Origin of the sequence: Paenibacillus sp. GP183 (genome assembly GCF_900104695.1) — a bacterium.
Lineage (GTDB): Bacteria > Bacillota > Bacilli > Paenibacillales > NBRC-103111 > Paenibacillus_AI.
On the sequence record NZ_FNSW01000001.1, the window covers coordinates 3,114,263 to 3,277,500 of the forward strand.

Genomic DNA, 163,238 nt, shown 5'->3' on the forward strand with positions numbered 1-163,238 from the left:
AGAAATACAATGCCCCATCCAAACAGCGCACCGAGAAGAATTTTTCTGCGTCCGAATTGGTCGGAAAGGGCTCCCCCAACAAACCCTCCCAAAGTTCCAGCCAAAGAACCAGCCCCGATCACCAGGCCAATCATAACAGCACTCATATCCGTCTGCTTTACCAGATAAATCGCAAGAAAAGGCAAGCTCATGGAAGAGGCCAATCTCGCAAGGATCGTTCCAATCAGCAGAGAATGCACGATCGGATGATAAGATTTCACAAAGGAAAGAAATTGGTTATACCATTTGCTGGTTCTCATGAAGGAGTCTCCTGAATTTATTTGCTATTTCAACCTCTTCTTTACCAATAACGCTGCAACTCCCAAACAAACAAGAGCTAATATCCCTGCATAAGCCTTACTATCAATTTTGGGTGAAGCTGCTGGTTTTGCTTCCTGTTGGATGTCTTTGGGCTGCTCTGTTTGCAAGTTCGTCTGTACTGGAGTTGGCTGAGGAACCGCAGCTTGTTCCTTTGTAGACTCGGGATTCTGAGTTTCCACCGGGGTTGGCGTCGGTTTCTCAACAGACTTAGGTGAATCACCGTTATTTTTGGATACGAAGCCAGGATTAACATTGCTTTGAAAATATTGTTCTATCCCATTAGCCATTCCACTTGCCAGTGATTGTTGGTAGCTTGCCGTTGCCATTTTTTTATCTTCATTTACATTGGACAGAAATCCCATTTCGACCAGGATGGTAGGTACCTTTGACCAATTGAATCCGGCTAAATCGCTTCGTTCTACAATGCCTCTTGAATTTGCTTTTGTTTCCTTGATCATCTGTTCCAGCACCTTGGTCGCTATCTTTTTATCTTCTTCCGCATACGGAACTTTTGGGGATGGATATAAAACAGAGATGCCGTGAGCGCTGCTTTCAGGGGATCCATCTGCATGAATCCGGATCAACAGATCTGCATTTGCCATATTGGCCATCTCCGCTCTTTCCCTATTGGAAATGGTGACGTTATTGGTTTCACGAGTCATAATAACTTGGAAACCGCGTTTTTTCAGTTCGTCCCGAAGGAGCAAGGATACTTCCAAATTTAACTTATACTCAGGTTGTTTGGTTGAAATCCCTGTTGCGCCGCTGGTTGTTTTTGGTTTCATTACTTTTGAATTGGGACCATCGGGTTCCCGACTGCTATCCGCTTTTTCCTGGTGGCCTGGATCGATCACAATAATTGGAGGTTTATCAAAACCTGCGAGAAAAACAAGACTCAGCATTGAAAATAACAGCAGCAATAATTTACTTGGATGTGGATGTACCATTACAACACCTCCCGATGATGATTGTAACTTATAGAAATAAGGAAGTCACTAATCTGGAAGAATTCCCCTAGTAAAATTTCCATGCTTACTCGGCAGTAGCCCGCCGTTTTCTCAGTTCTCCATTGATGGCAAACAACAGTACAAGACCTATCATACCACATGCGAAAAAAACCACTGCCATTGCAGCCGGAGGGAACACACCGCCAACGACGACTGCCAAACTGGACAGCATCCATGCGCCCCGGTAATGAAAGCCGTAAAGGGCCATATACGTACTGCGTGCATGTTTGGGCGGAATATCACCGAGAAATGCCTGCTTGACGGGCACGTACATGACTTCCCCGAGCGTTGCAACAAGCATGGCAATCATAACAAGCCATACGCTGCTGGAATACGCAATGAAGCTATAGCCGATTATGTAAATCGCCAAACCGAAGTAAAGCACAAAGGCATCCTTCATGCGGGAGAACAGCACTCTAGCAGCAACTCCAAACAGCACAACTAGCAGCGTGTTTTCCGTGCGCAGAATCCCGATAGTATGCAGTCCGTCCACGCGAACAACCTCTCCGAACCAAGTAAACAGTCCCTGCACCGGCATACTGTCCGCAAGCCGCACACTGATGTAGTTACCCAGATGAAATTCCACCGATACCAGCAGCATGCTGGCTACGACAAATACAAGAAATACTCGATCCTTCAGCACAGAGCCGTAATTATGGAAAATATCCCGCCAGCCGGACTTTTGATTCTCGCTTGCCTCGTTCACACTTCTAACAAACGTCTCCTTGATCAAAAATAACGTCGCGAGCGTAGTTATTATGCCCATCGCCGTAAGACTTAGAAGCAGCTCAAATAAATGCTCTTTGAACAAAAAGGCGCCGATCAATCCGCCAATGGCATAGGATAGGTTATTGCTCCAATACTGGATACTGTATATGTATTTCCGCTCTTCGGGTTTACTCACGTCCAGAACCATAGCATCCGAGCTCGGGCCGAATATCCCCCAAAAGACATTGATTCCGATTATAGCCACATACGTAAACCACACGGAATGAAAAAGCGGCGAGTTGCACAAAGCGGCAACCGCATAGCTAACCATGATTCCAACTTCAGCAAGTACCATTAACTTTTTGCGTCCAATCCGGTCTGCATAGTATCCGCCTAAAAAACCGCTGATCACTCCGATCACAACGGTCATAAACAGCAGGATGCCCGTCAAGGTCGCACCGATTCGTTCCGCAAAATAAATGGCCATAAGCGGAAGAACCATAACACTCATCAAACCGCTGAAAAATTGAATAATAATCCGAATTCGAATATTAGGATGAAAATCGCGAAACTTCATTTCGTAATTCCCCTTTCCGATGTGAACACTTGCTGCTGGAAGTTTTTGACCTATGTTCAAAAACCAACCTTCTCAGTCTATCATCTCTTTGTTCAGATGAATAGTAATTAGGACGAAAAAAAAGGCAGCCCTCATTAGACTGCTCTGTTCGTGGGGGCTGCTCATTTCAACAAATACAAGTCTTTTTCTTTACTCCAATCTTTCCTGACGCGATTATCTTTTTAATAGATCCGTTGGCTTCAGGCACTTTACATGCGGTTTCTCCCACATTGACATACACTCTTCCAATCTTTTTGGCGGTTTGCATGGCTTCCTCATGTAAAGACTGGACTGAGGATCCAACCTTAATGACGAAATTGTTCATTGTATATCGCACACGGTTTCTTTCTTCGTGAATGGTTTCTTCTATAAGATGCAGCAGATCGCATATTTCCTCCAGATCCAATCTATCGTCCTCTGTCATAGATATATATAGTTAACGTACGTGCTCCAGCCGCAAGTGGCAATAAGCTCTTCGCCGGACTTCATCCATTCTCTTGCCAGCTCCAAAGCGAAGGGACTTTCTGCAGCTACACCCGCTACCGTATATTCAGATAGTAAATACCAATTCGCTTGTTTGGCCCAAGCTTGAAGGATTTCCTTTGTCATGTTTTCCGGATTCACGGAAAGTCCCGCCAAATACATGGCATCACTGTTCCCGGTATCGATACGTCAAAGGCTAAGCTTTGATCTTTTCTCACATCTTTGACCTCTTCAAATCTCCAACCTTCACACCAAACAAGGGCTCTTTCGCCCCGTGACGCATAAACGTTCTTTTTGTTTGCTCCGTACCCATCTCTTCCAGGTTGTTCATAACTTCCTCTAAAATCATATCCATCACCCTTGACATCATACTATGGAAATAGGTACTCTAGCTTTATTCATTCAGGAACTAGTTTCATTATACCAAAGGAGAATGTTCAATGGGACCGTTCGCAAAAGATTTGCTCAAAGACAAGGTCATCCTGATCACAGGCGGGGCTACTGGTTTGGGACGTGCTATGGGAGAGATGTTTCTGGCGCTGGGGGCTCGGCTGGCTATTGCAAGTCGACGTGAGGAGGTTTTAAAAAAGGCAGCCGAAGAAATGAGCAGAGACGGGAATGAAGTGTTTTACAAAAGCTGCGATGTTCGCGACCCTGCTCAGGTTCATGACCTTGTAGATGCGGTTGAGCAGCATTTTGGCCGGATGGATGTGCTCATCAACAACGCAGCGGGAAATTTCATCAGCCCTACCCAGCGGCTTTCGCCTCGAGCCGTAGATGCGGTCTTGAACATTGTTTTGCACGGCACGTTTTATACCACCTTGGAAGTCGGGAAAAGATGGATCGAGCAAGGCATTCAAGGCACCATGCTCAATATCGTGACCACCTATGCCTCCACAGGCTCGGGATTCGTAGCCCCCTCGGCCGCCGCCAAAGCTGGTGTCCTGGCTCTAACCCGCTCCCTTGCGGTAGAGTGGGCGCAATATGGCATACGCCAAGTTGCCATTGCGCCGGGCGCATTTCCTACGGAAGGCGCTTGGACCCGACTCTCTCCAACGCCGGAGTTGGAGCGAAAAATGCTGGACCGCCTCCCGCTGGGGCGCGTCGGGAATCCAGATGAGCTCGCCCACTTGGCGGCTTATCTCATCTCCGACTACGCCGGCTACATCAACGGCGAAGTCGTGACTATAGACGGCGGCGAGTGGCTTCAGGGCGCCGGGCAGTTCAATGATCTGCTCGAGATTACCGAGGAGCAGTGGGATGTGCTCGCGGACATGACGCGCAAGGGGAAATGAGAATGAGCCCGAGAAGACATAACTGACCTTCACTGACCGAACCAGACCAGACAGCATGCGCGAGATGTAAAACCTGCAACTGATTTATTAATTTCTTGCTTTACGTGGTGTTGAGATGCAGAACATACATCTATTTTTTGGAAATAAGCTGACTTGAGCAAAATTCCCTTTTTTAGATGTAGGTTATGCATTTTGTGCAACTAAAGGTAGACTAGTTTGTGATTTTAGATGTACATTTTGCATGTGAGCTAATGTTTCGAAACCCCTAACAAAAAGGGAGCCTTGCATATCTCTAGACTCCCCTCCCCTTATGAGATTCGTAAGGTCAAAATAAAACCCTGTCGGTGTTATATGTCAGCCATGTACCAATGCTGCTCTCAATTCATTAACGCCAAATTCCAAATAACCTTTTAAACAGGTTAACATATAAACCCAGCCTTCTTTATTACCTAACAAATTAGTTCATCATCATTTTCATTAAAACCGTCTTCGTTAACTTCAACAATTGTACTCGCATGATCCAACTCTTTCAGCGTAATCGTAACGACATGTCCTTCCTCGTTAGCATAAACCCAATGGAAAACGATTTTCTTATTTTCCTCGACTTCCATTATTTTTATATCACCTTGTGCATCGTATTCATCATACCTCAATGTAATCGTCTTGCCTTGTTCCCATCTTTCAGAACTCGATGAGAACCAATAATTTCCGATTTTTGAAGGGTCAACAATGGCTTCAAATACTTCATTAGCTGGCTTAAATATTTTCAATTTCGTAAGGTTGTTCATTCAGAATCCCTCTTTCGTTCTGCAAATTGCTCTTCATACCGCGCGTACAGTTCCTTCCAACCGTATTTGACCGCATTATGTCCCGCCATTGAGGGCATCTTCTTGCCATTCAGTATTCCAGAAAGGCCTTCAAGACAAAGGTGCCATCCCGCCGCGTAGGATGGGGCTTGCTGACGGTCTGCGAAGCGGTGACGAAGGACCAGGACAGTCATGTCTCCATCACCGTTCAGCTCCCATCGCAGGATGTCGGCGCCCCACCTAAATACAAGAAGGTGCGGTGCGTTGACTTCCAGGACATACCCCTGCATTTCACCTCCTCAGGCATGTTGATGTGTGTCAGTCGTACCGCCCCGGTTGTAGTCAAATCCTTGTCCGTCATGAAAGGTCCCCAACTGGGGATCTGCTCGAGATCAGTCAATGCAGCCCAGACCTCCTCACGCGGATGTTCCAGGGTCCGTTCGAGCACAAGGACCCAGCTGTCGTCGTCGTCTCGGGTGAGACGGGGATTTTCTGAAACGTTTGAATTCATTTTGTTGTTCCCTCCCGTAAAATTTTTCTCTGGTCAAGGTGCGCGGCCAAAGCGTCAACATGCTGATTCCACGTCTTCCGATAGGCACTCAACCACTCATCTATATCCGCGAGCGGTCCGGCATCCAGAGAATAGATGCGACGTTGGGCTTCTACCTTAACCTCTACAAGACCACCTTCGCGGAGTGTCCGAAGGTGTTTGGATATCAGGGGCTGTGACAGACCGAGATCTTTGACCAGATCATTGACACTGGACTCAGACTGCAGCAGCCTGTCCAGGATTCGTCGACGGGAAGGCTCTGCTATCAATGCGTAGGTATCGGGCATTGCTTCTCACCATCCTTCCTTCATGAATTATTATAAACTATCAGTTATATAACTGCCAACGTATATAAAGTCCCTGCAATATCAACGGAACCTTTCAGACTAATCTCCCACCACTAATTGGTATTATAAGCATTTCAGGAGGGCATTATAACAAACAAAAAAGAAGAGGCTGCCCTTAATCATATACAGAGGTGTTTTTAATGGATAACTTTAAAAACTTAGATAACCAATATCGGCGTTACAAAGCACATGTAAGTATCTTTGGAACAACCCAATTTCATTTGCGTAACCCGTACATTATAGCCTGGTGGTCGGCAGCATTTCCTGGGTTTGGCCATATCTTGCTAAATAAATATTTGCGCGGATTGGCCCTGTTTATGTGGGAGGTTTTTGTTAATCATCAAGCCAAAATCAACCTGGCGATGGTCCATTCGTTTTCCGGACATATTGAACTCGCTAAAGAATCACTAATCTCCAGGTGGACGTTAATGTACATCCCCGTTTATTTATTTGCAATTTGGGACAGTTATCGAACCACAGTCGACATGAATAAACTCTATTTATTGGCTGAAAGGGAAAATGCCCCAATAAATTCCTTTACCATTGGAGCACTTGAAATTAATTATTTGGATAAACGAAATCCAGTCATGTCCGTTTTTTGGTCCATATTTATGCCAGGACTTGGGCAATTATATATTCATCGAATTATATCTGCATTTTTTTCACTGACATGGTCTATTATCTTCTTGTATTTCTCACATTTGCTCGAAGCTGTTCAACTTCTTTTCTTTGGGGAGATTAAAAGAGCAACAGAAGTGCTCGATAAACAGTGGCTTCTGTATATGCCTTCCATATGGGGGTTTGCTATTTATGAAGCCTATGTAAATACGGTCGAAAGTAACAAATTATTTGAAAATGAACAACAAAATTTTCTGAAAAAAAATTATCAAAATTCTCAATTTAGAGTTAAAAAAGGGAAAGTGGTGGGTTGATGTTACAACTTTTTTCCACCTTCGAACACTCAAATTATTTAGAGTTAGCTATAAATGAATTGGAAAAAATGGGTATAAAAAAAGAAAACATTTTTGCAGTCCCTCTAACCAATCGAAAAGTGGAGCGAAAATTATTTGACTCTCTTCATAGTTCAGATGGAATCTCCCTCATGAGCACAGGAGCAGCGCTCGGAACGGCATTCTCCGTTGTTGGGGCAAGTATCGGGTTTAAATTACAATGGGGCCCGATTTATTGGGGACTAATTGGAGCTGTTGGAGGATTCGTATTAGGATTTCTTATTGATTTGCTTATTTACAAAGTCATTAAGAAGAAAAAGCGGCTTATACGCGGGAAAAATACAGAAGTTATCCTAATTGTAGAGTGCGAGGAACACCAAGGTGATGGTGTAGAAAGTATACTCTGGCATCACTTGGCTCTTGGAATTGCAAGAATTCAAAATTAAAACTGCGGATCGGTCAATTCTACTATACGCAAATAAAACAAAAAAAAGGCGGGGATGGCCCGCCATTATTTTACGATTTCAATCGTAAGTCTATTCTTGCTAGTTGGTGCAATAAGATAAAATTTGGTTCAAATTCGCTTCTGAATCTAAAGCATATAATTTTTCGATAATGGCGTTCGTGTTGTCATCCCCGATGATTGAGGTTGTCAGCTTCTTGAACTTTCTGCACAAATGCTCATCCGTCATAGGATTATCGATGCTGCCTGTAGCATGCTCGACTTTATATTCAATGACCTGTCCGTCAATGGTCGTTAATTTGACTAAAACCTCGTCTTCTTTCATCGATTCATCGACAATCGGCTTTATTTTATCTTTAAATTCCAGTATCTTGGGATCAAACACTTTAGCATCCGTAAATTGTTCCACGGCCGCATCCCCGTCATAGAATGCAAGCGCGGCGACATGATGAACGCTATATTTGCCTTCAAGCCCTGTTTTCGGTTCCGGTTTACCGGTTAGGATCATGACATATTTGTTTACCGTAAGCTCAATTTCTTTCACTTGGGAGGGATCGATTTGTTGACCTAATGCAATACATGCATCGATAATCGGATGCAGTACAATTCCACAAGCATAAGGCTTAAACGCATTATTTAATATTTCCCATTGCGAGCCCCATTGGATATTCACAAGTTCCAGATTGTGCTGCGGAGCTAATACATTGGCAAATCCTTTTTTGGCTTCAAGAATCTGTTTGGAGCTCTCAAATCCTCTCTTCGCTAAAAGCGCGGCCCACAGGCCGTTTTGAGCCGCTTTTCCGGGATGGAACAGCTTGGTCATCGTTCCCAGCATTTCCAGGAAGCCGAAAGCCTGGGTCCCTGCAATCCCTAACGCGTAAATCATTTGTTCCTCGTTTAAATCCAATAAGATGCCTGCTGCTATCGCGGAGCCAAGAACTCCAGTCGTTGCTGTAATATGCCATCCGGAATCATAATGACTTGGAGAGATTGCATTGCCGATCCGCAGATCCGCTTCCATGCCCAATACAAATGCTCGCAAAATCTGTTTACCTGAAAGATTGAGCTTTTCTGCCAAAGCGAAGCATGCCGGAGCGATAGCGCTGCTTGGGTGATTTAAGGTAACGAGATGCGTGTCATCGAAATCGAAAACATGCGAGCTTGTCCCATTGATTAAAGTTGCCCATAACAAATCCGCTTTCTCATTTCTTCCGAGAATGGAAACTTGTTCGCTGGATTGCAGCTCCTTTTTTACATCCAAAAAAATTTCAACTGAAGTATGGCGGCTTCCGCCTATTGCAACGCCCATCCAATTGAGAATGCTTTTCTTCGCATGTAAAATAACTTCCTCAGGGATGCTTTCATAAGTAGTATTCAAACAATTGCTTACCAATTCGCGAGTAACCATATTAACCTCTTTTCCTATCATCTGTTCTCTTAACCGCTCGCTTCTGGCTTCATTAATATATCAATTCAGCCAGAAGCTCGGGCTAAGGGCACTGGTGCATCATCGCTTCGTATCGATTACTTGACTAATCCCTTTTGTTTAACAATATTCACGTAAGTCGCCATGTCACTCTTGACCATAGCGGCAAAATCCGTTGAATTCATATACTTGCCTTGAGCATTCAACGTTTTTAATTTATCAAGGAATGCGGAATCTTTTAACATTTTATCAATCGTGCTCTGCCACTGGGTAACGATGTAATCCGGCGTGCCGCTCGGTACGGAAATACCGCTCCAGAAATGCGTGCTGACATTTTTTACGCCTTGCTCATCCAAGGTAGGAACGTCAGGAAATAGCGGGCTTCTATTCTGCGAGGTTACACCTAATATTTTCAGCTTACCTGCTTTAACCAGGTTGGCTGCCCCTGTAACGTCTTGTACTGCAAGCACAACATGACCTCCGGCAATCTGCGGAAGTAATTCACCTGCGCCATTGTTGGGAACTAGATGGACTTTGGAGTAGTCGACGCCGATACTATCGAGCCACTGGATCACGCTGAAGGTTTGAACAGAAGTCACACCGGTGCTTCCGAATGTCAGCTTATCCGGATTTTGCTTCACCCAATCGTCAAAATCCTTCATGCTATTAAAGGGAGAGTCACCTTTAACAATATAGGCGAACGGTTGATCTACCACTGTACTGACAAATTTAAAATCTTCAATTTTAAATGGCAAGTTACTGTTCCCTGCTAATAGAGCCTCTGTGCTGGAACCGTTATGAGCCAGTACGGTATATCCGTCAGCCGTTCCTTTAAGTACCTCTTGCGTACCGGTTGCGCCGCCTGCTCCTGGTTTATTAACAACGTTGACAGTCTGCCCCCATTCTTTGGTTAAATATTCGGCGACTGCCCGCGAAACAAGGTCCGTTCCGCCACCAGCACCAAACGGCACGATCAGCTGAATGGGCTTAGTCGGGTATTTCGGATTCGCTTTAGGTGCAGCGGTACTGGTTTGAGAACCATTAGATGTAGAAGCCCCACAACCTGATATTACGGTTACTGCTAAAACTGCTGCTGCCAACAAAGTGCCTATTCTTGCTTTCTTCATGTCTTATTCCTCCTGAATTATATGGTTGCAAATCAAAGTTGTTTTTATGCTACGCCATCAGCTTCGGCTGCATTTAACCGTTGTCTTGTGCGTTTGATCAGAATCATGGATACACTGAATAACACGGCCGAAAGAATTAAAATGGTCAACGCAATCGGGCTTGTGAAGAAAATGGAGAAGTTGCCCGCCGATATCGACATGGATTGAATAAACGATTTTTCCATTAGCGGCCCCAGCATAAAGCAGAGAATAAACGGAACAAGCGGCCATTGAAACTTACGCAAGAAGTATCCGATAACGCCGAAAATAAGCGTCATCAACACGTCAAACAAACTGTTTCTTACTGTATAAACTCCAATGACACAAAGCACGAGAATGATTGGCTTCAGCACCCTGAAAGGGATTTGGGTCAGCTTCACCCACATTCCGACCATGGGAAGGTGCAGTACGACAAGCATGATATTTCCGATAAACATACTTGCAATGATGGTCCAAACGAAGCTGCCGTTCTGTTGAAACAAGACAGGTCCCGGCTGCAAGCCGTAAATCATTAAACCAGCGAGCAAAATGGCAAGAGGCGGAGAGCTTGGAATGCCAAGAGCAAATAACGGTATAAAACCTGAAGAACACGTTGCATTGCCGGCAGCTTCCGGCGCTGCAACCCCTTCAAGTGCACCTTTGCCAAATTTATCCGGGGTCTTGGATATTTTTTTCTCCAGGTCATAGGACAAAAAGGCTGAAACCGCAGGAGAGCACCCGGGCAATAAGCCGAGCAGAAAGCCAATAATTCCCCCTCGGAGCATTGTCGGCGCAGTCTTCTTCAGATCGGCCCTGCTTGGATATACACTCCCGATTTTTTCCGCTGAGGTAGCGGCCGAGTGCTCTTCCATTCCTTTAAAAACTTCGGAGACCGCGAACAGTCCGATGATGACGCTGATCATTTCAATTCCGGCCGATAACGAATTGTTACCGAACGTAAAGCGCATCTGTCCTGAGGACGGCCCCATGCCCACCAAGGAAACCAAATAGCCGGAAAGCCCCATAATCAAGCCTTTAACTATGGAATTTCCCGATAAATTTACAATCACGGTCAGAGTCAAAATCATGAGCGCGAAATACTCAGGGGGCCCGAATTTCAAGGCTTGATCAGCAAGGACCGGAGCAAAGAATACAAGTCCCAAAACTCCTATGGTACCGGCAACGAAGGAGGAGATAGCGGCGATCCCGAGAGCGGGTCCCCCTTTGCCTTGCTTGGCTAATGGATAACCATCCAGACAAACCGGAACTGCCTGAAGCTCCGCAGGAATGTTGAGCAGAATGGCGGTGGTGGAGCCGCCGTAAATCGCTCCATAGTAGATTCCGGCTAACATAATGATTCCTTGTACCGGTCCAAGAACGGTCGTAAACGGCATCAAGATCGCAATAGCCGGTGTCGGACCGAGTCCCGGGATCATGCCGGCTAACGACCCTATCAGAGCTCCCAATGCGGCCATCGCAAGGTTACTGGGTGTTAGAGCATGCTCGAAGCCTGATAACAGCATAAGAATAGCATCCATGATTTCTTCTCACCCCTCTCTATATATTAAAAATCCCCGTTGGAAATGGTAAATTAAGGAATCGGACAAATATCAAGTAAAAGGCCGCAGCTAAAATAACCGCGTAAAAACTGGATTTGATCCAACTGTACGAGCTCATGACTTTAAATAAGCCAACAGAGACAAGTAAAGTGCTGATGACATAACCCAAATATTTGATAACAAACCAATAGGCAAACAATAAAACGATCGTCAGGACCATTTGGATTATTAATTTCCGATTCGGGAACTCTACTTTATGGTTCTCTCCCTTGATAAAGAAAACCAGCAGCAGACCTAGCAAAATCAATGCTCCGCCGACAACCCCCGGCATCGTATGATCCCCTGCGAACGTGCTCATTCTCATCGGAGATAAGCGAATGGATTCCGATATAGCGATGGCCCCTATAATAATGCTAATCATTCCACCGATTCGGTCTGCCTTCATAATTGGAGGAACCTCCTTCCCTTTACCGTTAAATTGCGCAAATTACTTGTTGAAAATCATTAATTTACGGCGTTAAGCTGAAACAGTCTTCCCCAGCCCTTCACTTTCGATGGGTCAACACCAACCATTTCCATTGACTGCTTAACTACAACCGCGATCGTATCGTAAATCGTATGGTTATATTTATTTTCGAAATACTCAATATGGTTGATCACAGGGAAGTTCGTGCAAGGAACACTGATAGCATCCGCAGGTGAGGATGTGACATTCTGGATCATACTTTCAAGCTTCTCTTGGCTCACCGAACCGATTTGCCAGTTAACGGTCAGACCGCATCCTTCATAATGAATGGTTTCGATCCCGAGAGTTTTATATTGCTCCATGATTAACTCATTCATTTCCGGTATATAAGGCGTGATCAGATGGCAAGATTTGACATGATTTTTCTCGAAAGCATCCAATAAAGCCAACGTAGCTGTTGTAGCGGGAATACCGGTTGTTTTTGTAATCAATGCACAAAGCTCTCGATCGATATCTGCGCCAAACCAGCTTCCGGATGCTCCGTTCCAAGCAATGACATCGACATCGGCATGCGCTAACAGTTCAGCAGCTTTCAGCATCGGTTCAAAGTCAAATTGTTTCAGCGAGCTTTGTTCCAATGAAATATGAGTTACTGGAAATCTGGAATAATAGCAATCGACTTCCGGTACGTCATTTACCATCCTGGAACATACAGGTTCCACAAGAGTGTTTGACGAAGGGACTAGCATTCCAAGTCTTTTCGGCTTATCCATGTAAGGCATCCTCCAAATTCATCAATTAATAGGATTTTTCAATACTATTTGGATCTTGGCTGCCGACGGGCAAAGTCATCGGCAATCTCATCGAATGTTGCCCACTCTATACCTTCATGGCCGTTGATATATTCAATGATACGTTCGAGCATCAGAAGCACCTGCGGACGGCCGCTTACATCCGGATGGACGGTCATTGCAAAAACCGCATAATCATGCTCACGGTACACCCAGTCGAATTGGTCGCGCCACATTTGCTCGATATCTCTCGGATTGACGAAGCCGTGGCTGTTCGGCGATGTCTTAATAAACATCATCGGCGGCAGATCATCTAAATACCAATTTGCCGGAATTTCGATTAGATCTGTTTCTTGCCCGCGAATCAGCGGTTTCATCCATTCCTCAGCCGATTTTTCATAATCGATATTCGTCCAGCTGTCGCCGACCCGCACATAGTATGGATGAAAATCGTTATGCATGAGGCTGTGATCGTACTTGATTCCGTGCTTCAGAAGCAGCTCGTTAGTCATATTTGAGAATTCCCACCAAGGAGCGACATAACCGGTCGGACGTTTTCCTGTAACTTTTTGAATCACATCTATACATCTCAGAAGTACCGTTTCTTCTTGATGAGCAGTCATGGCTATAGGGTTTTCATGAGAGTACCCGTGAAGCCCGATTTCATGTCCATCATCAACAACCATTTGAATCTGCTTCGGAAAAGTTTCGATCGAGTGTCCGGGAATAAACCAAGTGGTTTTCAAATTATATTTTTTAAAAAGCTGGAGCAGCCTGGGAACCCCTATTTCACCAGCAAACAGACCGCGGGAAATATCGTCAGGCGAGTCCTCGCCGCCATAAGATCCTAACCAACCGGCAACAGCATCGACATCTACTCCGTAAGCAACAAAAATCTTTTTCTTACTCACCATCATTCCTCCTTATGCTCATTTTGCGTGCAATACAGGTTGAAACTTGCTGAAATCCACCAATTCCTGAAAGGCATAAGCCGCTTGAAGGATCAAGCGATCCTGGAAGTGAGGGGCAATGAGCTGCATCCCGATCGGCAGCCCTTCCGACAATGCGCAAGGCACACTGATGGCGGGGTGGCCGGTATAATTGAACGTTAAGGTATTTCGGGTAAAAGCGGCGTTTCCGCCAGGTCCTCGGGAAAGAAAATGTTCCATTTCTTCCACGTAATTTCGAGCTTCCTCAAACTTCGGCGCTTTCGTCGGTTTGGTCGGGCAAACCAGGATATCGACCTCAGAGAATGCGTCATCGTATGCTTTTCTTATTGTGCTGCGGACGTTTTGAGCTTTGGCATACAGACGACCATGGTAGCGCTCGTGCACATATTCGGCCAGCGTCATGCTGAGTTTAAAGCTAAGCGGCCATTCATGGCCATGGCTTTTCTTGAAGCGGCCAATCGTTGTGATCAGCGAAGTCGGATAATACGTAGCTGCAAATGCGCCGCCAAAATTAGTTTCGTACAAATATTTGGTACCCTCCAGCATGATTACAGAAGCCGGCATATAGGCATCGGTATGCATGGGAATCGAAACCCTCTTCACCTCGGCGCCGGCAAGACGCAGAACATCCAAAGCCGATAGAACGGCCTCTTCCACATCCTTATCCATACCTTCATAACCGAAACCTTCTTCTAAAATGCCGATTCTCAGGCCCTTAACGCCCCGATCCAATAATTCCGTATATTTCGGTATTTCCGGCATTACGGTTTGTCGCGGATCATAGCCGTCCGGCCCTGCCACGCATTGAAGCGTCGCGGCCACATCTTCAACCCGCCGCGCCATCGGGCCAAGGTAGTCCAGACTTGGATCGGCGCCGACAACACCCGTGTGAGGAACCAATCCGAATGTCGGTTTCATACCGACAATGCCGCAATAATGGGCTGGATTGCGAACGGATCCACCCTGGTCCCCGCCGATCGATATATCCACATAACCGGCGGCTACTGCCGCCCCGGAGCCGGAGGAGGAGCCGCCGCTGACATAGTCCGGATGATGCGGGTTCGGAGTACGACCGAAGTCGCCAACACCGACCAAGCCGCCGCCGCTGGCTAAATCATGCATGTTCAGCTTACCGGTAATGGTAGCTCCATGATCGAGCAGTCGAGTCACAATCGTCGCGTCGAAATCGGGAACATATCCGTCCATAAAGTGCGAACCAAATGTAAGCGGGATGCCGGCTACGGCTATATGATCCTTTAAGGCGACGGTTTTTCCCTTGAGTATGCCCTCATCAGCACCCTCGATGCGGCATTTGCGAATGAACGCGTTATAAGGATCCTCTTCGGCGGAAGGACGATAACCGGGATCCCGGTTCAAGTAGCGCATCGGCAAGCGTTCTTCCTCGATCCGCATTTCGTAAAACTTATTTAATCCTTCCAGTGAGCTTACCATTCTTTCCTGAACCATCTGCGCTTCAGTACGGGTAAAATCAAAGCCGAGCTCCTTGCCAATCTCCAAGACTTCTTCCAATTCCGGAATTCTTAGCATGATGTCATCTCCTAGATGGTCAGTTTTGTCAAAGCCGGTAAGCCGCTTTCTTGTTCATACGCATTCGCAAAACGGTAGACATTCGCTTCATCAAAGGGCTTTCCTATCAATTGGAAACCGATGGGCAAGCTTGATGCAGACAACCCGCAGGGAATCGAGATACTCGGAAATCCGTTTAAATTGGTCAGCCCTGTAAATCGCGTGAGGGCCGATCGGACTTGTTCCCGTTGTCCATTTATGTTTATTTCTCTTTGCTGCAGATCCGGCGGTAAAATGGCAATCGTGGGCGTTAGAATTACTTCAACCTCGGTTAATGCTTTATGAAATACATGTTTCGCAATCTCTCGGATCTGCAGTGCTTTTACATATTCATAAGCCTTTGGCTCTAAGCCCAATAACAAACGTTCTCTAACTTCCTCTTCATACTGCTCCGGACAATCCCGAAGCATATTTTCGTGAAGTGCATAGGTCTCAGATCTAATAATAGTTTGATGGGCCATGCTGATTTCATCTAAACCCGGAATATCTATCGGCCGAATTTCTGCCCCTAAGCTTTTAAAAATCTCTAATGCTTGATGGATTTGCGCTTCGATCTCCGTTTCCAATTTTTCAAAATAAAAGGACTTGGGAACACCGATAACACTTCCTTTTATCCCATGCTCCAGTAGTTTAGTGAAATCTTCGGCATCTGACTTAACGGAATAGGGATCTCTACTGTCATAACCTGATAATAAATTTAATAAAATGGCATTATCCTGAACGGTCCTTGTTATGGGCCCGATATGATCCAATGTCTGGCTAAGCGGATAAACCCCGAATTTACTTACCCTGCCGAAGGTAGGCTTCATGCCTACAACGCCGCAAGCTGCAGAGGGAATACGAATGGAACCCCCCGTATCCGAACCTATAGCGCCGTAACACAATGCCGAAGCAACCGCCGCGGCTGAACCGCTGCTTGATCCCCCGGTCATTTTCGATGTGTTGTGAGGATTTCTCACAGGCCCGAAAAAGGATCGGTCTCCCGTTGGCCCATACGCAAATTGGTGAGTATTTTGTTTCCCTATAATGATCGCGCCGGCTTGTTTCAATCTTTCCACCACAGACGCATCATGATCTGGAACAAAATCCTTGAAGATCGCCGACCCCATCGTTGTTTTTATGTCTTTTGTATAGATGAGGTCTTTAATTCCAATCGGAACGCCGTGAAGCGGTCCTTTCCAGCTTCCAGCTGCTATTTCCTTTTCGGCCTCTAGCGCAAGTTCTTTCGCTTCTTCAACTAATACGGTTACGTAACAATTTATTATTGGATTTATCGCTTCGATCCGTTTAAGCAGTCTGTTTGTTACTTCCACCGGAGAAATCATTTTTTTTCGGATCGCGTTGGATAGTGTGGATAAACTCCAATTCAATATATCTCCCTCTGGAGTCAAAACGACTTCACCCTCTCCAACAATCAAGTCTTCATTCATCTCTTGAAAATTTAGTATTTATCATCATAAATTCTTAAAAAAATTGTACATAATGCATACATTGATGTCAACATTTATTTCATTCCATGTTTGCTTTGGATTAATTAACCTTAGTAATGCATACATTGATGTAAACATTATTTCCATCATTTACTGATTAAGATTAGGATGACCTCTTAAGCCCTCGCTGATTCAGAAAATTCATCACTTCGTTCTAAAGCAATTCACCAAAAAAAACATCATAAATCTAAGCAAATTGTGAAATCGCATACATTCAAGCTTATCCGCTATATAATATTGATTGTTTTCTCTTTTAAAGATATAACAATGTATGCATTATAGTCAAGACATTATACATGAAGGTACTTAAATACTTCTAATTTACAACAGATGTGAGCAAACTATAAAGAAAAGACAAAAATCATTGACAATAACGTATGCATTGTTTAATAATTGTTTAAGAATTAAATTACCCCAAACATTCTCAGGAGGCTGAATAATGAGCGAACAACGTAAATTCAAAATTGCCATCATACCTGGTGATGGAATTGGAACAGAAGTGATTCAAGAAGGACAGCGTGTTTTGGAGCATATTGCCGAATTGTCGGGAGGTAAGCTTTCTTTTGAATTTGACTCCTTCCCTTGGGGTTGCGAATATTACATGAAACACGGACGGATGATGGCTGCAGACGGTTTGGAGCAGCTTAAAGGATATGATGCCATTTATTTCGGTGCCGTTGGCTGGAAAGATGTTCCTGACCACATAAGTCTATGGGGATTGAGACTCGCGATCACTCAGGGATTCGATCAATGGGCAAATATCCGGCCTGTTCGTTTCTTGCCAGGAGTCGAGAGCAAGCTGAATCACCCGAATGTCCAATCGCTAGATTGGATCTTGATTCGCGAGAATTCTGAAGGCGAATATGCCGGTTTTGGCGGACGCAACTTCAATGGACGAGGCCCAGGGAAAGAAGTGGCTGTTCAATCGTCGGTATTCACGGAGGAAGGCTGCCAACGGATTATCCGCTACGCTTTTGAAATTGCTCGCACTCGCAAGAGAAAGAAAGTGACCAGCGCAACGAAAAGCAACGCGCAGCAATATGGCATGGTGCTTTGGGATGAAGTGTTTGCCCGCGTGAGCAAGGAGTATCCCGATGTTGAAACCGAACAGTGGCTCGTCGACGCCATGGCAGCCCGGTTTGTGCTCAAACCGGAAACGTTGGAAGTCGTTGTCGGATCTAACCTGATTGCGGACATTTTGTCCGATTTGGGAAGTGCATTAGCGGGAAGCTTAGGAATTGCAGCCAGTGCCAATCTCAATCCGGAGGGTCGTTTCCCAAGTATGTTTGAGCCGGTTCATGGATCTGCTCCGGATATTGCCGGACAAGGAATTGCCAATCCAATCGGAACTATTGCCAGCGGAGCCTTAATGCTGAAACATTTTGGTCTTCTGAAGGAAGCTGAGCTAGTGGAGCGCGCGATTGAGGAAACCACTCGTCAAGGAAATTTAACGATTGATCTAGGCGGGACTTGCAATACTCGTGAAATAACGGATGCCATTCTCGCGAATTTGGACAAATTAGTTGCGAAGGTACATGGATAAACGGCTGCGCCGTCCATAATGACGAGCGCGTTTGTCAAGGTTGATGCGAAGCAAGATAAGTTTGGAAAAACTTATACTTTCTGATCAACTGAGATAAACCTCTATTGAGGTCTTTCGAAGATGAGTGACTGCGTTTAAAGGTAGGTTTATTCGCCAATAAGAAGGCAACAAATAAAAAAACAAGGCTGTAGTTGATTTCTATTAGAAATCTCTACAGTCTTGTTTTGTGTTTTATTTTGCAGGGATTGTTCGAAGTGCCTCTAAAATTTCGATATGGGCTCTGTGTCTATGAGACTTCAGCATTGTTTGTACAGCTTCAGGGTCTGCGGCTCTCATAATGGCTAGAATAGCTGTATGTTCCGTGATAGAACGGGTTGGTTTAGGCCTATACTTAATGGTAAATAATCTAGCACGATAAAGTTGATCCGATTGATTATCCATAATCCCTCTTAGACGAGGATTTTCAGCCAAGTCTACTATGTAGCTATGAAATTGATCGTCCAAATCTGTCCATGCTATAAGATCATCATTCTCTAGCGCCTTTTTTTGCTCCCGAATCAGGAACTCCAGGTGATTGAGCTGCTCGGAATTGGCACGACCTGTGGCCAGCCTTCCAGCAACGCCGTCCAGCACTTCTACAACCTCATAGATTTGTTGGAGGTCTTCCGCCACGATGGGTGACACGATAAAACCGCGACGGGGGATGAGACGAATCCAGCCCTCCATCTCTAATCGGACGAGAGCTTCATGTACAGGCGTCCTGCTCATGCCCAATATTTCTGCTATTTCTCTCTCTAAAACCGTTTGCCCGGGCGGAAGCTGCAGATGCAAGATGATATGTCGAACGGCTAGATAAGCTCGCTGGGGCAACCGTGTTTCTCCGCTGCTATCCAAAGCAGATAGGAATGACTGAACGTAAAGAGAGAGCGAACGGGACACTCGTTCTTGATTATTGTCATCTGCGTAGGAATCTTGATTGCTCATGAATTAGCTGCACATCCCGAGAATGATTGATTTTTAGTTAAATAGCAAGAAATACTAACAAAATTGCGGTTGTGGTGCAAATCTTCCACGGATTGTTATAATTTATCCAAATTCGCAAGGATGGCATCCGTTATTTCACGAGTATTGCAGGACCCGCCCAAGTCTAGTGTTAACTTTCCTTGACGAGTGGTTTCCTCAATCGCGCGCTCCACTAGCTCAGCTTCCTTCTGAAGACCAAAATGTTTCAGCATTAAGGCTCCGCTGGCAATAGTTCCGATTGGATTGGCAATTCCTTGTCCGGCAATATCCGGAGCAGATCCATGAACCGGCTCAAACATACTTGGGAACCGACCCTCCGGATTGAGATTGGCACTGGCTGCAATTCCTAAGCTTCCCGCTAATGCACTTCCCAAATCGGATAAAATGTCCGCAATCAGGTTAGATCCAACAACGACTTCCAACGTTTCCGGTCTGAGCACAAACCGGGCTGCCATGGCGTCGACAAGCCATTGTTCGGTTTCAACATCGGGATACTCCTTGCTCACGCGGGCAAACACTTCATCCCAAAGAACCATACCATATTGCTGTGCGTTGCTTTTCGTTGCGCTGGTCACTTTCTTTCTCTTGCGAGTGCGAGCAATTTCAAAAGCGTAGCGGATAATCCGTTCGCAGCCTTCCTCCGTAAATACCGATGATTGAACAGCCACTTCTTTCCCTGGGCCTCGTCCATTGAAGTTGCGTCCGCCAAAACCGGCATATTCGCCTTCAGAATTCTCGCGAATCAAGATCCAATCTAGCGATTGGACATTCGGGTGATTCAGCTTGCTCTCGACTCCTGGCAAGAAACGAACAGGCCGGATATTTGCCCATTGATCGAATCCCTGAGTGATCGCGAGTCTCAATCCCCATAGACTTATGTGGTCAGGAACATCTTTCCAGCCAACGGCACCGAAATAAATGGCATCATATCCTTTAAGCTGCTCCAAACCGTCTGCAGCCATCATCCGTCCGTGTTTCATGTAATATTCGCAACCCCAAGGGAAGGAGTCAAATTCAAAAAAAAGCTTACCTCCCGACAATTCGGCAATATGCTCCAAAACACGCTGTCCTTCTTGAATCACTTCTGTTCCAATTCCATCACCAGGTATGATGGCAATTTTGAATTTACGATGTTCACTCATTATTCAGCCTCCTACCATCTTGTAAGCTTTTATGTCATGCTAAAGCCATTATTAAACAATGTATACGTTACTGTCAATATTTTTTGTAGTTTCATAAGCGCATTCAATATCAATCAAATCTAGCAAGATTAAATCAAAATCAGCGATCAAAAGGTAAAATGAATATCAACTAGGACATCTTAATTATAACGTATACATTAGTTTGTGTTTTTAAAAGAAAACAAACAGTTTTTAAGATTTAAAATCGCTTTCTTTTATGCATGCACTATCACAATTTGCTTAGAAGCGAAACATTGACCGAACTAATCCTGACATGGACATGATCTTGTTAAGTACTGGAAATACAGGCTTTTATGCTCAAGGAAGCGATGACTATATAGACGATGACAAGAAGCCACAGGCTATTGCTGCCAAAATACCAGTGCCTCGAATTTGGCAAACCAAGCTTGAGCACTCTAGGTGACATTAAAGAATTATTGAATACCTAATTTATGGATTACAACATCAATAAAAATTAAACATTTGATGAAATAAATGTTGACATTAGTGCATGAATCGACAAATGATGAAATATATGTTGACATCAATGTATACATTATGTACAATTTCCCTATGAATTGTGTGTGGAATTGGGAGTTTTTCCGCATTATCTAACGCGATCCGAATAAAAACTAAACAGAAAGAGGTAAACACGATGAGCGAAACTATTTCTGAGCTTCAACTTATTATCGAGGAACTGCTTCAAGCTACCCAAGCGAGCCGGACGACCTTACGGATGGACATTCCGGAGCAAAACTGTCACGTAGATGCAGCTGCGGTTGAAGCCGCAATACCTGGTACCCGGTCGATAAAGGTCGATACCTCACTGGATCAGCGCAGAATTCCTACAGTGATGTTTCTTGAAAAGAACCTTGGTAACCTCATTCAAGACGACTGCATTAACGCTGAAGTTTCACCACCGCCGGAATTGATTCAAGTCTACGGGGTTAAAGCGCAAATGTTAGGTTCTATTGTTTGGGATAACCAATTGATAGGTTGGGTTTCGGTGCATTATAATCCAAGCACCCGCCATTGGAATGAAGAAGACGTAGCTGCACTTGAAGATGCAAAAAAACGGGTCACGACATGTTTGGAAAAATATGAATGGGTGAAATAAGTATAACCAGAAGAGGTGAACATTATGAACGAAATTATTACTGACTTTCAGCTTATTGTCGAGAAACTTCTTCAGGCTACCCAAGCGAGTCGGACGACCTTAAGGTTGGATATTCCGGAGCAAAACTGTCATGTTGATGCAGCTGTTGTTGAGGCTACAGCACCTGGTATTCCGTCTATAAAGGTCGATACCTCACTGGATCAGCGCAAAACTCCTACGTATAAATTCGTTGTAAAGAACCTTTGTAACCTCATCCAAGACGACTGCATTAACGCTGAAGTTTCCCCGCCGCCGGAGTTGATTCAAATTTACGGGACTAAAGCGCAAATGGTAGGTCCGCTTGTTAAGGATAACCAATTGATAGGTTGGGTTTCGGTGCATTTTAATATAAGCACCCGCCATTGGAATGAAGAAGACATATCCGCACTGAATGATGCAAAAAAACGGGTCATGACATGCTTGGAAAAATATAATTGGGTGAAATAAATATATTTTAAAGGGAGAGAAAACATATGAAATCCAGGAAAATTGTTGTTTGGAATGTTGTATTTATTCTATTTTTCGCTATAATGCTAAGCGCTTGTTCCAGCAGCAAACCCGCTGCATCGGGTACAACGGCGGCTCCGTCAAATCAAGCAACTGCAGCTGCTACTTCTGCTAATAAGTCGGGTCCTAACTTAAAAGTTGGTTATGCAAGCAGCGCCAACTCTCTTCCAATGGCACTCACGCCGGAAAACGCCAAAAATGTTAATTTGGAAGCCGTAAAATTCACTAACGGAACTGATGTGCTAACTGCACTCGTATCAAAAAGTATTGACTTCGGACAGGTAACTTACTTGACTTATATTACTGCTCTTGATAAAGGCTTTGACGTCGTTGCCATTTCCGGTGAGGTCAATGGTGGATCGGAACTTATTCTCGCCCCGGGGATCGATGTGAAAGCCGATGACTGGGAAGGGCTCAAAGCGGTGATCGCCGATTATAAAAAACAAAACAAGCCGTTCGTAGTCGGCAATTCCCGAGGCACTGCCCAAGACATTGAGTTGAGAGGCGAACTGGTGCAGCACGGCATCGATCCGCTAAAAGACGTACAGATTACTAACATTCCTAATCAGGCCGATCATGAGGCAGCTTTGAAAAAAGGAGAGGTGCAAATGTTGTCTACCGTCGAACCGTTCGCCTCTCAAATGCGTCTTAACAATTCCGGCAAGCATTTTAGTTATCCTTATGATACGGCAGCAGGAAACCTCGTCAATCTTGTAATAACGCGTAAGGATGTCATTAACGACCACCCGAAAGAAGTTGAAGAAACGGTTGCATCCATTGTTAAGGTAGTCGATAGTATTACTACTGACAAATCGGCATGGCTTCAAGTAATTAAAAAACTTACGTCATTGGATGACAAAGTCGGTGCTGAAGCTGTTAAAAATGGATATCCGGACTATAAAATGTACCATAAACAAACATTGGCCATTGTCGGCATGATGAAGGATTTGAAATACATCACCAATGATGTTACCGATAAAGCGGATAAGAATATGGATTATACCTTCCTATCTAAAGTGACCGGCAAACCGAAAGAACAGCTCGGTTACAACTAAACCCCCAGACGGAGAAAGGTTATGTGACCATGAATTGGAGAAACAATCAACTTAGATTCATCGTACCTTTAATTCTTCTGGTTGCCTGGGAAGGACTCTCAAGGATGGGATTTGTCTCATCCTCTCTCCTCCCGCCCCCTTCAAAAGTAATATTAGTATGGATAGATTGGATTTCAGGCACTACAGGGACATCGGATACAAACAGCGGACAATGGGTGAAAGCCGCGGTTAGCAGCGGAACACGCGTACTTGCCGGCTTTGCTATTGCGAGCATATCAGCTATCGTCATTGGTATCGCTATCGGTTGGTGGAAGATTGTGGAAAAGATGATTGAACCGACATTGCAGATACTTCGTCCGATTCCTCCCGTGTCTTGGATTCCACTTGCCATCATGTGGTTCGGTATAGCTAACAAGCCTGCGATATTCCTCGTTTTCTTGGGTTCGTTCTTTCCGATCCTGATGAACACGATTCACGGCGTTAAGAATAGCGATAAAAATTTGATCCGCGCCGCATCAATGATGGGGGCAACCCAGTGGCAAATGGTTCGTTATGTCGTATTTCCTGCGTCGCTGCCAAACATTTTCGCTGGCTTGAGAATAGGTATTGGTTCAGCATGGATGTTGAGTGTGACGTCTGAAATGGTTGCTGTTAAGAGTGGCCTCGGGTATGTGTTATGGGATTCCTACTATTTCATGAGGTATGATCTGGTTATTGCCAGTATGGCAAGCATAGGCCTCCTTGGCTATTTTTCAGACTTTTTACTTAAGAAGCTGATGGATCGTATTCTGCATTACCAAAAAAATATGTCTGTGCAGGGAATGGAAAATTAAGCTTGAATCGAGGATTGGAAATTCATCAAAGGGGGGGAACAATATGGCTTTTATCGAATTGAAGGATATTGTAAAGGTTTTTAAGGATCCAAAACGCGGAACCAATATGGTGATTTTGGATCATGTCCAACTCTCCATTGAACAACAAGAATTTTTGTGTATTTTGGGACCCAGCGGCTGCGGCAAGTCTACCTTATTGAACATGATCTCCGGTTTTGAGAAGCCGACCTCCGGAGGGATTATGATGGACGGAAAAGCCATTACCGCCCCCGGCGCGGATCGAGGCGTTGTTTTTCAGCAGCCTACTTTAATGCCCTGGCTTCAGGTATGGGAGAACATCTCGTTTTACTTAAAGCTGCAAGGAGTTCCTCCCAAGCAACGAAGGGAACGGGCACAGGAGTATATCAACATGGTTGGACTGCAAGGCTTCGAAAAACATTACCCCACTGAGTTGTCCGGAGGAATGAACCAACGTGTTGGGATTGCAAGGGCGCTTCTTTTGAACCCGTCCGTCATTTTGATGGATGAACCGTTTGCCGCGCTGGACGCACAAACCAAAATGGATATGCAGGAAGAGCTGGTTCAGATCTGGCAAAAGCATAAGATTACGATTGTTTTTATCACCCACAGTGTCGATGAAGCAGTCATGCTGGGAACCAAGGTGGCTGTTATGACACATCGGCCAGGCAAGATCAAAGAGATGATCCCCATTACTCTCGATGAGCAGCGAGATGTTACATCCAATCAGTTCAACCAATACAAGCGGGAAATTCTTACCTCTATTAAAGAAGAAGTCGCTTTGTCCAAAGCGCTGTAATTACTTCTGAATAGATCAAAAAACTAGCAGAAATGAAATTATTTAATTCTAAAATGAGGTGAACACCATGTGTACCATGTGCATGGTCAAGCGAGACCTTCCGGATCGAGGTACAACACGATTCGTTGCCAAGACGGTCGATACTCAGCCGACAAGAATGGTTCATGAGCGCATGACGCTTGATGACGGTACTTCCCTTCTTTCGTTCCAAATGGGTTGGCAGCCTGGAATCAATGCGGGTATGAATGAACAAGGGCTGGTTGTTATGAGCTCTTATCTGGGCTGGAGCAAGCCTTCCCAATTGAACGAGCCGACGAATTTTCAGCAGGATACACGAGGACTTGCCAATTTGCTAGCGCTGAAGAATCATTCCAATGTAGAGTCTGCCGCATATGAACTTAAGCGTTATTTTGTTGACAATCCCAGTTCAGTCGGTGGCGTGCACTTTCTTATGGATGAGTCCGGACAAATGGCGGTAATCGAGCATGCAGAGGGGCAAATTCAGTTCGAGCTGCTTGAAAATTCAGGCGCATTGAACTTATATTCTGCCGTCAGAGCTAACCATGCGGAGATGATTGAACCAACCGGAGTCAATGAGCAAAGAATTAACGCGGAAGACATTGCCGACAGGACCGTAAGATGCACGCAAGTGCAAGAGGTTTTGAGTCGTTTATCTGAGAATGACTGGCTTCATGATATGAAACATCTATTGGGTTCTCACCGGGACCCCGCCTTCGGGCAGCACGGCCAAATTTGTATACACGATTTCTGGAATGACGGACAGCGCAGTATTGCGCTTGACTCGCTTTCTACAAGGACTGCGCTGATTTTCGATATTTCGACAAGAACTATGATTTATTCGGAAGGTTTGCCTTCCCTCCACCAGTGGAAGTCTATCACATTTTGACCAACAAACGCCCTATTTCCACTGGAAACTAGGGCGTTTGTCTTCATTTTACAGGGATTATTCGAAGAGCCTCTAAAATTTCGATATGAGCTCTATGTCGATGTGACTTCAGCATCATTTGTACAGCTTCAGGGTCTGCGGCTCTCATGATGGCCAGAATAGCTGTATGTTCCGTGATGGAACGGGTTGGTTTGGGCCTATACTTAATGGTATATAATCTACCGCGATAAAGTTGATCCGATTGACTGTCCATAATCCCTCTTAAACGAGGATTCTGAGCCAAGTCTACAATGTAGCTGTGAAATTGATCGTCTAAATCTGTCCAAGCTATAAGATCATCATTCTCAAGCGCCTTTTTTTGCTCCTGGATCAGAAACTCAAGGTGATCGAGCTGCTCGGAAGTGGCACGACCAGCGGCAAGCCTTCCAGCAACGCCGTCCAGCACTTCTACGATCTCATAGATTTGTTGGAGGTCTTCCGCCACGATGGGGGACACGATAAAACCACGACGGGGGATAAGACGAATCCAGCCCTCCATCTCTAATCGGACGAGAGCTTCACGTACAGGCGTCCTGCTCATGCCCAATATTACTGCTATTTCTCTCTCTAAAACCGTTTGCCCGGGCGGAAGCTGCAGATGCAGGATGATATCTCGAACGGCCAGATAAGCTCGCTGAGGCAACCGTGTTTCTCCGCTGCTATCCAAGGAGGATAGGAATGACTGTACGTTAAGAGAGAGAGAGCTTGACAATGGTTCTTGATTATTGCTCTCTGCGTAGGAACCTTGATTCCTCATAAATTAGCTGCACATCCCGAGAAGATTGTTTTTTAGTTAAATAGTAAAAAGATTATAACAAAATTGCGGTTAGAGTGTAAATCATTGAATGATCTTCTTATCAAAGAACCGTGGATGATTCGGCTCTGGCTCCTATCATAAATTGGAAGGAATGGAGCGACTGAAGCAAATGCTCGGGTTCAATCGATTTCATAATGAAAACAATTTGGGACCGATGTTCAGCCTCCTGATTCGGCCATTCGAGCAAATGCTCAGGAGGATGAATGATATGCTGAACCCCGTTCAACAACACAGGCCCCGCTTCCCCGACATCAAGCAGCCCCTTCACCCGCATCACATTCTCGCCGCAAGCATAAAGCAGCATGCTGAGCCATAAACCAAAAGCGTTCCAATCAATCGAGCGGTCAAACGTTAGTGACAGTGATTTGACAGCATCCTGCAAATGCGCAGATTCCTCTTCATGCACACGACGTTCCATGACCCTTTGTACGGGCGCTGCTGCGGATTCTTTCGAAAATAAAGCTTCGCGGCTCATCTTCCCTTGTATGGAAATAATGATTTTGGCGGTCGGATTGAGTAGCGAAAGCTCTCGTACTAACGCTTCTCTCGCTTCATCGGTTACCAGATCCGTTTTTGTCACAATCAATTTATCCGCTACAGCGATTTGCTTCAACGTTTCCGGATGATGCTCCAATTGCAACCTGGCATTGACCGCATCAACAGTGGTAATAATATGTTCCACCTCATAATGGTGCTGCAAAACAGGGTCTGACAAAATCGTAAACAAAATCGGAGCGGGGTCGGCCAAACCGCTTGTCTCAATCACTACGCGCTCCAAACCCGGCAGCTCTCCATTTTGATCCTGATTGAGTAAATCCTTTAATTCTTTAATCAGATCTTCCCGCACCGTACAGCAAACACAGCCTTTACTAATAAGACGTGTCCTTTCGTCGATTTGCCGAAGTAAATGGTGATCCAAGCCCACATTGCCAAACTCGTTGACCAGAACTGCCGTCTTCTGTTGGGATTCATCCTTCAGCAGCTGCGACAGCAGCGTCGTTTTGCCGCTCCCCAAATATCCGGTAATGATGCTTATAGGTCGTTTCATACGGTATCTCGTTTCAAAAAGTCCATGAGTCCGGAATCTAGCGGGTTAAGAGGTCGGCCAATAAGCTTTTCGGCTTTGGCCCATAAGCCTCCCAAATCATGAACAATCTCCGAACGCCCTTTTTTATCACGAACAACAAATTTGGCGCCGTTCCAATCATCCACTTTCAATCCGTAATACGCCAACACTTGATTGAGCAGACGGATGCGATATTGGCGTTCCTTCTGTCTTGATCTGGAAGGATTAGCAGCCGATTTCTGGTCAGTCCAATGAGTTTGCAAAATGGATTCCCCGCATAATACGCACATAGGAATAGCTCCTTTGTCATAAAAATAATGTCCCGATGAGTAGTTCTTCTTTCAATGTTAACATACAATTTAATATTTGCACTAGAACCGGATTCAGTCTTTGAATATGATGCGTGGCTACGGATAGCAAGTTGCTCAAAACAAAATGGCTCCCGGAAGCGTACGGCGCATCCGGAGAGCCATTTTCAAAATATCGGCTTATTACAGATCCTTGCTCAGCTTCACGACTTCTTCCCAGCCCTGCTGCGGCGTCATCTTGTCGAACATAATCTGCTGCGTGATGTTGTCGTATTCCTTGTTCGTAGCGAATTTCGCCCAGCCGCCCTTCATGCCCGGACCCGGGTCGAACGCTTTACCGCCGCCTTGGGCGGTTTGCGTGATCAGGTTGATGCCGGCTTTGTCGTTGGCGTTGAATTTCGGCTGCAGGTAATCGACGATTTTCTTCGATACCGGCACGCCGCGCGACGTGCCGAGAATGTCGGCCGCTTCCTGGTCGTTAATGAACCAGTCGATGAATTTCATCGCTTCTTCCTTCGCCTTGCTGTCCGGATTGACGCTCCAGTACATCGACGCCTTCAGCCAGCCGCCCGCTTCTGCGCCCTTCGGCAGCGTCGCCAGCGCGAAGCTGCCCGGCTTCAGCGAGTCGAAGCCGCCAAACTCCGCAGCATGCGACTGCTTGATCATCACTTTCTCCTGGCCGAGCAAATCGAGCTTCGCATCGAACCCTTTATCCGACGTCGTCACGTCCGGCTGCGCCACGAAGCCGCCCTTGCGCAGCTCCTGCATCTTGGTCATGAAGTCGATCCAAGTGTCTTTGTCGTAATTGAATTTTCCGTCCTGCGTACGCGGGTAGCCTTTGCCCTTGCTGAGCTGGTACGACGAATACATCGTATAATCGGCCGTCAAATCTTTGATCAAATATTGATCCTTCGCCAGCTTCGGCTTGATGTCTTTCGCCAGCTGGAACAGTTCGTCCCATGTCTTAGGCGGCTGCACGCCGAGCTTATCGAACACGACCTTATTGTAGATCATGCCGAGCGCGTTATTGCCGAGCGGTATGGCGTACACTTTGCCCTTGTACGTCCCGGTGTCTAGCAAGGCCTTGTCCACGTCTTTCGAGTTCACGGAAGACAGATCCGCCATCCGGTTCGAGCTGGCCCAATCATTGAACCAGGCAGCATCCATCTGGAAGACGTCCGGCGTATTTTTGGCGGCGGCCTGCGTTGACAGCTTGTCGATGTAGCCGTCGAAGCTTTGATATTCCGGCTCGAAGGTGACGTTCGGGTTTTTCTTCGTGTACAGATCGAGCGCTTTGATCGTAGCGTCATGCCGGGGCTGCGAGCCCCACCAGAGGATGCGCAGCTTGACCGGCGTCTTGCCTGCCTTTGCCTGAGCGTCCTTCACAGTCGACGCCGTCGCCACAGAAGCAGGCTGCTCATTTTTCTTTACGCCGCAAGCGGCCAGCGAGGCAGTCAGCATAACTCCTGCGAGCAGCATTGTGATGGGTTTCTTGTTCATGTGCTTCGAATCCCCTTTCATTTCCTATCGTTGACAACTTCATCGTACCTGTTTCGGTTAGGAGCGCCAAGGAGACGGATGCACAATTTGTTTCAAATTTTTACGAAGTCGGTCGGGTTGCGGCCGGTATGCTTCTTGAACAGTGTTGTGAAGTAAGGGACGTTCTTGTAGCCGACTCTCTCGGCAATCTCGTACACCATCAGTCTGCCTTCGGCAAGCAGGCTTTTTGCCTTCTCTATGCGCACCTTCGTCACGTAATCGTTGAATGTCTCGCCAGTCGCGTCGCGGAAAATATTGCTCAAATAGTTGCGGGAAATGTACACCTTCTCCGCCAGGTCTGCAAGCCGCAGATCCACGGCGTAATGCTCGTGGACGTATCGCACCATGAAATCAACGGCAGTCTTATGCTTCAGATTATCGCTGCGGCTGAATCGGGCGCAAACGGAGGCTATTTTGTCCAGCGCCCACTCGCGGAACTGCAGCGGCAGCACGAGACCCGTCAGCTCCCGCTCGATGCCCTCGGCCGGGAATGCCTCCTCCAGTCCGTGGCCGGTGCCGTGCAGCGTATATTTGCAGATCGTCCACACTTCCCGGGCTACCCGCTGCAGCTCGGCGGCCGTCAGCTCCGGCCAATCGAGCAGCAGCGCTGTCAGCCGCTCCACCGCCTCGGCGGCCATGTCCTGCTGCAGGGTGCCGAGTGCCTGCGCGATTTCGTGGTAATGGCGGATCGGGCGCAGCTCGGAGATCTTGCGCCCCTTTGCATCCTCATTACGTTTATAGATGAAGATCGGGAACGCTTCGTCCGGCACGCACAGCTTCGCATGGAGCGACAGGAACGCCTCTTCCGTCGATTCGGCGATATCCTTGGCCAAGCCCTTCATAGCGCCGATGCCAATCTGAATTCGGATGCGCAAGTAGTCTTCGGCCGCGCGAATAAGCCGACGCGCGAACTGCACCGCCAGACGGCGGCTGTCGTCGTTCGGCACGTCCTGCGGGAAGCGGAGCAGCAAGACCATCTGCTGGCCATACAGTTCTACGGGCTGCACGTCGAGCCGCAGCTCCGACGCCAATTCGGACGCGATATTGGCGACGGCGAACCGGAACAAATGCCAATCTGCAGGCTTCATCCCGTCGAACCGTTCGCTGCGCACAATCTCGACGGCCGCTACGCGGTATTGCCGTTTTGCTATATCCGCAGCATCGTCCGGCCAGCTCGCACCGCCGAAACCGGCCGACCCGGTGACAAGCGCCTTCAACCGTTCCTGCTGGGCGATAGGCTCGTAAAGCCTCAGCTTGCGCTGCCTCTCGTCTGCCTGCAGCACCTTCTCCCGCTCCTGCTTCAGCGCGCCGATCGCTTTGCCGAGCACATCCTTCAACGTCTGCACGGTCACGGGCTTGCTGAGGTAGTCATCAACGTTCAGCCGCATCGCCTGGCGCGCATATTCGAAGTCGGCGTAGCCGCTCAGAATGATGATTTTGCCGTCGTATTGTTCCCTACGCAGCTCTTCGATCATGTCGAGGCCGTTCTTGACCGGCATGTAAATATCCGTAATCACGATGTCGGGCTGCTGTTCGAGGATCAGCTTAAACCCCTCCTCGCCGTCCGCCGCTTCCCCAGCCGGCTTCGCGTTCAGTTCCTGCCACGGGATAATCTTGCGCATCCCCTTAAGCACCTGCCGTTCATCATCGACGACTGCGATTGTCCACATCGGAATCACTCCTTTCCTCCCCCTCCCGGCATCTCGGTCACGAGCGGGATTCGGATATCCGCCTCAGTACCCTTTCCACTTGGAAGCGCTGTCAAATTAATGCCGTATGATTCGCCGTAGATCGCCTCGATCCGTTCCATTACGTTGCGGATGCCGTAGCCTCCCGTTTTACGCCGTTTACGGACTTTCCAGTCCGGCGGAAGTCCCTTGCCGTCGTCCGTAATCCGGATGCGCAGGCCGCCGTCTGCCCGGTCGACCTTGACCGTAATGTGGCCGGTTCTGCGGCCGTGAAGGCCGTGGAGGATCGCGTTTTCGACGAACGGTTGGATCGTCAGCTTCGGGACATAGCAGTCCGCGAACGGCTCGCCGCCTTCGATCGAATAGCGCAGCCCGTAGCCCCATTTCAGCTGTTGGATTCGGAGATAGCATTCGGTATGAAGCAGCTCGTCTTGCAGCGTAATGAAGCTGTCGCCGTTAGAGAGACCGATGCGGAACATGCGGCCCATCAGCTCCAGCACTTGGCTGATCTGCTCCTGCCCGGCTTCGATTGCCATCCAGTTCAGCTGGTCGAGCGTATTGTACAGGAAATGCGGGTTAATCATCGCTTGCAGCGCGCGGATTTCCGCTTCCTGCTGCACCTTGTACTGGCGCTCCAGCGACGCATAAAGCTCCTCGACCCGTTCGATCAGCCGCCGGTAACCGGCGAACAGGCTGCCAAATTCGTTGTGGTAGCGCGACGGGAATTCTCGCATCTTGCGGTTGTGCGAGTAAGCGTTCATCAACGCGAGCAGCTCCCGCACTGGCGCCGTGAACAGCCGCGACAAGTAGAGCGTGACGAACGAGGCAACAACAAGCGCCGCCCCGCCGACGGCGGCCAGCGTGCCTGCGAGCTTAACACTGCTGCGCATAATGTCGCGGTATGGTGTCAGCTCCACGAGCAACCAGCCCTCGCGAAAATCACGCGTCCACACCATCAGCATATCGGTATCGGCGGAAGCTTCCGTGCCATTCAGATGTACCCTGCGGTAGCCGGAGTCGGCCTTGATTTGGTCCAGCAGGCCGGCGACCGCCGCCATAGACGAGGCGCTTTCGGTGCGGAACAGCAGCCGTCCGCCGGAATCGAGCAGCATCCTGCTCGCGCCCTGCCGGTCTTCGTTCAGTGTAGCCTGCAGCGCTTTCAGCTTCACGTTCAACACCAGCGTTCCGAGCTGCGCGCCGCTGTCTCTAGACAGTTGCCTAACAAAGCTGACAACCGGCACCGTCCCTTGCGCCGAACCGACGTTATGCTCGCCGGCCCAGAGCGTATCGCTCTTCATGGCAGCAGAATACCACGGTTCCTTGTCCATCATGTTCTGGGGCAGAAACTGCAGATCCGAATTGATATCGGTAAACGTCGGTTCGTTCATATATAATTGAATAGACTGCAGCAGCGTCGAGCTGTTGACGACCGGCGCCAAATAGGTTTGGCTCACTTCGAGCCGCGTCCAATTGCGCGTGTAGTAATCCCCGGTCAGCGCCAAGTAATTGAGAAAAGGCGTGTTCATCGAAAGCGCCTGCGACGTCTGCTCGACGGATTTCAGCTGGACGTTCAGCTCCTTGCTCATCCGGTTCAGCATCCCTTGCTGGTAAAGGAACGTGTTGCTCGTTTGCGTCCGCGCAGACAATGTGTAGCTGATCCACATAATAAGAGTGATAAGCACCGTCAAGAAACCGGCGAACACAAGGAACAGCACATAATCGATTCGAAACCGGTGAAACGGGTTGAACCATCGGTTCATATTTCGCATCGCCTGCCCGTAGAGTGTCATAGGAGTGCAAAAAGACCGAGTGCAAGCCTCAGCCTTTTCCTCTAGTTTAGCCCTTCAAGCCCGTAGTCGCAATACCTTCCACAAAATGCCTTTGGGCGAAGAAGAAAATCGCCACCGGCGGCAGCACCGACACAAGCGACATTGCGAGAAGCTGCCCCCACGCAACCGCCGACTGCGTGTCAACAAACATGCGCAGCGCGAGCGGCACCGTATATTTGTCCACGGAATTGAGATAAATCAGCGGTCCGAAATAGTCGTCCCAGCCCCAGATGAATGAGAATATCGTCACAGTGACGAGCGCCGGCCTCGTCAGCGGCAGCACGATGCGCCAATAGATGCCGAACCACGAGCAGCCGTCCATTTTCGCCGATTCGTCGAGCTCGCGCGGGATGCCACGAATGAACTGGACGAGCAGGAAAATGAAGAAAGCTCCGCCCATTGCCGCCGGCACGATGAACGGCAAATACGTGTTAATCCAATTGAGAGAGTGGAACATTGCGTACTGCGGAATAAGCGTAACCTGCGACGGCAGCATGATTGTCAACAGCATCAGCGAGAATAGTGCGTTCTTGAACGGGAACGTCAGCCGGGCGAAGCCGAAGGCGACGAGACTGGCAGAGACGACGTGAAGCACAGTCGTGGCGATGTTCAGCTTGAAGCTGTTCAGGTAGAAGTACGTGAACGTATACTTCGGCAGCGCGTTCCAACCGTCGGGATAGTTGCGCCACAGCCACTCCTTCGGCCATAGCGTCGGCAGCACCAGCTCGGGCGTCGACTTGAACGTGGCGAATATCCACCACAGCACCGGATAAATCATAAGCAGGCTGAACGCGATCAGTACGGCGTGAGTGACGACGGGCGAAGCGCCGAAACGGTGTCTGGTCATTTCGCGGCTCCCCCTTCCGATTCGTAGAATACCCAGTACTTAGAGACAAGGAAGTTGATCGACGTGGCGAGCGCTACAAGGACGAGCAAAATCCAGGCGAGCGCAGACGCATACCCCATCTCGAACGTGCCGAACGCTTTTTTGTACAGAAACAGCGAATATACTTCCGTCGAGTTGACAGGCCCGCCGTTCGTGATGATGAAGGCGGAGGTGAACATCTGAAATGAGTTAATGATACCCATGACGAGGTTGAACAAAATAACGGGCGACAGCATCGGGAGCGTGATCGAGAAGAACTGTCTTACTTTTGGCGCGCCGTCCACTGCGGACGCCTCGTACAGCTCGGACGGAATCTGCTTGAGGCCCGCTAGGAAAATGATCATCGCCGAGCCGAACTGCCACGCTGTTAAAATAACGAGTGTAGCGAGCGCCGTTGTAGGCGTGCCTATCCAGTTCTTTGGCGCTATGCCGAACAGAGGCACGATTTGGTTGATGAAGCCGTCCAGACCGAAAATGTTGCGCCATAATACGGCAACCGCGAGGCTCCCTCCGATCAGCGACGGGAGATAGATGAGCGTTCGGTAAACCGCGATGCCGCGGATCGCCCGGTTCAGCAGCAACGCCACGAGCAGCGCCGCCGCCAGCTTGAGCGGCACCGAGGTGAGGACGTAAGTGAACGTCACCTTCAGCGAGTTGAAAAACAGCCTGTCATGAGCGATTTGACGGAAGTTTTTCCAGCCTATCCAGCGGGCCGGATCAAGCAGATTATACTCGGTGAACGATAAATAGAGCGATTGCAGGATCGGCCACAGCTGCAGCAGCAGGAAGCCAAGCAGCCAAGGGGATATAAACAGGAAGCCCGCGAACGGCGCGTTGTAGCGTGACAGTGCCAGGTGCAGCGCGGTTTGCCGCTTCGGGCCGCGGCCGGATTGGCGGCTCGGCTGCGTCTGTGGCTGTGGATGTGCGGCAGCTTCCGGCGGCTGGGCCGGGATGGAAGCTTGCATTGAATGACTCGTCGGAGTTGTCACATGAACCCACCTCGCGTTCTGAAAGTACTTATATCGTTTAGTATATAAGTACTGACGAAGCGCTTGTAGAAGAGAGATCCCCGAATTCTTTCACTATTTTACGAAAGCTCCGTTACGACTCGCTGCGGGCTGTAGACGACATTCCATTTTGTTGAAAATACTAATATGCTTTCGGAAAAAGCAAAGTATTTTCGCTTATCAATCAATGTTTTGGTGGTATCTAATTTCAACAATTATTTTTTCTGATGCTCATCCACTCTACAACTCTATTTTTCAATCTAACATTTTATTTTTTTTCAAACATAAAAAAGCCCGTCGGATATTCCGACGAGCCATGTCCCTTATTTATTGTCTGAGGACAATTCAATTGGTGGTGGACTTACATTCAGAGGTCATTACTCAACCGTAACACTCTTAGCGAGGTTACGCGGTTTATCCACATCATTGCCTCTTGCCAGCGAAGCGTAGTAAGCAAGCAACTGCAACGGAATCACGGAAAGCGCTGGTGACAATACATCCAGAGTCTTAGGAATCTGGAACATCGTGTCAACGGCCTTTTTCAATTCCTCTTCACCTTCAACACCAATGCCCATCACATGGGCTCCGCGTGCTTTAACTTCCTTGATATTACTGACCGTTTTCTCCAGCAAGTCACGCTGTGTGGCGAGCGCGATCACCGGCACGCCTTCTTCGATCAACGCCAGTGTTCCATGCTTCAGCTCACCGGAGGCATAAGCTTCCGAGTGGATGTAGGAGATCTCCTTCAGCTTCAAGGAACCTTCCTGGGCGACCGCATAGTCCAAGCCGCGACCGATAAAGAACAAGTCGTTATGCACGGCTATTTCTTCAGCAAAAGCTTTGATGGTTTCTGCTTGCCCCAGTATGGTTTCCACCTGTTCGGGAAGATGTCTCATGGCAGTAATGACTTCAGCAATAAACTCTGGAGTCTGGCTGCCCAAGGTTTGCGCCAAGTGCAGACCCAGCAAATAGAAGGCAATAAGCTGTGATGTATAAGCCTTTGTGGAAGCGACCGCAATCTCCGGTCCTGCCCATGTGGTAATAACGTCATCGGCTTCACGTGCAACGGAGCTGCCTACCACATTCGTGATGGCTAACACCCGCGCACCACAGCGGCGTGCTTCACGTAGAGCAGCCAAGGTATCCGCGGTCTCCCCTGATTGGCTCACCACGATCACAAGAGTATCTTTGGTGATAATCGGCGAACGGTAGCGATACTCAGATGCCACGTCGATTTCTACAGGAATCCGCGCCAGCTTCTCGATCACAGATTTACCGACCAAGCCTGCATGATAAGCAGTTCCGCAAGCTACAATATGAACACGATTGATGTCCTTAATATACTCGGGAGTCATGCTAAGTTCATTCAACGTAATCCGATCTCCCTCAGGAGAAATACGGCTGCTCATGGTATCCCGATAAGCCTTGGGCTGCTCATGAATTTCTTTCAGCATAAAATGATCAAACCCGGCTTTTTCTGCAGTAACGATATCCCAATCGACACGAAACATTTCCCGGGCAATAAAATTCCCCTCCAATGTCATTAAATCGACACCATCGCGGGTCAATACAGCCATTTCGTTGTCGTTAAGTATGAACACGTTGCGTGTATGCTCGAGAATTGCCGGAATATCGGATCCGATAAAGTTCTCGCCTTCACCCACTCCAATAATGAGCGGACTTGCAAGCCTTACAGCGACAAGTTTGTCCGGCTCATATTCCGTTAAAACACCTAATGCGTAAGCGCCGGTCATGCGAGTAACCGCTTTTTGCACAGCAGCCACGATATCTCCATCATAAATATCGGCGATCAAATGGGATATGACTTCTGTATCCGTTTCAGAAACGAAATTGTGACCTTTGGCGGTTAGTTCTTCCTTTAAAGACATATAATTTTCAATAATTCCATTATGCACGACTGAAAACTTCATCGAGTTATCCGTATGTGGATGAGAATTAACATCGGAAGGCTTACCATGTGTCGCCCAGCGAGTATGTCCAATTCCTGCCGTTCCATTTAAAGGGGTCAGTACCAATTGGGATTCCAGTACCGCGAGGCGTCCTTTGGCTTTCTTGACTTGCAGCCCGTTTTCCGTGAACACAGCTACACCTGCTGAATCATAACCGCGATACTCCAGCTTTTTAAGTCCTTCAATTAAAATTTCCTGGGAATTCCGATTCCCAATATAGCCAACTATTCCGCACATACTAAATAACCTGCCTCCCATAGTGTAATAAGCCCTATGACTCCACGTCATATGACTATTTGTCAAAGATCTTGCTCCGTCAAATTCTCTTCATTTATAGGTTCGTACACGTAAGGTCAATCTTTTTAGGTCTTTCAATGTTGCTGGAATCTTGTTTGTCCAGTCGCCCAGACATGTTTGCTTTCCCGCTTAACGGCATACATCGATGCCGGAAGGTCCCCGCCGAATGTTTCGAACACCTTCACCTCGTCAACTCGTTGCCTCCGATCCAAATGATCCAAATCGTTCCCGCGAGTTCTGGCGCTATGAATTACCTTAAAAACCACTATCCTCCTGTCCTTCCAAAGTAAAAAGATATATTAATCATATTCATTTTCCAGCTGAGATGCAACTTTTACGGCAATAAAGGGGCAAAATGCCAAAAACACAAAAATCCCCCGCTTCAGTACCAAGCCTCTGCGGGAGATTCAAATTTAAACCAGCTGTTGTTCAATCACCTGGACAATCCCATTCACGTAAGCTTCAACCTGCGCTTTATCCGGTCCTTCCGCCATAACGCGAATCAGCGACTCCGTACCGGAGGGACGCACAAGCACGCGACCGTTATCGCCCAGCTCATCCGCAACCTTGCGAATCGCTTGCTCAATCGGCTGATTGCCGCGCAGCTTGCTCTTATCCGTCACGCGAACATTGACCAATACCTGCGGATACTTCCGCATGATCTGCTTCATTTCGCTTAAGCTCTTGCCCGAATGGACCAAGGTGCCTGTGAGCTGCAGCCCTGTAAGAATACCGTCACCCGTGGTGTTGTAATCCAGAAAGATCACATGCCCGGACTGCTCGCCGCCAAGGTTATACCCGCCCTTGCGCATTTCCTCCATCACATAACGGTCGCCGACCGCCGTTTGGGTCGCCTTGAGACCGGCTTTTTCAATCCCCTTGAAAAAGCCGATGTTCGACATCACCGTAGTCACGATGGTGCTGTGCTTCAGCTTGCCCTGGCGATTGAGCGCATCGCCGCAAATGCTGAGGATGAAGTCGCCGTCGACTTCCTCGCCAAGCTCATCGACCGCGATCAAGCGATCCGCGTCTCCGTCAAAAGCAAGACCCAGGTTCGCCCCATGCTTCACAACCGCTTCGCGAAGCCGCTCCGGATGCGTCGAACCGCAGCCCTCATTGATGTTGCAGCCATCCGGCTCCGCACCCATCGTGATCACATCCGCGCCCATCTCGCGGAACACGGCAGGAGCCAGCTCATACGCAGCGCCATGAGCACAATCCAGAACCACCTTGTACCCGCCAAAGGTGCCGGATAACGTCGATTTCAAGAAATCGATGTACAGCTCCTTCGCCTCGGTGTCATCGGAAACCGTGCCGATTTGGCCGGCAATCGGTCTTGGCAATTCATCCATCGCGGCATCCATCAAACGCTCTATCTCCAGCTCCGTTTCATCCAGAAGCTTAAAGCCGTCGCCGCCAAAGAACTTGATCCCGTTATCCTCGATCGGATTGTGTGAAGCGGAAATCATCACGCCCGCATCCGCCCCGAGCCTCCGGGTTAAGTAAGCGACCGCCGGTGTACTGACTACACCCAGCCTGATCACATGCGCCCCGATCGACAACAATCCGGCCACAAGTGCGGCCTCCAGCATCGGACCTGAGATTCGAGTATCTCGGCCGATCACAACTTTCGGATGCTCTGCTTGCCGGGTTAAAACAAATCCGCCGCAGCGGCCAATCTTATAGGCTAGTTCAGCTGTAAGCTCGCTGTTGGCAACTCCTCTGACTCCATCTGTTCCAAAATATTTACCCATTATAGAATGATTCCCCTCATTTTCTTATACATTTTTGGTTCCGCTGATAGCGATCTCCCGTATGGTGTCTTCTATGGTGCCTTAGTAGGGCTAGGACTAGGGCTGGCAGAAGGCCCTGCACTCGCTGGTGTTTTACTGCTGATTTCTACGGTAGCCAGAATGTCCTGCAGCGCTCCTTTTTTCACAAAGGAAGGAAGATTAAATGAAACTAAAACGGGATGCTGTCCAGGCGGCAAATTGCTTACATCAACGATTGCCTGTACATCCGATGCCTTAATCACATCAATGATTTTGGGTGCACCTTCAACCGTTATATTCAATTTGCCGGTATCCGGCGTAATCACCTTGGTGTTGAATCCATCATTTTGCCCAATAATTGTAATCGGTATATTTTCCAGCGCTTTGGTCACCGATGGGACAATTTCAACCTGAATGGACACCTTCGCCGGATCCACCTGAGTGATTTTATTAGCCAGCAGCGGAATATCCAGGATATACTCTTTAGACGCGCTCACGTTCTGAAGGTTCAATGCTGGTCCTTGATAAAATTCCATTTTATCTACTACATCCTGTTTGCCGTATACGGTTACTTTATCAGGAGTCTGTACAATAGACGCAATAGCAAATCCCTTAAGCGGGTCACCTGTGATTTTCAGCTGTAGAGGAATGGTTTGAAAAGGGCTGGTTATCGGCACCTCCACATCAACCACCTGCGGATTCATGCTCACCGCTATTTCTTTGCCATTCTTGTCATAAGCGAGCAGCTTCACTTGCTTGGTAACCGCAGCATCTGCTTTATCCACAGACACCTCGCCGCGTACAGTTTCTATTTCCGATAAACGGCTGGTAGGCGCTGTGATGTACACTTTGTTCGGCTTAACAATAGGCTGTCCGGCCTTGAGTCCGGCTGCCGGAGTCCCCTTTACATTAATGACTACAGGGACTTCTTTCTTTTGCTGCTCTTCGATCACGACGTGAACGGTCCGGGGAACGATCACGACCTCCAAGGTAGTCGGAAAACCAACCGGAGTCAAGGCCAGATCATGCTCGCCTTTGCCCACTTTAGTCAGATCGAGCTCAACCCTGTAATTGTTGCTGGTCGTTAACTTCTTGACTTCAGAGTCCTTGCCTCTTACAATCACCTGCACATTCGATGGCGAGACAGAGGAAACATAGTAAAGAGATTCATCATATTTTTTCGTTATGGTCACATTATTTATCGTTTCTTCCCGATTGCTGATCGAGGTGGTGGTTCCGGTTCCGGTTTTCTGGTCCATATGGACGACAACCCAAAGTAAAATCCCAATCACCAGCGCGATGACACGCACCACATTCGTATTGCGCAGCCATTTATCCATTCGAACGACCCCTCCATTTCAAGAAAGGGTTCTTTTCATTCGTTTTCGTTTTGGGCTTGAGCTCTTCAAACAGCTTAAACACCAAGGATTCTTCCCTCATGTCTCGTAAAATATGGCCGTTCATCGTCAAAGAAACCTGGCCTGTCTCCTCGGATACAATGATGCACATGGCATCGGAAACCTCGCTCATTCCAATTGCAGCTCTATGCCGAGTGCCAAGCTCTTTGCTGATAAAAGGGTTTTCCGACAGCGGCAAATAACATCCGGCGGCCATGAGCAGATTCTGGCGTATGATCACCGCTCCGTCATGCAGGGGCGTGTTGGGAATAAATATATTAATCAACAGCTCAGCACTGATCTTGCTTTCAATGGCGGTGCCGGACTCCACATAATCCGTGAGCCCCGTCTCCTTTTCAAACACGATCAGCGCTCCGATCTTACGTTTCGACAAATAATTGACCGCGTGAATAACATCACCGATCCGCTTGTTGATTTCCTCGTCGCCCTCCGTTGAAGATCGACTGAACAGTTTGCCTCTTCCGAGCTGCTCCAAAGCGCGGCGAAGCTCCGGTTGAAAGATGATGATGATCGCAAGAACCCCGAATGTAAACGCCTGATTCATCATCCACTGCAAGGTGCTGAGCTTAAACCAGATACTGATGACCCACGTGACAACCACCACGAGGATCCCTTTCATCAACTGTATGGCTCTTGTTCCGCGAACAAGCAAAATGAGTTTATAAATGACATAGCTCACGATTACAATGTCAACACCATCTTTTATCGAGAAGCCCGCGAAGTAATCCATTCTCTTATCCCCCAGCGATTCGGCCGCCTTTTCTTACTATTTCTCTATACATAGATCATACCATAATCCGTAGAATTGTTCTATTCGCCAACATCCATGCAAAAAAAACCTCCATTTCCTTGGAAAGGGAGGTTTACTTGGAAGACGAGGTGAATTGGTGCACCAATTCACCAAGTTTGTACCAAATCCAGCCAAACGCTGCGTCCACATGTGTGATCTGACCTGATATATGTGCCGTAGATGCCAGGTTCAAGGACCCGTCGATGACGACCAGGTTGCCTTTTACATCCCCCTGCACCTGCAGTTTTCCGCTCTGCACAATCAGATTTCCATTTACGGTATGCCCCTCGGGGACAATCACTGTATCTCCTTGGATAATTACATCCTGGAGATCGGTTCCTTTCACCATCAGCTCTCCGCCCTGATTCCACATCGACATAAAGCTTGCAAACATAACGGCTGCGAACACGACCGCCACAGAGGCTGCCGGATGCCTGCGAATCCACTGTGTCCAAGCATTGCGCTTCTTCACGGGAGGCAGACCTTTCATGATCCGCTCGGTTAAATCATCTGGTACACCTGCAGGGAGGAGCGCACGCGCCATAGCGTCCGTTCTCTCCAATTGTTTAAATAAGGCGTGACAATCGGTACACCCGATAAGATGCTCTTTCAACTTTAACACTTCCGGCCCCGATAAATCCCCATCCAGATAATCGTGCATGAGCGGGAGGGCTTCCTTACATTTCATAAATAACCCACCCCTTTCTTCAGCATCACTGATCTGTGCAAGTAAGTTTAATACCATACGTTTTAATAACCAAGATGTTTCAAAAAATAATGAAAGCCTTTAATCCTCGATTAGGCTCGGATCCTGCTCCAGCTTCTTGCGTAAGTATTCCCTGCCCCGATGCACCCTGGTTTTTACGGTAGTCACGGGCATATCCAGGACATCGCTGATCTCCTGCAGCGACATATCCTGCAAATACCGCAAGATGACCACGGATTTATATTTCTCAGGCAGCGCATCTATGGCCTTGCGGATCTGAATCTGCGTTTCAGACAGGATCATCAGTCTTTCCGGTGTTTCCTCATTTCCAGGCAGCATGGAATAATAATCATTGCCTTCGCCGTCCGGCATCTCCGCATCGAGTGAATAGGCGGAATGCTTTCGTTTGCGCAAGCGATCGATACAATGATTCGTTCCAATTCGAAAGATCCAGGTAGAAAATTTCTGCTGCTCATCATACCTATGCAAGTTCGTATATACCCTCAAAAAAGTTTCTTGAACCGCATCCTCAGCCTCATGCTTGTTGTTCAACATACGGTAAGCGAGATGATATATTTTATCCTTATACAGATCCACCAGTTCAGCAAAAGCTCCCCGGTCGCCGTTTCTGGCTAATTTGGCCAATCGTGTTTCCACAGAATTCACTGAAATTCCTCCAGCTTCTTAACGTTCATTCCTTACAATTTTTGCGATCTCTGCCCTGGATCTCTTCTCGGACAACAAAATGCCTGCAAGAATAAGGATCATGCCCAGCCATTGAACGAGCAGTACCGGTTCTCCAAGGAGCAAAAATGCGGCAACAATCGCTACCGGAAGCTCTATGGATCCTAACATAGCAGCAAGGGTGCTGCCGATCCTGGGGATTCCAACATTGAAGGCTATTGTGGGAACCACTTGTCCGAAAAATCCGAGCATCAGACCCCAACCCAATAATTGTAACGTATTTCCATCGAGAAATATATTGGGCGGATAAACAAGATAAATCATCGGAATCGCCGCGGTGATCATGACCGCCGATTTCATGAGCGGAGGAAGATCACTTTTGACCTGCCCCGTCATAAACAAAAACAAACTATAGGTCAATCCGGATAGCAGCCCGAACAGAATACCTTTACCGCTCAACTGACTCCAATTTGCCCCAAATATATTAACGTCAAGCAGCGTCCCGATCATAATAACAATTATAGCCAGAGTTTCATTCGGTCTCGGTAACCGCTTTCGGGCTATACAATCCATGGCAATCGTCATCCAAGTAAACTGAAACAGTAAAACAATCGATAAAGAGGCATCCAAATGCGTTAATGAACTATTATAAAAAATAGTTGTTAAAGACAGCCCAAAAATTCCGATGCACGCCAGTTGGATCCATGGACCCCGAAATGGGTTCACCCACGATTTTTTGTTGAAAGCCACAAGTATCCAAAGCATCAAGGCGCCTGCCGTTATCTGCGCAACTGTAATTTGACCATCCTTGAAGCCTGACGCAAAGGCTATTTTAATAAAAGAAGATAAAATGCCGTAGCTTGAGGCTCCTATAATCACCAATACGACAGCTATCCATCGTGCGTTAACCATACTGTAAAGCTCCTGTCCAAAGGTCGCGCGGCAAGCAGAGGAAAAGCCGAGATATCCCCTGATGAAGACACTCGACTTTGTACTCAGGTCTTGTCGTAGCTTGGCTTGGCTGTGATGAATCAGCCTGTATTTCTCAAGCCCGCGGCTATTCCGTTAATCGTAAGCAGCACTTCTCGAAGCAGAATCGCGTCATCTTCATCGCGATCACGCTGTTCCCGAAGCTCCTTAATTAATTCCACCTGCATATAGCTGAGCGGATCCACATATGGATTGCGAAGTCGAATCGACTCCTGGATAACAGGCACGTTATCCAGAATCTCCTTCTGTCCGGTTATCTGTAAAATCAGCGAGGAGGATAAATCATATTCTTCCTTAATTAATGTGTAGATACGCTCTGCCAGTTGGGGTTCCTTAACCAAGCTTCCATATTCCTTCGCAATCAGCATATCCGATTTGGCAAGTGCCATCTGCACGTTATCGATCATGGATCGGAAGAAGGACCATTCTTCGTACATTTGCTTCAGGATTTCCAGGTTTTCCGGTTTGTTTTGGTAAAAGCTCTGCAATCCGCTGCCCGCCGCATACCACGCCGGCAGCAAATAACGGCTCTGCGTCCATGCAAACACCCACGGAATCGCTCTTAGATCTTCAAATCGATCGCTATTTTTACGCTTGGATGGCCGCGAGCCGATATTCAGCTCGCCAACCTCCGGCAGCGGGGTTGATTCCTTGAAGAACGTCAGGAAGTCTTCGTCCCGGAAGATCAGATCCTGATATTTCGTCTGGGCATGCTGCGAAATCCCCTTCATGATCGATTCCCACTTTACATCGGATTCATCGATCTGCGGATCGTGGGCAAGCGTCGCCGCCTTAACCAACGCAAAAGTTGCCTGCTCCAGGCTGCGATACGCAATACCCTGCAGCGAATAGCGCGAAGAAAGCACCTCACCTTGCTCGGTGATCTTGATGCCGCCGCCAATCGTTTCTGCAGGCTGCGCCAGAATACTGCGGTTTAGCGGCATGCCCCCGCGTCCCAGCGCGCCTCCGCGTCCGTGGAAGAACTTCAGCTTCACGCCGAATTTCTGGGCGGCCTTTGTGATGTTCTGCAGCGCCATCCGAAGCTCCCAGTTCGCCGTGATCACGCCGCCATCCTTGTTGCTGTCGGAATAGCCCAGCATGATCTCATGCAGCGGCGCGGCAGGGTCCAGAGTTGCCCTGTAGGCCGGAATGTCGAGCAAGGTTGTCATAATCTCAGGCGCTGCATGCAAGTCGTCAATGGTCTCAAACAGAGGTACGGATTGTATCGTACTGGTTACAGTGCCATCAGCTTCCTTGCGGTAAAGCCCGGCTTCTTTGGCAAATACCAATACCTCAAGCAGGTCACTCGCTCCTGCCGTCATACTGATTAAGTAGCTTGATATACAATTCCGTCCAAACTCCACTTGAGCTCGCTGCACGGTTTTATAAACGTCCAGGCACTCCTGCGTGTTCTCCGAATATTGCAGGTAAGGAGATGTAATCGGTCTAGGCTCATCCAGAAGGGAACTGAGCAAGGCTACTTTGTCATCTTCAGAGAGCTTATTATAGTCTGAAGCAATGCCCATTTTCGCCAAAATCTCCGTCATGGCCATTTCATGTTCTTTGCTGTGCTGCCTGATATCCAAAGCCGCCAGGTGAAAGCCAAACAGCTCGGCCTGGCGGATCAGCTTTTTGATGTACTCGTCCGCTACATAATTCGCGTAGTGACCGCGCAAGCTCTTATCCATAATCCGCAGATCCTGAATGAATTCATCCGGATTGTTGTACTTTTGCGAGTCCGAAATCGCCGGATTTCCGGTGTTATGAATTTTTTCTATCATATAAGTAACCTTAATCCGATAAGGTTCCTTTTCATTACGCCAAACGTCCTGGGTATTGCCTAGAGCATCCCGATCCTTTTGGATCGACTCGAGCAGTTCATCGCTGACGTTGACAATATTTTTGCTGAAGCTCATTTGCTTCACGGTTTCCTTCAGCTGCTCTTCATATTTCTGCAGGGCCAACTGACGATGCAATCCCAGTGTTTCCCAAGTTACTTTGGACGTAACGGATGGGTTCCCATCACGGTCTCCGCCAATCCACGAGCCAAACTTCAGGAAGGATGGAACATGCCACTCTTCTTGCGGATAATACTTGGATAAGCAGCGCTCAAGTTCGAGATACACATCCGGGAGAACGTTAAACAACGTCTCATCAAAAAAGTAGAGGCCATTTCGCACCTCATCAATGACTGTCGGCTTACGGTCACGAAGCTCATCCGTCTGCCACAAATTAAGCACTTCTCCCAAAAGCTTCTCATGAAGCTGCTCTCTTTCGCGGTAAGTCAAGGAAGGATCATCAAGCTGCATTACATCGCTCGAAATGCGCAAATTGATATCGAGCACAGCTCTGCGCATAGCTTCTGTAGGGTGAGCCGTCATCACCAGCTCCAAGGAAATAGTCTGCAAAATTTCCTGCACTTCATCTTTCGGCAGGTTTTGATGCTTGAGCTCCTGAACCACACTTTCAATAGAGCCCGGTTGAATGGATTCTCCTGAGGTGCGCTCGTAATCCCGCTTACGGCGAATTCGATGATTTTGCTCGGCAATATTCACCAATTGAAAATAAATCGCGAATGCACGTATAACCTGGTGTCGAATTTCCGGATCCAGGGAACGAATCGTATGCTTGAATTCCTCATAGATCTCAGGAACATAATGCGCTCTTAGAGATTTGCTCATTTCCCTGATCTTTTCAACAACATCCAGCAGATCTTGACCACCCTGATGAACCAAAACTTCTCCTAAAATCTGGCCTAAAAATCGTACGTCTCTTCTCAGCAGGTTATTGGCGGTTTGCTTTTGTAACGAAGCACCGTTCTCTATCATTCTCTCACCTCATCTAGACATGGCCTTGCAAAAACTCATTCCTGTCATTTTACCACAATCCATAACGAGGATACAGAGTGCATGAAAAAAACATAGAAAAAGCACCCCAAACAATTGAGGTGCTTCTGCTTAATGAATTCGATTTATCATGGTTTATTATTACTAAATACCTGTATAAACTGGATAGCAGCTGGACCTAGGAGAACAATGAAAATGCTGGGGAATATAAACAGCACCAAGGGAAAGAGCATTTTAACCGGCGCCTTCATCGCTTCTTCCTCAGCCCGCTGCTTCCTCTTCTCGCGAACCTCATGCGACTGAACGCGCAGCACCTGCACAAGTCCGATCCCAAGCTTTTCCGCCTGCAAAATGCTGCTGATCAGCACCTTCATTTCGTCGAGAACGAGCCGTTCCTTGACTCCGGTCAACGCTTCCCTCCTTGTCTTGCCGAGGCGAATTTCCTCCAAGCATCGCCGAAATTCCCCCGCCAGGACACCCTCCTTCTTCGCGACCATCTTGCTGATCGCCGAATCAAAGCCCAGTCCCGCCTCCAAGCTTACGGTTAGTAAATCCAATACATCCGGCAGCTCCCTAAGTGCGAATCTACTTCGCTGCCTTGTTTTTAATTTCAGGTAATAGCCCGGCAGAAGTAAAGCGGCAATGAAGCCTGCAAGTATAAAAAGAATCTTGAAGCCTATTCCCACTCCCAAAATGAAGCTGTAACCGCCAAATAGAACGGGAAGCAGGATCAGCAAAGACAGCTGCAGGATTCGATAATCAATCGGCGACATGTTGAACGGCCGTCCGGCCTGCTGCAGCTTATGCTCGATGCGGGTTTCCTCCCAGCCCTGGAGCCTGCGGGTAAAGCTGCGGCGAAGGGGTCGGAACAGATTTTTAAGCAAGTTGCCAAGAGCAGATTCACTTTTCACAGCAGCCTCATCTTGAGCTTCCATGCTGAGTCCGTCCAATTCCCCTTTCACTTGAGACAGCCGGTGTTTGTGTCGCTTGCTCTTCTCCTCACGATGTATAAATACCGTGTAAACTGCCAGCGCCACCGTAAAGAAAAAGGAAAGATAAAGCATACGTTTACACCTCGATTGTAGTCAATTTTCGGACGAAGACAAAACCGATGGCACCTGAAATCAAACCTGCTCCCACCATCATAAGACCAATCGGATGATGAAATAATGAGCCTATGTAGTTTGGTGCAATGAAATAGAGGATCAAGCCCAGCACAAAGGGCAGCAATCCAACAATCATTCCTGACAACCGCCCTTGAGCGGTAAGCGTAGTTACCTGCCGCTCTATTCGGATGCGATCACGAATGGTTTGGATGATCGTCTCCAGCACTACAGCGAGATTCCCACCGATTTGCCGTTGAATCAAAATCGCCTGGATCATCAGGTCAAGATCCTCGCTGGGCATCCGTTCCTTCCATTCGTTCAATGCATCCTCCATGCTGGTGCCATACTGCATTTCTTTCAGTACGAGCTCCGATTCCTCCCGGATCGGTCCTTCCGACTCATCCACGACAGTCCTCAGCGCTTGCATAAAACTGAAGCCGGCTCGCAGAGAACCAATGATGGTCGTGAGCATATCCAGCAATCCGTCGTTGAAATCCACTACGCGCTTCCGCTGCTTTCTCGCAATCCACCATCGGGGCAGCATATACCCCGCTATCGCACCTGCAAGCAAAAACAGAATGTTGCCCGTCAATAAATAAAGGAACCCTGCGCAGAGGAAGGTGCTGATCCATTGGAACAGAATATATTCTTCAGGCTTTAAGGAAACCCCGGAACGGCTGAGCCAGGATTCCAGGAGGTTTTTCTTTTTTCGGGAAAGCACTTTATCGCGAACCGTCTGTTTGTATAACTGCAGTTGAACGAGCAGGTTAAACTTCTTGCGGCTCAGCTGTATTTTATCGTTCAATTCCAAATAGCGCTGCAATCGATGGTCCATCCGCTTATTGGATAGAAACAGTATTTGCAGCAAGCTCAAAATCAGCATAAAGCTGGACATCCCGACCATTCCCATGATGATCCAACGCATAAATTCACTCCTCTTCGATGAAAACAGATGCCGGGATATGGATGCCGGATGTTTCCAATCGCTCGTAAAATTTAGGGCGGATTCCCGTTGGGATCAGTTTACCCATGATTTTACCCTGCTCATCTACACCGATTTGCCGGAATGAAAAAATATCCTGCAGGACGATGACATCGCCCTCCATCCCCTGTACCTCAGTAATGTTTGTAATTCTACGCGAACCATCCTTGAGACGTGACTGTTGGATAATGACATCAATGGCTCCGGCGATCTGCTCCCTGATCGCTTTCACCGGCAAATCGATCCCGCCCATCAGCACCATCGTCTCCAAACGGGAAATCATGTCCCGCGGGCTATTGGAGTGACCCGTCGCCAGAGATCCATCATGTCCTGTATTCATCGCTTGGAGCATATCCAGCGCCTCTCCTCCGCGCACCTCGCCAATGACGATACGCTCCGGCCGCATCCTTAGCGAATTGCGTACAAGATCACGGATCGTAATGGCACCTTTCCCTTCAATATTCGAGGGCCGCGATTCCAACGATACGACATGATCCTGCCACAGCTGAAGCTCTGCGGCATCCTCAATTGTAACGATACGTTCATCGCTTGGAATGAAGGATGACAGCACATTAAGTGTGGTCGTTTTTCCGGAGCCGGTACCGCCGCTCACAAATATATTCAGCTTTGCTTTTACACAAGCCTCAAGGAAAATTGCCATATCACGCGTGATAGTGCCAAAATCAATCAAATTGTCGATAGTAAACGGATCCTTGGAAAATTTACGTATAGTAATGGTTGGCCCCTTCAAAGCAAGTGGAGGAATGATGACATTCACACGGGAGCCATCCGGCAGCCTCGCGTCCACCATCGGACTGCTTTCGTCCACCCTTCGGCCAATCGGTGCAACAATTTTGTCAATTATGTTCATCACATGCTCATCATCTCTGAATTGCACATAGGAGATTTCAATCTTGCCTCCACGCTCCACATAGACTTGATTCGGACCGTTGACCATAACCTCGGTAATTTCCGGATCGAGCAGCAGTGGATTGATCGGACCGAAGCCGGTGAGGTCGTTGATGAGCTCTTCTACCACCTTCTTCCGATCGATCTTGCCGCGGAAAGATTCGTCCTCCAGGATGAGCTCAACTGCCATCTCGTCAATCTTGGGCACAATAGCCGCTATATCGTCATCCTTCAATATGCTTAAAATCTGTTTGTGCAGCTTGTTTTTCAATTCTTGATGCTTCGTCATCTGATACGTTTGCTCTTTAGGACGAGAATCTGTCCCCCGGATAGCTCTAAATGTAGTTAAAAGATCCTTCTTCGGTGCCGTGGGTGCAAGACCTTCTGCTTCTATTGATACGGTGCCTAAAGGATTTTCTATTACATTTGCACCCGTTTTCGCCTGAATTTTATCCATCAAACTCATGTCGCACCTCCTAACTGATCTAGGTTAGAATATCGAAGTGATCCCTTTTGTCTTATGAAATAACTGATGCAGCAGCGAGGCTTGCTTTGGTTTAAACAGTGAAATTTCCCTGCGGGAAATGAGCTGTTCCGCCATTTTAAAAATCGACTTGGCAATATCCGTTTTCGCGTGATTGAGTACGAAAGGGATTCCAATATTCAATGATTGGGAAACAATCTGAAAGTCATTAGGAATGTAGATCGGCAGCTCTTCGTTTAAAATCTCCTGTGCATCCGTTGTTTTAATCACACTGTCCATGGTGGAGCGATTAATGACCACCTGTGCCTTCTGCCTGCAGCCGAGAATGTCCATCGTTTCCAGCATCAGCTTGGTGTTTTTAATTGAAGTCATCTCCAGTGTTGTCATTACGAAAACCTGATCTGCTTTTTCAATAAATTGCAGTGTCCGATCTTGAAGCCCGACACCGGTATCGACCAGCAGATAATCATGATGTGACAGCAATAGATCACATACTCGTTCGATAACCACTGGAGTAACCAAATCGGCAAACTCTGGCCGTTCAGGTGCTGCCATGACCTTTACCCCGCTAGCATGATGAATGAGATAGCCCGCCAGCATAAAACGATCCATGGTCCCGATCTCATCTACAACATCTTTGATCGAGAATGTCGGATGAAGGTCCAACGCTAATGAGACGTCGCCAAATTGAAAATTACCGTCCAGCACACTGATCTGGATGTTTTTCTTGGTCAGCGCAACTGCCAGATTCACCGCCAAAACCGTTCGCCCGATGCCGCCCTTAGCGCTGCAAATCACAATCATCTCGCCACGCTTGCCCTTGCTCTGCTCCTCGTTCATCCTTTCAGCTTGATCCATCCCTTGCGCCTCCTATTTCATTGTTCCCGGCAGGAACAGTACTGCTCCCTACTTCTTGTCAGACGCAGCATTTATCCGGCTTCGGAGCAGCAGATTGATGCTGCCCCTTCCATTCGCATTTATTAGAGTTACTGAATCCTCTGGTTTCGCTTCAAGTGTCACCGTACTATATTCCGCATAAGGCGTGTCCGATTTAGCCTCAACCATCCGCCTTCCAATCGCCAGGACCCGCAAATTTTGGTTAATCGTCGTGGAAATGACCTTATCCGACAGCTTATCCGTTAGAGTTGACACCACATCGACATAATCACCAGGCTCAATCAAATTGGAGACGGATTGGACTAAATTGACTCCAACGGTAACTGCCCGATAACCCTCTTGAACTTTTTTAGAGACAAAAAGCGCCTCCTCCACCTGATTTTTCAAATGGTGGGAAAGCAGTATTTCATCGGGTGCCATGTCCATAACCGCAATCTTATCCACGGCATCGGTTGAATTTCTCACAGCCTGCGGATGGACAAGTGCTGCGGGGACCTGCATGGTTTGAAGCATTTCAGGGGTGATTTTTGTATTTGCTTTGATGGCTTGCTTGGCTCCTATAACTGTAACGACACTTGCGTCAGCAGCCTTAACTTGATCGAACTTTTTCATGTAATTAAAAAAAAGTACAGTTGTCACCAGCCCCATAAGCAGGGCCATTACCAAAATGATCTTGGATCTCATCCATTCTCCCCCAGTTTGTAATTATAAAATGAGCGCCTAAGATAAGGTTATTCGATCAGCCGGATCGAGTAAGCTCCTCTATTGACAGCGCCAGGCTTCGCAAGACCGGTACCAATTCTTCAAAAACGTCTCATCTCCTATTCCACGCGGATCGTTGAGTTCGTTGAAAGGGTCGGGACAGGGATGATATGGGACACGAGCGGCGTAAAAAAGGGAAGTTTATAGGCCTACTGGATCGGCAACCTGCACATGTCCCTTCGCATAGGAGACAATTTCCGCAACACTCTTTCCCAATCCACCGAGCCTCACTGCTTATTGAACGGTCATATGTAAGCTTTGATAAGCAAATATAAATCGTCCCAAATCGACTATGCCGCACTTCATCATCCCCCTCACCACCCTTTCTGGAATAAACAAAGCGCAGCACCTCCAGCTATAGCAACACCGTAGGGATAAGTTCCTGAGGTAAAATGCTCCTTCCACTGGATTTGCAGACCATATCGTATCCCTATCAGCACATACAAGAGAAATTGAATCCTTTGGCGAAAATCTCTCTGGAACAAAACTACCGCAACGGCGATTAATGCTCCAAGCAGCGCCATATAGACGGAGGCCGCCAGAACAAACCATGTTCCTTTCAAAGCCCCCACCAGCGCCAACAGCTTTACATCACCTGCGCCCATCCCCCCTAATAGGTAAGGAATCAGCAGGATGCAAAGCCCCACGGTAAACCCAAGTAAAGACTGCCCCAGGCCAGACCAGCCTTCCAATGCGGCATGTAAACCAAATGCAACAAGCAGCGCGGGGAAAATCACTTTGTTATAAATCATTCGTTTCTTTAGATCGGTAACGACACAAATCCCAATGACCATCAGCAGGATCAGATCAGTCCACAAACCAGGTCCTCCGTTTCTTCCTAAGAAAGTAGATTGAATTTAGTGGAGATGAAAAAGGCCGTTACGTTTGGAATAAACGCACGGCCTTTTGTAGGCTGTCGTTCAACTGCGGATTATTTCATTCCGGCAACGCCAGCATCTACACCTGCTTTCGCATTATTGAATAAAGCTATAATTTGTGTGCGAAGTAAAACCAAGGTTCCAACAACCGCAACAGCGATCAAGCCTAGCACCAAACCATACTCTGTCATCCCTTGTCCTGCTTCTTCCTTCAATAGACCTTTGATTTTGTTTACCATTTTAAATCCTCCTCATAAATTTGGTTTTTGTCGAATTTGTCTTACACCATCACTACAGTTTGTCCCATAGAAATACCTTCTTGTTCCAAGGTGCCGGCCGGCAGCTCCAATACGGATTTCGTTGCCGGTATGGCTGCCCCAATGGTTCCCGGTTTCAAGGATTGCTCCATTCCAACAATACGGCCGTCATCGTCCAGGTGAAGTACATCAATTTCAAATTTCATAAAAAATGTGTGTACGCTTTTACATGGACGTATGTATAATCCGTGTCCAATCGGAAGCTGCTTCTGAAGCATCAAACCTTTAAACCTTTGGATAAACGTCTCCGCTCTATCAATGTGATGTCCAAGCAGCAGCCCGTTTTCCCTGATCATCATTTTCATTGATAGTTTCACCACCTCCCAAGTATGTAAAAAACCCCACCTTTTCCCGAAAGGAGGGGTCACAAAAAAATGCTCCCTCGGTCTTTCGGCAACTGGCTGGCAAAAGCAAAAATGCGCTTTAGCCCCTCTAGTTTTGCGTCCCCGGCTTTCACCAGGTTTGCCTTTATCGTGACCTTGCGAAGCCTTTTTGCTTGCTGGTCCGATGTGATTGATTTCATGATAATCTACAGCAAAGCAAGAAAAAAATCCAACCAACGACTCAATTGTCACAAAATATTCAATAGTCAAAATTGTGACTTTTCACACATTTTTGATCACAATAAGAATGCCATTCTACCCGTAATGAGTTGATTTTTGGAGGAAAATGGTGGATTAAAGCAGGCTGGGAAAACATTCAATAACTTATCTACTAATAATTGGTTTATTTTAAAATAGGATTTCCGGCTTATAATTACCTTTCCGGTGTTGAAAATCCTGGTGAAATGGAAATTAATCCTACTTTAGTTGCATTAGATCCTTTAAAATATTGAATTAATCCTGTATTTTTTCATCTAAAAAGGGACTTTCAGACGATGTTTAGTCTCAACTCTTTTACCGATTACTAACCCGGAGGATCCACCGCAGTCCATTTTACTTTTTCTGACTAATGAACAAAAGTGCAGCATAAGGTTACACATTTTTCTTTGGTTGAATTGTCGCTCGGCATTTCAATTTCACCAAAAAAATAAGTCCTAATTTTCTATAATTTCTTTGATTCTCTTCTTTCAATTTTTCCATTTATATTCTATTTTGGAGCTAAATGTATGGGATTTATTAATGGAAATACTCGAAATTCTGATTGAATAGTTTCCTACGGAAACCAAGCAGCGTAATTTTAGACACTCGTCCTACCTGGATGATTCGAGAAGATGCACGGACGGTCGAACCTTAAGGTTCGCTTCCGATACCCGCAACAAAGAAAGACCACCATCAAGGGACTGTTGACAAAGTATTGAATTGAATAGGTTTTTTGAAGGACCGTGTAGAATTAATATCTATACGGTCTTTTTTATGGAGGTCAAAGCTATGATGGGTATAGATGGAGATAAACAAAATCAACTGATGTATATGAACCTGGATGATCTGGTGCCCCAAACCATTTGTTGCGGGATATTCGACAAAAAGTCGACTTCACTTTTATTTATGAAAAAGTGCATCACCTCTACTCACCAATGGGACGAAAATCCATTGACCCCGTTCTCCTTATAAAAATGCTGCTTATTGGATACCTGTATGGAATACCTTCGGAAAGAAAGTTAGAGCAAGACATTATTGTAAATCTAGCTTACCGATGGTTTCTAGGTTTAGATCTGGGTGAATCTGTTCCTGACCACTCGACATTAAGTCAAAACCGCCGCAGGCGATTCAAAGACAGCGAGGTATTCCAAGAAATCTTTGATCATATCGTTTCAAATTGCATCAGCAAAGGTACGGTAACTGGGGAAGTTGTCGTTGTGGATTCCACTCACATCAAAGTGAACGCTTCAAAAGGAAAAACGGAGAAAGTCGTTGTCGAGAAGAAACCATCCGAATATTTCAAGGATCTAGAACAAGAAGCTCGCCGAATTGAATCCGAGCTCAATAATGATCCGAACAAGAAAAAACGCGGGAAGAAACCAAAGGAGAAATGCGCGGAAAAAGAAGTAACTCAAAGCAAATCCGACCCTGAAGCAGGACTGTTAAGCAGACCCAACAAACCTAAAGGATTTCATTACCTAGCCCATACCACGATTGACACAAAACATGGAATCATCACAGACATCCATGTGACTCCAGGAAACATAAATGACCACGAGCCATTTACTGCTCGGTTAAAAGAGCAACAAGAAAAGTTTGATTTACGAATCCAAAAGGTTGGAGCGGACAAAGGCTACGATCGTTCTCCTGTACATTATGCACTCGAAAAGCTTGAGATAAAGGGGTACATAGTACCCATAGATTCTGATGAGAATCATTTGAAAAAATCAGGCCTGACATATGACAAGACAAACGATATATATACGTGCATAAAAGGAAAAACCCTTCGGTTTACGCACATCAACTTTCACACGGAAAAGCAAGCTTACACGAAGATGTATGCTTCAAAAAGCAAGGATTGTGAGCAATGTTCGTTGCGTTTCGGTTGTTTTGGCAAGACTGGTAATCGAAGGACAATTCAACGTCCGTTATTTCAAGAAGCAAAGGAACGAAATGTTGTCCGTTCACGTTCAGATGAATATCGCACGATTCAAAAAGCAAGGCGCGTGTGGTGCGAGGGCAGTTTTGGAACGATGAAGAGGTGTCACAACTTAACATATACCTATAAGAACGGCATTCGGAACGCCACCGAACATTGCCTTCTTTCCGCGTTGGCTTTAAATATAAAACGAATGATAAAAGCGGCATAAAACATCGCGATTAGTCACCCAAAATTACCTTAAACAATAGAAAATATAAAAAAACAAAGTGGGCTAGGGAATTGGATCCCCTAGCCCACTTTATCAACAGTCCCATCAAGGTGGTCTTTCTTTGTTAAGCGGGTGATGGGAATCGAACCCACGCTATCAGCTTGGAAGGGTGATAGGAGGGGTTCGCCAATCTCTGTTATGGTGGGTCAAGACCGTAATCTATAAGGCTTATCCACCTTGGAACTTTGTTCCATTTGGATGTGTTTGGTTACTTGTTGACGAAAATCGTCAACAGTTCGTCAACAAGTAACCTTTTATTTTAATTTCAACACATTCCCTGCGCGTTGTTACTATTTCCACATAACGATTCTGGAGTCCGCTTATTTAACTTACATTTATTTCATTTACAAACCTCACTGTTATTTCTTTGGTTCAAAGATTCAAAGCCTGCATCAACTCTTACAACCCCTGCTTAACCAACAATGCAGCCCTTCCCTAGTTTTAGGATGAGCTGCATTGTTTCATGCTATGTGCTCCCATTCGTTATATTTGGGTTTTGCTCCAACGATAGGTTTTTTTATCCTATTTCAATTTGACTTATTCATCCATTGAGAAGGAGGCGGAGATTGTATATTTGCCCTCAGATCTTGATTCTCCCCAATTAAGAGGCGAAACACGCCAGTAGTATTTCCCCTTTTTTAATTCGAGTTCATTGTACCAGGAATCTTTAGTTAATGGAACCATACCTGTTAGAACCTTTTCGTTTTCATCATACAACCAGCCACTGATTTGGTAAGGCACGTTACTTAAAACAATTCGCACTTTTCCATCCTTTTGTGTAGAGATTTTGTACCAATCGACATCATCCGCATTCTGCAAAATTGCATTATATTTTGTCCCTGACTCAATAGGGTACGCGTTATGTATTGTATCGTTAAGTTCACCGACAAGTTCAAGCTCACGCTTGTTCGTTGACGTAAAAACAGACTGTGGTTTTTTCGTTACAACTTTCAAATAAGAGTTTCCAATTCCCCAAGGACTATAGGAGTAATCAGTTGGACTAAATGGAAACTCCATTCGTAAAACTTTAACGCCTTTGATATTTACATTGAAATTAACCGGAGCGGAAAGACCATTGAATTCATCATAACTATATAGTAGATTTCCATCGCCGCTTATTCTTACGAGGTTACGACCTGCTCGCCCGGTATAACCCAATTTCGGATTGAATAATGTTCCGGTAAACTCGGTAAAATTGCCATCAATTTTGTATTCAACCCAATTGTTTCCCGAGTTTTCCCCAAAACCCGGCTTATTTTTATCCAAGAAATTGCCGCTCAATATTCCACCATTAAATACATATTTCCCTGTTGTATCAGACACCGCTTGATGAAATGGAGTAATAACTCCACTCCCTCGTATTCCTGAGTCCGAAATCAAGGACTGGTTGGCAATTGGAAGGTCCTCAAGACGAACTAAAGTATCAGTGGTTAAATTATTTGCCGGTATCGGGTCAGTATTTTTTGTTGGGGCATTTGACTGATTCTGAGAATTAATATCCTGTACAACAAGCGTAACACTAGCAGATTTATCGTGATAACTTACAGTAATGGTTGTTTTCGATCCCGGCGTGGCATTCAATGGTACTGAAACAAGCCCATTCTTATCCACAATTGCTAATTTTTTATCTTCCGATTGATATTGCAAATCCGATGTCAAAGCACGATGGAGTTTATTGGATAAAGCATTATTATCAGCCATTGTCCCAATAACAGAAAGTTGCTCGCTACCACCTGGCTTTAAAAACAGTTCATTTGGATGTACTTCGATGCTTTCTACATCCGCGCATCTATTCATCTGAGCAAATACATTTTCGTATTTATAAAGGTTTATTTCTTTTTTAATTATTTGTTTAATCGCCGCGTTAGACTCAATAAAGAAACTGTCTTTCATACTTAAACAACCTTTACTACCTTGTGTTCCGCCGGATTGTGCAAATGCACTGGAATCAAGCGAATATGTTCCTTCAATCGTGAATTTAAGTCCAAAGTTATTTTCGATACCCGCAAGTGAAAACGTCAGAAAGGATAAATAAATATTTGGTGCTAAAGCAACAGAACCTTCAAATTTCCCCTTGAACTCGACTGGCTTTAACTCTGGCTTTAAAGAAAAATCACCTATTGGTTTTAGGCCATCTGAATCTAATTTAAACCCCGCTTCCATTGTTAATTTTTCTGTGGATTTAATTGTTAGATCAGCTGACCCGTCCATCTTAACAATAAGATCTAATTCAAATTTTACGCCTAAACCTGTAGTACCCACAGGAACTATAAAAGTACCTAAAGGCAGTGGTTTCGGCTCATCCTTTAGTTCCAAATTACCGGTAAGATTGATACTTCCATGCGCTTCAGCTATAAAATCCACCATCATTCTATTCGATGAAAGACTAATATCTGATTTCACTTTAGGATTTTCAAAAACGATTTCTCCATCAAGCTTTATTTCATTTTTACCTTTTCCTTTAATAGTCTTGTTAAATGTAATAGGTTTCAGTTCATTGTCAGCCGATAAAATTCTGACAACTTCTTTAGGGTTCGATGAATCCGCTAATTTACCAATAGAAACGCCGTCTGCAGGAATAAACTGATCTGAAGTTACTCGGTCTTCAGAATGAATATTAATATCTTTTACGACTTCAGAAAAATCTGGATTGCTTGTTTGAACTACCGTTTGTGTGCCCATATTAGATATTGAAACTACCTTTTTTGCGAATCCAAATGGATAATCTATTGATAGTGCGGAATCTTTGGATGGAACAACTGTAAAAATATCTCCTGCTTTAAGATTCGTAATGGCGTCAGGTGAGCCTTGAAATGCGATAGATGAGCCATCTTGCGCAACATTTGTAATTTGTTTTACTGTTGACTGGTCAACAGTGACAACCCCAGGCATTAAAGTTACCGAATTATTGGCATTTTCTTTTGTTATATCTTTACTTTTACTATCAAGCACCCTTGTAATAATAACAACTGCCTGTGCCCGCGTTGCAGTGTCATTCGGTTTGAAGGACCCATCAGGGAAACCATTGATAATACCTGCTTTTACGGTCGCACCTACTAAACCTCGGTTGTTCTTGATACCATCATTATCATTAAAATTCAACGCGCCTTCATTGTCCGAAAGCTTTAATGATCTGGCTGCCATTTTCGCCATTTCTTCACGCGAAATTTCTTCTTCGGGTTTAAATGTAGCTCCGTATTCCGTAGGAATTATAATGCCATTCTTTATTGCCGTTAAAATGTATGTATTGGACCAACGACTTTTGTCAACATCTGAAAAAGGTGACGTATCATCAATTAGTGGATATTTTTGTGATTGGACTAACATTTTAACAAATTGTTCTCTTGTTACCGTTCCTTCCGATCTAAACGTCCCGTCTTCAAAACCATTCACAATCTGTGAATCTATTAAACGTTCAATAGATGCTTGTGCCCAATGATTCTTTATATCATTAAAGGCGATACTATGATTATCCCTATTATCTGCTCTGACCTTTGTTGGGGCGATTGGAAGCACTAAGCTAATTGTTAAGACTAAAATTAAAATTACTTGCGCGTACTTTCGTAAGCCTGACATAATTTTCTCCTCCAGATTTTTAACTTTTACTCTTGCTAATCTTGCAAATACCTGATACTGAAAAAGTGCCGTTTTTCGGCACTTTTTCAGTATATATTTTTTGTTTTAATCATTTGCAATTCAATCTCAACAATCGCTCTAATCATTTACCTGCGGTAATATTAACTGTCCTTGTATCGGAATCCCACTTTACATCTCCACCAAACGATTCCGTAACAAATCTTACAGGAACCATTGTTTTATCATTAATAATTGTGGGAGCTTGTTCTAATGTAATTTGTTTTTCATTGACAGAAGCAGTATTTGAATCAATTTTTAACGTAATAGTTTTATTTCCTTTTGTTGCTTTCACGGACTGAGTTTCGGAATTCCATTCAACTTTTGCCCCTAATGTCTCAAAAATGGCTCGGAGTGGGACTAACGTACTGCCGTTTTTAATTAAAGGAGGTTGTTCATAATTTTGAACCGACCCGTTAATTACAATATTGATACTGTCTCGAATTTTATAAAGGCTTCCAATGTTATCGGCTACATATACATAACCCTGATCTGGGGCTAAATTATACATGTAAGCATAGTTGGGGTCATTTAATTTAACAGACCAATTTATAGAACCATCTTCTGCATTATAAGACGATAATACATTTTTTACAGTTGCATAAATGTTTTGGCCATCTTTACTAACACCTTCGAGAGAACCATTCTGTAAGCTCCATTTGATGTTTCCTGATTTATCAATAAAATGAATTCCGTTATAACCACGGTTATGTTCAAATGCGATGAGTAAATTTTTTGAATTTAAAGCCATTGGCGAAAGAAAAATATCTTTGTCAATGGTCCAAACGACGTTCCCCGCAGTGTCAAGTTTAACGAGATTATTCTTTTTAACAATAACCCCGTCATCAACAGCAGTTACTCTTGCTGATCCTTTATATCCATCAGCTGATACATCAAATGACCACTTTTCATTTCCGTTTGAATCCAGAGCTACTATTTTCTTTTGTTCTATGGAACTGTAGTATAATGTACCGTCCGAGGCAACGGTAGCTCCAACACCTTCAGCGAATTCTCGTTCAGCGTATTCTCGTTCAGCGTATTCTCGTTGCCATTTCGTTGTTCCATCTTGATTCAATGCGAGGAAAACTGTTTTATTGAATTCTTTCTTTTCATTGATGTAAATCGTTCCACCTTCTCTGACTTTTAAAATTATATAGTTACCATTTACAGACCACTTAATTGAGCCGTCAGTAGTGTTAATTGCAAAAAGCTTAAAACCATCATTAACATCATAACCGCCGCCAGATAATCCGTGGTAATTTGATACATAGATTGTCTGTTGGTCTGGGCTCAACTTTAAACTTATCCATCCTACGCTGACATTTGCAGAAGAACGCCATTTTTCTTTCCCATCCGGATTAAGCGCAACGATTTGATTTGACATAACATAAATTACTCCGTCTTTTCCTAATATAACCTGGCTGTTATTGCTGCCCTTCACTAAAGGATACTCAAACTTTACACTGCCATTCGAATTTAAAGCAACCAATTTGCTATTTGTCGTGATATACAAAACTCCATTGGCTCCAACTTCTTGAGATGGAATAAAAATCCCTTTCTTTGAAGAGTAAACTGATTGTTTAATTCCACTGGTTTCAGCAAATACAGTGGTTGAAGAAAAAATGAAGAACACCGAAATAATTAGCATTAACGTAATCTTTTTCATTGATAGCCCCCCGAAATGTTTAAATTTTGATTGATTAGTCCAAATATCACTAGCTCTAATAGTCCTCCGTTACTATATCATTGAATTACAAAAAATCCCATCTACTTTGGTAAAAATTATTAATATTTTAGGTGAATCTTTAGATTGAGCTACCTCCGCCAGGTGCGGTATGACGCATTAGAATTTGGGTCAAGGCAAAAACTGAACATACATACTCTGGACCGTGTTTCAATTCGGTAACACCCAGATTCAGAAAGGTAGGCTTTACAACAATTTTTGGACGGATTCTATTCTTTATTTATATATGTGATCGCTTGTTTCCCCATCTGTTCCCATGCCATCTTAAACATATCTTTCGGTACTTTTGTTTGGAGATTCAAAGGGTCATTAATATAGACATAAGTATCATCGTAGCCCGTGATTAGTACAGAATGTTCTTTGAACGTAATTGAAACAGGACCATTAGGCGTCTGCATGATTTGGAAAGAATCTTCAGGCAATGGCTCGTAACCTGTGTTTGTAATAACCCATACAGGACTTCCTTCATTCAGCATAAACAGAATATCGTCAAATTCAGCGCCTGTCAGATCCACCGCACTATTCGGCAAATATTTTTCTTCCAGATCGAATACAGGTCCGTGATAAACTCCATATCCCCCTACTCCCCCGCCATAGATATCTCCTACAAACCCCGTGTTGGGATCACCCCAATAAATCGTCCCCTCTACCTTCTGATAAGGGGTTGGATCTTTCGCGATTTGATTTGCTAGACTCTCTTTATCTACGTCAATACCCGCATAATTTAATAACATAGTTAAGGAAGTCACTTCACAACCATTATATAATTCCGGTTTTTGTAGGATCAGGGGAACATCCAATCGAATAGAATTAGCCAAGATACTATTACTACTCCAAACTAAATTGCTATATTCACGCAAAAAAACTGAACTATTAGAGTATTGCTTTGCGTAAGCAATAGCATCCGCTGAAGTTATAAAATCAGCAAGGAAATGAGTGCTCTTGTACACCTTAAAAGGGTGACTACTGTCCGATACTACTTCCCCGTAATGCTTAACGTAGGTATGATCCCAAAGATGGGCATACATAATGGCATCCTCAATTGTAAGGAAGCCGTCTAAAAATTTATCATTTTGATAAACCAAATACGGTAATCCATATTTCAGTAGATGAAGCCGTCTTTGAATATCCTCAGTGGTTAATGCCTTTTCACTATTTCTTATACTGATTAAACCACTCTGATCAAACTGAACGTTGTAACCCAAGGCTTCTGCCAAACTTCTTATTGGAATAAACATTAGATTATGAATCATTTTTGTGCGACCAGGCATGGTAATCAGTTTGTCTTGTACGCGCATTTCGTCACTATTCAGCTTCAGTTGGATTGTTTTTAGCTCTTTTGTCAGCTCAATTAATTGTTTTTTATCGTCCCACTTGATACTTGCACCGAAGCTTTCTGCAATATTTCTAAGAGGAACATAGGTAACGCTTTGTTCGATAAACGGAACAATTTCATTGTCATCTAAATTTAATTTTTGGACTTCGTTCTTCTTATAGGTATTGTTTGTTACCGTCAAATTACTACCAATTAGTAATGATAACTCTTCTCCCCTGGCCAGATTAGTAGTCTTTACGTTGTCGTCAGCATAAGTATTGGCAGAATAACAAAAAAAATGAATAAAGATAAGAATAAATATTTTAATATAAAATGCTTTGTTTAACATCTTCATCCCCATTTATAGAGCTCTTTTTTGTCAGTTTCTTTTCAGAGAACAATAATCGATGATGATACACCCCTTTCTCCAAAAACTAGGGCATCGGATGTCAATTCGTACGGAATATGATCTCGAATTCGGAGTTCCAAGCCTGGATGGTTCGGTAACAGTCAAGGCAACTGCGCAATTCCCATTTATACCAGACCATATTTACCGGAGCCGCCAAGAGCCTGAATATCCAGCACAAGCGCACCCAGTTCACGGATCATACGCTCTGTATCCTTGCTTCGTACAATCTGATGACCTTTTCTCCCGAAGCCAGAGCGATTCCCTTTACTGATTCCATGTTTGCCCTCCTAAGATTTTGTAGTTGTTAAAATAGTTCTTAAGACTCAACTAAAGATTATACTTGAAAATAGTTCCATATTAAAGGGTGATTTTGTAGTTGTTAAAATAGTTCTTAAGACTCACCTAAAGATTATACTTGAAAATAGTTCCATATTAATGGGTTAATAATTGGAGAAAATTAATATTTATGAGCAATATTGAATATTATTACGAAATGCTGAAAAATGCTTGGGAAGAAATATCAACCAAGTGTTAACGTACTCTCATTTGTGATGTTAAACTTTTTAGCATTCAATAGACTCCCCCATAAGATTATTTAGTGTTCTTTTTAAAGAACATGGACTAATCTTATACGATTCAATGAAATTATTCAACATTATTTGTGTTAATATATGGATATATTTTTAAATTCTTAGAATAAATATCATACAATCTAACGATCCTGATGTAGACCCATTCAAATGCCCTAAATGCGGTGCGTTATGGAGGGCTAAAGGATATTACTTCTATGATGACTGGACTTTTGATGAACAAGATACATGTCCGCGCGGTTGTGAAAATTTGTTTGGATTTCGAGTTAAGGGCAAAAAATTATAGGGTATTCAAAACCGCCAATAACTTATCTCCCATAACAGCATCGTTAAAGCTGACTATATTTTTTGTTATCTTTCACACGAATATTTTGAATTGTCATAGTTATCTCTTCTTTCCTAGCAGCCTCAGCGGACGTAAATTCTTTAGCGCTTCATCGTAACTAATCCCAAAATTATTGCATGTGCTTTGTAAAAAAATGTCCCCATCTGTGATGCCGTGGGTCCTGGAAAAGTAGTTAAAACCCCTTGGAATTATTACGGCAAATCAATTTCATTTAAAGGAACTGTCGGAGTCGTTGACGACTACCCCCCTGATAGTGCTCTTGGAAAAAGTGGAATTGCATCTGAAATAGTTATCGAGTGCGTTGATGGTACTATTGTTGATTTTTTAAGTTTGGTGCCGAGCGGTGATATTCAAATGAACCAACAGGTTATCATAACAGGTTATCCTATTGGTCGAACAGAAGTTAATAATACCCTTGGTGGAAAGTTTGCACATTTAATCGTTGTAACTAATAAACTAAAATAAAACAATAGCCATTCCCTTAATCTCTACATAAACAAAAATAAGCCCTCAATCCCATTACAGGAAAGAGGGCCAGGTTAAAGCGACTTAATCCAGAAACAAAATCATGTACACCAACAAAGTCGGAATGAAGCTTTTTCACAAATCAGGATACTGTCCCTCCAACTCCAACCAACAGATTCAGAAGCATTGGGGATAGCTGAACGAGGATATATCCTATAGCAGCGTTCTGAAGCATCTGCATGCCTTTCTCACGGTTACCGGTCATCACGAAAAGGCACCCCCCTGCTATCATGACTCCTGCTATGGGATAGGAAAGAGAGATAGCTAAATCAATAAGGGGATCGAATGCATGCAGAATCTTTTCTTTGACTACTCCTGGTACCGCCATAGCTGCCACATCTACGGGTTCTCCTAGAGTATGTGCGGAAGCTGGGGAGCCAAATTGTAAGAGACTCGTTGCCATTATCCCAAATGGGATTGTATAACTCATAGCGGACTTTATAGCCCGTTCCCAGCGTTGATGCTCAGTTTGTTTCAAGATTCCGGCTGCAACATTCCTCTTCGCTCAGTTGTTTCCTGTGCATTCCATCCCAACAATTTGCACCGATCGATACTTGCATTTAAAACCCCTCCTATCGAATTTCTTCCCAAGTATAAACGACAGCTTCAAGCCCCACGGACCACTCGAGCAGTTGCTTCTTTCTGCTTTCCGTCATAGTCACCCAAACCAAGCGAGGAAAATATTTTAGTTTCTCCTGAAAAGCTCCGGTTTCTTTCAGCTTTTTGTATTTCTCGATTTTTTCTCGATTCTTATGCATGTGCTGTAGGTGATCTACCTCTAAAAAGTGGCGCCTCATCTCATACCGAAAATAAGCGTCTGGAATAACTGTGACCACATCTTTTACGCTCATCTTCATTTCGTTTTTCCAATCTTCAGGACGGAACCGGATATAGAAATCATTACGCATTAGAAAGTGATTGACCTGATTTGTCTTTTGCCTTACAACCTCTGCACCCACTCGTTCTCTGCCGGCTCGATTTAAATAGAAGATGCTTTCCCCACTCTCCCCTCGGAAATTGGATACAAAGTCACTTAGATTGGCAAGGACCCTACGAGCATTCCTATCGCCGCCTAGATCATGCAGTTGTTGTATCTGCCCACGACTCAAGTAGTCAAGCTTCTTCAATGATGAGAGTATGGCTTCCTCGCGCTGTAGCTTCCTTTGCTGGACCTGTCTCATCCCCATCCTCCTTCCGCCCCTTAATCGTGATGTGTGGCCGGATGGTCCGATCTATGAACTCGTTCTCAATGAACGGAGTCTGGACGATCTGCTTTCGGTCTGTTCGGTATATAGCGCGGCCTTTGACAAACGGAAGGCTCTCAGCTCCTGGTTCATCGAGTACAACATGACTAGCGATTTCAGTCTGCAGCCGAAAGCAGAGCCGAGCGTCGAAGTTCTGTTTCACCTGACGTGGAAGCGTGTCGGCGGTAGGGTATTGCGTAGCAAAGATTAATCTATAGCCAAGCCCACCTCCGATTCTTGCGATTTCCGAAACAATCTTCTCACACTCGATCTTTAGCTTCTTTACTTGTTTATCCGGTTCTCCTTGACTCGCAAGCTCAGCGGCCTCATCTATCACAACGAAATGCCTCTTCTTGAATCCAGCCTCTCGTACATCCTCGAAGCCTTTTCTTAAGAACTCAGTTTGCCTTAGCTTTATTTCCGTGTGAATAGCCCTTAGCGCCTCCAAGGACTCTTCAACGTCTTTAGCGACCCCTAGGACTTGTCGGACGTTGGAAAAGCGATTGAAAGCGAGCCCACCCTTCAGATCAATTAAAGTGAAACGAACATCATCTGGTTTGTTGTAAATGAGTGTCGTCACTACATTTTTTAGGAACACCGACTTTCCGTATCGCGTTGTACCAGCGACAACCATATGTGGTATCTGGTCAAAGTCATGATGTACGGATTCCTCCCGTGATTCTCCGAGGCTTACCGTCCAGCCTCGACAGGATCGTAAGGTGCTGCCATCATACTGCACCATCTCTGGCATTGGCTCCTTATAGACCTTTATCAGCAGCGTGCCGTCGTATTCCATCAGGATTTCCTTGCGATGTTTCTGGCCTTTCAACAGTCCTTTGATTTGCTCTAAAATATCACCACGCAGATGCAGCTTCTTTAAATCATCAAGTGTCAGTTCCAGCAACCGGCGCTTGTGATTCAGTCCGTCCTCAATATGCTTCTTCTTCTTCTGCACGTCCTCGAACGATAACCCTAATGGTAACCGGTAAGCGTATTCTGTTCCCCATATGTGTCGCGTCTTCCGGAGTAAATGGATAGTCAGAACTTTTCCATTATCCCTAACATTGAGCCCACAATTGTTCGCAATGCGCTGAATCTTGACAGATTCAGACGCTCCGTGTTTATCGAAAATCGTGTAACCAAAGACGCCCGCCATGACTGCACTCGATGCTACCTCCAGAATCATAAACAACGCCACCCCTTTCCTTAGATATCCGATAGGATAGTTTCTTTGCTACGGAAGTCTCAGAATCCGTGGTAAATCACCATCCGATTAGATGCGGAATATTCCTCCATAGTATCCGCGGTGGAATATCGACTGGAATCCTCAATCGGAATCTACTATGGAATGTTCCGTCTCTGATATCAATAATACGTCCGCACGCTTGGTCATTATTCGGAATACTCCGAAATATATCCGTATTATTTTCGCTAGACTTGTCCATGCTGATGTTATAAAGGAGTGACATAACAAATGTTCGGACTTGGTAAAAGACGGTCTACTTACGGAGAATTTCTCGATAGGAATAACGTTAAGCAGGAGGATGTTGCGAAGGTTACCGGCCTTAACCGTGATACTATTTCAGACGTGTGTGCAGACCCATCGTATAAGCCACGGAATAGTACAATTACCTTACTATTAATGGCAGCGCGAGAACTAACGGGCAAGAATGTAAATAAAAGTGACTTCTGGTCTTAAACGCAAAAGACGCTATTCTGAAGGATAACGCCGTAAGCGTCAAACCCTTCCCACCTTCAATGACACGGATCTGCATGAGAAAATGAAGGCAATCGAGTCAGGGAGGTTGCCATATGACCAGCAGTTCTAAGGTTGTCCTCGTCGAATAAGCTTCGTCAGCAAGTTAAATCAGGACTTCAACATGTCCCTTGGCTACACCATAAACAAAACGCGCAACGCTTGGGTTTCCGAGCGTTGTTTGTTTATTCTGGAAACAATATGATCTAGGAATTTAGCCGTGGTCACACGTTTGGTCATCTGAGCATTTCTTGAGGAAATTCGGGTTTTGTGGACTTAAAACGAGTTAATATGATAAACAAAAGTTATGGTTTGAAATGCAATTTAGGATGACACTTGTATTTCGCACAAATAATAACTTGACAGTACACTGCAAGAGGTGCTTTCTCTTGTTCATCTTTTTCAACTGAGTCCTACGGCTCCGACTAACTGAACGAAGCCTATGACGACACGAAACCATTGAGGTAGTTCAAGATGCTTGAACATATCGACATGGAATTAAAATGGGCAAATCAACTTTGGTTTATAGTTTTTGATTTTTATTGAAATAATTCTTCGGATGATTAGTAACCAAACTGTTACTGCTAAACTAAAAAACAAATCAACAAGTTCACAAGTCAACATTTAGTCAAAAGGGTTCCAGTTCGCCAGTTTCTTCATCTAGGAATGTTGCTGATTTTTCGTTTTCAATTTGAAGATTTTATATACAAAAAGTCCCTTTGCATTCAATTGCAGAGGGACTTTTGATTTCCACTGTTACTTCTCCGTATTCTAATTCCTGGGAACACGTTCCTACTACGAACAAAGATGAAATTAAGGGTGGTAATATTCGCGCTTATATTGTAAATGCGCAGGTATCAGTTCCCTTTTTTAAAAATTGCCTGTTTTATTACTTTTAATATGACAGAGGGATGGAATAGTATAGTAGCAGGTTGAACTAAATTCATGACCTTAATAAAAGAGCTGTAAACTCGTTGATCATGGGAGGATAATAGATATATTTTTTTTACAAACCATTGCTTGATGGAAAGCCCTAGTGGTTTTTGACCTTTCATATCAGGAAAGCGATAGTCTTCTGAAATAACCATGTTCCATACTGGGTAAATAATTTGCGCAAATTTTTTTTGAGAAGATGTAATTATTTTCGGTAAGGAGGTATCTTTTCCCATTTGAAATTGTTTTTGTAGAGCTAATACCTGTAATACGGCAATGCTCATCCCTTGACCAAATACAGGATCAATTCGACACACCGCATCACCTATTAATAATAATCCGTTGGGTAGATTTTTCACCTTATCTAAACGTTTCCATGCAATATGTGGTACTTTATAGATTGATTCCTCAGATAAAGCAACTCCTTCCTTAAGTTCATTATATATGTCTAGTGCAGGTAACTTTTGGGACAATTTTAAGAATCCATTTTCTGCTGCTATTTCCGTTTCCTGAATTTCGTTCTGGTAGCCAATCAGCGTACAGATATAACTATTTCCTTCAATTCTTGATATTGTTCCACCAATTTTTTCTTGTGAAGGATTCGGATATATTAATTTAATATACCAATCTCGTCTTTTATTTTCAGGTAGATTATAAAGCTTGCTAACATATGTTAAACCAATATGAACTTTTTCCTCTGGGATGATATATCCGTTTTGTCCTAACCACCTTGAAGAAAAACTACTTACCCCACTTGCATCTATTATGAGATCTGCTGATATAGCTTCTATTTTGGAATCGGAATCTTTTACTTCCACTCCATAAATTTGATGCCCTTCTTTGTTAATTAAATAATTTGCCACGATTTGATTATAGCGAAATGAAACATTTGGAATTTCCTTTGTACATTGTTCGATATGCCACTCCAAATGTGGGCGAGTTTGAAGAATCGATGTATATTCGCCACCGTACCGAAGCTTCCAAACCCCATGGTGAAACCATGCTAAATCTTTTGTGGAGTCTATTTTTATAGCACCACTAGAGAGCATCTTATTTGTAATACCTGGGTATAGTGACTCAAGCCCGTATTCACCTGCATGAAGAAGTGCATGCAAGTGTTTACCTTGGGGTGCTCCTTTTCTAGACATTGGGCCCTTTAGTTCTTTATCACTTTCTAATATGACTACCTCTTGGAAGAATTCAGAAAGCACACGTGCTGTTAATTTCCCTGCAATTCCTCCACCTATGACAATTGCTTTTCCCCTTTGAAACATTTAAGTACATCCGCCTTTCAGAACGTATCTATAAATTATACTCTGAAGCCGTCACAGTTAAAACAGAAGAAAACATGCACCGTGTGTGGGAACAAACCTCATTATTACACCTTCTGTTATAGTGTCTTTAAACTTCTAGAATCAAGGTTTTTCATATTCGTTTGTGTTCTTTTGTAACGTTTTATCCTGCTTGATGTTAATGTTTTAAATCAATTTTACATCATGGCTGGGGCATCGTATAGCTTTAATGCCCTTCGTTACCTTCTTAGGCGTCCGTCTTCGGGCAACCTCCGTTTCGTCCTCTAGCGAGGGAAGCTGCCTGACCGACTTTAGTGCGTACGCTCCACGTTTAGTTCCGGATACTTTCGGGTGCATTCAATGTTATGTCTGCTAAAAAGCCTTGTCTCGCCATCATTACATGTCATTATTAATCTATGGCCATCTATCTTTGGTTCGAATAAAAATGCAGGATCATCAAACGGTGCGTCGCTCATTCGAGTAACATTGGAGGAATAAACATTGAGGCAACACCTGTATTAATTGTAAAAAAAAGGTGCCTTATTCTTTTAGTGGTAATTAGAGGGATTACAAGGGGTAATAGTAAGAAAAATGGTATACTTCCAGTAGGAAGGGAACATATGTGTGGTAGATTTACGATTGTGGTGACCATGGATGAACTGATGACTCGTTACGATATTGGAGACGGAACTCATGAATCTTTTTAAAACTCCCTCTCTGAGTAAAATTAGAAAAAAATTTGGTAATTTTTAATTCATTTCGACATCCCATCTATTGTGATATATATATTACATCTGATATTATAATTGAATGCTAAACTATGGGGAGCCGTATGAAACGTTAGTGTTATATAGCAATTTTACTATTTTTATCCTTACTCATGGCTAAAACTGCATTTGGGCAAGTTCCTGATACCAAGGTTCTGAATTCTTATTGGCGCTAAAAATAATGTATCCGCGGTAAAAACGGTTCAACAGGCACTGACAACTAAGGGTTTACTTCAAGGGGACAATCAATGCTCGTATGGATATTCAGTGGAATGAATAATACGGTTAACAAATTTGTAACTAGATCAATAGACTTTCTTACATCTTCGAGATTGTCTTGAGGAAATAGTTTGCTCAAATTTTGACTTGATATAATTTTTAGAGTATTCAAAAAAAGAATGTATAAGGAGCAATGTATGGGAAATAGAGACGAGGATATTCGTAATCAACAACGCGAACAATGGACAGCAGCTTCGGAAGGCTGGATAAACAAGAGAGAAGAAGTTAGTAGTCCAACTAGACCTATCACAGAGCATATAGTCAAGTTGTCTAGAGTTAGACCTGGGGCTCAAGTATTAGATTTAGCTTGTGGAGTAGGCGACCCAGCTTTTACTATAGCTGATATCGTTGGACTTGATGGTTCTGTCTTAGGTTTAGATATTGCAGAAGCTATGGTTAAAGGTGCACTTTCCTGGGCAAAGGAACACGATGTTAGTAATGCCAATTTTAGAACGATAAAGAATGAGCTTGAACTTGGTGTCTCTAATGAGTGCTTTGATTTGATTACATGCCGCCACGGACTTATGTTTATGCCCAATCCTCAACTTGCCTTGCAAGCAATGGCTTCAGCGACGAAAAAAGAGGGTCGCATAACAATAAGTTCCTGGGGACTCCCCCAAAACAGTCCTGCGTTTACATTACCTGGTCAAGTTATCGGCAAGTATGTAAATTTGCCTACACCTGACCCCAAGGCGCCTGGACTTTTTGCATTGTCGACTTCTGAGATACATAAGAAATTGTTTAAAGGTATTGGATTTCAAGATATTGAGGTACATAAGTTTGATTGTCCAGTAATGATAGCAGAAAGCCCAGAAGAAATGTGGGAAATTATAACAACCGTAGGCGGACCTATGGTAAAAATTATTAAGGACCTCCAGTCAAATATAAGCGAATTAATTCGGAAAGACTTTTTAGAAACTCTATTTAATATGTTTCAGAGTCGTAGAGTAATTCTCACTGCTGAGGCAATTGTGACAACTGGTACTAAACCCTTAGTGGTATGAGTGCCTCGCATAAATGAGTAACCGCATCCTTAATGTCAAAAACTCATTAATCTCTGTTACTGTGAAAATCATCTATAAAGAATTATTAAAAACCACCGTAATTTCATCAAATTTGGAGGAACGCCAATTGTATCGAATAGTAAAAAGTGATGAAGATATGGAAATATTTAATCGAATTTGGATGGAAAATTGGTCTAATAAAGGATACGATATAGAGCCATATCAAGGAATAGCAACCCGTTTTATTATCTTGAATGATTGTAATTTACCAGCTGCAACTATTGAGATAGTCCACTATAACCCAGAAAAGAAAAATTTCAAAAAAACATCGACTATTGAAGATTGGTTTTGTTTTTCCGAAAATGAAATTGTTAAACGAAACAGGAATTTATGCTGTGAAATCGATAAAGTTTCTATTTCAAAAGAGTATAATGGTCAAAAAATATTAGATCGTATTTTAAATTTGCTTTTTCATTTTGCCGAAAAAAACAATGTGAAATATTATCTAGCCTTAATTGAGTCCATATTTTTTAGGACACTAAAATTTTATAAAGTGCCTATTATTAAACTAGGAGAAGCCGTCACTTATAGTAATGGATCAAAATTTATTCCTTCAATGATTGATGTGGAATATGGCATTGAACATAAGGAAAGATTTGATTGGTTCATGCATAATAACAATGAAACAGAGGCTATTTATGGATTTACTACTTAAATATAAATGGATTATATTATTCATTTCCGAAATATTAGCTTGGATTTTTACTTTTCTCATGTTTTATGCCCGCTATTGGATAGAGTCAAAAAAGATTTTTATTATTTTTACTGTTATTGCTTTATTGACTGGATGGGTGCCTCATTTAGCTTTAATGGTTATGAGTTTCAAGAAAACAAAAACAATAGGATTATTTGAGATATCAATTATTATACTACTTATTTATGGGCTCACTATTGGAAAGAAACACATACTAAAAATGGACAACATGGTTAATGAGTGGACTAAAAAGAAAAAAAGATACAAAATCTAATTTTCTTTAGATTGTGATTTTCGGCACTTATGGTAGCAGCTTCTACTCGATCAATGCTTTTAATGACCATGGATTGTTCGAAAGAATCTCCTTCACTATAGTTCTCCGTTATTTTTGCGGATCAGTTGCGCCAGTTGATCAGCCGAGCTTTCAGTTCCATAACGGGCAAAATTAGCGCATTCTTCTGGTGTTTTAATGACATATGTAAAAGCGTCTTACCAGCGGATTGAATCTTATCACTGATTATACGAATGGCCACCCCCCTCTTATTGGCTTCTTTGATAGCGGACACGATATCTGGATGAGTCAGACTGTAAATCGCAATATCAAGCGTTTGTTTTGATGAGTTGATAACGTCGATAAGAGCTTTCTCCGGATGCTGGTTAGCTTGGGTAAAGTAATACTCATCTCCAACTTGCTTTACAACTGAAGTTGGTTGGGTAGCAGTTTGTGGTAAACCAGACTTAGAAGAAGAACCACAGCCCAGTAATCATTAATATGACCAACATTATGATAAGTCCAAGTGATTTTCGCATGTTGCATCTCCTTTAAATTTATAAACATAGTATGCCATGGGAACGTATATTCTTTCAAACGGAACAAGCCTCGATCCTGATAGATGACATCTCCTCTAAAGGCTGCGGAAGAAACGAACGGAGCTTTGTGGGGATCCAAACTACCGAGAAAAACACAACTCGATCGATAATAATAAAAACGCTCCGTCAGGTTGATCCAAACGTAAGCGCTTCGGACTTTTGGTGATATTGGGTGGTGAATTTTATGAAACTTACGAACGCAATAAAATATATTTACTCACGTATGTCTCAACTTGTGGGATATCTACTATAAAATCGATATGATGGTGGGAATGTTCAATAATAATTCTTAATTCCTCCAAAAGGTCCCCATTCGGGCCTTTATTTTTTTTATACATTTTTCGTTTAACACCAATCGGTATCTTTGAATAGATCTTAACATCACATGGATATTTCAAGGTTTTTAAACCTTCAATAACTCCCATTATTATTGCCCGATTTGGTGATGTTTTTAAATATTCAATTGATTCGATAATTCTATATTTGTTGCTCTCCTCGTCAATTAGCAAACATCTATACATTCCAGGCGTATTTTCAATAAAATATTTCGTATGTAGTGTAGTTGGTTATCCTATTGGTTTAGAAAGTGTTGTCAACAAGCTCGGCGGAAAAACAAATGAGCTTGTAATGGTGACGAACAAAATTCAATAAACTCCCCAATTGGACGTTGAAGAGGACACTAGTTTTTCAAGTGTCCTTTTTCTGTTTTAAAACTACGACAGCAAGATTGACTAGCAGGAATTTCCAATCTTTTATCGAAAGTATAAAGGTTAGAATTTATTGTAGGAGATGACCTTAATGCTTGAGAAAAATAGATTGGGTGCTGCGCCCAGAGTTTACTTCAGACCTGAGTTTAAAAAATGTCCGCACTGTGAGTCAAAATTGCGGAGAACCCATACAGCATGGGAGAAAAAGATTGTCACAACAAACGGAATCATCCATGCATGGAGTATGGCTTATGCTTGCAAAAATCTAGATTGTACACATACAGGAGTTGCGTATAAATCTGCTGAAGCTGAGATGCTTAGCATGAAGCATTCCTCATATGGATATGATGTGCTTGCTCTCGTTGGAGAACTGCGCTTTAAGCAGCATCGAACAGTTAAAGAAGTTGCTGATGCGTTGAATGAACGAGGTATTCCAACGAGTGAAAGGCATGCTCAAAATTTGTACGAACGCTATCAGACGTTGCTTTCGGCGAGTTTGGATGATCATGTAAACAAAGTGCTTGCAGAGACTACCGAACAAAATGGCGGCGTCATCTTATCGATGGATGGCGTTCAGCCTGAGAAAGGGAATGAAACTCTATATGTCCTACGCGAAGTATTCAGCGGCACGGTACTCGCTGCACAAAACATGAAGAGCGGAACGGCAGAAGAACTGAAGACACTCATTGAACCCATCCTGAAGCTGGGCTATCCAATTGTAGGTATTGTAAGTGACGGGCAAAAATCCATTCGGCTGGCATTTGAGACCTTGTTACCGGATGTGCCTTACCAATACTGTCAGTACCACTATCTGAAGGACATAGCCAAACCCATTGTCGACGCCGATCGCAAGTTAAAAATGGAACTCAAAAAAAGCATGCGCGGGATTCGGGACATCGAACGAAAAATAGAACAGGCTGAGATCCAAGCATCCGAGACGGAGAAAACGGAACAGCCAGATTCGGAAATAGGGATAGGACTAGTCTAGTTCATAAGGATCAATATAAGGGGTTTGCTTAACGGCAGATCCTTTTTTCTTGTTCCGACCTGCCAGTTAAAGACAGCTTGCCCCCCCCTTCCCCTTCAGTATAATACGAACATATATTCGTAAAAATTGGAGGTTGGACCATAAATGCAGATGCTAACCGGCAACAACTCACCGCTCCTATCTGTCGAGGGACGCCTATTGATCCGCAAATCTGTTTTGTTACCGTCAGTATTAACGTTTGCTGAACGAGGATTACAGGAGCTCTATGGGAATAAACCGTTGGTTAACAGGCCTCTCATTGAGCTATACGTTGGCTGCGTGCCAGGAGGAAATTGGTGAGTGGTTATCAGGATATATACGGAACGTGGGAGCGGATTTAACGAAAAGGCTCTGTTATCCTTGATTGTTGATTTTTGACCAAAAGAAAAACCGCCTTATCAGGCGGTTAATTCACTGCAAAAGCAACCGCTATTCCACTCGTTTCCGTTAGTTCAACTTTTCGATTTCTACTCTAACAATCGTTTTCCACGATTCAGGTGGATAAATGTCCGCCATCGCAGGAGTAAGGTAAATTTCTCTGCGGTTCCCCTTGACTTTGTATCCTTGCTCCTTAGCAAAATTATTTATTTCTTGAAGGGTTAGGTGCGTATCACGATAATGTCCAACATGGAGTTTTTGTGCACACAAAGCAGAATTTGCACTTATAAACTTAATTTGAGGGATTTTGTTTCGTAAATTCCTTTGCACACAAGCTTTCGCTTCTTCAAATATTTCCACAGTTATACAATCTGGGACTTGCATCATATGGCTAACCGAATATCTATTATTCTCATTTGAATCTTGCCAGATGATTTCGGGCGGCATCAGTTTAAACTTGTAATCCAATGACCCCTTCGAAATTCGCTTTACCTGATTCACAATTTTCCATACAACCCACTGTTCATCTAGAGGTTGAGGGTGTCCTGTCCAATCCATATGGAAAGATGTATTCATTTCCTGTGATACATATTGCAAATTAGGAATTTGCTGAATGTGTACAGATCCAGGTTTTACTGCGTAAACTTGAGGATATAACTTGCGATTATCATGAGTAATTTGTTTAATTTGTGAAATGTTCAAGCCATTGCTCCTCTCGAAGAAATATGGTATTTTTATCCACACCTATTATATTACACCATTGATTTTTATGAAATGAATAATTCAACATAACTGCTTGTTACTTCAATAAGAAAATCAACAACAAAGTTTAACAGAGCCAACGAAAAAGGCGCTAACCCCATAGGCTAGTGTTGGTCAATAGGTTCTGTTCATATTTTGATGAAGCCTAATGTGGGATTCACACCGATATCGATATGATGACAGAAGTGACACATGTGACATTGAAATTAAGGTTTTTATATAAGAGAAACAACAGTAAATATAGAATAAACAGTGTCACAACCGTCACTTTTGTCACTCCTTGGACAGAAAAATCCTTAACATGCGCATGAAACAGCTTGGTGGGTGGGGGTCAGGTGAACGGCTTCCGCTTTCTAACCTCACGGATCAACGTAGATTTACTAATTCCAGTAATTGCAGCTACTTCATTGTACGAGTTACTATCTAACAGCCCTACCGCGTGGTTAAGCTGCTTCTCTGTGTATGTTTTGGGTCTGCCTTCTGTGAAGCCTTCCTTAGTCCTAGCTAATGCCTTTCCTGCCTGCGTACGCTCTACGATCATGTCCCGTTCAAACTCGGCCATAGCTGCAAACACGGCGAGCATAGCCCGACCTATTGGCGTGTCCTCTAGTACTCCCATATTCAATATGTGAACGCGTACTCCTCGTTTTAAAAGGTCTTTAACCATTGTCATACCATCGACCGCTGTACGTGCGAAACGGTCTAACTTCGTCACCATAAGCGTATCGCCGCGTTTGAGATCCGCCAGAAGACGTTGAAGCTCGGGACGATCCTTATGAGTACCTGTTATCTTCTCGCTATATATCGTTTCGGCGTTTGCCGCTTTCAACTCCCCAATCTGCAACTCCAAGTCTTGCCCTAATCCCGATACCCTCGCATAGCCGTAAATCATATGTAAATTCCCCTCTCTAATATGACACTAAGTATTGACACCGACTGATGCCTTTATTCTACGTTAACGACTGATTGGTGTCAAATCTTTTTGAGTTGAGACACCGATATAAGCAGAAAAGACGCTCCCCGGTCTGGAGAACGTCCTCACACTTGCTAAGCCGCGCCGCCGTCGAAGTGCTTTTTCAACAGCTCATACACTTCACGAAGCAGGATTTCAGTTTCAGGTATCAGCATCCCGCCGCCCATCAACGCCATTGCGCAGGCCCTAGCGCGGCTGGTTCAAGACCAGGGTGGAACCATCCGCACCCATACGAAAGCCCAGCGTATTGTCGTGAAGCACGGACATGCCGTCGGCGTGTTGACATCAGAAGGCGAGGAATTTCATGTCAAGCAGGCGGTCGTCGCCTCAACCGGACCGGACCAGCTCTACCTCTCGCTGTTGGCGAATGCTGAAGTCAGCTTTCGTCTGCTTGCGCAAGCAAAGCAGTTCCGCTATGGTCGAGGCTGCGTACAAATTCACCTCGCGCTTAACGAGCCACCTCGCTGGCCGGATGCACGCTTTGTCAAGGTTGGTCAGCCGCATTTGACGGATGGGCTAGACGGTTTCACGGTGGCGATTGCGCAAGGGATGTCGGATTTGCTTCCGGCCAAGCCGACCTTTACGGTGGACTGCTCCACTAATCTCGATTCGACTCGCGCGCCGGCAGGCAAGGCCGTAATGCGTGTTCAAGTCCTTGAAGTACCGTACCGTCCACGCGGCGATGCTGCCGGTCAAATCGATGTTGGCGACGGCACTTGGACCCCGGATCTTACCGAGCGTTTCACAGAACGTGTGCTATCAATCGTAACCAAACATATCCCTAATATCCCAAGCGCGGTTATCGGCCACGCGGTTATAACTCCCGATACGATTGCACGTTATAACCCCAACTCGGGTCCAGGCGATCCGTACGGTGGCGCGCATGATTTGGCACAGAGCTACCTGTTCCGGCCGCTTCCAGCACAACCTAGCCATCGGACGGAGGTGCCTAACCTGTTTATGCTGGGCGCGGCAACATGGCCGGGTCACGGAATCAACGGAGGATCGGGCTACAAGCTGCTGTCGCACGGTTAGTGATAATAACAGCCATAAAAATTTCAGGCGAAATAAGGTCAGTTTGCAGTTGTGAGATTAGACTAAACGGATAAAAGACTTTCACGTTCGGTTCTCTGTGAGAAACTGGGGGTGAAATTCCCCCGGGTTACTTGACCGAAATCAAACCAATTAATGAATGGATTTTTTCTTGATCTTTATGATACCAACTACTAATAGTATTGTACCAATAATATAAAAAATTGCTCCTATAACGAAAGAGGGCACAGCAATACCAGTAAGGATTAAAAATTTAACCATAGTATCTTCGGGCACTTCAAGTAGTAGGTTAGGGATTTTATCAAAAAGTAAATAAAATATGAGCGATAAACAAAAGAAAATAAAAGACTTTTTATTGTATAAAAGCGTATAAAAAATAGGTAATAAAATAATTACATAAATTAAATAATTCATATATTGCAATTGCATTTCACCTCAATGCTGTTTAATTTTAAAACATTAAAAATACCACATTATAAAGAAAAGAGGGGGGCCACCCCCTCTAAAAAGTAGTATTGTTTTATTGGTTTATCCAACTAAGTATCTTGTCGAATACTTGTCTTACGTATTCAATTTTGGAATGCCATACTTCTTTATTTCGACCAATTATTAACGCCCGGTCATTAAATTTAATAGAATCAACTGTTTTTTCTTTATTTCTTTGAGCATCAGATGGAATACCAAATTGACTTCCAATCGTTACAATGTTATCACCAAAAAACAACTCGCTAGTTGGATCATCTACAAATAAATGATATCTCTTATCTACGTTATTTTTTATTGACTCTTTAACAAAATCTTTAATTTGACCATCTGTTTTGATCTTTGGATCTACTGGGATAACAACAGGTTGGTAGTTAACGAATTTTCTGGTCGTCCAGTTCCAACCAAACTCAGTATAATCGTAAGTGAAGGCTCCTACTGCATAATATTTTGTTGTCTGGTGATATTTGGGGTTCAGGGAAACACCGCGGTAGTATTCCTCTTCACTCCAGTTTAAATCCTTTAATTGTTCTGTGTTCATATCTTTTACTCGTGGTGGTACAATTCCTAGATACTCCTCTTCTATTTTCTTGTATTCTGGCTTAATTTTCATAATTAACTGATATGATTTCGAATTATGAAATTTATCGAGTTCGTCATGAACTTGATCACCTAATGTTGCCCAAGGACGACATCCAACATGTCCCGTACTCGGATCTTTATCATTATAATACAAATAACTCTGATTACGATTTAAATCCCCAAGAACAGACTGACATGGACCAGGATTATTAGCAAGTTGTGACCCCCAGTGGGGGGTATCTAAAGTGATTAGTTTCTCAATATGTGCTTTATTAGGATCTGTCTCCATGAAGTTTTCAGTATACATTCGAGAAACAAGACCACCTGCACTATGACCTACTAAAATAAATTGAGGACGACCATCCTTCCATATATTCACTTCAGATTTCTCATTTAAGAACTTTGAAATATTTTGTAGAAATGCATCTAATTTTTTAGCTGCGTCATAAATATGATCATTTGCCTCCCAATCGAATACGAACAAGTTATTGTTTGGCTTATAACCTTGTTTAAATAAATAATTAACTAATCTATTGGGATCAATTTTAGTCTCATCAATAAAATGAGCATCGGGTTGTTCAAGCGATATTGTTGTTCCTTTTTGATATGTCTTACGTGTAAATGAGTTACTTGTATCTTGTATAAAGGTCCCCGTATCACCCTTATCATGAATAGGTTGAAGCATGGAATAACCTTGAGCCGCGTTATTACTGTTGTTAACCCAAGTCTTTGCTCCCCAAGCATTTGAATCTGAATTTATACCATGAATAAGAACAATTGCGGGTTTATATTGTACAGGATGAGGATCAACATTGATTTTCCCACCTGTTTTTTTGAATATATCACTAAGTTGTTGAGCATCCTTTGAAAGGTAAAAATCTCCGCCTGTAGTATCAGAGATATTTTTTAGGAAGGTGGTGTCAACAGAATTACCCAATCCAATTGAATGAATTTTCACTCCTAAGCTTTTCGCTAAATCAAGTAAAGTGCTATCAAAAGGAGCCGGGGGATCATTGGAACCGTCAGTTAATAAAATTATGTATTTGGTTGCATCAATTCTACCATCTTTTTTTATTAACTCAAGTCCTGCCCTGACCCCCGCATTAATGTTTGTGCCTCCATTTGCATCAATCTGATCAGTCGCATTTTTAAGTGAGTCTTTATCATTAGTAAACTCTTTTAAAAGAGTGGCATATTGGGTGAATTTAAATATTGCAGCACGATCTTCTGAACCTAACTTATCAATTACATCCTTTGTTCCTGAAACACGGTATCTATTAGGATCGTTCCATTGCATACTGCCTGTGCTATCGATAACAAAAACTAAATCTAACTTTGTAGACCTATACGTGTTCTTTAACCAATTATTTGCCCATGTGTTTATATCCCCAAGAATATAAATCGAATTATGGGTTGTGGTTGCAGATACGGTATGATTTATAGGATCAACAGTTTCATTATTTAAAAGCTCAGGCTTCCCTGTTTTAGTATTATAAAAGAAGATCCTTAAATCCTTTGGATTTGTATTCTGTAATAATGAAGGATCATAATTAAAAACAAGTGTTGCCGTATCGAACTGCGATCTAGTATTAAACTCTATTTGTCCGAATACCCCCTGTGATCCCCCTAGATATTGGGTAATATCAGCCGGTACAACTGCAGTGGTATCAGACGCAACACCCGTGGCAGAAAATGAAACACTAAAATTCAAAGAAGGGTTATTGATTACTTGTGGGCGTTTTATTCCATCATCATAAGTTATAGTGATAGAATCGGTAAAAGTATCCCCAATGGAGTCTACAGCCGTAACACCAATTAAATTATTTCCTGGCTGGAGTTCTAAATTTGGTATTGACCATTTATTTGTTCCTTCTGCTATCCCCCGATATGTAGCATTATTTAAACCAGTAACTTGTAGTTCATAAGAAACTTTTGTTATTGGTAAAGTATCATACACCATTCCAGTTACTGTTAAATTAGATTTAGTTACAACCTTAGCTTGATCAAAAATTTGAATAAAAGGAGAATCTCCATCCTGTACATAATAAATAGTTATTGATTTATTAGTACTATTCCCGGACGGGTCTTTTGCGCTTATATTAAGAATATTTAAATTTGGTTGAAGCTGTAAATCAGGAACTGACCAATTCGTTGTACCAAATGCCGTACCTTGCTTATAAGTAACTCCTGAAACAGTGAGACTATAAGCTACACTGTCCACGGTTACGTTATCCCAAGCAGTCCCCGAAACAGTAATCGTTGGTGTACTGACCGTGTAAGTAGTGCCAGTAACTGTAGGAGATGTAATTTGAACTATTGGTGCTAGTGTATCAATAATGATACTTGTTGGTGTGTAAATAATGCTTATTGATTTTGAGGTTGTATTTCCTGATAAATCTTTAGCTGTTATGGTAACAACATTATTCCCCTGTTGAAGCTGTAAATCAGGAACTGACCAATTCGTTGTACCAATTGCCGTACCTTGCTTATAAGTAACTCCTGAAACAGTGAGACTATAAGCTACACCGTCCACGGATATGTTATCCCAAGCAGTCCCCGAAACAGTAATCGTTGGTGTACTGACCGTGTAAGTAGTGCCAGTAACTGTAGGAGATGTAATTTGAACTATTGGGGGGGTAGTATCACCTTCACCTCCGTTGCTGCTATCACTGCTAGTAGGTGTTGTAGGAGACGGTGAGGTCGGTGTTGGGATATCATTATTTTTTTGAGAAAAAATGTTGTCAAATACTGTAATAGCCTCAGCACGGGTTATTGGTCGTTCGGCCCCAAATGTATTGTCCGGATATCCTTGCATTAAGCCATTTTTAATTACATTATCTACACTACTAAACGCCCATAAAGGGATCTGATCTATATCACCAAAGTTTTTTACATCAACATGATTGCTTTGGCTGGGTTTAGAACTAGTTATTTTTCCCAATTTCAATAATTTATCTAGGATGCTTGCAACTTCCGCACGAGTAATAATATTATTAGGTTTGAAGATATTTCCAGAATATCCTGAGATGTACCCTAAACCTTCTGCTAGAGCAATATTTTCGTAATACCAATCTGACAACTGCACATCAACAAAACTACTTTTTTTATTGGTGGTATTTTTTATTTCTAAAAAGTTATTTAGAATAGTTACGATCTCAGCACGACTTATTGCTTTATCTGGTCTAAAAGTACCATCATCATAACCAGATACCTTCCCTTGTTCCATCCACTTTTCAATTTGGGATTTGGCCCAATGATTACCTATGTCCTTAAACTTTATTAATTCTCCTGCTGACACATACGTATTAAAATTCAAAGTGAAAAATAATAATACTACTACAATAAGTTTCGACTTAGAAAACACTGATCTTTTTCCACCCTTCTTTTCCAATACAGTTTTTTAAAAGGCAAGAAATCAAATTTAAAGAATCCTATTAATCATCCATTTGAGATTCACTCCACTTTTTAGAAAATTCAATAAGGCAATACACACACATCTATCACTTGATACATATTGTAACATTTTGTGATTCAAAATGTATCAAATCTACATTAATTTTACACCCTTTTACTTAATTTTTTTCCAAAAAATACCACATCATTGTTTAAGGTCACTGAAAAAGGCCTTGATTTTCTACTGACATAGAGAATCGAGGCCTATTGGCGAGAACGGGATTCCTCCTACACGCTTGCTGGCATCGTAGAGCTTGACGACGCTTTTTTCGGAGCGCCCACGGAAGGCGGGAAACGTGGACGCGGCACCGAACAAACTCCCGTGCTCGTGGCATTATCGCTGGACAAAAAGGGATGCCCGAAGTATGTTTAACGATTCATTTTCATTTTCTTGCTGCAATGTTTCCTCCAAACGTGCGATTCGTAACGATTTTTCCTCGTAGTGCTCATGTAAACCTCGTTCAGCGAAATCCGCAGAGCGTGGCGGAAAGATCCAATTTTTCAAGAAAAGATGAGGAATCGCCTCCCTCACTCGGCTTTCACTAGAGCGAAAATATCCGCTGCTGGCAGAGGCCGTGTACTAACTGAAGAACATAAACGTAAGGTTGGTCGACCAGGTGTGCTACATCAGTGTATGGAAAAAAACACAGCGCAGAAAGTTTGCAGAAAATGTCAATGTCTAAAAAGGGTTCTATTATTACTGAGCACACTAAAGCTTTGTTATCACGTATCATGTCCGGACGTAAACTCTCCCCTCAAACTAGACAAAAGATATCTATAATAACAACCAATCAATGGAAAGATCCAGATCAACGCCGGCGAAAGTTGAAAGGTCTAGAAAAAGCAGCTTGGAAGGGTTCCAAACTTGAGCATAAAGTGGCGTCCATTCTGGAGGAGTTATTCATCCCGTACGAGCGGCATAGAGGGCTCAGTTTTTGCATTCCAGACTTTTATTTACCCGCCAATCAAGGATTTATTGAAGTTGACGGAGCTTATTGGCATAGGACAGAAAAACAAATCAGAAAAGACTTACGCAACACTAAATGGATTCAAGGAATGGGATTTGCAATCTTACGGATTCCAGAGATTGAAGTAAATGAAGGATGGGCCCGTCAATCAATATTGAATTTTATAAATAAGTAATTCATTAATGAAAGAAGGGCAGAGCAAGCAAACGCCAACCTGGATCAGTCCTCTTCATCCGGATCAACAAAACGAACTGTCCAAACATTCTCGCATTCCCATGGACTAGGATTCATTGTATTAAAGGTAACCATGCAATTTGGCTGCGCGTTTATTTTATCAATAATTGCTTGTACTTTTTTTCCCAGTTCGAGTTTATCGGCCGCACAACGGTTACCACGTCCAAAGGGACAACTAGAATCATAGGGGCATCTTCCTTTCTCCTGAAGCTTTGCCCCGATAGCGTTAATCATTTGTTTCATTGGTTTTACCCTCCTTAGACTTTTGCATCAAGCTCCATATACTACCAACTTAGATGCTGCAAGCGATTGGCAATACGCTCGACCACTTCTTCATCTTGGATCTCCTGATTAATGATGAACGTGATCTGCTGAACAACGGCCTGCACCTCTTCCACCTTCAACACGAATTTCTCGCCATGTTCAATTTTGTTCAGTCGTTCAATATCACGGGCTACCTTTTCCGACAAATCGGCCAGAAACCGCATATCTGATTCGGCCATGCCTTCCCCAACGTGATCCAATCGGTCGAGGATCATGGCTTGCTTAAAAGCAATTTGTTGACGTAGGTTTGTGAGCTCCGGGTCATCCACTAAAGTTTGAACCGTATCCGCCAATGTGTGCTTTGTGTATTTGCTGTACAACCCGTGCTTAATCGGGGACGCGCCTCCATGTAGTTTGCACTTTCCTATGCCGATATGCTTTGTACCCCATCCCGCAGGACGATTACATAAGGTTTCGCTTCTTGTTTTAGCTCCGCATTTTGTCATAGAGTATCCCCTCTTATTTTGGTTCATGGGCTTTCACTTGCGCGAGCAACGCTGGTACAGGAGTTGTTAAATCAAAACTTTGATACAAATACCCCTTTTCACTTTGTCGATGTTAGATAAATACCGTGCTTCTCGCCCTCGTCCACCCCAGAGGACGTAAGCAACAAGCATGAAAAAAAGGCCGTATTCTTTACCAACTTGTAGCAGCCAATCCATCCCGCCACCATCCTTGTGAAAATAATAAAAAGGGCCAGCCGCACCCTAAATGGATGTAGCTGGCCCTCAAGAGGCTCGTTGTATTCATTTTACCACAGTACGAATTACTATTTGGCAGCTTCTTTCAGTTTTTTTTAGTTGATTGTAGTTTCGGTCGATTTGCCTCCTGGCTTGGCTGAATTTCGCCGAAAATATCCCCAGTCCTTTCTTAGAAGCTGAGCCACAGAGCTAATAAAATGACCGACGAGCCTTGGCTTTTGCTTCGTCCTTATTAAAAGTGTGGATTCGTCACGTTCTAAGTTGAACAATCCCTTATATTGGCCTATCTACAGAGTAGGATGAAACGCCCTTTATTTCGTTAAAATTCTCTAATCCTGCATCTAAGATACATTGTTCTAGATTTTCTAATACATGGTCCATAACTGTGTACTGATTATTGGATATAAATGGTGAAAAGTTGTTGGAAGGTGAGCTGTTTAACACAAACGGCTGGCCGATTGAAAAAATTTAAAAAAATAATCCAGCGCGAGCTGGACTCAAGAAGGGTGTATTGAAAATGAATGTTATCATCAAATTTCGTGTTGGCTCTGGTAATGCTTCCGCTGGGATCCTTCAACTATGGGTGGAACAGCGAGAAAAGTTGAGCAATTTTGATGCTTACGGACTTGATGCTGAGTACATGGATTTCGTAATACGTTACGGAGTAAAGACGATAGAACTTTACGTTCATGACTCAGGGGGAGTTTATTCCATTGATGTTGATACCTTTAAGAAGTTCGCAGAGGTAAGATCAATTGGGAACGAACCTAGGTATTGCTGTCCGCTCAGTCATTGGGAGATAGTACTATTGCCAAACAAAGGAGTAGGCGACAATGATCCCTTCCATCCTTAATAACACTTTGTACCCAACCCAGGAAACGATTGAGGCGGTTTTTCCCTCTCCCATCAAGTGGCGAGGGAGGAAGGGAGAGCTAGCTGTCCTTTCCATGATGATGAACATCCTAGCTTCTCCGTGAATCGGGAAACCGGTTTATGGATTTGTCACGCTGGTTGTGGCAAAGGGGACTTCAGGGCTCTAGTATTAAAGCTAGGAGCCCAGCAGCCTCGAGCTTTCTTCAATGACATAAAGTCATCGCCCAAGTCTATTCCTGCAATAAAGTCGCAGGAGCACGATTTTGAATATGTGTACCGTGATGAAAACAACCATCCTGTTTTTTTATTTGGTAAGGATGTATCCGTGACAGGGAAACATTTTCAAACTTACCACTATGCAGACTAAGTGATGGAGGTCAATCTCAACTCCATCGCCAAGACTACTCCAACCATTAAAAGAGGTGAGCACAATGATTAATAGTTACCCTTTCATTATTTACTCTGGCATTCTTGATCCAAAGCATTACCAGAATCTTGGACCGGCAATATGGTTTTTTCTTTGGTGCGTTAGTTCAACCACCAAGGAAGTCAAAAAGGATGGGGTTATTTGGGGTATTGTTCTTGGGAATAAGCCAATGAATCTTGTCGAACTATCTGCCCCTTTTGGAGTGAGTAGCGAAACTGTAAGGAGATGGATTGGGACGCTAAAGCAGCATGATTACATAAAAGTGACACGGGCCCCTTATGGATTAATCATCCATGTGAAAAATTCAAAAAAATTTTCGAAGAGAACAGGCAATTTTGTTGACACCGTTGAAGGAGATTCAACAGATCTGTGTAGTCTCCCCAACAAAAGTGTTGGATCTAATAAAGATATTACAAAGATAATTACTGCTACTGCTTATACCGATCCAGCTCACCCAGAATTCATTGGTATGCATGATACTAACCGATCAGTGAAGCTGGTTGAAAATGCTTATTGTGAATTACATAATAAACCCAGTTTCAATTTAACACCAACTGATACCGAATGTATGTATTCGATGCTTAACAAAGAAATACCGGTTCCCTTCATCATCGATAATATGCGTAGAATTTACGCAGTTCGTAACAAGAAAACAAAAGTTAACAGTTTTTCTTACTATGAGCAGCCAATCTATGATGCTTGGGAAAATGAGTTGTTCAAAAGCATGCCCCTAGGAGCTATGGAACCGAGTAAAGGTGAATTATTAACTGAAGGGCCTAAACGTCGAGCCGGTAAAACCCAACATCCGCAAAGTCGCTATCAACTTACTAATGCTTTCCTACAAAAAGCTTGGGAGGATGAACAACAACGTGAACAAAGAACAATTGATCAAGCTATTCTTGATGATGAATAGTGCGTACCCAAATTTTGTGGCGGATGAGATAAAGTTAGCGATGTGGGCTGAATTTATGGGTGACTATCCATTTGAGCAGGCACAGATTAACTTGATTAATCATATTCAAAACAGCCCTTTTATTCCTACCGTAGCTGATATCACTAAAGCTTCAAGGGATCCAAATCAATATACCGACCACCTGCAACTGAGAGAAGAAACATCAGTCCGCTTAAAGGAAATCGGCGATTGGCAAAAAAAAGCATTGCCTCCAGGAAGTTCTCGCTATGCTTAGAGAAGTGTAATATTGGGGCTGAACAAGCTGTACTGGGCGCAATCCTATTTGATGATGAAAACCTTGGAATTTGCCTAAAGGTTCTAAAAAACAGCGAATATTTTTACCAAGTTGTCCATCAAAAGATATATTCAGCATTTTTAGAAATGTATTGTTTAAATGAACCAATAGATCTAGTCACAGCGACATACTTCCTTGAAAATAAAAATCAGCTCGATGATGTTGGCGGTGTAAAATACCTTTCAGATCTTTTGGAATCCCTTCCAACTGCTGCAAATATAGCTTACTACGTAAACATCGTGAATGATAAATATCTATTCCGAAGGGCTAATAGCACGTTAGAAAATCAAATCAAGCAAGGCTTCGAAGCCAACGATCCAAGAGCTTATATTGCTGATATCCAAGAAGCCGCAAATTCCCTTGCTGACGAGATGCATACACACCTTGGATTCAAGAGGGTTGGGGAAATTCTTAACGATCATGAAGAAATTATATACCAACGCCAGCAACAAAAAGGGATGACCGGAGCAAGTACATGCAGTATGGACCTGAATAAGCTGACTGGTGGTAGGCAAAAAAAAGATTTAATCATTGTCGCGGCACGTCCTTCGGTTGGAAAAACTGCTTTTGTCCTTAATGAATGCTTATGTGCAACAAAAACAGATAGTGTTGATGCGGCACTTTTTATTAGTTTGGAGATGCACGATATAAGCCTCTCTGAAAGACTGATATGTATGGAAGGTCATATTGATGCTTCTAAGCTTCGTTCAGGAATGCTGGGCGATTTAGATTGGGAACGTTATACTGCCGCCCGAAGTGCTATAGAGCATTTACCTATATTCATTCATGATTCTCCTGGTATTACCGTTCAAGAGATCGATGTGAGGGTAAAAGAATTCAAAAAGAATTTTGGGCCCAATATCATTGTTTATATAGATTTTCTTCAGATGATCGATGGAGGAAAAAAATTCCCAAATCGGGAAACGGAAATTGCTTTCATTAGCCGCTCCCTAAAGCAAATTGCTAGGAAATATGATTGCCCTGTTGTTGCCATAAGCTCCTTAGGCAGAGGTTGTGAGCACCGACAAGATAAACGCCCAATGCTTTCTGACCTTCGTGTGCGTATTCCGGCTGATCCGGACGGCGATTCCGGAAGTATCCGGACACTAAACCGGAAACATCCGGACACTAAACCGGAAACATCCGGACACTTTGTCGAGTGATTTGATCTTACGATAATGCAGTATTGTTTTCAATAGATTTTATTGTTTTTTCGGCCATCACTTCCCGCATGGATTTCTTTGAATCCAACGATAAGACATATGAGTTGTGGATAATTCGGTCCATTATGGCGTCAGCTGTCGTTGGATCCGGGAATAATTCATACCATTTCGAGTGGGCCATCTGCCCTGCGATCAATGTGGATGCTTTGTTATACCGACTCTCCGTTATTTCCAGGATGTCACGACTTTCTTCTAAGGTGTATGCCTTAAGGCCGATGTCATCCAGGATCAGCAACTTCACACCTTGCAGTTGCTTCATAAATGCTGTGTACCGGTGTTCGATTTTAGCCGCTTGGATTTCAATAAGGAGTTCAGGGATTCTGTAGTATTTGACGGTATACCCTTTTCGGCAAGCGTTATTTCCGAACGCACATGCAAGGTAAGATTTGCCGCTTCCTGTTTTCCCGGTGATCACAATGTTCAGTTTCTGCTCCATAAAAGCACAAGTGGCCAGAGTTTGTATGGTCTTTTTATCGATGGTCCGATCGGCGGCATAATCGATATCCTCCAGGCATGCATTCAACCCTAGAGAAGCACTGTATAATTGCCTTTTAATTCTGGCGTTCTTTCTCGATAGCCATTCTTTTTCCACCATGATGCCGAGTCGTTCTTCAAAGGAGAGTTCTCTCCAAGAGGCGTCAGATTCGTCCAGCATTTGAGCCATAACCTTGAGTTTCATATCTTTTAACTTTTCAATGGTGGGGTTATTAAGCACGGAAACCACCCCCTGTGTAAGCACTGCTTCCCCGTACATTGTCATGTTGGATGATTTTTTCATCGCTGATGGTTGTAACTCGTACCGTCAATTGTTTGAGGATCATACTGAAATATTTAAAAGAGCAGGTATTCTTATCCAATGCATCCCGGCTGGCACGTTCCATAATTTCGGCAGAATAGCTTTTGCCGAACCGCATAATTCCCATACAAGCCCTATAGGTCTGCATGGGATATTCCCGGCTCTCCAACAATTGTTTGATCAGCTCACGTGTATGGGGTCCTGTTTTCTCTGCCCATGACAGGAAACGCTCTGAGCTCCATCCGGATACCGCTTTGTGTTCCTCAGGCATATGTTCCGGTAGCGTTGTATACCTTTTTGATGCGTTATAATTTCTTGGGTAGGCAGCGATCCTTTCATTGCCGACATAGACTTCTACCACTCTGGTAGTCGCTCGTACGGAACAGGATTGGTTGACATAAGCGTAATGAACACTGTAAAAGAAACGGTCATATTCAATATGGTAATTGAACTGAATCTTGCCTTCTCGCCAGTCGGAATATTCGTACTTTGTGGCAGGCAGGGGCTGTAAGCAGGGTTTATCTATCTGTTCAAAGGCCGTCAATCGATTGCCTTGCATCTTCTGAAAGGGCCGAAGGATCAACTTTACTAATTCTTCCGACAGGGCTTGATTGATCTCATAGAGGCTGAAAAACTGCGTGTTTCTCAGGGCAGCGATGATTCTTCTTGACACGATGCCTACCATATTCTCATCTGCCGCCTTATCCTTCGGTCTACCTGCCCTTGCAGGAACAAGGGTTGTTCTGTAATGTCGGGCCATTTCGTTGTAGCTCTTGTTTAGGACAGGGTCGACCAGATCGGATTTAATCACAGCCGTCTTGGTGTTGTCGGGAATCGTTACTTTCGGAACGCCACCGAAATATTCAAAGGTCCGCACATGTGCATCGATCCAATTTGGCGTTTTCTGGTCTCCATACGCATAAACAAAAGGATAAGCACTTGCCGGTAGAACGGCCACAAAGAGGTAGGCCTTCTTTATTTCTCCTGTGCTTGGATCGACGTAGGACATAGTGTCTCCTGCCCAGTCGACCTCGACTTCCTCGCCAGCTTTGTGTTCTTTGTGCATGGAAATCTTATTGTGTTTTTTAAAGTTCCTGTAGCGTTCACAGAATTGGCTATACATGATCCCGGCGGGATTCTTTTTCTTGTACTCTTCCCATAGCAACATTAGCGTGACGTTTTTTTTCTTCATTTCGTTAAATACGTAATCCATATCTGGTTCGAGGGGGAGTGTCTTGCTTTCTACGGGGGGATACAAAGCGGACATCAGTTGCTTATCTGTAAGCTCGATTGGCCATGTAAGTCCTGCTTTTTCAGCCCGGGCTAACGTTTCGGAAACCGAGGACTTTCCGCAATTGCAGGCTTGTCCTATTTCTCTCAGGGAAAGGCCAATCTCATGTTTTAATCTTAAAATCTCTCTTGCCTTTAACATTTCCATCCTCCTCATCGATTGGCCTCCTTAATCTGTCTGATTAAAGAGTACCTGTTATTTTCATAACTCGACAAGGTGTCCGGATCATTCCGGAATGAGTGTCCGGATGTTACCGGAACGCTGTCCGGATGTTACCGGAATGCTGTCCGGATGTTACCGGAACGCTGTCCGGATGTTACCGGAATGCTGTCCGGATGTTACCGGAATGCTGTCCGGATGTTGCCGGAATGGGTGTCCGGATGTCACCGGAATACGCACTTCGTGAATCTGGACAAATCGAATCAGATGCTGATGAAGTAGATTTTTTGTACCGTGATGATTACTACAATCCTGACAGCCAGAAAAAGAACATAATTGAAGTTATCATTGCAAAGGGTAGAAATACAGGGACTGGACTGGTGGAAATGGCTTACATGAAATCATTCAGTAAGTTCATGGATTTGAATTGATAGTGGTAACTGCATTGAAAAATACCTTATTTTTGTGCTGTAGGTAAGAGTAACCATTAATTATTTTGGAGGTGAACAAACAATGATAAATACAAACCAAGGGCAAATTATCAAACGCAACATGCTGACATTCACTGAAGCCTGGGAAGATGTTTTTGAAAAGTCTATCTCTAAAGATAAGCTATATGCTGAAGTTCGTTCAGGACGAATCCCTCATACGAAAATTGGATCGAAGATTATCTTCCGCCGCGACACTTTAGAAGCTTGGTTTCAGCAACAGGAGAATGTGAACCATCGCGTCGAGTAACAATTTATGAGGAAGGTCCGCAGGTAGATTCACTTGCGGGCCTTTACTTTAACTGGCTATGCGTGCATACTTCCATTTTCTTGTTAGCGACAATCCGGTAAGCACATAATAAAATATACGTGGTTCCCTCCCCTCTCAAGCCTTCTTGGAAAGGTTGGGAATCATTAAAAATAGAATGGAGGATAAGCAATGGCAAGTGTACAAAAACGTGGAGATAAATCCTGGTTGCTGGTCGTTGAAGCTGGTATGGGATCTGATGGACAACGCATCAAACGAACAAAAACGATAAAGGCTGATGGGATCAGGGAAGCCCGTAAGAAGCTCGCTGAATTCGAAACTGAAGTCGAGGCAGGGGAATACATTGCCCCGAATAAGATGACATTCGCGGCGTTCGTAGAAGATTGGCGCATTAAATATGCCGAGCAGGCGGACGGGCTATCTGCACTCACTTTAAAGAATTACAATTCACTGCTAAAGAACCGAATTATCCCTGTATTTGGACATTTACAAATAGGGGAAATCAAAACCATGCATATCGTCAATTTTATCAATGATTTGAAATCGCCAGGTAGCAGGAAATCTGGTCAAGGAGAGTCCATATCACTTGGTACGGTCCTTTACATCTATAAGGTGCTTAAAAATGTGCTGTCATATGCTGTTAAATGGCAGCTCATATCTAAGAACCCAATGGACGGAGTCAAGAAGCCGAAGGTTGAGCAAGAGAAAATGCAATACTTTGACGGCGATGAAGCACCTTTGGTGATTGAGGCATTGTTTAAAGAGCCCACGATATGGCGTCTGTTCTGTTTAGGTTCATTACTAGGTGGATTTCGACGCGGTGAATTACTCGGCTTAGAATGGCCGTATGTCAATTATGAAGAGCATTCAATCAGTATTCAGCAGAGCATATCCCTTACCGAAGACGGAGAAGCCATTGTTAAGTCTCCTAAAACGGAATCTTCACAGCGTATCGTCGATATGCCTGAGTGGTATATGCGTGAGCTGAAAGATTTTCACCATCAGTCAAAAATCAACAGGTTAAAGCTTGGGGATGCTTGGCAAGGCGGTGAGAGGTCTTTTGTATTTCAAAGCGGGTACGGAAAGCCCTATTACTACAACACTCCCTCTTTATGGTGGCGAAAATTTCTTCGACGGCACAAACTCAAACCTGTTCGGCTCCATGATCTTAGGCATAGTGCAGCTTCGCTCTTAATCGAAGATGGCGTCGATTTAAAGACAATACAGGAGCGACTTGGCCACAAAAAATATCAAACGACTGCCGACATCTATGCACATATTTCAAAGAAGGTTAAAAAGGAATCGGCTTCTAAGCTGGATAAATTTGATCCTTCTAAAATAATTCGTCAACAAACCGTCAACAATGGTGATTATTGAGCAATGAAACAAGGCAATAAACGAAGTGACAGACAACAAAAAAAACCTTATGTATCAAGGCTTTCAATGTTTGTGATGTGGTTAAGCGGGTGATGGGAATCGAACCCACGCTATCAGCTTGGAAGGCTGAAGTTCTACCATTGAACTACACCCGCGTATAAAAAAATGGTCGGGACGACACGATTTGAACATGCGACCCCCTGCTCCCAAAGCAGGTGCTCTACCAAGCTGAGCTACGTCCCGTTGCATGATGAACTTGAATTGAAATGGCGCGCCCTGAGAGATTCGAACTCCCGGCCTTTTGATTCGTAGTCAAACGCTCTATCCAGCTGAGCTAAGGGCGCAAAAACCATTTTTCTGAAGCAGAAACCTCTGCTTCTGGAAAATAAATGGAGCGGAAGACGGGGTTCGAACCCGCGACCCTCGCCTTGGCAAGGCGATGCTCTACCACTGAGCCACTTCCGCAACCGATGCGCGTAGAGGGACTTGAACCCCCACGGTTGCCCGCTAGATCCTAAGTCTAGTGCGTCTGCCAATTCCGCCATACGCGCGCAGTGTAAATATGGTGAGGCATGTAGGATTCGAACCTACGACACCCTGATTAAAAGTCAGGTGCTCTACCGGCTGAGCTAATGCCTCAAATAAATGGCTGGGGATCAAGGATTCGAACCTTGGGATGACGGAGTCAAAGTCCGTTGCCTTACCGCTTGGCTAATCCCCAATGTGGATCAATGCCGTCGAGAGGACTTGAACCCCCAACCTACTGATTACAAGTCAGTTGCTCTACCAGTTGAGCTACAACGGCTTATCGTGCTGATTCGTGCACCTCACGGAATGATTGAGGTATGGAGGCTGACGGGATCGAACCGCCGACCCTCTGCTTGTAAGGCAGATGCTCTCCCAGCTGAGCTAAGCCTCCATAAAATTGGTGACCCGTAGGGGACTCGAACCCCTGTTACCTCCGTGAAAGGGAGGTGTCTTAACCACTTGACCAACGGGCCAAACTAAGTAAATAGATGGAGCTTCCAACCGGAATCGAACCGGTGACCTCATCCTTACCATGGATGCACTCTACCTACTGAGCTATGGAAGCATGGCTCCCCGAACAGGACTCGAACCTGTGACAACTCGATTAACAGTCGAGTGCTCTACCAACTGAGCTATCAGGGAATGCTGCTTGGCAACGTTCTACTCTTCCAGAACCCTGCGGTTCAAGTACCATCGACGCTGGAGGGCTTAACGGTCGTGTTCGAGATGGGAACGTGTGGTTCCCCTCCGCCATCGTCACCAAACATTGAAGCTGCGCTTCTGCTTAGCATGTGCTTTAGCAAAATTATGTATCCTTATAAAGGACAAACAGCCCAAGGAAATATTATTCCCTGAAAACTAGCAGCGAAACGAACATTAGCGTGAAATTAGTTTTGCTTCCGAAGCCAGCTTTCCTCCGGAAAGCTCTTAGGTTAAGCCCTCGACCGATTAGTATTCGTCAGCTGCATGGGTTGCCCCACTTCCACCTCGAACCTATCTACCTCGTCGTCTACAAGGGGTCTTACTGATTGGGAAATCTCATCTTGAGGGGGGCTTCGCGCTTAGATGCTTTCAGCGCTTATCCCCTCCGTACATAGCTACCCAGCTATGCCTCTGGCGAGACAACTGGTACACCAGCGGTACGTCCATCCCGGTCCTCTCGTACTAAGGACAGCTCCTCTCAAATTTCCTGCGCCCGCGACAGATAGGGACCGAACTGTCTCACGACGTTCTGAACCCAGCTCGCGTACCGCTTTAATGGGCGAACAGCCCAACCCTTGGGACCTACTTCAGCCCCAGGATGCGATGAGCCGACATCGAGGTGCCAAACCTCCCCGTCGATGTGGACTCTTGGGGGAGATAAGCCTGTTATCCCCAGGGTAGCTTTTATCCGTTGAGCGATGGCCCTTCCATTCGGTACCACCGGATCACTAAGTCCGACTTTCGTCCCTGCTCGACCTGTTTGTCTCGCAGTCAAGCTCCCTTATGCCTTTGCACTCTGCGAATGATTTCCAACCATTCTGAGGGAACCTTTAAACGCCTCCGTTACATTTTAGGAGGCGACCGCCCCAGTCAAACTGCCCACCTGACACTGTCCCCATACCGGATCACGGTACCAGGTTAGAACCTAGGTACGATCAGGGTGGTATCCCAACGGCGCCTCCACCTAAGCTGGCGCTCAGGCTTCAACGGCTCCCACCTATCCTGTACAGATCGTACCCAAGTCCAATATCAAGCTGCAGTAAAGCTCCATGGGGTCTTTCCGTCTTGTCGCGGGTAACCTGCATCTTCACAGGTATTAAAATTTCACCGGATCTCTCGTTGAGACAGCGCCCAAGTCGTTACGCCATTCGTGCGGGTCAGAATTTACCTGACAAGGAATTTCGCTACCTTAGGACCGTTATAGTTACGGCCGCCGTTTACTGGGGCTTCAATTCATAGCTTCACCTTGCGGCTGACCACTCCTCTTAACCTTCCAGCACCGGGCAGGCGTCAGCCCGTATACTTCGCCTTGCGGCTTCGCACAGACCTGTGTTTTTGCTAAACAGTCGCTTGGGCCTTTTCACTGCGGCCCCCTCGGGCTATTCACCCTACCGAGGCACCCCTTCTCCCGAAGTTACGGGGTCATTTTGCCGAGTTCCTTAACGAGAGTTCTTCCGCGCGCCTTAGAATTCTCTTCTCGCCCACCTGTGTCGGTTTGCGGTACGGGCACCTTCGCCTGGCTAGAAGCTTTTCTTGGCAGCTTGAGTACATGACCTTCGGTACTGTAATTTTCCCTCCCCATCACAGCCCAGCCTTATCGATGTGCGGATTTACCTGCACACCAGCCTCACTGCTTGGACGAGCTCTTCCATCCGCTCGCGTCTTTCCCCTTCTGCGTCACTCCATCACTCATAACGGCTACGGTGGTACAGGAATTTCCACCTGTTGTCCATCGACTACGCCTTTCGGCCTCGCCTTAGGTCCCGACTTACCCTGAGCGGACGAGCCTTCCTCGGGAAACCTTAGGCTTTCGGCGGATCAGATTCTCACTGATCTTTTCGTTACTTATACCGGCATTCTCACTTGAATACAGTCCACATGTCCTCTCGGTCACACTTCTACCCGTATTCAACGCTCCCCTACCCAAGAACATTAATGTTCGAGCCATAGCTTCGGTGGCGTGTTTAGCCCCGTTACATTTTCGGCGCAGAGTCACTCGACCAGTGAGCTATTACGCACTCTTTCAATGGTGGCTGCTTCTAAGCCAACATCCTGGTTGTCTGGGCAACTCCACATCCTTTCCCACTTAACACGTACTTAGGGACCTTAGCTGATGGTCTGGGCTGTTTCCCTCTTGACAATGGATCTTAGCACTCACTGTCTGACTCCCGGATCTAAGTTTGTGGCATTCAGAGTTTGACTGGACTTGGTAACCCTTGGCGGGCCCCGCACCCAATCAGTGCTTTACCTCCACAACTCGTTTTCCGAGGCTAGCCCTAAAGCTATTTCGGGGAGAACCAGCTATCTCCGAGTTCGATTGGAATTTCTCCGCTACCCCCACCTCATCCCCGAATTTTTCAACATTCGTGGGTTCGGGCCTCCAGTGAGTGTTACCTCACCTTCACCCTGGACAGGGGTAGATCACACGGTTTCGGGTCTACGCCTGCATACTATATGCGCCCTATTCAGACTCGCTTTCGCTGCGGCTCCGTCTTTTCAACTTAACCTCGCATGCAAACGTAACTCGCCGGTTCATTCTACAAAAGGCACGCCATCACACATAGAAAGTGCTCTGACTTTTTGTAAGCACACGGTTTCAGGTTCTTTTTCACTCCGCTTCCGCGGTGCTTTTCACCTTTCCCTCACGGTACTGCTTCACTATCGGTCACTAGGGAGTATTTAGCCTTGGCAGATGGTCCTGCCGGATTCCGACGGGGTTTCACGTGTCCCGCCGTACTCAGGATCCGTCTAGGGGTTTCGCTTGGTTTGGGCTACAGGGCTTTTACCTTCTTTGCCGGGCCTTTCCAGACCTCTTCACCTACCAAGCTAACCCCATGTTGACGTCCTACAACCCCAGGGAGCAAGCTCCCTGGTTTGGGCTTCTCCGCGTTCGCTCGCCGCTACTGACGGAATCACTTTTGTTTTCTGTTCCTCCAGGTACTTAGATGTTTCAGTTCCCTGGGTATGCCTCCAACTATCCTATGAATTCAGATAGTGGTAACTGCGCATTACCGCAGCCGGGTTCCCCCATTCGGACATCCCCGGATCAAAGCCTGCTTACGGCTCCCCGAGGCATTTCGTCGTTCGCCACGTCCTTCTTCGGCTCCTAGTGCCTAGGCATCCTCCGTGTGCTCTTTCTAGCTTAACCATGCTGCGATCGTTCGATCGTCAGGTTGTCTGCCATCGTTAGATGTCATACGGTTTATTCTAGAAACATTCATTTGTTGTGACACAAATGATGCTTAAAGGATTTACGTGCAACCGTTAGGTTGTCACGCTCTAAGTTTCACGCTTTTTGTTCGTTTCGCTATCTAGTTTTCAAGGAACAATTGTTGCTTGTTGATTCACCGCCTGATCAGCGGCAACAAACATCTTATCACATCTTGCAGGCTCTTTTCAAGTCGATATTTCTTGGAAATTCGACCTTAAAAGGGCATTTTGGTGGAGCCAAGCGGGATCGAACCGCTGACCTCCTGCTTGCAAGGCAGGCGCTCTCCCAGCTGAGCTATGGCCCCATGGGATGTTCCCTTTTTGCAGGGATGTTATGGTGGGCCCTAGTGGACTCGAACCACCGACCTCACCCTTATCAGGGGTGCGCTCTAACCAGCTGAGCTAAGGGCCCTAAGAGCAACTCGTAGAATTGCTAACTTCGTAAGCGTTACTGACATTTGCGGAGCAAATGTGACTTCGTAAGCGTTGCTGAGTTTTGCGCTAGCAAAACTTACTTCGGAAGCATCGCTTCCTTCTTCAAAATAAAAACCCACCTGCGTGCTTTCGAAGAAGCCCTTCGAAAGCATCCGCTTGTGGGGTTCGCTTGGCAACGTTCTACTCTTCCAGAACCCTGCGGTTCAAGTACCATCGACGCTGGAGGGCTTAACGGTCGTGTTCGAGATGGGAACGCGTGGTTCCCCTCCGCCATCGTCACCAAACGAGTGCAGCCTGGTGGTTCTCACCACAGCTACGAGAAAGGCATTACCCTCTCAAAACTGACAACGAGTGAAGAAGAAGTTTGTGAAGGCTAAGCCTTCTTGACTGAGCGCATCGCAGCGCTCAAGTCTCCATAGAAAGGAGGTGATCCAGCCGCACCTTCCGATACGGCTACCTTGTTACGACTTCACCCCAATCATCTACCCCACCTTCGGCGGCTGGCTCCCTTGCGGGTTACCCCACCGACTTCGGGTGTTGTAAACTCTCGTGGTGTGACGGGCGGTGTGTACAAGACCCGGGAACGTATTCACCGCGGCATGCTGATCCGCGATTACTAGCAATTCCGACTTCATGCAGGCGAGTTGCAGCCTGCAATCCGAACTGAGACCGGCTTCTAAAGATTCGCTCCAGATCGCTCTTTCGCTTCCCGTTGTACCGGCCATTGTAGTACGTGTGTAGCCCAGGTCATAAGGGGCATGATGATTTGACGTCATCCCCACCTTCCTCCGGTTTGTCACCGGCAGTCACGTTAGAGTGCCCGACCTTACTCGCTGGCAACTAACATCAAGGGTTGCGCTCGTTGCGGGACTTAACCCAACATCTCACGACACGAGCTGACGACAACCATGCACCACCTGTCTCCCCTGTCCCGAAGGCCTAGCTTATCTCTAAACTATTCAGGGGGATGTCAAGACCTGGTAAGGTTCTTCGCGTTGCTTCGAATTAAACCACATACTCCACTGCTTGTGCGGGTCCCCGTCAATTCCTTTGAGTTTCACTCTTGCGAGCGTACTCCCCAGGCGGAGTGCTTACTGTGTTAACTTCGGCACCAAGGGCATCGAAACCCCTAACACCTAGCACTCATCGTTTACGGCGTGGACTACCAGGGTATCTAATCCTGTTTGCTCCCCACGCTTTCGCGCCTCAGCGTCAGTTATAGGCCAGAAAGTCGCCTTCGCCACTGGTGTTCCTCCACATCTCTACGCATTTCACCGCTACACGTGGAATTCCACTTTCCTCTCCTACACTCAAGTCCACCAGTTTTGGATGCGCACCGGGGTTGAGCCCCGGCTTTAAACATCCAACTTACTGAACCGCCTGCGCGCGCTTTACGCCCAATAATTCCGGACAACGCTTGCCCCCTACGTATTACCGCGGCTGCTGGCACGTAGTTAGCCGGGGCTTTCTTCTCCTATACCGTCACAGCCAGAGCAGTTACTCTCTGACTCGTTCGTCTAGGGCAACAGAGCTTTACGATCCGAAAACCTTCATCACTCACGCGGCGTTGCTCCGTCAGACTTGCGTCCATTGCGGAAGATTCCCTACTGCTGCCTCCCGTAGGAGTCTGGGCCGTGTCTCAGTCCCAGTGTGGCCGTTCACCCTCTCAGGTCGGCTACGCATCGTCGCCTAGGTGAGCCGTTACCTCACCTACTAGCTAATGCGCCGCAGGCCCATCCAAAGGCCACAGATTGCTCCGTGTTTCATGGCACCTTCATGCGAAAGTGCCAATTATTCGGTCTTAGCTATCGTTTCCGATAGTTATCCCGATCCTTCAGGCAGGTTGCCTACGTGTTACTCACCCGTCCGCCGCTGACTCATCCCCGAAGGAATAAATCCGCTCGACTTGCATGTATTAGGCACGCCGCCAGCGTTCGTCCTGAGCCAGGATCAAACTCTCCAATAAAGTTGCACACGAACCATAAGTCCATGCGGCTTTTATTCTCAAGCTTAAACAGCTCAAAAGTTAAAACTGGCGAGATTTCTCTCGTTTTGAGTTGATCTCATCGCTGAGATTTCCCTCGTTTTTGATCGGCCTAAGGCCGATCGCTTCTTCACTCGTTGTTCAGTTTTCAAAGAGCAATTTCTGTTCAATTGCATCATCACCCGTTTAGCGGCGACTTTTATAATATAACACACTCACCAGGACAATTTCAAGTATTTTTTATTCTTCCTTCTTCAGAAAGCCTATACTGTACACGTCCGGCACACCTGCAAAAAGTGGGCGAAATCTAAATTAACATAGATACATAATGGAAGTCAAGCTTCAAGTAATTATTTCTGCGGTCAATGCGAACTCCGGCTTCTCGCATATTTTAAAATCTCCTTTGGTGACGCTAACCGCGCATACATACGGAAGATCACCTTGTACCTGGATTCGATTGCCCCTTTGATCTCCTGGTCCATCCTTTTGTCATTCAGATCAAAGAGCATTTCATCCAGTTCTTTACGAAGCACATAGTCAAGCTCTCTGCACTCCCGTTCATTGAATAAAAAACCGAGCATAACCAACCTCAACCCCTTTCAGCTGTCGGCAAGAAATATGGCTTGGATTTGTTATGCTCAATTTTTACCAATATTATAATAGCACTCACAAATTTTAGACTTTCATTAACCAATAGCTAAGTGTGCTCTCCACGGTCGCTGCTATTAACAACAGGATTACAATAAAAGTGATGAGCGGCAAGAGCAATTTAAAGATGCGAATGAATTCGGGGCGAGCCGTTGCCCCAACTCTTCTTATTAAGACATGCAGGCACAATTTCATCATAAGCGTACCTAGCTTGAGACCATAAGCACATGCGATCAAAATAGCCGAGATTTCAAAAATTCCATGCGGCAATATCCCTTTAAGAACCAGCAGACCTGTCGATCCAGTGGTATTCAAGGAAAGCGCGTATCCCAAAATCATTCCATTGCTGACTAACATGAACAAGGGAAGCAGCCCGAAAATCATACCCAAAAAAATAACCATGATCGCAATAGAAGCATTATTCAGAAAAATGATGATAAATAACCAGAGCTGCGGATTGTCCTTGGTATTGACGAAATCATTGATTGGCTTCAATTTCTCAAGACCGCCCTGCAAGTAATCGGCAAAGTTCGCTGAATACTCATACCCGACGAAAATTCCAATGGCAAAAACCATCGCTGTCGCAATAAAAAAATGTTTCATTTCACGAAAATGGGCGAAAAGCTGTTTGAATTTCAATTTGGTTTCCTCCGAACTTTGAACGCATAAGTCAAGTATGTACGAGCATACAATGATACAAACAAACCATTTAAACAAGCCTTACTCCATAAGGCTGAGGAGGAGGATTCTGCTTCGTGAATTATTTTCTCGTATTAAACGGTAAAAAGCTCAAGCAAATTATCTTTATCACGGTTGCAGTTTTGTTCGCAGCAGCCATTGTCTATTCAGACAGAGCCAATGTGTCGGTATTTTCGAGCAATGAACCGGCGGCGATTTACAGCGTGCAGACGGACAAGAAATTAGTGGCTCTAACTTTTGACATCAGTTGGGGTGAGAAACGACCCGATCCTATCATTAAGATACTTGAAGATAAAAAGGTTAAGAATGCGACCTTTTTTCTCTCGGCACCTTGGAGTAAAACCCATCCCGAAATTATAGAGCACATTAAAAAGAATGGATACGAAATCGGCAGCCATGGGAATAAGCACAGCAACTACAGTACATTAAGCGACGAAGAAATTCGGAAACAAATTTCTATAGCGCATGGCGTCTTGACGGAAATGACGGGCAAAGGACCCAACCTGATTCGAATGCCCAATGGCGATTTTGACAAAAGAGTGCTGAGAATTGCGGGAGAATTGGGATATTCCGTCATTCAATGGGATACTGATTCCCATGATTGGATGAACAAGGGCGTTGATTCTATAATTAACCGTGTAGTGACCAAAGTTCATCCCGGAGATATCATCCTACTGCATGCGAGCGACACTGTTAAGCAGACCCATGAAGCTCTTCCTGTGATTATCGACCAATTGAGGGCAAAAGGTTACGAATTTGTATCCGTCAGTGAATTAATTCAACAAACTCAGGTGAATCACAAGGAAATACAAGACCATACCTAAATGAAATTGATACGCTGAGGGCTAATTTCAATTAGCTCTTTTTGTTTTCCGTCATTTTGTGAAGACTAAGAATTTGATAGCTGTTACAAACGATTAATGGAGTTAACATAAAAATACTCGATGCTGTATTATTCAATTTTAAGGCAGGAACCGCTTCTAGGATGGTAACGACCACCATGAAAAACAGCGTTGGAATGAATGCATTTTTGTTAGTGAGCTTAACTTTCCAGTAGGAAACACCCAGTGAAATCGCCAAAATCAATAAAGGCATGATCGTATATAACAGTAAGCTGTCTCCATTAAAGTTACTATACCTTAAATAGACTAAATCAATTATGGCGACAATGGTTAATGTAAGTTGAATTAAATCCCATATGACTTTATTTCGTATAATTCCAATAGCGATAAAACGAACGATTAGAAAAGAGAAAAAACCCATTTGACTCAGTAAGCTGATGGTCGCCCCGCCAAGGGTCATATTAACAACATTAAAGCCAACACCGGACATGGTCGGAATCGGAAAAGCTTGATCCGTAAACTCCAAAATTAGCCCCACGGCAACGGAGGTAATGATTCCAATCAATAACGCCGTAAAAAATAACCGAAACCATTTTCTTAACGTCAAGCGGCATAACCTCCACAAGTCTTGTTTCCTAGTAGTTAATTGTACCAACCTTCACACTAAAAAGCCAATGAATACACCTCATAATCTCTCCCTTTTCACACATACTAAAGAAACCATTCCAGGAAGGGAGCATGCCATTCTTATGTTACTATCCAAGCATACTGTAATTTCCGTTGTTATATTAACGCTGCTCGTCTCTTCATGCGGGGGTAAATCTTCATCCCCGCAAAGTGCTGGTGCCAGCTACAACGATACTAAAACGATGGTTATGGATATTTTAAAATCCGATGATGGCAAAAAGGCTGTTCAAGCTGCAAGTCAAGCCGGTGGCGGAGGTGGTCAAGGAGGAGCCGGCGGCGGCATTCAATCGCAAGGGCAATCGCAAATCAAGCTTTTGTCTGCAGGTGACTCCGCTCAGCTTCAATCGGCCGTGAAAGATGTGTTAACAGCTGATCCCAATAATAAATTTTTGCAGGAAATGATGAAGGATCCGAAATTTGCCGGTGAATTCGCTAAAGCGATTCAGAAGGATACCAAGCAGATGCACAAGGATCTGCTCAAGGATCCGGAATATCAAAACTTGATGATCAACACCATGAAAAATCCAGAGTATGAAAAAATCATCATGGATACAATGAAGCAATCTCAGTATCGTCAGCAAATGATGTCAGTGATTCATGAATCCCTGCAGAGCCCCCTCTTTCGCACTGAGATGTTAGATTTATTAAAGGCAGCCCTGAAGGAGCAAACCACCCAGCCCGCACAAACACCCAGTACTGGTGGTGGGGGCGGCGGGACAAGCACAAGCAAAAGCAGTGGCGGTAAAAAATCCGGCGGCGGCGGCGGTTCAAGCAAAAGCGGCGGCAGCCAATAAGATCTTTCTGTTCCATGAAAAGAGGACTGAAGCGATTACCTGGCTTCAGTCCTCTTTGGTCAGCTTTCTAGCTTACGGATCACTTTATCAGCAATTTCCAAATACAATTGTCCGGTCGGTGTTTGTTCCTTGTAAACAGAAGGCGAGTAATCTGCCTCGGATATATGATTATCAGGTGCGCCCAGTGGAAGCTGAGCCAATAACTCGCTGTGCAGCTCATCAGCCAGTTTGGCTCCGCCTCCTTTGCCAAACACATAATCCTTGCTGCCGCAGGACTTGCATTCGTAATAAGACATATTCTCAACTATACCGAGAATTTCATGGTTCGTATGTACGGCCATTGCTCCTGCTCTGGCAGCAACAAAAGCTGCTGTGGCATGTGGAGTCGTCACAATAATCTCTTTGCTGTGAGGAAGCATCTGATGGACGTCCAGCGCTATATCTCCGGTCCCTGGAGGAAGATCGAGCAGCATATAATCGAGCTCGCCCCAGCTTACTTCGCTAAAGAAATTGCGCAGCATTTTGCCGAGCATGGGACCCCGCCAAATCACAGGAGCATTATCTTGTACAAAAAAGCCCATCGATATGATTTTCACGCCATATTTTTCTATGGGGATAATGGTATTGTCCTCAAGCTTGGGCTGATCTTCAACCCCCATCATATCCGGGATGCTGAAGCCATAAATATCGGCATCGATAATGCCGACTTTTTTCCCTTTCCGAGCCAAGGCGACAGCCAGGTTAACCGTCACAGTGGACTTGCCCACTCCTCCTTTGCCGCTGGCAACTGCAATAAACTTCACCTTCGAATCGGGACCCAGGATAGAGCCGCTTGGTGCCGCTGGAGCTGCTGGAGCAGCCTTGGGAGTTTGTGCTGCTTTTGGGGCAGAAGGATCTTGCAATTGTTCATTGATTTGTTGGCGCTCATGGTCGGTAATCATTCGAAATCGAATATGCATTTGTTCAGCGCCTAGGGTCTTTAGAGTTTCTGTAACCGCTTTTCGCGCATTTTCTTTATAACGTTCTTCTTCTACGGTTGTGATGTAAGTTAACGACACATTCCCTTCCTTAATCATCACATCTTTAACTAGATTGAGCTGAGTGATGCTCTGGCCATATTGAGGATCTATAAGTGATTGCAAGGATTGCAAGACTTGTTCTTTAGTCAGCATTGGACGCACCTCTTAGGGACAAATTTATATGCGCAATTATTATATCACATATTTAGGTTGATCCCATCTTTTCCCCGGCATAATAGCGCAGCACCCCTTGATAAATGGCGGCCGCCAATTTCTTCTGATATTTTTCATTGGTCAGCAGGCGCGCTTCATCCGGATTAGAGAGAAATCCAACCTCCACCAAGGCGCTTGGCATTTTCAATATTCTTAACAGATAAACCGGTTTGTCCGCTTTAAGCGCGATCCGGTCAGTGTTTTCCAGATTTCTTTTGATCTCATCTTGAATCAGCGCTGCCAAGTTCGGACTTTCCGTATTGGTCGAAGAAAAAAAAGTCTGAGCTCCCCTCCACTTGGCGGATGGGATACTATTAACATGGACGGTGATAAAAAGATTCGACTTGCTCTCTTTGACATAATCAGCACGGTTGAGCAAATCCTCTGTTTTGCGGCGGCTGTATCCCTTGGTATTTTTATCTGCCAAATCCTTATCTTCTTCTCTCGTCATTACGACCAAGGCCCCGGCTTGCTGCAAGTAATCGCGCAAATAAAGGGTTATCGCCAAATTGATGTCCTTTTCAAGTACACCCTCCTGATTGTCTGCCCCTCCATCATATCCGCCATGCCCAGCATCAAGTGCAATCGTTTTGCCAGATAAGGGTAAGGTCCACTCTGTCCATGTCTTCGTCGCAGGCAGCTCATAGCTATAGATAAACACGACCAAAGCAACCAGCAGTGCTGAGGCGGCCAGTTTCAGTCCGCTATGGAAACTTAGCCAGATCACCAGCCTTTTTCTTCTTTTACGCATAAAAATCCACCTCTGCTCCCAATAGACTCAGTAACATCTATATGGGACAGGGTGGACGAATATACCAATACTTGGCCTAGACTTGATACTCAGGTTCTTTCATGCCATCAATTAATACTTCTGCGACTTCAGGTCGGGTAAATTCCGGAGGCGGACATTCACCGTTTCTTAGCAAAGCGCGAACCTTCGTGCCGGAGAGATGCATATGCGCTGACGAATCGTGCGGACAGGTTTTACTGGATGCCATATTGCCGCATTTGGTGCAAAAGAAACTATGTTCAAAGAACAGAGGCGTGATGCCGATTTCTTCTGCTGTAAAATTACTGAATATTTCTTGCGCTTCATAGGTACCATAGTAGTCGCCTACACCTGCATGATCACGTCCAACTATAAAATGAGTGCAGCCATAATTTTTTCGGACCATGGCATGGAAGATAGCTTCCCTCGGTCCCGCATAACGCATAGCCGCGGGGAAAACGCCCAGAAAAACACGATTTTTCGGGTAATAGTTCTCCAAAAGAACCAGATAGCTTTTCATCCGTACGTCTGCAGAAATGTCATCGGATTTCGTTTCACCCACCAAAGGATTAAGGAACAGCGCATCCACAATCTCCATGGCTGACTTTTGAATGTATTCGTGGGCACGGTGAACAGGATTGCGTGTTTGAAAGCCTACAACTGTTCTCCAGCCTTTTTCAGCGAATAGGCGGCGAGTCTCCGAGGGATCGAAGTAAAACTCTTCAAATTTCTTCGGCTTTGGACGGTTTACCAAATGGATGGATCCACCCAGATAGGTCGAAGATCTCGAAAGCAGCTTTTGAACACCGGGATGATCGGTATCATCTGTTTTAAATACTTTCACGGCCTCATTCTTCTGATCCACGGTAAATTTATCGGAAACATCCATAATCGCATAAGTAATTCCATCTTCTTCTCCAACGAGCGCAATGGATTCACCTGGCTGGATGATCGCAGCGATGCTTGCTTCTAAAGCAAAAGTAATAGGAATACTCCATACCGTTCCATCCGCTAGCCTCATGGTCTCCACGACGGAGTTGTAATCCCTCTGATTCATAAAGCCGATTAGGGGTGAAAATGCCCCCACTGCAATCAAATCCAGATCCGATATCGTCCATGCGTTAACGTTAATTTGCTTAAGGCCGCTCGCTTTTTGTAAGGCTGCCTCTTTTTCCCCGTCTGGAATGACTCTGTTTACCAAAGTCCCGCCATGAGGAGCGATTGATTGAGTCATGATTAAGCCTCCGTTGGATGTAGTCCGCATTCTACTTTGTCTGAATCCGCCCAGCGGCCGGCGCGAGGATCTTCTCCAGCCGCTACAGGACGCGTGCAATGCTCACACCCTATGCTTGGGTAGTTTTTGTCATGCAATGGATTATAGATAACATCATTGGCGCGAATGTAGTTCCATACATCCTCACTCGTCCAGCTGGCAAGCGGATTAAATTTAATAAGTCCGAATTTAACATCGTATTCTACTTTTTTGGCATTTGCGCGAGTAGGTGCTTGATCGCGGCGAATTCCTGTAATCCAGGCGTCATAGTTTTTGAGGACATCGGTTAATGGATCTACTTTGCGGATGCCGCAGCATTGATTAGGATTGTTTTTCCAAAGTTCATCGCCAAATTGCTGAGCCTGTTCTTCAAGCGTGAGCTTAGGCAAAACTTGTACAAACTTCTTGCCGTAATGCTGCTCCAGACGGTCTCTGGTCTCATAAGTATCTGCAAAGTGAACATTCGTATCCAGATAAAAAATATCGACGTTCGGATTAATTTTTTGCAGCATATCCACGAGCACGACATCCTCAGCTCCAAAACTGCAGGCAAGTGTCAATTTGGGAAAGCTCTCTACAGCCAGACGGAGCAAATTCTCCGGAGATTGATTCTCAAATTCCTCGCTTGCTTTAGTCACAAATGCTTCTTTCTCAAACAAATTCATCTGTAAACTCCTCCTTAAGGTTTGCTTGATAGCAAAACGTACTTCGAAAGTAATTATTTTTTAATCCCGAGTTAGTTAGTGTGATTAGTGGTTGATTCTTATTATAAAACTATTCTGTATGTTGTCAATGACTTTTCATCATTTTGGTTTTTTGTTTATGGTTTATTCAAGATTAGTTCACATTCATCGTTTCATCTATAAGGAAGAAAAGAGCCTTTCACGCAATTTGCGTAAAAGGCTCTTCGTATTGTAAAGCTTGCTCGATATTAACGCTTGGAAAATTGAGGTGCACGACGTGCAGCTTTCAATCCGTACTTTTTACGCTCTTTCATACGTGGGTCACGTGTAAGGAAGCCGGCCTTTTTCAAAGAACCGCGATATTCCGGATCTGCTTTAAGCAAGGCACGGGAAATTCCGTGACGAATGGCTCCTGCTTGTCCGCTGGTTCCACCGCCATGAGCGATAACCAGTACATCGTACTTTCCTACAGTTTCTGTTAAGTTCAGCGGTTGCTTCACAATAAGCTTTAAAGTCTCGAGACCAAAATATTCGTCCAGCTCACGTTTGTTAATAACAATTCGTCCTTCACCCGGTATAAGGCGTACACGCGCTACCGAATGTTTACGACGACCGGTTCCATAGTATTGAACTTGTGCCACAAAACAGTCCTCCCTTATAATTACCCGCGAAGTTCGTACACTTCAGGTTGTTGTGCTTGATGTGGATGCTCAGAGCCTGCATACACTTTCAGCTTTGTTTTCATGCTGTCACCAAGACGATTCTTGGGAAGCATACCGTGAACAGCAAGTTCGATCATGCGATCCGGTTTGTTGTTGCGCATATCATTTGCGGAAGTCACTTTCAATCCACCTTGATACATGGAATGACTGTAGTACATTTTATTTTGCAGTTTCTTGCCAGTCAAATGAACTTGGGAAGCATTAATGACGATAACAAAATCCCCGGTATCAACGTGCGGAGTAAACTCCGGCTTGTGCTTTCCGCGAATCAGGCTTGCTGCTTCACTGGCTAGACGGCCCAGCGTTTTGCCGGCAGCGTCAATAATGTACCATTTGCGTTCTACTTCGTTTGGCTTTGCCATATATGTGGTACGCATGCTTAATCCTCCTAAATATATCTCGTTCCTTAGTCCATTTCATTGTTGTAGTTATGATGGTTTGGCTCCTCTGATCACGGGGCCGTGGGATAGCCGATCAAGAAACGCCAATTAATATCATACACAATTTTGGATAAAGAATCAAGAGAATTCTTCTAACTATCAATATTCTACTTGCCAAAGGGTTAAGCCTATCGCTTCGGCAGTTGGTCCTGCTTGGCTGCGATCACGAGCCTCAAGAATTCGCCGCATATCGCTGCTTGCTCTTTTGCCTTCACCGATTTGAAATAAGGTCCCCACAATGATCCGAACCATGTTGTAAAGAAATCCGCTCCCCGTAATGATCACCCGAAGTCTTCCAATTTTGGGCTCATCCGTCATCTCATCCGCAGCCGTTTCGATCCGAGCTTCATAGATCGTTCTGACGCGAATCTCTTTATCGGTTCGAACGGTACAGAAAGAAGAGAAATCATGCTCGCCAATCAAGCATTCCAACGCTTCTCTCATAGCCTCAACATCCAAAGGAGTATAATGATGAAATTCAAAATTCCGGTGAAATACGTTGGGGAAACGCGCCATTCGAATTGCATAGCAATACGTCTTGCGCTTTGCGGCTTTACGAGAGTGAAAATCAAGAGGGACTTCTTCTGCAGTGAGAACGACAATATCGTTAGGCAATCTCGTGTTCAAAGCCAAGCACCAGCGCTCAATAGGTATGGCAGAGTTCGTCAGGAAGTTAATGACTTGACCTCTGGCATGTACCCCGGCATCTGTCCTGCCTGAAGAAATGATTTTAACCTTTTCTCCGGTAAGCTGCTTAATCGATCGCTCAAGTTCATCTTGAATGGTATTTCCTCTGGGCTGAGTTTGAAAGCCAGAATAGGCCGTCCCATTATAGCTGATGATAAATCGTAGATTTCTCACATCTTGTTCCTCCGCGAGGCATCAAGTTCAAGGATGCTTCAAGCCTTTGAGCACTTAGAGCATCCTTGCCAAGACTGCAAAAAAAGGGCTTCATCAGAATCAGCAGATTCCGTCCACCCTTTCCCCTCCGTCTTATGCTCGATCTACAAGCTCTAAATATACCATGGGTGCTGCGTCTCCGCGGCGTGGTCCCAGCTTCAGGATACGTGTGTATCCGCCTGGACGCTCGGAATAACGAGTAGCCAATTCAGTGAAGAGCTTTTGAATAGCATCTTGATCTGCGCTTACAGCTTCTCTGCGAACAAAAGCAGCTGCCTGACGGCGTGCATGAAGATCTCCGCGTTTAGCCAAAGTGATTAGCTTTTCTGCAATACTGCGAAGTTCTTTTGCTTTTGCTTCAGTGGTTTGAATGCGCTCATGTATGAATAGATCCGTGACCAGATCGCGGAATAACGCTTTACGTGAGCTGGAGTCGCGGTTTAACTTCTTGTAATTCATTGGATTTACCCTCCTTCTGCCTTAATTATTCCTCGTTACGAAGACCTAAACCAAGCTCTTCGAGCTTCTCTTGAACCTCTTCAAGAGATTTGCGGCCTAAGTTCCGTACCTTCATCATATCTTCTTCTGTCTTGGTAATTAGCTCTTGTACCGTATTGATACCCGCACGCTTGAGGCAATTGTAAGAACGAACGGAAAGATCCAGTTCCTCGATAGTCATCTCCAGAACTTTTTCTTTCTTATCTTCTTCTTTTTCAACCATAATTTCAGCGTCTTTCGCTTCGTCAGTAAGGCCAACGAACAGCATCAGATGCTCAGTTAAAATTTTGGCGCCTAAGCTTACAGCTTCTTCTGGCCGAATACTGCCATCCGTCCACACTTCGAGAGTCAGTTTGTCATAGTTGGTGACTTGACCCACGCGTGTATTTTCCACACCAAAGTTGACTCGAGTAATAGGCGTATAGATCGAATCAATAGGAATAACGCCAATCGGCTGATCATCCCTCTTGTTCTTATCTGACTGCACATAGCCTCTGCCTCTATTGGCATGAATTCTCATATGAAGACGAGAATCGGAAGATAGAGTCGCAATGTGCAGATCCGGATTCAGGATCTCCACATCGCTGTCGGCGCGAATATCGCCAGCCACAATCTTACCTTCGCCTTCAGCGTCGATTTCAAGGATTTTCTCTTCATCGGAGTGAATTTTCAGAGATAGCCCTTTGAGATTAAGGATAATTTCCGTAACATCCTCAAGTACGCCAGGAATCGTGGAAAACTCATGTAAAACTCCATCAATGTGAACAGAGTTTACTGCAGCACCCGGTAAAGATGACAGTAAAATACGACGTAATGAGTTACCTAATGTTGTTCCATAGCCACGCTCGAGCGGTTCAACGACAAACTTGCCATATGCACCGTCTTCGCTTAATGCTACAGTTTCTATTTTTGGCTTTTCAATTTCGATCATGAAATGTACCCTCCATTCAAAACGTCGTTTGCCTCTGGATACTTCGGGTAAAAACTAGATAGTATGCCTATCCTTCAAAACCATTATTCACGATTTATGGATATTTATACTATTGGAGAATCCTGAATTACACGCGACGACGTTTAGGTGGGCGGCAGCCATTATGCGGGATAGGAGTCACGTCTTTAATCAAGTTTACTTCAAGTCCAGCTGCTTGCAGGGAACGGATCGCCGCTTCACGGCCGGCGCCTGGACCTTTAACCATGACTTCAACAGCCTTCATGCCATGCTCCATCGCTGCTTTAGCAGCAGATTCCGCTGCCATTTGTGCTGCGAAAGGAGTGCTTTTACGGGAACCCTTGAAACCAAGGTTTCCTGCACTTGCCCAGGAGATCGCATTGCCGTGCGGATCCGTGATGGTCACAATGGTATTGTTAAACGTGGAGCGAATGTGCGCTACTCCGGAATCAATATTTTTGCGGTCACGACGTTTGGTACGGACTACTTTTTTAGGTTTTGCCACTTGAGTCTAACCCCCTTTATTATTTCTTCTTATTCGCTACTGTACGACGAGGACCTTTACGCGTACGGGCGTTGGTTTTGGTACGTTGACCACGAACAGGCAACCCACGACGGTGACGAATGCCGCGGTAAGAACCGATTTCAATCAAGCGTTTGATGTTCAGGGAGATATCACGACGCAGATCGCCTTCCACTTTTAACGTTTTGTCGATGACATCACGGATTTTGCTGACTTCATCCTCAGTCAAATCACGGACGCGAGTATCCGGGCTGATTCCTGTAGTGCTGATAATTTTTTGGGAAGTTGTTTTACCAATTCCAAAAATGTAAGTTAAAGCAATCTCCACGCGTTTTTCACGAGGTAAGTCTACTCCAGCTATACGAGCCATTTATTCGCTGCACCTCCTTCTATCCTTGTTTTTGTTTGTGCTTCGGATTTTCACAAATTACCATAACATTGCCCTTACGGCGAATGACTTTACATTTTTCACACATGGGTTTGACCGACGGTCTGACCTTCATTTTTATTCCCTCCTTAGAGTTTCTGAAAGAAACTTGCATCGTAAGCAGCTACGGAGATTTCTTCAAGAAATCTTGCATCGTAAGCACCATGTTGCGTTTTCGTTAGAAAACTTGCTTCGTAAGCATACGCCTTGAGAGTAACTTACATGTTCAATCCAACATTTATCTAAATCGGTAAGTTATACGGCCTCTGGTTAAATCGTAAGGCGATAATTCTACGGTAACTCTATCTCCAGGTAAAATGCGGATAAAATGCATTCGGATTTTACCGGAAACATGGGCAAGGATTTTATGACCATTTTCCAATTCAACCTTAAACATTGCATTCGGAAGAGGTTCAATTACTGTACCTTCTACTTCAATCACATCTTCTTTGGCCACAGTCATTCTCCTTTCTCATTGGCTTCAGCTTGTAATCTATCCACGAACTTCGCGACAGCGAATCGCAATTTACCATTAGTGACACGTCCTGTTTCCCTGATACTAGCTGCAACCTCACTGCTGATCGAGGACTGCAATTGAAGATGAAGCCGATTTTTCTTTTTCGGACTGTCGAATCTTCGTTTATCACCATCCGCGATGAGGACAAACCGAGAATCAACAAGACCGATAATGACGGCATATTTGCCAGGATCACTCCCGCGAAGCACCTTGACGATTTGACCCAGCTGTGGGATTTGATCTGTATCCACCCATTATCACCTACGTTTTGAGTTTCGTGAGGATTCCTTATCCATCCGCCGTAATCGCAACCGTATGTTCAAAATGAGCGCATATTGTACCATCCACAGCGACTACAGTCCAATCATCTTCCATCGTCTTTACAGAAAATCCGGATTCTTCAATACAGGTTTGGATCGCTTGGGTCCAGGTAGACCGTGTACTAATTGTTCGTTGACTGAAGCGCAAATGCTGCCTGGAAAACCGTTGTAGCCTTTTATGAGATGGATTGGTTCCCTGACTGCGAATGTAATCTTCTGCGATTTGATCAAGATCCTTCGTTGGAACATTAGGACGAATCGCTTCCGCCAGTAAACGGTGAGTTTCAGCTACGATACGGCCTGCTTCACGCATAAGGTTCAGTTCAACCTTGGACTTGCAAATGATCATTCCGCCAAACCTCTGAGCAGTGTGCTGATTTGCTGAGTTACCGCATGAATATCTTGTTCTCCGTTAACCTCACGCAGGATTTCCTTCTTCTTGTAGTAATCCAGAAGCGGAGCTGTCTTGGTCGTATACTCGTCTAATCGCGTGCCGACTTTTTCTTCCGTATCATCGCTTCTTTGATACAATTCACCGGAGCATTTATCGCAAATCCCTTCCTGCTTGGGTGGATTGAAGATCACGTGATAAGTAGCGCCGCAAGATTTGCAAATTCTACGCCCGGTTAGTCTGGCCAGCAGAAAGCTGCGGTCAACGGTAAGATTTATGACAAGCTCAATCTTTTTATTCAGGGATCGGACAATCTCATCAAGCGCATCCGCTTGTGCAATTGTCCTCGGGAAACCGTCAAGCAAGAACCCTTTTTCACAATCCGACTGAGCAAGCCGCTCTCTGACAATGCCATTTGTGATTTCATCCGGGACAAGCAGACCTTTATCCACATACCCTTTTGCTTCAAGGCCGAGAGGTGTTCCTTGACTCATCGCCAAACGAAATGCATCTCCGGTTGAAATATGAGGGATTTGAAATTCACTGACGATTTTCTCCGCCTGTGTACCTTTGCCTGCACCAGGAGGACCCATAAAAATAACGTTCATCTTGACTCCCTCCCTTTGCAGTTATCGTACGAATAGCACAATAGGTGCCGATGCCGCAACACTTGCCCCATCAGAACCTATCTGCTATTTATTGATAAACCCTTTGTAATGGCGTTTAATCAATTGGCTTTCAATCTGTTTCATGGTTTCAAGCCCTACACCGACTACGATCAAGAGTGAAGTTCCACCAATCCGAACAGAGTTAGGCAAACCAGCTAATTGACCGAGTACCATCGGTAAAATCGAGATAGCTGCCAAGAATAAAGCACCGGATAATGTGATTCTTGTCATGACACGAGTCAAGTACACGGATGTTGTTTTACCAGGACGAATTCCCGGGATGTAGCCGCCGTTCTTCTTCATCTGATCCGCCATTTGCACCGGATTGATTTGAACGAACGTGTAGAAATAAGTGAACCCAATAATTAAAAGCACATAAAGCACCATGCCCAGTGCGCTGGTATAGTTCAAATTGGTGATAATCCAATCTGCCACGACATTTCCGCGCCAATAGCTTGCAATTGTTGGTGGAAACACCAGTAAGGATAAAGCGAAAATTACTGGAATAACACCCGCTGCATTTACTTTTAGCGGAATGTGTGTCGTTTGGCCACCATACATCTTGCGCCCAACTACACGCTTGGCGTACTGCACAGGTATTTTACGAACACCTTGCTGTACAAAGATAACCCCGGCAATGATCAAGATGATCACGAGCAGGATGAGAATCACTTTTATGATACTTAAGAATAAAGCGCCGCTAGCGTCAGCAAACAGTGTTTTGTAGATCTGTTGGGCACCCGTTGGAATAGCTGCAACGATACCTGCAAAGATGATAATGGAAATCCCGTTCCCTATCCCATACTCGGTGATCTGCTCACCTAACCACATCAGAAACGCAGTTCCTGCTGTCAGCACAATAGCAATCAAAGCGAAGGTTGTAATGCTTGGCTGAATAACAAGCCCCGCATATACATTGTTAAAGCCGATCGCCAAGCCGAAAGCTTGAATCAATCCTAAAATGATAGTGCCGTAACGAGTAATTTGAGCCAGCTTCTTTCTGCCCACATCGCCTTCCTTAGCCCATTGCGCAAAACGCGGAATCACATCCATGGACAATAGCTGAACGATAATCGATGAGGTAATGTAAGGCATAATTCCCATTGCAAAAATGGAGAATTTGAAAAGCGCCCCACCCGAGAAAGTGTTTAGCAATCCAAAAACATCGCTTTGGTTTGCCTGGTCTTGCATTTTCAAAACATCCGTATTGATGTTAGGTACCGGGATAAAAGCACCTATTCTATAGACGATTAAGACGAGAAGAGTAAATACGATTCTTCTGCGCAAATCCTCTACCTTAAAGATGTTGGCTAGGGTCTTAAACATTAAATCACCTCGGTTTGACCACCGGCAGCTTGGATTTTCTCTACCGCAGATTGAGAGAATTTATTCGCTTTAACGGTTAATTTCACAGTGAGTTCACCGTTCCCTAAGATTTTGATGCCATCTTTAGGAGCTTTTACAATACCGGACTCCAACAATACTTCTGGAGTCACTTCAGTACCGTCTGCAAAAGTACTCAGGTCCTCCAAGTTGACAATAGCGAACTCTTTACGGAAAGGATTATTGAATCCACGCTTAGGTAAACGACGGTATAAAGGGTTTTGTCCGCCTTCGAATCCTGGACGAGTACCGCCGCCGGAACGTGCATTTTGACCTTTGTGCCCGCGAGTGGATGTTTTACCCATTCCGCTACCTACACCGCGTCCAACGCGCTTACGACTGTGGCGGGAACCGGTTGCCGAGCTAAGCTCATGTAACTTCATCGTTGCACACCTCCTCTAGATCTTAATGTAAAGCTTCTATGCTTCGATTTCTACAACTTCAACAAGGTGACTTACCTGATTAACCATGCCTCTGATCGCGGCATTGTCCTTTTGAAGAACGGTTTGGTGCAGCTTGCGCAGACCTAATGTCTTCACAGTGACACGTTGTGTCTCCGGGCGGCCGATCAGACTGCGTTTCAGGGTAATTTGTAATTGTTTTGCCATGGTTACCCCTCCTAACCTAATAATTCTTCAACGGTTTTACCGCGAAGCTTTGCAACCTCTTCCGCTCTCTTTAGACGGCTTAAGCCTTCAAGAGTTGCGTTCACCATGTTCATGGAGTTGGAAGAGCCCAAAGATTTAGTCAAAATGTCGCCGATTCCAGCAAGCTCAAGAACCGCACGGACCGGACCACCAGCAATAACACCCGTACCTTGGGATGCAGGCTTCAACAATACACGCCCGGCGCCAAAACGCCCTGTAACCAAGTGAGGAATCGAAGTTCCTACGATGGGTATGTGAATTAAATTCTTTTTTGCATCTTCAATGCCTTTGCGAATCGCATCGGGAACTTCGCCTGCTTTACCGATTCCTGCACCAACCCAGCCATTGCCGTCGCCGACGACAACAAGTGCGCTGAAGCTGAAACGACGTCCGCCTTTAACTACTTTAGCTACGCGATTGATATTTACAACTTTTTCAGTAAGCTCTAAAGTATTAGGATCTACACGCAAGTCGTTTACCTCCTTATATATTTTTCTCCTAGAATTGTAAGCCTGCTTCACGAGCCGCATCAGCCAAGGCTTGAACACGACCATGATATAAGTATCCGCCGCGATCAAATACGACAGCTTCCACACCTTTTGCTTTTGCGCGCTTTGCAATCAATTCTCCGACTTTACGAGCACTTTCCACGTTGCCTCCGTTGGATACTTCGCTTTTCAGCTCTTTATCCTGGGTGGAAGCAGCCACTAAAGTGACTCCGCTGACATCATCGATAATCTGCGCATACATATGCTTCGAGGAACGGAAGATGTTAAGTCTTGGACGGGCTGTTGTACCTTCGATTTTTTTGCGAACACGAAGATGTCTTTTCAAGCGGGCTTTGTTTTTATCGCCTTTATTAATCATGGGAACATACACTCCTTTCATCCATATTACGAAGCCAATGCTTCTATAAATGATGATTCACTCTTATTTCTTCTTACCTGCTTTACCTTCTTTACGAAGAATACGCTCGCCTTCATACTTAATCCCTTTACCTTTATACGGCTCGGGTTCACGTACGGAACGGACTTTGGCAGCAACGGCGCCGACCAATTCTTTGTCGATCCCTTTAACGATAATTTTCGTATTAGTGGGAACATCAAATTCGATTCCGCTTTCCGGATTGATTTCAACCGGATGGGAGTAACCTACGTTAAGTACAAGCTTATCTCCACTCTTGTTGGCACGGTACCCAACGCCTACAAGATCCAGAGACTTGGTGAATCCTTCCGTTACCCCATTGACCATGTTGGCAACTACACTGCGCGTAGTGCCGTGCAAGGAACGGTGAAGCTTGTTATCGGAAGGGCGCTCAACGTTAATTTCATTCTCGGCAACGTTGATTTTCATGTCTTTATGAAGTTCACGGGATAAAGTTCCTTTCGGACCCTTTACCGTGATTTGAGTGTTTTCCAATGAAACATTGACACCACTTGGGATGGTAATCGGCTTACGACCAATACGAGACATCTTTGCACCTCCATTCAATTACATTGGTTTTACCAAACGTAGCAGATAACCTCTCCGCCAGCTTTGGATTGACGAGCATCTTTATCCGTCATAACTCCCTTTGACGTGGAGATGATGGCAATTCCCAATCCTCCAAGTACACGGGGTACTTCTTGGGATTTCGTATAAACGCGCAGACCCGGTTTGCTGATTCTCTTCAATCCAGAAATGACACGCTCATTGTTTGATCCGTATTTCAGGAACAAACGGATAATTCCTTGCTTGCTATCTTCTACGTATTCAGCGTCACGGATAAATCCCTCTTTTTTGAGGATTTCAGCGATTTCCCTTTTCATCTTGGATGCAGGAATTTCAACTGTTTCATGACGAACGATATTCGCATTACGGATGCGTGTTAACATATCTGCAATTGGATCTGACATGACCATATGTGTAAACCTCCTTCCCGAAAATAGGGTGATTACCAGCTTGCTTTTTTCACACCTGGAATCTGACCTTTGTGAGCTAATTCACGGAAACAAATTCTGCAAATCTTGAACTTGCGAAGCACGGAATGCGGACGGCCGCAGCGCTCGCAACGTGTATATGCTTGTACTTTAAACTTCGGAGTGCGTTGTTGCTTAACTTTCATCGAAGTTTTTGCCACTAGTTTGACACCTCCTGAAAGGTTCGATTGGAAACTATTTTATAAACGGAGCACCGAGTTGAGTCAACAATTCACGAGCTTCTTCATCCGACTTTGCAGTAGTTACGATAACAATATCCATGCCGCGAACTTTATCGACTTTATCGTACTCAATTTCCGGGAAGATCAATTGCTCTTTCAGACCAAGTGTATAGTTGCCACGGCCATCAAAGGCTTTATTGGAAATACCACGGAAGTCACGTACACGCGGAAGCGCTACGTTGAACAATTTATCCAAGAAATGATACATGCGCTCACCGCGGAGTGTTACTTTCACACCAATCGGCATGTTTTCACGAAGCTTGAAGCCCGCGATGGATTTTTTGGATTTGGTTACAACAGGCTTTTGGCCTGCGATTTTTTGAAGATCCTCTACCGCAGTATCCAGCACTTTGGAGTTAGAAACAGCCTCACCAACACCCATGTTGATGACGATTTTCTCTATCTTGGGTACTTGCATAACTGATGTGTAGTTAAACTTTTGAATTAATGATGGGGTAACTTCATTCAGAAAACGATCTTTCATTCTTGCTGCCATGTTTAAGGGGCCTCCTTTCCGAGCATTTGGCTTTAATCGATTGCTTCACCGGATTTAATCGCGATGCGAATTTTATCACCATTGTCTAATACTTTGTAGCCTACACGAGTAGGCTTTCCGCTTTTTGGATCAATCAGCATCACGTTGGAAACGTGAATCGCCGCTTCCTGATTCAAAATCCCGCCTTGAGGATTTTGTTGAGTAGGCTTAGCATGCTTCTTCACCATATTAACGCCTTCCACAAGAACACGGTTTTCACGAGGATAAGCTGCGATGACGCGGCCTTTTTTACCTTTGTCTTTACCTGTGATCACAAAAACGGTATCGTCTTTTTTCACGTGCAATTTATTGTTATGAGATTCCAGTCTCTTTTTCAATCTTGGCATGATCGTTTACACCTCCTGGTAAAAGCTTATTGCTTAATCTTAATCTTGGGTTAGATAACCTCTGGAGCCAGGGAGACGATCTTCATGAAGTCTTTATCACGAAGTTCACGAGCTACCGGTCCGAAAATACGAGTTCCGCGCGGGCTCTTATCATCTTTCACGATAACAGCTGCATTCTCGTCAAAAGCGATATAAGATCCATCTTTACGACGAGCGCCGCTCTTGGTCCGTACGATAACCGCTTTAACAACGTCACCTTTTTTGACAACGCCACCTGGTGTTGCTTCTTTAACCGAACAGATGATTAAATCACCGATATGACCTACGCGGCGTCCTGTACCGCCAAGTACACGAATGCACATAAGCTGTTTGGCACCGGAGTTGTCAGCAACCTTCAAACGGGAAAATGGTTGAATCATCGTATTTCCTCCTTTCGTGGTTCATTCCTGAAATGCTTAGATGATTACGGCAACTTCTACGATCTCAACCAGTCTCCAACTTTTGTCTTTCGACAAGGGTCTGGTTTCCATGATTTTAACAACATCACCGATTTTTGCTTCATTCTTTTCATCATGAGCTTTGAATTTCTTTGTGTATTTGATTCTCTTGTGATAGAGATCATGTTTTTTGTAAGTTTCAACGGCAACAACGATGGTTTTTTCCATTTTGTCGCTGACCACTTTACCTACTTGCACTTTACGCTCATTGCGTTCAGCCATTGCTTAAGCCCTCCCTTCTAGTTTGGTTATCCAATACCCAGTTCTCTTTCACGCAAAATAGTTTTGGCACGCGCGATCTCTTTACGTACATGACTAATTTGAGTCGGGTTATCCAATTGACCTGTAGCTAGTTGAAAACGGAGGTTAAAGAGCTCTTCTTTAAATCCGGATACTTTTTGCTCGATCTCTGCAGTGGTTAAGTTGCGGAATTCACTAGCCTTCATTTGCTTCACCACCTACTTCATCTCTCTTCACAAACTTCGTTTTAATCGGAAGCTTGTGAGCAGCAAGACGCATCGCTTCACGAGCGGTCTCTTCGGTTACACCAGCAAGTTCAAAAAGAATTTTACCGGGTTTTACTACGCACACCCATTTTTCAACGTTACCTTTACCGCTACCCATACGAACTTCAAGCGGTTTTTGTGTAACTGGCTTGGATGGGAAGATTTTAATCCATACTTTACCGCCACGTTTGATATAACGAGTCATGGCAATACGTGCTGCTTCGATCTGACGGTTGGTTACCCAAGCAGGCTCCATCGCTTGCAGACCAAACTCACCGAATGCAATCTCAGTTCCGCCTTTAGCATTGCCTTTCATGCTGCCGCGGTGTTCCTTACGGTGTTTTACGCGTTTTGGGACTAACATGATTAATTTCCTCCTTCCGGCTGAGCCTTTTTCTTAGCTGTCGGAAGAACTTCTCCACGGTAAATCCATACTTTCACACCGATACGACCATATGTGGTGGCTGCTTCTGCAGTTCCATAATCGATATCCGCACGAAGCGTATGAAGTGGAACGGTTCCTTCGCTATATCCTTCCGTACGAGCAATTTCTGCTCCGCCTAATCGTCCGCTTGTAGCCACTTTAATACCTTTAGCTCCGGATCTCATCGTTCTTTGCATCGCTTGTTTCATAGCCCGACGGAATGATACGCGGCGCTCTAATTGCTGAGCGATGGCTTCTGCAACGAGAATCGCATCAATCTCAGGATTTTTAATTTCGGCAATGTTGATATGAACCTTTTTATTAGAAAGGCTGGCAATGTAAGTACGAATGACTTCGACTTCAGCTCCACCCTTACCAATGACCATCCCAGGCTTAGCTGTGTGAATCGTAACGTTAACACGATTAGCCGCGCGTTCGATCTCGATATGGGAAACAGCAGAATCTTTAAGTTTTTTCTTCAAGTATTCGCGAATTTTTACGTCTTCCATTAGCAGGGTACCGAAATCTTTACCCGCAAACCATTTGGATTCCCAGTCGCGAATAACTCCTATCCTCATACCTACCGGATTTACTTTTTGACCCACACGTTATCCCTCCTTATTTTTCAGATACCACTACTGTAATGTGGCTGGTACGTTTCTTAATTGCACTGGCACGACCCATAGCGCGTTGTTGGAACCTCTTCATGGTTGGACCTTGATTCACATACACTTGAGAAATGACCAATTTATTTGGATCTAACGAATAGTTATGTTCTGCATTGGCAACGGCGGAATTCAGTAATTTCTCCACGATTGGAGAAGCTGCCTTAGGTGTGTGACGCAAAATTGCAATCGCATCGCCGACCGCTTTTCCCCGTATCAAGTCAATGACTAATTGAACTTTACGAGGAGCAATACGCACAAAGTTTAAATTTGCTTTCGCTTGCATGGTGGTACCTCCTTTCAGCCAAAAATGCGATTAGCGTTTCCCTGTCTTCTTATCATCATCGTGACCTTTGTAATTACGAGTAGGTGCGAACTCACCTAACTTGTGTCCGACCATGTCCTCTGTTACATACACAGGCACGTGTTTCTTGCCATCATAAACCGCAAAAGTATGACCAACGAATTGCGGGAAAATTGTAGAGCGGCGCGACCAAGTTTTAATAACCGCTTTTTTAGTTGCATTGCCCATGTCTTCTACTTTTTTCAGCAAATAGCCATCAATAAACGGGCCTTTCTTTAAGCTGCGTCCCATTGATGAACCTCCCTTCCCAGAACCTCACGAATATTGGTAGATCCTTGATTACTTCGTACGACGGCGCACGATGTACTTATCGGATGCTTTGCCTTTTTTACGGGTTTTGTAACCGAGTGTAGGCTTGCCCCATGGAGACATAGGAGACTTACGGCCGATTGGAGCGCGTCCTTCACCACCACCGTGCGGGTGATCGTTCGGGTTCATAACGACACCGCGGACTTGCGGTCTATTGCCCTTCCAACGATTACGACCGGCTTTACCGATTTTCACGAGCTCGTGATCTTCGTTACCAACGGAACCAATTGTAGCACGGCAAACTTTAAGGATTTTGCGAACTTCACCGGATGAAAGGCGAACGGTCACATACAGTTCCTCTTTACCAAGAAGTTGAGCTTCAGTACCGGCTGCGCGAACAAGTTGTCCACCTTTTCCAGGCTTCAACTCAATGTTGTGGATCACTGTACCTACTGGAATATTTTCCAAAGGAAGCGAGTTGCCCACTTTAATGTCAGAGGTTGGTCCGGATACGATTTGATCTCCAACTTTCAAGCCTTTTGGAGCCAAGATGTATCTTTTCTCACCATCTAAATAATGAATCAAAGCAATGTTAGCAGAGCGGTTAGGATCATATTCAATTGTAGCAACGTTGCCTTGTATTCCATCTTTATTCCGTTTGAAGTCCATAATCCGGTATTTACGTTTGTGTCCGCCACCGTGATGACGAATCGTAATTTTACCTTGATTGTTACGTCCAGCCGTTTTGCTCAAAGGAGCAAGCAGCGATTTCTCCGGTGTGGATGTAGTGATTTCTTCAAAAGTAGAAACCGACATCGCCCGTCTGGCCGGTGACGTTGGTTTATATTTTTTAATTGGCACTTGGGTTCCCTCCTTACTTTACAAATTGAGTTTATACCGATTCAAAAAATTCCAGTTCTTTGCTTTCCGGGCTAAGGGACACAATTGCTTTTTTCCATTCGGACGTATAGCCGGAGTGACGACCTTGGCGCTTTGGCTTAGCTGGCATTCTAAGTGTATTTACATTCGTAACTTTTACTTTGAAAATAGCTTCAACCGCTTGCTTGATTTCGGTTTTATTGGCGCGAAGATCTACTTCAAACACATATTTCTTGTTAGCCATTAAATCGCTTGTGCGTTCTGTAATGATCGGGCGCTTGATAATGTCGCGTGGATTTTTCATTGCGCAAGCACCTCCTCTACCTTCTGTACAGCATCCTTAGTAATGATCAATTTATCATGAAGCATTACATCTAGAACGCTGATTCCATCAGCAGCAACAAATTTCACACCTGGGATGTTACGTGCGGATAAAGCTACGTTCTCATCTAGAGTCAATCCAACTACAAGCGCTTTGCTTGCGACTTTGAGGTTGCTAAGTATAGCAGCGAACTCTTTCGTCTTAGGTGCGTTCAATGTAAGTTGATCCAGAACGATAACTTCATTCTCAATCACTTTTGAAGACAGCGCGGATCTGATCGCTAAACGACGAACTTTTCTTGGCAGTTTGTAACCATAGCTGCGAGGTGTCGGTCCGAAAACGGTACCGCCGCCTTTCCATTGCGGGGAACGGATACTACCTTGACGGGCACGTCCTGTTCCTTTTTGTTTCCAAGGCTTACGTCCACCGCCGCGCACTTCAGAACGGCCTTTGGTTTTGTGTGTGCCTTGGCGCAGGGATGCTTGCTGCAAGAGCACCGCTTCATGAATCGCATGCACGTGAGGTTCGATTCCGAATACAGCATCAGACAATTCTACTTCTCCTACCTGAGCACCTGTTACATTATATAAAGCTACTTTTGGCATCAGTCTTCCTCCTTTCTTACTTTTTAATCGCAGATTTCACGCTAACATAGCTGTTCTTAGGTCCTGGAATAGATCCGCTCACTAAAAGTATATTGCGTTCAGTATCCACTTTCACGATACGCAGATTTTGTAGAGTAACCGTTTCATGACCCATGTGTCCTGGTAATTTCTTACCTTTGGGAACGCGGTTCGCTTGAATGGAACCCATGGAACCTGGTCCACGATGATAACGAGAGCCGTGAGCCATCGGACCTGTGGATTGATTATGTCTTTTGATATTACCTTGGAACCCTTTACCTTTGGAAGTCCCTGTTACGTCAACGAATTCGCCCTCTGCGAACAGATCTGCTTTCAGCTCTTGGCCAACCTCATAATCAGCCAACTGAATGCCACGAATTTCTTTCACGTAGCGCTTAGGTGTTGTTCCCGCTTTTTTCGCATGGCCCAACTGTGGTTTAATCGTTCTTTGTTGCTTTCTGTCATCAAAACCGATTTGGATAGATTCATAACCGTCGTTCTCTGCATCTTTCTTTTGCAGAACTACGCATGGACCAGCTTGAATTACCGTAACTGGCACTACCAAACCTTCTGGAGTAAATACTTGAGTCATCCCAAGTTTTTTTCCTAAGATACCTTTCATCGTTGACACCTCGTTTCTTTTACATTTGTACTATATATGGCTTACAGTTTGATTTCGATGTCTACACCAGACGGCAAATCCAGTCGCATTAGAGCATCTACAGTTTGTGGTGTAGGATTCACAATATCGATCAAACGCTTATGCGTACGCATTTCGAATTGTTCTCTGGAATCCTTGTACTTGTGAACTGCACGAAGTATAGTAATGATTTGCTTCTCAGTTGGAAGCGGAATCGGTCCGGATACACCTGCACCGGATCTTTTAGCGGTTTCCACGATTTTCTCCGCGGATTGATCAATAATTCTGTGATCATACGCTTTTAAACGAATACGAATCTTTTGATTTGCCATATAAGTCCCTCCTTCTATCGCCCAATTTAGTATCGGACATACTCCGCGGAAATTCTCTGACACCCTACCCATGGCAAAGGGCCCGGGTGTGTCAGCAACCTCCCGCATCATCGCAACGTCACAGACCAACGTTCACTATTATATAAAAAATCAAATGTAAATGCAAGCAGAAATTTAAGTGGGACCATCCCCCTAAATCCCCCTTGCAAAGGGGGACCCCAAGGGCTCCCGCCCTGTGGAACCGGAAAGCTGGAGAAAGAGATACTTCAGCGCTCCTAGGGAATATTTGCAAGGATCGCTTTAGTCCCCTACGGGGACACGCTCTACGTTGGAGTTACTTACTACACAAGAGCGGGTTCCCGAAAGAACAATCATCACCATCGAGGTGATGCCTTGCTTTTGTCCCCTACGGGGACACGCTCTACGTTGGAGTTACTTACTACACAAGAGCGGGTCCCCGAAAAATCAATCATCACCGCAGAGGTGATGCTTTGCTCTTGTCCCCTACGGGGACACGCTCTATGTTGGAGTTACTTTCTACAACAAGAGCGGGTCCCCGAAAAAAACGCCCATCACCATGGAGGTGATGAGCGTTTCTTCTATATATATAGTAAAGCGTGTTCCGTAGGGACTAAAGCGACTCATGCCGCTAAAATTATCATGGGTACTCTATAAGTCTCTCCCTCCCCAACCTTGCGGGTGTCCAGAGGGCGGCTGCCCTTGGAGCCCCCTTAGAGAAGGGGGTTTGGGGGATCGACCTACTTACTTTTGAATGGTAGCAACCGCGCCTGCACCAACGGTACGTCCGCCTTCACGAATAGCGAAACGAGTTCCTTCTTCGATAGCGATCGGGTTGATCAGTTCGACAGTAACAGTGATGTTATCACCAGGCATAACCATTTCAGTACCTTCTGGAAGGCTGATGATTCCGGTTACGTCAGTTGTACGGAAGTAGAACTGAGGACGGTAGCCTGTGAAGAAAGGCTTATGACGTCCACCCTCTTCTTTAGTTAGAACGTAAATTTGTGCAGTAAAGTTAGTGTGTGGTTTAACGGAACCTGGCTTGGCAAGTACTTGGCCGCGCTCGATGTCTTTACGTTCTACACCACGAAGCAATGCTCCGATGTTGTCACCAGCTTGAGCGGAATCGAGCAATTTGCGGAACATCTCTACGCCGGTTACAACGCATTTACGAGTTTCTTCAGCAATACCTACGATTTCAACTTCTTCTTGGATCTTAACAGTTCCACGCTCTACACGGCCTGTAGCAACTGTTCCACGGCCAGTGATTGAGAATACATCCTCAACCGGCATAAGGAAAGGCTTATCGGTTTGACGCTCTGGAGTTGGGATATAAGTATCAACTTGCTCGAACAACTCGATGATTTTATCACCCCAAGGACCTTCTGGATTAGATAATGCTTCACGAGCAGCTCCACGAATGATTGGAGTGTCGTCGCCTGGGAATTCATATTCGTTAAGCAGGTCACGAACTTCCATTTCAACCAGCTCAAGAAGCTCTTCGTCATCAACCATGTCGCATTTGTTCAAGAATACAACGATGTAAGGAACGCCTACTTGACGTGAAAGCAGGATGTGCTCGCGAGTTTGCGGCATAGGGCCGTCAGCTGCGGAAACAACCAGGATCGCTCCGTCCATTTGTGCTGCACCAGTGATCATATTTTTAACATAGTCAGCATGTCCGGGGCAGTCAACGTGTGCATAGTGACGATTAGGAGTTTCGTACTCAACGTGAGCTGTGGAGATGGTGATACCGCGCTCGCGCTCTTCTGGTGCTTTATCGATTTGATCGAAGGCTACTGCGGCTCCACCGTATCTTTTGGAAAGTACAGTTGTGATTGCTGCAGTCAAAGTTGTTTTACCATGGTCAACGTGACCGATTGTACCGATGTTAACATGCGGTTTATTTCGTTCGAATTTAGCTTTTGCCATTTGAACAATTCCTCCTTAGTGGTTACAAATAAATTATTTTAAGCGCCTTTGCCTTTTGCAATAATTTCTTCTGCAATGGACTTAGGTACTTCTTCATAATGGGAGAGTTCCATCGAGTAGACACCACGGCCTTGTGTTCTCGAGCGAAGTGTAGTGGAGTATCCAAACATTTCGGAGAGAGGAACCTTGGCACGAATGACTTGCGCTCCATGACGGCTATCCATACCTTCAATACGTCCACGGCGGGAGTTCAGGTCACCCATCACATCGCCCATGTACTCTTCAGGTACTGTTACTTCTACTTTCATGATTGGCTCTAGAAGAACTGGCTTGCACTTTTCCTTAGCCGCTTTAAGAGCCATGGAACCTGCAATTTTGAACGCCATTTCGTTGGAGTCAACATCATGATAGGATCCGTCAACGACAGTTGCTTTGATATCGACGAGCGGGAATCCAGCAATAACTCCATTTTTCATGGACTCTTCAATACCAGCTTGAATAGGAGCGATGTATTCTCTAGGAATAGATCCGCCGACTACTTTGCTTTCGAATAAGAACCCAGCACCTGCTTCTTGAGGAGAAAATTCAACCCAACAATGCCCGTATTGACCGCGGCCACCGGATTGGCGTACGAATTTCCCTTCAACTTTAGCAGATTCGCGGAATGTCTCTCTGTAAGCAACCTGTGGTTTACCCACATTGGTTTCTACTTTGAATTCGCGAAGCATACGGTCAACGAGGATTTCAAGGTGAAGTTCACCCATTCCCGCTATGATCGTTTGACCGGTTTCTTCATCTGTATGAGCACGGAAAGTCGGATCTTCTTCAGACAGCTTTTGCAGAGCAATACCCATTTTATCTTGGTCAGCTTTGGTTTTTGGTTCAACGGCAAGCTGGATAACGGGCTCAGGGAAGTTCATGGATTCAAGAATAACTGGATTCTTTTCATCACATAAGGTATCGCCAGTAGTTGTATCTTTCAGACCAACAGCTGCTGCAATGTCACCGGAATAGACGTCACTAATTTCTTGACGGGCGTTTGCATGCATTTGGAGAATACGACCAACACGTTCGCGTTTACCTTTAGTTGCATTAAGCACATAAGATCCTGAGCTTAATACACCAGAGTAAACACGGAAGAATGTAAGTCTGCCCACGAAAGGATCCGTCATGATTTTGAAAGCAAGTGCTGAGAACGGCTGAGAGTCATCGGATTTACGAATCACTTCAGTGCCGTCTTCTAGCACACCTTTAATATCTGGAACATCGATAGGAGCAGGCAGGTAATCAATTACCGCATCCAGCATTAGCTGTACACCTTTATTCCTATAAGAAGAACCGCAAATTACAGGGTAGATTTTAACGTCGACTACACCTTTACGCAAAGCAGCTTTGATTTCTGGAATGGAAATTTCTTCACCTTCCAGATATTTCATCGTCAAATCTTCGTCAAGCTCAGCCACTTTTTCTACTAACTCTAATCTTAGTTCCGCTACTTTATCTTTATACTCGGCCGGAATTTCAATTTTCTCAATGTCTTTACCAAGGTCGTCTTTGTACATGTACGCAACTTCCTCAATCAAATCAATGATCCCTTTGAAATCATTCTCAGCGCCAATCGGAAGCTGAATAGCAACCGCGTTAGCACCAAGCTTCAAGCGCATGGAATCAACAACACCCAAGAAATCGGCTCCGATGATATCCATTTTGTTCACGTATGCGATCCGTGGGACGCCATACTTGTCAGCCTGTCTCCAGACCGTCTCGGATTGTGGTTCAACGCCTTCTTTGGCACTGAAAACCCCAACCGCTCCGTCCAATACACGAAGGGAACGCTCTACCTCAACGGTAAAATCTACGTGTCCCGGGGTATCGATAATATTGATGCGGTGACCTTCCCATTGCGCTGTAGTTGCAGCGGAAGTAATCGTAATTCCGCGCTCCTGCTCTTGCTCCATCCAGTCCATTGTTGCAGCGCCTTCGTGAACTTCACCGATTTTGTGCACACGGCCTGTATAGTACAAAATGCGCTCAGTAGTTGTCGTTTTACCGGCATCAATATGAGCCATAATCCCAATGTTTCGTGTATTTTTTAAGGAGAACTCTCTAGCCATAGGTATGTCTCCTTTCTGAATGTATATTTTATTCTACCAACGATAGTGAGCGAATGCTTTGTTAGCTTCAGCCATCTTGTGTGTATCTTCACGTTTCTTAACGGAAGAACCTGTATTGTTGCTAGCGTCAATAATTTCAAAAGCTAGTCTTTCTTCCATTGTCTTCTCACCGCGCAAGCGAGAATAGTTGACCAACCAACGGAGTCCTAAAGTGCTCCGGCGTTCAGGTCTAACTTCAATTGGAACCTGATAGTTAGCTCCACCTACACGGCGTGCTTTAACTTCAAGAACTGGCATGATGTTTTTGATCGCTGCTTCGAACACTTCCATTGGCTCTTTACCGGTACGATCCTGGATCAAAGTAAACGCATTATATAAAATGGTTTGAGCTGTCCCTCTTTTTCCGTCGATCATGATGCGGTTAATGAGACGGGTAACAAGCTTACTGTTATAAATCGGATCTGGCAATACATCTCTGCGAGTAACTGGACCTTTACGAGGCATAGTTATCCCCCTTTCTTGAAAAAATCATCCATAGTATAGTCAATCTTATTTCTTAACTTTCGGACGCTTCGCACCATATTTGGAACGAGCTTGTTTACGGTTGTTTACGCCGGACGTATCTAAAGCACCACGTACGATATGGTAACGTACCCCTGGAAGATCTTTAATTCTTCCTCCACGAATAAGCACCACGCTATGCTCTTGCAAGTTATGTCCAATACCCGGAATGTAGGCTGTTACCTCTACACGGTTTGTCAAACGAACACGCGCATATTTACGTAGAGCAGAGTTTGGCTTTTTAGGAGTCATTGTACCTACACGAGTGCAAACACCGCGTTTTTGAGGAGCACTCAAATTGGTTGATTCTCTTTTCAGAGCGTTAAACCCTTTTTGCAAAGCCGGGGATTTGGATTTATCCACCTTCGCTTCACGACCCTTACGTACTAACTGGTTAATTGTTGGCATTTCGCCACCTCCTTCCTAGAATCATAAAATCACTTCTTATTGCAAGCCCACAGATCCAGGCGAGTCATAAATGGACAAAAGTAAGGTTCTTGTTTGCCCTTTTCGCCTCAATTCCGAAAAATCATCAGCATCACAAGGTACCAAAAACATTGCGATTCATTCATTTACAACCGCTGCCACGGCAGCTCCAACTTCAATTCCACATGCTTTACCCAGCAACTTCATAGAATCAACGTAGGTTACTTGAACGTCCTTCTTTTTACAGAGGTTCACCATTCTTATCGTCAATCGCGGATCTGCATCTTTGGCAACAAAAACTTCGGTAGCTAATCCCAGCTCAATCATTCGTGTTGCTTTTTTCGTACCAATGCTGACGTTCTTGGCCTGTTTCACTTTATCATAAGACATTAAGTCTATCCTCCAAAGTACACAGTAAAGAGTACTAACATAGGCACACTTTGATATATTAGCATTTCAAAAAAGCAGTGTCAAGAACAATACATCTGTTCATCAAATATTTATTTTTAGTAAAGCCACCGAGAAACAGACCCCTAAGAGCCTGCTTCTCCGCTAGCTTTTCATACCATTTATTCTACAGCTACGGTTTCTTTCTCCAGCCCTTCATTAACGACTGGAGTCTCATTCGGATTCGTGATACGGATATTCCGATAACGAGGCATTCCTGTTCCCGCTGGAATCAGCTTACCGATAATCACGTTCTCCTTAAGACCGAGCAATTGATCGACTTTTCCTTTGATCGCTGCATCCGTCAAGACACGTGTTGTCTCTTGGAAGGAAGCTGCGGACAAGAAGGAATCAGTCTCCAGAGAAGCCTTGGTAATACCAAGCAATATAGGCTTGGCAACAGCCGGTTCAGTGTCCGAGAAGAGAGCCGTTCTGTTCGCTTCTTCATACTCATGGATGTCTACGAAAGCGCCTGGAAGCAGAGTGGTATTACCTGCATCCACGATACGGATTTTACGCAACATTTGACGAACCATAACCTCGATATGCTTATCGTTAATTTCCACCCCTTGGTTCCGGTAAACACGTTGAACCTCTTGCAGGATGTAGTTTTGAACGCCGCGGATACCTTTGATGCGAAGCATCTCTTTAGGGTCAATCGAACCTTCGGTCAGCTCGTCACCTGCTTCGATTTGTTGGTTCACCGAAACACGGATACGCGAACCGTAAGGCACTGCATAAGTTTTGGATTCAGCTTCACCTTGAACTTCAATCTCGCGGCGATCCTTGACTTCGCGAATTTCCTTGATGGCACCGTCGATTTCGGAAATAATCGCTTGCCCTTTCGGATTCCGTGCTTCAAATAGCTCCTGAATACGCGGCAAACCTTGTGTGATATCATCTCCGGCAACGCCCCCGGTATGGAACGTACGCATAGTCAGCTGTGTCCCCGGTTCTCCGATGGACTGTGCGGCAATGATACCTACAGCTTCACCAATCTCCACATGCTGGCCAGTTGCCAGATTACGGCCATAGCATTTTTTACAAACACCATGTCTGGAACGACAGCTGAGCACAGAACGAATTTGTAGCTTCTCGATGCCCGCTTTAATGATTTCATCCGCTGTTCCGGCTTCAATCAATTCATTGCGGTTTACGATAACTTCCCCAGTTTGCGGATTGCGCAGGGTTTCAAAAGCATAGCGTCCTTCAATACGATCGTAGAGATCTTCGATCACTTCTTTACCGTCTTGAATTTTGCTGACCATGAAGCCTTTGTCGGTGCCGCAATCTTCATCACGAACGATCACATCTTGGGCAACGTCAACCAGACGACGAGTCAGGTAACCGGAATCCGCTGTACGAAGCGCTGTATCGGCAAGACCTTTACGCGCACCGTGCGTGGAGATGAAGTATTCCAAAACCGTAAGTCCCTCACGGAAGTTCGATTTAATTGGAAGCTCCATGATTTTACCGGATGGATTAGCCATCAGTCCGCGCATGCCGCCAAGTTGTGTAATCTGCGATTTGTTACCGCGAGCCTTGGATTCGACCATCATGTTGATAGAGTTATATTTGTCCAGTGATTGCATGAGAATCTCGGTGATCTCGTCTTTCGCCTTACTCCAGATCGTAATGACACGGTCATAACGCTCTTCATCGGTGATTAAACCGCGACGATATTGATTCGTGACGTAGCGAACTTTTTCATCGGAATCATGAATAATTTGGTCCTTTTCCTTCGGAACGACAACGTCCGACACAGCAACGGTGATACCCGCCTTCGTGGAGTACGTAAAGCCTAATTCTTTGATTTTATCAAGGATCATAGACGTTTGAGTTGTTTGGTACTTACGGAAACATTCCGCAATGATCGTACCGAGATATTCCTTACCTACCGCTTTGCCTTCCGGACGTTCCTGCATGATGGCATTCAAATCAGCACCTTTATCGAATACAAAGTGTGAATCCGGGATACCGTTTAGCAGGTTAGCTTTGGTTGGCTCATTAATAAATGGCAGATCTGGAGGGAAAATCTCATTGAAAATGATCTTACCAATCGTCGTGATCAGCATGGCTTCCTGCTGCTTAGGCGTGAAGCTGGTTTTATTAAGAACTTTTGCTGGAATAGCAACTCTCGCATGAAGAGCTGATCTGCCTGATTGATAAGCAGAAACCGCTTCGTTCACGGATCTAAGGATATTGAGTGCACCTTTGGCAAACTTATTATCTGTAGTTAGATAGAAGCTTCCCAAAACCATATCCTGTGATGGAGTTACTACAGGCTTGCCGTCCTTAGGATTCAAAATGTTTCCGGATGCGAGCATCAACACGCGAGCTTCCGCTTGCGCTTCCGAGGACAAGGGTACGTGAACAGCCATTTGGTCACCGTCAAAGTCAGCATTGTAAGCTGTACAAACGAGCGGATGCAGTTTGATGGCACGCCCTTCGACCAGAATGGGCTCAAACGCTTGAATACCCAATCTATGCAATGTGGGAGCACGGTTCAGAAGAACCGGATGCTCTCTAATGACTTCTTCAAGTACATCCCAAACATCCGGGCTTACTCGTTCTACTTTACGCTTCGCGCTCTTGATGTTATGTGCAAGTCCTTTGTTTACAAGCTCTTTCATGACAAAAGGCTTGAACAATTCAAGTGCCATTTCCTTCGGAAGTCCACATTGGTACATCTTCAGGTCAGGACCTACAACGATAACGGAACGACCGGAGTAATCGACACGTTTACCAAGAAGATTCTGACGGAAACGTCCTTGCTTACCCTTCAGCATATGGCTGAGGGATTTAAGCGGACGGTTACCAGGACCTGTTACCGGACGGCCGCGACGGCCGTTATCGATCAATGCATCGACAGCTTCTTGAAGCATACGCTTCTCGTTCTGAACGATAATGTCCGGAGCGCCCAAATCGAGCAATCGCTTCAGACGGTTGTTCCGGTTAATTACACGGCGATACAAATCGTTAAGATCGGAAGTGGCAAAACGTCCGCCATCCAGTTGAACCATCGGACGCAGTTCAGGCGGGATGACTGGAAGTACATCAAGTACCATCCATTCCGGCATGTTCTTGGAATTACGGAAAGCTTCCATAACTTCCAAACGCTTGATCGCACGGTTACGGCGCTGTCCTTGCGCTGTTTTGAGCTCTTCCTTCAGCATATCGACTTCTCTTTCGATTTCGATATCCTGAAGCAGCTTTTTCACAGCTTCAGCACCCATTCCGGCATGAAACGCATAGCCATACTTCTCACGGTAGCTGCGGTATTCTTTTTCGGATAACAGCTGTTTCTTCTCCAGTGGTGTATCTCCTGGATCCGTAACCACATAAGAGGCGAAATAGATAATTTCCTCCAAGGATCTTGGAGACATATCCAGCGCAAGTCCCATACGGGATGGAATTCCCTTGAAATACCAGATGTGCGAAACAGGTGCTGCAAGCTCGATATGACCCATACGCTCACGGCGTACTTTTTGACGGGTCACTTCTACGCCGCAGCGGTCACAAACAACGCCTTTATAACGGACACGCTTATACTTGCCGCAATGGCATTCCCAATCTTTGGTTGGCCCAAAGATTTTCTCACAGAAGAGTCCTTCTTTTTCCGGCTTCAACGTTCTGTAGTTAATGGTTTCCGGTTTCTTGACTTCCCCGCGGGACCAAGAACGGATTTTGTCAGGTGAAGCTAGGCCGATTTTCATGTACTCAAAGTTATTGACATCTAACAAGGAGCAACCCTCCTTAAGAATATATACCTTAGCAATGCTGTGTACTTTAGTGCATTTGGAACGAGTTCACTTATTCCATTCCCATTTCGGCGCCTTCCAGGTTGAGGTTCAGCTTGTCGCTGGTAACCTCATCATCGTCGTCCGATTCCCGCATTTCGATCTCTTCTTCGTTGCCGGAAAGGATTTTGACGTCCATGCCCAAGCTTTGAAGCTCTTTGATCAAAACCTTGAAGGATTCCGGTACGCCCGGCTCTGGTACATTTTCACCTTTAACAATGGATTCATAAGTTTTTACACGGCCTACGACATCATCGGATTTAACGGTAAGGATTTCTTGCAGGGTATAAGCTGCGCCATAAGCTTCAAGCGCCCAAACTTCCATTTCCCCGAAACGTTGCCCACCGAACTGCGCTTTACCACCGAGCGGCTGCTGGGTAACAAGCGAGTATGGCCCTGTGGAACGGGCATGGATTTTATCATCAACCATGTGTGCAAGCTTGATCATGTACATGACACCCACGGTAACTTCACGCTCAAACGGCTCACCGGAACGGCCATCATACAGGATGGTCTTTCCGTTACGCTGCATGCCTGCTTCTTCCATGGAATCAAACACGTCATACTCACGCGCTCCGTCGAAAACCGGAGTAGCTGTGTGAATACCCAGATACTTGGCGGCCATGCCCAAGTGAACTTCAAGCACTTGACCGATATTCATCCGGGAAGGAACGCCGAGCGGGTTAAGCACAACTTGAACCGGTGTTCCATCGGGAAGGAACGGCATATCTTCTTCAGGAAGAATGCGGGCTACGACCCCTTTGTTACCATGGCGTCCGGCCATTTTATCGCCTTCAGAGATTTTCCGTTTTTGCGCGATATACACTCGAACAAGCTGATTCACACCCGGAGGAAGCTCATCGCCATTTTCGCGGGTAAATACTTTGACATCCACGACAATTCCGTCGGTACCATGAGGAACACGGAGTGAAGTGTCACGCACTTCACGTGCTTTTTCACCGAAAATGGCATGGAGCAAACGCTCTTCCGCTGTCAGTTCAGTAACACCCTTAGGCGTAACTTTACCAACCAGGATATCTCCAGCTCCAATCTCTGCACCCACACGGATAATTCCACGCTCATCCAGATTCTTCAACGCATCTTCCCCAACGTTCGGGATGTCTCTTGTGATTTCCTCAGGTCCCAGCTTGGTGTCGCGGGCTTCGGACTCATATTCTTCAATGTGAATGGAAGTATATACATCTTCCTTCACCAGCTTCTCGCTAAGCAGAATCGCATCCTCATAGTTGTAACCTTCCCAAGTCATGAAGGCTACGACAACGTTGCGTCCAAGAGCCAATTCGCCCATTTCTGTGGACGGGCCGTCCGCCATGATATCGCCTGCTTTAATCAATTCGCCTTTTTTGACAATCGGACGTTGATTGATGCACGTACCTTGGTTGGACCGCATAAACTTATGCAGCTTGTGTTTAACGAGATTTCCGTTCACCAGCTTGCCGTCTACCATCTCTTGTCGGCGCAGCCAAATTTCATTGGCCGATGCTTTTTCGATAATTCCGTCAAATTTGGAAACAATACATACACCGGAGTCCTTGGCGGACTTGTGTTCCATTCCCGTACCGACCAAAGGCGCTTTCGGAATCAAGAGCGGAACAGCTTGACGCTGCATGTTCGAACCCATCAAAGCACGGTTGGAGTCATCATTTTCCAGGAACGGGATCAATGCTGTTGCTACCGAAACTACTTGTTTCGGAGAAACGTCCATGTAATCCACACGCTCGATTGGCAATGTGAGGTTATCATCCTTGAAACGAACGATAACGGTCTCCTCGGCGAATTTACCTTCCGGAGTCAGCTCCGCATTTGCTTGCGCGATGACATAGTTATCCTCTTCGTCGGCTGTTAAGTAGCTGATTTGCTCCGTAACGATACCGGTCTTAGGATCTACCCAACGGTAAGGCGCTTCGATGAAACCATATTCATTAATTCTGGCAAAAGTGGATAGAGAGTTGATCAAACCAATATTCGGACCCTCTGGTGTTTCAATCGGGCACATCCGGCCATAGTGTGAGTGATGCACGTCACGGACTTCAAAACCTGCGCGTTCCCGCGTCAAACCGCCGGGTCCGAGTGCAGACAACCGCCTTTTATGAGTCAATTCCGCCAAGGGATTCGTTTGATCCATAAACTGCGAGAGCTGAGAGCTGCCAAAGAACTCTTTAATCGAAGCGATCACCGGACGTATGTTGATCAATGCTTGCGGCGTGATGACGTTGGCATCTTGAATCGACATACGCTCCCGAACAACACGCTCCATACGGGATAATCCGATACGGAATTGGTTCTGGAGAAGCTCACCCACGGAACGCAATCTGCGGTTTCCAAGGTGATCAATATCATCCGTGTTTCCAATGCCATGAAGAAGATTTATAAAATAATTAATCGAAGAAATAATATCGGCAGGTGTAATATTCTTAACGGTTTTATCAATAATACCATTAGAGATTACTTTAACGACCTTGCCGTCTTCAATAGGCGAGTATACTTCGATGCATTGAACAGGAATATGCTGGACATCCGTAACGCCATTAGGAATGTTATATTCTTTGAAACCTGCGCCTTTTTCCAGGAAAGGCAAAATCTCATCCAATGCGCGGCGATCCAAAAGCTGTCCAGCTTCGGCGATGATCTCCCCTGTTTCACGGTCGATCAACGTTTCAGCAAGCCTCTGATTGAACAAACGGTTCTTAATATGAAGCTTCTTATTAATTTTGTAGCGTCCCACGTTTGCTAGATCATAGCGTTTTGGATCAAAAAAGCGTGCAACCAGCAAGCTTCTAGCATTATCAAGTGTAGGAGGCTCGCCCGGACGCAAACGTTCATAGATTTCGATCAACGCTTTGTCCGTGGAATCTGTGTTGTCTTTATCCAGCGTATTGCGAATATATTCATTGTCGCCAAGCAGCTCTATGATTTCTGCATCCGTTCCAAAGCCCAAAGCTCTAAGGAGCACGGTGACCGGAATCTTCCGAGTCCGATCGATACGCACATAGATGATATCCTTGGCATCTGTTTCTAATTCAAGCCACGCTCCGCGGTTCGGAATAACCGTAGCCGTATAAGTTTTTTTACCGTTTTTATCCACTTTCGTGCTATAATAAACGCTGGGAGAACGAACGAGTTGGGAGACAATTACACGCTCCGCGCCGTTGATGATAAACGTACCGGTTTCCGTCATAACAGGGAAATCCCCCATGAACACTTCTTGTTCCTTGACTTCCCCGGTCTCCTTGTTAATTAAACGGACCTTCACTCTAAGCGGTGCCGCATAAGTCACGTCTCGCTCTTTGGATTCATCGACAGAATATTTGGGCTCACCCAAGCTATAGTCGATAAATTCCAAAATCAGATTCCCCGTAAAATCCTGGATCGGAGAAATATCCTGAAACATTTCACGCAATCCTTCATCCAGAAACCATTCATATGATTTTTGCTGGATTTCAATCAGATTGGGAATGCCCAGCACCTCATTAATTCGTGCATAAGTCCTGCGTTTACGCCGTCCAAATTGAACAAGTTGTCCCGCCAACTTTCATTCACCCCTCAAGTCTAATCAATAGTAAAAATAAAGAAGAAAACCTTCTACCGACACACTCAGGACCGCCTCCGTTAATTGGAGCCCGTCCGAACAAAGCGACTGTATAGGATGGAGGTTTTTCTCTGCTTTTCCACAAGGTATTTCCATATATTTCTTTTCATCATGTTAGAGTTGCCTAAAATTTCCGCATTATACGCAGTTTTTGAAATTTTATTCATCCCTTTCCGAAAAAAAGACTTGACATTTTTGCTGGTAAAGACATGTGTCCCAGCTTAATACTGACATTTTTTAATGATACCATATCGCAAATGTCAAGTCAAACATTTTTCCTCAATGTCCATTGGACTGCTTGTTTGCTTAAGATCTGGTAGCTTTAAAAATCCTGTAGCCTTTATCTTTTGACACTTCAACCACATCGCCGTAAATAGATTCCAGTTTCGTATATGCGGATGGAGCCCCTTGTTTCTTTTGAATAACGACCCACAGGGAACCGCCGTTGACGAGAAACTCATAGGCATCTGTAAAAATGCGATGGACGGTTTCTTTGCCAGCCCGAATGGGTGGGTTCGTAAGAATCACATCGTACTTGTCGCCTTGCACCTTATCGAATAGGTCGCTTTGAATAATGGTGACATTGTCGATGCCATTACTTTCGGCATTCTCTATAGCTAGCTCCACCGCTCGTTCATTAATATCTATCATGGTCACATGACCCTCTGGACAAAGGTAAGCCGCTGCTAGTCCGATAGGTCCATAACCGCACCCAACGTCAAGAACTCGAGCATCCTGCGCTAATTCCATTGTCTCAATCAGGTGCTTACTTCCGTAATCCACACCTTTTCTCGAGAACACACCGCTATCGGTTACAAATGTAAACTTATGACCCCTGAGCAATTCTTCCGTGCTATGGAGGTCATGCTGTGCAGTTGGGCGTTTCGTGTAATAGTGCTCCGACACGTTTCGCTGCTCCCTTCACAAAGATAAACGGCGCCGTCATAAGTGACGAGCGTGTTTGTCAAAGTTGATGCGAAGCAAGGATAAGTTTAGAATAACTTATACTTTCTCATCAACTGATAAAAACCTCTTGAAGATAAGCTTCAAGAGGTTGGCTTGACATTAAAATTACTTTACTTCGACAGTTGCGCCTGCTTCAGTAAGTTTAGCTTGAACAGCGTCAGCTTCTTCTTTAGCCACTTTTTCTTTGATTGCTTTCGGAGCGCTGTCAACCAGATCTTTCGCTTCTTTCAGGCCAAGACCTGTGATTTCGCGAACGACTTTAATCACGTTGATTTTGGATGCGCCTGCGCTAGTCAGGATAACATCAAATTCGGATTGCTCTTCTACTTCAGCAACTGCTGCGCCGCCGCCTGATGCTACCGGAGCTGCTGCAGTAACGCCGAACTCCTCTTCAATTGCTTTAACCAGATCGTTCAATTCCAGGATTGTCATGCCTTTAATAGCTTCTAAGATTTGTTCGTTACTCATGGGTAAACCTCCATTATTATCATAGGATTTTTTTGTTTTGAAATTTTAAGCTTGTTTTTCAGCCACTGCTTTAACAGCAAGTGCAAAGTTGCGAACTGGAGCTTGTAAAACGCTAAGCAGCATGGACAGAAGCCCTTCTTTGGAAGGCAGTTCCGCCAAAGCTTTGATTTGATCGTTACCGACAACGCGGCCTTCAACCACACCAGCTTTAACGCTCATTTTGTCATTCTTTTTAGCGAATTCCGTTAAGATCTTGGCAGGAGCCACAATATCACCAGTGCTGAATGCAATCGCAGTCGGGCCCACTAAGAATGGATCCAACTCAGTTAACTCTGCTTTTGCAGTAGCTCTTCTAGTCAATGAGTTCTTGAGGACTGCGAACTCTACACCAGCTTCACGCAATGATTTGCGCAGCTGAGTCACTTGAGACACATTCAATCCGCGGTAATCCGTAACGATTGTGCATTTGCTGTTTTTCAGCTTTTCTGTCACTTCGGATACAGCCAGTTCCTTCTCTGCAATAATTTTCGCGTTTGCCATAGATACACCTCACTTCTTATGCATTTGTTTCTTACACTTGTGCAAACAGTAGGCCGTGTTAGCATTTCTTATGAAATAAGAAATGCCTTCGTAGAATGTACGAAGGCATGATTCGCTGACTCTTTTCCTTGTTACCAAAGAAATGGATCGTTTTATCATAACACCTCGGTAGGAAATTAAGCTCAAGAAGAGCACCTACTGTCTACGGTTTGCGTATTCATTTTTGAACCTTAGACAGAATATCATGAATGACTGTAGAAGTCAATCGGACGATACCTTATCTGAAGGAAGTCAAGTTCACTCGAACGCTAGGTCCCATTGTCGAAGAGATAGCAACATTCTTCAGGTAAACACCTTTAGCTGCTGCAGGCTTCGCTCTGACAAGGGAATCAATCAAGGCACGGAAGTTTTCTTGAAGCTTCTCGGCATCGAACGACACTTTACCCAGTGGAGCATGAATTTGACCGGCTTTGTCAAGACGGTATTCGATTTTACCCGCTTTGATCTCCTGAACGGCTTTGGTCACGTCGAAGGTTACTGTTCCGGCTTTCGGGTTTGGCATTAAACCTTTACCCCCGAGAATACGTCCCAGTTTACCCACTTCGCTCATCATGTCCGGAGTAGCTACACAAACATCGAATTCGAACCAGCCTTGTTGAATTTTGTTGATCATATCCTGATCGCCTACAAAATCAGCACCTGCTGCTTCTGCTTCTTTGGCCTTGTCACCTTTAGCAAAAACGAGTACTCTTTTGGTTTTACCAGTACCGTGCGGCAGTACAACAACGCCACGAACAGCCTGGTCTTGTTTTCTTGGGTCAACACCCAGACGAACTGCAACATCTACAGTTTCATCAAATTTGGCCGGAGCTGTTTTTTTCACAAGCTCAATGGCTTCTGACGGATCATACAGGGCTTCAGCATCAACTAGCTTGGAAGCCTCTTGGAATTTCTTCCCGTGTTTCGGCATTTTCTTTTCCTCCTAAGTGGTATTAGCGGATAATCCTCCCACCGAGCAACTGAGAGTTTTCAGAGAAAACTTTCTTCATAAGCAATTGCTTAATGAGCTGCATTCCTTGCGGAATTAATCTTCGATGACGATTCCCATGCTGCGAGCAGTACCTTCAACCATGCGCATTGCAGCCTCTACGGATGCAGCGTTCAGGTCGGGCATCTTTTGCTCAGCGATTTCACGAACTTTAGCACGCTTTACAGTTGCAACTTTCTTCTTGTTAGGCTCTCCGGAACCTTTTTCGATACCGGCAACAACGCGAAGCAATACTGCGGCCGGAGGCGTTTTGGTGATGAATGTAAAGGAACGATCCTCGAATACGGAGATTTCAACCGGAATGATAAGTCCCGCTTGGTCTGCTGTACGAGCATTGAACTCTTTACAGAAAGCCATGATGTTCACACCTGCTTGACCCAAAGCCGGACCGATTGGCGGTGCTGGATTTGCTTTTGCAGCTGGAACTTGAAGCTTAACTACTTTAATTACCTTCTTTGCCATGTTTGACACCTCCTTGCCATAGTGTGGTTAAGCGGGCATTGAACCCTCCCACTAGCGAAGGTCTATCCCGATGAATAGACCTGGCAGTGACTCTTATATCTTCTCAACCTGAGTAAAATCAAGCTCAAGCGGAGTCTCTCTACCAAACATGTTCACATGAACCTTCAGCTTGCTCTTGTCGGCAATAATATCTTCCACAGTTCCAACGAAATTGGCAAAAGGCCCGACCTTCACGCGCACGGTTTCTCTGAGTTCGAAGTCGATCTTCGGCTTCGGCTCTTCCATACCCATGTGCTTCAGAATGGCTTCTACTTCATCAGGAAGGAGTGCAGTCGGCTTGGATCCTGAACCTGTTGAACCTACGAAACCGGTAACACCAGGCGTGTTGCGAACGACATACCAGGAATCATCGGTCTGCACCATTTCAACCAGAACATAACCGGGATAAACTTTACGCATGACGATTTTTTTCTTGCCGTCCTTGTTTACCAGTTCTTCTTCCATGGGCACGAGCACACGAAAGATCTTGTCCTGCATTTCCATGGATTCAACGCGCTTCTCCAGGTTGGCTTTCACTTTGTTCTCATACCCTGAATAGGTATGTACGACGTACCATCTTTTTTCCATTTCCATTTTTTAATTCACCTATAGTCCTGTTTATTTAAAAACAAGGCGCAGCAGTTCACTGATCCCAAGATCCAGCAAAAAGAAATAGACAGTAACAAAAGCTACCGTACCAATAACGACAAGCGTGTAGGTAATCATTTCTTTACGGCTCGGCCATTTTACCTTTTTGAGTTCAGCCCAACTGTCGGTGAAGAACGAAAACGAGGAACCAAAGCTCTGTCTCATTTTAGCTAAAAAAGCCACTAACTACACCTCCAAAGAACTACCTGGTTTCGCGATGAGCCGTATGTTCGTTGCAAAATCTGCAATATTTTTTCAACTCAAGACGGTCTGGATTGTTACGCTTATTTTTAGTGGATGCATAGTTTCTTTGTTTACAACTAGTGCACGCTAAGGTAATAATAACCCGCATGATGTACACCTCCTACAGACACTTTCTAAAGTTCAGCCCCTTTTTTGCGCATCAAAAATAAAGCGACATTTTAGGGCTACCCGATATACTTTATCACAAGTGAATATTGAGTGTCAAGGAAGAAGTAACGTCTACAGTATCGGCCACGCACGGCGCTATTAAACATGTAATATATAAAAAAAACACCCCTGCTAGAGCAGCCGGGTGCTGTCTTACAAATCTCTTACTTCCAAATAACGCTCGAGCTTTCGCTTCACTCGCTGTAACGCATTATCAATAGATTTCACGTGGCGATCCAGATCCACAGCAATTTCCTGATAAGATCTGCCGTCCAGATACAGCATCAGCACCCGCCGTTCCAAATCACTAAGAATTTCTCCCATCTTGTCTTCAAGACCGCTAAACTCTTCCTGATTGATGATGAGCTCTTCAGGATCCGTAACACGGGAACCGCAAATGACATCGAGCAAGGTGCGATCTGAATCTTCGTCATATATAGGCTTGTCCAAAGAAACATAGGAATTCAAAGGAATATGCTTCTGCCGAGTCGCAGTCTTGATCGCCGTAATAATCTGTCTCGTAATGCACAGTTCAGCAAATGCCTTGAATGAAGCCAGCTTGTCGCCACGAAAGTCACGAATAGACTTATATAAACCTATCATGCCTTCCTGCACGATGTCTTCCCTGTCAGCCCCTATTAAAAAATAGGACCGTGCCTTTGCACGAACAAAGTTCTTATACTTGTTGATCAGGTATTCCAATGCTTCACTACTGCCAACACGGACTGCTTCGACTATATCCTCGTCTGTCTTGAGGTCATAGTCTTGCGTTCTCAGTTCTTTGAGGTCGACACTCACCAACAATCCCTCCGGCCTGCAGCATTACCCAGATTCACTTAAAAGATAGGATAAGTATACATGATAGAATCGGAAACCGTCAACGGGGAACCGCGCCATTTCTAGCATTTGGGCGTTTTATTTGCCTCTTCTCCACTTTTCGAACAGATCTTTAACGTCCTTTTTGAGATTATTGTCGAAGGTATTGCGGTTGGAAGGTATTTCCTCGCGAAGCTTCACCTGCAGCTCTTTTTGGCTTTGCTGCAGCTTCACCAATAACTCCCCTGCAGGCAGGCGCAGCGCACCTTTCCCGAAAATGACATGCTGCTCGATCATATCAGAAGTAGCTACATAAATCTGTTTGCGCCTGCCCATCAACCGCGTAACCAATTTCTCGATCAGCTCGTCCGCCGTTTCTTTTTCTTTGGTGTACAGGACCCGTAATCGGCTTTGTAAATATTTTTTTCCCAGACCCGGAACTTTGTATGCATCGAACACCAGATATACCTTCATCCCGGAAAAGGATTGATATTCCGCCAGCATGTGGATCAGTTTATCTCGCGCAGCTTCAAGATCGGTATCCTTGAGCTTTTGCAGCTCCGGCCAGGCTCCAATAATGTTGTAGCCGTCGACAATCAAAAACTCTTCCATGCCCTAGCTCTGGCTTCGCTGTCTTACAACTTCATACATCAAGACACCTGCCGCTACGGAAGCATTCAGCGAATTAATATGCCCGGCCATGGGAAGCTTGACTAAAAAGTCACATTTTTCCTTGATTAATCGCCCAACGCCTTTCCCCTCATTGCCTATGATGAGCGCGATCGGAAGAGTGAAGCTCGCTTTATAAACATCCTGAGCTGCAGATACATCCGTTCCTGCTATCCATATCCCGGCTTCTTTCAAAGTGTCGATGGTTTGGGCTATGTTGGTTACTCGGGCAACAGGTACATATTCCACCGCTCCCGCCGAGATTTTGGACACAGTTGCCGTCAGGCCTACCGACCTGCGCTTGGGAATAATGACCCCATGTACACCCGTGCAATCTGCAGTTCGAAGTATCGAACCCAGATTATGGGGATCTTCTATTTCATCCAATATTAATAGGAAAGGCTCTTCATTTCGCTCTTTGGCTTTGGCGATGATGTCCTCAACCTCGACATATTCATAGGCCGCTACTTGGGCAACTACGCCTTGATGCTGGATACCTTCGGTCATTTGGTCGAGCTTGCGCTTGTCAGTAAACTGCACGATGACGCCATTATTTTTGGCTTCGGCAACGATGGGTCCGGCAAATTGCTTTTGTACGCTTTCCGCGATCCAAATTTTGTTGATCGTTCTCCCGGAGCGAAGCGCTTCAAGTACGGAGTGCTTGCCGCCGATATACTCCTCATCCATTGCGATTTCCCTCCTTGGAGTTTGGCATTGAGGTAACTGCAATATCCATCAGTTCCTTTAATCTTTCATAGGCCTGCGTATAGTACAAATAGCCGATCAAGCATTCAAAGGCTGTGCTGTACCGGTATTCGAGCACTTTCGCGTTTTTGGCGGTTGTGCCCGATTTGGCATTCCTGCCCCTCTTGACGATGCTCTTCTCTTCTTCCGTCAAAATGGGCATCAGTCCTTCCAGCAGCCTGGATTGAGCCTTGGCCGATACGTATTTGGTCGCTGTTTGATGCAAATGATTGGGGCGGTGATTCAGATGTGAGATGACGTACTGGCGAATATATACTTCAAACACCGCATCTCCGATATAAGCCAGCACCAGCGGATTTAACAGATGGGGAGGTTTGGCTGGCGGAAAATGGAACAAATTGGCGTCCATGAACGATTCACTCATTTGCGGCGCCATCTGATACCTTGGGGAGTGTCTTCCAGGTAAATGCCTTTATTGGTTAAAAGATCACGAATCTCATCCGCGCGAGTCCAATTCCGATCCTTGCGCGCATTAGTCCGCTCTACGATAAGCTGCTCAATATCCTCATCCAAAAGCTCACCGGCTTCTTGGCGTAGTATTCCCAAAACATAGTCAAAAGCATGAAATTGATCGATCAGCAGCTGCAAACCAGAACGGCTGACTCGTGCCTGCTGCAAATATAAATTAGCCTCTGCTACAAGATCAAAAACCGCCGTGATAGCATCCGGGGTATTAAAATCGTCATCCATCTTATCCTTAAATTGAGCGGAGATTTCTTGAACGCGGGCGGCGAGCTCATCCGGAGCAGCGCCTTCTTGGGCAATGCCGAAGCGATGCTTGAGATTATCATAAGAATTCTGAATACGCTCAAGCCCATTGCCGGCTTGCACCAAGCTTTCATCGCTGAAGTTCAGCGGATTACGGTAATGCGCAGAAAGCATGAAGAAGCGAAACGACTCCGGTCGAACGTTCTTAACCAAGTTGCGTATTAAAATCCCATTGCCAAGTGATTTCGACATTTTCTCATTGTCAATATTGAGGAAGGCATTATGCAGCCAGTAATTGGCCATGGTCTTTCCGGTCAGCGCTTCAGTTTGGGCAATTTCACATTCATGGTGCGGGAAAGTCAAATCCTGGCCTCCGCCATGGATATCGATCGTATCCCCCAGATACTTGCGCACCATAGCCGAGCACTCGATGTGCCAGCCCGGACGTCCGAGTCCCCATGGGCTTTCCCATGAAATCTCACCTGGCTTCGCACCCTTCCAGAGGACAAAATCCTGCGGATTTTCCTTACGCTCATCCACATTGATTCGTATGCCATATTGAAGCTCATTGAGGTTCTGATGGGACAGCTTGCCATAATCCTCAAATTTGCCTGTACGATAATAGACGTCTCCGCCATTCGCATAGGCAAAGCCTTCTTGCTCCAGCCCTTCAATGAACTTAATGATTTCATCTATGTTTTCGGTTACCCTTGGATTCAGGTTGGCCTCACGGACGCGAAGTGAAGCAATATCCTCCTTGAAAGCCTGGATAAACGTTTCCGCAACATCGAGTACTGTGATGCCCAGCTCTTCAGCTTTTCGGATCATTTTATCATCAACATCTGTATAATTGACTATATAGTTGACTTCATAGCCCTGCGTTTCCAAATAGCGGCGAACCACATCAAAGAAAATAACGGGTCTGCCATTTCCGATATGAATATAATTATAGACGGTCGGTCCGCACACATACATTCTTACTTTGCCCGGCTCAATGGAAACGAATTCCTCTTTTTGCCTGTTTAAGGTGTTATACACTCTGAGTGTCATGTTCTCTGCGTCCCCCGTTCTTCTGTTTTTCTTCTTGAAGCTCAGCTTTTAATTCATCAATTTGCCTCTGCAGGTGACGGCAGAGGTCCAACACCGGATCGGGGACATTGCCATGGTCCAATCGGTTGATCCGCACACCATCACGCTTGACAATTCTTCCCTTCGAGCCCACTACGGTTGAGTTGGCAGGTACTTCTTCAAGAACAACAGCATTGGCACCTATGCGGGAATTGTCTCCTACCCGGAAGGAACCGAGTATCTTGGCTCCTGATGAAATCACGACATTATTACCGATCGTTGGGTGCCTCTTTCCTTTTTCCTTGCCGGTACCGCCAAGCGTTACCCCTTGGTAAAGGATAACGTCATCGCCAATTTCACACGTCTCCCCGATAACCACTCCCATGCCATGGTCGATAAATAATCGATTGCCCAGTTTTGCCCCGGGATGAATCTCAATTCCCGTGATAAAGCGGCTTGTTTGCGATAAGATTCGGGCAATCGTGAAAAGCTCATGCTTATAAAACCAGTGGGCAATGCGATGCCACCAGATTGCATGAATTCCGGAATATGTAAATACAACTTCGAACAAGCTGCGCGCAGCGGGATCGTTTTCGAAAACGGCTCTTATATCAGACTTGATTGATTTCCACATGCACTCACCTTCTTTCGGACGCTGAACGCATCCTTATAATGTTAAAAAGCCCCTGCAGCCAAAAGGCTGCAGAGGCGTTTCAACGCGGTTCCACTCTGCTTGGTGACTATGAAGTCTCCCAACTCGAACCCCTTAACGCGGGCCATTCGGCTGAACCTACCCCGCTCTGCAAGCGGATCGGAACAGCAGCTCACAGGTGCATTTCCGGTTAAGGGGAATGGATAACTTTCACCCAAAGCTGGATAGCTTCGGTTATCCTCGCTGGGAATCCCGGCTTAATCGTACTCTCCTGATCAACGCTCTTCTCATTCGTTAAGTATAACGAATCTAAACCAGGTTTACAATAATTTCTCCAGTCGAGCTGCAATTTTTTCTTTGCCGAGCAAATAAAGCGATACATTCAAATCCGGTCCGTGCACTTGACCTGTCAAGGCAGCACGAATGGACATGAACAACTGCTTGCCTTTAAAGCCCGTTTCTTTTTGAACATTTTTCAGCAGCTCGGGCATGCCTTGGACGGTTAACTCGTCCGATTGATGAACCTGCTCCAAAAAAGCCCTCAGTACAATCGGCACATGCTCTTCGGACAGGATCGCCCGGGCTTCTTCGTCCACAATGAGTTCTTCCTTGAAGAACAGCGCCGATAATTCAACGATTTCTGCAGCAAAGCGCATTCTTTCCTGATTGATGCCAACTAAAGCAGTCACCCATTCCATCGTTGAGGCATCCGGATCAGCCGAAATGTACCCCGCCTTTTGCAGATGGGGCAGCGAAAGCTCCACGACACGTTCGAGCGCTGTTTTTTTCAGATACAGATTGTTCATCCAATTGAGCTTATCCATGTCAAAAACAGCTGGGCTCTTGGATACACGATCCAGGTCAAATTGTTCAATCAGCTCTTCCAGGGTAAAAATCTCTTCTTCACCTTGTGGAGACCAGCCGAGCAAAGCAATGAAATTAACGACGGCCTCGGGAAGATAACCGAGTTCATTGTATTGCTGAATAAACTGCAGGATGGATTCATCGCGTTTGCTCATCTTTTTACGGTCCTGATTAAGAATCAACGCCAAGTGCGCGAATTCCGGAACAGGCAGCCTGAGCGCCTCATACATTATGATTTGTCGGGGAGTATTGGATAAATGCTCCTCGCCGCGAAGGACGAGGTTAATTTTCATTAAATGATCATCGACAATAACAGCAAAATTATACGTCGGAATGCCATCGGGACGAACCATAATAAAGTCGCCAATCCCATTTGAATCGAATTCTACGTGTCCCCGCACCTTGTCTTCAAAAGCAATGATCCTGTCGGCCGGAACTAGAAAGCGAATGGACGGCTTACGACCCTCAGCTTCAAAAGCCGCTGCCTGCTCCTTGGTCAAATGACGGCACTTGCCTGAATAACCGGTCATTTCACCCTGGGCTTCCTGCTCGCTGCGTTCCTGCTCCAAATCCAGCTCAGAGCAAAAGCAGCGGTAGGCGCTGCCTTGATCCAGCATTTGGTCTACGTATTGCTGATACAGGTGCAACCGTTCCATTTGCCGATAAGGCCCATAGGGACCGCCGACATCTACGCTCTCATCCCAATCAAGCCCCAACCACTTCAAACCATCCAACTGATTGCCGATCCCCGATTCTTGGTGCCGGGTTTGATCTGTATCTTCAAAGCGGATGATAAAAGCTCCACCGCTTGCGCGCGCCAATAAATAATCGAACAGCGCTGTACGCGCGCCGCCGATATGAAGATGCCCTGTCGGGCTAGGTGCATAACGCACTCTTAATGAATTAGTCGTCATTGATAAGGACCTCTCTTTTTCAGGCAATCATAGCATATCTTGAAATAAACAAACAACCGCTTGCGCCGCTATGCCTTCTCCTCTTCCGGTGAATCCAAGCCACTCCGTTGTAGTCGCTTTGACATTGATTTGCTCGGGACCCACCTCAAGAGCTGCTGCAATAATCTCAACCATCGCGGGTATATAGGCAGCCATTTTCGGCTTTTGCGCGATGATCGTGGAATCGGCATTGCCCAAACGGTAGCCTCTTTCTTTGGCCAGCTGCCAAACCTGCTTCAACAAAACCAGGCTGTCTGCATCTTTGAACTCTGCGGAGGTGTCGGGAAAATGCTTGCCGATATCACCGAGTCCCATGGCACCCAAAATGGCATCTGTGATTGCATGAAGCAGCACATCCGCATCGGAATGGCCCAGCAATCCCTTTTCATAGGGGATGTCTACCCCTCCAATGATACATTTGCGCCCCTCAACAAGTTGATGTACGTCAAAGCCTTGCCCGACTCTGATCATCATGACCGCCCTCCTCTTATGTTCTGAAGGATCCATTCTGCCAATGGCAAATCCTCTGGAGTCGTGATTTTGATATTATAGTAATCCCCCTCGACTACATGCACGGGTTTACCCATCCGTTCCACCAGCATGGCATCGTCCGTACCGAGAAATCCCTCTTTCTCTGCTTGAACATGCGCTTCCTGAAGAAGAGAAACACGAAAAGCTTGCGGCGTTTGGATTGCCCACAAGCTTTTCCGATCCGGGGTTAATTGAATCTCTCCCTCTGCATCTACTATCTTAATTGTATCCTTCACAGGCACGGCAAGTACTGCTGCTTCCTGCTCCATTGCTTTGTGCCAGCAGGAAACCACCTGTTCCGGTGCTACAAAAGGTCTTACTCCATCATGAACCAGAACCCATTCGGTACCCGGGGAAAGCGCATCAAGACCTAGTTTAACCGAGTTCTGACGTTCCTTGCCGCCTATAAGTATCCGTATAACTTTAGCAAGCTTATAATCTCTCACGAATTGACGGCAGCGATCCAAATCCGATTCTCCCACCACGAGCACGATATGGTCGACCTCTTGTATGTTTTGAAATAATTGCAAAGTATGTACAAGTATCGACCTGCCGCCTAGCTGTAAATATTGCTTGCTCATGGCTGTACGCATGCGCGAGCCTTTACCTGCTGCAACGATCACAACACCCATTTTGCCCAACTTGTCTTGCTTAACCATCTTGTCCCCACCTGTTATCTGCTGACTAGCCACACTCCTTTTCCTATCATACTGGTTTTACTGCGCTTTTTCCAATAGTTTCGGTTTCGCGAAGATCATTCGGCCGGCTGACGTTTGCAGTACACTTGTGACCATGACCTCCAAATTAGACCCGATAAAATCACGCCCGCCCTCGACGACAATCATCGTACCGTCATCCAGATAGGCGACTCCTTGTCCATGCTCCTTGCCGTCTTTGATCACCTGTACGAGAATTTCCTCACCCGGAAGGACGACAGGCTTGACTGCATTCGCCAAATCATTAATATTCAAAACTGAGACGCCTTGAAGCTCGCAAACTTTATTTAAATTAAAATCATTCGTAATTACCTTCCCCTGCAGCACCTTGGCGAGCCGGACCAGCTTGCTGTCCACCTCGGAAATTTCCTCAAAGTCGCCTTCGTAGATCAGTACCTTAACCTCAAGCTCCTTTTGGATTTTATTCAAAATGTCCAGGCCCCGCCTGCCGCGGTTACGTTTCAACAAGTCGGAGGAATCGGCAATATGCTGCAGTTCTTCAAGCACGAATTCAGGGATCACCAGGGTACCTTCAATGAATCCCGTCTTGCAAATATCGGCTATCCGGCCGTCGATAATCACGCTGGTGTCCAAAATTTTGTGTTCCTCATAAGGACGATGAGTCTGTTTTTCATGGTTCTGCGCCCGGTTTCTGAAAACCTGGGCAAGCTCTTCTTTCTTCTCATAACCGATCCGAAAGCCCATGATACCGAGAACCGTAGAAACAATGATAGGAAGCCAGGAGCCGATCCAGATCACTTTTTCCAAGACGGGAAATAAAAGGACAGAAATCAGCAACCCTATGACCAAACCCGATGTCCCTGACAGCAAGTCAGATACCGGTAAACTAACGACCCTTTGTTCTCCTTTGAGCAGCAGCTTCATTCCAAGGCCCGCCGCCCATCCCGCAGCTAAGCACATGATAAAAGCAATTGCTCCCATCATCCATAATGCATAGCCATTCCATCCACTCCACTCAAAACCTAAAACTCCTCCGATGATCGCAAAAATGATTTGAAGCCATTTCCTCATCATAGAATCACCTCCCAATAAACAATGTTATGCCCTTTTACAATTATGTTCCAATTTATCGCGCGCTAATCATACAAATTGAAAAATTAGAAGCCTTCCTATATAATAAAAATAAAGTTGATAACACACCCGAGGTGGATGGAATGAACTCCCTGACTTTGAAGCAGTTTCAGGATCAAGTATCTGAATTATTACTCCGTCACCGTAGTTTGCTTGATGTTTTATCGAAGTTTCAACAATCCAATGCTGCGGTTAACCGTTCCGTTATCAAATCCATAACCGAGTGCGGCTGTATTGAAGTCAATGCCGCCAAGCAAGCCTATTATCCGGATATGACGATGGAAGAAGCGCGGGTAACACTTGGAACACACGTAGAGGGCCATTTGTGTGAAAACTGCATGGAAGCTGTAAGTTCGGAGCTTGGTACGAATCTGTTCTATATGTCCGCACTCGGCAACATTCTGGATGTCAATCTGGAAAAGGTTGTGGAGAACGAATCTAAAAAATGTTCAACTCTTGGCTTTTTCAACATGTCCTGAATGAGAAAAGTACCACAACGGCAAAAAAAGCATTTATTTCTTCTGAACCCTTCAGAGAAAATAAATGCTTTTTATTTTCGAACCTATTTTGTATCAGAAACTACAAGTGAGTTTCGGACTTGGCTGCCTTATCCGAGTTCTTGCGCATACGTCTGCGAAGGCGGACGAACAAACCATCAACGTTTTTTTTTAGGCCATAGAGCGCATAGAGCAGTAATGGCACGAAAATCATTTTCGAAATGGATTCCGGCCACTGGATGGCAATAAGTACGGCAATGGCCACAATAATAGGTGTGATCCAGATTGCAGCTTTCGGAATACCTGCTTTTTTGAAATTCGGATATTTAACTGTACTTACCATTAAGTACGATAAGAGAACCGTACTGATTAAAAGGACATAGGCATTGATTTCTGCGTGGAACAAAGCCAAGGTACAGAGGACACCGCCTGCAGCAGGAATCGGCAATCCGATGAAATAACCGGGAACTCCGGCGATTACGTTGAAACGAGCTAAACGGAGAGCTCCGCATATAGGAAAAATGGCGGTCACAATCCAAGCAAATGCCGGGCTAATGAGGGCAGGGTCATTAAAAGCTACCACGTACATAATGAAGGCAGGCGCCACACCGAATGAAATTACATCTGAGAGCGAGTCGAGTTCTTTGCCGAATTCGCTTTGCGCGTTCAATGCTCTTGCCACACGGCCGTCAAGACCGTCAAGCAGCATAGCGACAATGACTAGCACTGCAGCGCGTTCGGGCTGATTATTGAAAACGAGAATGATTGAAAGTATTCCTAAAAACAGATTCCCTATCGTAAAAAGACTGGGGAGTGATTTAGTTATCATAAGTTTTTTATCCACCTCTGGTTTACTATGCCCCAATCAGTACGGAGCGCATTCGAAGCAGTGATACTTTCTGATTGTATGCAATTTAGATATGCCTGTCAATGAACATTTGTTCTTGGATCCGCTTTAAGCCTTCTTTGATCGCTCTGGCTCTAACTTCACCGATCCCGTCCACCTCATCCAATTCCTCGATGGATGCCATCATGATATGAGACAGAAACCCGAATTGCTCGACCAAATTAGCGATAATAATCGAAGGCAATCTTGGAATTTTATTAAGGACCCTAAAGCCTCTTGGAGATACGGTCTCTTCGATGACAGCATTCGTATGGGTATACCCAAGCAACCGAACCATATGCTGCGGATCCAGAAGTTCATCGGATGAAAGCCGCTTGAGTCCAAGCAATGCCTCCTTGACTTTATCCTCCGTTAATTCACGCACGTAATCCCGCATCAGCTGCCGCGCTTCCAGTTCTGTATTGCCAACCAATTCTTCAAGCTGCATACTGATCAATCGGCCTTCATTACCGAGCTCTATAATATATTTATTAATCTCGGTTTTGATGCGAAGCACCATCTCGATGCGTGACATCACGTTCGTCACATCATGCAGCGTAACAAATTCCTCAAACTCGGAAGCGCCTAGATTCGTAAGTGATTGATCAAGCACAACCTTGTACCGTTCCAAAGTTTGAATAGCTTGATTGGCCTTGGTCAAAATGACGCCAATATCTTTCAGCGAATAACGCAGGGTGCCCTGATATAAAGTAATGACATTTCTACGTTGGGATATGGAAACAACCAATTTGGAAGTTTGTCTGGCGACCCGCTCTGCCGTACGATGGCGAATTCCGGTCTCTGTTGAAGGAATGGCGGAATCAGGAATGAGCTGGGTATTGGCAAAAAGAATTTTTTTGATATCCTCACTGAGGATAATCGCTCCATCCATTTTGGCCAGTTCATATAAATAATTGGGAGAAAAGTCGCAATTGATGGAAAATCCGCCATCAACGATTTCCATAACTTCGGGGCTGTATCCTACAACGATTAAACCGCCGGTTTTAGCCCGAAGCACATTTTCCAGACCATCGCGAAAGGCTGTGCCGGGAGCAACCATTTGCAGCAATTGGCTCATAACATCCTGTTTGTTATCTTCTTTAATCAGTTTATTATCGTCTTTGCTCATCTAGTGTTCCTCCTGAAACTTGCTGTTCAAGCTGCGCCTTTCCTTTGCATCCGGAGCATTAGCCGCCTAATGCAGCCTTCAAGGCTTCAGATACGGTGTTTACCCCAATAATCTCCATACCTGTAGGCGGGGTCCAGCCCTTTAAGCTTTTCTCCGGCATAATCACTCTGCGAAATCCTAACTTCTCAGCTTCCTTGACTCTTTGATCAATGCGCGATACTCCACGAACTTCTCCAGTCAGGCCGATTTCTCCAAATATCACATCATAGGGCTTGGTAGGTTGATCCCTGAAGCTGGAAGCGATGCTGATAGCAATTGCCAAATCCACAGCGGGTTCATCCAGTTTAACGCCGCCGGCCACATTGAGATAGGCGTCTTGATTTTGCAAAAACATGCCCATCCGCTTCTCCAGCACAGCAATTATCAAGGATAAGCGATTATGATCCACGCCAGTGGCCATCCTTCGCGGCGAAGGGAAATTCGTTGATGAAACCAGGGCCTGAATTTCCACAAGAATGGGACGAGTGCCTTCCATACTGGCGACCACCGTTGAGCCGGCAACGCCCAAAGGCCTCTCGGAAAGAAACAGCTCCGAGGGATTGCTGACTTCTACAAGCCCTGACTCTTGCATTTCAAAAATACCGATTTCATTGGTCGAGCCAAATCGATTCTTAACCGCCCTAAGCAGGCGATAGGAATGATGACGTTCCCCTTCGAAGTAAAGAACACAGTCCACCATGTGCTCCAGAAGTCTCGGACCCGCGATAGCCCCTTCTTTGGTTACATGCCCTACCAGAACGGTAGCAATTCCTTGACCTTTGGCTATCCTCATAAAATGCCCGGTACATTCACGAACCTGAGCCACTGTACCAGGCGCAGAGGTTACACCAGGGTGGTAGACGGTTTGAATGGAATCAATGACCATAAAATCGGGCTGTATCTCTTGAATCGCTTCTTCAATCATCTCAAGATTGGTTTCGCACAGTACATATAGCAAAGGAGAGAACGCATTCAATCGATCGGCACGCAGTTTTATTTGCTTGATCGACTCTTCCCCCGAAATATAAAGCACTTTTTGCTGCGACTCGGTTAGAGCATGCGAAGTCTGCAGCAGCAGTGTGGATTTCCCGATTCCGGGATCGCCCCCGACCAAAATCAGAGAGCCGGGAACAATCCCTCCGCCAAGCACCCGGTTAAGCTCTTTATTATTAGTTAGAACCCGTGGTTCGGGGCTACTTTCTATATGTATGATGGGAGTCGGTTTTTCTTTCGTCCTGGCGAAGGAAGAATTCATTCCTTGGGTCCGGACAACCGATTCCACTTCCTCAATCATGCTGTTCCAGGATTGGCAGCCTGGGCATTTGCCCATCCATTTCGCACTCTCATATCCGCATTCCTGACAGCTGAATTTCGTTTTTTGTTTACTCATCAACCTGCTTGCTCCTCTGCCATTTAAACATTGGGTTATTCAAAGTTTACCATTTTTGTTAGACCAACGATAGTCCTGCATACAAAAAAAGCATTTTACAGCCCCAGGTGGAAGCTGTAAAATGCTTCATTTCATCTTTAGGATTTTGAAGCTGCACTCTCGCTGTTATGCACGACCAACTCGCCATCTTTTTCATCAATAGTTAGGGAGTCGCCCTTGGAAATATTGCCTTTCAGCAATTCCTCGGATAAACGGTCCTCGATGTGCTTTTGAATCGCTCTGCGCAAAGGACGGGCTCCGTATGTCGGATCATAGCCCTCTTTGGCGAGGAAAGCCTTCGCTTTATCCGTAAGCGCGAAATCCACATCCTGCTGCTTCAGACGCTTGCGAAGGTCTTCAGCCATTAAGGTGACGATGCGGGAGATATGCTCTTCATCCAGGGAGTGGAAGACGATGGTTTCGTCAATCCGGTTAAGGAACTCAGGGCGGAAGCTTTTCTTCAGCTCGGTCATCACTTTATCCTTCATATTTCCGTAATCGCGTCCAGCATCCTGACTCGCTGTAAATCCAAGAGAAGTGTTTTTCTTGATCGCTTCTGCACCCACGTTGGATGTCATAATGATCAGAGTATTGCGGAAGTCGACTGTACGTCCTTTGGAGTCCGTCAAGCGGCCATCCTCAAGCACTTGAAGCAAGATATTGAACACTTCGGGATGCGCTTTTTCGATTTCATCGAGAAGCACAACCGAATATGGCTTACGGCGAACTTTCTCCGTTAATTGCCCGCCTTCTTCATAACCAACGTATCCGGGAGGCGCTCCAACCAATCTGGAGGTCGAGTGCTTCTCCATGTACTCGGACATATCAATACGGATAACTGCATTTTCATCGCCGAATAAGGACTCTGCCAAGGCGCGGGCCAACTCTGTTTTCCCTACCCCTGTTGGTCCCAAGAAAATAAAGGAGCCCATAGGACGTTTAGGATCTTTTAATCCAGCTCTGGCACGGCGAATGGCGCGGCTCACTGATTTCACAGCTTCTTCCTGGCCAATTACACGCTCATGCAAAATGTCCTCCATCTTGAGCAGGCGCTCTGTTTCTTCTTCAGCCAGCTTGGTGACCGGGATGCCAGTCCAGCTTGCCACAATCTGAGCAATATCCTCCGGAGTGACCTCCATGTCCAAGCGTCCCTGCTTTTCTTTCCACTCATTCTTGGTGGTATCCAGCTCTTCACGCAGCTTTTGCTCGGTATCGCGCAGGCCTGCAGCTTTTTCAAATTCCTGGCTCTGCACAGCTGCATCCTTTTCCTTGCGAATGTCTTCCAGTTTGTTTTCCAGCTGCTTTAAGCTTGGCGGTGCTGTATAAGAACGAAGCCTTACTTTCGAGCTGGCTTCATCGATAAGATCAATAGCTTTGTCCGGTAAGAAGCGATCCGGAATGTAGCGATCCGACAAATGAACCGCTTCTACGATGGCATCGTCCGTAATTTTCACGCGATGATGAGCTTCATACCGATCCCTCAACCCGTGAAGAATAAGAATGGCTTCATCCGGAGATGGCTGATCCACGGTGATCGGTTGAAAACGTCTTTCCAAAGCGGCATCCTTCTCGATGTACTTGCGATACTCGTCAAGCGTGGTTGCACCGATACACTGCAGCTCGCCTCTCGCCAGCGCCGGCTTCAGGATGTTGGAAGCGTCGATGGCACCTTCAGCACCACCTGCTCCAATCAACGTATGCAATTCGTCAATAAACAATACGATGTTGCCGGCTTGGCGAATTTCATCCATTATTTTTTTGAGTCTGTCTTCAAACTCCCCGCGGTACTTCGTACCGGCTACAACAGAACCCATATCGAGGGTCATTACTCTTTTATCCTTCAAGGTTTCAGGGATTTCGTTGTTGATGATCTTTTGTGCGAGGCCCTCGGCAATTGCCGTTTTACCTACACCCGGTTCCCCGATCAAAACTGGATTGTTCTTGGTTCTCCGGCTGAGCACCTGAATCACACGCTCAATTTCTTTGCTGCGGCCGATAACGGGATCCAAATGACCCTCTTTGGCGTATGCCGTTAAATCTCTTGCCAAACCATCCAATGTGGGAGTATTTACATTAGGATTGCTGCCATGATTTTGTGATACAGTTTCACTGCTTCCCAGGAGCTGCAGCACTTGTTGGCGAGCTTTGTTCAAGCTAACCCCCAGATTATTGAGCACTCTTGCCGCAACGCCCTCACCTTCACGAATGAGTCCAAGAAGAATATGCTCGGTTCCTACGTAAGTATGTCCCAGTTTCCTGGCTTCGTCCATGGAAAGCTCAATCACTTTTTTGGCTCTTGGCGTATAGGCAATATTCGTAGGCTGCTCTTGTCCTCTTCCAATAAGGGATTCAACCTCGTCTTGTATCTTTTCTAGGCCAAGCCCCAGAGCAACCAACGCTTTTGCGGCTATTCCCTCACCTTCACGAATGAGCCCTAACAAAATATGCTCGGTACCGATATTATTGTGGCCCAATCTTACGGCCTCCTCTTGAGCCAAAGAAAGCACCTTCTGCGCACGTTCTGTAAATCTTCCAAACATCATAGAAAACACCTCCAAAAATTTGTAATCCTATAAATCATTCCTGCAAGGAAAAAATCGAAATGCGGGTCATATTTTATCTTGATGAAAATTGTCCAAACTTTTCTCGAATCAACTGCGCCCTGCGGATGTCCCTCTCTTCTGGGGTTAAGCTCTCTCCCGCATTCTGCTGCAAAAATCCAGGCTGTGTCATGACAAGAAGCTCATTTAAAATATTCGATGATACATTTTGGATAATCCCGATATCTATCCCAAGCCGTACATCAGAGAGTCGCTGGGCCGCTTCCTTGGAATCCAAAATTTCCGCGAAGGAAAGGATTCCCAAAGAGCGATTCACTCTGTCTACAATGCGCATGCGCGATTCAGCCATCAGCTTCAGCCGCGCTGCTCGTTCATGTTCAATAATTTGACGAGCCACACTGTGCAGATTATCAATAATTTCTTCCTCTGACTGGCCTAACGTAATTTGATTGGAGATTTGGAACAAGTTCCCTAATGCTTCACTGCCTTCTCCATATAATCCTCTCACAGTCAAACCCACCTGCGTCACCGCAGATAAAATCCGGTTGATTTGCTGTGACAGCACGAGCGCTGGCAAATGCATCATGACCGAGGCTCTGATCCCGGTTCCGACATTCGTCGGGCAGCTTGTTAAGTATCCCCTTTTCTCATCATACCCGTAATCGAGCTGACTTTCAAAGATATCATCGATTTGGTTGGCCAAATCCCATACTTCCTTAACTTGAAAGCCCGGACACAAGCACTGGATGCGAAGATGATCCTCTTCATTGATCATAATGCTGATGGATTCATTGTCGCTTAAAATGACTGCTCCATTTCGCGATTCATTCGCTAAATTCGGACTGATCAGATGCTTTTCAACAAGCACCATTTTTTCCAGTTCACTGAGTTCCGAGAGCGGTATGAGGGAAAAACGGCTGATTGTTTCCAAATCTTCATTTTCCAGAACCTGAGATACCTGTTCCAAAATTTCTTTGGATTGCGGGTTGGTTGCCAGCATCGGATAGGGGTAATCCTTGATATTTCTGGCTATTCGAATTCGGCTGCTAATCACTATGTCCGATTCCGGGCCTTCGCCTCTCATCCACTCACTCAAAGCATCTCCGGTAAAACGGTGTAACGCCATGGAGCCAACACCTCCTTAGATCCCAGCTATCTTCTTTTCGATTTCACGGATTTGATCCCTGATTTTGGCGGCCTGCTCAAACTCTTCGTGTTCGATGCGGGTCATCATTTCTTTCTTTAGATTATCGATTTCTCGCTTATCTTGGATCAGCCCGCCGGTTCGTTTGGGCACCTTGCCGACATGCACGGTATTGCCATGCACTCTTTTGAACAGCGGGTCAAGCCTTTCGGTAAAGCTTTGGTAGCAAGAACCGCAGCCAAATCGGCCGATTTTGCTGAATTGAGCATAGGTGAGTCCGCATTCTTCACAGCGAATGGATTGTGCTTTATTGGAAAGTGAACCGGTCGAAGAGGGCTCAAAGTCAAGCAAGCCGGATAAAAGATTATGAATCGAAAACCCGTTGGAGGTTCCCGGGATGAGTTCCCCTTTTTCCCTGGCACAGACTTCACATATATGGAATTCATTCTTTTCGCCGTTGACGATCTTGGTAAAATGCAGAGTAGCCGGCCGCTTACCGCATTCCTGACAAATCATGGGTATCTCCTCCCCTTATTTGCTAAGCAATGAAATCAGCATAGCTTTCAGAATCTTGGCCCTTATTTCATCCCGAAGGGGAAGCTTGAAAATCAGCACATCTCTGGATATGGCCGCCTTCATCAAATTGGCTTCGCGCGCAGAAATGTAATGGGCCTCCTGAAGTTGATAAATAAGTCCTTCCGATGTCACCTGATCAATGTGTGTATGGATCGTTTGAAAAATTAGATCAAGTATAGAGCCATGGGACCTTAGTTCAATTTTTTGGATGCGAATATAGCCGCCGCCGCCGCGTTTACTCTCCACAATGTAGCCTTTTTCCAGCGTGAACCTGGTGCTGATGACATAATTGATTTGAGAAGGAACACATTGGAACTGATCGGCAAGTTCATTGCGCTGAATCTCTATCGCTCCTTCGGAGCTTTGCTGCAAAACCTGCTTTAAATACTGTTCAATAATTTCTGACACATTGCGCATCAATTCCTCCTCCTAAAATGTCCAGAAGTAAATTGACTTTGACTTTCTTTGACCTTAATTCGATTATAATCATTTTTATTCCATTTGACAAGTATTGTCCATGAATTGAAGATTGCTGAGTAATCTGCCATGTCTTATTTAGTGTTAACTGTCCTTACTGTTTTATTCTGCATGGCGTGCAAATGAGACTTCTCGAGAAAATCTCGATAAGGCTATTTTTGATGGAGGGCTAATGTCCATCGTTCTACATCCTGTTCGAGAGTACTCAAAAATTTATAGTGTATGAAGTGCATTGTTATGAGTCGAAATGGCAGGACATCCTCGCCATAAACCAGCCCATAGAAAAAGAACCCATCTGATTTTTCATCAAATGAGTTCTTTTTGTTGTGGGCTTGGCAACGTTCTACTCTTCCAGAACCCTGCGGTTCAAGTACCATCGACGCTGGAGGGCTTAACGGTCGTGTTCGAGATGGGAACGCGTGGTTCCCCTCCGCCATCGTCACCAAACGGGATGTTTCTGCCAAGAAACATCAATAACTTGTTCAGGCAGGCTTGCTCCCTGAAAACTAGCAGCGAAACGAACATTGGCGTGTGTGTTGACTTAGATTTTTGCTTCCGAAGCCAGCTTTCCTCCGGAAAGCTCTTAGGTTAAGCCCTCGACCGATTAGTATTCGTCAGCTGCATGGGTTGCCCCACTTCCACCTCGAACCTATCTACCTCGTCGTCTACAAGGGGTCTTACTGAATTGGGAAATCTCATCTTGAGGGGGGCTTCGCGCTTAGATGCTTTCAGCGCTTATCCCCTCCGTACATAGCTACCCAGCTATGCCTCTGGCGAGACAACTGGTACACCAGCGGTACGTCCATCCCGGTCCTCTCGTACTAAGGACAGCTCCTCTCAAATTTCCTGCGCCCGCGACAGATAGGGACCGAACTGTCTCACGACGTTCTGAACCCAGCTCGCGTACCGCTTTAATGGGCGAACAGCCCAACCCTTGGGACCTACTTCAGCCCCAGGATGCGATGAGCCGACATCGAGGTGCCAAACCTCCCCGTCGATGTGGACTCTTGGGGGAGATAAGCCTGTTATCCCCAGGGTAGCTTTTATCCGTTGAGCGATGGCCCTTCCATTCGGTACCACCGGATCACTAAGTCCGACTTTCGTCCCTGCTCGACCTGTTTGTCTCGCAGTCAAGCTCCCTTATGCCTTTGCACTCTGCGAATGATTTCCAACCATTCTGAGGGAACCTTTAAACGCCTCCGTTACATTTTAGGAGGCGACCGCCCCAGTCAAACTGCCCACCTGACACTGTCCCCATACCGGATCACGGTACCAGGTTAGAACCTAGGTACGATCAGGGTGGTATCCCAACGGCGCCTCCACCTAAGCTGGCGCTCAGGCTTCTACGGCTCCCACCTATCCTGTACAGATCGTACCCAAGTCCAATATCAAGCTGCAGTAAAGCTCCATGGGGTCTTTCCGTCTTGTCGCGGGTAACCTGCATCTTCACAGGTATTAAAATTTCACCGGATCTCTCGTTGAGACAGCGCCCAAGTCGTTACGCCATTCGTGCGGGTCAGAATTTACCTGACAAGGAATTTCGCTACCTTAGGACCGTTATAGTTACGGCCGCCGTTTACTGGGGCTTCAATTCATAGCTTCACCTTGCGGCTGACCACTCCTCTTAACCTTCCAGCACCGGGCAGGCGTCAGCCCGTATACTTCGCCTTGCGGCTTCGCACAGACCTGTGTTTTTGCTAAACAGTCGCTTGGGCCTTTTCACTGCGGCCCCCTCGGGCTATTCACCCTACCGAGGCACCCCTTCTCCCGAAGTTACGGGGTCATTTTGCCGAGTTCCTTAACGAGAGTTCTTCCGCGCGCCTTAGAATTCTCTTCTCGCCCACCTGTGTCGGTTTGCGGTACGGGCACCTTCGCCTGGCTAGAAGCTTTTCTTGGCAGCTTGAGTACATGACCTTCGGTACTGTAATTTTCCCTCCCCATCACAGCCTAGCCTTATCGATGTGCGGATTTGCCTGCACACCAGCCTCACTGCTTGGACGAGCTCTTCCATCCGCTCGCGTCTTTCCCCTTCTGCGTCACTCCATCACTCATAACGGCTACGGTGGTACAGGAATTTCCACCTGTTGTCCATCGACTACGCCTTTCGGCCTCGCCTTAGGTCCCGACTTACCCTGAGCGGACGAGCCTTCCTCAGGAAACCTTAGGCTTTCGGCGGATCAGATTCTCACTGATCTTTTCGTTACTTATACCGGCATTCTCACTTGTATGCGCTCCACCTGTCCTCACGGTCAGAATTCTACGTACATACAACGCTCCCCTACCCAAGAACATTAATGTTCGAGCCATAGCTTCGGTGGCGTGTTTAGCCCCGTTACATTTTCGGCGCAGAGTCACTCGACCAGTGAGCTATTACGCACTCTTTCAATGGTGGCTGCTTCTAAGCCAACATCCTGGTTGTCTGGGCAACTCCACATCCTTTCCCACTTAACACGTACTTGGGGACCTTAGCTGATGGTCTGGGCTGTTTCCCTCTTGACAATGGATCTTAGCACTCACTGTCTGACTCCCGGATCTAAGTTTGTGGCATTCAGAGTTTGACTGGACTTGGTAACCCTTGGCGGGCCCCGCACCCAATCAGTGCTTTACCTCCACAACTCGTTTATCCGAGGCTAGCCCTAAAGCTATTTCGGGGAGAACCAGCTATCTCCGAGTTCGATTGGAATTTCTCCGCTACCCCCACCTCATCCCCGAATTTTTCAACATTCGTGGGTTCGGGCCTCCAGTGAGTGTTACCTCACCTTCACCCTGGACAGGGGTAGATCACACGGTTTCGGGTCTACGCCTGCATACTATATGCGCCCTATTCAGACTCGCTTTCGCTGCGGCTCCGTCTTTTCAACTTAACCTCGCATGCAAACGTAACTCGCCGGTTCATTCTACAAAAGGCACGCCATCACACATAGAAAGTGCTCTGACTTTTTGTAAGCACACGGTTTCAGGTTCTTTTTCACTCCGCTTCCGCGGTGCTTTTCACCTTTCCCTCACGGTACTGCTTCACTATCGGTCACTAGGGAGTATTTAGCCTTGGCAGATGGTCCTGCCGGATTCCGACGGGGTTTCACGTGTCCCGCCGTACTCAGGATCCGTCTAGGGGTTTCGCTTGGTTTGGGCTACAGGGCTTTTACCTTCTTTGCCGGGCCTTTCCAGACCTCTTCACCTACCAAGCTAACCCCATGTTGACGTCCTACAACCCCAGGGAGCAAGCTCCCTGGTTTGGGCTTCTCCGCGTTCGCTCGCCGCTACTGACGGAATCACTTTTGTTTTCTTTTCCTCCAGGTACTTAGATGTTTCAGTTCCCTGGGTATGCCTCCAACTATCCTATGAATTCAGATAGTGGTGACTGTGCATTACCACAGCCGGGTTCCCCCATTCGGACATCCCCGGATCAAAGCCTGCTTACGGCTCCCCGAGGCATTACGTCGTTCGCCACGTCCTTCTTCGGCTCCTAGTGCCTAGGCATCCTCCGTGTGCTCTTTCTAGCTTAACCAATGTAACCTTGCGGCTACGGTTTATTCTAGAAACATTCATTTGTTGTGACACAAATGATGCTTAAAGGATTTATGTGCAACCGTTAGGTTGTCACGCTCTAAGTTTCACGCTTTTGTTCGTTTCGCTATCTAGTTTTCAAGGAACAATCGTTGTAA

General features: G+C 45.3%; 160 protein-coding genes, 14 tRNA genes, 6 rRNA genes, 4 pseudogenes, 1 riboswitch and 1 other annotated feature (1 of these 186 cut by a window edge). Of the genes and pseudogenes, 29 read left to right on the plus strand and 155 right to left on the minus strand.

Translation table 11 applies throughout. From position 1 onward, the window contains the following. The 6 genes from BLV33_RS15255 to BLV33_RS30820 all read right to left on the minus strand — a co-directional run. On the minus strand, window positions 1–299 hold the start of the coding sequence (locus BLV33_RS15255) for an MDR family MFS transporter (protein ID WP_090793317.1). It extends 943 nt beyond the left edge of the window; only the first 299 of its 1,242 coding nucleotides appear in the window; the start codon lies at window positions 297–299; the stop codon falls past the left edge of the window. A gap of 24 nt (window positions 300–323) precedes the next feature. After that, window positions 324–1,307, minus strand: a complete 984-nt coding sequence (locus tag BLV33_RS15260; RefSeq protein WP_090793321.1) for an N-acetylmuramoyl-L-alanine amidase family protein — start codon at window positions 1,305–1,307, stop codon at window positions 324–326. Window positions 1,308–1,392: 85 nt separating this feature from the next. Further along, entirely contained in the window at window positions 1,393–2,652 is a 1,260-nt protein-coding gene (locus BLV33_RS15265) for an MDR family MFS transporter (protein WP_139305755.1), read from the minus strand. 166 nt (window positions 2,653–2,818) lie between these two features. Then, entirely contained in the window at window positions 2,819–3,097 is a 279-nt protein-coding gene (locus BLV33_RS30810; protein WP_366414816.1) for a hypothetical protein, read from the minus strand. 14 nt (window positions 3,098–3,111) lie between these two features. Beyond that, window positions 3,112–3,315 carry a DNA alkylation repair protein gene (locus tag BLV33_RS30815; RefSeq protein ID WP_366414817.1) on the minus strand — a complete coding sequence of 68 codons (204 nt, stop codon included), beginning with the start codon at window positions 3,313–3,315 and terminating at the stop codon, window positions 3,112–3,114. A gap of 73 nt (window positions 3,316–3,388) precedes the next feature. After that, window positions 3,389–3,523, minus strand: coding sequence for a hypothetical protein (locus BLV33_RS30820; RefSeq protein ID WP_366414818.1), 135 nt, complete (start codon window positions 3,521–3,523; stop codon window positions 3,389–3,391). Between the two features lie 91 nt (window positions 3,524–3,614). Between BLV33_RS30820 and BLV33_RS15275 the strand changes: the two genes are divergently transcribed. Further along, a complete protein-coding gene (locus tag BLV33_RS15275) occupies window positions 3,615–4,469 on the plus strand; it encodes an SDR family oxidoreductase (protein ID WP_090793330.1) in 855 nt (284 codons plus the stop codon). Between the two features lie 354 nt (window positions 4,470–4,823). On the opposite strand, the pseudogene BLV33_RS15280 reads toward BLV33_RS15275, so the two are convergent. The 3 genes and pseudogenes from BLV33_RS15280 to BLV33_RS15290 form a co-directional block, all read right to left on the minus strand. Beyond that, window positions 4,824–5,257, minus strand: a pseudogene (locus BLV33_RS15280) (SRPBCC family protein). Further along, entirely contained in the window at window positions 5,254–5,565 is a 312-nt protein-coding gene (locus BLV33_RS15285; RefSeq protein WP_090793334.1) for an SRPBCC domain-containing protein, read from the minus strand. Before BLV33_RS15285 ends, BLV33_RS15280 begins: the two are co-directional and overlap by 4 nt. A gap of 217 nt (window positions 5,566–5,782) precedes the next feature. Next, window positions 5,783–6,112 carry an ArsR/SmtB family transcription factor gene (locus tag BLV33_RS15290; protein ID WP_090793337.1) on the minus strand — a complete coding sequence of 110 codons (330 nt, stop codon included), beginning with the start codon at window positions 6,110–6,112 and terminating at the stop codon, window positions 5,783–5,785. A 200-nt stretch (window positions 6,113–6,312) separates the two neighbouring features. On the opposite strand from BLV33_RS15290, the gene BLV33_RS15295 reads away from it, so the two are divergent. Further along, window positions 6,313–7,104 (plus strand): hypothetical protein, encoded by a 792-nt coding sequence (locus BLV33_RS15295; RefSeq protein WP_090793340.1) that lies wholly within the window; start codon window positions 6,313–6,315, stop codon window positions 7,102–7,104. After that, entirely contained in the window at window positions 7,104–7,568 is a 465-nt protein-coding gene (locus BLV33_RS15300) for a hypothetical protein (RefSeq protein WP_090793343.1), read from the plus strand. Before BLV33_RS15295 ends, BLV33_RS15300 begins: the two co-directional genes overlap by 1 nt. Before the next feature lie 99 nt (window positions 7,569–7,667). Here BLV33_RS15300 and BLV33_RS15305 read toward each other — a convergent pair whose 3' ends face one another. The 8 genes from BLV33_RS15305 to BLV33_RS15340 form a co-directional block, all read right to left on the minus strand. After that, window positions 7,668–8,993 carry an MmgE/PrpD family protein gene (locus BLV33_RS15305; RefSeq protein ID WP_090793348.1) on the minus strand — a complete coding sequence of 442 codons (1,326 nt, stop codon included), beginning with the start codon at window positions 8,991–8,993 and terminating at the stop codon, window positions 7,668–7,670. A 116-nt stretch (window positions 8,994–9,109) separates the two neighbouring features. Continuing rightward, window positions 9,110–10,138: a Bug family tripartite tricarboxylate transporter substrate binding protein gene (locus tag BLV33_RS15310; RefSeq protein ID WP_090793351.1), complete on the minus strand. Its 1,029-nt coding sequence runs from the start codon at window positions 10,136–10,138 to the stop codon at window positions 9,110–9,112. Between the two features lie 44 nt (window positions 10,139–10,182). Further along, on the minus strand, window positions 10,183–11,694 hold the full coding sequence (locus BLV33_RS15315; RefSeq protein ID WP_090793357.1) for a tripartite tricarboxylate transporter permease: 1,512 nt from the start codon (window positions 11,692–11,694) through the stop codon (window positions 10,183–10,185). Window positions 11,695–11,713: 19 nt separating this feature from the next. Then, window positions 11,714–12,160: a tripartite tricarboxylate transporter TctB family protein gene (locus BLV33_RS15320; protein WP_090793360.1), complete on the minus strand. Its 447-nt coding sequence runs from the start codon at window positions 12,158–12,160 to the stop codon at window positions 11,714–11,716. A 59-nt stretch (window positions 12,161–12,219) separates the two neighbouring features. Next, a complete protein-coding gene (locus BLV33_RS15325; protein ID WP_090793365.1) occupies window positions 12,220–12,954 on the minus strand; it encodes a maleate cis-trans isomerase family protein in 735 nt (244 codons plus the stop codon). 44 nt (window positions 12,955–12,998) lie between these two features. Further along, window positions 12,999–13,883: a polysaccharide deacetylase family protein gene (locus BLV33_RS15330; protein ID WP_216234775.1), complete on the minus strand. Its 885-nt coding sequence runs from the start codon at window positions 13,881–13,883 to the stop codon at window positions 12,999–13,001. An 18-nt stretch (window positions 13,884–13,901) separates the two neighbouring features. Next, window positions 13,902–15,470 carry an amidase family protein gene (locus BLV33_RS15335; protein WP_090793372.1) on the minus strand — a complete coding sequence of 523 codons (1,569 nt, stop codon included), beginning with the start codon at window positions 15,468–15,470 and terminating at the stop codon, window positions 13,902–13,904. An 11-nt stretch (window positions 15,471–15,481) separates the two neighbouring features. Further along, window positions 15,482–16,927 carry an amidase gene (locus BLV33_RS15340; RefSeq protein WP_253187084.1) on the minus strand — a complete coding sequence of 482 codons (1,446 nt, stop codon included), beginning with the start codon at window positions 16,925–16,927 and terminating at the stop codon, window positions 15,482–15,484. Between the two features lie 511 nt (window positions 16,928–17,438). Between BLV33_RS15340 and BLV33_RS15345 the strand changes: the two genes are divergently transcribed. After that, complete coding sequence (locus tag BLV33_RS15345; protein WP_090793379.1) at window positions 17,439–18,542, plus strand: tartrate dehydrogenase; 1,104 nt, start codon at window positions 17,439–17,441, stop codon at window positions 18,540–18,542. A 231-nt stretch (window positions 18,543–18,773) separates the two neighbouring features. Here the strand turns inward: BLV33_RS15345 and BLV33_RS15350 are convergent, their stop codons facing one another. Next, window positions 18,774–19,526: a GntR family transcriptional regulator gene (locus BLV33_RS15350; RefSeq protein ID WP_090793382.1), complete on the minus strand. Its 753-nt coding sequence runs from the start codon at window positions 19,524–19,526 to the stop codon at window positions 18,774–18,776. A 95-nt stretch (window positions 19,527–19,621) separates the two neighbouring features. Then, window positions 19,622–20,707 carry a tartrate dehydrogenase gene (locus BLV33_RS15355; protein ID WP_090793385.1) on the minus strand — a complete coding sequence of 362 codons (1,086 nt, stop codon included), beginning with the start codon at window positions 20,705–20,707 and terminating at the stop codon, window positions 19,622–19,624. A gap of 694 nt (window positions 20,708–21,401) precedes the next feature. On the opposite strand from BLV33_RS15355, the gene BLV33_RS15360 reads away from it, so the two are divergent. The 6 genes from BLV33_RS15360 to BLV33_RS15385 all read left to right on the plus strand — a co-directional run bounded on the left by BLV33_RS15360 (window position 21,402) and on the right by BLV33_RS15385 (window position 26,021). Next, window positions 21,402–21,863 carry a GAF domain-containing protein gene (locus tag BLV33_RS15360; RefSeq protein ID WP_090793388.1) on the plus strand — a complete coding sequence of 154 codons (462 nt, stop codon included), beginning with the start codon at window positions 21,402–21,404 and terminating at the stop codon, window positions 21,861–21,863. A gap of 24 nt (window positions 21,864–21,887) precedes the next feature. Further along, entirely contained in the window at window positions 21,888–22,349 is a 462-nt protein-coding gene (locus tag BLV33_RS15365; protein WP_090793391.1) for a GAF domain-containing protein, read from the plus strand. Window positions 22,350–22,375: 26 nt separating this feature from the next. Next, window positions 22,376–23,464: an ABC transporter substrate-binding protein gene (locus BLV33_RS15370; RefSeq protein ID WP_216234779.1), complete on the plus strand. Its 1,089-nt coding sequence runs from the start codon at window positions 22,376–22,378 to the stop codon at window positions 23,462–23,464. A gap of 29 nt (window positions 23,465–23,493) precedes the next feature. Next, window positions 23,494–24,297 carry an ABC transporter permease gene (locus BLV33_RS15375; protein WP_090798959.1) on the plus strand — a complete coding sequence of 268 codons (804 nt, stop codon included), beginning with the start codon at window positions 23,494–23,496 and terminating at the stop codon, window positions 24,295–24,297. Between the two features lie 43 nt (window positions 24,298–24,340). Continuing rightward, window positions 24,341–25,114 carry an ABC transporter ATP-binding protein gene (locus BLV33_RS15380; protein WP_090793395.1) on the plus strand — a complete coding sequence of 258 codons (774 nt, stop codon included), beginning with the start codon at window positions 24,341–24,343 and terminating at the stop codon, window positions 25,112–25,114. Window positions 25,115–25,181: 67 nt separating this feature from the next. Beyond that, window positions 25,182–26,021: a carcinine hydrolase/isopenicillin-N N-acyltransferase family protein gene (locus BLV33_RS15385; RefSeq protein WP_090793399.1), complete on the plus strand. Its 840-nt coding sequence runs from the start codon at window positions 25,182–25,184 to the stop codon at window positions 26,019–26,021. A gap of 43 nt (window positions 26,022–26,064) precedes the next feature. Here BLV33_RS15385 and BLV33_RS15390 read toward each other — a convergent pair whose 3' ends face one another. From BLV33_RS15390 to BLV33_RS15510, 25 genes are all read right to left on the minus strand, one after another. Continuing rightward, entirely contained in the window at window positions 26,065–26,703 is a 639-nt protein-coding gene (locus BLV33_RS15390; RefSeq protein WP_253187085.1) for a GntR family transcriptional regulator, read from the minus strand. Between the two features lie 214 nt (window positions 26,704–26,917). Next, window positions 26,918–27,925 (minus strand): CobW family GTP-binding protein, encoded by a 1,008-nt coding sequence (locus BLV33_RS15395; RefSeq protein WP_090793406.1) that lies wholly within the window; start codon window positions 27,923–27,925, stop codon window positions 26,918–26,920. Next, complete coding sequence (locus BLV33_RS15400; protein ID WP_090793409.1) at window positions 27,922–28,233, minus strand: hypothetical protein; 312 nt, start codon at window positions 28,231–28,233, stop codon at window positions 27,922–27,924. Before BLV33_RS15400 ends, BLV33_RS15395 begins: the two co-directional genes overlap by 4 nt. Window positions 28,234–28,434: 201 nt before the next feature. Further along, a complete protein-coding gene (locus tag BLV33_RS15405; RefSeq protein ID WP_090793412.1) occupies window positions 28,435–29,751 on the minus strand; it encodes an ABC transporter substrate-binding protein in 1,317 nt (438 codons plus the stop codon). Between the two features lie 92 nt (window positions 29,752–29,843). Next, window positions 29,844–31,460 carry a response regulator transcription factor gene (locus BLV33_RS15410; RefSeq protein WP_139305756.1) on the minus strand — a complete coding sequence of 539 codons (1,617 nt, stop codon included), beginning with the start codon at window positions 31,458–31,460 and terminating at the stop codon, window positions 29,844–29,846. A gap of 5 nt (window positions 31,461–31,465) precedes the next feature. After that, on the minus strand, window positions 31,466–33,238 hold the full coding sequence (locus tag BLV33_RS15415; protein ID WP_171909173.1) for a cache domain-containing sensor histidine kinase: 1,773 nt from the start codon (window positions 33,236–33,238) through the stop codon (window positions 31,466–31,468). Window positions 33,239–33,314: 76 nt separating this feature from the next. Then, entirely contained in the window at window positions 33,315–34,154 is an 840-nt protein-coding gene (locus tag BLV33_RS15420) for a carbohydrate ABC transporter permease (RefSeq protein WP_090793423.1), read from the minus strand. Then, entirely contained in the window at window positions 34,151–35,158 is a 1,008-nt protein-coding gene (locus tag BLV33_RS15425) for a carbohydrate ABC transporter permease (protein ID WP_090793428.1), read from the minus strand. Before BLV33_RS15425 ends, BLV33_RS15420 begins: the two co-directional genes overlap by 4 nt. Before the next feature lie 419 nt (window positions 35,159–35,577). Further along, entirely contained in the window at window positions 35,578–37,407 is a 1,830-nt protein-coding gene (gene glmS, locus BLV33_RS15430) for a glutamine--fructose-6-phosphate transaminase (isomerizing) (RefSeq protein ID WP_090793430.1), read from the minus strand. Window positions 37,408–37,541: 134 nt separating this feature from the next. Continuing rightward, entirely contained in the window at window positions 37,542–37,733 is a 192-nt protein-coding gene (locus tag BLV33_RS15435; RefSeq protein WP_090793433.1) for a hypothetical protein, read from the minus strand. A 147-nt stretch (window positions 37,734–37,880) separates the two neighbouring features. Next, the gene (gene glmM, locus BLV33_RS15440; RefSeq protein ID WP_090793437.1) at window positions 37,881–39,221 is read right to left on the minus strand and encodes a phosphoglucosamine mutase; all 1,341 of its coding nucleotides are present in this window, start codon (window positions 39,219–39,221) and stop codon (window positions 37,881–37,883) included. Window positions 39,222–39,292: 71 nt separating this feature from the next. Next, on the minus strand, window positions 39,293–40,579 hold the full coding sequence (locus tag BLV33_RS15445; RefSeq protein ID WP_090793441.1) for a CdaR family protein: 1,287 nt from the start codon (window positions 40,577–40,579) through the stop codon (window positions 39,293–39,295). Continuing rightward, on the minus strand, window positions 40,572–41,387 hold the full coding sequence (gene cdaA, locus BLV33_RS15450) for a diadenylate cyclase CdaA (protein ID WP_090793445.1): 816 nt from the start codon (window positions 41,385–41,387) through the stop codon (window positions 40,572–40,574). Before cdaA ends, BLV33_RS15445 begins: the two co-directional genes overlap by 8 nt. Window positions 41,388–41,520: 133 nt before the next feature. Then, window positions 41,521–42,135 (minus strand): zf-HC2 domain-containing protein, encoded by a 615-nt coding sequence (locus BLV33_RS15455; RefSeq protein ID WP_090793449.1) that lies wholly within the window; start codon window positions 42,133–42,135, stop codon window positions 41,521–41,523. Between the two features lie 99 nt (window positions 42,136–42,234). Then, window positions 42,235–42,819: an RNA polymerase sigma factor SigW gene (gene sigW / locus BLV33_RS15460; RefSeq protein WP_090793452.1), complete on the minus strand. Its 585-nt coding sequence runs from the start codon at window positions 42,817–42,819 to the stop codon at window positions 42,235–42,237. Window positions 42,820–42,837: 18 nt separating this feature from the next. After that, complete coding sequence (locus BLV33_RS15465) at window positions 42,838–43,749, minus strand: EamA family transporter (protein WP_090793456.1); 912 nt, start codon at window positions 43,747–43,749, stop codon at window positions 42,838–42,840. A 119-nt stretch (window positions 43,750–43,868) separates the two neighbouring features. Further along, window positions 43,869–46,655 carry a phosphoenolpyruvate carboxylase gene (gene ppc, locus BLV33_RS15470; protein WP_090793459.1) on the minus strand — a complete coding sequence of 929 codons (2,787 nt, stop codon included), beginning with the start codon at window positions 46,653–46,655 and terminating at the stop codon, window positions 43,869–43,871. A gap of 146 nt (window positions 46,656–46,801) precedes the next feature. Next, entirely contained in the window at window positions 46,802–47,737 is a 936-nt protein-coding gene (locus tag BLV33_RS15475) for a type II secretion system F family protein (RefSeq protein ID WP_090793462.1), read from the minus strand. Window positions 47,738–47,741: 4 nt separating this feature from the next. Next, the gene (locus BLV33_RS15480; RefSeq protein ID WP_090793465.1) at window positions 47,742–48,704 is read right to left on the minus strand and encodes a type II secretion system F family protein; all 963 of its coding nucleotides are present in this window, start codon (window positions 48,702–48,704) and stop codon (window positions 47,742–47,744) included. Window positions 48,705–48,708: 4 nt separating this feature from the next. Then, the gene (locus tag BLV33_RS15485; RefSeq protein ID WP_216234783.1) at window positions 48,709–50,136 is read right to left on the minus strand and encodes a TadA family conjugal transfer-associated ATPase; all 1,428 of its coding nucleotides are present in this window, start codon (window positions 50,134–50,136) and stop codon (window positions 48,709–48,711) included. A gap of 24 nt (window positions 50,137–50,160) precedes the next feature. Continuing rightward, window positions 50,161–51,012 (minus strand): CpaE/TadZ family protein, encoded by an 852-nt coding sequence (locus tag BLV33_RS15490; RefSeq protein WP_090793468.1) that lies wholly within the window; start codon window positions 51,010–51,012, stop codon window positions 50,161–50,163. A gap of 48 nt (window positions 51,013–51,060) precedes the next feature. After that, window positions 51,061–51,735, minus strand: a complete 675-nt coding sequence (gene cpaB, locus BLV33_RS15495; protein WP_090793470.1) for a Flp pilus assembly protein CpaB — start codon at window positions 51,733–51,735, stop codon at window positions 51,061–51,063. A gap of 392 nt (window positions 51,736–52,127) precedes the next feature. Further along, on the minus strand, window positions 52,128–52,631 hold the full coding sequence (locus BLV33_RS15500) for an A24 family peptidase (RefSeq protein ID WP_090793472.1): 504 nt from the start codon (window positions 52,629–52,631) through the stop codon (window positions 52,128–52,130). Window positions 52,632–52,744: 113 nt separating this feature from the next. Then, a complete protein-coding gene (locus tag BLV33_RS15505; protein ID WP_090793476.1) occupies window positions 52,745–52,930 on the minus strand; it encodes a Flp family type IVb pilin in 186 nt (61 codons plus the stop codon). A gap of 41 nt (window positions 52,931–52,971) precedes the next feature. Then, on the minus strand, window positions 52,972–53,313 hold the full coding sequence (locus tag BLV33_RS15510; RefSeq protein ID WP_090798962.1) for a DUF192 domain-containing protein: 342 nt from the start codon (window positions 53,311–53,313) through the stop codon (window positions 52,972–52,974). Between the two features lie 84 nt (window positions 53,314–53,397). After that, a riboswitch (cyclic di-GMP riboswitch) is annotated at window positions 53,398–53,485 on the minus strand. Between the two features lie 967 nt (window positions 53,486–54,452). Between BLV33_RS15510 and BLV33_RS15515 the strand changes: the two genes are divergently transcribed. Further along, on the plus strand, window positions 54,453–55,739 hold the full coding sequence (locus tag BLV33_RS15515; protein WP_090793479.1) for an IS1182 family transposase: 1,287 nt from the start codon (window positions 54,453–54,455) through the stop codon (window positions 55,737–55,739). A 597-nt stretch (window positions 55,740–56,336) separates the two neighbouring features. Here the strand turns inward: BLV33_RS15515 and BLV33_RS15520 are convergent. The 3 genes from BLV33_RS15520 to BLV33_RS15530 form a co-directional block, all read right to left on the minus strand. Then, the gene (locus BLV33_RS15520) at window positions 56,337–59,375 is read right to left on the minus strand and encodes an S-layer homology domain-containing protein (protein ID WP_090793482.1); all 3,039 of its coding nucleotides are present in this window, start codon (window positions 59,373–59,375) and stop codon (window positions 56,337–56,339) included. A gap of 142 nt (window positions 59,376–59,517) precedes the next feature. Next, on the minus strand, window positions 59,518–61,098 hold the full coding sequence (locus tag BLV33_RS15525) for a stalk domain-containing protein (RefSeq protein ID WP_090793484.1): 1,581 nt from the start codon (window positions 61,096–61,098) through the stop codon (window positions 59,518–59,520). Between the two features lie 287 nt (window positions 61,099–61,385). Further along, entirely contained in the window at window positions 61,386–62,852 is a 1,467-nt protein-coding gene (locus BLV33_RS15530; protein ID WP_090793487.1) for a C39 family peptidase, read from the minus strand. Between the two features lie 1,137 nt (window positions 62,853–63,989). Here BLV33_RS15530 and BLV33_RS15535 point away from each other — a divergent pair. Beyond that, on the plus strand, window positions 63,990–64,301 hold the full coding sequence (locus tag BLV33_RS15535) for a hypothetical protein (RefSeq protein ID WP_090793490.1): 312 nt from the start codon (window positions 63,990–63,992) through the stop codon (window positions 64,299–64,301). A 142-nt stretch (window positions 64,302–64,443) separates the two neighbouring features. On the opposite strand, the gene BLV33_RS15540 is transcribed toward BLV33_RS15535, so the two are convergent. The 6 genes from BLV33_RS15540 to BLV33_RS28840 form a co-directional block, all read right to left on the minus strand. Beyond that, a complete protein-coding gene (locus BLV33_RS15540) occupies window positions 64,444–64,689 on the minus strand; it encodes a hypothetical protein (protein WP_253187242.1) in 246 nt (81 codons plus the stop codon). 244 nt (window positions 64,690–64,933) lie between these two features. Further along, the gene (locus BLV33_RS15545; protein WP_090793499.1) at window positions 64,934–65,542 is read right to left on the minus strand and encodes a replication-relaxation family protein; all 609 of its coding nucleotides are present in this window, start codon (window positions 65,540–65,542) and stop codon (window positions 64,934–64,936) included. Further along, the gene (locus tag BLV33_RS15550; RefSeq protein ID WP_090793503.1) at window positions 65,475–66,791 is read right to left on the minus strand and encodes an FtsK/SpoIIIE domain-containing protein; all 1,317 of its coding nucleotides are present in this window, start codon (window positions 66,789–66,791) and stop codon (window positions 65,475–65,477) included. The genes BLV33_RS15545 and BLV33_RS15550 overlap by 68 nt, the downstream gene beginning before the upstream one ends. Window positions 66,792–67,763: 972 nt before the next feature. After that, window positions 67,764–67,847, minus strand: coding sequence for a hypothetical protein (locus BLV33_RS28835; protein WP_139305838.1), 84 nt, complete (start codon window positions 67,845–67,847; stop codon window positions 67,764–67,766). Between the two features lie 371 nt (window positions 67,848–68,218). Then, window positions 68,219–69,568, minus strand: coding sequence for an NAD(P)/FAD-dependent oxidoreductase (locus BLV33_RS15560; protein ID WP_090793510.1), 1,350 nt, complete (start codon window positions 69,566–69,568; stop codon window positions 68,219–68,221). A gap of 329 nt (window positions 69,569–69,897) precedes the next feature. Next, on the minus strand, window positions 69,898–70,062 hold the full coding sequence (locus tag BLV33_RS28840; RefSeq protein ID WP_366414819.1) for an ATP-dependent DNA ligase: 165 nt from the start codon (window positions 70,060–70,062) through the stop codon (window positions 69,898–69,900). A 707-nt stretch (window positions 70,063–70,769) separates the two neighbouring features. Here BLV33_RS28840 and BLV33_RS15565 point away from each other — a divergent pair. Both BLV33_RS15565 and BLV33_RS15570 read left to right on the plus strand, forming a co-directional pair. Continuing rightward, a complete protein-coding gene (locus BLV33_RS15565; RefSeq protein WP_171909174.1) occupies window positions 70,770–71,636 on the plus strand; it encodes a class I SAM-dependent methyltransferase in 867 nt (288 codons plus the stop codon). 13 nt (window positions 71,637–71,649) lie between these two features. Then, window positions 71,650–72,351: a hypothetical protein gene (locus tag BLV33_RS15570; RefSeq protein ID WP_139305757.1), complete on the plus strand. Its 702-nt coding sequence runs from the start codon at window positions 71,650–71,652 to the stop codon at window positions 72,349–72,351. A 434-nt stretch (window positions 72,352–72,785) separates the two neighbouring features. Here BLV33_RS15570 and BLV33_RS30825 read toward each other — a convergent pair whose 3' ends face one another. After that, the gene (locus tag BLV33_RS30825) at window positions 72,786–73,151 is read right to left on the minus strand and encodes a phospholipase D-like domain-containing protein (protein ID WP_090793524.1); all 366 of its coding nucleotides are present in this window, start codon (window positions 73,149–73,151) and stop codon (window positions 72,786–72,788) included. A 300-nt stretch (window positions 73,152–73,451) separates the two neighbouring features. Next, entirely contained in the window at window positions 73,452–73,769 is a 318-nt protein-coding gene (locus tag BLV33_RS15585; protein ID WP_090793531.1) for a ribonuclease H family protein, read from the minus strand. A gap of 289 nt (window positions 73,770–74,058) precedes the next feature. Here BLV33_RS15585 and BLV33_RS15590 point away from each other — a divergent pair, with 289 nt between their 5' ends. Then, window positions 74,059–74,955 carry a transposase gene (locus BLV33_RS15590; RefSeq protein ID WP_216234786.1) on the plus strand — a complete coding sequence of 299 codons (897 nt, stop codon included), beginning with the start codon at window positions 74,059–74,061 and terminating at the stop codon, window positions 74,953–74,955. Between the two features lie 486 nt (window positions 74,956–75,441). On the opposite strand, the gene BLV33_RS15600 is transcribed toward BLV33_RS15590, so the two are convergent. Together BLV33_RS15600 and BLV33_RS15605 are read right to left on the minus strand one after the other, a co-directional pair. Beyond that, entirely contained in the window at window positions 75,442–76,074 is a 633-nt protein-coding gene (locus BLV33_RS15600) for a GyrI-like domain-containing protein (protein WP_090793539.1), read from the minus strand. A gap of 391 nt (window positions 76,075–76,465) precedes the next feature. Further along, the gene (locus tag BLV33_RS15605) at window positions 76,466–77,026 is read right to left on the minus strand and encodes a recombinase family protein (RefSeq protein WP_090793543.1); all 561 of its coding nucleotides are present in this window, start codon (window positions 77,024–77,026) and stop codon (window positions 76,466–76,468) included. A 300-nt stretch (window positions 77,027–77,326) separates the two neighbouring features. Between BLV33_RS15605 and BLV33_RS29685 the strand changes: the two genes are divergently transcribed. Next, a complete protein-coding gene (locus BLV33_RS29685) occupies window positions 77,327–78,142 on the plus strand; it encodes a phytoene desaturase family protein (protein WP_366414857.1) in 816 nt (271 codons plus the stop codon). Window positions 78,143–78,680: 538 nt separating this feature from the next. Here BLV33_RS29685 and BLV33_RS15620 read toward each other — a convergent pair. Beyond that, window positions 78,681–82,589 (minus strand): S-layer homology domain-containing protein, encoded by a 3,909-nt coding sequence (locus BLV33_RS15620; RefSeq protein WP_171909175.1) that lies wholly within the window; start codon window positions 82,587–82,589, stop codon window positions 78,681–78,683. A gap of 303 nt (window positions 82,590–82,892) precedes the next feature. Between BLV33_RS15620 and BLV33_RS30125 the strand changes: the two are divergent. Both BLV33_RS30125 and BLV33_RS15625 read left to right on the plus strand, forming a co-directional pair. Then, a pseudogene (locus tag BLV33_RS30125) lies at window positions 82,893–83,021 on the plus strand (IS1595 family transposase); the annotation flags it as partial. Between the two features lie 287 nt (window positions 83,022–83,308). Beyond that, a complete protein-coding gene (locus tag BLV33_RS15625) occupies window positions 83,309–83,821 on the plus strand; it encodes an NUMOD3 domain-containing DNA-binding protein (RefSeq protein ID WP_090793555.1) in 513 nt (170 codons plus the stop codon). A gap of 44 nt (window positions 83,822–83,865) precedes the next feature. Here the strand turns inward: BLV33_RS15625 and BLV33_RS15630 are convergent, their stop codons facing one another. Then, complete coding sequence (locus BLV33_RS15630) at window positions 83,866–84,123, minus strand: hypothetical protein (protein WP_090793557.1); 258 nt, start codon at window positions 84,121–84,123, stop codon at window positions 83,866–83,868. Window positions 84,124–84,164: 41 nt separating this feature from the next. Beyond that, on the minus strand, window positions 84,165–84,650 hold the full coding sequence (locus BLV33_RS15635) for a hypothetical protein (protein ID WP_090793560.1): 486 nt from the start codon (window positions 84,648–84,650) through the stop codon (window positions 84,165–84,167). Window positions 84,651–85,422: 772 nt separating this feature from the next. Between BLV33_RS15635 and BLV33_RS15640 the strand changes: the two genes are divergently transcribed. From BLV33_RS15640 to BLV33_RS15660, 5 genes are all read left to right on the plus strand, one after another. Then, on the plus strand, window positions 85,423–85,758 hold the full coding sequence (locus tag BLV33_RS15640; RefSeq protein WP_090793565.1) for a hypothetical protein: 336 nt from the start codon (window positions 85,423–85,425) through the stop codon (window positions 85,756–85,758). A gap of 57 nt (window positions 85,759–85,815) precedes the next feature. Next, complete coding sequence (locus BLV33_RS30830; protein ID WP_090793569.1) at window positions 85,816–86,145, plus strand: CHC2 zinc finger domain-containing protein; 330 nt, start codon at window positions 85,816–85,818, stop codon at window positions 86,143–86,145. Window positions 86,146–86,209: 64 nt separating this feature from the next. Further along, window positions 86,210–87,118 (plus strand): hypothetical protein, encoded by a 909-nt coding sequence (locus BLV33_RS15650; RefSeq protein ID WP_090793573.1) that lies wholly within the window; start codon window positions 86,210–86,212, stop codon window positions 87,116–87,118. Next, window positions 87,075–87,392 (plus strand): replicative helicase loader/inhibitor, encoded by a 318-nt coding sequence (locus tag BLV33_RS15655; RefSeq protein WP_171909176.1) that lies wholly within the window; start codon window positions 87,075–87,077, stop codon window positions 87,390–87,392. The genes BLV33_RS15650 and BLV33_RS15655 overlap by 44 nt, the downstream gene beginning before the upstream one ends. Then, window positions 87,347–88,615: a replicative DNA helicase gene (locus tag BLV33_RS15660; RefSeq protein WP_090793582.1), complete on the plus strand. Its 1,269-nt coding sequence runs from the start codon at window positions 87,347–87,349 to the stop codon at window positions 88,613–88,615. The genes BLV33_RS15655 and BLV33_RS15660 overlap by 46 nt, the downstream gene beginning before the upstream one ends. Before the next feature lie 7 nt (window positions 88,616–88,622). Here BLV33_RS15660 and istB read toward each other — a convergent pair whose 3' ends face one another. Both istB and istA read right to left on the minus strand, forming a co-directional pair. Next, on the minus strand, window positions 88,623–89,390 hold the full coding sequence (gene istB, locus BLV33_RS15665; RefSeq protein WP_171909116.1) for an IS21-like element helper ATPase IstB: 768 nt from the start codon (window positions 89,388–89,390) through the stop codon (window positions 88,623–88,625). Next, window positions 89,383–90,918, minus strand: a complete 1,536-nt coding sequence (istA, locus tag BLV33_RS15670) for an IS21 family transposase (protein WP_090791154.1) — start codon at window positions 90,916–90,918, stop codon at window positions 89,383–89,385. Before istA ends, istB begins: the two co-directional genes overlap by 8 nt. Before the next feature lie 242 nt (window positions 90,919–91,160). Here istA and BLV33_RS30130 point away from each other — a divergent pair. From BLV33_RS30130 to BLV33_RS15685, 3 genes and pseudogenes are all read left to right on the plus strand, one after another. After that, window positions 91,161–91,352 (plus strand): annotated as a pseudogene (locus tag BLV33_RS30130) (DnaB-like helicase C-terminal domain-containing protein); the annotation flags it as partial. 82 nt (window positions 91,353–91,434) lie between these two features. After that, window positions 91,435–91,659 (plus strand): helix-turn-helix domain-containing protein, encoded by a 225-nt coding sequence (locus BLV33_RS15680; protein WP_090793591.1) that lies wholly within the window; start codon window positions 91,435–91,437, stop codon window positions 91,657–91,659. 189 nt (window positions 91,660–91,848) lie between these two features. Further along, window positions 91,849–93,054 carry a tyrosine-type recombinase/integrase gene (locus BLV33_RS15685; protein WP_090793594.1) on the plus strand — a complete coding sequence of 402 codons (1,206 nt, stop codon included), beginning with the start codon at window positions 91,849–91,851 and terminating at the stop codon, window positions 93,052–93,054. Between the two features lie 84 nt (window positions 93,055–93,138). Here BLV33_RS15685 and BLV33_RS15690 read toward each other — a convergent pair. From BLV33_RS15690 to BLV33_RS15785, 20 genes are all read right to left on the minus strand, one after another. Next, window positions 93,139–93,209 (minus strand) — tRNA-Gly (locus BLV33_RS15690). An 11-nt stretch (window positions 93,210–93,220) separates the two neighbouring features. Continuing rightward, a tRNA-Pro gene (locus BLV33_RS15695) sits at window positions 93,221–93,297 on the minus strand. Window positions 93,298–93,321: 24 nt separating this feature from the next. Next, window positions 93,322–93,398, minus strand: a tRNA-Arg gene (locus BLV33_RS15700). 46 nt (window positions 93,399–93,444) lie between these two features. Beyond that, window positions 93,445–93,519, minus strand: a tRNA-Gly gene (locus tag BLV33_RS15705). Window positions 93,520–93,525: 6 nt separating this feature from the next. After that, window positions 93,526–93,605: transfer RNA gene (locus BLV33_RS15710), tRNA-Leu, on the minus strand. A 12-nt stretch (window positions 93,606–93,617) separates the two neighbouring features. Continuing rightward, window positions 93,618–93,693 (minus strand) — tRNA-Lys (locus tag BLV33_RS15715). 7 nt (window positions 93,694–93,700) lie between these two features. Then, window positions 93,701–93,775: transfer RNA gene (locus BLV33_RS15720), tRNA-Gln, on the minus strand. Window positions 93,776–93,786: 11 nt separating this feature from the next. Further along, a tRNA-Thr gene (locus BLV33_RS15725) sits at window positions 93,787–93,859 on the minus strand. 41 nt (window positions 93,860–93,900) lie between these two features. Then, window positions 93,901–93,973 (minus strand) — tRNA-Val (locus tag BLV33_RS15730). Between the two features lie 7 nt (window positions 93,974–93,980). Then, window positions 93,981–94,055: transfer RNA gene (locus BLV33_RS15735), tRNA-Glu, on the minus strand. 16 nt (window positions 94,056–94,071) lie between these two features. Next, a tRNA-Thr gene (locus BLV33_RS15740) sits at window positions 94,072–94,147 on the minus strand. Window position 94,148: 1 nt separating this feature from the next. Beyond that, window positions 94,149–94,224 (minus strand) — tRNA-Asn (locus BLV33_RS15745). 5 nt (window positions 94,225–94,229) lie between these two features. After that, a 5S ribosomal RNA gene (rrf, locus tag BLV33_RS15750) occupies window positions 94,230–94,346 on the minus strand. Window positions 94,347–94,510: 164 nt separating this feature from the next. After that, a 23S ribosomal RNA gene (locus BLV33_RS15755) occupies window positions 94,511–97,432 on the minus strand. Window positions 97,433–97,723: 291 nt separating this feature from the next. Next, a tRNA-Ala gene (locus BLV33_RS15760) sits at window positions 97,724–97,799 on the minus strand. A gap of 30 nt (window positions 97,800–97,829) precedes the next feature. Then, a tRNA-Ile gene (locus tag BLV33_RS15765) sits at window positions 97,830–97,906 on the minus strand. A 190-nt stretch (window positions 97,907–98,096) separates the two neighbouring features. Further along, window positions 98,097–98,213, minus strand: a 5S ribosomal RNA gene (gene rrf / locus BLV33_RS15770). Between the two features lie 135 nt (window positions 98,214–98,348). Beyond that, window positions 98,349–99,895: ribosomal RNA gene (locus BLV33_RS15775) — 16S ribosomal RNA — on the minus strand. The 16S, 23S and 5S rRNA genes sit together here with 14 tRNA genes alongside, the layout of an rRNA operon. Before the next feature lie 380 nt (window positions 99,896–100,275). Then, window positions 100,276–100,494, minus strand: coding sequence for a hypothetical protein (locus tag BLV33_RS15780; protein WP_090793598.1), 219 nt, complete (start codon window positions 100,492–100,494; stop codon window positions 100,276–100,278). Window positions 100,495–100,588: 94 nt separating this feature from the next. Then, window positions 100,589–101,200, minus strand: a complete 612-nt coding sequence (locus tag BLV33_RS15785) for a stage II sporulation protein M (protein ID WP_090793602.1) — start codon at window positions 101,198–101,200, stop codon at window positions 100,589–100,591. 116 nt (window positions 101,201–101,316) lie between these two features. Between BLV33_RS15785 and pdaB the strand changes: the two genes are divergently transcribed. Then, the gene (gene pdaB / locus BLV33_RS15790) at window positions 101,317–102,084 is read left to right on the plus strand and encodes a polysaccharide deacetylase family sporulation protein PdaB (protein ID WP_090793604.1); all 768 of its coding nucleotides are present in this window, start codon (window positions 101,317–101,319) and stop codon (window positions 102,082–102,084) included. A gap of 31 nt (window positions 102,085–102,115) precedes the next feature. On the opposite strand, the gene BLV33_RS15795 is transcribed toward pdaB, so the two are convergent. Further along, window positions 102,116–102,709, minus strand: coding sequence for a KinB-signaling pathway activation protein (locus BLV33_RS15795; protein ID WP_090793609.1), 594 nt, complete (start codon window positions 102,707–102,709; stop codon window positions 102,116–102,118). 142 nt (window positions 102,710–102,851) lie between these two features. Here BLV33_RS15795 and gerD point away from each other — a divergent pair, with 142 nt between their 5' ends. Beyond that, window positions 102,852–103,583: a spore germination lipoprotein GerD gene (gene gerD, locus BLV33_RS15800; protein ID WP_090793614.1), complete on the plus strand. Its 732-nt coding sequence runs from the start codon at window positions 102,852–102,854 to the stop codon at window positions 103,581–103,583. Window positions 103,584–103,642: 59 nt separating this feature from the next. Here the strand turns inward: gerD and BLV33_RS15805 are convergent, their stop codons facing one another. The 63 genes and pseudogenes from BLV33_RS15805 to BLV33_RS16115 all read right to left on the minus strand — a co-directional run bounded on the left by BLV33_RS15805 (window position 103,643) and on the right by BLV33_RS16115 (window position 150,778). Then, entirely contained in the window at window positions 103,643–104,755 is a 1,113-nt protein-coding gene (locus BLV33_RS15805) for an Mrp/NBP35 family ATP-binding protein (protein ID WP_090793618.1), read from the minus strand. A 52-nt stretch (window positions 104,756–104,807) separates the two neighbouring features. Further along, on the minus strand, window positions 104,808–105,566 hold the full coding sequence (gene cwlD / locus BLV33_RS15810) for an N-acetylmuramoyl-L-alanine amidase CwlD (RefSeq protein WP_090793621.1): 759 nt from the start codon (window positions 105,564–105,566) through the stop codon (window positions 104,808–104,810). Window positions 105,567–105,642: 76 nt separating this feature from the next. Next, on the minus strand, window positions 105,643–106,818 hold the full coding sequence (gene sat / locus BLV33_RS15815; RefSeq protein WP_090793626.1) for a sulfate adenylyltransferase: 1,176 nt from the start codon (window positions 106,816–106,818) through the stop codon (window positions 105,643–105,645). 2 nt (window positions 106,819–106,820) lie between these two features. Then, window positions 106,821–107,522: a phosphoadenylyl-sulfate reductase gene (locus BLV33_RS15820; protein WP_090793629.1), complete on the minus strand. Its 702-nt coding sequence runs from the start codon at window positions 107,520–107,522 to the stop codon at window positions 106,821–106,823. A gap of 266 nt (window positions 107,523–107,788) precedes the next feature. Continuing rightward, window positions 107,789–108,181 (minus strand): 30S ribosomal protein S9, encoded by a 393-nt coding sequence (gene rpsI, locus BLV33_RS15825; RefSeq protein ID WP_090793633.1) that lies wholly within the window; start codon window positions 108,179–108,181, stop codon window positions 107,789–107,791. Window positions 108,182–108,201: 20 nt separating this feature from the next. After that, complete coding sequence (rplM, locus tag BLV33_RS15830) at window positions 108,202–108,639, minus strand: 50S ribosomal protein L13 (RefSeq protein WP_090793637.1); 438 nt, start codon at window positions 108,637–108,639, stop codon at window positions 108,202–108,204. A gap of 162 nt (window positions 108,640–108,801) precedes the next feature. Further along, window positions 108,802–109,563 carry a tRNA pseudouridine(38-40) synthase TruA gene (gene truA, locus BLV33_RS15835; RefSeq protein WP_090793640.1) on the minus strand — a complete coding sequence of 254 codons (762 nt, stop codon included), beginning with the start codon at window positions 109,561–109,563 and terminating at the stop codon, window positions 108,802–108,804. 132 nt (window positions 109,564–109,695) lie between these two features. Next, window positions 109,696–110,061: a 50S ribosomal protein L17 gene (gene rplQ / locus BLV33_RS15840; RefSeq protein WP_090793645.1), complete on the minus strand. Its 366-nt coding sequence runs from the start codon at window positions 110,059–110,061 to the stop codon at window positions 109,696–109,698. A gap of 25 nt (window positions 110,062–110,086) precedes the next feature. Then, window positions 110,087–111,031 (minus strand): DNA-directed RNA polymerase subunit alpha, encoded by a 945-nt coding sequence (locus tag BLV33_RS15845; RefSeq protein WP_090793649.1) that lies wholly within the window; start codon window positions 111,029–111,031, stop codon window positions 110,087–110,089. 127 nt (window positions 111,032–111,158) lie between these two features. After that, on the minus strand, window positions 111,159–111,554 hold the full coding sequence (rpsK, locus tag BLV33_RS15850; RefSeq protein ID WP_013921137.1) for a 30S ribosomal protein S11: 396 nt from the start codon (window positions 111,552–111,554) through the stop codon (window positions 111,159–111,161). Window positions 111,555–111,573: 19 nt separating this feature from the next. Then, window positions 111,574–111,942: a 30S ribosomal protein S13 gene (gene rpsM, locus BLV33_RS15855; protein WP_090793653.1), complete on the minus strand. Its 369-nt coding sequence runs from the start codon at window positions 111,940–111,942 to the stop codon at window positions 111,574–111,576. A gap of 19 nt (window positions 111,943–111,961) precedes the next feature. Then, window positions 111,962–112,075, minus strand: a complete 114-nt coding sequence (gene rpmJ, locus BLV33_RS15860) for a 50S ribosomal protein L36 (protein ID WP_037291536.1) — start codon at window positions 112,073–112,075, stop codon at window positions 111,962–111,964. Window positions 112,076–112,237: 162 nt separating this feature from the next. Continuing rightward, window positions 112,238–112,456: a translation initiation factor IF-1 gene (infA, locus tag BLV33_RS15865; RefSeq protein WP_090793657.1), complete on the minus strand. Its 219-nt coding sequence runs from the start codon at window positions 112,454–112,456 to the stop codon at window positions 112,238–112,240. A gap of 2 nt (window positions 112,457–112,458) precedes the next feature. Continuing rightward, on the minus strand, window positions 112,459–112,767 hold the full coding sequence (locus BLV33_RS15870) for a KOW domain-containing RNA-binding protein (protein WP_090793661.1): 309 nt from the start codon (window positions 112,765–112,767) through the stop codon (window positions 112,459–112,461). A gap of 37 nt (window positions 112,768–112,804) precedes the next feature. Next, a pseudogene (locus tag BLV33_RS15875) lies at window positions 112,805–113,185 on the minus strand (M24 family metallopeptidase). Further along, window positions 113,182–113,835 carry an adenylate kinase gene (locus tag BLV33_RS15880; protein ID WP_090793664.1) on the minus strand — a complete coding sequence of 218 codons (654 nt, stop codon included), beginning with the start codon at window positions 113,833–113,835 and terminating at the stop codon, window positions 113,182–113,184. The pseudogene BLV33_RS15875 and the gene BLV33_RS15880 overlap by 4 nt, the downstream one beginning before the upstream one ends. A gap of 84 nt (window positions 113,836–113,919) precedes the next feature. Further along, window positions 113,920–115,221, minus strand: a complete 1,302-nt coding sequence (secY, locus tag BLV33_RS15885) for a preprotein translocase subunit SecY (RefSeq protein WP_090793667.1) — start codon at window positions 115,219–115,221, stop codon at window positions 113,920–113,922. Beyond that, on the minus strand, window positions 115,221–115,661 hold the full coding sequence (rplO, locus tag BLV33_RS15890; RefSeq protein ID WP_090793671.1) for a 50S ribosomal protein L15: 441 nt from the start codon (window positions 115,659–115,661) through the stop codon (window positions 115,221–115,223). The genes secY and rplO overlap by 1 nt, the downstream gene beginning before the upstream one ends. 36 nt (window positions 115,662–115,697) lie before the next feature. Continuing rightward, the gene (gene rpmD / locus BLV33_RS15895) at window positions 115,698–115,886 is read right to left on the minus strand and encodes a 50S ribosomal protein L30 (protein ID WP_090793674.1); all 189 of its coding nucleotides are present in this window, start codon (window positions 115,884–115,886) and stop codon (window positions 115,698–115,700) included. An 11-nt stretch (window positions 115,887–115,897) separates the two neighbouring features. After that, window positions 115,898–116,395 (minus strand): 30S ribosomal protein S5, encoded by a 498-nt coding sequence (rpsE, locus tag BLV33_RS15900; protein ID WP_090793678.1) that lies wholly within the window; start codon window positions 116,393–116,395, stop codon window positions 115,898–115,900. A 28-nt stretch (window positions 116,396–116,423) separates the two neighbouring features. Beyond that, a complete protein-coding gene (gene rplR, locus BLV33_RS15905) occupies window positions 116,424–116,792 on the minus strand; it encodes a 50S ribosomal protein L18 (RefSeq protein ID WP_090793682.1) in 369 nt (122 codons plus the stop codon). A gap of 63 nt (window positions 116,793–116,855) precedes the next feature. Next, on the minus strand, window positions 116,856–117,398 hold the full coding sequence (gene rplF, locus BLV33_RS15910; protein ID WP_090793686.1) for a 50S ribosomal protein L6: 543 nt from the start codon (window positions 117,396–117,398) through the stop codon (window positions 116,856–116,858). A 29-nt stretch (window positions 117,399–117,427) separates the two neighbouring features. Then, window positions 117,428–117,826 carry a 30S ribosomal protein S8 gene (rpsH, locus tag BLV33_RS15915; protein ID WP_090793690.1) on the minus strand — a complete coding sequence of 133 codons (399 nt, stop codon included), beginning with the start codon at window positions 117,824–117,826 and terminating at the stop codon, window positions 117,428–117,430. A 32-nt stretch (window positions 117,827–117,858) separates the two neighbouring features. Continuing rightward, the gene (locus BLV33_RS15920) at window positions 117,859–118,044 is read right to left on the minus strand and encodes a type Z 30S ribosomal protein S14 (protein ID WP_029196455.1); all 186 of its coding nucleotides are present in this window, start codon (window positions 118,042–118,044) and stop codon (window positions 117,859–117,861) included. A gap of 34 nt (window positions 118,045–118,078) precedes the next feature. Beyond that, window positions 118,079–118,621, minus strand: a complete 543-nt coding sequence (rplE, locus tag BLV33_RS15925; protein ID WP_090793695.1) for a 50S ribosomal protein L5 — start codon at window positions 118,619–118,621, stop codon at window positions 118,079–118,081. Window positions 118,622–118,653: 32 nt separating this feature from the next. Continuing rightward, window positions 118,654–119,007: a 50S ribosomal protein L24 gene (gene rplX / locus BLV33_RS15930; RefSeq protein WP_090793699.1), complete on the minus strand. Its 354-nt coding sequence runs from the start codon at window positions 119,005–119,007 to the stop codon at window positions 118,654–118,656. A 50-nt stretch (window positions 119,008–119,057) separates the two neighbouring features. Beyond that, window positions 119,058–119,426 carry a 50S ribosomal protein L14 gene (rplN, locus tag BLV33_RS15935; protein WP_090793704.1) on the minus strand — a complete coding sequence of 123 codons (369 nt, stop codon included), beginning with the start codon at window positions 119,424–119,426 and terminating at the stop codon, window positions 119,058–119,060. Between the two features lie 36 nt (window positions 119,427–119,462). Continuing rightward, on the minus strand, window positions 119,463–119,726 hold the full coding sequence (rpsQ, locus tag BLV33_RS15940) for a 30S ribosomal protein S17 (RefSeq protein WP_090793707.1): 264 nt from the start codon (window positions 119,724–119,726) through the stop codon (window positions 119,463–119,465). A gap of 26 nt (window positions 119,727–119,752) precedes the next feature. Then, window positions 119,753–119,950 (minus strand): 50S ribosomal protein L29, encoded by a 198-nt coding sequence (gene rpmC, locus BLV33_RS15945; protein ID WP_090793713.1) that lies wholly within the window; start codon window positions 119,948–119,950, stop codon window positions 119,753–119,755. Then, on the minus strand, window positions 119,940–120,374 hold the full coding sequence (gene rplP, locus BLV33_RS15950) for a 50S ribosomal protein L16 (protein ID WP_090793716.1): 435 nt from the start codon (window positions 120,372–120,374) through the stop codon (window positions 119,940–119,942). Before rplP ends, rpmC begins: the two co-directional genes overlap by 11 nt. Window positions 120,375–120,376: 2 nt before the next feature. Next, on the minus strand, window positions 120,377–121,039 hold the full coding sequence (gene rpsC, locus BLV33_RS15955; RefSeq protein ID WP_090793720.1) for a 30S ribosomal protein S3: 663 nt from the start codon (window positions 121,037–121,039) through the stop codon (window positions 120,377–120,379). 13 nt (window positions 121,040–121,052) lie between these two features. Continuing rightward, window positions 121,053–121,385: a 50S ribosomal protein L22 gene (rplV, locus tag BLV33_RS15960; protein WP_090793725.1), complete on the minus strand. Its 333-nt coding sequence runs from the start codon at window positions 121,383–121,385 to the stop codon at window positions 121,053–121,055. 30 nt (window positions 121,386–121,415) lie between these two features. Beyond that, on the minus strand, window positions 121,416–121,694 hold the full coding sequence (gene rpsS, locus BLV33_RS15965; RefSeq protein ID WP_090793729.1) for a 30S ribosomal protein S19: 279 nt from the start codon (window positions 121,692–121,694) through the stop codon (window positions 121,416–121,418). Window positions 121,695–121,742: 48 nt separating this feature from the next. Next, the gene (gene rplB, locus BLV33_RS15970) at window positions 121,743–122,573 is read right to left on the minus strand and encodes a 50S ribosomal protein L2 (RefSeq protein WP_090793734.1); all 831 of its coding nucleotides are present in this window, start codon (window positions 122,571–122,573) and stop codon (window positions 121,743–121,745) included. 31 nt (window positions 122,574–122,604) lie between these two features. Continuing rightward, window positions 122,605–122,895 carry a 50S ribosomal protein L23 gene (gene rplW, locus BLV33_RS15975; RefSeq protein ID WP_090793738.1) on the minus strand — a complete coding sequence of 97 codons (291 nt, stop codon included), beginning with the start codon at window positions 122,893–122,895 and terminating at the stop codon, window positions 122,605–122,607. After that, window positions 122,892–123,518 (minus strand): 50S ribosomal protein L4, encoded by a 627-nt coding sequence (rplD, locus tag BLV33_RS15980; RefSeq protein ID WP_090793742.1) that lies wholly within the window; start codon window positions 123,516–123,518, stop codon window positions 122,892–122,894. Before rplD ends, rplW begins: the two co-directional genes overlap by 4 nt. A 16-nt stretch (window positions 123,519–123,534) precedes the next feature. After that, the gene (rplC, locus tag BLV33_RS15985) at window positions 123,535–124,158 is read right to left on the minus strand and encodes a 50S ribosomal protein L3 (RefSeq protein WP_090793747.1); all 624 of its coding nucleotides are present in this window, start codon (window positions 124,156–124,158) and stop codon (window positions 123,535–123,537) included. 41 nt (window positions 124,159–124,199) lie between these two features. Then, entirely contained in the window at window positions 124,200–124,508 is a 309-nt protein-coding gene (gene rpsJ, locus BLV33_RS15990) for a 30S ribosomal protein S10 (RefSeq protein WP_090793751.1), read from the minus strand. 762 nt (window positions 124,509–125,270) lie between these two features. Next, window positions 125,271–126,461 (minus strand): elongation factor Tu, encoded by a 1,191-nt coding sequence (tuf, locus tag BLV33_RS15995; protein WP_090793754.1) that lies wholly within the window; start codon window positions 126,459–126,461, stop codon window positions 125,271–125,273. 38 nt (window positions 126,462–126,499) lie between these two features. Beyond that, entirely contained in the window at window positions 126,500–128,575 is a 2,076-nt protein-coding gene (fusA, locus tag BLV33_RS16000; protein ID WP_090793756.1) for an elongation factor G, read from the minus strand. A gap of 33 nt (window positions 128,576–128,608) precedes the next feature. Then, window positions 128,609–129,079, minus strand: a complete 471-nt coding sequence (gene rpsG, locus BLV33_RS16005; RefSeq protein ID WP_090793759.1) for a 30S ribosomal protein S7 — start codon at window positions 129,077–129,079, stop codon at window positions 128,609–128,611. A 45-nt stretch (window positions 129,080–129,124) separates the two neighbouring features. Then, the gene (gene rpsL, locus BLV33_RS16010; protein WP_090793763.1) at window positions 129,125–129,544 is read right to left on the minus strand and encodes a 30S ribosomal protein S12; all 420 of its coding nucleotides are present in this window, start codon (window positions 129,542–129,544) and stop codon (window positions 129,125–129,127) included. A gap of 156 nt (window positions 129,545–129,700) precedes the next feature. Continuing rightward, window positions 129,701–129,952: a ribosomal L7Ae/L30e/S12e/Gadd45 family protein gene (locus BLV33_RS16015; RefSeq protein ID WP_090793767.1), complete on the minus strand. Its 252-nt coding sequence runs from the start codon at window positions 129,950–129,952 to the stop codon at window positions 129,701–129,703. 179 nt (window positions 129,953–130,131) lie between these two features. Then, window positions 130,132–133,752 (minus strand): DNA-directed RNA polymerase subunit beta', encoded by a 3,621-nt coding sequence (rpoC, locus tag BLV33_RS16020; RefSeq protein WP_090793771.1) that lies wholly within the window; start codon window positions 133,750–133,752, stop codon window positions 130,132–130,134. A 70-nt stretch (window positions 133,753–133,822) separates the two neighbouring features. Further along, the gene (rpoB, locus tag BLV33_RS16025; RefSeq protein ID WP_090793774.1) at window positions 133,823–137,359 is read right to left on the minus strand and encodes a DNA-directed RNA polymerase subunit beta; all 3,537 of its coding nucleotides are present in this window, start codon (window positions 137,357–137,359) and stop codon (window positions 133,823–133,825) included. Between the two features lie 366 nt (window positions 137,360–137,725). Further along, window positions 137,726–138,325, minus strand: coding sequence for a class I SAM-dependent methyltransferase (locus BLV33_RS16030; RefSeq protein ID WP_090793778.1), 600 nt, complete (start codon window positions 138,323–138,325; stop codon window positions 137,726–137,728). A gap of 165 nt (window positions 138,326–138,490) precedes the next feature. Then, the gene (gene rplL / locus BLV33_RS16035) at window positions 138,491–138,853 is read right to left on the minus strand and encodes a 50S ribosomal protein L7/L12 (protein WP_090793781.1); all 363 of its coding nucleotides are present in this window, start codon (window positions 138,851–138,853) and stop codon (window positions 138,491–138,493) included. 45 nt (window positions 138,854–138,898) lie between these two features. Then, on the minus strand, window positions 138,899–139,393 hold the full coding sequence (gene rplJ, locus BLV33_RS16040) for a 50S ribosomal protein L10 (RefSeq protein WP_090793785.1): 495 nt from the start codon (window positions 139,391–139,393) through the stop codon (window positions 138,899–138,901). 68 nt (window positions 139,394–139,461) lie between these two features. Beyond that, window positions 139,462–139,619 (minus strand) — a sequence feature (ribosomal protein L10 leader region). A gap of 51 nt (window positions 139,620–139,670) precedes the next feature. Then, window positions 139,671–140,363, minus strand: coding sequence for a 50S ribosomal protein L1 (gene rplA, locus BLV33_RS16045; protein WP_090793789.1), 693 nt, complete (start codon window positions 140,361–140,363; stop codon window positions 139,671–139,673). A 114-nt stretch (window positions 140,364–140,477) separates the two neighbouring features. After that, on the minus strand, window positions 140,478–140,903 hold the full coding sequence (rplK, locus tag BLV33_RS16050) for a 50S ribosomal protein L11 (RefSeq protein WP_090793792.1): 426 nt from the start codon (window positions 140,901–140,903) through the stop codon (window positions 140,478–140,480). 93 nt (window positions 140,904–140,996) lie between these two features. Further along, window positions 140,997–141,530, minus strand: coding sequence for a transcription termination/antitermination protein NusG (gene nusG, locus BLV33_RS16055; protein WP_090798964.1), 534 nt, complete (start codon window positions 141,528–141,530; stop codon window positions 140,997–140,999). Between the two features lie 30 nt (window positions 141,531–141,560). After that, window positions 141,561–141,773 (minus strand): preprotein translocase subunit SecE, encoded by a 213-nt coding sequence (secE, locus tag BLV33_RS16060; RefSeq protein ID WP_090793797.1) that lies wholly within the window; start codon window positions 141,771–141,773, stop codon window positions 141,561–141,563. A gap of 19 nt (window positions 141,774–141,792) precedes the next feature. Beyond that, entirely contained in the window at window positions 141,793–141,942 is a 150-nt protein-coding gene (gene rpmG / locus BLV33_RS16065) for a 50S ribosomal protein L33 (RefSeq protein WP_090793802.1), read from the minus strand. A gap of 212 nt (window positions 141,943–142,154) precedes the next feature. Next, window positions 142,155–142,799 carry an RNA polymerase sporulation sigma factor SigH gene (gene sigH / locus BLV33_RS16070; RefSeq protein WP_090793805.1) on the minus strand — a complete coding sequence of 215 codons (645 nt, stop codon included), beginning with the start codon at window positions 142,797–142,799 and terminating at the stop codon, window positions 142,155–142,157. A 117-nt stretch (window positions 142,800–142,916) separates the two neighbouring features. Then, a complete protein-coding gene (locus tag BLV33_RS16075) occupies window positions 142,917–143,429 on the minus strand; it encodes an NYN domain-containing protein (protein WP_090793808.1) in 513 nt (170 codons plus the stop codon). A 3-nt stretch (window positions 143,430–143,432) separates the two neighbouring features. After that, window positions 143,433–144,173: a 23S rRNA (guanosine(2251)-2'-O)-methyltransferase RlmB gene (gene rlmB, locus BLV33_RS16080; protein WP_090793812.1), complete on the minus strand. Its 741-nt coding sequence runs from the start codon at window positions 144,171–144,173 to the stop codon at window positions 143,433–143,435. Then, window positions 144,166–144,615, minus strand: coding sequence for a Mini-ribonuclease 3 (locus BLV33_RS16085; protein ID WP_290439054.1), 450 nt, complete (start codon window positions 144,613–144,615; stop codon window positions 144,166–144,168). Before BLV33_RS16085 ends, rlmB begins: the two co-directional genes overlap by 8 nt. Beyond that, entirely contained in the window at window positions 144,612–146,009 is a 1,398-nt protein-coding gene (cysS, locus tag BLV33_RS16090; protein ID WP_090793818.1) for a cysteine--tRNA ligase, read from the minus strand. The genes BLV33_RS16085 and cysS overlap by 4 nt, the downstream gene beginning before the upstream one ends. Next, a complete protein-coding gene (cysE, locus tag BLV33_RS16095; protein ID WP_090793821.1) occupies window positions 145,990–146,661 on the minus strand; it encodes a serine O-acetyltransferase in 672 nt (223 codons plus the stop codon). Before cysE ends, cysS begins: the two co-directional genes overlap by 20 nt. A gap of 338 nt (window positions 146,662–146,999) precedes the next feature. Then, window positions 147,000–148,457, minus strand: coding sequence for a glutamate--tRNA ligase (gene gltX / locus BLV33_RS16100; RefSeq protein WP_090793827.1), 1,458 nt, complete (start codon window positions 148,455–148,457; stop codon window positions 147,000–147,002). 27 nt (window positions 148,458–148,484) lie between these two features. After that, a complete protein-coding gene (gene ispF, locus BLV33_RS16105) occupies window positions 148,485–148,967 on the minus strand; it encodes a 2-C-methyl-D-erythritol 2,4-cyclodiphosphate synthase (RefSeq protein ID WP_090798966.1) in 483 nt (160 codons plus the stop codon). Continuing rightward, the gene (ispD, locus tag BLV33_RS16110) at window positions 148,967–149,686 is read right to left on the minus strand and encodes a 2-C-methyl-D-erythritol 4-phosphate cytidylyltransferase (protein ID WP_171909177.1); all 720 of its coding nucleotides are present in this window, start codon (window positions 149,684–149,686) and stop codon (window positions 148,967–148,969) included. The genes ispF and ispD overlap by 1 nt, the downstream gene beginning before the upstream one ends. Window positions 149,687–149,743: 57 nt before the next feature. Beyond that, window positions 149,744–150,778 carry a PIN/TRAM domain-containing protein gene (locus BLV33_RS16115; RefSeq protein WP_090793830.1) on the minus strand — a complete coding sequence of 345 codons (1,035 nt, stop codon included), beginning with the start codon at window positions 150,776–150,778 and terminating at the stop codon, window positions 149,744–149,746. Between the two features lie 140 nt (window positions 150,779–150,918). Here BLV33_RS16115 and BLV33_RS16120 point away from each other — a divergent pair, with 140 nt between their 5' ends. Further along, window positions 150,919–151,314, plus strand: a complete 396-nt coding sequence (locus BLV33_RS16120; protein ID WP_090793834.1) for a DUF1573 domain-containing protein — start codon at window positions 150,919–150,921, stop codon at window positions 151,312–151,314. A gap of 100 nt (window positions 151,315–151,414) precedes the next feature. Here the strand turns inward: BLV33_RS16120 and pssA are convergent, their stop codons facing one another. From pssA to BLV33_RS16165, 9 genes are all read right to left on the minus strand, one after another. Next, the gene (pssA, locus tag BLV33_RS16125; protein WP_090793839.1) at window positions 151,415–152,161 is read right to left on the minus strand and encodes a CDP-diacylglycerol--serine O-phosphatidyltransferase; all 747 of its coding nucleotides are present in this window, start codon (window positions 152,159–152,161) and stop codon (window positions 151,415–151,417) included. An 85-nt stretch (window positions 152,162–152,246) separates the two neighbouring features. After that, window positions 152,247–153,347 carry a DNA integrity scanning diadenylate cyclase DisA gene (gene disA / locus BLV33_RS16130; RefSeq protein ID WP_090793844.1) on the minus strand — a complete coding sequence of 367 codons (1,101 nt, stop codon included), beginning with the start codon at window positions 153,345–153,347 and terminating at the stop codon, window positions 152,247–152,249. 58 nt (window positions 153,348–153,405) lie between these two features. Next, window positions 153,406–154,776, minus strand: a complete 1,371-nt coding sequence (gene radA, locus BLV33_RS16135) for a DNA repair protein RadA (RefSeq protein ID WP_090793848.1) — start codon at window positions 154,774–154,776, stop codon at window positions 153,406–153,408. 137 nt (window positions 154,777–154,913) lie between these two features. Then, complete coding sequence (clpC, locus tag BLV33_RS16140; RefSeq protein ID WP_090793852.1) at window positions 154,914–157,358, minus strand: ATP-dependent protease ATP-binding subunit ClpC; 2,445 nt, start codon at window positions 157,356–157,358, stop codon at window positions 154,914–154,916. A 73-nt stretch (window positions 157,359–157,431) separates the two neighbouring features. Continuing rightward, entirely contained in the window at window positions 157,432–158,502 is a 1,071-nt protein-coding gene (locus tag BLV33_RS16145; RefSeq protein WP_090793856.1) for a protein-arginine kinase McsB, read from the minus strand. Window positions 158,503–158,517: 15 nt separating this feature from the next. Continuing rightward, window positions 158,518–159,036, minus strand: a complete 519-nt coding sequence (locus tag BLV33_RS16150) for a protein-arginine kinase activator protein McsA (RefSeq protein WP_090793860.1) — start codon at window positions 159,034–159,036, stop codon at window positions 158,518–158,520. Between the two features lie 15 nt (window positions 159,037–159,051). Continuing rightward, on the minus strand, window positions 159,052–159,513 hold the full coding sequence (locus BLV33_RS16155; RefSeq protein WP_090793863.1) for a CtsR family transcriptional regulator: 462 nt from the start codon (window positions 159,511–159,513) through the stop codon (window positions 159,052–159,054). Between the two features lie 390 nt (window positions 159,514–159,903). Continuing rightward, window positions 159,904–160,020 (minus strand): 5S ribosomal RNA (rrf, locus tag BLV33_RS16160). A gap of 137 nt (window positions 160,021–160,157) precedes the next feature. Then, window positions 160,158–163,081, minus strand: a 23S ribosomal RNA gene (locus BLV33_RS16165). Window positions 163,082–163,238: the final 157 nt, after the last annotated feature.

What these genes read in the sequence shown, in the direction of transcription:
- BLV33_RS15465 (WP_090793456.1), bottom strand. Translation starts at nt 43,749, where the DNA reads ATGGTTAACGCACGATGGATAGCTGTCGTATTGGTGATTATAGGAGCC.
- BLV33_RS15640 (WP_090793565.1), top strand. Translation starts at nt 85,423, where the DNA reads ATGAATGTTATCATCAAATTTCGTGTTGGCTCTGGTAATGCTTCCGCT.
- BLV33_RS15650 (WP_090793573.1), top strand. Translation starts at nt 86,210, where the DNA reads ATGATTAATAGTTACCCTTTCATTATTTACTCTGGCATTCTTGATCCA.
- sat (WP_090793626.1), bottom strand. Translation starts at nt 106,818, where the DNA reads ATGACTCAATCAATCGCTCCTCATGGCGGGACTTTGGTAAACAGAGTC.
- rplQ (WP_090793645.1), bottom strand. Translation starts at nt 110,061, where the DNA reads ATGAATTACAAGAAGTTAAACCGCGACTCCAGCTCACGTAAAGCGTTA.
- BLV33_RS15365 (WP_090793391.1), top strand. Translation starts at nt 21,888, where the DNA reads ATGAACGAAATTATTACTGACTTTCAGCTTATTGTCGAGAAACTTCTT.
- BLV33_RS30820 (WP_366414818.1), bottom strand. Translation starts at nt 3,523, where the DNA reads ATGATTTTAGAGGAAGTTATGAACAACCTGGAAGAGATGGGTACGGAG.
- BLV33_RS15305 (WP_090793348.1), bottom strand. Translation starts at nt 8,993, where the DNA reads ATGGTTACTCGCGAATTGGTAAGCAATTGTTTGAATACTACTTATGAA.
- rplR (WP_090793682.1), bottom strand. Translation starts at nt 116,792, where the DNA reads ATGATTAATAAAGGCGATAAAAACAAAGCCCGCTTGAAAAGACATCTT.
- cwlD (WP_090793621.1), bottom strand. Translation starts at nt 105,566, where the DNA reads ATGCGTAAAAGAAGAAAAAGGCTGGTGATCTGGCTAAGTTTCCATAGC.
- rplC (WP_090793747.1), bottom strand. Translation starts at nt 124,158, where the DNA reads ATGAAAGGTATCTTAGGAAAAAAACTTGGGATGACTCAAGTATTTACT.
- BLV33_RS15445 (WP_090793441.1), bottom strand. Translation starts at nt 40,579, where the DNA reads ATGGATAAATGGCTGCGCAATACGAATGTGGTGCGTGTCATCGCGCTG.
- BLV33_RS15350 (WP_090793382.1), bottom strand. Translation starts at nt 19,526, where the DNA reads ATGAGCAATCAAGATTCCTACGCAGATGACAATAATCAAGAACGAGTG.
- BLV33_RS15590 (WP_216234786.1), top strand. Translation starts at nt 74,059, where the DNA reads ATGCTTGAGAAAAATAGATTGGGTGCTGCGCCCAGAGTTTACTTCAGA.
- tuf (WP_090793754.1), bottom strand. Translation starts at nt 126,461, where the DNA reads ATGGCAAAAGCTAAATTCGAACGAAATAAACCGCATGTTAACATCGGT.
- BLV33_RS28835 (WP_139305838.1), bottom strand. Translation starts at nt 67,847, where the DNA reads ATGTTCAAGCATCTTGAACTACCTCAATGGTTTCGTGTCGTCATAGGC.
- BLV33_RS15345 (WP_090793379.1), top strand. Translation starts at nt 17,439, where the DNA reads ATGAGCGAACAACGTAAATTCAAAATTGCCATCATACCTGGTGATGGA.
- rplK (WP_090793792.1), bottom strand. Translation starts at nt 140,903, where the DNA reads ATGGCAAAGAAGGTAATTAAAGTAGTTAAGCTTCAAGTTCCAGCTGCA.
- BLV33_RS16085 (WP_290439054.1), bottom strand. Translation starts at nt 144,615, where the DNA reads ATGAGTGAATCGTTCATGGACGCCAATTTGTTCCATTTTCCGCCAGCC.
- BLV33_RS15265 (WP_139305755.1), bottom strand. Translation starts at nt 2,652, where the DNA reads ATGAAGTTTCGCGATTTTCATCCTAATATTCGAATTCGGATTATTATT.
- BLV33_RS16015 (WP_090793767.1), bottom strand. Translation starts at nt 129,952, where the DNA reads ATGTCTTATGATAAAGTGAAACAGGCCAAGAACGTCAGCATTGGTACG.
- ispD (WP_171909177.1), bottom strand. Translation starts at nt 149,686, where the DNA reads ATGGTTAAGCAAGACAAGTTGGGCAAAATGGGTGTTGTGATCGTTGCA.
- rplO (WP_090793671.1), bottom strand. Translation starts at nt 115,661, where the DNA reads ATGAAGTTACATGAGCTTAGCTCGGCAACCGGTTCCCGCCACAGTCGT.
- BLV33_RS15525 (WP_090793484.1), bottom strand. Translation starts at nt 61,098, where the DNA reads ATGAAAAAGATTACGTTAATGCTAATTATTTCGGTGTTCTTCATTTTT.
- BLV33_RS15290 (WP_090793337.1), bottom strand. Translation starts at nt 6,112, where the DNA reads ATGCCCGATACCTACGCATTGATAGCAGAGCCTTCCCGTCGACGAATC.
- BLV33_RS15275 (WP_090793330.1), top strand. Translation starts at nt 3,615, where the DNA reads ATGGGACCGTTCGCAAAAGATTTGCTCAAAGACAAGGTCATCCTGATC.
- BLV33_RS15845 (WP_090793649.1), bottom strand. Translation starts at nt 111,031, where the DNA reads ATGATCGAAATTGAAAAGCCAAAAATAGAAACTGTAGCATTAAGCGAA.
- BLV33_RS15520 (WP_090793482.1), bottom strand. Translation starts at nt 59,375, where the DNA reads ATGTCAGGCTTACGAAAGTACGCGCAAGTAATTTTAATTTTAGTCTTA.
- BLV33_RS15325 (WP_090793365.1), bottom strand. Translation starts at nt 12,954, where the DNA reads ATGGATAAGCCGAAAAGACTTGGAATGCTAGTCCCTTCGTCAAACACT.
- rplW (WP_090793738.1), bottom strand. Translation starts at nt 122,895, where the DNA reads ATGAAAAATCCACGCGACATTATCAAGCGCCCGATCATTACAGAACGC.
- BLV33_RS15385 (WP_090793399.1), top strand. Translation starts at nt 25,182, where the DNA reads ATGTGTACCATGTGCATGGTCAAGCGAGACCTTCCGGATCGAGGTACA.
- BLV33_RS15550 (WP_090793503.1), bottom strand. Translation starts at nt 66,791, where the DNA reads ATGATTCTGGAGGTAGCATCGAGTGCAGTCATGGCGGGCGTCTTTGGT.
- rpmG (WP_090793802.1), bottom strand. Translation starts at nt 141,942, where the DNA reads ATGCGGGTTATTATTACCTTAGCGTGCACTAGTTGTAAACAAAGAAAC.
- rpsG (WP_090793759.1), bottom strand. Translation starts at nt 129,079, where the DNA reads ATGCCTCGTAAAGGTCCAGTTACTCGCAGAGATGTATTGCCAGATCCG.
- BLV33_RS16120 (WP_090793834.1), top strand. Translation starts at nt 150,919, where the DNA reads ATGAACTCCCTGACTTTGAAGCAGTTTCAGGATCAAGTATCTGAATTA.
- rplV (WP_090793725.1), bottom strand. Translation starts at nt 121,385, where the DNA reads ATGCAAGCGAAAGCAAATTTAAACTTTGTGCGTATTGCTCCTCGTAAA.
- rpsS (WP_090793729.1), bottom strand. Translation starts at nt 121,694, where the DNA reads ATGGGACGCAGCTTAAAGAAAGGCCCGTTTATTGATGGCTATTTGCTG.
- glmS (WP_090793430.1), bottom strand. Translation starts at nt 37,407, where the DNA reads ATGTGCGGAATAGTTGGCTATATTGGGAATCGGAATTCCCAGGAAATT.
- BLV33_RS15400 (WP_090793409.1), bottom strand. Translation starts at nt 28,233, where the DNA reads ATGTGCGTATTATGCGGGGAATCCATTTTGCAAACTCATTGGACTGAC.
- BLV33_RS15395 (WP_090793406.1), bottom strand. Translation starts at nt 27,925, where the DNA reads ATGAAACGACCTATAAGCATCATTACCGGATATTTGGGGAGCGGCAAA.
- BLV33_RS15320 (WP_090793360.1), bottom strand. Translation starts at nt 12,160, where the DNA reads ATGAAGGCAGACCGAATCGGTGGAATGATTAGCATTATTATAGGGGCC.
- glmM (WP_090793437.1), bottom strand. Translation starts at nt 39,221, where the DNA reads ATGGGTAAATATTTTGGAACAGATGGAGTCAGAGGAGTTGCCAACAGC.
- rplM (WP_090793637.1), bottom strand. Translation starts at nt 108,639, where the DNA reads ATGCGTACCACATATATGGCAAAGCCAAACGAAGTAGAACGCAAATGG.
- BLV33_RS28840 (WP_366414819.1), bottom strand. Translation starts at nt 70,062, where the DNA reads ATGAGCGACGCACCGTTTGATGATCCTGCATTTTTATTCGAACCAAAG.
- BLV33_RS15530 (WP_090793487.1), bottom strand. Translation starts at nt 62,852, where the DNA reads ATGGGGATGAAGATGTTAAACAAAGCATTTTATATTAAAATATTTATT.
- cpaB (WP_090793470.1), bottom strand. Translation starts at nt 51,735, where the DNA reads ATGAGATCCAAGATCATTTTGGTAATGGCCCTGCTTATGGGGCTGGTG.
- fusA (WP_090793756.1), bottom strand. Translation starts at nt 128,575, where the DNA reads ATGGCTAGAGAGTTCTCCTTAAAAAATACACGAAACATTGGGATTATG.
- BLV33_RS15565 (WP_171909174.1), top strand. Translation starts at nt 70,770, where the DNA reads ATGGGAAATAGAGACGAGGATATTCGTAATCAACAACGCGAACAATGG.
- rpmJ (WP_037291536.1), bottom strand. Translation starts at nt 112,075, where the DNA reads ATGAAGGTCAGACCGTCGGTCAAACCCATGTGTGAAAAATGTAAAGTC.
- rplA (WP_090793789.1), bottom strand. Translation starts at nt 140,363, where the DNA reads ATGCCGAAACACGGGAAGAAATTCCAAGAGGCTTCCAAGCTAGTTGAT.
- BLV33_RS15370 (WP_216234779.1), top strand. Translation starts at nt 22,376, where the DNA reads ATGAAATCCAGGAAAATTGTTGTTTGGAATGTTGTATTTATTCTATTT.
- BLV33_RS15360 (WP_090793388.1), top strand. Translation starts at nt 21,402, where the DNA reads ATGAGCGAAACTATTTCTGAGCTTCAACTTATTATCGAGGAACTGCTT.
- BLV33_RS15310 (WP_090793351.1), bottom strand. Translation starts at nt 10,138, where the DNA reads ATGAAGAAAGCAAGAATAGGCACTTTGTTGGCAGCAGCAGTTTTAGCA.
- BLV33_RS15545 (WP_090793499.1), bottom strand. Translation starts at nt 65,542, where the DNA reads ATGAGACAGGTCCAGCAAAGGAAGCTACAGCGCGAGGAAGCCATACTC.
- BLV33_RS15490 (WP_090793468.1), bottom strand. Translation starts at nt 51,012, where the DNA reads ATGGATCAAGCTGAAAGGATGAACGAGGAGCAGAGCAAGGGCAAGCGT.
- BLV33_RS15485 (WP_216234783.1), bottom strand. Translation starts at nt 50,136, where the DNA reads ATGAGTTTGATGGATAAAATTCAGGCGAAAACGGGTGCAAATGTAATA.
- BLV33_RS15510 (WP_090798962.1), bottom strand. Translation starts at nt 53,313, where the DNA reads ATGAAAATGATGATCAGGGAAAACGGGCTGCTGCTTGGACATCACATT.
- BLV33_RS16115 (WP_090793830.1), bottom strand. Translation starts at nt 150,778, where the DNA reads ATGATGAGGAAATGGCTTCAAATCATTTTTGCGATCATCGGAGGAGTT.
- cdaA (WP_090793445.1), bottom strand. Translation starts at nt 41,387, where the DNA reads ATGGATTACTTCGCGGGCTTCTCGATAAAAGATGGTGTTGACATTGTA.
- rplL (WP_090793781.1), bottom strand. Translation starts at nt 138,853, where the DNA reads ATGAGTAACGAACAAATCTTAGAAGCTATTAAAGGCATGACAATCCTG.
- rplJ (WP_090793785.1), bottom strand. Translation starts at nt 139,393, where the DNA reads ATGGCAAACGCGAAAATTATTGCAGAGAAGGAACTGGCTGTATCCGAA.
- rpsL (WP_090793763.1), bottom strand. Translation starts at nt 129,544, where the DNA reads ATGCCAACAATTAACCAGTTAGTACGTAAGGGTCGTGAAGCGAAGGTG.
- BLV33_RS15540 (WP_253187242.1), bottom strand. Translation starts at nt 64,689, where the DNA reads ATGGCGGTACCAGGAGTAGTCAAAGAAAAGATTCTGCATGCATTCGAT.
- BLV33_RS15560 (WP_090793510.1), bottom strand. Translation starts at nt 69,568, where the DNA reads ATGTTTCAAAGGGGAAAAGCAATTGTCATAGGTGGAGGAATTGCAGGG.
- rplX (WP_090793699.1), bottom strand. Translation starts at nt 119,007, where the DNA reads ATGCCAAGATTGAAAAAGAGACTGGAATCTCATAACAATAAATTGCAC.
- BLV33_RS15680 (WP_090793591.1), top strand. Translation starts at nt 91,435, where the DNA reads ATGATAAATACAAACCAAGGGCAAATTATCAAACGCAACATGCTGACA.
- ispF (WP_090798966.1), bottom strand. Translation starts at nt 148,967, where the DNA reads ATGATCAGAGTCGGGCAAGGCTTTGACGTACATCAACTTGTTGAGGGG.
- rpsM (WP_090793653.1), bottom strand. Translation starts at nt 111,942, where the DNA reads ATGGCTCGTATAGCTGGAGTAGACTTACCTCGTGAAAAACGCGTGGAG.
- BLV33_RS15630 (WP_090793557.1), bottom strand. Translation starts at nt 84,123, where the DNA reads ATGAAACAAATGATTAACGCTATCGGGGCAAAGCTTCAGGAGAAAGGA.
- BLV33_RS15880 (WP_090793664.1), bottom strand. Translation starts at nt 113,835, where the DNA reads ATGAACGTTATTTTTATGGGTCCTCCTGGTGCAGGCAAAGGTACACAG.
- BLV33_RS15570 (WP_139305757.1), top strand. Translation starts at nt 71,650, where the DNA reads ATGAGTAACCGCATCCTTAATGTCAAAAACTCATTAATCTCTGTTACT.
- radA (WP_090793848.1), bottom strand. Translation starts at nt 154,776, where the DNA reads ATGAGTAAACAAAAAACGAAATTCAGCTGTCAGGAATGCGGATATGAG.
- nusG (WP_090798964.1), bottom strand. Translation starts at nt 141,530, where the DNA reads ATGGAAAAAAGATGGTACGTCGTACATACCTATTCAGGGTATGAGAAC.
- BLV33_RS15480 (WP_090793465.1), bottom strand. Translation starts at nt 48,704, where the DNA reads ATGCGTTGGATCATCATGGGAATGGTCGGGATGTCCAGCTTTATGCTG.
- BLV33_RS15635 (WP_090793560.1), bottom strand. Translation starts at nt 84,650, where the DNA reads ATGACAAAATGCGGAGCTAAAACAAGAAGCGAAACCTTATGTAATCGT.
- rpmD (WP_090793674.1), bottom strand. Translation starts at nt 115,886, where the DNA reads ATGGCAAAACAATTACAAATTACCCTGAAACGCAGTCTGATCGGCCGC.
- BLV33_RS16145 (WP_090793856.1), bottom strand. Translation starts at nt 158,502, where the DNA reads ATGGCGTTACACCGTTTTACCGGAGATGCTTTGAGTGAGTGGATGAGA.
- BLV33_RS15375 (WP_090798959.1), top strand. Translation starts at nt 23,494, where the DNA reads ATGAATTGGAGAAACAATCAACTTAGATTCATCGTACCTTTAATTCTT.
- gerD (WP_090793614.1), top strand. Translation starts at nt 102,852, where the DNA reads ATGTTACTATCCAAGCATACTGTAATTTCCGTTGTTATATTAACGCTG.
- BLV33_RS15355 (WP_090793385.1), bottom strand. Translation starts at nt 20,707, where the DNA reads ATGAGTGAACATCGTAAATTCAAAATTGCCATCATACCTGGTGATGGA.
- istA (WP_090791154.1), bottom strand. Translation starts at nt 90,918, where the DNA reads ATGAGGAGGATGGAAATGTTAAAGGCAAGAGAGATTTTAAGATTAAAA.
- disA (WP_090793844.1), bottom strand. Translation starts at nt 153,347, where the DNA reads ATGAGCAAAGACGATAATAAACTGATTAAAGAAGATAACAAACAGGAT.
- rplE (WP_090793695.1), bottom strand. Translation starts at nt 118,621, where the DNA reads ATGGCAGCAAGAATGAAAGATCGTTTTCTGAATGAAGTTACCCCATCA.
- pssA (WP_090793839.1), bottom strand. Translation starts at nt 152,161, where the DNA reads ATGATAACTAAATCACTCCCCAGTCTTTTTACGATAGGGAATCTGTTT.
- BLV33_RS15285 (WP_090793334.1), bottom strand. Translation starts at nt 5,565, where the DNA reads ATGCAGGGGTATGTCCTGGAAGTCAACGCACCGCACCTTCTTGTATTT.
- BLV33_RS15805 (WP_090793618.1), bottom strand. Translation starts at nt 104,755, where the DNA reads ATGCTGACTAAAGAACAAGTCTTGCAATCCTTGCAATCACTTATAGAT.
- BLV33_RS15405 (WP_090793412.1), bottom strand. Translation starts at nt 29,751, where the DNA reads ATGAACAAGAAACCCATCACAATGCTGCTCGCAGGAGTTATGCTGACT.
- BLV33_RS15820 (WP_090793629.1), bottom strand. Translation starts at nt 107,522, where the DNA reads ATGAATTTGTTTGAGAAAGAAGCATTTGTGACTAAAGCAAGCGAGGAA.
- BLV33_RS16150 (WP_090793860.1), bottom strand. Translation starts at nt 159,036, where the DNA reads ATGATTTGTCAGGAATGCGGTAAGCGGCCGGCTACTCTGCATTTTACC.
- clpC (WP_090793852.1), bottom strand. Translation starts at nt 157,358, where the DNA reads ATGATGTTTGGAAGATTTACAGAACGTGCGCAGAAGGTGCTTTCTTTG.
- BLV33_RS15780 (WP_090793598.1), bottom strand. Translation starts at nt 100,494, where the DNA reads ATGCTCGGTTTTTTATTCAATGAACGGGAGTGCAGAGAGCTTGACTAT.
- rplD (WP_090793742.1), bottom strand. Translation starts at nt 123,518, where the DNA reads ATGCCAAAAGTAGCTTTATATAATGTAACAGGTGCTCAGGTAGGAGAA.
- BLV33_RS15295 (WP_090793340.1), top strand. Translation starts at nt 6,313, where the DNA reads ATGGATAACTTTAAAAACTTAGATAACCAATATCGGCGTTACAAAGCA.
- rlmB (WP_090793812.1), bottom strand. Translation starts at nt 144,173, where the DNA reads ATGGATGAGGAGTATATCGGCGGCAAGCACTCCGTACTTGAAGCGCTT.
- BLV33_RS15475 (WP_090793462.1), bottom strand. Translation starts at nt 47,737, where the DNA reads ATGCTTTATCTTTCCTTTTTCTTTACGGTGGCGCTGGCAGTTTACACG.
- rpsJ (WP_090793751.1), bottom strand. Translation starts at nt 124,508, where the DNA reads ATGGCAAATCAAAAGATTCGTATTCGTTTAAAAGCGTATGATCACAGA.
- rpsQ (WP_090793707.1), bottom strand. Translation starts at nt 119,726, where the DNA reads ATGGCTGAACGCAATGAGCGTAAAGTGCAAGTAGGTAAAGTGGTCAGC.
- BLV33_RS15425 (WP_090793428.1), bottom strand. Translation starts at nt 35,158, where the DNA reads ATGCAAGCTTCCATCCCGGCCCAGCCGCCGGAAGCTGCCGCACATCCA.
- BLV33_RS15335 (WP_090793372.1), bottom strand. Translation starts at nt 15,470, where the DNA reads ATGCTAAGAATTCCGGAATTGGAAGAAGTCTTGGAGATTGGCAAGGAG.
- gltX (WP_090793827.1), bottom strand. Translation starts at nt 148,457, where the DNA reads ATGACGACTAATTCATTAAGAGTGCGTTATGCACCTAGCCCGACAGGG.
- BLV33_RS15260 (WP_090793321.1), bottom strand. Translation starts at nt 1,307, where the DNA reads ATGGTACATCCACATCCAAGTAAATTATTGCTGCTGTTATTTTCAATG.
- BLV33_RS15685 (WP_090793594.1), top strand. Translation starts at nt 91,849, where the DNA reads ATGGCAAGTGTACAAAAACGTGGAGATAAATCCTGGTTGCTGGTCGTT.
- BLV33_RS15420 (WP_090793423.1), bottom strand. Translation starts at nt 34,154, where the DNA reads ATGACCAGACACCGTTTCGGCGCTTCGCCCGTCGTCACTCACGCCGTA.
- BLV33_RS15605 (WP_090793543.1), bottom strand. Translation starts at nt 77,026, where the DNA reads ATGATTTACGGCTATGCGAGGGTATCGGGATTAGGGCAAGACTTGGAG.
- BLV33_RS16075 (WP_090793808.1), bottom strand. Translation starts at nt 143,429, where the DNA reads ATGGAAGAGTTTTTGATTGTCGACGGCTACAACATTATTGGAGCCTGG.
- BLV33_RS15415 (WP_171909173.1), bottom strand. Translation starts at nt 33,238, where the DNA reads ATGAACCGATGGTTCAACCCGTTTCACCGGTTTCGAATCGATTATGTG.
- rpsH (WP_090793690.1), bottom strand. Translation starts at nt 117,826, where the DNA reads ATGGTCATGTCAGATCCAATTGCAGATATGTTAACACGCATCCGTAAT.
- rpmC (WP_090793713.1), bottom strand. Translation starts at nt 119,950, where the DNA reads ATGAAGGCTAGTGAATTCCGCAACTTAACCACTGCAGAGATCGAGCAA.
- BLV33_RS15315 (WP_090793357.1), bottom strand. Translation starts at nt 11,694, where the DNA reads ATGGATGCTATTCTTATGCTGTTATCAGGCTTCGAGCATGCTCTAACA.
- BLV33_RS15455 (WP_090793449.1), bottom strand. Translation starts at nt 42,135, where the DNA reads ATGAAATGTAAGGAAGCCCTCCCGCTCATGCACGATTATCTGGATGGG.
- BLV33_RS15380 (WP_090793395.1), top strand. Translation starts at nt 24,341, where the DNA reads ATGGCTTTTATCGAATTGAAGGATATTGTAAAGGTTTTTAAGGATCCA.
- BLV33_RS15300 (WP_090793343.1), top strand. Translation starts at nt 7,104, where the DNA reads ATGTTACAACTTTTTTCCACCTTCGAACACTCAAATTATTTAGAGTTA.
- cysS (WP_090793818.1), bottom strand. Translation starts at nt 146,009, where the DNA reads ATGACACTCAGAGTGTATAACACCTTAAACAGGCAAAAAGAGGAATTC.
- rplF (WP_090793686.1), bottom strand. Translation starts at nt 117,398, where the DNA reads ATGTCTCGTATTGGTCGTAAGCCGATTACCATCCCAAGTGGTGTCAAT.
- rplN (WP_090793704.1), bottom strand. Translation starts at nt 119,426, where the DNA reads ATGATTCAACCATTTTCCCGTTTGAAGGTTGCTGACAACTCCGGTGCC.
- ppc (WP_090793459.1), bottom strand. Translation starts at nt 46,655, where the DNA reads ATGATAGAGAACGGTGCTTCGTTACAAAAGCAAACCGCCAATAACCTG.
- BLV33_RS15505 (WP_090793476.1), bottom strand. Translation starts at nt 52,930, where the DNA reads ATGGTAAACAAAATCAAAGGTCTATTGAAGGAAGAAGCAGGACAAGGG.
- secY (WP_090793667.1), bottom strand. Translation starts at nt 115,221, where the DNA reads ATGTTTAAGACCCTAGCCAACATCTTTAAGGTAGAGGATTTGCGCAGA.
- BLV33_RS16155 (WP_090793863.1), bottom strand. Translation starts at nt 159,513, where the DNA reads ATGCGCAATGTGTCAGAAATTATTGAACAGTATTTAAAGCAGGTTTTG.
- rplP (WP_090793716.1), bottom strand. Translation starts at nt 120,374, where the DNA reads ATGTTAGTCCCAAAACGCGTAAAACACCGTAAGGAACACCGCGGCAGC.
- cysE (WP_090793821.1), bottom strand. Translation starts at nt 146,661, where the DNA reads ATGTGGAAATCAATCAAGTCTGATATAAGAGCCGTTTTCGAAAACGAT.
- BLV33_RS15410 (WP_139305756.1), bottom strand. Translation starts at nt 31,460, where the DNA reads ATGTGGACAATCGCAGTCGTCGATGATGAACGGCAGGTGCTTAAGGGG.